Genomic DNA, 225,191 nt, shown 5'->3' with positions numbered 1-225,191 from the left:
GTTCGGTTGTGGCGAGATTTGATGGCGACGGGCAGCTATGTCTCGATAACCGGTTGCTGGATCAGGCGTCCATTGCAGTACCTTCCGGCTTGCCCGACAACGCCAACAATGGCAGCTGTGTTCACGTGGGCCAGCATCTGCCTGGTGTGCAGGTACGGCTTGATCCCGGTTCGCAAAGAGTGATGCTGTTGGTACCGACAGGTTTGCTGCTTGAACCAAAGTCTGGCGCGCGCGCCTGGCAATCGGGCGGCAGTGCCGGGTTATTCAACTACGACGCGCTAGTGGTGAGCGACTCCAGCCTTGGCCAGTCGACCCAATATCTAAACCTTGCTACCGAGTTGGGATTCAATGCCGCCGACTGGGTGGTGCGCAGTCGGCAGAACTACAACTCATCTGCGGGTGTCGAGCGTTTCGATCTTCTCTATACCCATGCTTCGCGCACATGGGAGGCGTATGCGGCGGAGGTGCAGGTCGGGCAGCTCAACATGCGTTCATCCTTGTTCGCGGGGGAGCCGTTCACGGGTGTGCAAATCTTGCCCGACTCGGCCTTGGCCGGGGCCGTGGCAGACGATCCCGGTAGCGGCTCGGTTGTGGAAGGTCATGCACCTTCGCCCGCGCGCGTCGAAGTTCGGCAGAGCGGCGTGGTGGTCTATTCCACTGTCGTACCCGGCGGGCCGTTTGCGCTGCGTAATTTGCCGCTGTTGAGCCGTCATCTGGATCTGGAAGTCACCGTTGTGGCCGAAAGTGGTGAGCGCCACGTATTTCTCGTTTCGGCCGCCTCTTTGAGAGCCCCGTCCCTGCCGGCGAAACCCGGATATGGGCTCGCGGCAGGAAAGGTCCGGCGAATGCGCAATGATGACCGCGAAGCGCCGGCCTTCGTGGCGGCCAGCAAAGACTGGTTGTTGGGCTCGACGACTGGCTTCAGCGCCGGGATCATGGGTGCTGGCGACTATCGTTCCATAGGCTGGGAGTTAAAGCAGGCTTTGGGCATGGGGGCGGTGGTCAGCGTGCAGCAGCTGAATTCCATGACCGTGAATTCGGGCCAGGGCCGGAGGACGCAAGCGGCGCTCGGGATGCCTTTGGGCTACGGCCTGTCAGCCAGTATCAACATGAGCCGACGGAGTGCGGGTTTTCGTACCCTGGCGCAGACGGGGCAGGGTGCTGGAGAGGAGCTGGACCAGCAGGGCGAGCGACAATGGGGCGCCGGGGTCAACTACTCGAGTCGTGACTGGGGCGCCTTTTCGGGCTTTTGGTCAACGTATGCGGGGCAGGGCAGCACGCAACATTCGCGGATGGGGGCGACATGGTCGCAGACTTTTTCCAAGGCCAATCTATCGCTCAGTGTTCAGCGCGAAAGCAGTGGTTCCGCCATGGGAGGGCGAGGTGGCGGTGCCTATCTGACCGTTGGTTTCCCGCTGGGAAGCAAAGGCAGAGTGAACACATTCGCCCGGCACGACGAGCAGCGGGGATTGCGCACGGGTACCCGTTATGCCGAACAATTGAGCGACACGCTGAATTACAGCGTGGAAATGACGCGGGTGCAGAACGGGCAAACCGACTTCAATGCCCGGCTCAGTGCATTGCCGCGTTACACCAGTGTCGACCTTGGTTACTCGCGTAACAGCGTCGGCTCGACCCGTTATGACGCCGGGCTGCGCGGCGGTCTGGTGCTGCACGAAGCGGGCGTGACGCTTTCGCCTTATCCGGTGCGCGAGACTTTTGCGCTGGTCAAGGCGGGTGAGAATGCCGGTATCCAGCTGAGTACACCGCAAGGTCCGGTCTGGACCGATGGCGCGGGGCGGGCAGTGGCTTCCAGTTTGTCGGCGTGGCGCACCAATCGAGTCGAAATCGACACCCGCAGCCTGCCGCGCAATGTTGATGTACTCAATGGTTATCAGGAAGTCGAAGCCGGACGTGGCGCCGTGCCGCGCCTGGACTTTCCCGTAGACACCGTGCGCCGTCTGATGCTGCAGGTGCGTACGCCTGACGGTTTGCCCGTCCCCAAAGGCGCATCGGTGCAGGATGGGCAAGGTAACTATCTCACCAGTGTGGTGGATGCCGGGCTGGTGTACCTGGCCGATGCACCAGTCCTGGTGCGGTTGCGGATCGACGCCGGCATCGGTCAAGCCTGTCAGGTCGAGGTCGACGCGCCGGCAAGCAGCGACACCGATAAGCTCTATGCAACGGTCGACGCGGTCTGCCAATCAGTCGAGGGCCAGTAGCCGGATCGCCGCTGCGCCAACTTTACGCACCGCCTCTTCAATTTGCGGCGTTGGTTTGGCGGCGTAGTTCATCCGCAGGCAATTGCGGTACTTGCCGGAGGCGGAAAAGATGCTGCCAACAGCAATCTGTACGCCTTCTTCAAGCAGCGCACGATTCAGTTTCAGGGCGTCGAAGCCTTCCGGCAGTTCGACCCACAACATAAAGCTGCCTTGCGGGCGGCTGGCGCGCGTGCCGGCGGGGAAGTAGCGGGTCACCCAGTCGATCATCATGTCGCGATTGCGCTGGTATTGCGTACGCATCCGCCGCAAATGCGGCTCGAAATGACCGGACTTGAGAAATTCGGCAATGGCGATCTGCGGCTGTGGCGCGGTCGATCCGGTGCTGATGTATTTCATGTGCAGCACCCGTTCCAGATATCGACCCGGCGCAACCCAGCCGATGCGCAGCCCCGGCGCCAACGTCTTGGAAAACGAACTGCACAACAACACGCGGCCGTCTTCATCGAAGGATTTGATCGTGCGTGGACGCGGGTAGGTGTAGGCCAGTTCGCCATACACATCGTCCTCGATGATCGCTACGTCGAAGCGCTGTGCGAGGTTGAGCAGGGCGCGTTTGCGCGACTCCGGCATGATGTAGCCAAGCGGGTTGTTGCAGTTGGGCGTGAGCTGGATGACCTTGATCGGCCATTGTTCCAGCGCTAGTTCCAACGCTTCGAGACTGATGCCGGTGAGTGGGTCGGTGGGGATTTCCAGGGCCTTCATGCCCAGCCCCTTGAGTGTCTGCATGGCACCATGGAAGCTTGGCGAATCCACCGCGACGATGTCGCCGGGTTCGCAGATCGCCCGGATGCTGGTGGACAGCGCTTCGTGGCAACCGGTGGTGACGACGAGATCGCTGGCGCTCAACTGGCAGCCGGAATCGAGCATCAGCCGGGCAATCTGCTCACGCAATTCGAGGGTGCCGTGGATATTGTCGTAATACAGGCCGGGCATGTCCTGGCGGCGACTGATCCGCGCCAGTCCGCGCAGCAACGGCTTCATGGTCGGTGAGCTGATGTCGGGCATGCCGCGACCGAGTTGCACCACATCCTTGCGCGGCACCGCGCGAATCAGTTCCAGCACCTGATCCCACTGCGAGATATCCACAGGTCGCTGTGCCGGCCGGCCAACGGCGGGCAGATCCGGCAGCTCGCGTCCGACCGGCACGAAGTAACCGGATTTGGGTTTCGGCGTGGCCAGGCCACCGTCTTCAAGCATGCGATAAGCCTGCTGCACCGTGCTGAGGCTGACGCCATGTTCTACGCTCAGTGCGCGCACCGACGGTAGTCGATCACCTGGTCGATAGAAGCCTTGTTCGATGCGTGTGCCGAGCAGCTCGGCGAGATTCACATAAAGCGTCATGGCACTGCCTCGATGCAGGTGATTCGAAAAACCAGTACAGATGCGGCATAAATCGACAATTCAGTAGCAGGTATAGCAAATCTGTATGGAAGTAATACAGATGTGCTGAATCTGTAATGCTTTTGCCGACCCGCGCATCATGGAATCTCTGGCTACCCAAGTAAACAGGAGCGACAAAAATGAACGGCTTGAGCGATGTGCGGCTGACGTTACACAGTCAGGAACTGGAGGCAGGGCAGGAGGACAGTGCGTGGAACAGCGCCATGCGCAACGCACCGTCCGGCCTAAGTCGCTGGGGCCTGTTCTGGCATCGTCTGCACACGCGCAAGGCATTGCTGAACCTGACAAGCGATCAGCTCAAGGATGTCGGGTTGTCGCGCGAGCAGGCGCTGGAGGAGGGGTTGAAGCCATTCTGGCGGATCTGAATGGTGTGGTGCCCTTTCGGGCCCCATCGCTGGCAAGCCAGCTCCCACAGGTTCTTGGGTGAACACAAATATCGTGAGCACCCATGGTCATTGTGGGAGCTGGCTTGCCAGCGATGACGGCTTCAAGGTCGCAGCAATGCCCTCAGACCAGCTCTTTGAGGCGATGCCACAGCATCCCCAGCGCCAACAACGGCGAGCGCAAATGCTTGCCGCCGGGGAAGGTGATATGCGGCACCTTGGCGAACAGATCAAACCCGCCGCTGTGCTGCCCGCTGATCGCTTCGGCCAGCAACTTGCCCGCGAGGTGCGTGGCATTCACGCCGTGCCCCGAGTACGCCTGGGCGTAATACACATTCGGCTGATCCGCGAGCCGACCGATCTGCGGCAAACGGTTGGCGCCGATGCCGATCATCCCGCCCCACTGATAATCGATTTTCACCCCGGCCAACTGCGGAAACACTTCAAGCATCTTCGGCTGCATGTACGCGCCGATGTCCTTCGGGTCGCGCCCCGAGTAATGGCAGGCACCGCCGAACAGCAAGCGGCGATCCGCCGAGAGCCGGTAGTAATCCAGCGCCACACGTTGGTCGCATACCGCCATATTTTGCGGCAGCAACTGGTGAGCCAGTTGTTCGCTCAACGGCTCGGTGGCGATGATGTAGCTGCCGGCGGGCAACACTTTGCCGCTGAGCTGCGCATTGAGGTTGTTCAGATAGGCGTTGCAGCCCAGCACCAGGGTCTTGGCGCGAACTGAACCCTGGGCGGTATGCACGCGGACTTGCGGGCCGTAATCGATGCGTGTGACGGCCGACTGTTCGAACAGTCTGACGCCCAGTTGCTGCGCTGCTGCGGCTTCGCCCAACGCCAGATTCAGCGGATGCAGATGGCCGGAACCCATGTCGATCAAACCACCGATGTAGCGTTTGGAGCCGACCACGGTGTGCATTTCATCGGCTTGCAGCAGCCGGGTTTCGTGGCGATAACCGAGGCTGCGCAGCTCCTCGGCATCTTCGGCAAAGCCTACGAGGTCCGACGGCTTGTTGGCGAGGTCGCAATAGCCCCAGGTCAGATCGCAGGCAATCTGAAAACGCTCGACGCGCTGACGGACAATTTCCACGGCTTCCAGGCCCATGAGTTTCATCTGTCGCACGCCATCGGCGCCGATCACGTTTGTGAACTGATCAAGACCATGGCCAACCCCGCGAATCAGTTGCCCGCCGTTGCGACCGCTGGCGCCCCAGCCGATCTTGTGCGTTTCCAGCAACACCACGCTGAGGCCACGTTCGGCCAGTTCCAGCGCGGTGTTCAGCCCGGAAAAGCCACCGCCGATCACGCACACGTCCGTAATCACCTCGCCTTGCAGCAACGGATGGTCCGGTTGCGGCAGGCTGCTGGCGGCGTAATAAGAGGCTGCGTGAGGTTGGCTCGCGGTGGTGTGGGCGCGGGCAGTCATGGGCGTCATCCTGAGCGGGGTGTCGAGAAAATTTGACGGAGCATAAGCCGCACGCGCGAAGTCGGGCAACACTGGTCGGCCCGCGGTGTCTGGATCACGGCTTTTGCGGCACAATTGCCGCCTACTCCACGTCGGTCAATGTTTCGATGAGCTGCAACAGCGAGAAAATCCGCACCCTGCGTCAGCAGATCCCCACGTTCGAGTGCGTGCCGGGCTGCCACGACTGCTGTGGGCCCGTGACCACCTCGCCCGAAGAAATGGCGCGCCTGCCGCGCAAGACCCGCGCCGAGCAGGATGCGGCGATGGACGAGCTGAACTGCGTGCACCTGGGGCCGAATGGCTGCACGGTGTACGGCGAACGGCCGCTGATTTGTCGGTTGTTTGGTACCACCAAAACGCTGCCGTGCCCGAATGGGCGGGGGCCTGTGGAACTCATTCATCCCCGCGCTGAAAAGCAAATCTTCGAATACATGGCGGCGAATCGGCAGGTGCTGGTCTAACAGGTTCGCTTCGAACCGCGTTGCTGCCATCGCTGGCAAGCCAGCTCCCAGGGGTTTTTGGGTGAACACAAATATCGAGAACACCCATGATCACTGTGGGAGCTGGCTTGCCAGCGATGGGGCCAGGTCAGACGCCACAAATATCAATCGGGAATAGGCAAGTTCAAGCTTTCCTTAACCTCTTCCATCACGATATAGCTCTTCGATTCACGCACATGCGGCAGCTTCAACAGGATGTCGCCGAGCAGCTTGCGATAAGAGGCCATCTCGGAAATCCGCGCCTTCACCAAATAGTCGAAATCCCCTGACACCAGGTGACACTCCAGCACGTGAGGCAACTTCAGCACCGCGCGTCTGAACTCTTCGAAGGTGTCGCCGGATTTGTAGTCGAGGCTGATCTCGACGAACACCAGCAAGCTACCCTTCAAGTGCTGCGGATTCAGCCGGGCGTTGTAGCCCATGATGATTCCCTCGCGCTCCAGGCGCCGCACCCGCTCGGTGCACGGCGTGGTGGAGAGGCCGACCTTTTCTCCGAGTTCGGTGAACGAAATCCGACCGTCCGCCTGCAGGATCCGCAAAATGTTGCGGTCGATCTTGTCCAGCTCACGTTTGGTCTGAGTGTTGGTACGCATAGGGGATGCGCCTCCGTGAAAAGGGTTTTTGCCGAGAATTGTCGCCAAATATAGGCGCTTATACAGTGAAAAGCACTGGCAAATCTTTCTTACACTGCGCGCATCATTGCTCTAACAACAGACGTACGCGGCACGCCGCGATGAGGGATACAAAAATGCGCGTTATGGTCTTGGGTAGCGGCGTCATCGGTACCGCCAGTGCTTACTATCTGGCCCGTGCCGGGTTTGAAGTGGTGGTGGTCGACCGGCAGCCAGCCGCCGCCATGGAGACCAGCTTCGCCAACGCCGGCCAGGTTTCGCCGGGCTATGCTTCGCCGTGGGCAGCGCCGGGCGTGCCGCTCAAGGCCATCAAGTGGCTGTTGCAACGCCATGCGCCACTGGCGATCAAGGCCACCGCTGACATCGACCAGTACTTGTGGATGGCGCAGATGCTGCGCAACTGCACCGCCAATCGTTACGCGGTGAACAAGGAGCGCATGGTGCGTCTGTCCGAGTACAGTCGTGACTGCCTCGACGAATTGCGCGCCGAAACAGGCATTGCCTACGAGGGTCGCAGCCTCGGTACGACGCAACTGTTCCGAACCCAGGCGCAACTCGATAACGCCGCCAAAGACATCGCCGTGCTGAAAGAATCCGGCGTGCCGTTTGAAGTCCTCGACCGCGCCGGCATTGCCCGCGTCGAGCCGGCCCTGGCGGGCGTGACCGATATTCTCGCCGGAGCCCTGCGCCTGCCGAACGACCAGACCGGCGACTGCCAGATCTTCACCACGCGTCTCGCCGAAATGGCGGTGCAACTGGGTGTGGAATTCCGCTTCGGCCAAGACATCCAGAAACTCGACTTCGCCGGTGATCGCATCAACGGTGTGTGGATCGACGGCAAGCTGGAAACCGCCGACCGCTACGTGCTGGCCCTCGGCAGCTACTCGCCGCAATTGCTCAAGCCGCTGGGCATCAAGGCGCCGGTTTACCCGCTCAAGGGTTACTCGCTGACCGTGCCGATCACCAACCCGGCAATGGCCCCGACTTCGACCATTCTTGACGAGACCTACAAGGTCGCGATCACCCGTTTCGACAACCGCATCCGCGTTGGCGGCATGGCCGAGATCGCCGGTTTTGACCTGTCTTTGAACCCGCGTCGGCGCGAAACCCTGGAGATGATCGTCAACGACCTTTATCCTCAGGGCGGCAATCTGGCCGAGGCGAGCTTCTGGACCGGCCTGCGTCCGACCACTCCGGACGGCACGCCGATCGTGGGCGCGACGCCGTTCAAGAACCTGTTCCTCAACACGGGTCACGGCACGCTCGGCTGGACCATGGCGTGCGGGTCCGGTCGTTTGCTGGCCGACCTGATGGCGAAGAAAAAGCCGCAAATCAGCGCCGAAGGCCTCGATATTTCCCGTTACGGCAACAAAATTCAGGAGTCCGCAAAACATGGCAATCCAGCGCCAGCTCACCAATGAGCGCATGAGTCAGATCGTCAGCCACAACGGCACTGTGTATCTGGCCGGGCAGGTCGGCGATGACTTTGACGCCGGAATTGAACAGCAGACCCGTGAGGTGCTCGCCAACATCGAGCGCTTGCTGGATCTGGCGGGCACTGACAAGCAGCATCTGCTGTCGGCGACCATCTACCTCAACGACATCGAGGCACACTTTGCCGGGATGAACTCGGTGTGGGATCAGTGGCTGCCCAAAGGCGCTGCCCCGGCCCGCGCCACCGTCGAAGCGAAGATGGCCAAACCGAGCATTCTGGTTGAGATTTCCATCGTCGCCGCACTGCCGTAATACGTTGTAAAGATCCCTCTCCCGGTGCTGTTGGCGGTTCACGCCGTCAGCCAGTGCCGGTTTTTATTCCCATGACCGCCTAGAAGTCTGCCGCCATGCGTCCAGCCCGTGCCCTGATCGACCTCCAAGCCCTGCGTCACAACTACCGAATCGCCCGTGAAGTCACCAGCGCCAAGGCGCTCGCGGTGATCAAGGCGGATGCCTACGGCCATGGCGCGGTGCGTTGCGCCCAGGCGCTGGAAGAAGAGGCCGACGGTTTTGCCGTTGCCTGCATCGAAGAGGCCCTGGAGCTGCGCGCCGCCGGCATTCGTGCGCCGGTGTTGTTGCTTGAAGGCTTTTTTGAAGCCGATGAGCTGGCGCTGATCGTCGAGCATGATTTCTGGTGCGTGGTGCATTCGCTGTGGCAGCTCGAAGCAATTGAACAGGCCGCGCTGAACAAGCCGATCACCGTGTGGCTGAAGCTTGATTCGGGCATGCATCGCGTTGGCCTGCATCCCAAGGACTACCCGGCCGCCTATCAACGCCTGCTGGCCAGCGGCAAAGTGGCCAAGATCGTCTTGATGAGCCACTTCGCCCGCGCCGACGAACTGCACGAGCAGAGCAGCGCTGACCAGGTCGCCGTGTTCGAAGCCGCGCGGCAGGGGCTCGCCGCCGAAGTCAGTCTGCGCAACTCGCCTGCGGTGCTCGGCTGGCCACAGATTCACAGCGACTGGGTGCGCCCGGGGATCATGCTCTACGGCGCCACGCCGTTCGAAGAATCCCACACCGTGGCCGGGCGTCTGCTGCCGGTGATGACCCTCGAGTCGAAAGTCATCAGCGTGCGTGAATTGCCGGCCGGCGAACCTGTTGGTTACGGCGCCAAGTTCATCACCGACAAACCGATGCGCATTGGCGTGGTTGCCATGGGTTACGCCGATGGGTACCCACGTCAGGCGCCAACCGGCACGCCGGTTTTGGTCGCGGGCAAACGCAGCCGCATCATCGGCCGAGTATCGATGGACATGCTCTGCATCGACCTCACCGATGTGCCAGAAGCCGGATTGGGTTCGACCGTCGAGCTGTGGGGCAAAAACATCCTCGCCAGTGAAGTGGCGCAGTGGGCCGGCACCATTCCGTACCAGATCTTCTGCAACCTGCGTCGAGTGCCAAGGCTCTATTCCGAGGGTTGAGGCCGCTGCAGAGCCCACGTGTTGTAAATACTGAACGCTGTCGCCATGATAACGCTCAATATTTCTACAACATCAGGAGGCTTAAGCCTTGGACGTCGGTGAACGACTGCAATCGATCCGCAAGCTCAAAGGGCTTTCCCAGCGTGAACTCGCCAAGCGCGCGGGCGTCACCAACAGCACCATTTCGATGATCGAAAAGAACAGCGTCAGCCCTTCGATCAGTTCGCTGAGGAAGGTTCTGGGCGGGATTCCCATGTCCATGGTCGAGTTCTTTTCCGAAGAGATCCTGCAGGAAATACCGACCCAGATCGTTTACAAGGCCAACGAGCTGATCGACATTTCCGACGGCGCCGTGACCATGAAGCTGGTCGGCCGCGCGCACCCTAGCCGGGCCATCGCGTTTCTCAACGAAATCTACCCGCCGGGCGCCGACACCGGCGAAGAAATGCTCACCCACGAGGGCGAGGAAACCGGGATTTTGGTGGAGGGTCGTCTGGAATTGGTGGTGGGTCTTGAAACTTTTATTCTCGAAGCCGGCGATAGCTACTACTTTGAAAGTACCAAGCCGCATCGTTTTCGTAATCCGTTCGACTTGCCTGCGCGACTAATCAGCGCAGCCACGCCGGCGAATTTTTAAACAAAGAGGCGCCAAGCCATAACGGCAAAGGCATCCGAACAGTTTTTCCACAGCGCGGTATAACCCCTTCGACTATGGGGTTGTTTCAGTGTGGCGGGCTAACCGCTATACTTGCGCCCGCCTGCGAACCGTGGCCGCAGGCGTGAATAGCCACCATTGAGGGTGAACGCGTGAACCTAATTATGAAAATGCTGGCTGCACCAGCAACCGTACTGGCCCTCTGGGCTGTCAGCGCTCAAGCTGCGACGAACGACGACATTGCCAAACGCCTCGAGCCCGTCGGCCAGGTGTGTGTGCAAGGTCAGGAATGCAAAGGGATGGAAGTGGCGGCGACTGCCGGCGGCGGTGATGCCAAGACTCCAGACTCGATCATTGCCAAACATTGCAACGCTTGCCACGGCACCGGCCTGTTAGGCGCGCCGAAAATTGGTGACACCGCAGCGTGGAAAGAGCGCGCCGATAAGCAGGGCGGCCTCGACGGCATCCTGGCCAAGGCGATCACTGGCATCAACGCCATGCCGCCTAAAGGCACTTGCGCGGATTGCTCGGATGCCGACCTGAAAGGTGCAATCGAGAAGATGTCCGGCCTGAAGTAGGGCGTACTGCTGATGAAAAAAACCGTCTTTGGACGGTTTTTTTGTGTCTGCGATTCAAGAGCCCTCACCCCAGCCCTCTCCCAGATGGAGAGGGGGCCGACCGAGGTGTCTGGCGTCCGACATCGACCTGAAAGACTTCATCGATTATGGATTCGGCACAACCTCTTTCACGTCGATTACGGATTCGGTAGAGCACTTTCAGGTCGATGTAACTTCAAAGCATCCCCCAATCAGTCCCCTCTACCCCCGGGAGACGGCAAGCGATCTCCAGCCATAAAAACTTCCGTGGCCGACAATCGTCCAGGACTTTGGGCTGTCCTTTGCAGCAAACTCAAGGCAATCTCGGTCTACCCCTATCAACGGAACGGGCGGGAGGCTTCAGATGGTGCAGTTGTGTTCGATCGAACAGGCAGTGGATGACGTGCTGGCGCGGTTGCCGGCGCATATCCACATGGGCCTGCCGCTGGGGTTGGGCAAACCCAATCACTTCGTCAACGCGTTGTACCGGCGCATCAAAGGGCTGCCCGATCGGCAACTGACGATTTACACGGCGCTGTGTCTGGGCCGTCCGAGTCTGGGCGACGGTTTGCAGAAACGCTTTATCGAGCCCTTCGTCGAGCGAGTCTTCGGTGACTACCCGGAATTCGATTTCCTCGCCGATCTGCACCGCGACAGCCTGCCCGCCAACATCCGCATTCAGCAGTTCTTCATGCAGCCCGGCAGCCTGCTCAACAGCGCGCCGGCCCAGCAGGATTACGTCAGCAGCAACTACAGCCATGCCGCCCGTGACATCAACGCCGCCGGCCTGAACCTGGTGGCGCAACTGCTGGCCAGCAGCAGCGAACATCCCGACCGTCTGAGCCTGAGCTGCAACCCGGACATCACCCTCGACCTGTTGCCGATGATCGCCAAGCGCCGCGACGCTGGGGAGACCATTTTGCTGGTCGGCCAGGTTCATACCCAGCTGCCGTACATGCCCGGCGACGCCGAGGTTGATATCGACACGTTCGACTTGCTGGTCGACGAGAAGGACAGCAGCACACTGTTTTCCACCCCGAACATGCCCGTCGGTTTTCAGGATCACTTCATTGGCCTGCATGCCAGTGTGTTGGTGCGCGACGGCGGCACGTTGCAGATCGGCATTGGCTCGATGGGCGATGCGCTGACCGCCGCACTGTTGGCGCGCCAGGCCGATAACGCGGGTTATCAAGCTTTGCTCGCGGATGTAAACCTCAGCCAGTGGGCGCAATTGATCGAGCGCGAGGGCGGGACGGGGCCGTTCGCCAAAGGCCTGTACGGTTGCAGCGAAATGTTCGTCAACGGCCTGTTGGTGCTGGCGGATGCCGGGATTATCCGGCGCAAGGTTTACCCGGATGTGCCAACCCAAGAACAAGCCAACGCCGGCACTCTTGATGAAGCGGCGCAGACCGACGGCATCTCGGTGCATGGCGGCTTCTTTCTTGGCCCCCGCAGTTTCTACGAGCGCCTGCGTGAATTGCCGCAGAGCAAGCGCCTCGAATTCAACATGACCCGTATCAGCTACATCAACGAGTTGTACGGGCAGGAAGAGCTCAAGCGGGTGCAACGCCTTGATGCGCGCTTCATCAACACGGTGTTCAACATGACGTTGCTCGGAGCCGGTGTGGCCGATCAACTGGAAGACGGCCGGGTGCTCAGCGGCGTCGGCGGGCAGTACAACTTCGTCGCCCAAGGTCATGCCCTGCAAGGTGCGCGATCGATGCTGATTCTGCGCAGCTGGCGCGAGTCCGGTGGTGAGGTGAATTCGAACATCGTCTGGGAGTACGGTCACTGCACCATCCCGCGGCATCTGCGCGACATAGTGGTTACCGAGTACGGCATCGCCGACCTGCGCGGCAAAACCGATGCGGCCGTGATCGAAGCGCTGCTGAATATCAGCGACTCGCGCTTCCAGCCGGGACTGATCGAGCAAGCGCAGAAGGTCGGCAAGCTGCCGAAGGATTTCCGTATTGATCCGCGCTTTGCCGACAACACGCCAGAGCGTTTGCAGGCGATTGCCGCACGCCATCCGAATCTGTTTCCGGAATATCCGTTGGGTTGTGATTTCACAGCGATCGAGCGGGATTTGTTGCGGGCGTTGAACTGGCTGAAGAGCAAGTTCAAGTTGACCGAGATTCTGGAGCTGGGCAAGGCAGCGCTGGATGCGCCGCAGGCTTCGCTTTATCCGGAGCATCTGGAGCGGATGCAGCTTGCGAACCCGGAAGGCTTGAAAGAGGACCTGTTCCAGCGCCTGTTGCTTACCGGCCTGAAGGCCACCGCGCAATAGACACCGACCCAGAAACCATTGTGGGAGCTGGCTTGCCAGCTCCCACAGGTATCAGGGGGTGGGGCTTGCGGCTTTCAGCAGTTACTCGATGAAGGTTACAACGCCATCCTTCAGCGATTGCACGCGGGCCAGCGACTCAACGCGATAGCCCTGCGAATCCAGTTCGGCACGGCCGCCCTGGAACGACTTCTCGATGACGATGCCCAGACCGGCGACGGTGGCGCCAGCCTGCTTGATGATCGAGATCAGCGCCTGGGATGCCTTACCGTTGGCCAGGAAGTCGTCGATGATCAGCACGCGGTCGCTGCTGGTCAGGTGACGCGGGGAGATGGCCACGGTGCTTTCAGTCTTTTTGGTGAACGAGTAAACGGTCGCCGACAGCAGGTTTTCAGTCAGGGTCAGGGACTGTTGTTTGCGTGCGAAGATCACCGGCACGCCAAGGTTCAGACCGGTCATGATCGCCGGGGCAATGCCCGAGGCTTCGATGGTGACAATCTTGGTGATGCCCGAGTCCTTGAACAGCGAGGCGAATTCGTCGCCGATCAGCTTCATCAGGGCCGGGTCGATCTGGTGGTTCAGAAAGGCGTCGACTTTCAGGACCTGATCGGAAAGCACGATGCCTTCTTCGCGAATTTTCTTGTGCAGTGCTTCCATGAAGCTTTTCCTCTATTGGCGCACGCGCGCCCTAAACTTGAAAAGTGGTCAATTCTAGCGCTTTAACATCGCGCGTATATCAGCCAATGCGCTGTTGCCACGCACGGCTTTGACTTCGGTCGGTGTATCGTCGTTGCCTTCCCAGGCCAGATCGTCCGGCGGCAGTTCATCAAGGAAGCGGCTAGGCGCGCAATCGATGATCTCGCCGTACTGTTTGCGCTTGGCGGCGAAGGTGAAGGCCAGGGTCTGGCGGGCGCGGGTGATGCCCACGTAAGCCAGGCGGCGCTCTTCTTCAATGGTGTCGGCTTCGATGCTGGAGCGGTGCGGAAGAATTTCCTCTTCCATGCCCATGATGAACACGTAGGGGAATTCCAGACCCTTGGACGCATGCAGGGTCATCATCTGCACACCTTCGGCGCCGTCCTCTTCTTCCTGCTGACGTTCCAGCATGTCGCGCAGGACCAGTTTGCCGATGGCGTCCTCGACGGTCATTTCGCCTTCTTCGTCCTTCTCAAGGGTGTTTTTCAACGCCTCGATCAGGAACCAGACGTTGCTCATACGGTAATCCGCAGCCTTGTCGCTGGAGCTGTTGGTGCGCAGCCAGTTCTCGTAGTCGATGTCCATGACCATGCTGCGCAGGGCGGAGATCGGGTCCTCACCGGCGCATTGCTCGCGCACTTTGTCCATGAAGCGCTTGAAGCGCGACAGGCGATCGGTGAAGCGGCTGTCCAGATGTTCGCCCAGGCCGATTTCATCGGTGGCGGCGTACATCGAGATCTTGCGTTCGGTGGCGTAGTTGCCGAGTTTTTCCAGCGTGGTCGAGCCGATCTCGCGGCGCGGCACGTTGATCACTCGCAAGAAGGCGTTGTCGTCGTCCGGGTTCACGATCAGGCGAAAGTAGGCCATCAGGTCCTTCACTTCCTGGCGGCCGAAGAAGCTGTTACCGCCGCTCAGGCGATACGGCACCTGATGGTGCTGCAGTTTCAGCTCGATCAGCTTGGCCTGATAGTTACCGCGATAGAGGATGGCGAAATCGCTGTACGGGCGGTCGGTGCGCAAGTGCAGGCTGAGGATTTCCATGGCCACGCGCTCGGCTTCGGCGTCCTCGTTGCGGCAGCGGATCACGCGGATCTCGTCGCCGTGGCCCATCTCACTCCACAGCTGTTTTTCGAATTCGTGCGGGTTGTTCGAGATCAGCACGTTGGCGCAGCGCAGGATGCGGCTGGTGGAGCGGTAGTTCTGCTCGAGCATCACCACTTTCAGCGACGGGTAGTCATCCTTGAGCAGCATCAGGTTTTCCGGCCGCGCGCCGCGCCAGGCGTAGATCGACTGGTCGTCGTCGCCCACCACGGTGAACTGATTGCGCGTGCCGATCAGCAGTTTTACCAGCAGATACTGGCTGGCGTTGGTGTCCTGATATTCGTCCACCAGCAGGTAGCGGACTTTGTTCTGCCACTTTTCGAGAATGTCGGCGTTGTCCTGGAACAACTTCACCGGCAGCAGGATCAGGTCGTCGAAGTCCACTGCGTTGAACGCTTTGAGCGTGCGCTGATAGTGGGTGTAGACGATGGCGGCGGTCTGTTCCTTGGGATTGCGCGCGTTTTCCAGCGCTTCGGCCGGCAGGATCAGGTCGTTTTTCCACGAGCCGATCATGTTCTTGATCTCGTCGACGCCGTCGTCGCCCGCGTATTCCTTCTGCATGATGTCAGTCATGAGGGACTTGACGTCGGTCTCGTCGAAGATCGAGAAGCCCGGTTTGTAGCCCAGCCGCACGTGTTCCTTGCGGATGATGTTCAGGCCCAGGTTGTGGAATGTACACACGGTCAGGCCACGGCCCTCGCCACCCTTGAGCAGGCTGCCGACCCGCTCCTTCATCTCGCGCGCAGCCTTGTTGGTAAAGGTCATGGCGACGATGTACTGGGCGCGGATGCCGCAGTTCTGGATCAGGTGCGCGATTTTGCGCGTGATCACACTGGTTTTGCCGGAGCCAGCGCCGGCGAGCACCAAAAGAGGGCCGCCGACGTAGCTCACGGCTTCTTGCTGCCGGGGATTGAGTCGGGACATACGAAAATTCGGGAGTCGTTGACGAAATGGGCCGGCATTTTAACAGGCTCAGCGATTTGTGCTGCTCTGTCCGACTTGTGACGCACCACGCGATTCAAATTTGCCGGTTTTGTTACTTTCACGCAGGATGCATGGTGATTTTGCGGCTAATGTTCTCATTCATGACGCGTATTCGGTTTTTGATAACCGTTGTCATTTGGAGATTGGTCTGCGCACCGGCATAATGCCCGCCGCCCACATCATTGCAGAGTCTAGGGAGTCAGCTTGACTACGCCTGTCGAACCCTTGCGTTTGCTGTTACTGGCCGAAGAGCCAGCGTGGACAGCGCTATTGCGCGAGTGTCTGGCGCCAATGGGGAGCGCGGCAGTTCTGATCAGCGCACCGAACTGGGAGTCGGTCAGCCGTTTGTTCGAAGACAACCGCAACGCGGTGTTGTTGACCCTTCCTGCATTACAACCGGCGCCGGGCCGTTGCAGCCTGCCGACGGTGTTGCTGCTGGAGCACGAACCGGTCACCGCGCCCGTTGGCGTCAGCGACTGGCTGGTGTTCGATGCCCTCGACGCTGGCATGCTCCGTCGTTGCCTGCGCCACGTTCGCGAACGCGGCGTACTGGAAAACACTCTGCAGCGCCTCGCCGAACAGGATCCGTTGACCGGTATCGCCAACCGTCAGGGCTTCCAGACCTTGCTCGCCGCGCGCCTGGCGGAAAACGACGGACGAGGCCTGGCCCTCGGGCATCTTGACCTCGACAACTTCCGTCACGCCAACGACGCCCTAGGTCATCAGGCTGGCGACCGCTTGATCCTGCAAGTCGTTGCGCGGTTGAAAAGTCAGCTGGAGGCCGGTGATCAACTGGCGCGCCTGGGGAGTGACGAATTCGCCCTGCTGATCGACACCCGCCGCGCGCCGCAACGCGCCGAGTGGATGGCCGAACGCATCACCGAAGCCCTGGCCGAACCCTACTGGGTCGACGGCGAAAGCTTGTTGATCGGTTCCAGCCTCGGCATCGCCCATGCCCGCGCGCAGGGTGGCGCCGACCCGTTGATGTGGCATGCGCACATCGCCATGCAGCAGGCGAAAAGCACGCAGGGCTGCACCTTTCACATCTTCAACGAACGCATCAACCGCAACGCGCGGAGCATGGCCGACCTCGAAAGCGAACTGCGCCGGGCCTTGCGTCGCGACGAGCTGGAGCTGCATTACCAGCCGCGCCTGAATATCGAAGACGGCCAGATCGTCGGCCTCGAAGCCTTGGTGCGTTGGCGCCATGGTGAACGTGGGCTGTTGCCACCCAGTGAATTCGTGCCGCTGGCCGAGCAGAGTGGCTTGATCGTGCCGCTGGGTTACTGGGTGATTTCCAGGGCCCTGCGCGACATGCAGGCCTTGCGCGAGCGCGGTTTGCCGGCGCTGCACATGGCGATCAACCTGTCGTTCCGTCAGTTTCAGGACAGCCAGTTGCTGCCGACGCTCAGCCGTTTGATCGCCGAACGTGGCGTCGAGGCGCAGTGGCTGGAGTTTGAACTGACCGAAACCGCAGTGATGCGCCGCAGTGACCTGGTCAAACAGACCATGGACGCCCTCGGCCGCCTCGGCGTGCGCTTCTCGCTGGACGACTTCGGCACCGGGTTTTCATCGTTCGTGCACCTCAACAGCCTGCCGATCGCTTTGCTGAAGATCGACAAGAGCTTCGTCGGTGGCATGGAACAACGCGAAGAGAACCGCAAACTGGTGCACGCGATGATCAACCTCGCGCACAACCTGCATCTGGAAGTAGTGGCTGAAGGCGTGGAAACCACGGAGCAACTTGAACTGCTGCGCGGGTTTGGTTGCGATCAGGTGCAGGGGTATCTGATCAGCCGGCCGTTGCCGTTGGCGGAACTGGTTGAATATCTCACCTTCGGCTCAAGCCAACAGCCAGCGCTTGAAATCGTGAGCTGAACACAATCTCCGGGTTAGGCATTAATCCCTGTGGGAGCGAGCCCGCTCGCGAAAGCGGTGTGTCAGGCAAAGATGATTTGACTGACCGATCGCATTCGCGAGCAGGCTTGCTCCCACAAGGTGAAACTCATTCAGGCTGAGGGATGTTGAAGCCCCGAGATTGCGGCTCACGCCGAATCATGCGCTTCATCTTCCACTCGAACGCCAGCGTCAGACTCACTGCCGCACACGCCAGCCCAAGCGCCAACCCCCACCAGACACCCGTCGGCCCCCAGTTCAGGTGAAACGCCATCCACCACGCCGCTGGCGCACCGATCAGCCAATAGCAGCCGAGCCCGACCAAAAACGTGGTCTTCGCGTCCTTGAGCCCACGAATGCAGCCCATGGCAATCGTCTGCGTACCGTCGAACAGCTCAAACCACGCCGCTACCGCCAGCAGGCTCACGGCCAGTTGGATCACCTCGGCAAACGCCGGATCGTTATGGTCGAGAAACAAGCCGATCAACTGATTCGGCAGCAGCCAGAACACCATCGCAAACCCCAGCATCGCCACTGCGCCGAACACGATCCCGACTCGCCCCGACATTCGCGCATCGACCAATTGCCCCGCGCCGTAATGCTGACCGACACGCATGGTGATGGCGTACGACATCCCCGCCGGCACCATGAATGCCACCGACACGATCTGCAAAGCAATCTGATGCGCGCCCAGTTGCGTGCTGCCCATGGTGCCCATGCACAGCGCGGCGAAGGCGAACAGCCCGACTTCCACCGCATAGGTACCGCCAATTGGCAGACCGAGGCGCCACAGCTCCTTGAGGTACTGCCGGTTCGGCCGCGACAACCCTGCGCGCAATGGATAAGCGTCGTACGCCGGATGCCGATGAATGTGCCAGGCCAGGGCCAGCGCCATGCAGTTGGCAACGATCGCCGTGACCAGACCGATGCCCATCAAGCCCAGTTTCGGCAGGCCGAACATGCCGGTGATCAGCGCGTAATTAAGCAGGAAGTTCGCCACTGTGCCGACCAGGCTGATGACCATGACCGGCGTCGCCCGGCCGATGGCACTGGTGAAGCCGCGCAGGGCCATGAAGCTCAGATAGCCGGGGAGGGCGAACGGCAGGGCAATCAGGAATTGCCCGGCGGCGTTGACGTTGGTTTCAGTCTGGCCGAACAGCAGCAACACCGGTTTCAGGTTCCACAACAGCAGCCCGGCACCCAGCGCCATCAGCCACGCCAGCCACAACCCGGCCTGGGTCAGGCGTGCGGCGCCAATAATGTCGCCCGCGCCCTTGCGGATCGCTACCAGCGTGCCGACCGCCGCTATCACGCCAATGCAGAAAATCGACACGAACGAGTAAGTCGCGGCGCCCAAGCCGCCACCGGCGAGCGCCTCAGGGCTCAGGCGCGCCATCATCAAGGTGTCGGTCAGCACCATCAACATATGCGCCAACTGCGAGGCAATCAACGGCCCCGCCAGCCGCAGGATGGCCCAGAGTTCAGTACGCACAGGATGCTGCATGGTCATCACCCGCCATCAATCGAGGGAACAAGAGACCGTCGATTCTCGGCGCTTGGAAGGGATTGCACAAAGGGATAAAAAGGATGGCTGGCATGATTAAAACTCATCATGAAAGAATTCTGCTAAGTTGGCCGTATCCCGCTACAGGAGCTTTATGCATGTCCCGTCGACTTCCTCCGTTGTATGCCCTGCGCGCATTCGAAGCGGCAGCGCGACATAGCTCGTTCACCCGTGCGGCCGAGGAACTGTCCATCACCCAGAGTGCGGTGAGTCGGCACATTCGAACGCTTGAAGATCATTTCGCCTGTCGACTGTTTCATCGCAGCGGACGCAATTTGCAGCTGACCGAAGCGGCGCGCCTGCTGTTGCCGGGCATCCGCGAGGGCTTCACAGCGCTGGAGCGCGCCTGCAACACCTTGCGTGCCGAGGACGACATCCTGCGCATGAAGGCGCCATCGACCCTGACCATGCGCTGGTTGCTGGCGCGCTTGAGTCGCTTCCGGCATTTGCAGCCGGGCAACGAGGTGCAGTTGACCAGTGCGTGGATGGACATCGACTCGGTGGACTTCAACGATGAGCCGTTCGATTGCGCGGTGTTGTTGAGCGACGGCCATTTTCCGCTGGACTGGGAGGCCAGCCTGTTGTTTCCCGAGGAACTGATCCCCGTTGGCGCGCCCAATCTGCTGCACGATCAACCTTGGGACGTGGCCCGACTGGCGGCTGCCGAGTTGCTCCATCCGACCCCGGATCGCCGCGATTGGCGCAGTTGGCTGGAGCACATGGGGTTGGCCGATCAGGTGTCGCTCAAGGGCGGGCAGGTGTTCGACACGCTGGAGTTGGGGATGATCGCTGCGGCGCGGGGTTACGGCGTGTCGATGGGCGATTTATTGATGGTGGCTGAAGATGTGGCGCAAGGCCGCTTGAGCCTGCCGTGGCCTACGGCTGTCGCCAGTGGCCTGAATTATTACCTGGTGTGGCCCAAAACCCGTCCGGGAGGTGAACGTTTGCGTCGTCTCAGCGACTTCCTGCAAGGCGAGGTCCGCGCCATGGAACTGCCGCCAGTTGCGCGCTTGAGCTGAAACGTTAGAGCCGCCACAATGCCGGCCTTGTGCCATAACCCTGCTATTCGCTCAAGTATTTGGCGCTGCCGCCGAATACGTGCATGTGGAACCGTCGTGCCGGTGTCCACGAGTGACCCCCAACTATTAGAAAATTATCCGAGTCGAGATCAAGGAGGATCCCGTGGCTCGGCCAGGAGCTGACCATGTCTCAACCTCGCGCTCGGATCGCCTCGCAGCTGGGCCTCGCGCTCGCCGTGATACTGGCGATTGTCATCAGCGGCAGTACAGTCTTTGCCTTGCGTTCGCTGGATAACGCCAACCTTGCCACCCGTGAAGAGCACCTGGCCAGTGAGGCTCGGCTGCTGGCCGACCAACTGAGCACCTTCCACGGCACGTTGCGTGAAAGCACTCAGCGCTTGAGCGGGTTGTTCGAGAAGCGCTTCAGCGCCGGTTTGAGCATTCACCCGAGTGAGCCGGTAACGGTTGCCGGCACCCAGACCCCGGGTCTGCACCTGGGCAGCGAAGTGTTGAACAACAACTTCATGGAAGTCGACGAGTTCACACAAATGACGGCGGGCGTTGCCACACTGTTTGTGCGCAGCGGCGAAGACTTCGTGCGGGTCAGCACCTCCCTGACCAAACAGGATGGCAGCCGCGCCATCGGCACCTTGCTCGATCATGCGCATCCGGCCTATGCGAAGCTGATGGCGGGGCAAAGCTACGTCGGCCGGGCGTTGCTCTTTGATCGTTCTTACATGACCCAGTACACCCCGGTGCGCGATGGCAGCGGCAAGGTGATTGCGGTGCTGTTCGTCGGCTTCGATTACACCGACGCGCAGAACGCCCAGTTCGACAACCTCAAGCGCTTCCGCATCGGTCAGACCGGTTCGCTGGCCCTGCTTGATGAACAGAACAAATGGCTGGTTGCGCCAGCAGGTGTGCAAGCGCTGGATCAAGCGATCCCGGTGATCGGCGGCATGTCCAAAACGCCGGGCAAAGGCCATTTCTGGAGCGACAAGTCTGAAGACTTCTACAGCGTTTCGGTGCCCTTCGACGGCGGGCCGTGGGCGGTCGTGGCGAGCATGCCGAAAGCCGAGATTCGTGCAGTGACCTGGAGCGTCGGCACGCAACTGGCCATCGGCAGCCTGCTGGCGATGCTGCTGGCGGTTGGCTCTGTGGTTTGGTTGCTGCGCAGCAAATTGGCGCCGCTGGGTGACCTGGTACGTCAGGCCGAGGCCTTGGGGGCCGGTGATCTGAGCGTGCGTCTGAACGTGTCGAGCAACGATGAAATCGGTCAGCTGTCTCGCGCCTTCAACCAGATGAGCCAGGCACTGTCGACCATGGTCGAGCACATCCGCCTCGCCTCGGAAGAGGTCAACAGTCGTGCCCAGGCGCTGTCCGGTTTGTCCGGCGGCGCGTACGAAGGCATGGAGCAACAGTCCGGCGAAATCACCAGCATGGCCGGTGCGGTTGAAGAGTTCAGCGCGACGTCGCTGGACATTGCCGACAACATGGGCGCAACCCAGCGCCTGGCGCAGGAAAACGCTCAGCAAACGCAGATCGGCCGCAGCTCGATGGAAGAAGCTTCGTCGTCTCTGGAGCAGATTGCTGGCGCCCTGAACAGTACCGCAACAGTGATCAACACTCTCGGCCAGCGCTCCCAGGAAATTGGCGGCATCGTTGGCGTGATTACCTCGATTGCCGAACAGACCAACCTGCTGGCGCTCAACGCTGCGATTGAAGCGGCCCGTGCCGGTGAACAAGGCCGCGGCTTTGCCGTGGTGGCTGATGAAGTGCGCAGCTTGGCCTCGCGCACCCGTCAGGCGACGGATGAAATTTCCAGCATGATCCACAGCATCCAGCAGGAAACCGGCAACGCAATCAGCACCATGGAGCAGGGCAACGTGCTGATGCAGGAAGGCTTGTCGCGTAATGCCAACGTTGCTTCGGCACTGGCGCGCATCGATGAGCAGAGCCGCTCGGCGGGGCAGCAGTTTGCGGCGATCACGACGGCGACTCAGGAGCAGAGCAGCACGGCGACCTTGCTCAGCAGCAACCTGCAAAGCATTGCGCTGGCCAACAGTGAGCAGCGTGAAGTTGTGTCGAACCTCGCGGTCACTGCCAAAGAGCTGGAGAAACTGGCGGCGGACTTGCGTTCCGAGGTGGATCGCTTTCGTTGATGCGCCACTGAAATAGCTTCGCGAGCAGGCTCGCTCCCACAGTTTTCTGGGTGGCTCACAAATCTTGTGAGCATCCGAAAATCCCGTGGGAGCGAGCCTGCTCGCGAATGCGTCGCCGCCGATATGGCAGATCACCCTGTATCTCCTTCATTCGTACTTGCTGAAACGTTTCCGCAGCGCTATAAAAATGGCACAACTCCAATAAAGGCTGCTGCCATGACCCCGCTCAAACTTGTCGCCGCACTCGGCGCACTGTCCGCTGCCTCCCATGCCATGGCTTGGGATTACGTCCTCCTCGACACTGACAAACCCGCGCAAAACTGGACCGTCACCAGCGAGCAACTCGGCGTGAAAACCGACAAGCCTTTCTCTGTGAGCCTGCGAACCTTGCACGGTGGGCGGCAGGAAGGCGTGAGTATTGTCGACATCGATAACGGCACGATGAAGCTCTCGGTGGTGCCAACCCGTGGCATGAATGTCCTGCACGCTTCCGTTGGCAGCGTGCGGATGGGCTGGGATTCGCCGGTCAAGGATGTGGTCAACCCGGCATTCATTGAGCTCAATGGGCGCGGTGGTCTGGGCTGGCTGGAAGGTTTCAACGAGTTGGTGACCCGCTGTGGTTACGAATGGGTCGGCCATCCCGGCATGGACAAGGGTGAGCTGCTGACCCTGCACGGACGCGCCGCCAACATCCCGGGCAGTACCGTCACGTTGCATATCGATGAAAAGCCGCCCTACGCCATCAGTTTGCGCGGCGAACTGAAGGAGCAGGCGTTCAAGAAAGTCGACTTTTCGGTCGTTACTGAACTGGTCACCGAGCCTGGCAGCGTGCGTTTCGCACTCAACGATACGTTGACCAACAACGGCGATTATCCAAAGGAATACCAGGCGCTGTATCACAGCAACTTCAGTACGCCATTCCTCGAACAGGGCGCACGCTTTGCTGCACCGGTAAAACAGGTGTCGCCTTTCAACGACAAGGCCAAGGGCGATTTGGCCGACTGGCAGACCTACCGCGCCCCAACCAAGGACTATGACGAAACCGTCTACAACGTCGTGCCCTATGCGGATGCCAAAGGCGAAACCCTGACCGTTTTGCACAACAAGGCCGGTAGCCTCGGTGTCTCTGTCGGTTTCAATACCCGGCAGTTGCCGGTGTTTTCCCTGTGGAAAAACACTGACACCCAAGGGCAGGGCTATGTCACGGGACTGGAGCCGGGCACCAGTTATTCCTACACCCGCCGCTATCAGCGTCCGCTGAATCTGGTCCCGACCATTGCACCCAAGGAACACAAACAGTTCCAGATCAGCTACAGCCTGCTCGCGGACAAAGCTGCCGTGGATAACGCCTTGAAGCGAGTGACCGAAATTCAGGCCGGGCGTGAAACCGAAGTGCGGCAAGCGCCGCTGGTCGATCTGACCGAGCATTAAGGCGTCGCCGGCCGGTATTGCAGCGCTTCGGCCAGGTGCTCACGTCTGATTGCATCGACTTGCTCAAGGTCTGCCAGTGTGCGGGCAACCTTGAGTAACCGATGTGCCGAGCGAAGCGATAAAGTCAGCCTTTCGCAGGCTGACTCCAGCCAGGTTTCGTCGGCTGTGGATAACTTGCAGTGCCTTTTCAGTCCAGGCAAATCGAGAAATGCATTGGCGCAGCCTTGACGCTTCAGCTGCCGCTCACGCGCCTCGGCCACCAACGCCGCGGCGCTGGCGCTGTCCTCTCCCGGTTTCACTTGCGGGTTCAACGCCGTCGCTTCCCGCGCCACCGTCAGGTGCAAATCGATCCGGTCCAGTAACGGCCCCGAGAGCTTGTTGCGATAGCGCTGCACCATGTCCGGCGTGCACGAGCACTTGCCACTCGGCTCGCCAAGATATCCACAGGGACACGGGTTCATCGCCGCCACCAACTGAAACCGCGCCGGGAAACGCACACGATCCTTGGCCCGGGCAATCACGATATGCCCGGACTCGAATGGTAGGGGTGATTGCTAAACATTTATTTTCTAGCAATCACCCACCTTCACCGGCTGCATTGAGGGCAGGTCAGGCAGATTTTGTGCTGTCTGATATTTGTTTCGCGATTTCTATTATTTTCAGGCAGTCACCAACTGACATAAAAGCAACTTCGTCTTGAAGCTCAGCTGGTGGTTCCGAGTTGACCGGCATATTTAGGTTATCGGCCAACGCATAAAAGTCCATCTTGGCATCAGCAAGTTTAAGTATTGCTAACACGGAGAAATCAGTTAGATTAGGAATGTATCTAATGAGAAACTCCACACCTTGCTTTTCAGCCAGAGAAATTTCGTGCGATGTAATGGGGGCTTTTTTTATGGTTTCAAAATACATAGATTTGGAAAGGATGTAGTCATGGTGCTTTATCAATCCCTGAAAAAACATACCAGCTACTAATATCATGTTAGCGTATTCATACCCCACTGTATGGGTAACATTGATTGTCTTGTTATCCTCAGCAAAGGTTTCTAAGTCATGTGCAAGCTGGGAGAATTCGCCAAAATCATTCTGTGCTTGACGGTTTACTATATCAACCAACTGTTTCTCATCTACATCCGAATATTTTCCGATTTTATAATGAGCCATAACCTTGTCGGCGACAGCACATCTAAACTTAGCCATCAATTCAGTGTTATTAATTAAGGTGAGAGTATGCCGAGCAACCACCTGCTGAGGTCCATCAGGGCCATCAATAGCTGATATAGAGTTTAGTGTACCTCTGTAAACATCAAATGGCACGCCACTCGTTTCCGCAAATTTTTTTGACTCTTGATTACCTTGACTCGCCCCGTCTAGTTCTTCCAAGATGAAGAGAAAGGCCATGTCACGATTTTTGATTTTCGATATTGTTTCTTTTGCAATTGCACAAGCTGCATAGTCCAGTCCCTTGTTATAAATTAGCTCTTCAAGAGATGGTTTTTTCCTGAAAAATCCAAACATTGACTGAAATCCTTTTTTGTTTATGGTGATGATAATTAGGCTTGGCAGAAATTGCCGTAGGTTGAGGTTCATTGATTGTATCAAAGTGTGCAAGGCGTAATCAATTCAGGAATGAGTGGTGAAGTTTTTTGAAGATTACGGTTGGCCTCTGTTTATGATTAAGGTGAGACCTTAAATATATTTTTAATTCGCTATTGACATGATATTTAGTTGAGTTTAAGCCATTAATTGAATGCCATAAAAATTTAAAACTCAAAAAAGCTCATGAAAACTGAAAAATAACGTCGAAGTTAATTTTCAATTAGATAACAGAATTGGGCAAAATTCTCCATATTTTAATTCGCTGTATTTATATACATGAAAGATTTTGCAGGCTTTAAAAACGGCTATTTTATGAATGTTAATTCTTGCAGCAATTACTGGCAATCGACGCCTTTTGCTTATTAGCGAACTTTGTTCGCAATATCCAGATGCTTTTGATTTTGACCTTCTTGGATAACTCTTAAATAAGTGTCGCAAGTTGATTTAATAAGTTTTTTTGACCGTTTTTGATTTTTAAAAAAAACAGCTTTTTTACAGATTGGAAAGTAAAAATATTTATTTATTTGACAATCATGCACGGCATGGTATTTGTATTAGTAACAAACAATAATAACTTACATGATATTTATTCCACAACGCATAATCCTTAAAAATCTTACTCCTGAATTTTTCTTTGCGGAATGTGAAAGGCAGTATGTTTTTGAGCGAGCCATCGAAAAAAAGATGATTGCAAAGGAACGTCTTGAAAATAAGTTAAATAACTCATCAAAAAGAAAGCGTGAAAACATAGCCAAAGAAATAAGAAACCTTAAAAATAAATTCACTTGGGTTGCCACTTGCAGTGAATATAGATGCTGGAAGATACGACATAAATACATTCTAGCTGGCGATTTGGACGAAATCGTCAAAAATATCACGTTTGTTTTCGAGAGAATTCAAGAGCAACTAATAATAAAACAGAGAAACCTTGACAACGATGACTCCGGCGAGAGTATTTTTTCACGCATAAAGAATGATTGGGATATCGGTTATGGTATCAAAATAAAGGACATTAAAGGGTCAACTATAAAAGACAAGCTCATCAACATTGCTGATGAGAAAAGACTTAAATCACAAATAAAACGAATACAAAAACAAAGAAGCGAACTTTTAAAGCTGCACTCAGGTTTGATTGGTTCTGGTCGAGCATTTGAGATTTGTAGTGATGAAGTTGTTCGCAATAGAGAAGCTGACGAAGCCAGCCAGCTTGATTACATCATGAAGAAATCTCTTGTTAATGAAAACAACAAGAAAATCCCGCTATGGAAAGTAGCAAGCACTGAAAAGCAAAGATTTGCTGAGATATTTATTCAAGTCTCATCGTTGGACGCCTACGCCAAACAACTTGACTACAAGCCTCTTTTCATAACTTTTACTGCTCCGGCAAGATTTCATCCAAAGCCGTCGAAAGGCGTTAGTTCTTGGGACGGTTCAACCCCAAAGGATAGCAATGATTACTTGAAAGGCTTATGGAATGCTTTTAGAAAAGACATTCATAGACATAAGATTGAGATGAATGGTTTCTGGGCTGTCGAACCTCACAAAGACCAGTGCTTTCATAAGCATGCTTTAATGTATGTTAATAAGAAACACTATGAAGAATTAGTAATCTTGATTAACAAGCATTTTAGGCACTCGGAAAACGCCGTAAGAATTGAAGAAATTGACACAAAGAAAAGCAAGGCAACATCATACGTGATGAAGTATTTAACTAAGTCATTCAATATGGATTTCGAGTTGAAAGGCGGCGTCCTAAATATCGATAAGTTGGAAATCTCAAATCACAAAAAAGTTAGAGCAGTTCAAGCTTTGTGGGGTGTGCGTAGATATGCAATGTTCGGCGTTAAGAACACGTTATCACTATGGAGAGAACTGAAAAGAAAACCATTCTTGAAAGGCAAGAATGAAGTTATTGATAAGGCGTTCACATTCGTGGGCAAGAACGATTTCATTGGGTTCTCTATATTTGTAAATGGAAAGCTAAAAATAATGAGGCTATACAGCAAAATACAAGTCTTTAAGAATGACCTGCTCGGTGATGTTTTCGGAAAAAGATTAATAGGTAAATACATAATTGATTTGAGCACAAAAGAAATGATTGATATAAAAGCAAATTACAAAATTATTGATACTGCATTGCTTGATGCTGCCGAGCCGCAATAAATAAATACTTATCTATTGATTATTTATAATCGCATGTTATATTGTTAGCAAGAACAGGAGATTATGAGCATGCAACTAATAAGGGTAACTAGCAAAAGAAAAGAAATCTTAAAGTATACAAAAAAACTAGGTCTTTTTGGTTTGTATAAAGATGTTAAGAATGCACATAACAAAAGTGTTTGTCATTTGATTTTTGATCCATTAGATTACACATTCAAGGTGCTGGTAGACCAAAGTAGAGTTCCTTACGAATATCAAGACGAGTGTATAAAAGACCTATAACAAAGCCAGCGAATGCTGGTTTTTTTGTGCCTGAATTTTGTCATGAAAAATATGTATTTATTTGACTTTGCTTTTATTTGTGCTCTAATAAATATATATAAATAAGAAAGGGGCACTAATGAAAAAACCAAAAGCAAAAGCAAATCTTAAAGTTTGCACCATCACACTCGACGCTGAAACACATAATCAATTTAGAGAAATTGCCAATGCTCACAAATTTCCGTTGTCACGCTTTATAAATGATTGCATGAAAGAATACTTGAATGTAAGCAAGGTTAACGGGTTCAACAAAGATGTAATGCTACAAGTGGGGATTAGAAACTTTCAAACCCAAGACAAATAAAAGCCCTGATAGGGCTATTTTTTTAACTGTGGTTTTAGGTCAAACGTAACCGCTCTTTTGTTTGCCATCTGTGCTTTAAAAGCTTGTTCAAGCTGTTTTGCTGCCGCTGGGTCTCTTTCCTTAATTTCATCAAACACTTTATAAAAGTCCTGCCTTAAATCATATTGGCGTTTCACCTCGCCAGTTCTCTCATAGATAAGATTTTGTCTATCCATGTATCTATGTCCCGCAATGTCGCTTTTACTACTTCCCGTGAACAGGGGTTTTTTAAGTTTTTTCTGTATGCTTTCAAACGCATCAACGAGTTCATCGTTAGAATATGTTGAATAGTTACCCTCAACCTTATCGCTCTCAGGCTCTGTAAGCAGCTCTGGTGCTATCGGTGTGCAAAGGTCATCTACGACAGGCTCGGTTGATTTTGACGGTTCTATGACTTCCTTAGGAGCTTGTGCGGCTGGTATATGGTTGGGAGTTTCAAACTCGCTCATCAACTCATCTATCAAGTCGTCATTGGTGGCTGCAACCTGTTCTTGTTCAACCTGCTTTGTTGGTTCTACTGGCTTCGCTGGTGTGGTTTGAACAGGTGGAGCAATGACAGGCTCAACTGGCTTAGGTGGCTCTACGGCCACCGTAGGGGCTTCTGGTGCTGGTTGTGGTTTAGGTTCTGGCTTCTTATTCATCGAAGCATATTGCTCTTGAATTTTCTTCAACTCTTCTAAATCTGCTGGGGTAGGTTTGTAACCTTCAAGCTTGAACCCTTTGTTTTCCAAGCCCATCAATTGAAATTCAAGCCATATATTTTTCTTAAAGAAATTAGGGCCATTCACTGTGAATGATTGCGGTGGTTTGGCGTCGGCAACAAGCCTTTGAATACCAGCCTTCGCTGACTGTCTTGATAAGTCACTGAATGAGACTTTTGACGGGTCTTTGTAATACTCGAATGATTTCTTGCTGCTGACTGAATTATAGAAATATTCAACCTTGTCACTATGCTGAATAAACTTGAACTTAGTGGCAAGCACTGAGTTAGGCTTAATTTTTTTCATGTAGTCGGGTTCTGCTTCGGTTGAAGCAATAGAGCAGCCTTCGTATTCCTTAACGTTATGCTTGTTTTTCAAAGTTTGCTCAAAGCCAGTGTCTTCACCTAATTTTGCTTTGAGTGTTTTGTAAGATAAGCCAAGCTCGGATGCTTTGAATATCTGGTCTTCATGTTGAACGGAAAAGGAAGATTGCCCATTATGAATGATGTTGTATCCGTTATCTGTGATTTTGTTTATGAAGTCACTTGGAGAGCTAGACTGTTGCAGGAAGACTTTTAAATCAGCTTTCATTTCTTCTTTATTTGAAATTATTCCGCGTACTTCAAGCATGCGTTCATTAGATGATGGAAGCTTCTCGGAATACTTTTTATTGATTGCATTGGCAATTGCTCTTTTCTTAACGGCTTCACTTTTACCTTTTAGGTCTGGATGCTTTTCCAATCTATCAATGTCTGTTGCAATCCTGTTCTCTGGTTTCATTAGTCCATATTTGTTTTCTAACTTGTCACATTCTCTTTCTATCTTGCGATAGTCGTTGCCAACGTTATAGCAATTACCATCAAAATCTTTTATCGACCATACAATGTGAACGTGAACCTCGTTTGTGTCGATGTGAACACCTAACGCATACTTTCTGTTTGAAAGTTTATGCGTAGCCTCATAAAGTTCTTTTGCAATATCTCGGGCTTGCTCCGGTGTGATATTGTCATTTGTGTGAAAGCTAACAACGTCATGTTGAGTTCTAACTGAATGCTTTCTACCTTTCTTGTTGTCAGTAACATCACTTTCAATTGATTTTGATATTGCTTTCGCAATGTCTTTCTTTGAAGCATTCAAAGGCATGTAGATGTTTGACTCGAATAAAATACAGCCTTCTTCTTTGTTGAAATATTTGGCTGTTTTGTAAATCGCTGATTTAGATTTTTGAGTGCTTAGCTTTTCACGTATCATGACTTACCTACGATGGTTAACTTCTCCTTTTTTAGCTTGTCCAATTTTTTAGTAAGTATGATTATGTTTTTATCAAGAGCATTTATTTGCTGAATAATATCAAGGGGCGGTTCTTCTTTTGCATTTAGACTTTTGGCGATTTGATTTAAGTTGTTCCCATATCCGCCTAGCAACTTTTCAATCTTATCAATATCTTGTCTAAGCTCGGGATGGGTGACTTCAATAACTTCACTGATGCCATTATTAACGATGTGTGAAATAAAGCCGGACTGGCTCTTACCTATCAAATCTCGTTGATGTTCAATTTTAATGTAATCACTTTCGGATACTCTTACATTCAATTGTCTTGGTTTTTTATTGTCATTCATACATTCCTCATGGTTGTTTATTTGTTTTTGATTTTAATTTTTCAAACGTAGTGCGAAAAATCGAGCGTAAATGTAAGCAATGAACGGAGTGAAATTGCTATACATTTACATTGCTCGCATATAAAGAATTCAAACTACTAATATCAAGTTATCATATATTAAAATGTTTTCAAGTTTGTATAGTGTTCAAGAATGAGTAGGTGGCGTGCTAGTTGTGTGTAGCAGCGTATAGCAACGTATAGCAGACATAAAAAAGGCCACCTTAAAAGAAAGGCAGCCCGACAACTGACGACTAAGGAGCTAAATACTAAAACGTAGATGTGTGTTTTTATATTCGATGATTTTAAGCAATAAAAGAGGCCGCCAAAATATATTTCAACTTTTTATAAAATTAGAAAACCATACCACTATCTCTCGCGGATTTAAGTTTGCTTTTATAATTACTTTTATTAAACTCGTCTACTTTTTTATAAGTCATTAACTTTTCAGGTTTGCGATATTCGTCATCGCTTGCAAATGCTTGGAAGGTGCTGTTATCAACCATCCGAATATGCAGTTGAAGTTCTCTCGATTCGTATCCATAAAACTCAACAAAACCCGGTATTTGACTTTGGCGGGCAATCATTAAAGCTTCTTTAACTGGTTTGTCATATAGGTAGTAAGTAGCTTTTACCATTATAGCCCCACCAGTTTCAGTGTCATTTTTACCAAAACTATTATTTACATGAGGTTCAAAAACCACACCGCCATTCATGTCTTTTGATTGACCAAGCCATCTGTAACCTTCAAGAGCCTTAGTGATTGACTTGATAGGACCAGCATACTGAACACTGGTTCTATCTTTATCTAGCTCTATCCGCTCAAAGGTTTCTGCATTAGTAACAAAAGATGAAGCGGCCAATGCTACTGCAAAACACAACCCGATAGATTTTTTCATTTATCTTCCTTGCCAGTTATAAAAATCAATCAAAACATAAATATGCTAGCACGAAATAATATTAAAACGCCAGCACGCATGATTTATTGCTTAATAGAATGGAAGGTATAGGAATAAAAAAGGCCACCTGATTAGGTCGCCTACTTTTATTATGATGGCGTCAATTAAAGTATTCGTTGAGATTGTTGATGCCAAACTCTTTAAGCGGATTATGTAGGCTGAACTGCTTAGCTAGGCGGTCAATTTCAAAACCGTTCTGGAAAATCTTAGCAAACAAAGTTCTTGTGGCTTTGTCGAAGTTGAATTTGAAAGTGATGTCGTTAGCAACAAAGAATTGATTTATTTTCAAACGGCCATTTTCTGTTTTGTATAAATCAATTATGTCGTTTTCCGAGTAAATGTTTATTGTTGTTTTCTTGATGTTTATTTGTGTATGTAGTTCTGCAAGTTTTTGTTCAACATCGTTGATGTTTGCTTCTGTTTTGCTAACTACCTCTAAGAATTCTTTTGGGATGACTCCACTGGTGAAACCAGCAAAAGATTTCATTAGGTTGTCTCTATAACTTTTTTGTTCAAGCAAAAGGTTGTTCAGTTCCACAATTTTCTTGTTGTCCTTGGTCTGGCTCTCTCTATTTGACAGTAGCTTGATTAATAATTCTCTAAAATTCTCTACCCGTTCCTCTTCATCAATGTCTTCTTGTGTTGGGAGACGATAAATCATCCCGCTTTTACGAGTTATCCATTCATGTTGACGTTCAGGGTTTGGGTCTTCGTTCTGCCATGGGTGAACGTCGAAGTCTTCATCTGTTGTGGATTGATATATAAGTTCAAGAAATAACCCAAAAGCCAAGTCAAAGCGAAAGCGTGGTTGGTCACATCCATTTTTTAATTCTTTGCGTGTGTAGCATTGAAAATACGGATAAACGACGCCTTTGGGGTTTGTTTGTTTTTCAAACAACATAGATGCCTCACAACAATCACATTTGATGCTGTGGCGGAAAATGTTCAAGCTGCCAACGCTTTGGTTGCCATAGTTTTTTCTTTGTGCTCTGTTTTTCATCGCCGCTATTGCTTCATTAAATAGTTCATATGAAACGATTTGCGGATAATAGTTTTCAATGTATCGCTCAAATACTTTCTTTTTGTTTTCGTCTCTTCGTTGAGCCATGTAAGCACCGAGAACGTATTTCGTATCTATTAGATGCTTTATATTTCTACTTGACCATTTTCGTTTTGAATAAGTGTTGAGCTTTTTAATTGACAACGACACGCCAACATATTTCAAGCTCTCAAAGAAATCTCTTATTTCCTGAGCTTCTTCTTCCTCGATTTCAAAGCAGTTAAGCTCTGTATTGTATCGGATGCCATAGGGTGGGTTATGGGCGTTGAAAATGACCTTTTCTTCTTCCGCTAATTTTTTGGCTCTATTCCATGCGGACTTTCTACGAACTGATTTTGTCTTACTTTCTTCGTATGCTCGCTTTGCGATAACACTTAAAAGAATATCTTGTTGTAAGTCGTCAATACGGTTTGTTTCGTTTGGTTTTTCATATCGTTGACCATCAATGGTGGTTATTAAAATAACGCCTTTTTCAAGGATGCCATTGACTAGTTCTTTTGCTTGTAGAAGTCTTTGACGGCTAAGCCGGTCAATACTTTCAACGAATATGTAGTCACCCTCTTTAATATGCATGTCGCTTATCATATCAATGAGTTCTTTTAGTTTTCCTTTTCGTTTGTTGCTTCCATCGTGTGCAGATATGCCTGTATCCGAGTAGATATTTTCAGGCGGCAACTCAATACCTTGCTGCTTTGTAATGGCTTGGATAGAAGCCATTTGACGGTCTACGGAGTCCCTACCGGCTTCACCTTGGGCCTTAGATGAGTAGCGGATATAAGCGTAGGCAGTAGGCATTCCGGGCTTCCTGTGACGTTTGATAAAGTGTTAGAATACCACCTACCAGTCTCCAGCGGCTCGCGCAGCACCTCCAGCACCTTGCGATCAAACTCCGGCATTAGAATCATTGGCTACACTGCGTACGTAGCAGGAGGGTTCGCATGTTGCTTCTATGGCCCAGCAAAAAAGCTTTCTCATCGGTTCAAGACACAGTCCGAGCTGCGGGGCTGGATGCGTTGATAACTGAAAAAGAAAAAAGGTCGGTATCGAATTATCCCATACCTTTGATTTTCGATGAGGTGCGCGGTGAGGTAGTTCGGGAGATGCACGAATTTCTATATGAAAAATCGTTTTTCTCGGAATATTATAAATCAGATAAAACCGTGAAGACTTATGCTGAGTGTATTCTAAGTTGGTTGAAATATACGGCCCTATCTAAGGTGGACTGGCCCTATGCTGACGCTAGGGATATAGCTTTATATCGAAACTCAATGAAGTCAAAAGATGATGGTAGAACACCCCTCAGCGCAGCAACCATAAATTTAAGACTCGCTGTTGTCTACGAATTTTATAAGTTCTATTGGGCGAAAAAAATTCGTGAAGGGAGTGCGGATCAGAGTGTTTACGCTTACAAGCTAAATCAAATTAGAGTCAGAAAGGTCCGCGTTAAGTCCACAAAAAAAAGACCAAGAGCACTTACTCAAGATTCTAGCTTAAGACTTATGCAGCATTTGCGAGGCGTACACCGTGTGATATTTGCATGGACTCTTACCACAGGCCTTAGGGTCGGCAGTGTATTGAGTATTAAAAGCTCCCAGATAGAGCTTCTGAACCTTCGCTCATCCGATGGATTCATCGAGGTTTTGGCGAAAGGTGGAAAAATCCAAAAGGCATACGTCGCGCGGGCTCTGTTAACTGAAACAAATATGTATGCGGATGTGGTTCGTACGTTAAACCAAATGAAGTCGTCTCCATGGTTAGTTGATGAGACGTTATTCTTCATTAATGAAAAAGGCGCGCCGGTAACAAGGTCGTGTTACTACGCAGCTTACAAGCGTGCATGCAAGCAATTAAGTATAAACTCTCACCCACATCAAGCGAGAACGACTTTTGCAACTTTTATGGAGCGGCAATTGTTTAAGGCGGCACAAAACTTAGGGGTAGATCACGTAAAGATAGTTCAGGGGCTATTAGGCCACTCAAGTTCTGACACCACCCAGAGCTATCTTGAGAGAATTTCCGGTAGTCACGTTGAGGTGCTGGGAATCTTGGAGAAATACGCGGCAGTGTTAGGTGGTGCTAATGAGGAATGAAATTTTAGCTACGTTTTTTGATCACAATCGACAGCGGTATGAAAATTTTGATTTTAGTCTAGCTAATCTACATACACAGATATCCATAGACCTAAGAAATGCGTTCGAAGAGTTAACAGGTCATTATAATAGTCGAAGTAGGCATCAAGCCTGGAGGTCTACTAAAGACTTTATGTCTTTTCTATCAGATGTCAATGTGCGCACAGATGATGATCGTACAAATTTTCTGGAGCAATACGCAAAATCACTAAATGAAAATTCGAGGCTACGCAAAACAAACGGCACCCATTATAATTTTGCGGCAAAAATTGTTAGATGCGTTGCTGAAGCCTCTGTAGGTACTCTTTGGAATATACAAGAGTATCCTTTTATGAGGTTTGTGAGGGAAGAGGTTTCACTCAGAGATAATGATATCTCTGCGAAGGAATTAAATAAAATAGTCGAGGTATGCAAAAGAGAAATAGCGGAGATACAAATCGCTATAGATGTTCGGCGGCAAGTGGAAAAAGGGGAAGCAATCTCCCATCCTGACTTAGATAGCTGCTCTATACTGGCACTTAGAAGGCTCATCCGTTTAGAAGGGCAAGGTGTTTGGACTCAGTTACAGATGGGTGAAATGCATCAAGGGAGGTTAGGGGCGTCTGGCTTGAGGCGTCTATCTAAATTCCGTGAGTTGACCATGCGAACTTGCTTACCTATATATTTGTTGATGATGGTTGAGTCCGCTGCTAACCCGATGGCATTGATGGAAGTTAATGTTGAATGTATTGAGCCACATCCAACCGACGACACGATGGTGTATTTTTCTTGGAACAAGCCTCGAGCTCAGAAGGAACAGTCATTACCATTTCTAAAGAGTGGAAAATTCGCTGTGCCGGCGTTGGTAGATCTCATTAAAGCGCTGACGAATTCAATTCGGCCTTTAGCACAGCCGTGCGATAAAGAGTTGCTATTCATTGTCCGTACCGGAGAAATATCCAGGCGTGTGTCTGTTCAAAGTCTTCATAATCAACTTAAAGATTTTAGAAATCTGCACGCTCTGAAATTTTTCACATTTAGTGATATAAGAAAGGCCGTCGCATCGCTTATCAGACGCGAATATAAGTCAACAAAAGTGGTTTCAGAATTTTTGCAGCATAAAAGCCAAAGAACCACATCGTTGTATTTGAAGGATAAAGCGTCAGTTCAGAATAGCTTTGAACGGTTATCTCATTTTCAAGGCCAAATGATAAATTTAATTGCGTCGAATACATCTACATTGGCAGATCCGTATATAACTGTTTTTGGATTAACATGTGCATCTCCCCTTGACGGAACGATAGGTGAGTCTAGACCTGGAAAGCCATGTTTAGAATTTACCAGTTGTGCGACCTGCAAGAATGCTATAATTATTAAGGATGACCCTGTCTATATAGCTCGTCTCCTCAAGACAAGACAGTGCCTAGAAAAAATGGAGAAAGATAGTCATCTCAGTGCGGATCTAATGCTTAGGTATGATGCAGAGTTTCGAACTACGTTAGAGATCATAACCAAGGAAATTATCCCTCAGGTACTTCCAGAAGTAACTGATCAGGCCCTTTTGCTCGTGGATACAATTCCAGACATACCGTTGGTTTATTAGTATGAGAATTGCAGAGGTAAGTGAAGAGCTGAAACCAGACAACATTATTATCTCGGGGCTGGGGTCAAGAGGAATAGATTATTTTGCTGATGAATGGGTGTTTTTTTATAGAATCGAAAGATCGGTTGCGGACAAGCCCGTTGTATTTAGCTGGCCATTGTTGCTGAAAGGTTTTCTACAGTCGAATGCACATGTTAACGGATTTCCGGATGTGCTCAAAAAGATCGCAGCGTGCTTTCTGTTGGGGCTAGGAGGTATTTCCTATGCGCCTTCTACATCAAAGACCCAAATCATATGGGTGCGAAATTTTTTATTGCACTTGAACGCCGAAGGGCATTACCGTCTTTCGACAATAACTGCTAGGCAAATACAATCTGCGTTCAATCGATACCATAAAAATGGTATGAGTGGAGAGCTTAACACTGCGGCGACTGTCAAACAGCGTATGGGAATAGTTAGCAAAATATATAGATTGGGCAGATATATTGATGATGGATTGATCGAAGATCCCTTTCCGGAAAAATATAGGAAGAGGATTTCTGTCGGTCTAAAGCTATCCTTAAAGTGGGAAGCTCCTCCAGAGCCGGTGTGTCTGATGCTTCTACGGGAGTCGATATCTTTTGTTGAGTTGATGGCTGAGGATATAATTCGTATTTTTATTAAGTACACCGTCGGCGTTGATGCTGCTCTGGGAGGAACAAGTTACGTCAAAAAAAAGGTTTCAATAGCAGCTAGAAAATTTATTTCCGATGAATCATTTTCAAATAGCGAAGCCGCGAATAAGTTTATTATCGGGCTAAACGCAACGAAACCCCAAGACATCGCGTTTTTATTGAGGCATCTGTTGAGTGCTTGCTTTGTTATTATAAGCTATACGTCAGGCGCTCGAGTTAGTGAAGTACGACGAGCGGGTATGGGGAGCATTAAACGGGTTGAACACATTGAGGGTAGGGAATATCCCTATTACTTTGCACCGAGATCAAAAAAGCGATTTGATGCTTATCAGAACGCGAGTAATGGGGGCGAGGATGAAGATCACCCGTGGATTTTATCTCCCGCCGCGGAAGGTGCATTTAAGATTTTGGAAAGGGTATCGGAACCGGCTCGACTGAAAAGTGGACATAATAATCTATGGCTAGTAACAACAGGTAACGCTCTATGGCCATTCAGGCCTACGAAAGGATATGTGGTCGTCTCGGGATCTACGATCAACAAAAGATTAAATGATTTCGGACGTTTTATAGGATTAGAATCAAAAACAGGCTGGTCGGGTAAACTACATTCCCACATGGGCCGAAAACACTTCGCAAGATTCGTTGCTAAGCGAGATCGAACTGCCCTAGGTGATCTGGCAGTGCAGTATTCCCACACCTCTGCATTTAGTGTTGACATCAGTTATGCAAGTCCAGATTCTGAATTTAGACGATTAGTAAGGGAGGAATTAAATGTCGAAATGGAATCCATTGCTTCTGAGCTGGCAGGTTTATCACCAGATGATATCTATCTTAGTCCAGGCGCAAAAATAGGCGGTCGCTCTGTTGGTAAGTTCGTTGGGCAATTTAGAACCTCAAAAGAAGTAAAAATTCTTCTGGCTCGCGGGACGACGCTTGTTCCATGTCAGTGGGGAGTATGTATGTATAGACAAGAGACAAGCGCATGTAAGGGCAGTCGCCTGGAACCCAACCCTGCGGTAAAGTCCCCGGTAGTTTGCAAAGGATGCGCCAATTTTTTCGCTACACCAAAGCACTATCTTTGGTGGGAAAACTACAAGCAAGATAGCGTCAGATTGTTGCGGAAATCTAATATATCTTTACAGGCAAAGTTGATACTTGAATCACGCCTTGCAGAGGCGGAGGAAGTATTGAGTGATATTGGGAGGGCGGCAGGTGAGTAATACTAGAGCGAAGATAATAAACACTCTGTCTAATCTGTTTAAGTCAAACACTCAAGTCAGTGTGACTTTGCTAGCATCAGAGTCAGGAGTCAGTAGATCGTCGCTCTATAAATACTATCCAGATATTATCGCCAAATTAAAAGCGGACCACGATCGAAAGGAAATTCCCACCATTGAACTGCAAGGCCTGAAACTTAGTATCCTAAGGCAAAAATTAGAAGAGCAACGCGATTTGGTAACGGCTCTTACAAGGATCTGCTCGGAGCAAATGATTGAGATTTCTGAATTGAATGCTCGTCTGCACGATGAGAAAGAATCGAAGGATCTAAAGATTGCATTCTTGGAAAGCCAACTGGCTAAAGGCAATAAGCCAAAACTCAAAACAGTGAAGTAACTGTGATTATTCGGACTTTGTCTGGTTTATTAAAGACAACTCTAGTCGCAATCTGTTAATCACATCTTCCTGTTTCATTGATTCTTCTTTGATTAGATAGCACCTAGCAAGAATGGTGATTGGATGCACCCCGATGCCAGATGCGAATTCATCCAGTTTTTCCAGAGACAGCGTTTTTAATCCCCTCTCAATATCGCTCACGTAGCTCTGGCTTGCCCCTACCTGCTCTTGGGATAAACCTTTGCTAATTCTCGATTCTTTCAGTGCCTGACCTAGGGCTTTGCTCAATTCCAATTTGCATTCTCGCAAAAGGAATGATGAAGCCCTCATCGGCACAAAAGAGCTATACTCTGTAGAGTATATTGATAAAAAATATATCGACAATTCTATTTTCGAAGATAGCAGTGTTAATAGAAGGGGGTTAAATGGAGCCAATTCAAAGCATCCTGGCGCGTAGTCAGTTGATTCGAAGCGTCATAGAGCTTCGAATAGGTCAAGATGTTGATGACTATTCTGAGTTTGATCGCGTAAATCATATTTCGATTTTGCTTGGATTTAAAAGTTTTTCTTCTTTTCAGTTTGTTATTGAATCGAGTGACGATGGCCAGTTTAATAAAATTGCACATGCGGTACTAAAGTCCATATGCCGTTTGCGACTTCCTCAGTCGACTGACCCATATTTTGAAATGGAGGTTCAGGGCAAAGATATTGTTTTTAATAGCATGTGGATTGGGCAGGACGGACTGAGAGAAATACGAGGTCCAAGACCTATGGTTGGTACGGTTCGAGCGGCTAATTTACGCAATAGGAATGAAAAGGTATATGTTCTAGAGCATGAGGAAGAATATAATTTGTGGCTTAACTACTGGCATGCCAAGGCATTGATAAGAAGTGAATTGATTCGAGAAGTTTTCTACGGTGTTATCGATAATATTGGCCCCAGCTATGGCGTCGAAAATATTTCTAGTCAGTTAAATATTGTTTTTGATGTCGTTGAGGAGTTGGACAATTTTGATAGATCCATTTCCGCAATAAACGCATCAACCTCTGTTAGAGAAGTCGTTACGATGTATTCTAAAATTAAAAAGCTGTTTGATCATAGATGCCCCGGAGAAACTGTATTATCGAGTATTAATGTAAGGGGTGACGTTTTCCGTCCGTGGGCTCACCTAAATAACGAGGAGATAGTGACTGCGTATTTACGCGTCTCATTGGACGACTTCGACGTAAGTCAGTATCAAGTTGCGCTCAGAAATGTGACTGAGTCTATGCGGCAAATGGTCCAGCGCATTAGAGATAGAATTTTATAGAAGCCCCATTGGAAACCCCATGATCGCTCCCAACTCATTACCAATGGCTCACGCGGAACGTCGGCAGTGCATAGCTGCGGGGGGCATGGTTCTAAGGGATAAATGAGGTGAAATACTTACTATGCGTGTTTTGAGTGGCTTCGCGGTGATGAAGCTAAGCGAGTCTGGATTGCCGACTTAATCAGTCGCGGGTGAGATTTTTTGTAGGACCTTGGCTACGCTAATCAGAGAGGGCAGGGACGGTGTGGGCGCTGCGCCAGGCTTGGTTTTTTATAATTTTAATAGATCTGTCCTATTTTTAACGTTATAAGTCATTTTTGGAGCATCTGGTAAAAAAACTCCGTAACCAGTTTGGATGGTTGTTGTAAGGGAGGATTTAAATTTCTCAGCAATTTTCATTGAAATAATGGGTGCTTAATGAAAGAACTAATAGTCAGTGCTCTCAAAGATTTAGAGGATGTCTTTGCTCTTTATGGAGAAGGCTATTTATATAGAGGACAAAATCACCATTATTTGAAAAATGGAAACGTAAGCATCTCCACGTCATTTAGCCGCCAAGGTTGCATTCCACCTCAGATGCTCAAATGGAGTCACTATGCTAGGTCTGTAATTCGCGCCTTCGGTGGGCCGACAAACTACCATGATGTAGAGTTAGAGTTTTCGCAAGCGGTGCTTCAACACTATGGATGGAGATCGTTTTACGTTGATCTCACAAAATCAGCGTACGTCGCATGTTGGTTTGCAGCGAATAAATACGAAGAGCGTCGAACTATCCACACATGTGAAGATTTAGACGAGCGCGGTGTGTGGTTGGTACACAAAGAGGCTGAATTCAGTCCTAAAGAAGGGGTGGCTCACCTGTATATAATAGATACTCTAGTGTTGGCAAGTTTGAATGTTAAGGTTCACGATTTAACTGTGCTTGCCGGTGATGAAGGTATTTTACGATATTCAGCTCAACAGGCATGTCTTGCTGGTCATCTGGATGATGTGCTACCAGCTCAGTCTATCGCAGTGCACCTTACTGTGTCCTGTGAAGTACTAAAAGAGTACTACGAACTGGGAGGTTATGACACGGTAGAAAAGCTGTTCCCTAATCGAAAAGATGACTTTTTGTATAATAGTCTCCTCCATATTCCTTGGGAACGCTTTGGTACTGAAACTATCTTTCCTACCTACCGCCGAGGACTAGATTTACCCGAATACGATGCTGTCTATCGTAAAAGACTTCCTTCAGATGTGGTGCTTTACACAAAAATGTGGATAGCAGACAAGAGAGAGAGTTCGATTTTCGAAAAAATTCCTTTCTATAAAATGCCTGAGTTAATGTATTATTGTAACTCTGCAGAAATAGACAGTTTGTCCGAAATTGATAAGATACTCTCCAATCACGACGGTTTCGTAGTAGAGCTTAATGGCATAATCCATATTCCTGAAAATCCAGATAGCCTCGAATTTGAAAAAGGAGTTTACGTTCGAAAAATCGGTGGCAGTTTGGTTTCAGTCGAGGGGTTGTATGTCGAACATCCCGGTCATATGGTTCAAGGAATCGGTACCTTCCAAGGCTGGATTTATGACTCAAGTACTACACCTTGGACGCGAGTAAGCCACGAACAAGAGTGCCCATGCAATAATGACATTAGACATACACTCCAGTTTTCGCTTCTGAACAGACTCAATGAATCATTGTGCGACAATGAAATGCGTAAAGTTGATTCACTCAACTACATTCATAAGGAAATAGATAATTAAGATGCCCCGAAGGGGAGAGCACGCACGGCCCATCGTGTGTCCTTCGACCAGCAGTTTCTATGGTGCTGAGCCCCATATCGGCTGCTTGAATGGTCTAGGTGCGTTTTTCGGTTTCGACTAATCCTTACGAATTTTGCCAATTCCTACTCCACGTATTCGCCAAATTACAGCTCTGGCCTGGGTCAAGCTGACCTGCGTGTCCTCAAAAATTATCTTATATAGTTAATAGGGCGTGCGCAATTCTTTTTTCTTCAAAACCAGACCTAGATCTACAGTTTGTGTCCACCCGAAAAACCATGTCCTCAAACTAACATCTTGAATTAATTTGTTTACACGTTCGTTCAAGTTTTTTTCTGAAATATGCCTCAAAGCTAGCTTCGCTATCTTTTGCTTCTCAGCGGGTGAAACATATGGGCACGATAGCAGATCAAAAAACATGAATACATTTTCTGCTTCGTCGGCCCAGCCTTTGCTGAGGAATCGAACAGAGGAGAACTCGACAGCGGTTGATACTAAATTATCGAATGCTGGTATACCCCCTATATAAGATAGTAGAAAAACTAACTGAAAATAGTCAAAGTTATCCTTTATAGATATTTCCTGTTCAGGTCCGATATCAAACTCGAAAGTTCTTGATAACAACGGCATATCAAAAACGTACTCAACTCCAAATGTTCGCAGCACGATGAGTAAGTTCATCACCTCTATTTTGTGCTCGGGAAGGTCGTTATTCGCTTGGTTAATAATTAATCGGCCTTCGTCGACAATTTTTCTAATGAGTGTATCTTTTAAATCTGCGGGAAGAGGCTTCATGATCTTGGCGATCATGAGTATTATTTCCGAAATTTGGTACGTCTGTCTGACGCGTAGCGTCATTGAGTAATAGAAGAAAACAATATCAATGATGGCTGTTAAGAAAAAATATAGTGCATTATGCGCGGTATCGTTTTCAGATTTTATCTTCTTGCCTATCATCCTAGATAAGAATTTTTTGAACATTCCCAAGAAATAGTTTGCTGTTGCGTCATACGATCCCATCTCACCGATCGACCGTTTAACCGCAGTTATTGTCTGAACAACCGCAGCGGTGACGTTATCAATTCCTTTCAGAAATATTACGGTTGAATTTTTGCCGGACTCTTCATTTAGTTCTGATTTGAAATCGACGTACTTGTTAAAAAAAGAAGCGATATTAATGGATATATTATGCCGCGATATTGACGTACTGGTGATGTACGGTCTGACCTGGTCAGAAGTCTTTCCATTGTTGATAGCGAGTTTGAATTCTGCAAGCGCGCCAGGAATAAGTTTCTTTAAAGCATCTTGCGCCGTAGAAGTGTTTGTGTAAATGAAGTAATCATCTACATAACGTCTGATGGTGTAGTCGGTATCCAATTGCAGTCCGAGTTTTGATGCTCTAGAAATTATGTCAAGATCTACTCTCTGAAGTATTATCTCCGCGAATATGCGGGATACTTCTGGACCAATTAGAATGCCTGCGGTTTCTCCGTGGTTAGCATTCTGGATTAGTTTGTCAAAGCTAGCTTCAAAAGAAGACTGCTGCTTGTTGCGCTTTGCATGCTCTTTGCTTTTTACAGCCCACGCAATGGTATGGGTGTAAATTCGGTTAAAACAATCTGATATATCCATCTTCGTTAGTTGTTTGAATTTCTTTTCTAATCGCAGAAACTCCAAAGAATCGTAATAACGGAAAAGAAAAGGAAATTTTTTGTACGCAAAGTAAGATGTTCCTGTGTTGGGTACTACCCCAAACCCATCTGCTGCCTCTTCAACATGATTATCTTTCCCAGTATTATTGCTGCTAGAAAGCGCTCGCTCTACATAGTAGCTCGCAATCGAGCATGGTGCCCTTAGGGAGAAGGGGCTTCTTTGGCATAGCCCGACAATCAAGTGATCATAACGAGAATAGAATAAACCCGTCTCCAGTTGTTGAGCAGGGTGCATTATAGCTAGGCCGCGCGATTCGTATGAGTTCTTACGTATTTTGTATTTGTATGGAATCGTTGGTTGGTTGTTGAAGATATCTAAACCGTGCTCTTCCTTAAGTTTGGAGAGTAATTTGTCTTTTGCGGCAAGATATAAACCTTCATTGGAGAAAAGCATCGGGACTTCATAAGGGAGTGTTTCCGTCAACATAGCCCTATATTCGTCGTTCTTTCTAATGCGAACTTTGTTGCTTGGCTGTTTATACATGTGCCCAAATCCGTTTTATTTCCAAGAGATGATCAGGTGCAAATGCCCTTACTATCTGCTTTTGGAAGCCCTGCATTAGGGAGATCTTCATAAGCTCTCGGCGCTCAGGCGCAGACAGGAGAGGGGAAAGCTTTCGGCCTAAAGAACCTTTCGCGCTGCAGATAGCTTTACGCAAAAAACTGTCAATATCCGTGAGATCGCCATAACGCTCTTTATCTATGAGCAGATGATTAAAATGGACTCCTGCATACAGTTTTCCTCGCGCAGAGTCTTTGCCGATATTGTAGTTGCTTGCAAGGAACGTAAGCCTGGATTTGAGCAAGAGATAATTTTTAGTTTGGCAGTAGTCAAACAGTGCAAGCATTATTCTCGTTTTTATTTTCTTGATCTTTTTTGAGGCAATTCCTACTTGTAGTTTTGTAGCTTTATCCTTGCTGTTAGATTTAAAGTCAAATTCGTATCCGAGGTACGTTACGCTTGAGCCGCCATCGCTTGTCTTCACGGGGCCTTTATGCTGATGGTGTAGTTCTAGAGTTTTTATCGGCTGGAAAAAAAGCCCATCCGGAAGGATAAGTTTCGGCGTGATATCCCCGGGATCCTCATGAAAAAGCATGAAAATGTCATCAACATATCGAGTGTAAAAATAGCAGTTTGGAAGTTTTCTGCAGAATGCGTCAAATTCTCGCATATACAGCTCGGACAATGTTGAGCTAAGTGATATTCCGCGTGGTAGGCCTGCAGATTTTGTTATTGTTGGATTGCAAAATAGATTATTTAAGATCTTCTTTGATTCGTATGACAACCGATAGTCGTTTCTGACAAGATCAAGAACTTTTCCTACTGGTATCGATTCAAAAAATTTTGCTATGTCATATTTCCGCAACCAAAACTCGCCACCTTCGTTCAAAAGGACTTTAATTTGTGGCAATATACTATTTCTGTCCGTGGTCTTTATGCTGAACACACGTTTTATGTTGTCGTTCAGCTTTCTTAACGCGAAATCGTCAACAATGCATGCCGGTGATATGACTTCGCCATGCGTCATCTTCTTTCTTTTAAAACTTGAAAAGGCGTAGCTGTCTTTTCCTATAGTTTCTTCAACTGTAGTTAATTTTGCTCTGTAGTCGTCGGTACCAGTGCCCATGTCATATCTGAAAATATCCTGCCTAGTTAAAAGCCGCATGAAATTTTTAGAAGAAAAATGTTGATTCAGCATTACTCGCTCCCTGCCTATAGGTATTTCCTACCGATTCAAAATTAGACATTCGAGGCAGAGTTTTCAGTTTGCCTTTAATGGCACCGTCGAACGCAATAAATCGATTCCGATCATGGCATAAGGGCAGGGTGATTTGCTATCTGTTAGCCACTACACAACGCAGTCGTGAGTAGGCTGGGGGATGCGCGGTCCAAACGTGAGGAAACGCGACTCAAGGTCAGAAAATTCTGGGGTACACATGTTGACATGTAGCCCTAAGAACAAACTCGTCTAGAAAAAGCACGCCGTGGTGGGCGAGGGTGATTTCGCCGGGTTGTGGTTTTGAACTACCGCCGACCAGTGCCGGGCCTGACGCCGAGTGATGCGGCTGGCGAAAGGGGCGCTGGGGCCAATGGGTCAGTGGCACGCCGCTGGCGACGGATTGAATCGCCGCCACCTCCAGCGCTTCGCATTCGGACAAAGGTGGCAGTAGCCCCGGCAGTCGACTGGCCAGCAGCGTCTTGCCTGTCCCCGGCGGCCCGCTGAACAGCAGGTTATGTGCACCCGCTGCGGCAATCAGCAACGCTCGTTTGGCGGCCATCTGCCCTTGAACTTCATTGAGATCGGGATAGGGTCTGGCGGCATGGATCAAACCGTCCGATACGTAAGGCTCCACCGGCGTATGCCCATTGAAATGCGCCACCGCTTCCAGCAGATGATCAACCGCATACACCTTCAACCCCGACGCCAGGCACGCCTCCTCGGCATTCGCTCGCGGCACCACCAACGCCCGCCCGGCCTTGCGCGCCGCCAGTGCCGCTGGCAACACCCCGCGTACCGGCCGCACCGCGCCGGACAACGCCAGCTCACCGAGGCATTCCACCTCATCCAGTGTGAGACACGGCACCTGCACACTCGCCGACAAAATCCCCAAAGCAATCGCCAGATCAAACCGCCCGCCATCCTTGGGCAGATCCGCCGGCGCCAGATTCAAAGTGATCCGCCGCGCCGGAAACTGCAGCCCGGAGTTGATGATCGCGCTGCGTACCCGATCCTTGCTCTCCTTCACCGCCGCCTCGGGCAGGCCAACCATGGTCAGGGAGGGCAGACCGTTTGCCAGATGAACTTCGACAGTGACGGCGGGAGCATCCACGCCAATCTGGGCGCGACTGTGGACGATGGAGAGGGACATGGTCGTTCCTTGAGCTGAATCGGGGTCCGCTTCCTGCGGGTTTTTTAAGGGTAGTCGGGAGAAGTCGTTTCAGCAGGGAGGTGTACAGGGCAACGTTTCGCAGAATGTTGCAGGAGCGAGTCGAGAAATTCTGAACCAGAACTGCAAGCAGAATTAGCGATTATTACTGTAGGAAATGGCGATCTTTTAAGTGCGAGCCAAGGAGCGTGAGTAGGCCATTTCCGAAAGCTTTGAGGGAGCACCGAAAGCGCGGGATGCCTTGTTTGATTTTTTCGACATCAGCCCCGAGGATGTTGAAATCGTCGATTACCACTGAGGTGAGTATGACTAAAAATGGTATGCGTCCGGTACATCCGGGCGAGATCCTCAAAGATGAGTATCTGGAGCCTCTGAACCTGACGGCTGCTGCGCTGGCGAGGGCGTTGAGTCTATCCACTCCGACGGTGAACGACATCGTTCTACAACGCAGAGGTGTCAGCGCTGATATGGCGCTCAGACTGTCCTACTGTCTGGACACCACTCCAGAGTTTTGGCTGAACCTGCAATCGACTTACGATTTGCGCAAAGCGGAAACTGAAAGAGGTGCTTCTATCCGTGATCAGGTGGAGCAGCTCGCACATTGCGCGTAATTATTTAGATCAAGCAGTGAAGTCATGCGTGACTGAATGGAACTATGAATTCTGAACAAGTGTTGCAAATCCAGGCGCTCATCGAAGCCGACCCAGTGCGCATGAGCATATTGAGTCTGGTGCAATCTCTTGGTTTACCTGATTGCTGGGTCGGCGCAGGGTTTCTGCGTAGCGCGGTTTGGGATCACTTGCACCAGCGTGCTTACTCGCCATTGCCTTCGGACATCAATGTCATCTGGTTCGATCCGGGGCGGGCCACTGTTCAGTCAGACACTGAACTGGAAGCCTGTTTGCGAAATATGGATGCTTCATACAATTGGTCAGTAAAGAACCAGGCGCGCATGCATCTGCGAAATTCTGATACGCCATATGCCAGCGCAATTGATGCCATCAGGTTCTGGCCGGAGACAGCCACGGCAATTGCCATAAGGCTCGACTCGCAAGGCGCTCTGGAGGTCGCAGCGCCGCTTGGTTTGGAGGATCTGTTGCAACTTGTTGTTCGACCTACAGCAAGGTTCCAAATCGACAAACGGGAAATCTATCTGGAACGCATGCAGGGGAAAGACTGGCTTCGCACTTGGCCAAATCTGAAGTTTACCGAGTAATCGCCTTTTTTTTGATCAAAAGATCACAGCCTTCGGCAGCTCCTACAGGGGGGGTTGCGGGGTTACTCGGCGGGCGGCGTTAGCTTCGCTTCCATCTCGGCAACTTTCGCTTCGAGACTTTCGAGGCGGGCACGGGTGCGGGCCAGCACCACCATCTGACTATCGAACTCTTCACGGCTGACCAGATCGAGTTTGCTGAAGGCACTTTGCAGCAGCATCTTGAATTGGCTTTCGATTTCGGCTTTTGGCAGCGGGGTGTCGCCGCTGAACAGGCGGGAAGCGGTGCCGCTCAGGGCGTCGAGGAAGTCTTTGGGCGCGAGCATGGGAAATGTCCTGGAAACAATGGCCGGCAGTGTATCACGCAGTGTCTATAGTCAATCTCGTCGTCAGGGATGCACGCTTTTCGCGCAGGCGGACGGACGGTGACGCACCGTTGTTGTGCGTATCCGCGAAGCGTTTTGCACGCGAGTGCTTGCGGTAGCGGCCAAGGGATTGAAATCAGAGGTTTTTGCCGAGATGGCAAGGTTTCTGCTTAGTCACTCTTGACCCATGCACTGATGCAGTCGCTGTGACGAATGCAGTGCGGCAGACGAAGCGGGGAGTTTCGTCAGCAGCGGTTAGCTGGCGTCAGTCGGGCAGGTAAGGCCGACGATGCGTTACAAAGCCAGGCACTGCGCTTAGACTTGAGTCGGGTTTGTTTTCCTGGGGCAAGTCCACCAATTCGGGAGAGAGTTTTCATGAAGCTAGTCACTGCCATCATTAAGCCGTTCAAGTTGGACGACGTGCGCGAGTCGCTGTCCGAAATCGGCGTGCAGGGCATTACCGTTACTGAAGTCAAAGGCTTCGGCCGGCAGAAGGGTCACACCGAGCTGTATCGCGGCGCGGAATATGTGGTCGATTTTCTGCCCAAGGTGAAAATCGACGTGGCCATCGACGACAAGGATCTGGATCGGGTTATCGAAGCGATAACCAAGGCGGCCAACACCGGCAAGATCGGTGACGGCAAGATCTTCGTGGTCAATCTGGAACAGGCGATTCGCATCCGTACCGGCGAAACCGATACCGACGCGATTTAAGCGCCGCCACAAACCCAACGCCCCAGGAGAAAACAATATGACTCTGCGTAAATTCGCAGGGCTAGGAGCCCTGTTGTCCATCGTAATGCCCGGCCTTGCAATGGCGGCAGACGAAGTGGCGGCCCCAGTCCTCAATTCCGGCGACACAGCCTGGATGCTCACCTCGACGGCCCTCGTGCTGTTCATGACCATTCCCGGCCTGGCGCTGTTCTACGGCGGCATGGTTCGCTCGAAAAACATTCTTTCCGTGTTGATGCAGTGCTTCGCCATTACCGGTCTGATCAGCATCCTGTGGGTCATTTATGGCTACAGCATCGCGTTCGACACCACCGGCATGGAGCAGGGCGTCGTCAACTTCAACTCGTTCTTCGGCGGCATGGGCAAGGCGTTCCTCGCCGGTGTCACGCCTTCGAGCATTACCGGGCCTGCAGCGCTGTTCCCTGAGGCGGTGTTCATCACCTTCCAGATGACCTTCGCGATCATCACTCCGGCCTTGATCGTCGGTGCGTTCGCCGAGCGGATGAAGTTCTCCGCGATGCTGATCTTCATGGGCATCTGGTTCACTCTGGTGTATGCACCAATCGCGCACATGGTCTGGTCCGGTAACGGCGGCCTGATGTGGGACTGGGGCGTACTCGACTTCGCTGGCGGCACCGTGGTGCACATCAACGCCGGTGTTGCCGGTCTGATTGCCTGTCTGGTACTGGGCAAGCGCAAAGGCTTCCCGACCACGCCGATGGCGCCGCACAACCTTGGTTACACCCTGATGGGCGCCGCGATGCTGTGGGTCGGCTGGTTCGGCTTCAACGCCGGTTCCGCTGCTGCGGCCAACGGCACCGCTGGCATGGCGATGCTGGTCACCCAGATCGCGACCGCTGCTGCTGCACTGGGCTGGATGTTTGCCGAATGGGTCACTCACGGTAAGCCAAGCGCACTGGGCATCGCTTCTGGTGTGGTTGCCGGTCTTGTGGCGATCACCCCGGCTGCCGGCACCGTCGGCCCGATGGGCGCACTGGTGATCGGTCTGGCGGCAGGCGTGGTGTGCTTCTTCTGCGCCACTACCCTGAAACGCAAACTCGGTTACGACGACTCCCTGGATGCCTTCGGCGTGCACGGTATCGGCGGTATCCTCGGCGCGATCCTCACCGGTGTTTTCGCCGCTCCTGCTCTGGGTGGCTTCGGCACTGTCACCGACATTGGTGCGCAGGTCTGGATTCAGTGCAAAGGCGTCGGCTTCACGGTCATCTACACCGCGATCGTCACCTACGTCATCCTCAAGGTCCTGGACGCCGTAATGGGTCTGCGTGTGACCGAGGAAGAAGAGTCGGTTGGCCTCGATCTGGCACAACACAACGAACGCGGCTACAACCTGTAAGACGCGAAGTAAAAAATTGCCCGGCTTGCCGGGCATTTTTTTGTCCGGGATTTGTCGTTTAAGGAACAGCTGAAAGGATTTTTCGTACGCCTTTAGTCGTGTTTACGACGAGCGTTTTTCTACGGCCAAAGGCTTACATCATTGCAGGAATATTAGGGCCTTTGTTTTTTCCCAGAGCGCGCTAGAATGCGCCCCGAACGTGCGGAGAACTGTATGTGGCAACAGACTCTGATAACCCTGCGGGCAAGGCCCCGGGGCTTTCATCTGGTAACGGACGAGTTGATTCATGGCTTGCCCGAACTCAGGGAGTGTCGGGTCGGTCTGTTGCATCTGTGGCTGCAGCACACCTCGGCATCGTTGACCATCAACGAGAACGCCGATCCGGCGGTCCGTCGCGACTTCGAACGATTTTTCAATCGTCTGATCCCACAAGGAACAGACGGCTATGAGCATAACGACGAAGGCCTGGACGACCTCCCGGCGCACTTCAAGGCCAGCGTGCTTGGCTGCCAGATCAGTCTGCCGGTTTCGGCAGGTCGATTGGCACTGGGAACCTGGCAAGGTGTTTATCTGGGCGAGCACCGTGATCACGGCGGTGCCCGTAAAGTCCTCGCCACCTTGCACGGTGAAGGGGCATAGCCGCTGGTCAGCAGCGGCGAACGATTTTTTAACGGCGACTTTCGACAGTTGCCAAAGCTGGTCTATAACTAATCTGCTTTTCGCAAGTCATGAGGTAGAACATGAGCGACGATGATCTGGAAAACGACGACCTCGAAGTAGGCGACGAAGACGAGGCCGAGGAAGGCCTGGAAGCGGCAGCGGAAGACGTTGCTGACGACGATGGCGGCGAAGATACGCCGGCCCCGGCTGCCAAAGGCAAAGCCAAGGCTGCGGTGTCGGTAGACGATTTGCCGAGCATTGAAGCCAAGAACAAGGAGCGCGATGCCCTGGCCAAGGCCATGGAAGAGTTCTTGTCGCGTGGCGGAAAAGTGCAGGAAGTGGAGGCCAATGTGGTCGCCGATCCGCCCAAGAAGCCGGACAACAAGTACGGCAGCCGCCCTATCTGAGGCGTGCCGCTTGCTTGCTGAAAAAGCCCGCCGTCGCTGCGGGCTTTTTCATGGGTGAAACAAAAATATCTGAATGAAACGCAAACCCTGTGGGAGCTGGCTTGCCAGCGATGGCGGCCTGTCAGACGACATTGATGTTGAATGCGCCGGCCTCATCGCTGGCAAGCCAGCTCCCACAGGTGTCCTGTGTTAGTTGGAAACGGCATTCCAGCGTGCGAGTACTGCTGGCAGGTCGCTCAAGCTACGAATCTCGGCATCCGGCAGACGATCCGCTTCCCAGTCTTTACCCGCCGGGTTGAACCACACCGCGCGCAACCCTGCCTCCTGCGCCCCGGCAATGTCATCGCCCGGATGATCGCCAATATGCACCGCGGCTTCGGCGCTCACGCCGCCGCGCTGCAATGCCTCGTGAAACAGTCGCGCATCCGGTTTGGCGATGCCGATGTCTTCGGCGCAGAGCGCAAACTTGAAGTAATCCGCCAGTCCCAATCGACGCACGTCGGCGTTGCCATTGGTGACCACGCCGAGGGCGTAATGATTGGCGAGAATTTCCAGTACCGGCTCGACTTCGGGGAACACCTCGATCTGGTGCCGCGCATGCAAGAACACTTCAAAACTCTTGTCCGCCAGATCCGACGCTTCGCCATGGGCGTAACCCGCCTCTTCCAGGGCGTGGAACAACACCCGCCGGCGCAACGCACTGATGCGGTGTTTGAGGCCCGGTTCATTAGCCAGCACCCGTTCGCGGATCGACCACAAGTGCTCCACCGGCACCGCGCCCAGATTCGGCGCATGTTCGCTCAGCCATTCGCGCAATATCGCTTCGGCACTGACGATTACCGGAGCGGTGTGCCACAGGGTGTCGTCGAGGTCGAAGGTGATCAACTGGATGCTCATGAGTCATCGCCTTTCATGCGTTTGGCCCGTGGATGGGCACTGTCGTAGACCGCCGCCAGGTGCTGGAAGTCCAGATGGGTGTAGATCTGCGTGGTCTTGATATCGGAGTGGCCGAGCAGCTCCTGCACTGCGCGCAGGTCCTGCGAGGATTCCAGCAAGTGACTGGCGAAGGAATGCCGCAGCATATGCGGATGCAGGTTCTGCCCCAATTCACGCTCGCCGGCCAGTTTGACCCGCACCTGAATGGCTCGCGGGCCGAGGCGCCGACCTTGCTGGCTGACGAAAACGGCGTCATCTGCCGGGTTGGTCATGGCCCGCAGCGGCAGCCATTGTTCCAGGGCTTCGCGGGCCTTTCTGCCGACCGGCAGCAGACGGGTTTTGCTGCCCTTGCCGAGCACCTGAACCATGCCGTCGGCGAGGTCGAGCTGATCGAGATTGAGCCCCGTCAGCTCCGACAAACGCAGGCCGGAGGAATAGAACAACTCCAGAATTGCCTGATCACGCCGCGCTAGAAAATCATCCTCGACCGCACCCTCAAGCAACTGCAGCGCACGGTCGGTATCGAGGGTTTTCGGCAGGCGACGTTCACCTTTCGGTGGCGCGAGGCCGGTGGCCGGATCGTGATCGCAGAGCCCTTCGCGGTTCAGATAGTGGTAGAGCCCGCGCACTGCCGAGAGCAAGCGGGCGAGGCTGCGCGAGGACTGGCCCTGGGCATGCAGGCGGGCGATCAGGCTGCGCAGGCGCTGGATGTCCAGCGCGGCCCAACTGCCGATGTTCTGTTTGACGCACCAGCCGAGGACTTTATCGAGGTCGCGGCGGTAAGCCGACAGCGTGTGCGGCGACACCTGTCGCTCACTGCGCAGGTGTTCGCAGTAAGCGTCCAGTTGTCGTTCCATGTTCAGCGTACCGAGCGCAGCGAGCTGTTGACCCGTGGCAGCACGCGTCCCATGACTTCGGCGATGTAGCTGAGGAACAGCGTGCCGACCGAGCTCTTGTAGTGCTGCGGATCACGGCTGGCGATGGCCAGAATGCCGTGGATGCCCTGATGACTGATGGCGACCACCGCGGTGGAGCCGATCTGTTTGCGTTGTTCTTCGCCGAACAGAAAGTCCAGCTCATGGTCACGCAAGGTGCCGCTGACGCTTTTGCCTTCGGTGAGCAAGCCGCCGATGGCAACTTGTGCGTCGGCGTGGCTGACCCAGCGCCCGACCGGCGCCGGGTTGTCGCCGAGCAGGATCAGGCTGACGAAGGGCACCTGGAAATCCTGACGCAGGCTGTCTTCGACGCTGATGACAACGTCTTCCAGGCTGGTCGCGTCCATCAGGGCAAGAATCAGACGACGGGTCTTGTCGAACAGGCGATCGTTGTCGCGGGCGACGTCCATCAATTGTGAGAGGCGATGACGCATCTCGATGTTGCGTTCGCGCAGGATGGTCATCTGCCGCTCGACCAGTGAAACGGTGTCACCACGTCGGTGGGGAATGCGCATGGCTGGCAGCAGTTCTTCGTGCTCGACGAAAAACTCCGGATGAGCCTCCAGGTACGCGGCAACCGCTGCCGCCTCCAGGCTCTCGGACGCTGATTCGTCGGACTGTCGGGCGGGTACCTGAGGCTTATCGGTCATGGTTTCTGCTCACTCAAAGACGCACTTGTCCTTCGTATACACGCACTGCCGGACCGGTCATCAGCACCGGTTGGCCAGGGCCTGCCCATTCAATGGACAAACGCCCGCCAGGCAGGTCGATCAATAGCGGCGAATCCATCCACCCCTGACTGATTGCAGCGACGGCCGCCGCACAAGCGCCGGTGCCGCAGGCCTGGGTTTCCCCGGCGCCACGTTCCCAGACGCGCAGTTGGGCACGGTTGCGGTCGATGATCTGGATAAAACCGACATTGACCCGCGCCGGGAAGCGCGGGTGGTGCTCGATTTTCGGCCCCAATTCATGCACCGGAGCGCTGTTGATGTCCTGCACGCGCAACACGGCATGCGGATTGCCCATCGACACGGCGGCCAGTTCGACCGTGGTGCCGTCGACGTCCAGTTGATAGCTCAAGGCCTGCGCCGGTGCTTCAAACGGAATGTCCGCGGGCACCAGGCGCGGGGCGCCCATGTTCACGCCGATCTGGCCATCGTTACGCACGTCCAGTTCGATGATGCCGCCCTTGGTCTCGACGCGGATCTGCCGTTTGGCAGTCAGACGCTTGTCGAGCACAAAACGCGCGAAGCAGCGTGCACCGTTGCCGCACTGCTCAACTTCCGAGCCATCGGAGTTGAAGATCCGATAGCGGAAATCGACGTCCGGGTTGCTCGGCGCTTCGACGATCAGCAACTGGTCAAAACCAATGCCGGTGTGTCGATCGCCCCATTGCTTGGCGTGCTTGGGCTGAATATGCGCGTGCTGGCTGACCAGGTCGAGAACCATGAAGTCATTGCCCAGACCGTGCATTTTAGTAAAACGCAGCAGCATGGGTTACTCCGGCAGCAGGCTTTCGCCGGCAAACAGCTCGGCCACGGTTTCGCGGCGACGCACTTCAAATACTTGATCACCGTCCACCAGCACTTCGGCCGCACGGCCGCGAGTGTTGTAGTTGGAGCTCATGACGAAACCGTACGCGCCGGCCGAATGCACCGCCAGCAGGTCGCCTTCGGCCAGGGCCAGCTCGCGATCCTTGGCGAGGAAGTCGCCGGTTTCGCAGATCGGGCCGACAACGTCGTATTGACGCGCGGCGGTGTCGCGCGGCTTGACCGCCGTGACGTCCATCCACGCCTGATAGAGCGCCGGGCGAATCAGGTCGTTCATCGCCGCGTCGACGATGGCGAAATCTTTATGCTCGGTGTGCTTGAGGTACTCGACCTGAGTCAGCAGCACGCCGGCGTTGGCGACAATGAAACGGCCCGGCTCGAACACCAGTCCCAGATCACGACCGTCCAGACGTTCGCGCACGGCTTTGATGTAGTCGGCAGCCAATGGCGGCTCTTCGTCGCGATAACGCACGCCCAGGCCACCACCGAGATCGATGTGGCGCAGGTGAATGCCGCAATCGCCAAGACGATCGACCAGATCCAGCAAACGGTCGAGCGCATCAAGGAACGGTGGCAGCGTGGTCAGTTGCGAACCGATGTGGCAGTCGACACCAATCACTTCCAGGTTCGGCAGGTGCGCGGCGCGTACATACACGTCTTCAGCGTCGGCGATGGCGATGCCGAACTTGTTCTCTTTGAGACCGGTGGAAATGTACGGGTGGGTGCCAGCATCGACGTCCGGGTTCACACGCAGCGAAACCGGTGCGCGAACACCCAGTTCAGCGGCGACAACTTGCAGGCGTTCCAGCTCGTCGGTGGATTCGACGTTGAAGCAGTGCACGCCGACTTCCAGCGCACGGCGCATGTCGTCACGGGTCTTGCCGACGCCGGAGAACACGATCTTGTCGGCGCTGCCGCCAGCGGCCAGTACGCGTTCCAGCTCGCCACGGGAGACGATGTCGAAACCGGCGCCGAGACGGGCCAGGACATTCAGGACGCCGAGGTTGGAGTTGGCTTTGACGGCGTAGCAAACCAGGTGCGGCATGCCGGCCAACGCATCGGCGTAGGCCAGATACTGGGCTTCGATGTGCGCGCGCGAGTAGACATAAGTGGGCGTGCCAAAGCGGTCGGCGATGGCGGACAGCGCCACACCTTCCGCGAACAGCTCCCCGCCACGGTAGTTAAAAGCGTCCATGGCGACCCCTTAGTAAACGTCGTGCTTGTGTGCTTTGGAAGCAGGCTGCTTTTGCGAAGACTGGGCTTGCTCGGCCGGGTCCTGATCGTCATCCGGCAGGTACAGCGGGCCTTTTTGACCACAGGCCGAAACGAGGCAGGCAACCGCGACGAGCGCAGCAAGGGAAGAGATCAGGCGCTTCATGGCGAAATCCTTGAAAATACGTTAATTGCGCCGGAGTATACCGACCACCCGGCAGCTTGCCTATGCGACGGGCCTCCCGTCCGGCGGGGCTCCCGAGAAGCGCATCATTCCCTGTGGGAGCAAGCCTGCTCGCGAAGGGGTCGGCAAGTTCAGCGGGCTCTTTGGCTGACACAGCGCTTTCGCGAGCAGGCTCGCTCCCACAGGTGCTGTGTTGAAGGGGCAGTAAGGCACTTGGTCGTTATCCTTTGCAATCGGCCAGAAGCGTCCGTATCTTGCGGCGCTTGAGCCTGATCAGACATTTTTTGAGGTTGCCACAATGAGTTTGTCCGAAGCCCGTTTCCACGATCTGGTCGATGACACCCAGGAAAAACTGGAAGACATCTTTGACGAGAGCGATCTGGATATCGATCTGGAAAGTTCGGCCGGTGTGCTGACCGTCAAGTTCGAAAACGGCTCGCAGCTGATCTTCAGCCGTCAGGAGCCGCTGCGTCAGCTGTGGCTGGCGGCCGTCTCGGGTGGTTTCCACTTCGATTACGACGAAGAAAGCGAACGCTGGATGTGTGACAAGAGCGAAGAGCAGTTGGGCGAGATGCTTGAACGCATCGTCAAGCAGCAGGCTGGCGCCGAATTCGATTTCGAAGGCCTGTGATTCGTGACTGATACCGCTCCCGTCCGTCCGCCCAAGCCGCTCTACAGCAATATCAGCCCGGCGGTGCCTTCGCCGTGCAGCGGCGTGTGCCGGCTGGACGAACAAAAAGTCTGCCTCGGCTGTTTCCGTCATGTTGAAGACATTCGTGAGTGGCGTTCGGCGGATGATGAGCGGCGGCGAGTGATCGTTACCCAGGCTGCCCATCGCAGGACTGCGTCCCTGTAGGAGCTGCCGTAGGCTGCGATCTTTTGATCTTGATCTTCAAAAGCACAGATCGCAGCCTGCGGCAGCTCCTATAGGGGACGTGTGTCGCTGGGCATGACTTGTATATTTTTTGAGCTGTGATAGTGTCCGGAAACGCCTCAACCCATCGAGGCCTGGTGAAAACCCCGCCTTTTTTGGCGGGGTTTTTTGCTTTTTTTGCGCAGAAGAAAGGAGTCTGCCCGGATCATGACCGCACCTTCCATCACTCTTACCCGTCTGGACGTTCAACGTCTGGAGCGCCTGATCGACAGCCTGGATGACACGCTGCCGGGCGTGATTGCGTTGCAAACCGAACTGGATCGCGCCGATACGCTGGTCAGCCACGATGAAGTGCCTGCCGATGTCGTGACGATGAATTCCCGCGTGCACTGCCGCGAAGAAGGCAGTGGCAAGGATTACCATCTGACGCTGGTCTATCCCAAGGATGCCAATGCCGATGAAGGCAAGATTTCGATTCTCGCACCGGTCGGCAGCGCGCTGCTGGGCCTGAAGGTCGGACAGCACATCGACTGGCCGGCACCGGGCGGCAAGACCCTGAAACTGACCCTGCTTGAAGTCGAATCGCAACCGGCCAACGGTGGCGCGTTCCCCGAGTAAATTCACTCAGACCTGTTCGAGTGCCTCGTTCAGGGCGCGCTCCAGGTCGGCCTTGTAGCGTAGATACAGATTGCTTGAGCTTTGCCCGTCACCGAGCAGCCCGGACAGGTCCAGGTCGGTGATGTAGCAACGATAGCGTTCGGTCTCACGACGCTGCTCGACGATCTCCCGGGCGACCACGCTGAACAGCTGGTCGCCATATTCCAGCTCGCTGAACTCCCGTTGATTGCAATACAGCGTGACCTGCACTTGCCCTGGTGCGGCTTTGCCGATGATCGCCTGCACGTCGTAGAACGGTTTGTTGGCTGGCGTCTGCGGCATTGGCCGCGCTTCGACGCGCCGCGCCCGTCCCGGGCCCGAAGGCAATAGCTGGTAATACAAAATGTCGAGGCTGGTCGAGGGAGCGGCCTCCATCGGCAGCAGCGCCTCACGCCGATACTGGATCGATTGCAGGAAACGTTGCAGCGGCGCCAGCAGGCTTTGCTCGTCGTGATACGGCAAGTACTGCTGCCACAGCGCATTGAACTCGTCCAGAACGCAGACCTCGGCGTGCTGCTCGGTGATCCTGTAGAACACCTGAATGCATTCCGGCTGGCCCATTGGCAGGATCAGCGCAAGGTCGTGATCTTCCAGTGCCATCGGATCAAGGTGCAGCGGGCTGTAGCGCGCCTGCTCCTCACCGAGGTAGTCGAGCAGCGCCGGCAGGGTGGCGAGCGCGATGTGGTTGACCTGTCCGGGCACCAGTTCCAGCACGTGATAGTGCTGTTGCACCTGAATCAGGTAGCGGTGATTCAATTCGCTGAGCAGCAGGTTCTGCGCGGTGTCGACGATTTCTTCCACGCGTCGGGCGATGAACTGGGCACGGTTATGGCAGAAGCAGCGCACCTTCAGCGATGGCTGCAACGGCCCGCGCGGCAGGTTGTTGAGATAATCGCGCAAGCAGTCGAGCAGGGCGTGAGGTCCGTCGAAACGGTTGACCAGCACTTCGTTCCAGCTGTTGAGCGTAACCTGATCGAGGGTCAGCACGAGGTTCTCGCGCACGCCGGCATAGCTCAGCGAATCGGTGCGCTCGGTGGTCATGAGGATGTTGAGGTCACGGTGATGCTTGAGCGGGTCGACGCCGACGTTCACCAGCATCAGTACTTCGCTCGGTACGGCGGCGCGCAGCAGCGGCTCTTCGGCAACAGTGGGCAAGGGCAGGGCGATGCACTGTTGCAGGCTGCCAAGCAGGTTGAACAGTTCGAACTCGCTCAGGTCGCTGTTGCCGGGGTGCAAGGCCAGACGGGTGCTGCTGTCGATCACGCCGTTGCGGTGGCACCAGGTCAACAGTTCCAGCAGTTCGCGGCTGCGTTTGATCGGGGCGAAATGTTCCCACTCAAGCGCCGTGAGGCTGCCGTTGTACAGGCCCCACTGGCTTTGTCCCGCCTCCTTCTTGTTGCGTGATTGCACCAGGGTCAGGGTGTCTTCGGCCAGATCCGGAGCGATGCCGGGATTGATGAACTCGACCTTGTCGGCCTTGCGCTCGAATGCCGCGTACAACCTGCGGCCCAGCACGTTGAGATCGCGCTTGTTGATCAGGCTGACGGTCTGCTCGGTGCGGGCGAACTGGGTCAGGAAGCGATAGCTGTAATTGAGCTCGTTGACCAGCGCGCGGCGCTCTGCGCTGACCTGCCGGACTTTCCACTGGCTGCGGCTATCGAGTAGGGCAAGTTGCCGCTGATCCCAGTGCCATTCGTTGGCCAGTCGTTCCAGCAGTGAACGTTGCCAGCTCTGCGTGCGGCTATTGCCCGTGAGCTTGCGATTGACCTTGAGGTACAGCGCACGTCGCACCAGCTCCAGACGTTCCGGTTCGTTGCGGGCGATGAGGTATTCCTCGATGCGCCGATACACGACCATGTAAGGGTCCAGTTCATCCAGATCGAGCTGATTGGCGAATACGGCTTTTTTGAAGCGAAGGCTCAGGCACTGCACCTGCGGGTGTTCGCTGGCATACACCTCGGTCAGCAGCAGTTTGAGCACCGATTTGTAAGGTGACTCAATGCCCTTGAACAACTGCCACAGCCCCGCGCCGATGAACTCTCCCGGTGGAATCGTCGCCAAATGCCCAAGGTCGAGGGTTTCGTCGGCGCGGATGAAGCGCTTGGACAGCAGCGTGTGGGTGTAAAGGTCGTAGGCCGTTTCTTCGTATACCGGCACCAGCCACCAGATCGGCGTGCGTCCGCCCAGCCAGATCGCGGTGCGATAAAACTCGTCGAGCAGCAGGTAGTGCTGGGTGCTGCCACAGTTTTCGGAGCTGAGCTGGGTGTCGCGCTCACCTTTGACGAAACGCACCGGGTCGATCAGAAAGAAATGCGCCTCGGCGCCCTGACTCGCGGCCCAGGTTTCGAGGAGCTGGCATTTCTTGCCCAGTTCGGCGAGCTCGTTTTCGCTCAGATCCGGGGCGTGACACACCCACACGTCCATGTCGCTTTGATCGGCCTGGGCCAGGGTGCCGAGACTGCCCATCAGAAACAGGCCGTGAATCGGTCGCGGCGGATTGCTGCCGTGGCGCGGCTTGTAAGAGAAGGAACGCGTCAGGCGCTGGGCTTCGGCGAGGGTATTGGCGTCCGGCTCGTAATTCGACAGGCCGGCCGGCGTACTGCCCGAGACGTAACCTGGCAGCAGCGGATGATTGACGTGAAAGAACAGCGGCAGCAGCGTCAGTACAGCTTGCTGGCGCGTCGACAACCCCTCAAGAGCGCGGCCGAGGCGGCCTTCATTGAGTTTTAGAAAGCGCGCGCGCAGTTGGCTAAGCACCTTGCGGTCGATTCCTTCGTCCAGGTCGGGGCGGATTTCATGGGTGCGCGTCATGTCAGCTCAAACCGGCTCGCAGGCTCGGACGTAGAGGGTCTCGGAATGACGGGCAGTTTAGCCTTTGCGCGGCGGGAGTTTTAAGCTGATTTTGTTTTTTGACGTCAGATTTCAATCGCGAGGCGATAGTTGACGTCCGGACGGGCCCGCGGAAATCCCGTGACAGGGGTTCCCGTGGGCGAAGTCAGGAAGAATCAGGCTGTTTCCGGCTCTTTCAGGATCGTCAGTACGGTTTGTACATTCTGCGCGGCATCGCGACCCAGGCTGGTCAGATATCCGCCATCGGGCTGATCGGTCAGTTCTTTATCAAAGAGGCGTTGGGCAGCAGCGATGTGCTTCGGGGCAGCGGTCTGATGAATTTTCAGACCTTCCTGGGAACTGTCCAGGGGAAAGAGTGCAAGGACTTCCAGTTCGGCAACCAACTCAGGGGTAAGCGACATAAGGACTCCAGACTTTCTAGGAATTGGAACGCAGCGCCCCTAAGGTGAACCCGCTTGTGCGGCATGTCCAGTGCTCAGATCAGGGATTTCCTCTTGAGGCGAATTCCAGTGTAGTCGGGGCCGGGGAGATGGCCGGAGGGATGGGTGACAAATTGTGTGGGAGCGAGCCGGCATTGCGAATGCGGCGTGTCAGGCGCCGCATGATGCGAATGCTAGGGCCTCGTCGCGAGCAGGCTTGCTCCCACAGGGAAAGCGCGATTACTGCTTTTCTGGTGGCAACTCAGGCAGCGCACGCAATGCGGCTTCGTACCATGCGGTATCGAATGGGCGATCTTCATCCAGCATCGCGTCAATCTCGTAGGCCAGCACATGCGCCATCAGATTGAGGATTTCTTCGCGTTCAACGCCGACCAGGGTCAGCTTGTTGAGCGTAGCCTTGGCCGCAGGCGGGTTGTCGCTTTCGATCTGGTTCTCGATCGCTTCGATCAGCGTGCTCTCGGTGAACTCTTCTTCGTCGTTGTCGATGTCTGTCGGCTCGCTCATGGCAGGCTCCTCAAGGAAAGGCGCCAGTTTACCCGCATTCAGCGGCGTGATGCTGCTGGCGGGAATTGTCCGGGCGATCTATAAACAGGCACTGCCCACCCCGCACGGCCTGGAGGCTATGTGATGCTCAAGCTCTACGGATTCTCTGTCAGCAACTACTACAACATGATCAAACTGGCGCTGCTGGAAAAAGGCCTGCCGTTTGAAGAGGTCACGTTCTATCCCGCGCAGACCGCTGAATCATTGGCTATCAGCCCGCGCGGCAAAGTGCCGGTGCTGGGCGTTGATGGCGGTTACATCAACGAAACAGCGATCATCCTTGAATACCTCGAGCTGACCCAAAAAGGCACGCCGCTGCTGCCCAGCGATCCTTTCGAACGGGCGCAGGTGCTGGCAATCGCCAAGGAAATCGAGCTGTACATCGAGCTGCCGGGACGTGCCTGTTATGGCGAAGCGTTTTTTGGCATGACTTTGCCGGACGCCATCAAGGAAAAGACCCAATCAGAATTGCTGCTGGGCTTTGCGGCGCTCGGCCGGCACGGCAAGTTCGCCCCGTATGTGGCGGGCGACAGTCTGAGCATCGCGGATTTGTATTTCCTCTACAGCGTGCCGCTGGCCTGTGCGGTGGGGCAGAAGCTGTTCGGGATCGATTTGCTGGCAGAAATGCCGCAGGCGAAGGCGCTGCTGGAGCGGCTTGAGCAGAATCCGCATGTGCAGAAGATTGCGGCGGATAAAGATGCGGCGATGCCGGCGTTTTTGGCGATGATCGCTGCCAAGAAGTAGGTTCTGTGCTGTTCTGAAGTCAGCATTCGCGAGCAGGCTCGTTTCCACAGGGATTTGTGTTGTTCACAGACTTTGTGTTCAGCACAGATCGAATGTGGGAGCGAGCCTGCTCGCGAAGCTTTTGACCTTTAGCGGCTGGCGATCAGGGCCTGGCCGCGAGCAACGGCTGCCTTGACCTGCGCTGGCGCAGTGCCGCCGATATGGTCACGGGCATTTACCGAGCCTTCCAGGGTCAGCACAGCAAACACGTCCTGTTCGATCTGATCGCTGAACTGACGCAGTTCTTCCAGGCTCATCTCAGCCAGGTCCTTGCCAGTGTCGACGCCGTACTTCACAGCGTGGCCGACGATTTCGTGGCAATCACGGAACGGCAGGCCACGGCGCACCAGGTAGTCAGCCAGGTCGGTTGCGGTGGAGAAGCCACGAAGAGCCGCTTCACGCATGATCGCGTGCTTGGGTTTGATCGCCGGAATCATGTCGGCAAACGCGCGCAACGAATCGCGGAGGGTGTCGGCGGCGTCGAACAGCGGTTCCTTGTCTTCCTGGTTGTCCTTGTTGTAGGCCAGTGGCTGGCCTTTCATCAGGGTCAGCAGGCCCATCAGCGCACCGAACACGCGGCCGGTCTTGCCACGTACCAGCTCCGGCACATCCGGGTTTTTCTTTTGCGGCATGATCGAGCTGCCAGTGCAGAAGCGATCCGGCAGATCGATGAACTGGAACTGCGCGCTGGTCCACAGCACCAGCTCTTCGGAGAAACGCGACAAATGCATCATCGCTATGCTCGCGGCCGAGCAGAATTCGATGGCGAAATCGCGATCGGAAACGTTGTCCAGCGAGTTGCCGCCAACGGCATCGAAACCCAGCAGTTGCGCGGTGTATTCGCGATCAATCGGGTAGGTGGTGCCGGCCAGCGCGGCACTGCCCAATGGCATGCGGTTGGTGCGCTTGCGGCAATCGACCAAACGCTCGTAGTCACGGCTGAGCATTTCGAACCAGGCCAGCATGTGGTGCCCGAAAGTTACGGGTTGCGCGGTCTGCAAGTGAGTGAAGCCGGGCATGATGCTGCCGGACTCGCGCTCGGCTTGTTCCAGCAGGCCTTTTTGCAGTCGGGTGATTTCGGCCAGGATCAGGTCGATCTCGTCGCGCAGCCACAGGCGAATGTCGGTGGCAACCTGGTCGTTGCGGCTACGGCCGGTGTGGAGTTTCTTGCCGGTGACGCCGATGCGGTCGGTCAGACGCGCTTCGATGTTCATGTGCACGTCTTCGAGGTCGATGCGCCAGTCGAACTGGCCGGCCTCGATTTCGCCCTGAATGGTGTTTAGGCCATCGATGATGGTGTCGCGCTCGGCATCGGTCAGCACGCCGACTTTGGCCAGCATGGTGGCGTGGGCGATCGAGCCCATGATGTCGTGGCGATACAGGCGCTGGTCGAAAGTGACGGAGGCGGTGAAGCGGGCGACGAAGGCGTCGACGGGTTCACTGAAGCGGCCGCCCCAGGACTGATTGGTCTTGTCAGTGCTCATGAATTCGCTCGTATCGGCTTGAAGAAAAAAGGCGTGAAACGCTGGCGCGGATAATAACAGGGTTGCCAATCCTGTCGTTGACACCGGTCGATACGTTTTTTTCTCATCGTGTCATGCATAGTCGGCGTGCTATGCCGGGAATTTGCACAACGATATTTTTCGATTGAGCAATATCGGCCCGGCGAGCGTCTACAGTAGGACATAAGGGTCGGCGCGACTGCGGATCGCGCAAAGGTCTGGCCGCCGACTATAAGAAGTGGAGGTGGGTGTCTTGTCCTTCGACAAACCCCGCGAGAAACGCAGGAAACAGCGGGCTTTGAGCAGTACGACCCGGACACTGGCAAATATTGCTGGCCGACGTACGGCACTTTTTGGCGCTCGGGCTAGTCTTAGCGTGGATCGCGGTGACGGACGTCACTTCACCTGTCTACGCTATCCTTGTGCGAGACTCACGCAGGAATCCAGCGCAATATGAATGTCCTGATCGTTGATGACGAACCACTGGCTCGCGAGCGCCTCAGCCGTATGGTGAGCGAGCTCGAGGGTTATACAGTCCTGGAGCCCAGCGCCACGAATGGCGAAGAGGCGTTGGCACTGATCGACAGCCACAAGCCGGATATCGTGCTGCTCGATATCCGCATGCCGGGCCTCGATGGCCTGCAGGTTGCTGCCCGTCTGTGCGAGCGAGAAACACCGCCCGCCGTGGTGTTTTTCACCAGTCCCGATGAATTTGCCGTGGAAGCCCTGCAGGCCAGCGCCGTGGGCTATGTGGTGAAACCCGTGCGAACCGAACACCTGCATGACGCCCTGAAACGGGCTGAACGTCCCAATCGGGCGCAACTCTCGGCCCTGACCCGTCCCGCTGCCGAAAGTGGCACCGGCCCGCGCAGTCACATCAGCGCCCGTACCCGTAAAGGCATCGAACTGATCCCGCTGGATCAGGTGGTCTATTTCATTGCCGACCACAAATACGTGACCTTGCGCCACGAAGGCGGCGAAGTGCTGCTGGACGAGCCGCTCAAAGCCCTCGAAGACGAATTTGGCGAGCGCTTCGTGCGCATCCACCGCAACGCGCTGGTCGCCCGCGACCGCATCGAGCGTCTGCAACGCACGCCGCTGGGGCATTTCCAGCTATTTCTCAAAGGCCTCAATGGCGATGCGCTGATTGTCAGTCGCCGGCATGTGGCGGGTGTGCGCAAAATGATGCAGGGTCTTTAACCCGGCCTTTGCGGGCGTTTATTTCTCGTTCGCGGGCATTGCAGGCCAGGGAGGCCGCGCCGTTTCTGATTCAAGTCAAAGTGGATTTGGCTGAGCTGTTATTATCCGCCGTATCTATTCAGTACGGATTGATCCATGTCCTCTCGCGAAATCCGCATCGCTACCCGTAAAAGTGCGCTGGCCCTCTGGCAGGCCGAATACGTCAAAGCCCGTCTGGAAGCGGCCCATCCCGGTTTGCGGGTGACACTGGTGCCCATGGTCAGTCGCGGCGACAAGCTGCTCGATTCACCGCTGTCGAAAATCGGCGGCAAGGGCCTGTTCGTCAAGGAACTGGAAACCGCGCTGCTGGAAAACGAAGCCGACATCGCCGTCCACTCGATGAAAGATGTACCGATGGACTTCCCCGAAGGCCTCGGTCTGTTCTGCATCTGTGAGCGCGAAGACCCGCGTGATGCCTTCGTTTCCAATACCTATCCAAGCCTTGAGGCGCTGCCTGCCGGCAGCATCGTCGGCACGTCGAGCCTGCGCCGTCAGGCACAACTGCTGACCCGCCGTCCTGACCTTGAAATTCGTTTCCTGCGCGGCAACGTCAACACTCGTCTGGCCAAGCTGGATGCGGGTGAGTACGACGCGATCATCCTCGCGGCCGCCGGTTTGATACGCCTCGGTTTCGAGGATCGCATCACCTCGGCAATCAGTGTCGATGACAGCCTGCCCGCCGGTGGCCAGGGCGCGGTCGGTATCGAGTGCCGTAGCGCCGACAGCGAAATCCACGCCTTGCTGGAACCGCTGCATCACGCTGATACCACTTCGCGGGTTACCGCCGAACGTGCCCTCAACAAACATTTGAATGGCGGCTGCCAGGTGCCGATCGCCTGCTACGCCGTGCTTGAAGGCGAGCAGTTGTGGTTGCGTGGCCTGGTGGGCGAGCCGAGTGGCGGCCGCTTGATCAGCGCCGAAGCGCGGGCCCCTCGCGCTGATGCCGAAGCATTGGGTGTGAGAGTCGCTGAAGATCTGCTCGCACAAGGTGCCGAAGAGATTCTTAAAGCAGTCTACGGCGAGGCAGGTCACGAGTGACTGGCTGGCGCCTGCTGCTGACGCGCCCTGCGGATGATTGTGCGGCGCTTGCAGAGACGTTGGCCGGGCAGGGGATTTTCGGTAGTTGTCTGCCGCTTTTGGAAATTGCCCCGCTGCCGGTCTCTGAGAACATACGTCTGGCGATGGCGCGATTGCCCGATTGCAGCGCAGTAATTGTGGTGAGCAAGCCAGCGGCGCGGATTGCGCTGGAACTGCTCGATGCCCAAGGGGCGCAGTCGTTGGCGATGCCGTGGTTCAGTGTCGGTGCGGCAACGGCGCAGATTCTTCAGGAGCGCGGCCTCGACGTACATTGTCCGGCCGACGGCGATGACAGCGAAGCGTTGCTGCAATTGCCGCGTCTGCGTGAAGCCGTCGCCCAGCCGAATTCGCAGGTGTTGATCCTGCGCGGCGAGGGCGGCCGAGAACTGCTTGCCGAGCGCCTGCGTGAGCTTGGTGCTAGTGTCGAGTATCTGGAATTGTATCGACGCGAGCTGCCGGCCTATGCAGCGCAAGTACTGCCGCAGCGGATCGCAGCGGAACGCTTGAACGGGCTGGTGGTCAGCAGTGGACAGGGTTTCGAGCACCTGCGCCAAATGGCCGGCGATACCTGGCCGTCGATTGCGCGGTTGCCGTTGTTTGTTCCAAGCCCAAGAGTCGCCGAGCTGGCACGTGCCGCCGGGGCTCAAACAGTTGTGGATTGCCGCGGCGCGAGTGCCGCGGCTTTGCTGACGGCGTTGCGGGAGCATCCCGTACCCGTTTTCTAATGCAAAGGATGGATACGTGAGCGAAACAGCCTTGCCAAAAGATGACGTCCAACCTGTGATTGATGCACAAGTTGAAACTCCACCGCCGGCCCCAGAGCCGCGCCGAGGCAATGGCCTGGCCATCGTCGCCCTGTTGCTCGGTGCAGCCGGGGTCGCGATTGGTGGCTGGGGAGTCTGGCAGGTGCGACACCTGCAAACCAACACTCAGCAACAATCGGGTCAGGTGCAGGCGTTGAATGATCAGGCGCAGACCCTGAAGCTCAACGAGCAGCGTCTGACCGAACGTCTCGCGCAGTTGCCGGGGGCCGAAGAGCTCGCCGAACGCCAGCGTCTGGTGGCGCAGCTTCAGGGTGATCAGCAGCGCCTCAATCAACGTCTGGAAACCGTCCTCGGCGCCAGCCGCAAGGACTGGCGTCTGGCCGAGGCCGAGCACTTGCTGCGTCTGGCCAGCTTGCGCCTTTCCGCGTTGCAGGACATCAGCAGCGCCCAGGCACTGGTGCAGGGTGCTGACGAAATCCTCCGCGAACAGAATGATCCCGGCTCCTTTGCCGCCCGCGAGCAAGTGGCCAAAACCCTGGTTGCGCTGCGCAGCACCGAGCAGCCGGATCGCACGGGTTTGTTCCTGCGGTTGGGGGCCCTGCGTGATCAGGTCATCGACCTCACCGAACTGGCGCCGGAATACAAGGATCGTGGCGAATCGCTGCTCGGCTTGACCGCCGAGGGTGACGGCGCCAGCCGCTGGGCGCAGTGGTGGGATCAGATTTCGCACTACATCCGTATCGATTTCAATGCAGACAAGAATGTGAAGCCACTGTTGGCCGGACAGAGTCTGAGCCAGGTGCGTCTGGCCCTGAGCCTTGCGCTGGAGCAGGCGCAATGGGCGGCCCTCAACGGTCAGGCTGCGGTTTACACCCAGGCACTGGCCGAGGCGCGCGACGTGCTCAAGGGCAACTTCAACCCGGACAACCCACAAAGCAAAGTGATGCTGGAACAGGTCGGTGAGCTGAGCAAGGAACCGGTCGCGGTCAAGACGCCGGATCTGACCGGCACCCTGAGTGCGGTGCAAGGCTACCTCGAGCGGCGTAACGTCAACGCCGAAGAATCGGTGAAACCGTTTGCTAAACCTGCCGCCAACACCGCGCAGGAGGCCACGCCATGAAGCGTCTCTATGTGATCGTGTTTCTGGTGATCGCAGCGGCTGCGGCGCTGGGCCTGGCGATTGCCGAGCATTCCGGTTACGTGTTGGTCGCTTACAAATCGTTCCGTTACGAGTCGAGCCTGTGGGCGACTTTGGCGCTGATCGCAGTCTTGTGGCTGCTGGTCTGGGGCATCAAGGCTCTGATCGAATTGGTGATGGCGTCCAGCGGCGTGGTCAATCCATGGTCGCGGCGCAACCGCAGCCGTCGGGTGCAAGTAGCGATCGAGCACGGCCAGCTGGATCTGGCCGAAGGTCGTTGGGCCAGTGCCCAGCGTCATTTGTATCGGGCCGCTGAAGCCGAGCGCCAACCGCTGCTGTACTACCTCGGCGCTGCCCGTGCGGCGAACGAGCAGGGCCATTACGAGGAATCCGATCGTCTGCTTGAGCGTGCGCTGGAGCGCCAGCCTCAGGCAGAGCTGGCAATTGCCTTGAGCCACGCACAGTTGCAGACCGACCGTGGCGACACCGACGGCGCATTGGTGACATTGCAGGCGATGCACGAGCGTCATCCTCATAACGTGCAGACGCTGCGTCAGTTGCAGCGCTTGTACCAGCAGCGCGGCGAATGGTCGGCAGTGATTCGCCTGCTGCCGGAGCTGCGCAAGGATAAAGTCCTGCCGCCCGCCGAACTGGCTGAGCTTGAGCGTCGCGCCTGGGGTGAAAACCTGTCGCTGGCCGCGCAGCGCGAAGAGGACGGCTCGGTTGGTTTGCAGTCGCTGACTCGTGCATGGCAACAGCTGACCTCGGCGCAACGCCAGGAGCCGCCACTGGTGCTGGCTTATGCCGAACAGCTGCGTCAGCTGGGCGCTCAGGTCGAGGCGGAAGAAGTGCTGCGCACGGCCCTCAAGCGCAAGTACGACAGTCATCTGGCGCGTCTTTATGGTCTGGTGCGCGGGAGTGATCCGGCGCGTCAGTTGCAAACTGCCGAAGGTTGGCTCAAGGATCACCCGAACGATCCGAGCTTGCTGCTGACCCTGGGCCGTCTGTGCCTGCAATCGAGTCTGTGGGGCAAGGCCCGGGATTATCTGGAAAGCAGCCTGCGTGTGCAGCGCAATCCGGAAGCCTGTGCGGAACTGGCGCGTTTGCTCGCACAGCTTGGCGATACCGAGCGAAGCAATCAGCTGTTCCAGGAAGGCCTCGGTCTGCTGGATGAACGCCTGCTGGCCGCGCCACTGCCGGCCCTGGCTCGCGTCTGAAGTGGCGAGGGAGGTAACTCCCTCGCACACCTTTGCAGAGCGAAAATTTACCTTCAGTCAGCCTTTAGGGCAAAGTCCTACAACGGGCTACGTCGAATCCTCTCGAAGCTGTCGGGTTTTCCCTACACCTCTGGTGAACTGTCGGCAGGGCCTTGCCTTGAAAGGCTGACACGCTTTCCTCTACCGTAACCATCTGTCTCTACTGTTACGGAAAAGCCATGTCGTTGGCCTGCTCACGCTCCTTGTTCTTCATGGCTTTCACTGCGAGTGCCTTTGCTCTGGGAGCTTCCTATTATCTCGAATACGCGGTGGGTCTGACGCCGTGCAGCTTGTGCCTGGTGCAGCGGCTGTTCCTCACGTTGCTGTGTGTTTGCTGTGGTCTGGCGGCGGTGCATGGCCCCAAGCGTGTGGGCCTGTGGCTTTACTGGTTGTCTGCGCTGGGCGCGAGTCTGGGTGGCACCACGGCGGCCTGGCGGCAGGTATTGATCCAAAGTGATCCGGTGCTGCAATCGATCCAGTGTGCGCCGAGCTCCGAGGCGCTGTTCAGCGCCATGTCGTGGATCTGCGCCTTGCAAAAACTGTTTAAAGGCGGCAATGACTGCGCGGAAATCTCCTGGACGTTGTTTGACCTGACGATCCCGGAGTGGAGCCTGTTGTTCTTTGTCGCGGTGTCAATTCTTGCTGTATATCAATTATTGCGATTGGTCTGGAGTGCTCTGCAACGGCCGCTCAGCGACGAAGCGTCGCACCGGGAGCTGCTGCGGGATTAAACACTTGTATGAACATTATCTCCTGCGTACCTTGAAGCCATAGGCGTGCGGGCATAATCTGGCCCGCACGTGTCATTGGATTTATGTTGCTCGATGACACTCTGCCCGACTGTCCCCCATGCTAAAACCTAAAGCGGGACACGGGTGTAGAGCAGCATGACCCACAAGGGAAGAGAGATCGCCATGCTCGAAAGTTGTCAGAATGCTCAGGAACGTTGGGGTGGAGTTCATCTGCTGATCGACCGCTGGCTCCAGGAGCGCAAGGAGCTGATCGATGCCTACGATAATCTCGGCGCGGAGCCTCAGACGCTGTCCGAGAGCCGCAAGCCCTTGCAGGAATTCTGCGGCGTGCTGGTAGATTACGTATCGGCGGGGCACTTCGAAATTTATGAACAGCTGACGGGCGAAGCCAAGGCGTTCAACGACAAGCGCGGTCTGGAACTCGCCGAGACGATCTACCCGCGCATCGATGTCATCACCGAAAAGCTACTCGCGTTCAACGACCTTTGCGATGAAGGCAAGTGCGTTGTCGAGAAATTCAAAGAGCTCGGCGGCCTGCTTCACGAGCGCTTCGAACTGGAAGATTGCCTGATTGAAGTGCTGCATACGGCGCACAAGGAAGAAGATTCAGTTCAGGCCTGATCGGTTTTGCTCAATAAAAAACGGTGCGCCTCAAGCGCACCGTTTTTTTATGCCTGATCAACTCGTCGCGCCGCGCAATTCGACTTCAAATACCAGCGGTGTGAAGGGCGCGATCAAGTCCCCGGCGCCATCGGCGCCGTAAGCCTGATCCGATGGAATCACCAGTCGCCATTTCGCCCCCACCGGCATGTTTTGCAGGGCGGTGCGCCAACCGGCAATCACACTGTCGAGGTTGAACCATTGCGGCTGACTGTTCTGATCGAACACGGTGCCGTCCGGCAAGCGACCGATATACAGCACCTGCACTTTTCCATCGGGTCCGGCCTTGGTGCCCGTGCCAGGTGCAAGCTCGGTAAGCAGGATGCCGTCAGCCAGTTCCTTTACTCCCGGTTTGGCTTTTTCCGCAGTGAGGAACCGTTGTTCGTTTTCCATCGCGGCATCGCTCGAAGGCTGCGCGTTGTGTTCGGCATTTTGCGATTCGTGATCGGCCAGAATCTGTTCGATCCGCGCTTCGCTGAGGGCCAGCGGCTTGCCTTGATAAGCCTGCTGCAAGCCATCAATCAGTGCCTGAATCTGCAGTTGCGGGACTTCTTGGCGCAACCGTTCACCGAGGCTGGCACCCAGGCTGTAGGCAAGATCATGAGCGTCGTTCGCGGTGGTTTTTTCGTCGGCGTGGGCGCTGGAAAAAACCATGCAGAGGGATAAAAAAAGGTAGCGCGACATGGGCACTCTCCGTCCTGAGATGCGGTGGATTATGCCAGCGCGAACGTCTGCAACGGTGAACTGCTTTTGACTGCGGGCAGAACATTTTCAACTCGGTGCAACCCAAGGCTATTGATACTGTCAAGATGACCTAGCGGCGGTAGCAGCAGAGGTCTAGTATGAGCCGCACTCACGTCAGCCAGGAGGTAAACCATGTCGGCCACCAAGAAGCCTGTAAATACTCCGTTGCACTTACTCCAACAACTCTCGGGCAGCTTGCTCGAGCATTTGGAAAACGCTTGCTCGCAAGCCTTGGCTGATGCTGAAAAACTGCTCGCCAAACTCGAAAAGCAACGCGGCAAGGCGCAAGAAAAACTGCACAAATCCCGCACCAAATTGCAGGACGCAGCTGCCGCCGGCAAAGCCAAGGCGCAGACCAAAGCCAAAGGCGCAGTCAAAGAACTGGAAGAGCTGCTTGATGCCTTGAAGGATCGCCAGTCCGATACCCGCAGCTACATTCTGCAACTCAAGCGCGATGCCCAGGAAAGCCTGAAACTGGCCCAGGGTGTGGGCCGTGTGCAAGAAGCCGTGGGCAAGGTGTTGACTTCCCGTGCGGCCAAGCCTGCATCGGCACCGGCGAAGAAAGCCGCAGCCAAACCCGCTGTTGCCAAAGCCCCGGCTAAAACGACTGCCGCAAAACCGGCTGCAAAAGCCCCGGTAAAAGCTGCGGCAAAAACCGCTGCAAAACCTGTGGCGAAAAAACCAGCTCCGACGACCGCAGCGAAACCGGCGGCTAAAACCACCGCAGCGAAACCGGCCGCGCGCAGAACTGCTGCTGCCAAACCAGCCGCGACCAAAGCTGCTCCAGCGAAAACCGCTGCGGCAAAACCGGCTGCCCGGACTGCCGTAAAACCTGCCGCTAGAACTGCCGCAGCAAAACCTGCAGCCAAGTCTGCCGCCAAACCTGTTGCTGCTAAACCAGCAGCAAAACCAGCGGCTAAAGTTGCCGCGAAACCGGCCGCCAAGCCAGCTGCTAAACCAGCAGTGAAAGCCGCCGCGAAACCAGCAGCCAAGCCAGCCGCGAAACCAGCTACCGCCACTAAGCCGGCAACTGCCGCTGCTAAAACTGCTGCCAAGCCGGCCGCAAAACCTGCCGCAAAAAAACCAGTGGCCGCCAAGCCAGCCGCCAAACCGGCGATTGCTCCAGCTGCCAAGCCAGCCACACCGGCTACGCCAACTGCACCTGCCGCCGCCACTGCCTCGACCACTTCGACTGCGCCATCGCCAGCCGCTGCGTCGAGCACCAGCAGCAACCCGACCAGCGCTTCCTAAGTGCTGATTGCCGCGACGCGCAGCACTTGCAGCGCGTCGCGGTTCAGGTTGGCCGCCGAGCCAGCCAGGGCCTCCAGCCAGCCGATTGACCCAGCTCCGCTGCGCCCCCACACCTGAGCAATGCCCTCCAGCCGCGACAGCAACGTACGCTCGGCTTCCAGCTCCAGTGCTTTGACTTGTTCGCGCATGCCTTTCAACACTCCATCATCCAAAGCCCGCGCTTTCCATTGCATGCGCAGGGTTCGCAGCGGCTGCACAACCTCGATATCCCAAGGCCCGGTCAGCGCCTGAAGCTGTCCCGCACGCTGTTCATCACAGCTCGCGCCGCGTTGCTCCAGCCACAAACCGCACAGCAACAGGCACACATTGACCCCCGCCGTTTGCAGTTGCAGACAAGCGTCTTCCACGCCCGGACGGGCGTAGGTGGCAAGGGAAAAGCTCCACAGGTCAGAGGACATCGTGCTACTCGCGCTAGTTGTGAGCGAAGCTGGTAGACTCCGCCGCCATTATGATCCGACTTCAGAACCTGACTTTACAGCGTGGCCCGCAACGTCTGCTAGAAGACGCCGAGCTGACCCTGCACGCCGGCCACAAAGCTGGCCTCATCGGTGCCAACGGCGCCGGCAAATCCAGCCTGTTTGCCTTGCTGCGCGGCGAATTGCACCCGGACTCGGGCGATTGCCTGCTGCCGGCCGACTGGCGGATCGCGCACATGCGTCAGGAGGTCGACACGCTCGAGCGCCTGGCAGTCGACTATGTGCTCGATGGCGACCTGCGTCTACGCGAGGTGCAACGTGACCTCGCCGTAGCCGAAGAGGCGCACGACGGCGTTGCCCTGGCGCGTCTGCACGTCGAACTCGACAGCGCCGACGGCTACACCGCCGACGCCCGCGCCCGCAAGTTGCTGGCCGGTCTGGGCTTCACCAACGAACAGATGGATCGACAGGTCGGAGATTTCTCCGGTGGCTGGCGGATGCGTCTGAATCTGGCGCAGGCATTGATGTGCCCGTCGGACCTGTTGCTGCTCGACGAACCGACCAACCACCTGGACCTCGACGCCATCATCTGGCTCGAGGACTGGCTGAAAAGTTACGCCGGCACCTTGCTGCTGATTTCCCACGACCGCGATTTCCTCGACGAAGTCGTCGATCATGTGGCCCATGTCGATCAGCGCAAGATCACCCTGTATCGCGGCGGCTACACCGCGTTCGAACGTGCCCGTGCCGAACGTCTGGCCCAGCAGCAACAGGCCTACGAGAAGCAGCAGGCGCAGCGTGCGCACATGGAAAGCTACATCGCCCGCTTCAAGGCGCAAGCGACCAAGGCCCGTCAGGCACAAAGCCGTATCAAGGCACTGGAACGCATGGAAGAGCTGTCGGCGGCCCACGTTGATTCGCCGTTCGACTTCGTGTTCCGCGAGTCGACCAAGATCTCCAGCACGCTGATCGATCTGTCCGATGCGAACCTGGGCTACGGCGACCGAGCCGTGCTTGAGAAGGTCAAGTTGCAACTGACCCCCGGCGCGCGGATCGGTTTGCTCGGCCCTAACGGCGCGGGTAAATCGACACTGATCAAGAACCTCGCCGGCGAGCTTGAGCCGCTGTCCGGGCGCCTGACCCGTGGCGAGAACACCGTGGTCGGTTACTTCGCCCAGCATCAACTCGACTCGCTGGACGCCAAGGCCAGCCCGCTGCTGCACTTGCAGCGTCTGGCGCCCACTGAGCGTGAGCAAGCGTTGCGCGACTTCCTCGGCGGTTTCGACTTCCGTGGTGCGCGGCTCGATGAGCCTGTACTGAATTTCTCCGGTGGCGAGAAGGCGCGTCTGGCCCTGGCGCTGATCGCCTGGGAGCGGCCGAACCTGTTGCTGCTCGATGAACCGACCAACCACCTCGACCTGGAAATGCGCCTGGCGCTGACCATGGCGCTGCAGGAATTCAGCGGCGCGGTGCTGGTGGTGTCTCACGATCGGCACTTGCTCAAGAGCACCACCGACAACTTCTACCTGGTGGCCGATGGCAAGGTTGAAGAGTTCGATGGCGATCTCGAAGACTATGCCCGTTGGCTGGTGGAATACCGTCAGCGCAATGCGCCGGTCAGTAACACCCCGGTGAACCCGGACAAGACTGACAAGAAAGCCCAGCGTCAGGCTGCGGCTGCATTGCGTCAGCAACTGGCGCCGCACAAGCGCGAGGCCGACAAGCTCGAAGCCGAATTGGGCAAGCTCCACGAGAAACTGGCCAAGGTTGACGCCAGCCTCGGCGACAGCGACATCTACGAGCCGGCGCGCAAGAACGAATTGCGTGATCTGCTGGCCGAGCAAGCGAAATTGAAAGTGCGCGAAGGCGAGCTGGAAGAGGCGTGGATGGAAGCGCTGGAGACGCTGGAAAGCATGCAGGCGGAGCTGGAGGCGCTGTCCTGATGGACGCGTTCAAGCTGCCACTGCCGGCGATGTGGGTCGAGCCGATCTGGCTCGGCGTGCAGATTCTGCTCATCCTGCTGGCCGGTTACCTGGCCCAGCGCTTCGTGGCCAAATGTCTGACCCGTCTGGGCGAACGCTATCCGTTTCCGCCGCAACTGCTGATGCCACTGCGTGGCGTGTTGCGCTGGCTGATCATGGGCAGTGCAGTGATCTTTGTTCTGCAACGCCTCGGCGTGTCGGCCACCGTGTTGTGGACGGCGCTGTCGGGTTTCGTTGCAGTGGCGGCGGTGGCGTTTTTCGCCATGTGGAGCGTGCTGTCGAACCTGCTCTGCGCGATTCTGATTTTCACCGTTGGCCCGTTTCGGTTGGGCGATGTGGTCGAACTGGTCGACACCACCGACAAGCCTGGGGTCAAAGGCCGGGTGGTGGCGATCAATCTGCTCTACACCACGTTGATCGAGGCTGAGGAGTTGGGCACCGGTAGCGCGATGGTGCAGGTGCCAAACAGCTTGTTCTTCCAGCGTTCGGTGCGACGTTGGCGGGGGACTGATGTGTTTCCTTCGAGCGGATTCGAGAAGTAGCGTTTAAAGCAGGATCCTTTGTTTTGGGTTTTCTGTAGTCCCCTTTTCCTACAAAAAATCGATAGTCAGCGGCGCCAAGTCGCATTAGCTTAGACGTCTGTCACGAGTCAAAGTCGAGGTGTGCGATGGAGCTTGAAACATGGCTGGCATTCTTTGCCGCCTGCTGGTTGATCAGTATTACGCCCGGTGCGGGTGCTATCGCATCAATGTCCAGTGGTCTGCAATACGGTTTCTGGCGTGGTTACTGGAACGCGCTGGGGTTGCAATTGGGGCTGGCCCTGCAAATCGCGATTGTCGGCGCCGGTGTCGGCGCGATCCTCGCGGCTTCCGCTACCGCCTTCTATGCAATCAAATGGTTTGGCGTCGCCTATCTCGTCTACCTGGGGATCAAGCAATGGCGCGCGCTGCCCAGCGACATGAGCGATGACGCGGCCATTCGCCCGATTGGCAAGCCGTTGGTTCTGGTCTTCCGTGGTTTCCTGGTCAACATGAGCAATCCCAAAGCACTGGTGTTCATGCTGGCGGTGCTTCCGCAGTTCATCAATCCCCATGCGCCGCTGCTGATCCAGTATCTGGTGATCGGCGCGACGATGGTGTTTGTCGACCTGATTGTCATGGCCGGCTACACCGGTCTGGCGTCCAAGGTCTTGCGGCTGTTGCGCACGCCCAAGCAGCAAAAGCGCATGAACCGCACGTTTGCCGGGTTGTTCATTGGCGCCGCAGCGTTCATGGCGACGTTGCGCAAAGCGGCGGTCTAAACCGCAAGACACAAAAAAGGCGACCCCAAGAGGTCGCCTTTTTTATTGCTCTGCCTGGCACTGACTTGCGGCGAGGGGTAAATCCTCTCGCCACAGGTCATCCCATGGATCAGCGCAAAATCACCGGCGCCGTATCGCGCGGCAGATTGTTGCGCTGCTGCGCCTCGCGCGGCTGCTCGTATCCACCGCCACCGAGCTGCTGGCTCAGTTGCCCGGCCACGTCTTCACCCAGTGCCTTCGACACCTCGCGCACCACCCGTGGGCGATTCAGCGAGATCTTGATGTCGCGGCCGTTCACCAGTTTGGTGTCCTGCGCTTCACCCATCGCCGTGAAGGCCGAAGTGATTTCGAAGGTCTTGGTGTTGATCAGGCTGAAATCCGCCACCAACGTCAGGCCCAGAACCGCCGAATAGCTGTCGGTGTGCGCCAGCTCGTTCATGTCCTCCGTGAAGTCGATATCGGACACAGTGCCGAACAGCACATAGTCGGCACCCTTGAAGTTGCCGGCCTTGATCCGCTTGATCACGTCGTAAATGTCACCCTTGGACGACGCGGTGTACGGCGTGCCCTGCACCAGCTGGAACATGCCGGTACGCAGGATTTCACCCTTGATGTCGCCGGTGAACTTGCGCAGCTCGGTTTGCTCGATGTAGCTGGTGGTGGCTTCGATCTCGTTATAGCTCGAAGAACCACTGGAACTGTAGTAACCCTCACGATAATTGCTCTGCGCCGAAACGATGTGGATGTATTGCTCCACACGTTCCTGATACGCCAGATCCGTCACCGCGACTTTCGGGGCCGCTTGCGCGCCAAACGCGCAAGCCAGGGCCATGATGCCAATCCATGTGCGCATCGATTAACGCTCCGTGGTTTTGCGGATCTCTTTTTCGTCCATCCACTCGGCCAGACCGCTTTCAACGTCGATCAATTGCAGGCTGAATTTGTAGAAGACGTCTTTGTAATCGCTGCTGCGCTTGACGATGGAGCTGATCGAGCCTTCGATGCGGTACTTGGCAGCCACCATGTTGCCGGTCTTGGCCACGGTGCTCTTCTTGTACAGACCGCTCTGGTTTTGCAGCTTGAGCTGGTCAACCTGGCTCTGCATCGCGTTGTTGTCGCTGGCGAAGCGGGCAACGCCGGTCTTCATCAGCTGGGTCTTGATGCTGGTGGTGATTTCGCGGGTATCGATGTACTCGCTGGTCTTGTTCTTCACGTCGTAGACCTGAACCACCGGACGACCCTGCAGAATGCCGGACTGAGCCAGCGAGCGGGTCATCGACTCGGCGATCATCTGCAGGTCGGTCGAACCGAATTCGTTGGTGACGGTTTCAACAGCCTTGGTGTCGCCGTAGCTGATGTTCTTGCTGCCCAGGGTCGGCGAGGTGTTGGCGCAACCGGAGGCCAGCAGGGCGATAACGGCGATGCAGGAAAAGCGTACAAACATGTCAGTGCTCTCTAAAACAGGAATAGGGTGGCGGGCTTAAGGCGTCTTGATTTCCAGACGGAAGTCCACGGCTTTAGGCGTTGGGGCGATCGCCTGAATGAAGCTGGTCTGGGCGCCGTACATCATTTGGCTTTTCCAGACTTCTTCTTCAGCAACCGGGAAACCTTCCGCGCCGAGCCAGGCGAAGCGGTAGTAGAAAATCTTGTTGCTGTTGAGGGTGTTGCTCAACTGCACGTTGACGGTCATGAAGCCGTTTTCGCGGGCGACGCGCATGGCGCCGACCACGATGTGTTTCTGCGGGCCCATGGCCACGACTTTGCTCGCGGCGCTGCCCGGCTCTGGAGGTGGCGGGGTGGCGCAGCCGCTGGCCAGCAAGGCGAGGGCGGCGACGGCGATGAGTTTGAAGCGCATGCAAAGACTCCGTTCTTAAGGTTGTTTGAGGCTGGCGACGTTGGTCGCACTGGCGCTCGGGATCACGTGGGCGGCGAGACCGCCAGCGAACACCTGATTGCCTACGGCGCGCAGACTGATCACCTGATAACGCTGATCGACGGTGACCTTGACCACCGACCCGCCCACGGCGCTCGGCAGAGTGACTTGGTGCTCACCTTTCTTCAAGCGCAGACGCACCACTTGGGTGTTGTCCGGCAGGGTGCGCCACGTACGGGTATCGGCACCTTCGAGCACGGCTGAAGAAATACCTACTGCCAGACCGGCCAGTGGGTTGGTTTCGTTGATCTGCTTCTGCGCGACACCTTTGGTGATTGCGCGCACGGTGGTACGCAGGATGATGCCGGGCATGTCATCACGCAGGGCGCGACGGGACATGGCGGTGGTGCTGTTGAGTGCAGTCAGGTTGACTTGCTGGCCATCGACACCGATCTGCGCGAACGGCGCGGTAGAGGTGTCTGCTTTGATGATCGGGAACGACAGCGGTGTGATCACCACGTTGTTGGAGATCGGCAATGGCAGTGGCACGCGGATCGAATCGCGTGCTGGCGCCAGACCGCTTTGCACCACGATCAGGATGTCGCTGTCATCGCTCTTGCTCGGCTTGTCGAGGTTGACCAGTGCCTGTTCCAGCAGCGGCGTGTTCGGGCGCAGTTCGACAGCCTTGCGGTAGCCCGGCGCAGCCAGGTCTTTTTCACCCAGCGCTTCGTAAACGAAACCGGCCAGATAATGGCTGAACGCACTCTGATAGCTGTTTTTCAGGCTGACCACTTCCGGTGCGTCGAGGCTGGCGACCGGGTAGCCTTGCAGATCCTTGTACTGAGTCTTGATGCCTTCTTTCTCGGCCTCTTCCTCGCTTTTGAGGTATTCCTTGTCGCGCAGGTCGGCGATCACCGCTTCACGTTCGTGGGTCTTCTTGATCGCAGTGCGAGCGCCGTCGAAGTCGTTGACCGCCAGCAGGTTCAGGGCCATCTGCGTGGTCAGCATGACTTTTTCATAGTCGTAGCCTTCGTAGCGGCGGACCTTGTCGTTGACCACGAAGCTGCCGAACTGGGCGAGGTATTTGCCGGTATCGAGCTTGACCGAATCTTCCCACTGGCCGACGACCTTATCAGCGCTGGTCCAGGCATTCTGGCTACCGGACAGATCGCCCTTGGCGCGCAGCAGTTCACCTTTCTCGAAGTAATAGAGCAGGTCTTTGTCGGGGCTGGTGTTGTTCTTTTCCAGCAGGGTCAGCGCGGCGTCGACATTGCCGGAAGCCAGTTGCTGGTTGGTCTGTGCCAGTTCGGAATCGTAGTTGCGAAACGCCGAACAGCCGGACAGCAGAGTGACGGCGCTGAGGGCGATCAGAGTAGGGGCGCGGAATGCCATAGGGGTACTTCTTCCCTGAATTACTGCAGCCACGTGTGCGGGTCGGGCTGCTGGGACCGTTCGGCGGAGGCGCTGGCCTCCTGCTAATTCCTCATAACCAGAGGAGCTTTAATGCCGCTTCGCGATAGCGAGGGCGCGGCATTATAAGCAACCGATGATGGCTATGTAATAGCTTTTTAATTGCGCGCCGGTTGGTATGGGCCATCATCCGCTCCGAACCCACAGTGGTGCGCGTTGCACGAATTCTAAGCGTGCGAAATGCCAAAGATCTGTCAGGTAATCCTGCTAGTAGGATCAGAAACTCAGACAACGCTTGAGTGAATCGTCGTCGAAGTGAACAATATGTAACTTCGTATTTCCATTTGAGAATCATTCATGACTGCCTCGTCCCGCTTCCTGGCCTGGCTGGTGTTCCCGTTGTTAGCCCTGAACAGCTTCAACCTGCTGGCCGACACCGTGGAAGGCGCGCCGCAAGCGCTGCACCTGCTTGATTACATCAGCGCTGACTACCCGCCAACGGTAGCAGCGGGCAAAGTCATGGATGACTCCGAATACCGCGAACAGCTGGAATTCACCCAAGCGCTGCAAGGCTTGATCGCCAACCTCCCGGCCAAACCCGAGAAAGCTGCGCTGGAGCAAGGCGTCGATGCATTGCATGCAGCCATCAGTGCCAAGCAGGACGGCGCCGAAGTGGCCCGTCAGGCGCGGCAACTGGGGGCGAAACTGGCGGTGGCGTATGAAGTGAGCCAGGCGCCGATCATCACCCCGGACCCAACCCGTGGTGCGCCGCTCTATGCGCAGAATTGCTCGGTGTGCCACGGCGACACAGGCGCCGGTGACGGCCCGGCAGGTGTCGGGCTGACGCCGGCGCCCGCCAATCTGCGTGATGCTGTGCGCATGGATCACCTGAGCCTGTACGCGATCTACAGCACTCTGGGCCAAGGCGTCGAAGGCACCGACATGCCGGCGTTTGCCGATCAGCTCGATGATCGCCAGCGTTGGGATCTGGCCACTTACATCGCCGGGTTCAGTGCCGATGCAGCGGCGGCCAAATCCGAAAAGAATTACAACATCGCTGATCTGGCGCGCCAGACACCGACCGAAGTGCTGGCCGCCGAAGGCGCGCAAGCCGCCGCGACCTTCCGCGCTCAGCGTGCGCAGCCGCCGCAGGTCAAACGTGGCCCGGCGCAGTTGCTCGACTACACCGCTGCGACGCTGGACAAGAGCCTCGCGGCCTACCGTGCGGGTGAGCACGATCAGGCCTACGACCTGTCGGTGGCGGCGTACCTGGAAGGGTTCGAGCTGGTCGAGAGTTCGCTGGATAACGTCGACGCCAACGTACGCAAGGACACCGAAAAATCCCTGATGGCCTATCGGCAGTCGTTGCAGGATGGCTTGCCGGTCGCGCAGGCCGAGCAGCGTCTGGACGCCGCCAAGGCGAAGCTGAAAGAGTCCGCCGGGTTGCTCGGCAGCGACGGTTTGAGCTGGTCGCTGAGCTACATCTCCGGCCTGCTGATTCTGCTGCGCGAAGGTCTGGAAGCGATTCTGGTGCTGGCAGCGATCCTCGCGTTCCTGCGTAACACCGGTCAGCAGTCGGCCGTGCGCAGCGTCAACGTCGGTTGGGGTTTGGCGTTGCTGGCCGGTCTCGGTACCTGGGCGCTGGCGGCGTATGTGATCGACGTCAGCGGCTCGCAGCGCGAATTGCTCGAAGGCGCCACGGCGCTGTTCGCCAGCGTGATGGTGCTGTGGCTCGGGGTGTGGATGCATGACCGCCGGCACGCGGCAGCCTGGCAGGATTACATCAAGAGCAGTCTGGTCGGCGGTGGCGGGCGATTCGGCTTTGCAATCCTGGCGTTCTTCTCGGTGTATCGCGAGCTGTTCGAAGTGATCCTGTTCTACGAAACCCTCTGGCTGCAGGCTGGCCCCGCCGGGCATGACGCGGTGTTGGCGGGCGGTGCGACTGCGCTGGTGCTGCTGGTCGGGCTTGCATGGGTGATCTTGCGCGGTTCGGCGAAACTGCCGCTGACGCTGTTCTTCAGCATCAACGCCGCGCTGCTGTGTGCGCTGTCGGTGGTGTTTGCCGGACATGGTGTCAAGGCGCTGCAGGAGGCCGGGATCTTCGGTACGCGGCCAGTGCCGTTTTTCGATTTCGATTGGCTGGGGATTCACGCCGATGCGTATTCGCTGGCGGCGCAGGCGGTGGCGATTCTGGCGATTGTTGTGTTGTATGGGCGTAGTTGGGTGGCGGAGAAGAAGCGGGTTTCTGCTGCGTGATTGTGTGATCCTGAAAAGATCGCAGCCTGCGGCAGCTCCTACAGGGATTGAGGTGATCACACTATTTGTGACCAGCCGAAAACCCAAGGAGCTGCCGAAGGCTGCGATCTTTTGCTTTTAAGAGGTAAACAAAAATGCGTGTATGGATCGATGCCGACGCCTGTCCGCGGGCGGCGAAGGATCTGGTGGTGAAGTTTGCCCTCAAGCGACAGTACGAAGTTGTGCTGGTGGCCGGGCAGCCGCAGACCAAGCCGGGGCTGGCCATCGTCAAGTTGATCGTGGTGCCGAGCGGCCCGGATGCGGCGGACGATTATCTGGTCGAACACGCGGTGCCCGGTGAGCTGGTGATATGCAGCGATATTCCGCTGGCCGATCGGCTGGTGAAGAAGGGCGTGGCAGCGCTTGATCCGCGCGGCAAGGAGTTCGACGAGAAGAACATGGGTGACCGGTTGGCGGTGCGCAACCTGTTCACCGATCTGCGCGAGCAGGGCCAGATGAGCGGCGGCCCTGCGCCATTCGGCGATCGTGAGAAGCAGGCGTTTGCCAATGCGCTGGACCGCATCCTGACTCGCCTTGCTCGCAAACCCTGACTCTGCACAAATCCAATGTGGGAGCGAGCCTGCTCGCGAAGGCGTTGTATCAGACAACATTGAGTTGAATGACACACCGCTTTCGCGAGCAGGCTCGCTCCCACATTTGGTTTTTTGTGCTGCTGGGGTATCAGGCGTCGTTCTCGTGGGTCAGTTCGAGCACGCGGTCGACCAGTTTGTTGATTCCCGAAGCCGCTTCGCTGATGTTCTGCGCCAGCATGTACGCCGGGGTCGTCACCAGTTTGCGCGCCTTGTCTTCGATGATGTCGGTCACGGCGCAGTCTTCGTGGGTGGCGCCCATCTTGTTCATCGCCGTGGCGGTGTCGGCATCGTTGCCGATGGTGCAGGTTACGCCCGGGCCGTAGATTTTCGCCGCGAGTGCCGGCGAGATGCAGATCAGCCCCACCGGTTTGCCCGCTTCGGCAAATGCCTCGGCCAAGGCCAGCACGTCTGGCTGCACAGTGCAGCCGGCGCCTTCGATGGCGAAATTCGAGAGGTTCTTCGCCGCGCCAAAACCGCCGGGCACGATCAGCGCGTCGAAGTCTTCGACGTCGGCTTCGCGGATGTCCTTGATGTTGCCGCGAGCAATGCGCGCCGATTCCACCAGCACATTGCGCGACTCGGGCATTTCTTCGCCAGTCAGGTGATTGATCACATGCAATTGCGAGATGTTAGGGGCGAAACACTGCACCTGCGCGCCGCGTTGATCGAGGCGCAGCAGGGTAATCACGCTTTCATGGATCTCGGCGCCGTCGTAAACGCCACTGCCGGACAGGATCACTGCAACTTTTTTGCTCATGGTTTTCTCTCCAGATTCATAGCGCTAAATGTCCACTAATTTATCGCGGGTTGCCATAGGGTTTATGGGTGGCGACCCCTGGGGTCGGCCTCAAGACTCATGCCGTCCAGGCATCGGACACAGCATGCACAGAGCGCTTTCTACATGGATCGCAACGACGGCGGGGTGTTCATTATTTGGGTCGACTGTTCGGCTCGCGCCAGGAAGAGGGCGACGATGAACTGATGATTTTCGGGGGAACCACACTGCTGTGCGCAGTGTGGGATGGCGGGCGCCACCCGCCAGCGAGTTACTCGGCTGGCGTCTTGGGGTCGGCGGGATTGTCCTGTTCGACTTGCTGCAACTGCGCGGCTTTTGCGGCTTGCTCGTCGGCGTAGATCTTCCTCGCCAGACGGGCATTCTTGAAGCGGCGACGCAGCCACAGGCCCACGCCCAATACCAGCAGGGCGCCGAGGACCCACAGTTCGTATTTTTTGATGCTGCCGAGCATGCCTTCCAGCACTGCGCCGAAATGGTAAGCCGCAGCCGCCAGCGCGGTGGCCCAGATGGCTGCGCCGATGCCGTTCAGCAGCAGATAACGTCCCGGCGGATAGCCCGACAGGCCGATCGCCACGGGCATCACCGTGCGCAAGCCATACACGAAGCGGAAGCTCAGGACCCAGATGTCAGGATGCTTGCGAATGTGCTCCAGCGCCCGGTCGCCCATCAATTGCCAGCGCGGTTTGCGCGCGAGCAATTTGCGCCCGTGCTTGCGCCCCAGGAAGTACCACAGCTGATCACCGGCATAACTGCCGCAGAACGCCACGACGACCACAATATTGATGTCCATGTAGCCACGGAACGCAAGGAAGCCCGCGAGCACCAGAATGGTTTCGCCTTCGAAGAACGTCCCGAGAAACAGGGCAAAGTAGCCAAAGTCATGCAGAAATTGTTGGAGCATTGTCTGGGTGCTGGCGAAATGAACGCGCAGCCTAACCCTTCGGACACATTCATGAAAGTGTCCAAATGTGTCTCGACGTGAACTATTCCTGCACTGACAATGGAATGCGGCTACATGTCACGGTGCACGCACAACTGTCATCCGTTCGTCATAATGGCCGTCTATAACTGTCACGCTCGCCCGTTTGCGCGGGCTCAGGAGTCCGCCGTGAGCTTTACCCCCGCCAATCGTCTGTTCCCTGCAACCCGCCTGCGTCGCAACCGTCGTGATGATTTTTCGCGTCGGCTGGTGCGGGAAAATGTGCTGACGGTCGATGACCTGATCCTGCCGGTGTTCGTGCTCGACGGTGAAAACCGCCGCGAAGCCGTGGCGTCGATGCCGGGCGTAGAGCGGCTGACGATTGATCTGCTGCTTGAAGAAGCTGCCAAATGGGTCGAGCTGGGGATCCCGGCGCTGGCCTTGTTCCCGGTGATGCCAGCGGAACTGAAATCTCTCGACGCTGCCGAAGCCTGGAATCCGCAGGGCATTGCCCAGCGTGCAACCCGCGCTCTGCGCGATCGATTCCCCGAGCTGGGCGTGATCACCGACGTCGCCCTCGATCCGTTCACCACCCACGGTCAGGACGGCATCCTCGACGAAGACGGCTATGTGCAGAACGACATCACTGTCGATGCGCTGGTCAGGCAAGCACTGTCCCATGCCGAAGCTGGCGCGCAGGTTGTCGCGCCATCGGACATGATGGACGGGCGCATCCAGGCGATTCGTGAAGCGCTGGAAATTGCCGGCCACGTCAACGTGCGCATCATGGCCTACTCGGCCAAGTACGCCAGCGCCTATTACGGCCCGTTCCGCGATGCCGTGGGTTCGGCCGCGAACCTGGGCAAGGCGAACAAGGCCTCCTATCAGATGGACCCGGCCAACAGTGACGAAGCGCTGCACGAAGTCGGTGCGGACTTGTCTGAAGGCGCGGACATGGTCATGGTCAAGCCGGGCATGCCGTACCTGGACATTCTTTTCCGGGTAAAAGATGCCTTCAAGGTGCCGACCTTCGTCTATCAGGTCAGTGGCGAATACGCCATGCACATGGCGGCGATCCAGAATGGCTGGTTGAGCGAAGCGGTGATTCTCGAATCACTGACCGCCTTTAAACGTGCCGGCGCTGATGGCATCCTGACTTACTTTGCCGTCCGCGCCGCTCAATTGTTACGAGAGCAGAAATAGCCCTCCCAGGAACATTCCATGAATACCGAAGGACTCACTGAAGTTGCCGTAAAAGAAGCTCAGCCGGTGGTCGAACAAATCACCGAAACCCCGCCGGAACTGGAGCCAGCGCCACCGGCGCCGGTCACCGAAACCGCTGCGGCGGTGCCGGCGATCGCCATTCCCGGCCTGGATGACAGCAGCCTGTACATCCACCGCGAGCTCTCGCAATTGCAGTTCAATATCCGCGTGCTCGAACAGGCGCTGGACGAGTCCTATCCGTTGCTCGAGCGGCTGAAGTTCCTGCTGATCTTCTCCAGCAACCTCGACGAATTCTTCGAAATTCGCGTCGCCGGCCTCAAGAAGCAAATAACCTTCGCCCGCGAACAGGCCGGTGCCGATGGCTTGCAGCCGCATCAAGCCTTGGCCCGCATCAGTGAATTGGTGCACGGCCATGTTGATCGCCAATACGCGATCCTCAACGACATTCTTTTGCCGGAGCTTGAAAAGCATCAGGTCCGTTTCATCCGTCGCCGCAACTGGACGACCAAGATCAAGACCTGGGTGCGCCGTTATTTCCGCGACGAGATCGCGCCGATCATCACCCCGATCGGCCTCGACCCGACGCACCCGTTCCCGTTGCTGGTGAACAAGAGCCTGAACTTCATCGTCGAGCTGGAAGGCATCGACGCCTTCGGCCGCGATTCCGGTCTGGCGATCATCCCTGCGCCGCGTTTGCTGCCGCGCATCATCAAAGTGCCGGAAGAAGTCGGCGGCGCTGGCGACAACTATGTGTTCCTCTCGTCGATGATCCACGCTCACGCCGATGACCTGTTCCAAGGCATGAAGGTCAAGGGCTGCTACCAGTTCCGTCTGACTCGAAACGCTGACCTGGCACTCGATTCCGAAGACGTCGAAGACTTGGCTCGTGCGCTGCGTGGTGAGCTGTTCTCGCGTCGTTACGGCGACGCTGTACGTCTGGAAGTGGCCGACACCTGCCCGAAACATCTGTCGGATTACCTGCTCAAGCAGTTCAACCTGAGCGAGACCGAGTTGTATCAGGTCAATGGCCCGGTCAACCTGACGCGTCTGTTCAGCATCACCGGTCTGGACAGCCATCCGGAGCTGCAATACACGCCGTTCACCCCGCAGATTCCGAAACTGCTGCAGAACAGCGAGAACATTTTCAGTGTGGTCAGCAAGCAGGACATCCTGTTGCTGCACCCATTCGAGTCGTTCACTCCAGTTGTCGACCTGCTGCGCCAGGCCGCGAAAGACCCGCACGTTCTGGCTGTGCGCCAGACCCTGTATCGCTCGGGGGCCAACTCGGAAATCGTTGATGCGCTGGTCGATGCCGCGCGTAACGGCAAGGAAGTCACCGCGGTCATCGAACTGCGTGCGCGGTTCGACGAAGAGTCCAACCTGCAACTGGCCAGCCGTCTGCAAGCGGCCGGTGCGGTGGTCATCTACGGCGTGGTCGGCTTCAAGACCCACGCCAAAATGATGTTGATCCTGCGCCGTGAGCAGGGCGAGATTGTGCGTTACGCGCATTTGGGCACCGGTAACTACCACGCCGGCAACGCCAAGCTCTACACCGACTACAGTCTGCTGACCTCCGACGACGCCTTGTGCGAAGACGTCGGCAAACTGTTCAGCCAGTTGATCGGCATGGGCAAGACGCTGCGCATGAAGAAGCTGCTGCACGCGCCGTTCACCTTGAAGAAGGGCATGCTCGACATGATTGCCCGCGAAACCCAGTTCGCTGTCGAAGGCAAACCGGCGCACATTATTGCCAAGTTCAACTCGCTGACCGATCCGAAGATCATCCGCGCGCTGTACAAGGCCAGCCAGTCCGGTGTGCGCATCGATCTGGTGGTGCGTGGCATGTGCTGCCTGCGGCCGGGTATCGCCGGGGTTTCGCACAACATTCACGTGCGCTCGATCATCGGTCGCTTCCTTGAGCACACCCGAGTGTTCTACTTCCTCAATGGCGGCGAGGAGCAGATGTTCCTCTCCAGCGCCGACTGGATGGAGCGCAACCTCGACAAGCGCGTCGAGACTTGCTTCCCGGTGGAAGGCAAGAAGCTGCTGACCCGGGTGAAGAAAGAGCTGGAGCTGTATCTGACCGACAACACCCACAGCTGGAGCCTGCAGTCGGATGGCCGTTACATCCGCAACACGCCAACCGGTAACCAGAACCCGAGAAGCGCGCAGGCGACGTTGCTGGAGCGTTTGGGTAGCCCGATTCTGCCGGTGAGCAGCTGAGAGCTGAAAGTCAAAAGCCCCTCACCCTAACCCTCTCCCCGAGGGAGAGGGGACTGACCGAGCTGAATGGTCGAGCTACGCCGACCTGAACTATCGAGCTGGACTCAGGTTGGAATAGCACGCAGATCGGCTCCCTCTCCCTCGGGAGAGGGCTGGGGTGAGGGGATGGTTCACCTCTGCCCTCAAGTCGAACCCAATAAAAAAGGCGATCCAGAAGGATCGCCTTTTTTGTGCCCAACCAATACTCAGTGAACCGTGAGAACAATCCCCACCCGCGTCAACCAATCAGCCTCAAGCCCGAAATCCGCCTGGGTCAGCTGATTCTCATCCAGCCAGTTCTGCGGAAATTCCACATCAAGGTTATTGCCATTGGCATGCAGCACCACCTGCGGCATCGCCTGCGTACCACGGATGTGGTGGAACAGGATCGCAAAGCGCAGCAGCACGCAGAGGCGGATCAGCTTGTCGCCGTCGGCACCAAAATCGGCGAACTTGTCCTTGGGGATATTGCGGCGATGGCCGCGCACCAAAAGGGCGAGCATTTGCTGGTCTTCACGGGAGAACCCGGCCAGATCAGAGTGTTCGATCAAATAGGCGCCGTGCTTGTGATAGTGGTAGTGGGCGATGTCGAGGCCGACTTCGTGCACTTTCGCAGCCCAGCCCAGCAGTTCGCGCCAGATGCCGTCATCCAGCTGCCAGTCCTCGGCAACCTGATCGAAGGCGTGCAGGGCTTTGCGTTCGACCCGCTCCGCTTGTTCGACATCGACGTGGTAGCGCTCCATCAGTGACGTCAGGGTGCGTTCGCGCACGTCTTCGTGATGATGGCGGCCAAGCAGGTCGTAGAGCACGCCTTCACGCAGCGCGCCGTCGCAGTGATCCATGCGTTGCAGTTCGAGGGCGTCGAAGATTGCTTCGAGAATCGCCAGGCCTGCCGGGAAAATCGCCCGACGGTCGGGCTTGATGCCATCGAAATCGATTTTGTCGACATCGCCCAGCTTGAACAGTCGGCGTTTGAGCCAGGCCAGGCCTTCGGCATTCACTTCGCCGGTGCCGTGCCCGCCGGCCTTCAGCGCCAGGCCAATGGCACGAATGGTGCCGGAGGAGCCGATGGCTTCATCCCAGGTCAGGCGGTGAAGGGCGTGTTCGATGCTCATGATCTCCAGCCGCGCCGCGGTGTACGCCTGGGCGTAACGGGCCGGGGTGATCTTGCCGTCCTTGAAGTAGCGTTGGGTAAAGCTGACGCAACCCATTTGCAGGCTTTCGCGCAGCAACGGTTCGAAGCGCTGACCGATGATGAATTCGGTACTGCCGCCGCCGATGTCGGCGACCAGACGCTTGCCCGGGGTGTCGGCGAGGGTGTGCGACACACCCAGATAAATCAGGCGCGCTTCTTCGCGGCCGGAGATGACTTCCACCGGATGACCGAGGATTTCTTCGGCGCGATGAATGAATTCGAGGCGGTTGCGCGCTTCACGCAGGGCGTTGGTGCCGACGATCCGCACGGCGCCCAGCGGCATACCGTTGATCAGTTGGGCAAAGCGCTTGAGGCAATCGAGGCCACGTTGCATCGACTCTTCGTTGAGTTGGCGCTGGTCGTCGATGCCGGCGGCCAGTTGGACTTTCTCGCCGAGGCGCTCAAGGATACGGATTTCGCCGTTCTGGGCCTTGGCCACGACCATGTGAAAGCTGTTGGAGCCCAAGTCGATTGCAGCGATCAGGGACAGATTCTTGGCTTTGGATTGCGGCATGGTCAGGGGGTCTCGGTCGATAACCCCGACATCGTGCCACGATCAACGGCTGACGCCAACGCGCACGGTTCAAACCCTTGATCTGACACAGGAATGCGGGTGACCGCTACGCGGTCATTCGCCAGCAGGCTAGCTCCCACATTGGAATGCGCTCACTTGTGGGAGCTAGCCTGCTAGCGCAGAGGACATTACAGACGCCGAGGCTCTTTCAGGCTACCGCTTCAACCGTACCAATGAAATTCGCCAGTTCCGCCGTTTGCGGATTGGCAAACAACACTTTCGGATCCCCCACTTCGTGCACTTTGCCATGGTGCATGAACACCAGTTTGTCGCCGACCTCACGGGCAAAGCGCATCTCATGGGTGACCATGATCAGCGTCATGCCTTCTTTGGCCAGTTGCCGAACCACGGCGAGCACTTCATTGACCAGCTCCGGGTCCAGCGCCGAAGTGATCTCGTCACACAGCAGCACTTTCGGCGACATCGCCAACGCCCGGGCAATCGCCACGCGTTGCTGCTGCCCGCCGGACAGCCGATCCGGGAACGCGTCAAACTTTTCGCCCAGGCCGACACGCTCCAGCATCGCGCGCGCCAGTTCGGCAGCCTTGGCCTTCGGCACTTTTTGCACCACTTGCGGGGCGAGCATGACGTTTTCGCCAACGGTCAGGTGCGGGAACAGATTGAACTGCTGGAACACCATGCCGACTTTCTGCCGCAAGCTGCGCAGGTCGGCGCGGGCGGCGTCGAGGTATTCGCCGTCGACTTCAATCACGCCGTCATTGATCGATTCCAGGCCGTTAAGCGTACGCAGCAGGGTCGATTTGCCCGAGCCGCTGCGGCCGATGATCGCCACCACCTGGCCTTCCTCTACACTGAGGTCGATGCCTTTGAGGACGTGGTGATCGCCGTAGTATTTATGCAGGGCGGAAATTCTAAGCAGAGGCATGCAGTCTCCTTTCCAGGTAGCGCGCACTGAGGGACAAGGGGTAGCAGAGCAGGAAATAGCCGAGGGCAACGAGGCCGTAGACCATGAACGGTTCGAACGTGGCGTTGGCGAGCATGCCGCCGGTCTTGGTCAGTTCGGTGAACCCGATGATTGAGGTCACGGCAGTGCCTTTGACCACTTGCACCGAGAAACCCACGGTCGGCGCCACGGCAATGCGCAGCGCTTGCGGCAGGATCACGTAGCGCAATTGCTCCAGCGGATTGAGCGCCAGGCTCGATGAGGCTTCCCATTGGCCATTGGGGATCGCCTCGACGCAGCCGCGCCAGATCTCCGCCAGATAGGCGCTGGTGAACAAGGTCAGGGCCACCGCCGCCGCCATCCACGGCGAAATCTCGATCCCGGCCAGCGCCACGCCGAAGAACACCAGAAACAGTTGCATCAACAGCGGCGTGCCCTGGAACAGCTCGATCCAGGTGCGGGCGATATTGCTCGACAAGGTGTTTTTCGAGATGCGCATGATCAGGATCAGCAGCCCGACGATGCCGCCGCCAATAAACGCCACCAGCGACAATGCCAGTGTCCATTGCAGACCGGTGAGCAGGTTGCGCAGGATGTCCCAGAACGTGAAGTCGCTCATTGGCTGCTCCTGGAAATGTAGCGACGGCCGAACCAATTGAGCAATTGGCGGATCAGCAGCGCCATGCACAGATAGATCAGCGTGGTCAGCGCGTAGGTTTCAAATGCGCGGAAGTTGCGCGACTGAATGAAGTTGGCGGCAAAGCTCAGCTCCTCGGTGGCGATTTGCGAACACACCGCCGAGCCGAGCATGACGATGATGATCTGACTGCTCAGGGCCGGCCAGACCTTACCCAGCGCCGGCAGCAGCACCACGTGGCGGAACGCTTCGAAGCGCGTCATCGCCAGTGCCGCTGCGGCTTCCAGTTGCCCACGCGGGATCGCCTGAATGCCGGCGCGAATGATCTCGGTCGAATACGCCCCGAGGTTGATGACCATCGCCAGCACGGCTGCTTGCCACTCTGAAATCTGCACACCGAGGGACGGCAGGCCGAAGAAGATGAAAAACAACTGCACCAGAAACGGTGTGTTGCGGATCAACTCGACATAGACGCCGAAAATCGCCGAGAACGGACGGATGTTCCACGCCCGTACCAGCGCCCCGACAATGCCCACGCTCACCCCAAGCAGTGCGCCGATGGCTGTCAGCTCAAGGGTGAACAGCGCGCCGCGTAGCAGCAGGTCGGTGTTTTCCACCACCGGCATGAAATCGAACTGATAAGCCATGAGGTTCTCCCGCGCAGTCGATCACAGATCGGCCGGCAGCGGCTCTTTCAGCCAGGTCTGCGAGTTCTTTTCCAGCGCACCGTCGGTCTTGGCGGTGTTGAGAATGTCGTTGACCTTGGTCAACAGCGCCGTTTCATTTTTGTTCACGCCAACGTAGACCGGCGAATCCTTGAGCTTCACTTTCAGCGCCGGTACCCGTTTCGGGTTCTTTTCGCTGATTGCGACCATCACCACATTGCCGCTGGCAATCAGGTCGACCTGGCCCGCGAGATAAGCGGCGATGGTCGAGTTGTTGTCTTCGAAGCGTTTGATGGTCACGCCTTCAGGGGCGACTTTGCTCAGTTCGATGTCTTCGATGGCGCCACGGGTGACGCTGATGGTTTTGCCCTTGAGGTCGTCGAGGCTGGTGATCGCCGCCTCTGGTGGGCCGAACACGGCGAGGTAGAACGGTGCGTAGGCGCGAGAAAAGTCGATGACTTTCTCGCGTTCCGGGTTCTTGCCCAGGCTGGAAATCACCAGATCGACCTTGCCGGTGGTCAGAAAAGGGATGCGGTTGGTGCTGTTGACCGGCGTGAGTTCGAGTTTGACCTTGAGCTGATCGGCCAGCAGTTTCGCCGTGTCGATGTCCAGGCCGCGGGGTTTCATGTCCGGGCCGACCGAGCCGAACGGCGGGAAGTCCTGCGGCACGGCGACTTTCAGCGTGCCGCGTTTGACCACGTCGTCGAGACCGTCGGCGTGAGCGGGCGCCTGGCACAACAACAGGCCGGCAAACAGGGAAGCGAGGAGGGCGCTGTAACGCAGGGTCATGGACAATCTCCGGATCGGCGGGAAGTATTTTCTGCGATCGGACAGAGCATGGGCCGTGCCAATACGCAGCTTTCGTCCCGGCACGCCGCAGTTTCAGCGGGTTTGCTCGGTCTTACTGGTCTGAACAGTCAGGTTGTTTTTCGCACTGCGATAGCGCATCGGTCACGTTCGCCGAACCCCGCTGGGGCACGACTTGCCGGACTCGGCGAATAGCTTTACAACTAGCCGCACATTGGCCAGGTACGTCTGAAAATCATGAACTCGATCTCCCGCGCCGTACCCGAAGTGGCGCTGCAAGCGATCCGCAAATTGATCACCGAACAGGGCTTCGGCCCGGGCGACGCCTTGCCGTCGCAACGTGATCTGGCGCTTCAACTGGGCGTCAGCCGGGCGTCGTTGCGTGAGGCGCTGTCATCGTTGAGCGCGCTGGGTCTGGTCAGCATTCAGCCGGGCAAGGGTGTGTTCGTGCAGTCGCCGGTGGAGTTGTCGCGCGGGGAGAGTGCCGGGAGCTGGCCCTTCGCGGCGCAGGCCTCGCCGCTGGATATCTTTCAATTACGCTATGCCCTTGAAGGCTTTGCGGCGGGGCTGGCGGCGGTGACGTTGAGCACATCTGATCTGGATGCGCTGGAAGACAATGTCGCCGCTATGCGCGAGCAATTGCGATGCGCCGACTTCGAAGCCGCGGCGAAGCTGGATTTCGAATTTCACCGACGAATCCTGCTGGCCAGCGGTAATCAGGCGATGCTGAGCATCCTTACCGCCAGCGCCGAGATCTTTCTGGAGAGTCAGAAACTACCGTTCATCCGCGCCGAACGCGCCATGGAAACCTGGCAGGAGCATCGCAAGATCCTTCGCGCGCTGGCCCGGCGTGCCTCGGGTGCAGCGCAAAAAGCCATGCAGGAACACGTGCGCAACGCCGCACTGCGCACCGGAATCGCCTTCATTGCTCCCGCCAGCGCTTGACTTGAGCTATACCCAAACTCATGAGGCACCATAGCAAGACTCAATCATCTGCGGCTTCCTGAACCGGAGCGGGGCGGATATGATGGGCCACGTTTTTTTGCTTACAACCTGGAGAATTCCATGAGCAGCGATCTTATCAAACACGTTAGCGACGCTAGCTTCGAAGCCGACGTACTCAAGGCCGAAGGCGCTGTACTGGTCGACTACTGGGCTGAATGGTGCGGCCCTTGCAAAATGATCGCTCCGGTTCTGGACGAAATTGCCGAGACTTACAAAGGCAAGCTGACCGTTGCCAAACTGAACATCGACGAGAACCAGGAAACCCCGGCCAAGCACGGCGTACGTGGTATCCCGACGCTCATGCTGTTCAAGAACGGCAACGTTGAAGCGACCAAAGTCGGCGCCCTGTCGAAGTCGCAACTGGCTGCTTTCCTCGACGCCAACATCTAAGCGTCGCAGCAAAGTGCCTGAAAAAAAGCCCCGCAATTAGCGGGGCTTTTTGCGTATTCAGGGCTAGACGCTCCGAAACTCAGGTGGTACATTCGGCCCCGCACTGGTTTCTCCAATGCCCCCTGCTAGCCGTCGCCGACGCACTCCTTTTCGAATAAGTACGCGATCCTGTCGCCTTCTCTGCGGCGCGGCCTCATTAAGCCAAAAGCTTAATTTCCCCCCTCCATAAATGATTACGTCATTCCTATATGAATCTGACTGAACTCAAGCAAAAGCCGATTACCGAACTGCTCGAATTGGCCGAACAGATGGGCATAGAAAATATGGCCCGTTCGCGCAAGCAGGACGTGATTTTCTCCCTGCTGAAAAAGCACGCTAAAAGCGGCGAGGAAATCTCCGGTGATGGCGTGCTGGAGATTCTCCAGGACGGCTTCGGCTTCCTGCGCTCCGCTGACGCTTCCTACCTCGCCGGCCCAGACGATATCTACGTCTCGCCGAGCCAGATCCGCCGCTTCAACTTGCGCACCGGTGACACCATCGTTGGCAAGATTCGCCCTCCGAAGGAAGGCGAGCGGTATTTCGCTCTGCTCAAGGTCGACACGATCAACTTCGATCGCCCAGAGAACGCGAAAAACAAGATTCTCTTCGAGAACCTGACCCCGCTGTTCCCGACCGTGCGCATGAAGATGGAGGCCGGCAACGGTTCCACCGAAGACTTGACCGGTCGTGTTATCGACCTGTGCGCTCCGATCGGCAAAGGCCAGCGCGGTCTGATCGTTGCACCGCCGAAAGCCGGTAAAACGATCATGCTGCAGAACATCGCAGCGAACATCGCCCGTAACAACCCTGAAGTTCACCTGATCGTATTGCTGATCGACGAACGTCCGGAAGAAGTAACCGAAATGCAGCGCACCGTGCGCGGCGAAGTGGTTGCCTCGACCTTCGACGAGCCGCCGACCCGTCACGTCCAGGTTGCCGAAATGGTGATCGAGAAGGCCAAGCGCCTGGTCGAACACAAGAAAGACGTGGTGATCCTGCTTGACTCCATCACCCGTCTGGCCCGTGCCTACAACACCGTGATCCCGAGCTCCGGCAAGGTATTGACCGGTGGTGTCGATGCTCACGCCCTGGAGAAACCAAAGCGTTTCTTCGGTGCTGCGCGCAACATCGAAGAAGGCGGCTCGCTGACCATTATCGCCACCGCGCTGGTTGAAACCGGCTCGAAGATGGACGAAGTGATCTACGAAGAGTTCAAGGGTACCGGCAACATGGAACTGCCTCTGGATCGCAAGATCGCCGAGAAGCGTGTGTTCCCTGCGATCAACATCAACCGTTCCGGCACCCGCCGCGAAGAGTTGCTGACCGCCGACGACGAACTGCAGCGTATGTGGATTCTGCGTAAGTTGCTGCACCCGATGGACGAAGTCGCGGCCATCGAGTTCCTGATCGACAAGCTGAAAACGACCAAGACCAACGACGAGTTCTTCTTGTCGATGAAGCGCAAGTAATACCAGCGCTGTTCAAAAGGACGCCCCGAAAGGGGCGTTTTTTTTTGCGCGCAATTATTTGTGTATGGATTGAAACGAACGCTGCTGATAACTTTCGCGCTTTCAGGGACTTTGTATCCAAAAGAAGAAAGGTTTTTCATGCATACGTTTGGCAATCGCCGTGATATCGACGGATTACGGGCACTGGCGGTCATCCCGGTCCTGCTGTTTCATTTCGGCTTCAATACATTCAGTGGCGGCTTTGTCGGCGTTGACGTCTTTTTCGTCATTTCCGGCTTTCTCATCACCACCATCCTGTTCCGTGAAATCAGTGCGCAGCGTTTCAGCTTCCTTGATTTTTGGGGGCGCCGCGCCCGACGCATCCTGCCCGCCTTGACCGTAGTGGTCGTGGTAACGCTGGCGCTGGGTTGGCTGTTGTTGACGGCCAAAGACCTTTCCGAACTGGGGCGCACGATTCGTTACCAGTCGTTGTTCATCTCCAACATCCTGTTCATGCGTGAAGACGGCTACTTTGCGCCGGCGTCGGAGCTCAAACCGCTGCTGCATACCTGGTCGCTGGCGGTGGAAGAGCAGTACTACATCTTCTTCCCGCTGATGATGGTGTTGCTGATGCGCTACGTCCGGCATTGGCGCTGGATGCTGTTCGCCGTGCTGCTGGTGTCGTTCGGCCTGAACATCGTCTATATCGAGCGCAGGCCCGAATTCGCGTTTTTCTCGCTGCCGACTCGCGCCTGGGAGTTGCTGTGCGGCGCCATGCTGGCGGTGATGCCTGCGCCGAAGCAGGCCCCAAGCGCATGGCTTCTGCAGTCTGTCGGCCTGGCCGGATTGGCTGCGGTGCTGGTGGCGATCTTCACTTTTGACCGATCCACGGTGTTCCCGGGCTGGGCAGCATTGCTGCCGGTATTGGGCACGACGGCGCTGATCTGGTCAGGGGCGCAGGGCGCGACATGGACTGGCCGGCTGTTGAGTATGCAAGTCCTGGTGTGGATCGGCCTGCTGTCCTATTCGCTTTATCTCTGGCATTGGCCGGTCTATGTGTATGCCAATGCGATCTCGATCGACGGCATCCAGCCTCTGGAGGCGCTGGGCTGGATGGCCCTGGCGCTGGGCCTGGCATGGCTGAGCCTGCGCTATATCGAACTGCCGTTTCGGGAAAAGCGAGTATTCGCCAGCCGTAACTCGGTGTTGATCGGCGGTCTGGTATCGATCACCGTTCTGGCGATCACCGGCTCGGCGATTCGCTCGGCAGACGGTGTTCCACAGCGTCTGAGTGGCAAGGCGCTGGAATACGCTCAGTCCCGGGAGTGGAACGCCGGGCAGTCGAAATGTATGCACTTGAGCACGGACAAGGCGCTGACCAAGTCCTGTCTGGTGGGCGGCGATCCGGAGAGTGGGGCGACAAAGTTGTTCTGGGGCGACAGTCACGCCGCCGCATTGTTGCCGGCCATCGAAGGCAACACCGGTCGTAATGTCCAGCCGGCGTGGCTGTACAGCTTGACGGGTTGCCCGCCGATTATCGAAGACAGGCTGCGCCAGCAGTGCAAAGACTTCAATAAGCGCAACATGGAGCGCGTCATCAGTCTGGGGATCAAGGACGTGGTGCTGGCAGCGAACTGGAGCCTGTACGTTTATGGTCGCGAAGATGGCGATGGCGACAGACAATTCCTGCTTGATCGCAAAGACAACCCACGCCAGGCAGAGCAGCGCATGGCCGCCGGCATCAAGGCGCAAGTGTCCGAGTTGCGCGCAGCGGGTGTGCAGGTCTGGTTGTTCAAGGAAGTGCCGTTGCAACACAAGAGCTTCATTGATCGTCTGACCAGTCTGGCGCGAATCGGTCGCTCGGCGGAGGGCCTTGGCCGCCCGCTTCAGGAGCACTTGGCGCGACAGCAGTTTTTCACGTCACTGTTCAGCTCGATGAGCGCCGCCGATTCGGGCGTGCATGTCATCGACCCGACGCCGCTGATGTGCAAGGACGGGTTGTGTGCCATCGATGTCGATGGCCGCTCGCAGTACAAGGATGCGGATCATCTTTCGGACGTGGGCAGCGCCAGACTGAGCCCGCTGTTTGCGCCGTTGCTGCTGGGTACGAACCAAAATTGAGCGATGCCAGGCGCTGACGGGCTGCTGTTTGCCCGTCAGAGCAGGTAGGATGTACGCCTATTTTGAGGGTGCCATCGTCAATGAAATTCAAGGATCTTCGGGATTTCGTGCAGCAGCTTGAGCAGCGCGGAGAGTTGAAACGCATCCAGATTCCCGTCTCGCCGGTGCTGGAGATGACTGAGGTGTGCGACCGCACGCTGCGGGCCAAAGGCCCGGCGCTGCTGTTCGAGAAGCCGACGGGCTACGACATCCCCGTGCTCGGCAACCTGTTCGGCACCCCCGAGCGGGTGGCCATGGGCATGGGCGCCGAGTCGGTCAGCGAACTGCGCGAAATCGGCAAGCTGCTGGCTTTCCTCAAGGAGCCGGAACCGCCGAAGGGCTTGAAAGACGCGTGGTCGAAACTGCCGATCTTCCGCAAGATCATTGCCATGGCACCGAAAGTCGTCAAAGACGCGGTGTGCCAGGAAGTGGTCATCGAAGGCGATGACGTCGATCTGGCGATGCTGCCGGTGCAAACCTGCTGGCCCGGCGACGTCGGCCCACTGATCACCTGGGGCCTGACCGTCACCAAAGGCCCGAACAAGGACCGTCAGAACCTGGGCATCTACCGTCAGCAGGTGATCGGCCGCAACAAAGTCATCATGCGCTGGCTCAGCCACCGTGGTGGCGCTCTGGATTATCGCGAGTGGTGCGAGAAGCATCCAGGCCAGCCGTTCCCTGTGTCGGTGGCCCTCGGTGCTGACCCGGCGACCATCCTCGGCGCCGTGACGCCAGTGCCGGACAGCCTCTCCGAGTACGCGTTCGCCGGCCTCTTGCGCGGCAACCGCACCGAACTGGTCAAGTGCCGTGGCAACGACCTGCAAGTGCCGGCCACTGCCGAAATCATCCTTGAAGGCGTGATTCATCCGGGCGAAATGGCAGATGAAGGCCCGTACGGCGACCACACCGGTTACTACAACGAAGTCGACAGCTTCTCGGTGTTCACCGTCGAGCGCATCACCCACCGGATCAAACCGATCTACCACAGCACTTACACCGGCCGTCCGCCGGATGAGCCAGCGATCCTCGGCGTGGCACTGAACGAAGTGTTCGTGCCGATCCTTCAGAAGCAGTTTCCGGAAATCACCGACTTCTACCTGCCGCCGGAAGGCTGCTCGTACCGCATGGCCATCGTGACCATGAAGAAGTCGTATCCGGGCCACGCCAAGCGCGTGATGCTGGGTGTCTGGTCGTTTTTGCGACAGTTCATGTACACCAAATTCGTTATCGTCACTGACGACGATATCAACGCCCGCGACTGGAACGACGTGATCTGGGCCATCACCACGCGCATGGATCCCAAGCGCGACACGGTGATGATCGATAACACGCCGATCGACTACCTCGACTTCGCCTCGCCGATTTCAGGCCTGGGTTCGAAGATGGGGCTCGATGCCACCCACAAGTGGCCGGGCGAAACCACTCGCGAGTGGGGCCGTGTGATTGTCAAGGACGACGCTGTCACCCAGCGGATCGATGCCATCTGGAATCAATTAGGAATAGATTGATGCGTGTAACCCTGCAGCCTTCCGGAGCGGTACTTGAGATACAGCCCGGTGAGCGGATTCTCGATGGTGCGCGGCGCCTGGGCTACGATTGCCCGCAAAGCTGCCGCAACGGCAACTGCCACGTGTGTGCGGCGCTGCTGGTGGAAGGCCGGGTCGAACAGGCCGGCACGGTGCGCGATCACGGTGAGTTCTACACTTGCATAGCCGAGCCGCTGGAAGACTGCATCGTGCTGTGGGATGGCGTGCTTGCGCTGGGAGAACTGCCGGTGCGTAGCCTGTCGTGTCAGGTCATCGAATGCCGCGACGTCGGCGGCGACACCTGGCGTGTGCGTCTGCGTGCGCCGGCCGGCAAGCCACCGCGCTATCACGCCGGACAATATTTGATGATCGAGCGCGAGAGCGGCGAGAAGTCAGCTTTTTCCATGGCCTCGGCACCGCACGGTGGGCGCGACCTGGAAATCCACGTGCTGGCGCGCGAAGCCAGTGCGTTGAGCCTGATCGAACAGCTGCAACGCAACGCAATGGTGCGCGTCGAACTGCCATTCGGTGACACTCACCTCGCCGAGCTGCCGGACGGGCCGCTGGTGTTGGTTGCCGCCGGCACAGGAATGGGCCAGATCCATAGCCTGATCGAACATTGCCGCGCCAACGGCTTCAAGCACCCGGTGCATCTGTACTGGGGCGTGCGTCGGCCGGAAGATTTCTATGAGATCGAACATTGGGACGAATGGGTGAAGCTGCCCAATCTGTTCCTGCACAAAGTCGTCAGCGACCAATGTGGCTGGGAAGGCCGCTGCGGAATGCTGCACGAGGCGGTCTGTGAAGACTTTACCGATCTCAAGTCCCTTCACGTCTACGCCAGCGGCTCGCCGGCCATGGTCTACGGGACGCTGGACGCGCTGGTCGAAGCGGGGATGGATGCTCATCAAATGCGCGCCGATGTGTTCGCGTATGCCCCGCGCTCTTGAGCCGTGCGGGTAAATCGTTATAACTCACTATATAGCCGATCGGTATTTATATAATTGGGTAAATACCGCTAGGTTATATATCAATCAGGCAATCTATTAAGAAGTGTGCCATGGCACCTAAATTGCCTTAAAACATATGTGCCTTATTGTTACAGCGGTGCGTTCTATTAAGTAATTCTTCACCCGCGGGGAGCTGAACGCTATTCGCCATGAGTGCCATTGAAAACGCTTTTCTGAACCTGGCTTACCCTCCGCGGCTCGATCTTGGGCCGCAGCTGACGCACGAACAACTTCTCGCTTCCATGCAATCGACCATGGCGCGCCACAAGGGCGGGCCGGTGTGGCTGTTCGCCTACGGTTCGCTGATCTGGCGGCCGGAATGCAATTCGGCGCAGCGCATGCGCGGTCGCGTGCACGGCTATCATCGTGGGTTGTACCTGTGGTCGCACGAACATCGCGGCACCCCGGAAATGCCGGGGCTGGTGTTCGGTCTGGATCGTGGCGGTTCGTGCAGTGGATTTGCTTATCGCTTGCCCGAAGACGATCTGGACAGTGCGCTGTATGCACTGTGGAAGCGCGAGATGCCGTTCCCGTCCTATCGGCCACACTGGCTCAACTGCCGGCTCGAAGATGGCAGTCAGGTTCAGGCATTAGGATTTGTTTTGGAGCGACACCTGCCCAGCTATGCCGGCAACTTGCCGGATCACGTGCTGAGCCAGGTGTTCGCAAGCGCTTGCGGGCGTTACGGAACCACTCGCGATTATGTCGAGCAGACCGCCCACGCCCTGCGCAGCCACGCCATGCCAGACCGAAATCTGGAGGCGCGGCTCAAGCGTTGTAAATCACAGGTCGATCAAGCGACCGCTTCGCGGCTCTGACTGGCAACTTGCTTGTGCCATAGCGTCGGGGCCAGGAAGGCCATCGCCAGCAGGCACGCGCTCACCAGCAGGACAAAACCGCCGTCCCAGCCGAAATGGTCGACGGTGTAGCCCATCGCCGCACTGGCCGCGACCGAACCACCCAGATAACCGAACAGACCGGTGAAACCCGCAGCGGTACCCGCGGCTTTCTTCGGCGCCAGTTCCAGCGCCTGCAGGCCGATCAGCATCACCGGGCCGTAGATCAGGAAGCCGATGGAGACCAGCGCGATCATGTCCACAGTCGGGTTGCCGGCCGGGTTGAGCCAGTAAACCAGCGTTGCCACGGTCACCAGTGCCATGAACACCATGCCGGTCAGGCCACGGTTGCCACGGAAGATCTTGTCCGACATCCAGCCGCACAGCAGCGTGCCCGGGATCCCTGCCCATTCGTAGAAGAAGTAGGCCCACGAGGTTTTATCCACGGTGAAGCCCTTGGCTTCCTTGAGGTACGTCGGCGCCCAATCCAGTACGCCGTAGCGCAGCAGGTAGACGAAGACGTTGGCCATGGCGATGTACCAGAGCATTTTGTTGCGCAGCACGTATTTGACGAAGATTTCCTTGGCGCTGAATTCGTCTTCGTGGCTGGCGTCGTAGCCTTCCGGGTAGTCGTTCTTGTACTGCTCGATTGGCGGCAGGCCCACCGATTGCGGAGTGTCGCGCATGGTCATGAAGGCGAAAACCGCCACGGCCAGAGCCACAGCTGCCGGCACGTAGAACGCCGCGTGCCAGTCGTTGAACAGGCCCATGCCGAGCAGGAACAGCGGGCCGATCAGACCACCACCGACGTTGTGCGCCACGTTCCACACCGAGACCACGCCGCCGCGTTCTTTCTGCGACCACCAGTGCACCATGGTTCGCCCGCTCGGCGGCCAACCCATGCCCTGTGCCCAGCCGTTGATGAACAACAGAATAAACATCATGGTCACGCTGGACGTCGCCCACGGCGCGAAACCGAACACGAACATCACCCCAGCCGATACCAGCAGGCCGAAAGGCAAGAAGAAACGTGGGTTGGAGCGGTCGGACACCAGGCCCATGAGGAACTTGGAAAGACCGTAGGAAATGGCGATGGCCGACATCGCCAGACCCAGATCGCCACGGCTGTAGCCCTCGTCGATCAGGTACGGCATGGCCAGGGAAAAGTTTTTGCGCAGCAGGTAATAACCCGCGTAGCCAATGAAAATGCCAGCGAAGATCTGCCAGCGCAGGCGTCGGTAGGTGCTGTCTATTTTTTCTTCAGGCAATGGAGCCTGATGTGCGGCAGGACGAAAGAAAGCAAACATTCAAGAGCTCCAGATTTCTTGTTTTGACTGCGGATGCGAATGTTACAGTTTCGTTACCGAAAATAGCACTGGTTCGCATCCACCAAAAAGGGGAAATGTTGGAAATCGCACATTCCTTTACGAACCTGTCGCTCAGCTGTAAGAACGGGGCGTTTTTGTCGCGATTGAAGGGTTGTGTCTTAGACTCGGCTCAATAGTCCCGCCTGATTCAGCAGAGATAAACGATGGCTCCGAAGGTCCGCAGGTTATTGCCGAGGTTGTTGATGGTGGCCGTCGTTGCGGCTTCAGTACTGGCGTTGAGTGTTGTTCAGAGCTCTGCGGCTCCGGGCTTGCGCAATGTCACGGTGTTGATCGTTCGTCATGCGGAAAAACCCGACGTGGGCAGGGAGCTCAATGCCCGAGGCGAACAGCGCGCCGCGGCGTACGCCGACTATTTCACCCCGCTGAAACTGGATGGTCAGCCCCTAACACCGCAGCGGCTGATTGCGACCGCAGACAGCGCCGAAAGTATCCGGCCTCGGCAAACACTGATCCCGCTGTCCCTACGCCTGCAACTGCCAATCGAACAACCCTGTGCCAATAGCAAAGTCGATAAATTGGTGAGTCTGCTGCGCGAGAAAAATCAGGCGCAAACACTGCTCATCGCCTGGCACCACGGGCACATCAATAAGCTGATAGCGGCGTTCGGCGGCGATGGCCCCGCCCTGATCGGTATGCCGAAATGGCCTGCGGATGTTTACGATTGGCTCATCGTTCTACGCTTTGATGACAACGGCAAACTCATCGAGTCACGTAGTCAGAAGATTCAGGAACAGCTGTTGCCGGGCGATTTTGCGGGATCGCCCGGCAGTTAAAAGTTCTTCCCGATTTCAGCGCACCTGCACCACAACCTTGCCCACAGCCTTGCGCTGGCCAAGATCATTGATCGCTTGCGCCGCATTGCTCAGCGGATAGACCTGCGACACCAGCGGTTTCAACTTGCCCTCGGCAAACCAGCCGAACAGTTGCTGGAAGTTCGCCGCGTTGTCCTGCGGTTGGCGCTGAGCGAAGGAGCCCCAGAACACGCCGAGTACCGCGGCACCCTTGAGCAGGGCGAGGTTGACGGGCAACTCGGGAATGCGTCCGCTGGCAAAACCGACTACCAGCAGGCGTCCGTTCCAGGCGATGGCGCGGATGGCTTGGTCGAAGAGATCGCCGCCGACCGGGTCGTAGATCACGTCGGCACCCTGGCCGTCGGTGAGGCGTTTGATTTCTTCCTTTAAGTTGGTTTCGCTGTAGTTGATCAGTTCATCGGCGCCGGCAGCCTTGGCCACGGCGAGTTTTTCCGTGCTGCTGGCCGCGGCGATGACCCGCGCGCCCATGGCTTTACCGATTTCCACGGCTGCCAGTCCGACACCGCCGGAAGCACCCAGCACCAGCAGGGTTTCGCCGGGCTGAAGGTTGGCGCGTTGCTTGAGGGCGTGCATCGAGGTGCCGTAGGTCATGCTGAATGCAGCGGCGATGTTGAAGTCCATCGACGGCGGAATCGGCAGCACGTTATAGCCTGGCACCGCGACCTGCTCGGCGAAGCTGCCCCATCCGGTAAGGGCCATGACCCGATCGCCGACTTTCAGATGACTGACCTTTTCGCCGACGGCGCTGACGACGCCGGCCGCTTCACCACCTGGCGAAAACGGGAAGGGCGGCTTGAATTGGTATTTGCCCTCAATGATCAGCGTGTCCGGGAAGTTGACCCCGGCGGCGTGCACGTCCAGCAGGATTTCGTTCTTCTTGGCGACAGGACTGGCGACGTCTTCCAGCACCAGCGATTCGGCAGGGCCGAAGGCTTTGCACAGCACGGCTTTCATCAGGGCTATTCCTTTGGGAGTGATGGCCGATAAGTGTAGGTGTGTCAGTCAACGGGTCAACGAGCATACCCGGCCCTGATAGCCAGCCATAAGCTTGTGCTTGCGCGGCGGGTCGTTATGCTAGGCCGTAAACCGGATAAGGAGCGAATTGTGAAAGCGTGGATCATGTTGTTGCTGGCCCTGTCTCTGCCTGTGGCAGCGCTGGCCGAAGAAGCCAAAGAAGGCGAGGCGCCGAAGGTCAACTACATCACCCTGAGCCCGCCGTTCGTGGGTAACTATGGGCTCGATGGCACGCCGAAACTGAAGGTGTTCAAAGCCGATGTGGCGCTGCGTGTGACCGGTGAAGAGTCGACCAAACTGGTCAAGGCCAACGAGCCGTTGATTCGCAATCAGCTGGTGGCGCTGTTCTCCCAGCAGACCACAGAAGCGATGGGCAGCATCGAGGGCAAGGAAAAGTTGCGTCAGGAAGCGTTGAAACAAACGCAGCAAGTAATGAATGACGAAACTGGCAAGCCGGTGGTTGAGGATCTGTTGTTCAACAACCTGATCATTCAGTAAGTGCGTTGGCTGCTGTTCAGGACGCCAGGCTTTTGCGAAAGCGCGCCAGGGCAATGACGAAGAACAGCAGGCCGATGGCCGTCAGCGCCAGCAAGTCCGGCCAGACCACGCTCAGCCCGGCGTCGCGAAACAGAATCGCGGCGCTGAGGCTGACAAAATGCGTGGACGGTGAGCCTTGCATGACCCACTGCAGCCATTGCGGCATGCTGTCCAGCGGCGTACTGCCGCCGGACAGCAGCAACATCGGGATGATCACCGGAATGGCCAGCAGGCCGAACTGCGGCGTCGAGCGCGCCAGGGTCGCCAGAAAGATCCCCAGTGCGGTACTGGCAAACAGATAAACCGCCGTCACCAGTAAAAACAGGCTCATCGAGCCGGACAACGGCACGCCGAGCGCGCCTTTGACCACCACCTCCAGTGACAGCCAGGTGCACAGCACCACCACCAGCAGGTTGCTCCAGATTTTCGCCAGCATGATTTCCAGCGCCGTCAGCGGCAGCACCAGCAAATGGTCGAGCGTGCCGTGTTCGCGTTCACGCAGCAGCGCCGTGCCGGTCAGGATGATCGCCAGAATGGTGATGTTGTTGACGATCTGAATCACCGCCAGAAACCAGCCCCCCTCCAGATTAGTGTTGAACAGGGCGCGGGTAGTCAGTTGCACTGGCGCCTTGCTCGCGGCATCGCTCTGGCCGCCATAGGCCTGCAGCTCGCGCTGGAAGATCCGGCCGATGTAGCCGGCGCCCATGAACGCCTGGCTCATCGCGGTGGCATCGACGTTGACTTGAATGGCCGGTTGTCGCGCCGCGAGCAGATCGGTCTGAAAACGCGCCGGTATATTGATCACGAAGGTGTATTGGCCGCTGTCCATGACCTGGTCCAGTTGCGCGTAAGGCAACAGCACAGGTGTCTGGAACTCTGGAGGTTGCAGGGCCTGGGCCAACTGGCGCGAGAGGGCGCTGTGGTCTTCGTCGACGATCGCCACGCTGGCGTTGTGCACGCCGATCACCGAACCGGCGGCGGGCATGTAGATCGCCACGGTAAAGGCGTAGAACAGGAACAGCAGCAACACGCTGTCGTGGCGCAGGCTGGTCAGCTCCTTGAGTCCCAGGCGCAGGATGTGCGCGAACTTGTGCATCAGGCCTCCTGCTTTTTCAGCATGACCAGGCTCAGCCCGGTGAACCCGACAAAGAACCCGAACAGCGCGAGGCACTGCGGCCACAGCTGCCGCAAGTCCAGCGCTTTGGTGAAGGTACCGACGGCGATGTCGAGGAAATGCCCCGCCGGAAACAGCATGCCCATCACCGCTGCGGCCCCTTCCAAAGAGGAGCGCGGCACAATCAGCCCGGAGAACTGGATGGTGGGCAGGCTGGTAATGATCATGGTGCCGAGGATCGCAGCGATTTGCGTACGGGTGAACGCCGAGATCAGCAGGCCCATGCTGGTGGTCGCCAGCACATAGAGCAGGCCGCCGAATGCCAGCGTCAGCAGGCTGCCCTTGAACGGTACGCCGAACAGCCAGCGGTTCATCGCCACCAGCAGCGCAAGGTTGATCAGACTGACCAGCAGGTACGGCGCTTGTTTACCCAGCAGAAACTCCAGACGAGTCAGGGGCGTGGCGTAGAAGTTGGTGATAGAACCCAGTTCCTTTTCGCGCACGATGCCGAGCGCGGTCAGCATCGCCGGAATGAACGCCAGAATCAGCGCCATCACTCCGGGGCCAATCGCGTTGACGCTGACCACATCCTGGTTGTAGCGAAAGCGCGTTTGCAGGCTGGCGCCCGCCTGATGGTTGATGGCGGGGCTGCTCTGCTCGGCCAACTGTTGAAGATTGGCCAAATGGACGGCTTCGACGTAATTGCGGCTGGTTTCGGCGCGAAACGGCATGCCGCCATCGAGCCAGGCCGCCACGGCGGGTTGTCGCCCGGCGTACAGATCGCGGCCGAACCCGGGGGGAATCTCCAGCGCCAGTTTGATTTCCGAACGTTGCAGGCGTCGATGCAGTTCTTGAGCGTCATGGATGGCCGGTTGTTCGTCGAAATAACGGGAGCCGCGAAAGGCTTCCAGATAAGTTCGGCTCTGCGGTGTCTGATCCTGGTCGTAAACGGCGAACGCGAGGTTTTCCACGTCCAGGGAAATCCCGTAGCCGAAAATCACCATCATGAAAATCGCCCCAGCCAGCGCAAAGGCCATGCGCACTTTGTCGCGCAGCAGCTCCTTGCCTTCGCGACGGGCCACTGCCAGCAGGCGACCGAGGCTGAAACCGCGCTGCTTGAGCGGTGGCGGGTTAGCCGCTGGCGCTGTCGGCGATTCACTCGTGGGCGGCGATTGGGCAGTGCCCTGGGCCTGTTCCAGGCACGTCACGAAAGCGGCTTCCAGCGTTTCTCCACCGAACTGACGTTGCAGCGCCGCCGGGGTGTCGCACGCCAGGACTTTGCCAGCGTGCATCAGCGAGATGCGGTCGCAGCGCTGGGCTTCGTTCATGAAGTGGGTGGAGAGGAAAATCGTCACGCCTTGCTCGCGGGAGAGTTCGATCAACAGCCGCCAGAAATCATCGCGGGCTGCCGGGTCGACGCCGGAAGTCGGCTCGTCGAGGATCAGCACTTCCGGGCGGTGCAACACCGCCACCGCCAGCGACAGACGCTGGCGCAGTCCGAGAGGCAAGGCCCCGGACGGCTGATCGGCGACGCTGAGCAGATTGAAGCGCTGAATCAATGCATCGATGCGTTGCGCGCTCTCGGCTTTGGGCAAGTCGAACAGCCGGGCGTGCAGCTCAAGGTTCTGCCGCACGCTGAGCTCGCCATACAGCGAAAAACTCTGGGACATGAAGCCGACCCGCTTGCGCGTGGCCAGATCCTTGGCGTCTACCGGGTTGCCGAGCAGCGTCGCACTGCCCTCGCTGGCGGGCATCAGCCCGGTGAGGACTTTCATGGTGGTGGTCTTGCCGCAACCGTTGGAGCCGAGAAAACCGAAAATCTCGCCGCGCCCGATGGCGAAGCTGACGTGATCCACGGCGGTGAAGTCGCCGAAACGCAGCGTCAGGTCGTGGGCCTCGATGGCGATGTCGCTGCTGCCACCGCTACGTGGCGGAATCACCAGCGGCTGTGCGTCATGCTGGCTGTCACCCTGGAAATGCGTGAAGGCCTCATCGAGTTTGCCGCTGGGGGTGACAGCCGCCAGTTCACGGCTCAAGCCGGTGGCGATCAACTTGCCGTTGTCGAGCATCAGGCAATGCTCGAACTGTTCGGCTTCCTCCATATAAGCGGTGGCGACCAGCAGGGTCAGTTGCTGGCGCTGGCGCCGTACGTCGTCGATCAACTCCCAGAAACGCCGGCGTGACAGCGGGTCGACGCCGGTGGTTGGCTCGTCGAGGATCAGCAGGTCCGGCTCATGGATCAGCGCGCAGCACAGCCCCAGTTTCTGTTTCATGCCGCCGGACAACTTGCCGGCGGGGCGCTCAGCGAACTTCAACAGATCAGTGGCGAGCAGCAGGTTGTGCATGCGTTGTTCGCTGTCGGCTTTCGACAGACCGAACAGCGTGGCAAAGAACTGGATGTTTTCGCGGATCGACAGCTCGGGATACAGATTGCCGCCCAATCCCTGAGGCATGAAGGCGATGCGTGCATACAACGTGTCGCGGTGGCGGCGCTGCTCAATGGGCCCACCGAGGACGTCCAACTGCCCTTGTTGCAGGGCCTTCACCCCGGCGATAAGCCCCAGCAGGCTGGACTTGCCGGCGCCATCGGGGCCGATCAGCCCGCAGCGGGTGCCGGCGGGCAGGCTGAACGTGATCTCGCTCAGGGCTTGCTGTTTGCCGTAGCGGTGCGCGATGCCGTTCGCCTGAACCGCGAGATTGCTCATTGCAGATTGGCCGGCCAGGCGATCGGCGCGGTGCGCACATACCCGGCACCGGGCATGCCGGGCTTGGCTTGCGGCACGGCGCTGGGTTGGGTCAGGCGCAGCTTGACGCGGAACACCAGTTTTTGCCGCTCGTCGCGGGTTTCGACTTCCTTGGGGGTGAACTGGGATTTGCCGGCGACGAAACTGATTTTTGCCGGCAAGGGTTTCTCGGGCAGGGCATCGAGCAGCACCCGCGCCTCATCGCCCACCGCCAGCCGCCCGGCCACGGAGGCGGACAGGTAGAGGTTCATGTACTGATCATTGGGATCGATCAGCAGCAGGACGCGGCCGCCGGCACCCAGTACTTCGCCGGGTTCGGCCATGCGTAACTGGATCACGCCATCAATCGGCGCGCGCAGGCTGCTGTCGTCGATTTCGCTGGTCAGTTGCGCGACCTGCGCCTGCGCTGCGCCGATCGCTGCACTGACCGCCGACACTTGGGCGCGGGCCGCCGTCACCGCAGCGTTGCCGGTGCCCATGCGCGACTGCAATTGGTCGATGGCCTGGGCGCTGACGAAGCCGTGCTTGAACAGCGACTGCGATCGGCCGAGTTCTTGCTGGGCCAGCAATAGCTCACTCTGACGCAACTGCACGTTGGCCTGAGCGGCGTTGAGGTTTTCCCGGGCGCGCAAGACTTCGGCTTCGGCCTGGTTGCGTTGGGCTTCAAGGGTGCGGGTGTCCATGCGCGCGAGCAATTGCCCTTTAGTGACCTTGTCACCTTCATCGACCAGCACTTCGGCCAGGCGACCGGGTGTCTTGCTGGCGATCTGCACTTCGGTGGCCTCGAGTCGTCCGTTGCCGGCCGACAGGCCCTCGGGCAGACGGCTACTGAGCGACTTCCAGTAACCGAAGCCGCCAGCGGCCAGCATTAGTGCAATAAGCGATCCGGCAAATAGAAGTGAGGAACGGCTGTGCGTCGACATGGGGGCATCCTGCGGCTGTGGCGTCCAGTCTGACGGTTCAAGCGCTGGGGGCGCTTGATGTCAATCAAATGAGCGGCAAGCCTAGACCCTTTTGTCTGGGCCCACTGCGTGACCGAGCGGTTCTCAGCGCAAGCCGTGCACAGCGGCCCACTGCTCGGCGGTGACGGGCATCACTGACAGGCGACTGCCTTTTTGTACCAGTGGCATCTCGGCCAGCGCCGGCTGCTGCTTCAGATAATCGAGTTTCAACACCCGCGCAAAGGTTTCGACGTGCGCCACGTCGATTGCACTCCAGGCGTTTTTCTCCGCCGTGGCCTTCGGATCGAAATAATGACTTTCAGGGTCGAGCGCCGTCGGATCCGGATACGCCGCCTCGATTATTTTTCCGATCCCGGCAATTCCCGGCTCCGGGCAGCTGGAATGGTAGAAAAAGAACTCATCCCCCACCGCCATCGCGCGCAGGAAGTTGCGAGCCTGATAGTTGCGAACCCCGTCCCAGCGCGCTTTGCCGAGTTTCTCCAGGCCTTTGATCGAGAGTTCGTCAGGTTCGGATTTCATCAGCCAATAGGCCATGGTTTTTGCTCCTGGAGCGTTCTTTGGGCAAGTTGTCGGGCAATTTTATGACAAACCGACAGTCGGTTGACGTCAGCGTTTGCGCACAGGTTCTCGTTGTCGCAAAATGCCGGCCTTTAAAGCTTGACGCTGCTGCACGGCCTACGAATGGAAACCGCTGCTGTCATCGTGATGATGTGCCTTGAGGGGGGCAATCGATGAAACGCAAACCGGATTTGCTTTGGGTTTTGGTTATTTTGTTTGGTTTGGGCGTTGTGACCACCGGTTACGCGCAAAGCCTGTGGGCCAACAAGGCCGACGCACCGATTGAAATCGCGCAACAGGTTCAACAGTCGACAGCCTTCAAGCGCTGAAACTGCCTCCTCGACGCCGCTGATCTGCGGCGTTCAGTCTACGAAATACCACGCCTTATCAGTGACCGTGCCTTGCAACGGTACATCCCAACTCGCCTGCGCCAGCCGTTCGACCTTCTGACATTCATGGGCCAGACCCAATAATGTCGGCTTGCGCCAGTTCTTGCGCCGCGCCAGATACGCCAGGCTGCGATCATAGAAGCCGCCGCCCATCCCCAGACGTCCGCCGACGTCGTCAAATCCCACCAGTGGCAACAACACCAGATCCAGTGTCCAGATCTTGCGCTGGCGAGCCAGATTGGCGCGCGGCTCAAGAATGCGGAAACGGTTGGGTTTGAGTTTTTCGCCGGGCCGGATGCGCTGGAACACCATTTTGGTTCGCGGCCAGGCGCTGAGCACCGGCAGGTACGTGGCCTTGCCCCGGCGCTGTGCTTCACGCAGCAGCAGACGCGGATCGATTTCACCGTCGGTGGGCAGGTACAGGGAGATGTGTTTTGCCCGGCGAAAGTGCGGGTCTTGCGCCAATTGCCGGAACAAGCCTTTGGCAGCCTGGCGTTGTTCAGCAGCAGTCAGTGCGCGGCGCGCCTTGCGCAGCAGGCGGCGGAGTTGCGGGCGGGGCAGCAGCGCGAGTTCGGTCATGGTTCGGCTTCGGCAGGTTGGACGAAAACGTACGCATAAAAAATCCGATGTCGGCATTCACCGACATCGGATTCGAATCAGGCTCCCCGGATGAACCGCTGTCAACTTAGCCCTTGAACCCGAAAGTTCAAGGTGGAAGATGCAGTAGACTTTAAGGCTTTCCGTCTGGCGGACATGCACACCAGCCCAACGTGCAACTTCCAGGGTAGTGCGAATCGGCTCAGGGACATCGTCAACTGGCAAGCACCCCAGGGAGTGCCGCGAGTATACCTCAAGCGGACGGGCGAATCAGCCCTTGCTGATGTCCGGATCGTCGGCCAGGACCAGATCGACACGATCGAGCAAGTCACGCACCTGCTCACGGGTCGAGCCGCTGGCTTGAATGTCCGGACGCTCTTCTTTGTGCAAGAGATCGTGGGTGATGTTCAGTGCGGCCATCACAGCAATGCGGTCGGCACCGATGACTTTGCCGCTGCTGCGGATCTCGCGCATCTTGCCGTCCAGGTAGCGTGCGGCGCTCACCAGATTGCTGCGCTCTTCCTGCGGGCAAATGATCGAATATTCTTTATCGAGGATCTGCACGGTAACGCTATTGCTTGAACTCATGAGTCTTGCTCCAGGGCCTTGAGGCGCGAAATCATCGATTCGACCTTACGCCGGGCGATTTCGTTTTTTTCAATGAGGTGCGCGCGTTCCTCGCGCCAGGTCTTTTCCTGAGCTAGTAAGAGTGCGTTTTGACTCTTTAGTTGCTCGACTCGGCCAATCAGCAGTTCGAGTCTGGCCATCAGCGCTTGCAGGTCGTTGTCTTCCATTGGATTCACTGTCTGATGGGTTAGCTGGCGGACAGCCTTTAATAGTCTTGGCGAGTCTGTCGATGTAGGATACAAGGCCTCCATTCTAGACATAGCGCCGTCTGGCGCCTAGCTGCCCATGACCATTGCGAATTCCCCGTACCAAGCCTTTGCCACCCTGCTGACCTCCAGCGGCCATAACGTCTCGCCTGCCGAACTGCACGGCTTGCTGCTCGGGCGCAGTTGCGCCGGTGCCGGCTTCAACGCCGACGAGTGGCTGATCGATGCCGCCGAGCTGCTCGAAAGCGAGCCCCAGGACAACATCCGCAACGCCCTGATCGGTCTGCAAGAGATGGTCAAGGGTGAGCTGACCGGCGACGACGTCACTGTCGTCCTGCTGCTGCCGACCGATGACGCGCCACTGGCTGAGCGTGCCGCCGCACTGGGCGAATGGTGCCAGGGCTTCCTCAGCGGTTTCGGCCTGAACTGCCGCGACAGCAGCATGCTCAGCACTGAAGCCACCGAAGTGTTGCAGGATCTGGCCGCCATTTCCCAGGTGCAAGATGCCCTGGAAGAATCCGAAGACGGCGAGACCGACTACATGGAAGTCATGGAGTACCTGCGCGTCGCGCCGCTGCTGCTGTTCACGGAAACCAAAAAAGCCGACGTGCCGCCAGCCGCCAAGCCGTCGCTGCATTAATCGCGAGCCAGGGAAAGCCATCTGCCCATGACCCATATCCCGAAAGCGGAATACAGCCGTCGCCGCAAGGCCCTGATGGCGCAGATGGAACCCAACAGCATCGCAATTCTGCCCGCCGCCGCGGTGGCCATCCGCAACCGCGACGTCGAGCACGTCTACCGCCAGGACAGCGACTTTCAGTACCTCAGCGGTTTTCCCGAGCCGCAAGCCGTCATCGTCCTGATGCCCGGCCGCGAGCATGGCGAATATGTTTTGTTTTGCCGTGAACGCAACGCCGAACGCGAAATGTGGGACGGCTTGCGCGCCGGCCAGGAAGGCGCGATACGCGACTTCGGCGCCGACGACGCCTTCCCCATTACCGACATCGACGACATTCTCCCGGGCCTGATCGAAGGTCGCGACCGGGTGTATTCGGCGATGGGCAGTAACCCCGAATTTGACCGACACCTGATGGACTGGATCAACGTGATCCGCTCTAAAGCGCACCTCGGCGCCCAGCCCCCGAACGAATTCGTTGCCTTGGATCACCTGCTGCACGACATGCGCCTGTATAAATCGGCGGCAGAAGTGAAGGTGATGCGCGAAGCCGCACGGATCTCGGCCCAGGCCCACATCCGCGCGATGCAGGCCAGCCGCGCCGGGCTCTACGAGTACAGCCTCGAAGCCGAGCTCGATTACGAATTCCGCAAGGGCGGGGCGAAGATGCCGGCCTACGGTTCGATCGTTGCCGCCGGGCGCAATAGCTGCATCCTGCATTATCAGCAAAATGACGCGCTGCTCAGGGACGGAGATATGGTGCTGATCGACGCCGGTTGCGAAATCGACTGCTACGCCAGCGACATCACCCGCACCTGGCCGGTCAACGGCAAGTTTTCGCCCGAGCAGAAAGCGATCTACGAATTGGTACTCGCCTCGCAGGAAGCCGCGTTCGCTGAAATTGCCCCGAACAAGCACTGGAATCAGGCGCACGAAGCCACGGTTCGAGTCATCACCGCAGGTTTGGTGAAGCTGGGCCTGTTGCAGGGCGATGTCGACGAATTGATCGCGACTGAGGCTTATAAAGCGTTTTACATGCACCGCGCCGGCCACTGGCTGGGGATGGATGTACACGACGTCGGCGAGTATAAGGTCGGCGGCGAATGGCGCGTGCTGGAAGTCGGCATGGCGCTCACCGTGGAGCCGGGTATCTACATCGCCCCGGACAATCAGAACGTAGCGAAAAAATGGCGCGGCATTGGCGTGCGCATCGAGGATGACGTGGTAGTGACCAAGACCGGCTGTGAAATCCTCACCAACGGCGTACCGAAAACCGTCGCCGACATCGAAGCGCTGATGGCGCAAGCACGGACACACGCGGCATGAGTCGAGTCAATCTGGCAATCATCGGTGGCGGCCTGGTCGGCGCCAGTCTGGCATTGGCGCTGCAGGCCGGGGCCAAGGCGCGCGGCTGGAAAATCGTGCTGATCGAACCGTTCGCGCCTGGCGACAGTTGGCAGCCGAGCTACGATGCACGTTCCTCGGCGCTGTCCTTCGGCGCACGACAAATTTATCAACGGCTGGGCGTGTGGCAGGAAATCTCCCGTCGCGCCGAGCCGATCAAACAGATCCATGTGTCCGATCGTGGCCGCTTCTCCACCGCGCGGTTGTCGGCGATGGAAGAAGGTGTGCCGGCGCTCGGTTACGTGGTGGAAAACGCCTGGCTCGGCCAATGCCTGTGGCACCACGTCGACAAGGATGTGATCAGCTGGCGTTGCCCGGCGGAAGTCACGCGCATGGAGCCGTTGTCCGACGGCTATCGCCTGACCCTTAATGATGAAACCACCATTGAGTGCGACCTCGCGGTGCTGGCCGATGGCGGGCGCTCCGGATTACGCGAGCAGTTGGGCATCAACGTGCGCAAGCGTCCGTATAACCAGAGTGCGCTGATCGCCAACATCACCCCGAGCGAAGCGCACAACGGCATGGCGTTCGAGCGTTTCACCGACGAGGGCCCGATGGCGTTGCTGCCGCTGCCGGATAACCGTTGCGCATTGGTCTGGACTCGTCTGGGCATGGATGCGCAACGCTTGGCCGATTTGAGCGAGCGCGATTTCCTCAGCGAATTGCAGGGCGTGTTCGGTTACCGTCTCGGCACGCTGAAACAGGTGGGGGCGCGGCATTTGTATCCGCTGTCGCTGGTCGAAGCCGAAGAGCAGGTGCGCTCGCATCTGGCCGTACTTGGCAACGCCGCGCACAGTTTGCATCCGATTGCAGGGCAGGGTTTCAACCTGTCCCTGCGTGATGCCGATGCTCTCGCCGCGGCGTTGCTCGCCAGCGACAAACCGCTGGGCGACTTCGCCACGTTGCAGGCTTATCGCGAGCGTCAGCGTCTCGATCAGGACCTCACGGTGGGGTTCTCCGATCAGGTTACGCGGCTGTTCGGCAGCACCCAGCCGTTGGTATCGCTGGGGCGCAACATCGGTTTGCTCGGTCTCGACCTGTTACCCCCCGCCAAGCGCTGGTTCGCCCGCCAGGCCATGGGTTTGGGAACTCGTCCGGATGCTTAAGTGGTTGAGCAACAAGTTCGGCAAGGCGCGGTTGATGCGTTGGGTGATGACCTTTTACCCGCCGTATCTCGGCGCCGGTGTTCGGGTACGGCACATCAGCGACGACTTTCGCGACATTCAGGTGTCGATGGGGTTGGGCTGGTACAACCGCAACTACGTCGGCACGCAGTTTGGCGGCAGTCTGTATTCGATGGTCGATCCTTTTTTCATGTTGATGCTGATGGAAAACCTCGGGTCGCGGTACATCGTCTGGGACAAGGCCGCCGACATCGATTTCATTGCGCCGGGCAAAGGCCCGGTGTTCGCCCGGTTTACCATCGACGACACCTTGCTGGATGAGGTCCGTCGGCAGACCGCCACTGGCGAAAAGTACCTGCCGCAGTTGCAGGTCGATATTCATGACGGCGCCGGCAACCTTGTCGCGCGGGTCGGTAAAACCCTTTACGTGCGGCTCAAGCCGCAAGCGAGACAGGCTTAAAGCATGGAAATGCGCGCAGATCTGCTGATTGTCGGAGCCGGAATGGTCGGCAGCGCCCTGGCGCTGGCGTTGCAGGACAGTGGCCTGGAAGTTTTGCTGCTCGACGGCAGCCCGCTGAGCGTCAAACCGTTCGATGCCCAGGCGCCATTCGAACCGCGGGTGAGTGCGTTGTCGGCGGCCAGCCAGCGGATTCTCGAACGCCTTGGCGTGTGGGAAGGCATCGCCAGTCGACGCAGCAGTCCGTACACCGACATGCATGTCTGGGACGGCAGCGGCACCGGGCAGATTCACTTCTCGGCGAGCAGCGTGCATGCCGATGTACTCGGCCATATCGTCGAAAATCGTGTGGTGCAGGATGCTTTGCTCGATCGTTTGCACGATTGCGATCTGGGCATGCTGGCCAACGCACGGCTGGAACAGATGCGCCGCTCCGGCGATGACTGGTTGCTGACCCTGGCCGATGGTCGGCAGTTGCGCGCTCCGCTGGTGATCGCGGCGGATGGCGCCAACTCAGCGGTGCGCCGTCTGACCGGTGTCGCGACCCGCGAGTGGGATTACCTGCATCACGCCATCGTCACCAGCGTGCGCAGCAGCAAGCCGCATCAGATGACGGCGTGGCAACGCTTCACCGATCACGGGCCGCTGGCGTTTCTGCCGCTGGAACGCGAGGGTCAGCAGGACTGGTGCTCGATCGTCTGGTCGACCACGCCGAGCGAAGCCGAGCGTTTGATGGCGCTGGATGAAGCGGCATTCTGCCGAGAGCTGGAGCGGGCGTTTGAAGGTCGCCTGGGCGACGTCGTCAGTGCCGATCCACGGCTGTGCGTGCCACTGCGTCAGCGCCACGCCAAGCGCTATGTGGCTGAAGGCCTGGCGCTGATCGGCGATGCCGCGCACACCATTCACCCGCTGGCGGGGCAGGGCGTGAACCTGGGTTTCCTCGATGCGGCGGTGCTGGCTGAAGTGCTGTTGCAGGCTAACGAGCGTGGTGAACGGCTGGCGGATGTGAAAGTGCTGAGCCGCTACGAGCGCCGGCGCATGCCGCATAACCTGGCGTTGATGGCGGCGATGGAAGGGTTCGAGCGCTTGTTCCAGGCCAATCCGCTGCCTGTGCGCTGGTTGCGTAATGCCGGGTTGAAGCTGGTTGAGCAGATGCCTGAGGCCAAGGCGCTGTTTGTGCGTGAAGCCCTCGGTTTGACGGGTGACCTTCCGGCACTCGCAAAACCCTGAGGCCTGCATTGAGGCTGACGGCCTCATCGCGAGCAGGCTCACTCCTACATTTGGCAATGCGTCCCTATGTAGGAGCTGCCGAAGGCTGCGATCTTTTGACCTTGATCTTAAAAAACAAAGTCAAAAGATCGCAGCCTCCGGCAGCTCCTACAGGGATTCGTTTAGCGCCGTGCAACATCTGGTAACTCCTTGCCCAAGTGATCGATTGAGAACGTAAATGTGAGTCCTTATCATTTGGCCCACATTTCCCGACCGAGAGACCACTCCCATGTTGGCACCCAAGCGTCTTCTGACCGCACTGGCCTTGACCCTGATCGGCAGCACCACTGCCCAGGCCGCCGACGAGGTGGTGGTTTACTCCTCGCGCATCGATGAACTGATCAAACCAGTGTTTGATGCCTACACCGCCAAAACCGGGGTGAAGATCAAGTTCATCACCGACAAGGAAGCGCCGCTGATGCAGCGCATCAAGGCTGAAGGCGAAAACGCCACCGCCGACCTGCTGCTGACCGTTGATGCCGGCAACCTCTGGCAGGCCGAGCAGATGGGCATCCTGCAACCGTTCACCTCGAAAACCATCGACGCCAATATCCCTCAGCAATACCGCGCCTCTAGCCACGCCTGGACGGGGTTGAGCCTGCGCGCACGGACCATCGCCTATTCCACCCAGCGAGTGAAGCCGGGCGAACTGACCACCTACGAAGCACTGGCCGACAAGAACTGGGAAGGTCGTCTGTGCCTGCGCACGGCGAAGAAGGTCTACAACCAGTCTCTCACCGCAACCATGATCGAAGTGCATGGTGCCGAGAAGACCGAGAAGATCCTCAAAGGCTGGGTCAACAACCTGTCCACCGATGTGTTCTCCGATGACGTTGCAGTGCTCGAAGCGATCAATGCCGGGCAGTGCGATGTCGGCATCGTCAATACCTACTACTACGGTCGCCTGCACAAGCAGAAGCCGGAACTGCCGGTGAAACTGTTCTGGCCGAATCAGGCGGATCGCGGTGTGCACGTCAACCTGTCGGGTATCGGCTTGACCAAACATGCACCACACCCGGAAGCCGCCAAGGCACTGGTCGAGTGGATGACCACGCCTGAGGCGCAGAAAATCTTCGCCGACGTGAACCAGGAATTCCCGGCCAACCCTGCCGTTGCACCGTCGGAAGAAGTGGCCGCATGGGGCAAGTTCATTGCCGACACCTTGCCGGTGGAAGTGGCGGGCAAGCGCCAGGCCGAGGCGATTCGCATGATGGATCGGGCGGGCTGGAACTGAGTCTGCTGATTTAGAGAGCAAAAGATCGCAGCCTTCGGCAGCTCCTACAGGGTGAGCACAATCCCACTGTAGGAGTTGCCGAAGGCTGCGATCTTTTTGCTTTTCTCCTTACACTCTACGTTTTTCCTCCACGAGAGTTCGCAAGTGGCCCACCCCGCCCAACGCCGCTGGTATCCCATCGTCTTCGCCATTGCCGCGCTGGTGCTGTTGCCCCTGAGCGTTCTGCTGCTGTCATGGCAGACCATCGATCAACAGATCTGGTCGCACCTGTGGGAAACCCAGATGCCGCGCCTGCTGGGCAACACCCTGACGCTGGTGCTCGGCGTTGGTTTCGGTGTGACGCTGCTGGGTGTGAGCCTCGCCTGGCTCACCAGCCTCTGCGAATTCCCCGGCCGCCGCTGGCTCGATTGGGCACTGATGCTGCCCTTCGCCATCCCGGCCTATGTGCTCGCTTTCGTCTTCGTCGGCTTGCTTGACTTCGCCGGGCCCGTTCAAACCCTGCTGCGTGAATGGTTCGGTTCCGGCCTGCGGCTGCCGCGTGTTCGCTCCACCGGTGGGGTGATTCTGGTGTTGGTGCTGGTCTTCTACCCCTACGTTTACCTGTTGGCACGCACGGCGTTTCTCGCTCAGGGCAAAGGCCTGATGGAAGCCGCGCGCGTGCTCGGCCAATCACCCTGGCAAGCCTTTTGGCGCGTAGCGTTGCCGATGGCGCGTCCGGCGATTGGTGCGGGCGTGGCACTGGCGTTGATGGAGACTCTGGCGGATTTCGGCGCGGTCTCGGTGTTCAACTTCGACACCTTCACCACGGCGATCTACAAGACCTGGTACGGCTTCTTCAGCCTGTCCAGTGCGGCCCAATTGGCCAGCCTGTTGTTGCTGGTGGTAATGCTGGTGCTGTACGGCGAACGTCGTGCACGCGGCGCGAACCGGGCGAGCAACGAGCGACCGCGGATCAAGGCGCTGTATCACCTGCGCGGGGTCAAAGCTGTAGCGGCGATGAGTTGGTGCGCATTGGTCTTCGCCTGCGCGTTTGTGATTCCGGTTTTGCAATTGGTCGTGTGGTTCTGGCAGCGCGGGCGTTTCGATCTCGATGAGCGCTACGCCGGGTTGATTCTTCACACCCTCTATCTGGGTGGCATGGCGGCATTGATCACTGTCAGCGTTGCGTTGCTGCTGGCGTTCGCCCGACGGTTGGCGCCGACCCGGGCGATCCGCTCCGGGGTCAGCCTGGCCAACCTCGGTTACGCCCTGCCGGGCTCGGTGTTGGCGGTGTCGATCATGCTCGCCTTCAGTTATCTGGATCGCGAACTGGTGATTCCGCTTTCGGGCTGGCTCGGTGGTGCAGGCAAACCGTTGTTGCTCGGCAGTCTGGTGGCGTTGCTGATGGCATATCTGGTGCGGTTCATTGCCGTCGCGTATGGCCCGCTGGAAAACAGTCTGGCGCGTATACGGCCATCTTTGCCGGAAGCGGCACGTAGCCTGGGTGTCAGTGGGCCGCGACTGTTTTTCAAAGTGTATCTGCCGTTGTTGTTGCCCGGCACGTTGAGCGCGGCGCTACTGGTGTTCGTCGATGTGCTCAAGGAAATGCCGGCAACCCTGCTGATGCGCCCGTTTGGCTGGGACACGCTGGCCGTACGCATCTTTGAAATGACCAGCGAAGGCGAATGGGCGAGGGCGTCGTTGCCGGCGCTGACCCTGGTTCTGGTCGGGCTATTGCCGGTCATTGGTCTGATCCGTCGCTCGGCGCACCGAAACACTTAGTCGTCAGTCCTGAATCATGCGGCTACAATGCGCGGCATTCGGTGCGGTTCGTCTGACAGACCCGTTCGCTGGAAACAGCTCAAAGCCTTATATTTCGAGGCTTTCAGCCGTGCAGCGGCAGTCCGCACCCTCGCCACGCCCGGAAGGAGAAACCCATGGGACAGCGTACGCCTCTGTATGACCTGCATCTCGCCCTCGGCGCGAAGATGGTCGATTTTGGCGGTTGGGACATGCCACTGCATTACGGCTCGCAGGTCGAGGAGCACCACGAAGTGCGCCGCGATTGCGGGGTGTTCGATGTGTCCCACATGACCGTAATCGATGTTAACGGCGCCCAGGCCAAGGCCTGGCTCCAGCATTTGCTGGCCAATGACGTCGAACGCCTGCACCGCCCCGGCCGTGCGTTGTACAGCACCATGCTCAACGAGCGTGGCGGCATCGTCGATGACATGATCGTCTACCGCCTCGAAGACGGTTATCGTCTGGTGTTCAACGCCTCGACCCGTGATCAGGACCTGGCCTGGATGCAGGCGCAACTCGGCAGTTTCACCGTGCAACTGCACGAGCGCTCGGAGCTGGCGATGCTGGCCATTCAAGGCCCGCATGCCCGGCACAAGATTGCCGAACTGGTCACCCAGTCGCGTGCCACGCTGATCCAGCACCTCAAACCCTTCGAAGGCGAGACCGACGGCGACTGGTTCATTGCCCGCACCGGTTACACCGGTGAAGACGGTCTGGAAATCGTATTGCCGGCCAATCAGGCCCCGGCATTCTTCAACGATCTGGTGGGTGCCGGCATTTCCCCGATCGGCCTCGGTGCCCGCGACACGTTGCGTGTGGAGGCCGGCATGAACCTCTACGGTCAGGACATTCATCAAGACGTTTCGCCGCTGGCTTCCAACATGGCCTGGAGCATCGCCTGGGAACCGGCCTCGCGTCAGTTCATCGGCCGTGCTGCGCTGGAGGCGGAAAAAGCCGCTGGCGTTGCACACAAACTGGTCGGTCTGGTGCTTGAGGAACGCGGTGTTTTGCGTGCCCACCAGGTCGTTCGTATCGCCGATGTTGGCGAAGGGGAGATCACCAGTGGTAGTTTCTCTCCTACGCTAAGCAAATCGATTGCCCTGGCGCGTGTTCCGATGGCGACTGCCGACCGCGCCGAAGTGGAAATCCGTGGCAAGTGGTACCCGGTGCGAGTGGTCAAACCGACCTTCGTACGCCATGGCAAAACTTTGATCTAACCTTTTCCGGCGGGCACCACCGCTGACAATTTCTTGAGGACACTGAAGATGAGCGATATTCCTGCCGACCTGCGTTTTGCCGAAAGTCACGAATGGGCACGTCTGGAAGCCGACGGCACCGTCACTGTGGGCATCAGCGATCACGCGCAGGAAGCGCTGGGTGATGTGGTGTTCGTCGAGCTGACCGAAGTCGGCAAAGTATTTGCGGCTGGCGATCAGTCCGGTGTGGTCGAATCGGTGAAAGCCGCTTCCGACATCTACGCCCCGGTCAGCGGCGAAGTGATCGCGATCAACGAAGAGCTGAGCGGTTCGCCTGAGCTGCTGAACTCCGACCCATACGGTGCGTGGATCTTCAAGCTCAAGCCAAGCGACAAGGCTGAGCTGGACAAGCTGCACGACGCGGCTGCCTATAAGGCTGCCATCGGCGAGTAAGCTGAGCGCTGCACCCCAAAGCCCCGACTTGTCGGGGCTTTTTCATGGGCGATGATTTTTCCCTGTGGGAGCGAGCCTGCTCGCGAAAGCGGTCTGTCAGACACATTTGAATTGAATGACACACCGCATTCGCGAGCAGGCTCGCTCCCACAAGGGGAAAGGGGTTGCTCTGAAAATTGGCGGCGACATGGACTGCTATGCTGGTTTGACCGTATTTGCCTTGACGCCGAGCGCCAGCCAAGAGAGAGCCCGTCATGTCCCAGTTGCCGTCCCTGAGCCAGTTACGCGATCCCGAGGCCTTCCTGCGCCGCCATCTCGGTCCCGACGCCGCCGAGCAGCAGGCCATGCTCGACAGCCTCGGCCTCGGCAGCCGAGGTGAACTGATCGAGCAGACCGTGCCCCCGGGCATTCGCTTTAATCGCGCACTGGATCTGCCGCCAGCGCTGGATGAGCAAGCGGCGCTGGCCAGGCTGCGTGGCTACGCCGAGCAGAATCAGGTCTGGACCAGCCTGATCGGCATGGGCTACCACGGCACGCTCACGCCGACCGTCATCTTGCGCAATGTGCTGGAAAATCCCGGTTGGTACACCGCTTACACGCCGTATCAACCGGAGATTGCCCAGGGTCGGCTCGAAGCGCTGCTGAATTTTCAGCAACTGACCATCGACCTCACCGGCCTGGAACTGGCCAACGCCTCATTGCTCGATGAGGCTACTGCGGCGGCGGAAGCCATGGCACTGGCCAAACGTGTCGCCAAGTCGAAGAGCAATCTGTTTTTTGTCGACGAGAACTGTCATCCACAAACCATTTCCGTCGTGCAGACCCGGGCCGAAGGTTTCGGTTTCGAGTTGATCATCGGCGCTGTGGATAACTTGAAGCAGCACCACGTATTTGGAGCACTGCTGCAATACCCCGACACCCACGGCGAGATCCGCGATCTGCGGCCGCTCATCGATCACTTGCATGCCCAGCAGGCGCTGGCCTGTGTCGCCACTGATTTGCTCAGTTTGTTGTTGCTGACGCCGCCGGGTGAGTTGGGCGCCGATGTGGTGTTCGGTTCGTCTCAACGCTTTGGCGTGCCGATGGGCTATGGCGGGCCGCACGCCGCTTTTTTCGCCAGTCGCGAGGAATACAAACGGGCGATTCCCGGGCGGATCATCGGTGTGTCGAAAGACGCCCGCGGCAACGTCGCGTTGCGCATGGCCCTGCAAACCCGCGAGCAACATATCCGCCGCGAGAAAGCCAATTCGAACATCTGCACGGCGCAGGTGCTGTTGGCCAACATCGCCAGTTTCTACGCGGTCTATCACGGGCCGGAAGGCTTGAAGCGGATCGCGCAGCGGGTGCATCGGCTGACCTGCATTCTGGCGGCAGGTCTTGAGCGCCACGGTATCAACCGGGTCAACGCACAGTTTTTCGACACGCTGACACTGGACGTCGGCGGCGCGCAAACCGCGATTATCGAAAGCGCCAAGGCTGCGCAAATCAACCTGAGGATTCTCGGCCGTGGCCGGGTCGGTCTGAGCCTCGACGAAACGTGTGACGAGCACACCGTGGCAAAGCTGTTCGATGTGCTGCTTGGCGCCGATCATGGGCTGATCGTCGACGATCTTGACGCTGAGGCGCTGATTTCCGGCATTCCAGACAATCTTCAGCGCAGCACACCTTATCTGCGTCATCCGGTGTTCAACGCCCATCACAGCGAAACCGAGATGCTGCGTTATCTCAAGCAACTGGAGAGCAAGGATCTGGCGCTGAACCAGTCGATGATCCCGTTGGGCTCCTGCACCATGAAACTCAACGCCACCAGCGAGATGATCCCGATCACCTGGCCGCAGTTCGCCAATCTGCATCCTTTCGTGCCCAGGGAGCAGGCGGTCGGCTACACCTTGATGATCGAAGAGCTTGAGCGCTGGTTGTGCGCGATTACCGGGTTCGATGCGATTTGCATGCAGCCCAACTCCGGCGCTCAGGGCGAGTACGCCGGGCTGCTGGCGATCCGCAAATATCACGAGAGCCGCCAGCAAGGGGCACGGGATATCTGCCTGATTCCGTCGTCGGCCCACGGCACCAATCCAGCCTCGGCACAAATGGCCGGGATGCGCGTGGTGATTGTTGAGTGCGACGAGGCGGGTAACGTTGATCTGGAGGATTTGAAGGTAAAAGCCGCCGAGGCTGGGGATAAGTTGTCGTGCCTGATGGCGACCTATCCATCGACCCACGGTGTGTACGAGGAGGGCATCAGCGAGATTTGCGAGGTTATCCACAAGCATGGCGGTCAGGTGTACATGGACGGCGCCAACCTCAATGCGCAGGTCGGGCTGGCGCGACCGGCGGACATCGGCGCCGACGTGTCGCACATGAATCTGCACAAAACCTTTTGCATTCCCCATGGCGGTGGTGGGCCGGGCATGGGGCCGATCGGCATTCGTGCACATTTGGCGCCGTTCGTCGCCAACCATCCGGTGGTGCCGATCGACGGGCCGCTGGCGCAGAACGGAGCAGTCAGCGCGGCGCCGTGGGGCAGTGCAAGTATTCTGCCTATCAGCTGGATGTACATCGCCATGATGGGGCCGCAACTGGCAGACGCCAGCGAGGTGGCGATCCTCGCGGCGAACTACCTGGCGCAGCATTTATCCGGTGCGTTTCCCGTGCTCTACACCGGTCGCAATGGTCGCGTGGCCCATGAATGCATTCTCGATTTGCGACCGCTTAAAGCGCAGACCGGGATCAGCGAGGAGGATGTCGCCAAGCGCCTGATGGATTACGGCTTCCATGCGCCAACCATGTCGTTCCCGGTGCCGGGCACCTTGATGGTCGAGCCGACCGAGAGCGAATCCAAGGCTGAGCTGGACCGGTTCATCGGCGCGATGTTGAGTATTCGCGCGGAAATCACCGAGGTGCAGAACGGTAACTGGCCGGCGGAAGACAACCCGCTCAAGCGTGCGCCGCATACCTTGGCGGATGTCACCGGCGTGTGGGAGCGGCCGTACAGCATCGAGCAAGGCATCACCCCGGATGCGCACACGAAGGCACACAAGTACTGGCCGGCGGTGAATCGGGTCGACAATGTCTATGGGGACCGCAATCTGTATTGCGCTTGCGTGCCGGTCGACGATTACCGCTGATTGCCCTGTAAGCATGCCATCCCCTGTGGGAGCGAGCCTGCTCGCGAAAGCGGCGTGTCAGTCACCGCAAATGCTGGCTGAACGATTGCTTTCGCGAGCAGGCTCGCTCCCACAGGGTTACAGGATGGGGCTGAAATCCGGGCAAAAAAATGCCGCTCAAATGAGCGGCATTTTTGTCTGCGAACGACTTACTCGGAAGCCACGGCGTTCTTCGCCAGAATCGCGTTCGCCAGTTCCATGTCCGTCGCCTGCAGGCCCGGATTGTCGTTACGGACTTTCTGCATCGCAGCTTCCAGGTACGGGCCACGGATGCCGCCGTCGCTGGCAACGAAACTGCCGGCGTCGTCCTGCGCGGCGACGATCAGCTTGTGATCCTTGAAGGTCAGGTAAGTCGAGCCGGTGGTGGCGCCGGAGGAAATGACATTACGCCAGAAGCTGTCGGCCATTGCCGAACCAACAGGCAGAGACAGCAGGGCGAGGGTAGCGACAGCAAGTTTGAGACGCATGAGGGGGTGACTCCACTGGTGTTGAATGACTGGTTGGATCGTCATTTTCCCTATCCGGTTCCCTGGGCGCCTATTTCAGCTCACTTTGCGGCGTCACCCTCAGCACTTCCTCCACCGTCGTCAGCCCCGCCGCAACTTTCTGCGCGCCGGAGAGGCGCAAGCTGCGCATGCCTTCCTTGAATGCCTGGCGACGGATCGCCGTGAGGTCGGTGTCCGGGGTGATGAAGGCTTTGAGGCTGTCGCTCAGTTGCATGATTTCGTAAACCCCCGCGCGTCCGTGATAACCCGTGTCGCGACACTCCACGCAGCCGATGGCCCTTTGCGCGTTGCCCGGCAGTGGCGCCTGCCAGGGACGGGTCAAGGTTTGCCAATCCTCCTCGTCCAGAGTCAGCGGTGCCTTGCAGTGTGGGCACAGGGTCCGCACCAGCCGTTGGGCCATGACCCCGAGCACCGTGGCCTTGATCAAGTAATGCGGCACGCCCAGTTCAAGCAACCGGCTGATCGCACTCGGCGCATCGTTGGTGTGCAAGGTCGAGAGCACCAGATGCCCGGTGAGTGCCGCCTGAATCGCCATCTCGGCGGTTTCGAGGTCGCGGATCTCGCCGATCATGATGATGTCCGGGTCCTGTCGCATCAGCGCGCGCACCCCGGCGGCGAAGCTCAGGTCGATGTTGTGTTGCACCTGCATCTGGTTGAACGCCGGCTCGACCATTTCGATCGGGTCCTCGATGGTGCAAAGGTTGACCTCCGGCGTCGCCAGTTTTTTCAGGGTGGTGTAGAGGGTGGTGGTCTTGCCCGAACCTGTGGGCCCGGTGACCAGAATGATGCCGTTGGGCTGGCGGGTCATGTCCTGCCAGCGGCGCAAATCGTCGGCGGAAAACCCGAGTTGATCGAAGTCCTTGAGCAGCACATCCGGGTCGAAAATCCGCATGACCATTTTTTCGCCGAACGCGGTGGGCAGGGTCGACAGGCGCAACTCCACTTCGCCGCCGTCCGGGGTTTTGGTCTTGACCCGGCCGTCCTGGGGTTTGCGCTTTTCGGCGACGTTCATGCGCCCGAGGCTTTTCAGGCGACTGACAATCGCCATGGTTACCTGCGGCGGAAATTGATAGACGTTGTGCAACACACCGTCGATGCGAAACCGCACCGTGCCTTGCTCGCGACGCGGTTCGATATGGATATCACTGGCGCGCTGCTGAAAGGCGTACTGAAACAGCCAGTCGACAATGTTGACGATGTGCGCGTCGTTGGCGTCCGGCTCCTGATCGCTGGCGCCGAGGTTGAGCAGTTGTTCGAAGTTGCCGAGGTTGCCGTTCTGTTGATCGGCGTTACTGGCGCCGCTGACCGATTTGGCCAGGCGAAAGAACTCGACGCTGAAACGCTGGATGTCCGCCGAGTTGGCCACCACCCGCTTGATCGGCAACTTCAAGACGTGAGTCAGATCGGCTTCCCAGCCAGTCACATAGGGCTGGGCGCTGGCTACCGTCACCGAGTCGCGATCAACCGCCACCGCGAGAATCTTGTGGCGCTGGGCGAAGGCGTAGGACATCAACGGAGTGATGGCGGCAACGTTGATCTTCAGCGGATCGATGCGCAGATAAGGCTGGCCGGCCTGTTGCGCCAGCCACAGAGTCAGGCTTTCGAGATCCAGATGCTTGCCCGGACGGCTGAGGTCGTCCAGTTGCTGGCTGGCGATAAACTCCAGCGGATGCTTTTGGCCATGCGCGGCGTGGCGACGGCGGGCATTGAGCGCCTGCTCCGCCGAATCCTGGCTGATGAAGCCTTGGGCGACCAGTTCACGCAACACATCATTGAGTTCCAGCCAGCGGTCCTGAGTGGCAAGTTGAACGGACATGCGGGCTTCCTTTTAAGCGACAGTGCGCAAAAGGATAGTCGCGGCCCCGCAGACCGTTGGGCCACTACCCGACGAAGCCGTTGCCGGATTTGTCAGCCGGCCGCTTGCGCCGGTTCAGCCCACGCCGTGTCGGTGTTCTGCAGATTCACCGAACAGACGCTGATCAGGTTACGAAGTTTTTCCGCAATCACTTGCGCGCGATGCCAGCTCAGGCCGCCCATGACGAGGTCGATCGACAACAGATCATCCATTCGCTGCACGTTCACTTGCTCAGGCGTAAGAAACTGCAACGCGAACAGGTTGAGCACGCGCACCAGCAGATCCGGTTCGGCCTCGGCGAGAATCTGATACTGCGCCAGGCAGTGGACGTTATTGACGTTCCAGACATCGGCGCGGGTCAGGGGGGTGTTGACGGCTTCAAGGTGCGGCATGGCGGGGCTCCAAAATAACTGGAGGAATTTTTACATTCGCTGCCGGGTATTTCTTATCTAAGATGAGCGCTATTGGCGTTTGATCAACTGGATCAATTCGCAGAATGTTCTGTTTGAGGTTTTTCTATGCACAGCGAGCTGGACAGCTACGACCGCAAGATTCTGGCTTTGCTGCAAGAGGACGCGTCGCTCTCGAGCGCGCAGATCGCCGAGCAGGTGGGCTTGTCGCAATCGCCGTGCTGGCGGCGGATTCAGCGGATGAAGGAGGAGGGGATCATTCGCGGCCAGGTGACCTTGCTCGATCGCAAGAAAATCGGCCTCAACACGCAGATCTTTGCCGAGATCAAACTCAACGCTCACGGGCGTTCGAACTTCACCGAATTCACCGAAGCGATTCGCGGTTTTCCGGAGGTGCTGGAGTGTTATGTGCTGATGGGCGCGGTGGATTTTCTGTTGCGAATTGTCGCGGCGGACATCGAGGCGTATGAGCGGTTCTTCTTCGAGAAGCTGTCGCTGGTGCCGGGGATACAGGAAGTGAACTCGATTGTGGCGCTGTCGGAGATCAAGTCCACAACAAGCCTGCCGGTTTGAGGTGAGGCTGTTGGCCTCATCGCTGGCAAGCCAGCTCCCACAGGTTTTGTGTTGAAACACAAATTACATTTCAACATCAAACCCTGTGGGAGCTGGCTTGCCAGCGATGGCGGTATTACATACGCAGCAGCATTTTCCACGCACGATTCTGATAAACCGCAATCGCCTGCTGCTTGCGTGCATCGAGCAGTTCGTCAGTGATCGTCGGCTCGTTGGCCAGTTGCGCCAGCTTGTTCAGCTCGCCGTACAGGCGATCCATTTCCGGGATCTCCAGTACATTGCGGGCGTGGTGCAGCCAGACCTGAATGCGCTCGATACGTGGCAGCTGTTCAGCCAGATCTTCCGGCTGCTGCTGATAGCGCTGCAATTGCAGGGCCGTGGCTTCTTCGCCGAGCAGACGCGGCAACCAGCTGTGCAGCTGCGCGCCACCCTGACGGTTGCCACGCACGTTACGATCAGCCGTCCAGCTGCGAGCCAGCAACCAGCGCGAAGCCGTCAGCGAGAACAGGCCCCAGCGTGGGTCTTCCAGCTCTTCGAGGAACTGCTCCGGCGCGGCTTTGCGCACATCTTCGTCTTCGATACCCACCTGAACCAGCGGACGCCAGTCTTCCAGCAGTGCGTCGAGAGCCACGCGCAGGTCGTGGGTCGAAGGACGCGGAGCGGCCTGGCCGAGGCTGCTGAGCAGAGCGCGCATTTCGGCGAGGTTCTCGACCCAGTCTTGCAACAAACGCCAGTGACCGTTGAAACGATACTGCTCGGCCAGACGCTGGCTGCTGCCGAGCAAATGCCAGCATAGGGCGGCGAAAGCGTCGTCCAGTTGAGTTTCAACCGTCAGTTGTGGCGCCGGAAGGCTCAGCGAGTAGCTGTTGGCGTCGTACAGACGATAGCCACGCTCTGCCTTGCTGATGTCGCACGGCATCAGGGCCAGGGTTTGCGCCAGTTCAGCGGCCAGTTCCAGCAACGCTTCAGGCTCGCCTTCGCGCAGTTCAAGTTCCAGCTCACAGATCTCTTCTTTCTGTTTGCCAACCACGACATGACCCAGATCCAGCGCCGCTTCAATGACTACTTTGCTCTTGCCGCGGCCCCAGGCGATTTCGGCGCGCTCGCGGACGAAATCGGTGGTGAAGATCGGCTTCAGGGTTTTCTTGTCCAGCTCGGCCAGCGACTCTGGCCAGCATTCGCCGTCGAGTTTCTTCACGTCGAGCTTGGCTTTGGGCAGTTTCCAGTCGTACTCGTTACGCTCGGACAGACCGGCGACACTCTGGCCGCGGGTCTTGAGGGTCTGAATCACCTCATCGCCGTCCTTGCGCAGGCGCAGGGCGACTTTGGCCTGGGCCAGATCGCGCTCCGGGGTGTCGAAGTACTGGTTCATCAACTCACGGCGTTCCCAGCCACTTTTGTTGCGTTTTTTCAGAAGAGGGTGCTCGCGCAGGGCCGCGAGGGTTTCGCGGCTGACGCGGAGTTTGATTTCGGTTTCTTTCTGCATGGCCGGAAAATCCAGGATCGGGAGCGCAGCCGGGGAATATGTGGCTGCCAAGGCCGTGCAGTGTACAGGACTGATTCGTCCTACGCCCTGCGGCGGTTTATTCCTGACGCCGGATGGTTCTATGATGGACTTCAAATCGGGAGTTGGAGTCAGCGATGCCTTTGCCATCCATGCAAGACCAGTTCGCTGCGCTGATTGCCGCGCCATCGGTCAGCTGCACCCAGCCGAGCCTCGATCAGTCCAACCGGGCGGTAATCGATTTGCTCGCGGGATGGCTGGGTGATCTGGGGTTCAGCTGTGATATCCAGCAGGTCAGCCCCGGCAAATTCAATCTGCTCGCCAGTTTCGGCAGCGGCCCTGGCGGTCTGGTGCTGGCCGGGCACAGCGACACGGTGCCGTACGACGACGCCTTATGGCAGACCGATCCGCTGAAACTCACAGAAGTCGACGGCCGCTGGGTCGGTTTGGGCAGTTGCGACATGAAGGGCTTCTTCGCCCTGATCATCGAAGCCGTGCTGCCGCTGCTCGATCAGCCGTTCAAGCAACCGCTGCTGATCCTCGCTACCTGTGATGAAGAAAGTTCGATGTCCGGCGCCCGCGCGCTGGCCGAGGCCGGGCGGCCGTTGGGGCGCGCAGCAGTGATCGGCGAGCCGACCGGGCTCAAGCCGATTCGCATGCACAAAGGCATCATGATGGAGCGCATCGACATCCTTGGGCAGAGCGGGCACTCGTCGGACCCGCGCCTGGGGCACAGCGCCCTTGAGGCCATGCATGATGCCATCGGCGAACTGCGCGGCCTGCGCCTGCTGTGGCAGCGCGAATACAACAATCCGCAATTCAGCGTGCCGCAACCGACCATGAATTTCGGCTGCATCCATGGTGGCGACAACCCCAACCGTATCTGCGGCCAGTGTTCGCTGGAGTTCGACCTGCGGCCGTTGCCGGGTATGGACCCGAAAGTCCTGCGGGCGGAGATTCTGCGCAAGCTCAACCCGGTTGCCGAGCGGCATCAGGTGAAGATCGACTACAAGCCATTGTTCCCGGAAGTGCCGTCATTTGAGCAGGACGCGGACGCCGAATTGGTGCGTATTGCCGAAAAGCTCACCGGCCACACTGCCGAAGCAGTAGCGTTCGGCACCGAAGCGCCTTATCTTCAGCGTCTTGGCTGCGAAACCATCGTACTTGGCCCCGGTGATATTGCCTGTGCGCATCAACCGGGCGAATACCTTGAAATGTCACGTTTGCAGCCTACCGTGCATCTATTGCGACAGTTGATTGAACATTACTGCCTGACCCCTGACAAACCATGATGTACCCCTGTGGGAGCGAGCCTGCTCGCGAAGCCATCGTGTCAATCAACATTGATGTATCTGACACACAGCTTTCGCGAGCAGGCTCGTTCCCACAAGGGATCCATGTTTTACCTGACCGAACGCTGTAAATTGCCTGCAACCCAACCCGTATTCATGAGGAGAGCGCGCGTGTCGCCAAGCCTGTTCCGACGATAACCATCAGCCCGCTGTGCGTTTTCCGTTTCGCCCTTTTTTCCGGCTGCTATTTATTACAGGCCCAGGTTCATGCCCGAATACGTTAATTGGCTTCGTCACGCTTCTCCCTACATCAATGCCCACCGCGATTGCACCTTCGTCGTCATGCTGCCCGGCGACGGCGTGGATCATCCGAATTTCGGCAACATCGTCCACGACCTGGTGCTGCTGCACAGCCTCGGCGTGCGGTTGGTGCTGGTGCATGGTTCGCGCCCACAAATTGAAACCCGCCTCGCCGCCCGCGGCCTGACTCCGCATTACCACCACGGCATGCGCATCACCGATGCCGCGACCCTTGAGTGTGTGATCGATGCGGTCGGCCAGTTGCGCATCGCCATCGAAGCGCGGTTGTCGATGGACATGGCTTCGTCGCCGATGCAGGGCTCGCGCCTGCGCGTGGCCAGCGGCAACCTCGTTACCGCGCGACCAATCGGTGTACTGGAAGGTATCGACTATCACCACACCGGTGAAGTGCGCCGGGTCGACCGCAAGGGTATCAATCGTTTGCTCGATGAGCGTTCGATCGTGCTGCTGTCGCCGCTGGGCTATTCGCCGACCGGGGAAATCTTCAACCTCGCCTGCGAAGACGTCGCCACCCGCGCCGCCATCGATCTGGGTGCAGACAAATTGCTGCTGTTCGGCGCTGACCTCGGCCTGATCGACGAGAACGGCAAACTGGTGCGTGAGCTGCGTCCACAACAAGTGCCGGCGCACTTGCAGCGTCTGGGCAGCAGCAATTATCAAGCGGAACTGCTGGATGCCGCCGCCGAAGCCTGCCGAGGCGGTGTGGCGCGCAGCCACATCGTCAGTTACGTCGAGGATGGCGCACTGCTGACCGAGCTGTTCACCCGAGACGGTGGCGGCACGCTGGTTGCCCAGGAGCAATTCGAACTGGTGCGCGAGGCGGCGATTGAAGACGTCGGCGGTTTGCTTGACCTGATCAGCCCGCTGGAAGAGCAGGGGATTCTGGTACGTCGTTCGCGTGAAGTGCTGGAGCGTGAGATCGAGCAGTTCAGCGTGGTCGAGCGCGAAGGCATGATCATCGCTTGTGCGGCGCTGTATCAGATTGCTGATTCGGATGCGGGTGAACTGGCGTGTCTGGCAGTGAACCCGGAGTATCGCCATGGCCGGCGCGGCGACGAATTGCTGGAGCGCATCGAGACCCGTGCCCGGGCGCAGGGCTTGAAGACGCTGTTCGTGCTTACCACACGGACCGCGCACTGGTTCCGCGAGCGTGGTTTCGAACCGAGCAGTGTTGAGCGTCTGCCAGCGGCTCGGGCGTCGCTGTACAACTATCAACGTAATTCGAAGATCTTCGAAAAGACCCTTTGATTCATCAGGGTGTGGCGAGTGGGGGCGGGCTGCAAGGTCCCCATATCGCGACACCTGCGCATTTCAATCTGAACCTCTCCTTCTGATTCCCCCTCGCTGAAAACCATGACTGGAATGACTTGTTGCATTCCGGCAAGAACGGCGGCTGCGCCGTGCCTGCAAAAAACCTACCGACACACAAACTGTAACAATTGATCTGGATAGTGCCCCGGGCTGGCTGCTGGGGTGATGGAACTGTTACAGGATTGCTTCAGGGCAAATGGGCTTAAACAGGGCAGCTTAATACCTTTCAGGAATTGACCGGCGCGTTGTTGTGGGCGGCACCGGAGCGCGCAAATACGGGGATAAATTCCTAAAGGGTATTAGAAAAGAAGGTGTTCATTCTTTTCAGATTCATGACGAACTCATGAACCTGCATGGACCAAAAAACCGGAGCTTAGACCATGGTCGTAGACACACAAAGTTACGATTGACTTGTGGGTCACGCTCTGGTGCTAATCGCTGACCTTTGGAACCCGGGCATCGATCCGGGCCAGGCAAACAATAATTAGAAACGAGAGGAGCTTGACAATGAATAAGTCCACCTTGGCCGTGGCTGTGGCCTTTGGGGTATTGGCGCAGCAGGCAGGTGCCGCGGGTTTCATCGAAGACAGCAAGGCTTCCCTGAGTTCCCGCACCATGTATTTCAACAACGACAACCGTGATGGCGGCGCAGATCAGAGAGAAGCCGCACAGGGCTTCAAGTTTGATTACCTGTCCGGTTTCACTCAAGGTACGGTCGGTTTTGGTCTTGATGTGCAAGCGCTTAGCGGGATTCACCTTGATGGTGGCCGTGGGCACCACCCAGACAATAACTCGTTCAGCCCAAGTGATTCCGACGGTTCGGCAACGCAGTCCTGGAGCCGCGTAGCGGGTAACGTCAAGGCACGTCTGTCCAAGACCGAAGCTCACCTGGGTGGCGCGCTGCAACCTAGCTTGCCGATTCTGGTTGCGAACGATAGCCGTCTGCTGCCTCAAACCTTCGAGGGTGGCACGATCACCTCCAAGGAAATCGACAACGTCACCTTCAATGCTGGTCAACTCGAGCATGCAGTGGGTCGTGCCTCGACAAACAGCACCGGCCTCGCAGTGGCCGGTGGTACGCAGGACAGCAATCAGTTCCGCTATGCCGGTGCTGACTGGAAGGTCACCAAAGATCTGACCCTGCAGTACTACCACTCGAACCTGCAGGATTATTACAAGCAGAACTTCTTCGGCCTGGTGCACGTCCTTCCGATCAGCACCAACCAGTCGTTCAAGACCGACATCCGCTATTTCGACAGCAGCTCTGATGGCAAGAACGGCGACGCAGGCTACCGCTTCAATAACAACGGTGGTTATGCCAAGACTCCGGGCGAGGTCGATAACAAGACCTGGAGCGCCATGTTCACTTACACCTTGGGTGGCAACGCCTTCTTGCTCGGCCATCAACGCGTCAACGATGACGGTGGCTTCGTCTACCTGAACCAGGGCAACGTGGTCGATGGCAACGGTCGCCCAGAGGGTGCCGGTGGCGCAAGCTTCTACCTGTTCACCGACTCCATGATTAACGGTTTCGTCCGTGCCGGTGAAAACACGACCTTCGGCCAGTACTCCTATGACTTCGCAGGGCTGGGTGTACCGGGCCTCAAAGCTTCGGTCGCTTACCTGCATGGCGATAACATCAAGGCAACGAACGGTTCCGGTAGCGACATGTCCGAGTGGGAACGAGACATGCGTATCGATTACACCGTTCAACAGGGTGCTCTCAAAGGTTTTGGTGTAACACTGCGCAATGGTGTTTATCGCGGCAGCGAAATCAATATTGCCGATCAGGATCAGACCCGCCTGATCTTCAACTACACCTACAGCTTCCTGTAACAAATCCAGAGAAAAGCCTTGCCGCTCGGCAAGGTTTTTTTTCGTGCATTTTTATATATTCCATATTGCTAGGTTGTAGAAATTTTTTATTCTTTTTTGTTTTTTCGGCGAAAGGCTAAATTAGGCCCCGTCCAGCGCTCAAAAGTCACTGCGGTGTTTTGGCATTTTCGTCCCTCGACAATCTCAAGGGTTCAGGAATCGGGGCTGAAGCCGATACCTCCAATCTGCAGTGCCTTTATATATCTCGGTGCTCTGAAAAAGAGTGAAACAATTCTTTTTGGGACTATGCCGGGGTATGCTTTCGCGGCTTTGACTGGGGTAAAGGTCGAGTGCGATCAAGCGACCAAGCGACCAAGCGATCAGGATTTCGGGCAATCGATCCGAAGCCGACAGAAAAAAGCAGAAGAATTAGAAACGAGAGGAGCTTTACATGAACAAGTCCACCTTGGCCCTGGCTGTGGCCGTAGGGGTTATGGCGCAGCAGGCAGGCGCCGCCGGTTTCATCGAAGACAGCAAGGCAACTTTGGGACTGCGTAACTTCTACATCAACACGGATAACCGTAGTGGCCCAGGCGCCAACAAGAACGAAGAATGGGGCCAAGGCTTCGATCTGCGCTTCATCTCGGGTTATACCCAAGGCACCGTCGGTTTCGGTATCGACGCCATCGGCCTGTTGGGCGTGCGTCTGGATTCGAGCGGCGCCACTGCCGGTTCGACTGCCACTTCTTACGGCGGCACTGTTTTCCCAAGCGAAAGTAATGGCGAAGCTGTCGATAACTTCTCCAGCCTCGGTCTGACCGCCAAGGCCAAGGTCTCCCAGACCGAACTGAAATTGGGCACCCTGCAGCCAAAGTTGCCGGTTATCGTCACCAACGACGGTCGTTTGCTGCCGCAAACCTGGCAGGGCGGCCAGATCACTTCCGGCGAAATCAAAGACCTGACTCTGGTCGGTGGTCAGATTGAGCACGTCAAAGGTCGTAACTCCAGTAACAATGAACAGCTGTCGATTGGTGGCGCCAATGCGCGCGTAGCCAACAGCAACAAGTTCATCTACGGCGGTGGTGACTACAAAATCACCAAAGACCTGACTGCTCAGTACTACTACGGCAACCTGGAAGATTTCTACAAGCAACACTTCCTGGGTCTGGTTCATAACTGGGCAATCGGTCCAGGTGTGTTGAAGTCCGACTTCCGTTACTTCAACAGCTCGGATGACGGCGCCAACAGCAATACCCCTGCTTACTACAGCAACGGCAACTACAGCAGCACGTCGAACGGCAAGGGTAAGGTTGACAACAACCTGTACAGCGGCCTGTTCCTCTACACCGTGGCGGGTCACACCTTCGGCGGCGGTTACCAGGTTTCCAATGGTAGCAGCGACTTCCCTTGGCTGAACCAGGGCGACGGTTCGTCGAACTACACCATCACCGACATGCAGATCCAGAAGTTCGGTCGTGCTGGCGAGAAAACCTGGCAAGCACGCTACTCGTATGACTTCGCCAAAGTCGGCGTGCCTGGCCTGACAGCGGGTATGGTCTACCTGCGTGGTTACGATATCGACACCAACAGAACCGCTAACGCACCTGCCGGCACTAACAGCTCCGAATGGGAACGCGACCTGACCATCGGTTATGTCGTGCCAGAAGGCCCGCTGAAAAACGTTGGCGTCATGTGGAAAAACGCTACTTGGCGCACCAACATTCCGGGCGTTCGCGACCAGGATGAAAACCGCCTGATCGTCAGCTACTCGATCCCGCTGATGTAATAGCGCGCTTCGAATCGCGGATGTAAAAAAGCCCCGTCCGGCATCGCGCCGGACGGGGCTTTTGCGTTTCCGAGTCAGGCCCACCCCCGTAAGCCTTCCCCGACATTTCCCTCTTTACAGCAACTCAAGGCCTTCTCGAACCTTGCCAACGATGTTCGTCGCGATGCGGCCGGGCGTCCAGTGAACAGAAGTTTAATATTCCTAAAAAGTATACATATCTAGTTATATATTCTTTTTCATGAGCATAAAAGCCAAGCTACAGTTGAGGTCTCCACCCTCTCATCAGGAGCAGCACCATGAGCCTCAGACTCGGCGACATCGCCCCCGATTTCGAGCAAGACTCCAGCGTCGGCAAGATTCGTTTTCACGAATGGCTAGGCGATAGTTGGGGCGTGCTGTTTTCCCATCCGGCGGACTTCACCCCGGTGTGCACCACCGAGCTGGGCTTCACCGCCAAGCTCAAGGATGAATTCAGCCAGCGCGGCGTCAAGGCCATCGCGCTGTCGGTAGACCCGGTGGACTCGCACCACAAGTGGATCGAAGACATCAACGAAACCCAGAACACTGTCGTCAACTTTCCGATCCTGGCCGATGCGGATCGCAAAGTCTCGGATCTGTATGACCTGATCCACCCGAACGCCAATGACACCCTGACCGTGCGTTCGCTGTTCGTGATCGATCCGAACAAGAAGATTCGCCTGACCATCACCTATCCGGCGAGCACCGGGCGCAATTTCCACGAGATTCTGCGGGTGATCGATTCGCTGCAACTCACCGACAACTACAAAGTAGCCACCCCGGCCAACTGGCAGGACGGTGACGAAGTGGTGATCGTGCCGTCGCTCAAGGATGAAGAAGAGATCAAACAGCGCTTCCCGAAAGGCTATCGCGCCGTGAAGCCGTACCTGCGTCTGACGCCACAGCCCAATCGTTAAGATAAAAAGATCGCAGCCTGCGTCAGCGCCTGCAGGGAGAAACGCAGTCCAATGCAGGAGCTGCCGAAGGCTGCGATCGTTTTGAGGCATCCACAAAGCAGGGGATTTCGGGCCGTTTCGACGGCCTTTTTTTTCGTCCCGAGAAAGGTAAAACGTATATCTCCAAAATGCATAACCAAATGAATAAATATGATTTATGGATATATAAATCAACTGGTAAGGTCTCTCACATTGAAGCGAGATCGCAACCTGCGAATCGCCTGTAACGCTTAAGGAATCATCTCAATGCTGGTTGTCTCACTCGGTGGCAGTCCCAGCCTGCGCTCCCGTTCTGGAGTTCTGCTGGATCGCTCGCAGCGCTGGTTGCAGCAGCAAGGGGTGGAAGTGGTGAGTTATCAGGTACGGGATTTCCCGGCCGAAGATCTGCTCCACGCTCGTTTTGATAGCCCCAAGGTGCTCGATCTTTTACAACAGATTGAAAATGCCGACGGCTTGCTGATCGCTACACCGGTTTACAAGGCCTCGTTTTCTGGCGCCCTGAAGACTGTGCTCGATCTGCTGCCCGAACGTGCCTTGAACCACAAGATTGTTTTACCGATGGCCACCGGCGGCAGCATCGCCCACATGTTGGTGGTCGATTACGCCCTCAAGCCAGTGCTGTCGGCATTAAAAGCCCAGGAAATGCTCCAGGGGATTTTCGCCGAGGACAGCCAGATCGCTTATGGCGAAGGCAGTGCCCAGGCGCAGTTGGCACCGGCGCTGGAACAGCGACTGCATGAAGCGCTGGATCAGTTTGTCAGTGCCATGGCCCGCCGGCCGAAACCGCTGGAGCCTGGCTTGTTGAACGAACGTTTGTTGAGTGCTCGCTGGAGCATTTAAGCCTCATAAGAATTTGAAGTACTCGCCTTACTCGCCCGTCAACGGGCAAGCAGGTGCAGCCAAAACCTAACTGCAAAAAGGAGAGCGCTATGCGCACTGTATTTTTGCGTCGTGGTCTGGTCGCTCTGTTTGCTGCGGCTGTGTCCTTCGGCGCCATCACTCAAGCTCAAGCCGAGACGCTTCGGATCGGTTATCAAAAGTACGGCACGCTGGTGCTGCTCAAAGCCAAAGGTACTCTTGAAAAACGTCTGGCCGCCCAAGGCGTCGACGTGCAATGGACGGAATTTCCCGGTGGCCCGCAACTGCTCGAAGGCTTGAACGTCGGTTCGATCGACTTCGGCGTGACGGGTGAAACGCCACCGGTATTCGCCCAGGCGGCTGGCGCCGATCTGCTCTATGTCGCCTACGAACCGCCAGCGCCGAACAGCGAAGCGATCCTCGTGCCGAAAGACTCGCCGATCAAATCGGTGGCCGATCTCAAAGGCAAGAAAGTCGCGCTGAACAAAGGTTCCAACGTCCACTACCTGCTGGTGCGCGCACTGGAAGACGCCGGACTCAAATACACCGATATCCAAACCGTATTCCTGCCGCCGGCCGATGCTCGTGCCGCGTTCGAGCGTGGCAGCGTTGATGCCTGGGTCATCTGGGATCCGTATCAGGCGGCCGCCGAGAAACAGCTGCAAGCGCACACCCTGCGCGACGGCAAAGGCATCGTCGACAACCACCAGTTCTATCTCGCAACCAAACCTTACGCACAGAAAAATCCCGAGGTGATCAAGACTCTCGTCGAAGAAGTGCGCGCGGTCGGCGAGTGGTCCAAAGCCAATCCTGAAGACGTGACCCAACAGGTCGCGCCGCTGCTCGGCCTGCCGGCGGACATCACCCTGACCGCGGTCAAACGCCAGGGCTACGGTGCGCTGTTTCTGACCCCGGAAGTGATCGCCGCGCAACAGAAAATCGCTGACACGTTCTTCCAGCTCAAACTGATTCCCAAGCCTTTGAGCATCAAGGATGTGATCTGGACACCACCGTCCGCTGTGGCCAAAGCACAGTAATTCGAATTCCCAAGGAGACGACTCCATGAGCCTCAATATCTTCTGGTTCCTGCCTACCCACGGCGACGGCCATTACCTTGGCACCTCCGAAGGCGCCCGCGCTGTCGACCACGGGTATCTGCAACAGGTCGCGCAAGCAGCGGATCGTCTGGGTTTTGGCGGTGTGCTGATTCCTACCGGCCGCTCTTGCGAAGACTCCTGGCTGGTGGCGGCGTCGCTGATCCCGGTGACCCAGCGTCTGAAGTTTTTGGTCGCCCTGCGCCCGGGGATCATCTCCCCGACGGTGGCGGCGCGTCAGGCCGCTACGCTGGATCGCCTGTCTGGCGGGCGGGCGCTGTTCAATCTGGTGACCGGTGGTGATCCGGAAGAATTGGCCGGTGACGGTCTGTTCCTCAGTCACGAGGAGCGCTATCAAGCCTCGGTGGAATTCACCCGCATCTGGCGCCGAGTGCTGGAAGGCGAAACCGTTGATTACGATGGTCAGCACATCAGCGTCAAAGGTGCGAAGTTGCTCTATCCGCCGATCCAGCAGCCGCGTCCGCCGCTGTACTTTGGTGGCTCCTCGGAAGCGGCGCAGGATTTGGCTGCCGAACAGGTCGAAATGGTTTTGACCTGGGGCGAGCCGCCCGCAGCGGTGGCGGAGAAAATCGAACAGGTGCGCGCCAAAGCCGCCAAGCTCGGACGTACCGTGCGCTTCGGCATTCGTTTGCATGTGATCGTCCGTGAAACCAATGCTGAAGCCTGGCAGGCGGCGGATCGTCTGATCTCGCATCTTGACGATGACACCATCGCCCGTGCTCAAGCTTCGCTGGCGCGTTTCGATTCGGTCGGCCAGCAACGCATGGCCGCATTGCACGGCGGCAGTCGCGACAACCTGGAAGTCAGTCCCAACCTGTGGGCTGGCGTCGGGCTTGTGCGCGGCGGTGCCGGGACGGCGTTGGTTGGCGACGGTCCGACCGTGGCCGCTCGGGTGAAGGAATACGCGGACCTGGGCATCGATACCTTCATCTTCTCCGGTTATCCACACCTCGAAGAGTCGTACCGCGTCGCCGAATTGCTGTTCCCGCACCTCGACATCGAGCGCCCGGAACTGCCGAAAAGCGCCGGTTATGTCAGCCCGTTCGGCGAGATGGTCGCCAACGACATTCTTCCCAAAGCCGCGTCGCAGAGCTGAGGCGCGCCATGAAGAAAATCATCCACAGCCTCGCGCCTTGGGCGTTGCCGGTGTTGCTGCTGGCGGTGTGGCAGTTGTCGGTATCGGCGGGCTGGTTGTCGACACGGATTCTGCCGGCACCGGTGGCGGTGATCGAGGCCGGCGTGAGTCTGGTGCGCAGTGGTGAAATCTGGACGCACCTGGCAATCAGCGGCTGGCGCGCCGCGCTGGGCTTCACCATCGGCGGCAGCATCGGTCTGGTGTTGGGCTTCATCACCGGTCTGTCGAAGTGGGGCGAACGCTTGCTCGACAGTTCGGTGCAGATGATCCGCAACGTGCCGCATCTGGCACTGATTCCGCTGGTGATTCTGTGGTTCGGCATTGATGAGTCGGCGAAGATTTTTCTGGTGGCGTTGGGCACGCTGTTCCCGATCTACCTCAACACCTATCACGGCATCCGCAACGTCGACCCCGCGCTGGTCGAGATGGCGCGCAGTTATGGATTGAGCGGCTTCAGCCTGTTCTGGCAGGTGATCCTGCCGGGAGCGTTGCCTTCGATTCTGGTCGGTGTGCGCTTCGCCCTGGGCTTTATGTGGCTGACGCTGATCGTCGCCGAAACCATTTCTGCCAGCTCCGGCATCGGCTATCTGGCGATGAATGCCCGGGAGTTTTTGCAGACTGATGTGGTTGTACTGGCGATTCTGCTTTACGCGGTGCTCGGCAAACTCGCCGACCTTGCGGCGCGTGGACTTGAACGTGTGTGGCTGCGCTGGCATCCGGCCTATCAGGTTGCCAAAGGAGGTGCAGCATGACCGCTCAACAACCTCCACGCCTGCTGCGCGGGATTCCGCTGGCAGTGCGCAACCTGCAAAAAACCTTCGGCGCACGGCAAGTACTGCGCGACATCGACCTGCACATTCCGGCGGGGCAATTCGTCGCCGTGGTCGGGCGTAGCGGTTGTGGCAAGAGCACCTTGCTGCGCTTGCTCGCCGGCCTCGATCAGCCAACTGGCGGTGACTTGCTCGCAGGTGCCGCGCCGCTTAGCGATGCGCGGGAAGACACGCGTTTGATGTTTCAGGAATCCCGTTTGTTGCCGTGGAAAAAGATCATCGACAACGTCGGTCTCGGGCTCAAAGGCAACTGGCGTCCGCAAGCATTGGCTGCACTGGAAGCGGTCGGCCTGGCGGACCGTGCCAATGAATGGCCGGCGGCTTTGTCCGGTGGTCAGAAGCAGCGTGTTGCTCTGGCCCGAGCCTTGATTCACAAGCCGCGTCTGCTGTTGCTCGACGAACCGCTCGGCGCGCTGGATGCGCTGACCCGCATCGAGATGCAGCAACTGATCGAACGCCTTTGGCAGCAGCACGGTTTCACGGTGTTGCTGGTCACCCACGACGTCAGCGAAGCGGTCGCGATTGCCGACCGGGTGATTCTGATCGAGGACGGTGAAGTCGGCATAGACCTGCATGTCGAGTTGCCGCGGCCGCGAGTGCGTGGTTCGCATCGACTGGCGGCGCTGGAAACCGAAGTGCTCAACCGTGTTATGTCCCTGCCCGGCGAACCGCCGGCGCCGGAACCCGTTTCACCCTTGCCTACGCAGTTGCGTTGGGCGCAATGAAGTAGCTGCGAGCCTCAAGCTACAAGCTACAGGTAGAAGCGCTGTGCTTTTGCTTGCCGCTTGAAGCTTGCCACTTGCCGCTTATTTCGACCTCAGGAGAAATATCATGACTATCAAAGCCATCAACGTACGCAACCAGTTCAAAGGCTCGATCAAGGAAATCGTCCTCGGCGACGTGCTGTCGGAAATCGACGTGCAGACCGCTTCCGGCATCGTCACTTCGGTCATCACCACGCGCTCGGTAAAAGAGCTGGAACTGGTGGTCGGCAGCGAAGTGATCGCCTTCGTGAAATCCACCGAGGTCTCGATCGCCAAGTTGTAAACCGGTGATAAAAAACAACCCCGGAGGGTGTGAGCCCTTCGGGGTTTGTTGTGCCTGGCTTGAAATCGGCGGCGCGGCCATCGCTGGCAAGCCAGCTCCCACAAAAATCGTCGGTGGATGCAGATTGTTGGACCGCCAAATACCCTGTGGGAGCTGGCTTGCCAGCGATGCGGCCAGTCAGATCAGCAGAGATCTCTTGGGCAGATAGGGCGGCAAATACAACCCGATATAAGCATCAAACACGCGCATCCCTTCCTCTGCCATGCGCGGCGTGATCTGCCCGTGCTGCTGCACTGAACGCGCGTAAACGCGGTCGCCCAATTCCATCGCCAGGGCAAACACATCCACATCCTCCGGCAGCCTTGGCAGTTCGAAGTGATGATCGAACAGCTTGTGCATCAGGTCGCCCAGTTCGATGTCGTGCTGACGGTCGGCCTGGGTGACTTCGGTGAGGCCATGCTGGGCGAGGATCAACTGGCGGGCGGCGGCGTCTTCGTCGTAAATCTCCAGCATCCGCTGTTCGACCAGCCGCGACAGGTCGCGCCAGTCGCGCAAGGCTTGATGATCGATCGGCGCTTGCAGGCAGGCGCGGAATGCCGCGTGCACATCCGCTGTCAGGGCTTCGAGCAGCGCCGGGACGCTAGCGAAGAAGTGGTAAACCGAAGAGGGCGGAATCTGCGCGCGCTCGGCCACGCTGTAGATCGACAGGCTGGCCACACCCTCGGCGGCCAGCAGCGTGCGCGCGGCGTCGAGTATCGAGTCGATCCGCGCCTGACTGCGGGCGCGGGGTTTACGGACGGGGGCGGGACGCGTCATGAAAGTCTCCTGCGGGGCAGCGGGCATTGTACGAGCCGGCTGTTGTGTTTGTCTGCCCGGACGCCATCGCTGGCAAGCCAGCTCCCACAGTGATCTGTGTCGAACACAGAATTTGAGTACACAACAGAACCCTGTGGGAGCTGGCTTGCCAGCGATCCGCCGCAGGCGGCCATTGATCCCAAGCGGGGCTTTCGTGTGAGCCATAAAAAAACGCCGCTGGCTGAATCAGCCAACGGCGTTTTTATGCAGCTACAACCGCTTAAACGGTATGCAGATACCAGTTGTACTCAAGGTCGGAGATGGAGTGTTCGAACTCCTCCAGCTCGCTCTCTTTACAGGCGACAAAGATATCGATGTATTTCGGATCGATGTACTTGGCCATCACCTCGCTGTCGTCCAGCTCACGCAGGGCATCGCGCAAGTTGTTCGGCAGGCTTTGTTCGTTCTGCTCGTAGCTGTTGCCTTCGACGGGCGCGCCCGGCTCGATCTTGTTGGTCAGGCCGTGATGCACGCCAGCCAGCACCGAAGCCATCAGCAGGTACGGGTTGGCGTCGGCACCGGCAACGCGGTGTTCGATCCGCACGGCATCGGCCGCACCGGTCGGTACGCGAATCGCCACGGTGCGATTGTCCAGGCCCCAGCACGGCGAGTTCGGCACGTAGAACTGTGCGCCGAAACGACGGTACGAGTTGACGTTAGGGCAGAGGAAAGCCATCTGCGCGGGCAGGGTCTCGAGCACACCGCCGATCGCGTGACGCAGCGCGGCGTTCTGCTCGGGATCCTCGCTGGCAAAAATGTTTTTGCCTTCTTTATCCAGAATCGAAATGTGCACGTGCAGACCATTGCCCGCCTGGCCAGGGTAAGGCTTGGCCATGAAAGTGGTATCCATTTCATGGTCGTAGGCGATGTTCTTGATCAGCCGCTTGAGCAGTACCGCGTAGTCGCACGCCTTGATCGGGTCGGCAACGTGGTGCAGGTTCACTTCGAACTGCGCCGGGGCACTTTCCTTGACGATGGCGTCGGCTGGAATGCCTTGCTCTTTGGCGCCTTCCAGAATGTCCTGGAGGCAATCGACGTATTCGTCGAGGTCGTCGATCAGGTAAACCTGAGTCGAGTGCGGACGTTTGCCGGAAACCGGCGAGCGTGGTGGTTGCGGACGACCGTTCACGTTCTCCTGGTCGATCAGGTAGAACTCGAGCTCGAACGCGGCGCAGATGGTCAGGCCCAGTTCGTCGAACTTGCGCACCACATTAGCCAGCACTTCACGCGGGTCAGCGAAGAACGGCTGGCCTTCGAGTTCGTGCATGGTCATCAACAGTTGCGCGGTAGGGCGCTTCTGCCATGGCTCGTTGCACAGGGTATCGGGGATCGGATAGCAGATACGATCGGCGTCGCCGATGTCCAGGCCCAGACCGGTGCTTTCCACCGTTGAACCATTGATATCCAGAGCAAATAGAGAGGCCGGCAGGTTGATGCCTTTCTCGTAAACCTTGTGGAGGCTGGTGCGTTCAATGCGCTTGCCGCGCACCACACCATTCATATCCGCAATCAGAAGGTCAACGTACAGAACCTCAGGATGTTCCTTAAGGAACGCGTTCGCTTCGTTGAGCTGAACGGCACGCGGGGGTACCGACATGATGCAACACCTTTGTTGTTAAAAATATCAATCATTGATCTTTTCTGGTTTCAGTCAACCCGAACGGCCTGCCGAAGTCAAGCAAGGCCTTTTTTGCCCTAAAAAAGCGCTGCGAGGGCGTTTATGGGGCATTTTCGGGCGGTTTTTTACCCTTGGAACGCTTGGCACCCGCAGGCTTGAGCAGGCCGTGTTGTATTTTTTACGGGGGTGTTGTGTAAAAAAATGAACAAGGCTAAGCTCCGATCAAACCCATAACAGCAATAATACCGGGGTGCTTCATGTCTCGCCTGTCGATAAACGGCGTCACCGACTGCTCGCAACAGTCCGGTCTGCATGCTTATCACATCAGTGGCGAATCGTCCGTGCAGAGCGCAGTCAATCAGGCTCGCAGCCTGCCGACGATGGTCTCGCGCGCAGCAGCCGTCAAAACGGCAACGTCCGATATTCTGGACGCACGGGAAGCCATCCTCTTTATGGCGTCTCCTTCCAATATAGATCTCTTTCTCCCACAAAGCCTGTGCCGCTCTTCAAGCCGTGCTCATGATTCTGCACGTGCCGGTTGTGCACAGGAAATGCAACGCCAGCGTAAAGGGCAGGTAAGCTTCTCTTTCATTGTCTATGCGCGGTGCCAGGCGTAAGCCGACACTGCGCGCAAGCAAACCCCCTTTAACGCGACGCACAAGCGTCAAACTTTGCCTGACATAGCGTCAGGAGACTCAGCCCAGAGGCATTTATGAGTAACAACCTCGACCAGCTCACCGATTGGTTGAAAGACCACAAGATCACAGAAGTCGAATGCATGATCGCCGACTTGACCGGTATCACCCGGGGCAAGATCTCGCCGACCAACAAGTTCATCGCCGAAAAAGGCATGCGCCTGCCAGAAAGCGTTCTGTTGCAGACCGTAACCGGCGACTACGTCGAAGACGACATCTATTACGAACTGCTCGACCCGGCCGACATCGACATGATCTGCCGCCCCGACCAGAACGCCGTGTACATGGTGCCGTGGGCCATCGAGCCAACCGCCCAGGTGATTCACGACACCTACGACAAGCAAGGCAACCCGATCGAACTGTCGCCGCGCAACGTCCTCAAGAAAGTACTCAAACTCTACGCCGACAAGGGCTGGCAGCCGATCGTGGCGCCAGAGATGGAGTTTTACCTGACCAAGCGCAGTGACGACCCTGACTATCCGTTGCAGCCGCCGATCGGCCGCTCCGGGCGTCCGGAAATCGGTCGTCAGTCGTTCTCTATTGAGGCAGCGAACGAATTCGACCCGCTGTTCGAAGACGTATACGACTGGTGCGAGTTGCAGGAATTGGATCTCGACACGCTGATCCACGAAGACGGCACCGCGCAGATGGAAATCAACTTCCGTCACGGTGACGCCCTGTCGCTGGCCGACCAGATTCTGGTGTTCAAACGCACCATGCGCGAAGCCGCGCTCAAGCACGACGTGGCTGCCACTTTCATGGCCAAGCCGATGACCGGTGAACCGGGCAGCGCGATGCACTTGCACCAGAGCATCATCGACATCGAGACCGGCAAAAACGTCTTCTCTAATGAAGACGGGACCATGAGCCAGCTGTTCCTGCACCACATCGGTGGCCTGCAGAAGCTGATCCCGGAATTGCTGCCGCTCTTCGCCCCCAACGTCAACTCGTTCCGCCGCTTCCTGCCGGATACCTCGGCGCCGGTGAACGTCGAGTGGGGCGAAGAAAACCGCACCGTGGGCCTGCGCGTACCGGATGCCGGCCCGCAAAACCGCCGCGTGGAAAACCGTCTGCCGGGCGCCGACGCCAACCCGTACCTGGCGATTGCCGCGAGCCTGCTCTGCGGTTACATCGGCATGGTCGAGGGCCTCAACCCGAGCGCGCCGGTCGTTGGTCGTGGCTATGAACGCCGCAACCTGCGCCTGCCGCTGACCATCGAGGACGCGCTGGAGCGCATGGAAAACAGCTCGACCGTCGAGAAATACCTGGGCAAAACTTTCATCACGGGCTACGTCGCGGTCAAGCGGGCCGAGCATGAAAACTTCAAGCGAGTGATCAGTTCGTGGGAGCGTGAGTACCTGCTCTTCGCCGTCTGATACGCCGGGGCGCGGTGGTCAGCCGCCGCGCCTTCACCGATAACAAGGAGAATTGGCATGACCAGCAACAACCCGCAAACCCGTGAGTGGCAAGCGCTGAGCAGCGATCACCACCTGGCCCCGTTCAGCGATTTCAAGCAACTGAAAGAGAAGGGCCCGCGGATCATCACCAACGCCAAGGGCGTTTACCTGTGGGACAGCGAAGGCAACAAGATCCTCGACGGCATGGCCGGTCTGTGGTGCGTGGCCATCGGTTACGGTCGCGATGAACTGGCCGATGCCGCCAGCAAACAGATGCGCGAACTGCCGTACTACAACCTGTTTTTCCAGACTGCTCACCCGCCGGCACTGGAACTGGCCAAGGCCATCTCCGAAATCGCGCCGGAAGGCATGAACCACGTGTTCTTCACCGGTTCCGGCTCTGAAGGCAACGACACCATGTTGCGCATGGTTCGCCACTACTGGGCGATCAAGGGCCAGCCGAACAAGAAAGTCATCATCAGCCGCAAGAACGGTTATCACGGTTCCACCGTGGCCGGCGCGAGCCTGGGCGGCATGACCTATATGCATGAGCAGGGCGACTTGCCGATCCCGGGCATCGTCCACATCGCCCAGCCGTACTGGTTCGCCGAAGGCGGCGACATGTCCCCGCAAGAGTTCGGGATCTGGGCGGCCAATCAGCTGGAAGAGAAAATTCTCGAAGTCGGCGTCGACAACGTCGGTGCCTTTATTGCCGAGCCGATCCAGGGCGCCGGCGGCGTGATCATTCCGCCCGACAGCTACTGGCCGCGCGTGAAGGAAATCCTCGCCAAGTACGACATCCTCTTCGTCGCGGATGAGGTGATCTGTGGTTTCGGCCGTACCGGTGAGTGGTTCGGTAGCGATTTCTACGACCTCAAGCCCGACATGATGACCATCGCCAAGGGCCTGACCTCCGGCTACATCCCGATGGGTGGCCTGATCGTGCGTGACGAAGTGGTCGCGGTGCTCAACGAAGGCGGCGATTTCAACCACGGTTTCACCTACTCCGGTCACCCGGTGGCGGCGGCAGTGGGCCTGGAAAACATCCGCATTCTGCGCGACGAAAAGATTATCGAGAACGTGCACAACGAAACGGCACCGTATTTGCAGAAACGTCTGCGGGAACTGAACGATCACCCGTTAGTGGGTGAAGTTCGCGGGGTCGGTCTGCTGGGGGCGATCGAGCTGGTGCAGGACAAGGCCACTCGCAAACGTTACGAGGGCAAGGGCGTGGGCATGATCTGCCGCCAGTTCTGCTTCGACAACGGGCTGATCATGCGCGCCGTGGGCGACACCATGATCATCGCGCCGCCGCTGGTGATCAGCAAAGCGGAAATCGACGAGCTGGTTACAAAGGCACGCAAGTGTCTGGACCTGACCCTCAGTGCGTTGCAGGGCTAAGTGCTAGGCTTTGTGCGGGAAAGCCTCGGCGCTCTCGCGCAAAGCTGTCAGAAAGGCTGGTCTTTCCTTGAAAGACCGCCTCGGATCTTGCCAGACTAGCCGCGGTTCCAGTTGTCCGGGTTCGGCCGCTGAACAAAGTGGTTCAAAAAAGAAAAATTTGGAGCATTACGCATGAAGGCATTAGGCAAAAAGCTTGCTGGCAAGACACTTCTCGCTCTGTCCATCGCGGGCATGATGGCGGGTGCGGTTCAGGCGGACGACAAGGTGTTGCACGTCTACAACTGGTCCGACTACATCGCACCGGACACCGTTGCCAAGTTTGAAAAAGAGTCCGGCATCAAAGTCGTCTACGACGTGTTCGACAGCAACGAAACCCTGGAAGCCAAATTGCTGGCCGGTAAATCCGGTTACGACATCGTGGTGCCTTCCAACAACTTCCTCGCCAAGCAGATCAAGGCGGGCGTGTATCAGGAGCTGGACAAGTCCAAGCTGCCGAACTGGAAGAACCTCGACGAAGACCTGCTCAAAGCCGTTGGCGATGCCAGCGACCAGGGCAACAAACACGCGTTCCCGTACATGTGGGGCTCGATCGGCATCGGCTACAACCCGGAGAAGGTCAAGGCTGCACTGGGTATCGACAAGATCGATTCCTGGGACATCGTGTTCAAGCCTGAGAACATCGAGAAGCTGAAAAGCTGCGGCGTGAGCTTCCTCGACGCACCGACCGAAATGATTCCGGCGGCGCTGCACTATCTGGGCAAACCGACCAACAGCAAAGACAAGGCTGACCTGAAAGCCGCCGAAGATCTGTTCCTCAAGATTCGTCCTTCGGTCGCCTACTTCCATTCCTCCAAGTACATCTCCGACCTGGCCAACGGCAACATTTGCGTGGCCGTGGGTTACTCGGGTGACCTGGAGCAGTCGAAGTCGCGCGCCAAGGAAGCCGGTGACAAGGTCAAACTGGCCTACACCATTCCGAAAGAAGGCGCCGGCACTTTCTACGACATGGTTGCCATTCCAAAGGATGCCACCAACGTCGACGCCGCCTACAAGTTCATGAACTACCTGCTGCAGCCGGAAGTGATGGCCGAGATCACCAACGCCGTACGTTTCCCGAACGGCAACAAGGCGGCCACACCGCTGGTGGACAAAGACATCACCAGCGATGCGAGCATCTATCCTTCGGCTGAAGTGAAGAAGCAGCTCTATGCGATCAGTGATCTGGATGCCGCCACACTGCGTCTGATCACCCGCAGCTGGACCAAAATCAAATCCGGTAAATAAACCGGTTTGAAGCCGCAACCGTTGGCCGTCGTCTGCGCGACGGCGGCCAGCGGAATAATTAAATGACAGAAAGTTTTGCTGGAACGGTTTTTCGAGGGTAAGTTGCGCGCCGGTTTTGTTGCCGGGCAGCCGTGGCTGTCATGCAGCGCTGGGCAACTTGGGCCCAACTAATTTTAGAGGACCTTCACGTGCCTATTTTTTCTTCTTTGCGCAATGCGCTGCTGGCCGCTGCCGGCCTGACGATCGCCGTCGGTGCCCAAGCCGCCGGCACGGTGCATATTTATAACTGGTCGGATTACATCGGCGAATCGACGCTGGCCGACTTTCAGAAAGAGACCGGGATCAAACCGGTCTACGACGTGTTCGACTCCAACGAAACCCTGGAAGGCAAGTTGCTCGCCGGGCGTACCGGTTACGACGTGGTCGTGCCGTCGAACCACTTCCTCGGCAAGCAGATCAAGGCGGGTGCGTTCCAGAAACTCGACCGGGCGCAGCTGTCAAATTACTCGAATCTCGACCCGGCGCTACTCAAGCGTCTGGAGCAGAACGATCCTGGCAACCTGTACGCCGTACCGTACCTGTGGGGCACCAACGGCATCGGCTACAACGTCGATAAAGTGAAGGCTGTGCTGGGCGTCGACAAGATTGACTCCTGGGGCGTGCTGTTCGAGCCGGAAAACATCAAGAAGCTGCAAAGCTGCGGCGTGGCATTCCTCGATTCGGCCGATGAAATGATGCCGACCGTGCTCAACTACATGGGGCTGGATGCCAACAGCACCAATCCCAAGGATTACAAGAAAGCCACCGACAAATTGCTCGCCGTGCGCCCCTACGTAACCTACTTCCATTCTTCGAAATACATCGGCGACCTGGCCAACGGCGACATCTGCGTGGCCATCGGTTTCTCCGGCGATATCTTCCAGGCGAAGAACCGCGCGGCAGAAGCAAAGAAAGGCGTGAATATCGCCTACACGGTGCCGAAAGAGGGCGGCGCGTTGTGGTTCGACATGTTGGCGATTCCCAAGGATTCGTCGAACGTGAAGCAGGCCCACGCCTTCATCAACTATCTGTTGAAACCTGAGGTGATCGCCCAGGTCAGTGATTCTGTCGGTTACGCCAACCCCAACCCGGGCTCGGACAAGCTGATGGATCAATCCATCCGTACCGATGAATCGGTTTATCCGCCACAGGCCGTGATTGACAAGGCCTACGTGTCGACCGAGTTGCCACCGAACATTCAGCGCCTGATGACCCGCAGCTGGACCAAGGTCAAGTCGGGGATGTAAGGCACAAACTATCCTGGGTTCGTCCGCATTGGGCGAACTGCACTCTTTTTTTCTGGGAGTTTCGTAAATGGCAGTTGCCTCCGGCGCCTATAAGAAAGCCCTCGAGGGCGACCAGACACCCAAACAGGTGTTGGTCAAAATCGACCGGGTCACGAAGAAGTTCGACGAGACGATTGCCGTGGACGATGTGTCCCTGGAAATCAAAAAGGGCGAGATCTTCGCCCTGCTCGGCGGTTCGGGATCGGGCAAATCCACTCTGCTGCGGATGCTGGCAGGGTTCGAACGGCCCACGGAGGGGCGCATTTTTCTCGACGGCGTCGACATTACCGACATGCCGCCGTACGAACGTCCGATCAACATGATGTTCCAGTCCTACGCCTTGTTTCCGCACATGACGGTGGCGCAGAACATCGCGTTTGGTTTGCAGCAGGACAAGATTCCCAAGGCTGAAGTCGAAGCCCGCGTGGCCGAGATGCTCAAACTGGTGCAGATGAGCCAATACGCCAAGCGCAAGCCACATCAACTGTCTGGCGGTCAGCGTCAGCGTGTGGCCCTGGCGCGCTCGCTGGCCAAGCGGCCGAAGCTGTTGCTGCTCGACGAACCCATGGGCGCACTGGATAAAAAACTGCGTTCGCAGATGCAACTCGAACTGGTGGAAATCATCGAGCGCGTCGGCGTGACCTGCGTGATGGTGACCCACGACCAGGAAGAGGCCATGACCATGGCCGAGCGCATCGCGATCATGCACCTGGGCTGGATCGCCCAGATCGGCAGCCCGATCGACATCTACGAAACCCCGACCAGCCGTCTGGTCTGCGAATTCATCGGCAACGTCAACATCTTCGAAGGTGAAGTGATCGACGACGCCGAGGGGCACGCGACCATCACTTGCAAGGACCTCGACCGGCAGATCTATGTGGGTCACGGCATCAGCACTTCGGTGCAGGACAAGTCGGTCACCTACGCGATTCGTCCGGAGAAACTGCTGGTCACCGCCGAACAACCGACCTGCGAATACAACTGGTCGAGCGGCAAGGTGCACGACATTGCCTATCTTGGCGGGCACTCGGTGTTCTACGTCGAACTGCCGAGCGGCAAACTGGTGCAGTCCTTCGTCGCCAACGCCGAACGCCGTGGCGCCCGTCCGACCTGGGGCGATCAGGTTTTCGTGTGGTGGGAAGACGACAGCGGTGTGGTACTTCGCTCATGAACATGCGCAAATTCAAACGGCGCATCAACCGAATAATTCCCAATGGCCGCCAGCTGGTCATCGGGGTTCCGTTCATCTGGCTATTTCTGTTCTTCATGTTGCCGTTCTTCATCGTCCTGAAGATCAGCTTCGCCGAAGCCGACGTGGCCATTCCGCCTTACACCGAGATCTACACGTTTGCCGAGCAGAAGCTGCAACTGCTGCTGAACCTGGGCAACTACGCGATGCTTGGCGACGACGAGTTGTATATCGCCGCGTATCTCGGCTCGCTGAAGATGGCGTTGATCAGCACCGTTCTGTGCCTGGCGATCGGCTACCCGATGGCCTACGCGATCGCCACGGCCCGCAAAGAAATGCAAACGGTGCTGGTGCTGCTGATCATGATGCCGACCTGGACGGCAATCCTGATCCGCGTTTACGCGTGGATGGGCATCCTCAGCAACAATGGCCTGCTCAACGGATTCCTGATGAGCATCGGCCTGATCGATGAGCCGCTGCAGATCCTCAACACCAACCTCGCGGTGTATATCGGCATCGTTTACTCGTACCTGCCGTTTATGATCCTGCCGCTGTACGCCAACCTGGTGAAGCACGATAACAGTCTGCTGGAAGCGGCTTCTGACCTCGGTTCGAGCACCTTCAACAGCTTCTGGAAAATCACTATTCCACTGTCCAAGAACGGGATCATTGCCGGCTGCATGCTGGTGTTCATTCCGGTAGTGGGCGAGTTCGTCATCCCGGAACTGCTCGGCGGCCCGGAAACGCTGATGATCGGTAAGGTGCTCTGGCAAGAGTTCTTCAACAACCGTGACTGGCCGGTAGCGTCCGCGCTGGCGGTGGTGATGCTGGCGATCCTGATTGTGCCGATCATCCTGTTCAACCGCAGTCAGGCCAAGGAAATGGAGGGTAAAGAATGAAGCGCATCCGTTTCTCCAGCCTGATGCTGGTCGTGGGTTTGTTGTTCATCTACTTGCCGATGCTGATCCTGGTGATCTACTCGTTCAACGCCTCGAAACTGGTAACGGTGTGGGGCGGCTGGTCGATCAAGTGGTACGTCGGCCTGCTCGACAACTCGCAACTGATGGGCTCGGTACTGCGCTCGCTGGAAATCGCCTGCTACACGGCGGTGGCTGCGGTAGCGCTGGGTACTTTGGCCGCATTCGTGCTGACGCGTATTACCCACTTCAAGGGCCGTACGTTGTTCGGCGGCCTGGTGACGGCGCCGTTGGTAATGCCCGAAGTGATCACCGGTCTGTCGCTGTTGCTGCTGTTCGTGGCCATGGCGCAGATGATCGGCTGGCCACAGGAACGTGGCATCGTCACCATCTGGATCGCGCACACGACGTTCTGTGCGGCCTATGTGGCAGTGGTGGTGTCGGCGCGCCTGCGTGAGCTGGATCTGTCGATTGAAGAAGCGGCGATGGACCTGGGTGCGCGGCCGTGGAAGGTGTTCTTCCTGATCACCATCCCGATGATCGCGCCATCGTTGGCAGCGGGCGGCATGATGTCGTTCGCGCTGTCGCTGGACGATTTGGTACTGGCAAGCTTCGTGTCGGGCCCGGGTTCGACGACGCTGCCGATGGAAGTGTTCTCGGCGGTACGTCTGGGCGTCAAGCCTGAGATCAACGCCGTGGCCAGCCTGATTCTGCTGGCGGTGTCGATCGTGACTTTCATGGTCTGGTTCTTCAGCCGCCGCGCCGAAGAAGCCCGCAAGAAAGCCATCCAGCAAGCCATCGAAGAAAGCGCTGCCGATTCGTGGAAGCAACCGGACGTACGTCGCGCACCGGCGCCGGGAGTGGTGTAAGCCGATTGGGTTGATCACAAGTCTGTGATCAACCCAAATCTCTGTGGGAGCGAGCTTGCTCGCGATAGCCGTCTTCCATTCAACATTGATGTTGGCTGTGACGACGTCATCGCTGGCAAGCCAGCTCCCACAGGTTTTTCTGGTGTCCACAAAATCCGTGATCGACGCAAAACCCTGTGGGAGCGAGCTTGCTCGCGATAGCCGTCTTCCATTCAGCATTGATGTTGGCTGTGACGACGTCATCGCTGGCAAGCCAGCTCCCACAGGTTTTTCTGGTGTTCACAAAATCCGTGATCGACGCAAAAGCCTGTGGGAGCTAGCTTGCCAGCGATAGGGCCATTCCATTCACCCGAGAACTACCGAGCCGGCAGCAGCTTCAACGTGCTCCGCGTATTCGCCGTCACCTCTTCGTCGCTGAAATGCGCCTGCACGTAAATCCCGTCGACGTACGCTTCAGCCTGATCGTCATAGTGACGATCAAACGGCACGCCGCTCTGCCCGACCGGGTTGATCGTCAAGCTGTGAGCAGGATCAGCGAAGTCGACCAGACGCCGCGTAGAAGGCCCGTAAGTCACCGGCCACGGCGCCGGGCCGATCTTCGCCGAAAGGTTGTTCGGCACTTCATGGCTGCCCGGTGCGGCGAATGGCCCGACGTTGAAGATGCGATCGAGCGGCTTCTGCTGCCCCAGCGGATGCCCGTGGGTCAGCGTGTGCGCCGTGCCCCATTTCCATCCGGACGTATCGTCACCGAGGGTCAGCTTCAGGTGCTTCATGCTCGCCTGCCATGCCGCGCGCACGGTATCGGCGCGAGTCTCTTTGGTTGGCGTGTAGCGGTTATCCCACCAGACTGAATCAGCGTTCGCCGCCAAGCGTGGCAATGCCGAATCAATCACCCGCGTCGACAACAGTGTGTCGAAAAAGTCATTGCCCAACTCATCACGCATCGCGGCATTGGCGAGGTCGTAGAGGAACTGGTTGAACACCGTCGCGCTTACCGAATCCAGTGGATAGTCGCCTGGCCACTGCGCCAGTTGCGAGACCAGTTTCAACTGCGCCGGATCGCTCACCACCTCGCGCAGCACGGGCAGCAGAGGCGCCAGCAAACGCGGGCCGTAACCGGTGGCGGTGCCCAGTTGCAGTTTCTGGTTGGCTTCGTTGGTCCACTTCACGCTCTTGTCGCTGAGCTGGCGATTGAGCTGCTGGCCACGGTCGGCGAGGTTGTAGTAACCGGGAATCTCCATGCCGCTTGGCGACACGGGCTGGAAGTTGGCCGAGACGATATAGCCGCGTGCCGGGTTTTCTTCCTGCGGGTTGGCGCTGAACGGGTAGAAACCGTCCTTGTTCGCCTGATCAGTGCTGCCATCAAGGATGAAGCCCGGCTTGACCCCGGCGGGGCGCTTGGGCAACAACGCCGAAGCCCACCAGGCGATGTCGCCCTTGGCATTGGCGTAAACGAGGTTGAGCCCCGGCGCCTGCACCTTGGCCGCAGCGGCGCGGGCCTTGGCCAGGGTGTCGGCGCGGTTGAGCTGGTAGAAACCCTCGAGGATCGGGTTCGGTGTTTCGAGGAAGGCCCACCACATCGCGATCGGCGTCTTGCCGGCGGCCGCGCCCAGCGCGTCGTTGACGATCGGGCCGTGGGGCGACTGGCGCAAGGTGATGGTCACTGGCGCCTGGCCCTTCACGGCGATCTGCTGCTCGCTGCTGACCATGTCGGTCCACTGGCCGCGATACCAGACCTGATTCGGGTTGTCCGGGTTGACCTTCTCGGCGATCAGGTCCAGATCGTCGTTCTGGAACATGGTCAGGCTCCAGCCGAAATCCAGGTTGTGCCCCAGGAACGCGAAAGGCACCAGCGCCTGATGATGGCCATAGAGTTCAAACCCCGGAGCCGACAACTGCGCTTCGTACCACACCGATGGCACCGAGAAACGAATGTGCGGATCGCCGGCCAGCAGCGGCTTGCCGCTCTGGCTGCGACTGCCGGCGATGACCCAGGCGTTGCTGCCCTCGAACTGTGGCAGACCGTTGTCGATCAGTGCCTGTTCACTGAGGCGGGCGAGGGCGTTGAGGTCTTTCCAGTCATTGGCGGCGAGTGTCGGCGCCGACGTACTGTGGCCCTTGGCGAGTAAGCCTTTGGGCTGCCAGTCGAGATCGAACACATTGAGGTAATCGGCACCGAGTTGATCGCGCACGTAGGTCAGCAACGGTTCTGTGCGAAACGCGGCGGCAAAGCTGTAGGCCATGTAACCGGCGACGCTGATGCTGTCTTCGGCGGTGAACGGCCGCTTGGGGATGCCCAGCACGTCGAACTCGACAGGCGCGGCGTGCGTGTCCTGATATTGGTTGATGCCATCCAGATACGCTTGCAGGCCCTTCCACGCCGGCGACTGCTTGTCGAGGCTGGCCACATAACTGGCCGCGCGCTCACGAATGCGCAAACTGCGGAACAGTTTGTCGGTGTCGAGCAGTTTCGGCCCGAGCACTTCGGCCAGTTCGCCCCGGGCGAGACGGCGCATGGCTTCCATCTGGAACAGACGATCCTGCGCGTGTACATAACCGAGGGCGCGATAGAGGTCGGTTTCGTTCTCGGCGCGGATGTGCGGCACGCCACGCTCGTCGTAGCGCACGGTCACCGAGCCTTGCAGGTTGCGCAGTTCAATCTGGCCCTGGCGTGTTGGCTGTTTGCTGTAGATGTACCCGCCTGCGCCAGCGAGCAGGACAACGATGAGCAAGGCAAGAACGGTGAACACGCGTTTCATGGTGACTCCTTGTGCATGCGGAATTGCCGCCCGCCGGGCTGCAAACAATTAGCACAGACCTTCTGTGCCGTGCATCGCTGTCCTTGAAAAGTCCGGAATGCCTTATTGCGCCTGCACCGGCCACGGGCAATAGCAGCCGACCGCCAGCGTGTGCGTGGCATTCACCGGGCGATCATCCGTCAACGCGTTAAGGATCGGCTCAATAAAGCTGTTGCTGGAGTTGCAGGTCAGGCCTTCGCTGTAGGGGCCGAAGTACGCGAGTTTGCCGCTGCGGTCCCAGATCGCCACGGCGGGGCTGGCGGGAATCTGCTCGGCGCCGGGTAATACCGCGATGGTTTTCAGGCTGCTCAAAGTGGCGGGCAACTGGCCGTGGCTGCCGGGTCGCTGCACCGCGAAAAAATCGACGCCTCTGGCGCTGAAATGCTCGATCATCTCGGTCAGGTGCTGCTGATTGCCGACGTTGCAGGGGCAGGCCGGGTCCCAGAAATGCACCAGGCGAATCTTGCCAGGTCCGGCGAGATCATCCGGCAGGCGCAGCGGGTCGCCGGAAAAGACCGCCGTGTGCTCGCTGAACGCGCGCAAATATCGGCCCTGAAACCAGTCGTACGCCGTCCACAACACGCCGGCACACACAAGCGCGAGCAGGCTGGCAAACAGTGCGGTGCGGTAGGACGAACGCATGTATTTCGATCCTTGAGGGGCGGCTAGCTTGCCATGCTTGCCGCGACAGATGAATATCGCAAGCCGATAAAGTCTGTTCACCGCTCTGGAATTTGCCTCATGCCCGCTACTTTCGACCCCGATCAATTACGCGCCAGCCTCAAGCCTTTGGCTGAGTGGCAGCCGTTGTCGGACGAAGCCAAGGCCTATCAATGCTTCTACAAAACCGATTTTCCCGAGCGTGATGTCTGGCGCGGCATGGGCCGTTTCGCCGTTGATGGCTACGAACTGGTCAGCCATTGCTGGTGGCCGGAGAAGGTCAAGGGCACGCTGTTTCTATTGCACGGTTTCTACGACCACACCGGGCTGTATCGGCATGTGATCGAGTGGGCGCTGGACCAGGATTTTGCGGTCATCGCCTGCGATTTGCCCGGGCATGGTCTGTCGAGCGGCACGCGGGCGAGCATCCGCGACTTCTCTGAATATCAGGACGCGCTGCAAGCCTTGTTCGTCGAAGCCAATTCGATTGCCTTGCCGCAACCCTGGCATCTGTGCGGACAAAGCACTGGCGGCGCCATCGTCGTCGACCATGTGCTCAACCATGGCGAGAACAGTCCGGCGCAGGGTCAGGTGATTTTGCTGTCGCCACTGGTACGACCGCGGGCGTGGGGCTGGTCGCAGCTGAGTTATTACCTGCTGCGGCCTTTCGTACGGGGCATCGCGCGGCGCTTCAGCGAGAATTCCAACGACCCGGATTTCCTGCCGTTTCTGCTGGCCGATCCGTTGCAGCCCAAGCGCTTGCCGACGGCATGGGTCGGGGCTTTGTCACGCTGGATCAAGCGGGTGGAATTCGCCAAAAAAAGTTCGCGACGGCCGCTGATCATTCAGGGGCAGGCGGACATGACCGTGGACTGGCAGCACAATCTGCAGGTGTTGAAGTTGAAGTTCGATCGACCGCAGATCTTGCTGTTACCCGAAGCGCGGCATCATCTGGCGAATGAGACGGCTGATATGCGTGAGGAATATTTCGAGTTTTTGAGCAAGCGGATCAGAGGCCGGAATCTCTAGCGGATTTGCTGGCCTCATCGCTGGCAAGCCAGCTCCCACAGGGTTTTGAGTCGACCACGGATTTGTGAACGCCCGAAAAACCTGTGGGAGCTGGCTTGCCAGCGATGGCGGCCGGTCAGGCGACGAGGATCATTGCCCCACCGCCAACCCAGCCCTGATCGCCGCCAGCGCGGCCTGGTAATACGCCTTGCCCTCGGTCGATTCGGCGAACGTCGCAAACTCTTCCAGTTCGTTATCCGACAGATCGCGATAAACGTAGAGCAGCGTGTTGTTCATGTCCGCGCCGATCTGATCCATCAGGCGTTGACGTTGACCGTTCAACATACCTTGCGCCTGTCCGCCACCGAGCAGTCCCGGAATCATCGAACTCAAACTGTCCGCTGCGACTCCGGCAATCGCCAGGCTCACCTCGGCGCCAGCCTCCCGCGCAGGCAGTGCCTGGGCGAGGTGGCCGATGATCAGCAGGCGGCTGTCGCTGGCCGGCATTTTCGGTAGGCCCTTGGCGTTCTTGGCCAGTTGATCCCGGCGGGTCGCGAGCAATTCGGCGGCAACGATTTTCTTGCCCAGCGGCGACTGGAAAAAAGACAGCGCAGGTTTCGGATCGGCGAGGTTCTGCCGCAGCTGTGCCTCGGCGCGTTGGTCCATGGCCTGCGGGGCGAAGCGCTGGTTGCTGTTGTTCACCAGCGCTTGAAACACGGCGGGCGGCAGGCTGTTTTGATAGCGCTGTTGCGCGGCACTCAGGGCGTCATTGAAATGCGCACGTTGTTCTGGCCAACCGGCGACCTTGTACAGCTGATCGTGGCCGTCCGCCCAAGCGGGCAAAACACAGAACATCAACAGTGAAAAAAGCAAACGGCGCATAGGGACTCCTGTCAGCAGCGGACTATTCTCCGTGCGGTGCCGTGACTTGTCGAGAATTCGTAACAAGCCGCCGCGTGGCTCTGTCGGATTTCTTGCCGCCGACATACTATGCGCGCCATGCAAATATCCTCTGAACACCCGCTGCTGTTGCGCATTGTCGACGACCTGGCCGAACACGGCTGGTCGCAGCAGAACATTTTCCTGCCCGCCGGTTTGACCGGCGAGCTGGCGGCCGAATGTCGTAAACGTGAAGCCGAGGGTGAGCTGGCGCCTGCGGCGGTCGGTCGTGGGCCGTTTTCAGAGATTCGCGAGGGTATTCGCGGCGACCATATCCAATGGATCGATCCGGGGCAGGCTGAGGCCAGTGACCGTTATCTGAACCTGATGGACAGCCTGCGCGAGGCGCTCAACCGTGGCTTGTTCCTCGGGCTTGAAGATTTCGAATGCCATTTCGCCCTGTATCCGCCGGGCGCGTTTTATCGCAGGCACGTCGACCGTTTTCGCGACGATGACCGGCGCATGGTCTCGGTGGTGGTTTACCTCAATGATGCCTGGCTGCCGGAGGATGGCGGTCAGCTGCGCATGTATCTGAGCGATGATCGCGTTCATGATGTGCAACCTACCGGTGGTTGTCTGGTGGTTTTCCTCTCCGGCGAAGTACCGCATGAGGTGCTGCCGGCCCATCGCGAGCGCCTGTCGCTGACGGGCTGGTTCCGTCGTCGTGGCAACGAGCCTTTCTGACATGCAAAAGATTCTGGTCAGCCGCTGCCTGTTAGGCCACCGCGTGCGTTACGACGGCGGGGCCAGCGGGCCGTTTGATGTGTTGGAACAGTGGATAGCCGAAGGACGGGTGGTGCCGTTGTGCCCTGAAGTGGCCGGTGGCTTGCCGACGCCGCGGGCGGCGGCGGAGATTCCGGGCGGGCAAGGGGGGGAGGTGCTCGATGGTGTTGCTGCGGTGATGACCACTGAAGGCGAGGATGTCAGTGCGCAGTTCCTGGAGGGTGCGCGGCAGGCGCTGGAACTGGTGCAAAAGCACGGTATACGGGTGGCGGTGCTCAAGGCCAACAGTCCGTCGTGCGGGAATCTGCTGACGTATGACGGGACGTTCAGTAGGGTGAAGGTCAGTGGTGAGGGGGTTACTGCTGCTCTACTGAAACGCCATGGTGTGCAGGTTTTCAGCGAGCTTGAATTGCCGCGAGCAGCGCTGGCTCTGACCCTGCTCGATTAAAATTCCAGCGCAAACCCCCACAGGTTTTGTGTTCACTTGGCTTCGGTGAACCACTTCTCGGACAACGCCGCCAATCGCCCATCCGCCTTGATCCGCTGCAGCGCACTCTCAAGGCTGGCGCGAAATGCCGGATTACCCTTCTGAAACGGTATCGCCAACTCCACCGGCGCACTCACTGCCGGCTTCGTTTCGGTCAGCGCCTGCACCAGCACCATGGGGCGTGGCTGCTCATCCTTCTTCGCCAGTAATTGTGAATCGACCTGGCTGTACGGCTCGCTGAAGTCGAAACGATCCTTAAGTTCGGGTGTCAGTGCTATGTGGTTGAGCGCGACGTCGTACTTGCCGCTTTCAACGCCCTGGAGCAGATCGCCGGCGTCGGTGACGATGAAGTCGGCGCGCACATCCAGCTCACTGGCCAGCAATTGCCCAAGCTCGACCTCGAACCCCGTGAGCGTGTCGCCTTCCTTGAAATTGAAGGGCGGTGTATTAGCCTCCAGGGCTATGCGCAACTCGCCACGGTCGTTGACGTCATCAATCAGTTCGGCATGAGCCAGCGGGCTCAGAAGGGGTATCAGGCAGATCAGGCCAGGCAAAAGGCGCATGGTCACTCCTTTGAAATCATTATCGCGATGCTCTGATTCAGGCTCGCTTTGCTATGGTTGTCGAGTGCCTTCGACAACGAATGGTCATGAAGTTGTCATGACCGTGCGGATTTTACGGAAAAACTGGAGAAGAAAATGAAAAGCTTTATGTCACGTGCTGCGTTGGCGGGTTTGCTGATGGGTGTTTCGGTATTGGCCAGTGCCGCGACGCCGGCGCCGAAAGATGCTGAAGTGTTCATCGTTTCTCCCGAGGACGGTGCGACGGTTTCCCAGGAATTCAAGGTCAAGTTCGGCGTCAAGAACATCGCGCTGGCGCCCGCGGGTGACGTCACCAAGAACACCGGCCACCATCATCTGCTGATTGACGTCGACGACCTGCCGGCTGAAGGCGCACCTATCCCGACTGATGCCCACCACATGCATTTCGGCAAGGCGCAGACCGAAGCCACCATCAAACTGGCCCCCGGCAAGCACACCTTGCAGCTGATTCTTGGCGACAGCGGCCATATGCCGTTTGACCCGACGATCGTTTCCGAAAAAATCACCGTCAACGTCAAATAAAAAAAGGGAGCCTTTCGGGGCTCCCTTTTTTATTCAGCTTCGAGTTGCTAGCTACAAGCTGCAAGTAAAGGCAAAAGCGTTTTTCACCTGCCGCTTGAAGCTAGTTGCTTGCCGCTGCTTCTTTAGAAGAGAACCCGGCTACGGATGGTGCCGGTGACGTGTTGCAGCTTCTCTTGCGCCAGCTCCGAATACTCGGCGTCGACGTCGATCACCACGTAGCCGACCTTTTCGTTGGTCTGCAGGAACTGACCGGAGATGTTGATGCCGTTTTCGGCGAAGACCTTGTTGATCTCCATCATCACACCCGGAATGTTCTCGTGGATGTGCAGCAGGCGGTGCTTGCCAGGGTGAGCCGGCAGGGCCACTTCCGGGAAGTTGACCGACGAAACGGATGTACCGTTGTCGCTGTACTTGACCAGTTTTTCCGCCACTTCCAGACCGATGTTGGCTTGCGCTTCGGCGGTCGAGCCACCGATGTGCGGGGTCAGAATCACGTTGTCGAGGCCGCGCAGCGGGCTTTCGAACTCTTCATCGTTGGAGCGTGGCTCCACCGGGAATACGTCGATGGCGGCGCCGATCAGGTGCTTGTCCTTGATTGCTGCGGCCAGGTGATCAAGCTCGACCACGGTACCGCGTGCAGCGTTGATCAGGATGCCGCCCTTCTTGATGGCGCGGATTTCCTTCTCGCCGATCATCCACTGGGTCGCAGCGGTTTCCGGAACGTGCAGGGTGACGATGTCGGACATGCCCAGCAGTTCGTGCAGGTTGTTGACCTGCGTCGCGTTGCCCAGCGGCAGTTTGGTCACGGTGTCATAGAAGTACACCTGCATGCCCAGGCCTTCAGCCAGAACCGACAGTTGAGTACCGATCGAGCCGTAGCCGACGATGCCCAGCTTCTTGCCGCGGATTTCGAAGGAGTTGGCTGCGCTCTTGATCCAGCCGCCACGGTGGCAGGAAGCATTTTTCTCAGGGATGCCGCGCAGCAGCAGGATGGCTTCGGCCAGTACCAGTTCGGCAACGGAACGCGTGTTGGAGTACGGCGCGTTGAACACGGCGATACCGCGCTCGCGGGCAGCACTCAGGTCAACCTGATTGGTGCCGATGCAGAAACAGCCGACGGCTACCAGCTTCTTCGCGTGATCGAAGATCTCTTCGGTCAGTTGGGTGCGAGAACGAATGCCGATGAAGTGAGCGTCAGCGATCTTTTCCTTGAGCTGAGCTTCCGGCAAGGAACCTGTCAGGTATTCGATGCTGGTGTAGCCCGCCGCCTTGAGGACGTCGACAGCCGATTGGTGGACGCCTTCGAGAAGAAGGAACTTGATCTTGCTCTTATCGAGAGAAGTCTTGCTCATCTGCGTAAACCTGTATCCCGGAGAAAAATGGCAGGAAATGGTCAACAGAGGCTGACCGCGACGGCAGGAAAGCCGTCACCGCAGAAAGGCCGTTGGGCACTGGCCTGCGGGGTCGGTATGCTAGCATAGCCGCCCCGCTAAACACTCATTCCTGCGACGTGAAGCGTTCTCAGGATGACCATGAATTGTTCGAGAGTTCTGTCGATGACCAATCCTGCCCTGATTGATGAACTGAAGACCCTGGTCGAGCCTGGCAAGGTCCTGACCGATGCCGACTCCCTGAACACGTATGGCAAGGATTGGACCAAGCACTTCGCCCCGGCGCCCAGTGCCATCGTGTTTCCCAAGACCATCGAGCAAGTACAGGCCGTTGTCCGTTGGGCCAACGAACACAAGGTCGCGCTGGTGCCTTCGGGTGGGCGAACCGGGCTGTCCGCCGCTGCAGTGGCGGCCAACGGCGAAGTGGTCGTGTCGTTCGATTACATGAACCAGATTCTCGACGTGAACCTCACTGACCGTACCGCCGTTTGTCAGCCGGGCGTGGTCACCGAGCATTTGCAGAACGTCGCCGAAGAAAAAGGCCTGTATTACCCGGTGGACTTCGCTTCGGCCGGTTCCAGCCAGATTGGCGGCAACATCGGCACCAATGCCGGCGGGATCAAAGTCATTCGTTACGGAATGACGCGCAATTGGGTCGCGGGCATGAAAGTCGTTACCGGCAAAGGCGACGTGCTGGAACTGAACAAGGACCTGATCAAGAACGCCACCGGTTATGACCTGCGTCAGCTGTTTATCGGCGCGGAAGGCACGCTTGGTTTTGTCGTTGAAGCGACCATGCGCCTGGATCGCGCGCCGAAAAATCTCACGGCGATGGTGCTGGGTACCGCGGATTTCGACTCGATCATGCCGGTGCTGCACGCCTTTCAGGGCAAGCTCGACCTCACCGCTTTCGAGTTCTTCTCCGACAAGGCCCTGGCCAAAGTCATGGGCCGTGGCGACGTACCGGCGCCGTTCGAAACCGATTGCCCGTTCTACGCCCTGCTGGAATTTGAAGCGACCACTGAAGAAGTGGCCAACAGCGCGCTGGAAACCTTCGAGCATTGCGTTGAACAGGGCTGGGTGCTCGATGGGGTGATGAGCCAGAGCGAAACCCAGTTGCAGAACCTGTGGAAACTGCGCGAGTACATCTCCGAGACCATCTCGCACTGGACGCCGTACAAGAACGACATCTCGGTCACCGTCTCGAAAGTCCCGGCATTTCTCAAGGAAATCGACGCGATCGTCGGCAAACACTATCCCGATTTCGAAATCGTCTGGTTCGGCCACATCGGCGATGGCAACCTGCACCTGAACATCCTCAAGCCGGACAACCTGAGCAAGGACGAGTTTTTCGCCAAGTGCGCCACCGTCAACAAATGGGTGTTCGAAACCGTCGAGAAGTACAACGGTTCGATTTCCGCGGAGCACGGTGTGGGCATGACCAAGCGCGACTACTTGACCTACAGCCGATCGCCGGTCGAGATCGAGTACATGAAAGCGGTCAAAGCGGTGTTCGACCCGAACGGCATCATGAACCCGGGCAAGATCTTCGCGGTTTGATCTGTAATTCTTGATGAATCAATGAAGGCAGGAGTCGGTAAATGAGCTATCAGCACCAGTACGTCGACGGCACGCGCATTCACTTCCCTATCGGGAAAGTCGTGTGCATTGGCCGTAATTACGCCGAACACGCCAAGGAACTGGACAACCCGGTGCCTACCGAGCCGCTGCTGTTCATCAAGCCCGGCAGTTGCGTGGTGCCGCTGGACGGTGGTTTCAGCATTCCGACCGAGCGCGGCTCGGTGCACTACGAAGCGGAAATCGCCGTGTTGATCGGCAAGCCGCTGTCGACCAAACCCAGCCGTGAAGAAGTGCTGGATGCGATCTCCGGTTTCGCCCCGGCGCTGGACCTGACCCTGCGCGACAAGCAGGCCGAGCTGAAAGCCAAGGGCCTGCCGTGGGAAATCGCCAAGTCGTTCGACGGCGCGGCCGTGCTTGCGCCGTTCGTGGTTGGCAGCACCTTCGCGGACCTGACCGACATCGGTATCCGCCTGACCATCAACGGTGAGGTGCGTCAGGACGGCAACAGCAGCGCGATGCTCAACCCGATCGTGCCGATGATCCAGTACATGGCCGGCTGCTTCTCGCTACAGGCCGGTGACGTGATCCTGACTGGCACACCGGCTGGCGTCGGCCCGCTGAATGTCGGCGATGAGATCGTCCTCGAACTGGTTGGCGCCAACAGCTTCAACAGCAGCGTGCGCTAAGCGCCAACCCCTGTGGGAGCGAGCCTGCTCGCGAAGGCGTCAGGTCAGTCGACATCATTGCTGACTGACATTCTGTCTTCGCGAGCAGGCTCGCTCCCACATGGTTTTTGCTGCCCTGAAGATTGGTGGCAGCAAACGTCAATCCCGCCATTTGCCGTTTTTTTCACATCCTGTCTGGATAATTCCCGCAATTCTGGCGTCCTAGCCGGCCTCTTTATGCTATTACCCATAGCCTGAATTTTCGGAAAGCGTCCCTTGATGTCATCTCAAACTCAGCTCAAACCCCCACGCCGGTCGCGTTTCGCCATGCGCTGGTATTCCTGGTTGCTGCTGGCGATTGCCGCCGCGTACGGCTTGGCGTTTGCCATGCATTGGGATGACCGGGGTTTGCTATGGGTGCTGGAACGCTTTGAAAGCAAGGCCGAACAAAAGGAAAGCATCTGGCTGCCGGACTATCGGGTGGTGATTGATGCCAAGTCATTGCCGGGCATGGAGAAGGACGAAGCATCGGACCTCGCCTACAACCCGCAGACCAAAACCCTGTTTTCGGTGATGGGCAAGAATCCGTTCCTCGTCGAACTGAGCCTGCAAGGCGAGGTGCTGCGCAAGATGCCGCTGGTGGGCTGGAGCAATCCGGAAGGCCTGAGCGCCATGGAAAACGGCCTGATGGCGATCGTCGATGAGCGCCAGCACATGCTGTCGATCGTCAAGGTCGATGCCGACACCCGTGAACTGAACATCGCCAATTTCCCCAAGTACGACCTCGGCCCGTCGAAAGACCAGAACAAGGCCTTCGAAGCGATCACCTGGGACCCGCGCAACCAACAATTGCTGCTAGGTGAAGAACGGCCACCGGCGCTGTTCACTTGGCAAAGCGATGGCGGTCAGACCCTGAAAGGCGACAAGCAGAAGCTGTCCAGCGATGAGCTGGATATCCGCAATCTCTCTGCGTTGGCAACCGATCCGCGCACTGGCCACCTGCTGGTGCTGTCCGCCGATTCTCACCTGTTGCTGGAACTGGACGAGAAGGGCGAGCAAGTCAGCTTCATGACCCTGCTCGGCGGTTTCAACGGCTTGAAGAACACCATTCCCCGCGCCGAAGGCGTGACCATGGACGAGGCGGGCACGCTGTACATGGTCAGCGAGCCGAACCTGTTTTATCGCTTCGAAAAGCACAAATAACTCACTCTCTGTAGGAGCTGCCGAAGGCTGCTATCTTTTGATCTTGTTGTTAAAGATCAAGATCAAAAGATAGCAGCCTTCGGCAGCTCCTACACAGGTTGTCTTGTGGTTCAAGGCAAGTGGCCATTAAGCTTCAGTTCAGTCAGGCGTGATATTTCATCCGCCTGCCTTGATTCCGAGCCCGCCCGAATGCGTCGACTTGCCCGCCCCAAACCGCTGTTGCTCATCTTTTCGGTGATTGCCCTGATCGCGCTGCTCGCGATCGGCCAATACATGCGCCTGTTCGAACGCGCCTGGTTCAACCTGCACACCTTATGGCAGCCGCTGAGCAGCGAGGCCATTGGCCTGGATCAGTATCGCGTGGACATCGAAGCGCGCGTCATCGACGGGCTCGACGACGATGTGTCGGCACTGACCTACGATCCGGTGCGCGACAGCCTGTTCACCGTGACCAACAAGAATTCCGAACTGGTTGAACTGTCGCTGGAGGGCAAGATCCTGCGGCGCATCCCGCTGATTGGCTTCGGCGACGCGGAGGCAGTCGAGTTCATCAGCGCCGATACCTACGTGATCACCGATGAGCGTCAGCAGCGACTGATCAAGATACATCTGGAAGAAGACACCACCTTCCTCGACGCGGCGGACGCCGAGCAGATGACCCTCGGTGTACACATGGCCGGCAACAAGGGGTTTGAAGGTCTGGCATACGACTCGGTGGGCAAGCGCCTGTTCGTCGCCAAGGAGCGCGACCCGATGCTGATCTACGAAGTGCACGGCTTTCCTCACTTCAATTCGGAAAAGTCCTACGCGGTGCACGTGATCAACAACCCGAAACGCGATGCCGGGATGTTCGTGCGCGATCTGTCGAGCCTGCAATACGACGAGCGCAGCGGCCATTTACTGGCGCTGTCGGATGAGTCGCGGCTGATTCTGGAGCTGGATGTCAACGGTCGCCCGCTCAGCACCATGTCGCTGAACAAGGGCCGGCAAGGCTTGCAGAACACCGTGCCGCAGGCGGAAGGCATTGCGATGGATGATGACGGGACGTTGTATCTGGTGAGTGAACCGAACTTGTTCTATGTCTTTAAAAAACCAGCACAACCGTAACTAGCACCATAAAACACTGTGGGAGCGAGCCTGCTCGCGAAGGCGTCGTGTCAGCCAATGAAAATGTTGGCTGAACTGGCGCTTTCGCGAGCAGGCTCGCTCCCACAGGTTTATTTGTATGCCCAATATTTGTGGGCCATCAGGCTTACTCAGCCTTGAGGGTTTTCACACCTTCACTGGTGCCCAGCAACAACAGGTCAGCCGGACGCGCCGCGAACAGCCCGTTGGTCACCACGCCGACAATTGCATTGATCTGCGCTTCCAGCTCCACCGGGTTGGTGATCTGCAGGTTGAACACATCCAGGATGATGTTGCCGTTGTCGGTCAAAACGCCTTCGCGGTACACCGGGTCGCCGCCCAGTTTCACCAGTTGGCGGGCAACGTGGCTGCGGGCCATCGGGATCACTTCGACCGGCAGCGGGAACTCGCCCAGTACCGGCACCAGCTTGCTGGCGTCGGCGATGCAGATGAAGGTCTTGGCCACGGCGGCAACGATCTTCTCGCGGGTCAGGGCAGCGCCGCCGCCCTTGATCAGGTTCAGGTGCGCGTCGCTTTCGTCAGCGCCGTCGACGTAGAACTCCAGGTCGCTGACCGTGTTCAGCTCATACACCGGAATCCCGTGGCCCTTCAGGCGTGCGGCAGTGGCTTCGGAGCTGGCGACTGCGCCATCGAACGCGCCCTTGTGCTTTGCCAGCGCATCGATGAAGCAGTTGGCGGTGGAGCCGGTGCCGACACCGACGATGCTTTTGTCGTCGAGTTTCGGAAGGATGAAGTCGACGGCGGCCTGCGCCACCGCCTGTTTGAGTTGATCCTGGGTCATGCGGGCTCCGGAAGCGGGCAAGGGGAGAACGGGAAGGCCGGCATTATAGCCTCAAGACTGTCTAAAACCTCTGGATTCGTGTGGTCGTGTGCCCAAAAGCCGGGTTAGACTCCTTGGCCCTGCCCAACCCGCTCAGTGATGCTTTCCGATGCTCGAACAGTACGTCAAAAAGATCCTCACCTCGCGCGTTTATGACGTTGCCGTAGAAACCCCGCTGCAGAATGCTCGCCAGCTCTCCGAGCGGCTGGGTAATGACATTTGGCTCAAGCGCGAAGACTTGCAGCCCGTGTTCTCCTTCAAGATTCGCGGCGCCTACAACAAGTTGACCCAGTTGACCGACGAAGAGCGCGCCCGTGGCGTGGTCACCGCGTCGGCGGGCAACCATGCGCAAGGTCTGGCCCTGGCGGCGAAAGTGCTGGGCGTGAAAGCCACCATCGTCATGCCCAAGACCACCCCGGAAATCAAGGTCGAAGGCGTGCGTTCGCGTGGCGGCAAAGTGGTGCTGCACGGTGATTCGTTCCCGGAAGCCCTGGCCTACTCGCTGAAACTGGTCGACGAAAAAGGCTACGTCTACATCCACCCGTACGACGATCCGCATACAATTGCCGGGCAGGGCACCGTGGCGATGGAGATTCTGCGCCAGCACCCGCAACCGCTGGACGCGATTTTCGTCCCGGTCGGCGGCGGCGGGTTGATTGCCGGCATCGCGGCTTACGTGAAATACCTGCGTCCGGACATCAAAGTCATCGGCGTCGAGCCGGACGATTCCAACTGCCTGCAAGCGGCGATGGCTGCCGGTGAGCGCGTCGTGCTGCCGACCGTGGGCATCTTCGCCGACGGCGTGGCGGTGGCCCAGATTGGTCAGCACACCTTCGACATCTGCAAAGACCATGTAGATGAAGTGATCACCGTAAGCACCGACGAAATCTGCGCGGCGATCAAGGATATCTACGACGATACCCGCTCGATCACCGAACCTGCTGGCGCTTTGGGTGTGGCCGGGATCAAGAAGTACGTCGAACAGCGCGGCGTCAGCGGCAAGACTTTCGTCGCCATCGACTCGGGTGCCAACGTCAACTTCGATCGCCTGCGCCACGTCGCCGAGCGTGCCGAACTGGGCGAGGGCCGCGAAGCGATCATCGCCGTGACCATCCCCGAGCAGGCCGGCAGCTTCAAGGCGTTTTGCGAGGCCATCGGCAAGCGCCAGATCACTGAATTCAACTACCGCTACAACACCGGCAGCGAAGCGCACATCTTCGTTGGCGTGCAGACCCACCCGGAGAACGACCCGCGCAGTGCATTGCTGGCGAGCCTGACCGAGCAGGGTTTCCCGGTGCTGGACCTGACTGACAACGAACTGGCCAAGTTGCACATCCGCCATATGGTCGGTGGACGCGCGGCGCACGTGGTTGATGAAGTGGTACTGCGCTTCGAATTCCCGGAACGACCGGGCGCGCTGTTCAACTTTCTCAACAAGCTCGGCGGGCGCTGGAATATCTCGATGTTCCACTACCGCAACCACGGCGCGGCGGACGGCCGTGTGGTCGCCGGCCTGCAAGTACCCCACGATGAACGTCATCTGGTGCCGGCAGCGCTGGCGGAAATCGGTTACCCCTACTGGGACGAAAGCGATAACCCGGCCTATAAGCTGTTTCTTGGCTGAGCGGCTACGCTGATGGGCATGACCCAAGGAAGAGAAATACATGGAAACCCTGACAACCCTGAAAGTCCTTCACGTCGCGGCGACCGTGGTCATACTCGTGAGCGGGCTGGTACTTGCCGCTCTGACCTGGCGTAATCGCAGCGAAGGGCCGGCCAGCACGATGCAGCGTCCGTGGCTGTTTATCTGGTGTTTGATGCTGATCGGTATGCTGAGCATGCCTTTCACCGGCTGGTGGCTGGTGCACCTGATCGGCTGGCCGCTGGGGCAGTTCTGGATTCTGGGGTCCAGCGTGATCTATGCCGTGGCCACGTTCAGTGCGGTCTGGTTGCTGGTGCGGCTTAATCGGCTGTGGACAACCGGGGTAGGCAACCGCAAATTCAACCTGGCGCTGGCCATTGTGAGCGGTGTCGGATTTCTCGCCATTGCGGCGTTGATGGGGGCCAAGCCGGTTTAAGGCTTGAGACCGAGTCGACCCAAATCGCTGGCAAGCCAGCTCCCACAGGTTTTTGAGGTGTCCACAAAATTTGTGTCCACTGATAGTCCCTGTGGGAGCTGGCTTGCCAGCGATGGCGTCATCAGTCGCGCAGAGTCATTACCGGCCAGCCACGCTTCTGGGCTTCGGCGCGCAGATTCGGATCCGGGTCCACCGCCACCGGATTCGCCACCTGCTCCAGCAGCGGCAAATCATTCATCGAATCGCTGTAGAAATAACTGTCTTCCAGCGAATACCCGGTCTCTTCCAGCCAACGATTCAGGCGCGTTACCTTGTCTTCACGGAAGCACGGAACGTCGGTGCTGCGCCCGGTGTAGCGGCCATCAATCATTTCGCATTCAGTGGCGATCAGGGTTTCAACACCCAAACGCGCAGCGATCGGCGCGGTGACGAAGCGGTTGGTCGCCGTGATGATCACCAGTTTGTCGCCGGCGTCGCGGTGCTTTTTCAGCAGTTCCAGCGCCTTGGGCAGCATGATCGGCTCGATGCAGTCGCGCATGTAGTCGCGGTGCCATTGATCGAGCACGGCCATGTCGGTGCGGCCGAGGATCTCCAGGCAGAAGTTCAGGTACGCGGCGTTATCCAGTTTGCCGGCCAGGTAATCCTGATAGAACTCGTCGTTGCGCGTCTTATACGCAATCGGGTCGAGGAAGCCGCGCTCGCACAGATAGTCGCCCCAGGCGTGATCGCTGTCGCCGCCCAGAAGGGTGTTGTCCAAATCGAATAGAGCCAGGCGCATTGCAGTTACCCGCTGATAAGTCTGTAAAAAGGCGACAAGAATACGGTCTTTTCACAAGAGTGCACATAAGGTAGGAAGCTTCGTTGCCGCCTTATGAACCTTTGTGGAACAATGCGGCGACATGCGTTTGCGAGGTTGTGCCCGTGATCGACCCCGATGGTTTCCGCCCCAATGTCGGGATCATTCTGACGAATGACGCCGGCCAGGTGCTATGGGCTCGCCGTATCAATCAAGATGCCTGGCAGTTTCCGCAAGGGGGAATCAACCCTGAGGAGACGCCGGAAGACGCCTTGTACCGCGAGCTGAACGAAGAAGTTGGCCTGGAACGTGAAGATGTTGAAATACTGGCCTGTACTCGAGGCTGGTTGCGCTATCGTTTGCCGCAACGTCTGGTGCGTACCCACAGCCAACCGCTGTGCATCGGCCAGAAACAGAAATGGTTTCTCCTGCGCCTGATCTCCAACGAGCAACGGGTGCGGATGGATTTGACCGGTAAACCGGAGTTCGATGGCTGGCGCTGGGTCAGCTATTGGTATCCGTTGGGCCAGGTGGTGACATTCAAGCGCGAGGTGTATCGCCGCGCCCTCAAAGAGCTTGCCCCGCGCCTTTTAGCGCGCGACTGACGACGGAGTTCGACCCCGAGCCATGCTCAATACGCTGCGCAAGATCGTCCAGGAAGTTAACTCCGCCAAGGATCTCAAGGCGGCGTTGGGGATTATTGTGTTGCGCGTCAAAGAGGCCATGGGCAGCCAGGTCTGCTCGGTCTACCTGCTTGATCCCGAGACCAACCGCTTCGTCCTGATGGCCACCGAGGGCTTGAACAAGCGCTCGATCGGCAAGGTCAGCATGGCACCCAACGAAGGTCTGGTCGGTCTGGTCGGCACGCGTGAAGAACCCCTGAACCTCGAAAACGCCGCGGATCACCCGCGCTATCGCTACTTCGCCGAAACCGGCGAGGAGCGTTATGCCTCGTTCCTCGGAGCACCGATCATTCACCACCGCCGCGTCGTCGGCGTGTTGGTTATCCAGCAGAAAGAGCGTCGCCAGTTCGACGAAGGTGAAGAAGCCTTCCTCGTGACCATGAGCGCGCAGCTCGCAGGCGTTATCGCCCACGCCGAGGCTACGGGGTCGATTCGTGGTCTGGGCCGTCAGGGCAAGGGTATTCAGGAGGCCAAGTTCGTCGGCGTGCCGGGCTCGCCGGGTGCGGCGGTCGGTACCGCGGTGGTCATGCTGCCGCCTGCCGACCTGGACGTGGTGCCGGACAAGACCATCACCGACATCAACGCCGAACTTGGCTTGTTCAAGACCGCCATCGAAGGCGTGCGCGCCGACATGCGCGCCCTGTCCGCCAAACTGGCGACCCAATTGCGCCCGGAAGAGCGCGCGCTGTTCGACGTCTACCTGATGATGCTCGACGATGCCTCGCTGGGCAGCGAAATCACCACGGTGATCAAGACCGGCCAGTGGGCGCAGGGCGCACTGCGCCAAGTGGTCACCGAACACGTCAACCGTTTTGAGTTGATGGACGATGCCTACCTGCGCGAGCGGGCATCCGACGTCAAAGACCTCGGTCGCCGTCTGCTTGCCTACCTGCAGGAAGAGCGTCAGCAGAATCTGGTCTACCCGGAAAAAACCATTCTGGTCAGCGAAGAGCTGACCCCGGCGATGCTCGGCGAAGTGCCGGAAGGCACGCTGGTCGGTCTGGTTTCGGTACTCGGTTCGGGCAACTCCCACGTCGCGATCCTGGCCCGGGCCATGGGCATTCCGACGGTAATGGGTCTGGTCGACCTTCCGTATGCCAAGGTCGACGGTATCGAATTGATCGTCGACGGCACACGCGGCGAGGTCTACACCAACCCCAGCGAAGTGCTGCGCAAGCAGTTCGCCGAGGTGGTGGAAGAAGAGAAACAACTGGCGCTGGGTCTCGACACACTGCGCGACCTGCCCTGTGTGACCCTCGATGGCCACCGCATGCCGCTGTGGGTCAACACCGGCCTGCTGGCGGACGTGGCGCGGGCGCAGAAGCGCGGCGCCGAGGGTGTCGGTCTGTACCGCACCGAAGTGCCGTTCATGATCAACCAGCGCTTCCCGAGCGAAAAAGAACAACTGGCGATCTACCGTGAGCAGCTCGCCGCGTTCCACCCGCAACCGGTGACCATGCGCAGCCTCGACATCGGCGGTGACAAGTCGCTGTCGTACTTCCCGATCAAGGAAGACAACCCGTTCCTCGGCTGGCGCGGGATCCGCGTGACCCTCGACCACCCGGAAATCTTCCTGGTGCAGACACGCGCAATGCTCAAGGCCAGCGAGGGCCTGAACAACCTGCGCATTCTGCTGCCGATGATCTCCGGCACCCACGAACTCGAAGAAGCCCTGCACCTGATCCACCGGGCCTGGGGCGAAGTGCGCGACGAAGGCACCGACGTGCCGATGCCGCCGATTGGCGTGATGATCGAGATTCCGGCAGCGGTGTATCAGACCAAGGAACTGGCGCGGCAAGTGGACTTCCTGTCGGTCGGCTCCAACGACCTGACCCAGTACCTGCTGGCAGTCGACCGCAACAACCCGCGCGTCGCCGACCTCTACGACTACCTGCACCCGGCCGTGCTGCAAGCCTTGCAAAACGTGGTGCGCGACGCCCATGCCGAAGGCAAGCCGGTCAGTATCTGCGGCGAGATGGCCGGTGATCCGGCAGCGGCGGTGCTGCTGATGGCGATGGGTTTCGACAGCCTGTCGATGAACGCCACCAACTTGCCGAAGGTGAAGTGGATGCTGCGTCAGGTGAACCTGAGCAAGGCCAAGGAGTTGCTGGCCGAGCTGATGACTATCGACAATCCGCAAGTTATCCACAGCTCACTGCAATTGGCGCTGAAGAATCTCGGTTTGTCGAAGATGAATCCGCCGGCGGTCAACAAGGCCCTCTAAAAGGCCAATGGCCTCATCTCTGGCAAGCCAGCTCCCACAGGGATCTTCAGTGAACACGACATCTGTGAGCACCCAAGAAACCTGTGGGAGCTGGCTTGCCAGCGATGGCGTCAGGCCAGACGCCGCCTAAATCAAAATCTCCACCTCGCCCAGATGCCCGCCATACGGCCCAAAACTGCGCTCCACCATCCGCCGCGTCCCATCCGCCTGCACAATCAGCGCTGTACTCGCCCGCGTCCCGTAACTCTGGCTGGCAATAAACACACTCGACAGCAGTGATTCAGTCGCAAGCCCCACGCCGGTATCCGGCAACTCGGCAAACGGCGCCGTCTGCGCATCGCCAAGCAGCTCCAGCAACCGCGCAGGCGTCGGATCCTCCAGCACTGCGCTCAACGCTGCCTTGGCCTTGAGCAACTTCGGCCACGGCGTATCTAGCCCGGCATTGGATAGTCCGTAGACCCCGGACTCCAGCATCACCGGCTCGGACATCCGCGCATTGAAGTGCCACAGTTCATGGTGGTTGCCGAGCAGCAGGTTGAAACCCGCGTAGTCCGGCGAGCGGTCGACCACGTCAGCCAGATAATCCTCCAGCGACTGATCCCCCGTGAGAAACCCGGCCACCAGCTCTCCCCGCGATTTACGCGCCGGTGGCTGATGCGGGTCACGAATATTGGTCAATGCGGCGAAGCGCCCATTGGCGCCGATCCCCAGCCAGGAGCCCCCGGCCTCGAGATCACGCCCGGCATGCACGTGTGGCGCCTCCGGCCATTGCGCCAGCGGCAGGCTCGGGCGGGCGTAGAACTCGTCACGGTTGGCTGCGACGATCAGCGGTTGAGCATGGTCCGGGCGCCAGGCGAAAACGATCAGGCACATAAGGTGGTCCTTGTGTGTTTTTTGCTCACTCTACGCATCCGGCGTCCGCGCATCCATCGCAAGTGGAGCCGAAGGGTGTGCATCCGTTACCATGCCGCTCCGGTTTTGCGGATGCGTCAGGGAGACGGTCATGGAATTTCTGCTTTATCTGGCGCTGGGCGCCTGTGCGGGCGTGTTGGCCGGGCTGTTCGGGGTTGGCGGCGGGATCATCATTGTCCCGGTGCTGGTGTTCAGTTTCACCTTGCAGGGCTTTGATCCGTCGATCCTCACGCATCTGGCGGTCGGTACTTCGCTGGCGACGATCATCTTCACCTCGGTCAATGCCGTGCGTGAGCATCATCGACGAGGCGCGGTGCAGTGGCCGATTTTTGTCTGGATGGCGGTCGGGATCCTGATCGGTGCTGGTTTGGGCGCCCTGACTGCCGAAGCCATTTCCGGTCCGAACCTGCAGAAAATCATTGGCGTGTTTGCCTTGGCGATTGCGTTGCAACTCGCGCTGGACGTCAAACCCAAGGCCAGCCGCACGGTGCCTGGCAAGGCTGCGCTGGCGGCGGCCGGCAGCGTGATAGGTTGGGCCTCGGCGATTTTCGGCGTCGGTGGTGGCTCGCTGACCGTGCCGTTTTTGACCTGGCGCAGCGTACCGATGCAACAAGCGGTCGCCACGTCGTCGGCCTGCGGGCTGCCGATTGCGCTGGTCAGTGCTTTAAGTTTCATGATTTTGGGGTGGCACGATGCGCGGTTGCCGGCCCATAGTCTCGGTTTTATCTATTTGCCGGCGCTGCTGGGCATTGCCCTGACCAGCATGGTCTTCGCGCGTTTTGGCGCGCGGCTGGCCCATCGGTTGTCGGCGAAGTTGCTGAAAAGACTGTTCGCCGCTTTGCTGTTCTGCGTGGGATTAAGCTTTCTGCTTTGACCGCGTGGCAATCCTGGCTTAATCCTGAGGTGGCAGCGTCGCCCGGGAATTCTGCTTTCAACTCTAACGAGGAGTCGCAATGCTGCCTTACCCGCAGATCGACCCGGTGGCCCTGGCCATCGGTCCGCTGAAAATCCACTGGTACGGTCTGATGTACCTGATCGGCATTGGCGGTGCGTGGCTGCTGGCGTCGCGCCGGCTCAACCGCTTCGACCCGACGTGGTCCAAAGAGAAGCTCTCCGATCTGATCTTCTGGCTGTCGATGGGCGTCATTGTTGGCGGACGTCTGGGCTATGTGCTGTTCTACGACCTGAGCGCGTACCTCGCCAACCCGATGCTGATTTTCGAAGTGTGGAAGGGCGGCATGTCGTTCCACGGCGGTTTCATCGGCGTAATGCTTGCGGCCTTGTGGTTCGGCAAGCGCAATGGCAAGTCGTTCTTCCAGCTGATGGACTTCGTCGCGCCGATGGTGCCGATCGGTCTTGGCGCCGGGCGTATCGGTAACTTCATCAACGCCGAACTGTGGGGCAAGGCGACCGACGTGCCGTGGGCCATGGTCTTCCCGCCGTTCAGCGACCCGGCACAATTGCCGCGTCACCCGTCGCAGCTGTATCAGTTCGCGCTCGAAGGCGTGGCGCTGTTCCTGATCCTGTGGCTGTTCTCGCGCAAACCGCGTCCGACCATGGCCGTATCGGGTATGTTCGCGCTGTTCTACGGGATCTTCCGGTTCATCGTCGAGTTCGTCCGCGTACCGGACGCCCAGTTGGGCTATCTGGCCTGGAACTGGCTGACCATGGGCCAGGTGCTGTGCGTACCGATGATCGTCGGCGGGTTGTTCCTGATCTGGCTGGCCTATCGTCGCGCGCCGGCAGCACCACTCGCTCCGACGGCTTAAACTACGAACCCCGGCGCGCGACGCCGGGGCTCAAAGGACACAGGTAATTCATGAAGCAATATCTCGAACTGGTCTCGCACGTCATTCAGAACGGCACCAAGCAGGCCAACCGTACCGGCATCAACACCATCAGTTTTCCGGGGGCGATGCTGCGTTTCGATCTGCAGGAAGGTTTCCCGGCGATCACCACGCGCAAGATGGCCTTCAAATCGGCGATCGGCGAGATGTGCGGGTTTCTGCGTGGCGTGAACAACGCGGCTGAATTCCGCGCGCTGGGCTGCAAGGTCTGGGATCAGAACGCCAACGAAAACGCGCAGTGGCTGGCCAACCCGTTCCGTCAGGGCGACGACGACCTCGGCGAAATCTACGGCGTGCAATGGCGCAAATGGCCCGCGTACAAGCAGATTCCGCTGAGCAACACCGCCGCCATCGAACAAACCTTGAGCAACGGCTACAAGCAAATCGCTCAGGGCGAAGAAGACGGTCAGGCCTATGTGGTCCTGTACAAAGCCATCGATCAGGTGCGCCAGTGCGTCGACACGATCATCAATGATCCGGGCAGTCGCCGCATTCTGTTCCACGGCTGGAACGTTGCTCAGCTTGATGAAATGGCCTTGCCGCCGTGCCATCTGCTGTACCAGTTCCACCCGAATGTCGAGACCAAAGAGATTTCTCTGACCCTCTACATCCGCTCCAACGATCTGGGTCTGGGCACACCGTTCAACCTGACCGAAGGTGCCGCGCTGCTGAGCCTGATCGGTCGCCTGACCGGTTACACGCCACGCTGGTTCACCTATTTCATCGGTGATGCGCACGTCTACGAAAACCACCTGGACATGCTCAACGAACAGCTCAAGCGCGAGCCGTTCGCCATGCCGAAGCTGAAAATCTCGGATCGCGTGCCGGAGTTTGCCAAGACCGGTGTGTATCAGCCTGAATGGCTGGAACTGGTCGAACCGAGCGATTTCTCGCTGGAAGGCTACGAGCACCACGCGCCAATGACTGCGCCGATGGCGGTCTGAAGGTCTGCCATTAAACCTGTGGGAGCTGGCTTGCCAGCGATTGCGGCGGCACATTTAACATTAATGTGGCTGACAGACCGCTATCGCTGGCAAGCCAGCTCCCACAGGGATATTCGGTGTTTTCAATGGCCGTGACTACGGCCCACGTGGGAATGCTCAACTTCCGTCGCCACAACCCCGCCACTCACTTCCAGTCGCTGCAAAATCCCGCACTGATCCGCCATCGGCCCTTCGCCACAACGTTGGCGCAGGTCGAGCAGTTGCGTCTGTAATGCCAGCAATCCATCAATCCGCGCCTTCACGTGCTGGATATGTTCGTCGATCAGCGCATTGACGCTTTCGCATTGATCCTGCGGGCTGTCGCGCAAGGCGAGCAGGCTGCGGATCTCTTCGAGGGTCATGTCGAGGGTGCGGCAGTTGCGGATGAAGGTCAGTCTTTCGGCGTGGGCCTGGGTGTAGACGCGGTAGTTGCCTTCGCTGCGGGCCGGTTCCGGCAGCAGGCTTTCACGTTCGTAGTAGCGGATGGTTTCCACGGCGCAATCGGTCAGTCTGGCCAGTTCTCCGATCTTCATGACGGCAATCTCCAAAAGGGTGCTTGACCCTATAGTGGCTACAGGGTCTTTACTTGGCAACAGGCACCTTCATGGACGCGACCCGATGAGCGATTCCCAGCACACCCACAAGCCCGGCGACGGGCACGATCACAGTCATAAACTGCAGCCTGTGCATAAACATGCCCATGGCGGCGATTCCTGCTGCGGGTCGAAAACGGCTGCGCCTGCGTTGGTGCAGCTCAGCGAAAAGACCAGTGCCGATGCCCGGCTGAGCAGTTTCCGCATCGAGGCGATGGACTGCCCGACCGAGCAGACTCTGATTCAGAACAAGCTCGGCAAACTCGCTGGCGTTGAGCAACTGGAATTCAACCTGATCAACCGCGTGCTCGGCGTGACCCACAATCTGCCGGACACCGCGCCGATCATCGATGCGATCAAATCCATCGGCATGCACGCCGAGCCGCTGGAGGCGGGCGTCGAAGCGCCGGCGCCGGCTCCGGTGAAAAAACACTGGTGGCCGCTGGCTCTTTCGGGCGTTGGCGCATTGGCGGCTGAAGTCATCCACTTCACCAACGCCGCACCCAATTGGGTGGTGGCGATCATCGCGTTGATTTCGATCCTCAGCGGTGGCCTGACCACCTACAAAAAGGGCTGGATCGCCCTGAAGAACTTCAACCTCAACATCAATGCGCTGATGAGCATTGCCGTCACCGGTGCGATTCTTATCGGTCAGTGGCCGGAAGCGGCGATGGTGATGTTCCTGTTCACCGTGGCCGAGTTGATTGAGGCCCGCTCGCTGGATCGAGCGCGTAACGCGATCAGCGGCCTGATGCAGATGACCCCGGAACAGGCGACCGTGCAGCAGGCTGACGGCACCTGGCTCGAACAGGAAGTGAAAAGCGTCGAACTCGGCGCCCGCGTGCGGGTTAAACCCGGTGAGCGTATTGCGCTGGACGGTGAAGTCGTCAGCGGCAGTTCGACCATCGATCAGGCGCCGATCACTGGCGAGAGCCTGCCGGTGGAGAAAACCATCGGCGACAAAGTCTTCGCCGGCACCATCAACCAGGCAGGTTCGCTGGAATACGCAGTGACCGCTGCGGCAAACAACTCGACCCTGGCGCGGATCATTCACGCCGTCGAGCAAGCCCAAGGCGCTCGCGCACCGACTCAGCGCTTCGTCGATCAATTCTCGAAAATCTACACCCCGGTGGTGTTCGTCTTTGCGCTGGCGGTCGCGATCATTCCGCCGCTGTTCATGGGCGCTGTGTGGTTCGACTGGATCTACCGCGCGCTGGTGTTGTTGGTGGTGGCGTGCCCATGTGCATTGGTAATTTCCACCCCGGTGACCATCGTCAGCGGCCTCGCGGCAGCGGCGCGCAAAGGCATTCTGGTCAAGGGTGGCGTGTACCTGGAGGGCGGTTTCAAGCTCGACTATCTGGCGCTGGATAAAACCGGGACGATCACCCACGGTAAACCGGTGCAGACCGATTACATGTCCCTTGATCCGACGGCCGATGCCACGGCACCGGCGATTGCCGCCGCATTGGCCGGGCGTTCCGATCACCCGGTGTCGCTGGCCATCGCCAATGCCGCTGTGGATAAAAATTTCGCCGTGCTGAATGTGGATAACTTCGAAGCGCTCGGCGGGCGGGGCGTGAAGGGCGATATCAACGGCCAGACCTATCACTTGGGCAACCATCGTCTGGTCGAAGAGCTGGGCCTGTGCTCGCCGCAATTGGAAGAAAAGCTGTTCGCGCTGGAGAAACAGGGCAAGTCCGTGGTGCTGCTGCTCGACACGTCTGGCCCGCTGGCGCTTTTTGCCGTGGCCGATACCGTTAAAGAGACCAGCCGTGAGGCGATCCGTCAGTTGCATGCATTGGGCGTGAAAACCCTGATGCTGACTGGCGACAACATCCACACCGCGCAGGCGATTGCGGCGCAGGTTGGCATCGATGAAGCGCGCGGTGATTTGCTGCCGACCGACAAACTGCAAGCCATCGAAGACCTGTACAAGCAGGGTCATCGCGTCGGCATGGTCGGCGACGGCATCAACGACGCCCCGGCGCTGGCTCGCGCCGAGATCGGTTTTGCCATGGCCGCTGCGGGCACCGACACGGCGATCGAGACGGCCGATGTCGCCCTGATGGACGATGATCTGCGCAAGATTCCGGCCTTCATCAGCCTGTCGCGCGATACCGCCAGCATCCTGAAACAGAACATTGCGTTGGCCCTGGTGATCAAGGCTATCTTTCTTGGGGTAACCTTCGCCGGGCTCGCCACCATGTGGATGGCAGTGTTTGCCGACATGGGCGTGAGTCTGTTGGTGGTGTTCAATGGTTTGCGCCTGCTGCGCAAATAAACGATGAGGGATGGTTGTGCTGAGTGCCGAGCTGAAGGCGTTTTACATGGTGGCCCGCTTGGGCAGCATCACGCTGGCGGCGAAAAAACTCGGCCTCAGCCAGCCGACCGTGACCACGCAGATCCGCAATCTGGAAAGCCAGTATTCGGTGGAGCTGTTCTACCGTGGCGGTCGGCGTTTGAGCGTCAGCGACGAAGGCGCGCGGTTGCTGCCGATGGTCAAAACGCTGTTGCAGCAAGAGGCGGACATCGAGTTCTTCCTGCGCAACAGCGGCCAGGTGCAAGGCACACTGCGCATCGCGGCGACCGCGCCGTATTACATCCTCGATCTGGTGAAAACCTTTCGTGAGCGCTTGCCGCAGGTGGAGGTGTCGGTGGAAATCGGCAACTCGCAGCAAGTGCTCGAAGCGCTGGAGGATTACCGCGTGGATATCGCGGCGTCCTCGCAGTTGCTCGATGACGCGCGGCTGATCCGCCGGGTGCTGGGCACTGATCCGCTGGTCTTGGCGGTGCATCGCAATCATCCGTTGGCGGCGCAAGAGCATGTGGCGTTGAGTGCGCTGGCCGGGCATACGCTGTTGATGCGTGAGTCGGGCTCGACCACACGGCGGCTGACCGAAGAGTTGCTGGCCGGAGCCGGGGTGAGTTTCGGGCCATTGCTGGAGATAGGCAGCCGTGAGTCGATTCGCGAGGCGGTGCTGCGCAATATCGGCATCAGCATCATTGCCCGGCAGGAAGTACCGCACGATCCGCAGTTGCGCGTGCTGACCATCGAGAACGCGCCGCAGATTCCTGAGTACCTGTATTGCCTGAAGGAGAGGAAGGGCGCGCGGTTGCCGGCGGCGTTTCTCGGGTTGGCGCAAGAGATGTCCCCGGCCTGAGATTTTCGTTGTGTGAGCTGGCCTCTTCGCGAGCAGGCTCGCTCCCACATTGGACCTTCAGTGGACAGAGGCAATATGAACACCCCGGTCCCCTGTGGGAGCGAGCCTGCTCGCGAAGGCGCCAGATCGGTCACCCCATCACCTGAACCAAAATCCCTGAATACCACTATCGGCCGTTTTTGCCTCACTGCCACATGACGGACGCATTACAACCCTAGGATTGGCCTCATCTGCTTGATGAGGTCTGTCCATGAATCCTGCCATTGCAACTGCCCTGACCAACCCCGGTGCGCCGATGAAAGTGCGCAGCGTGCAGAAGCGCTTCGGCGCTTTCACCGCACTGGATAACGTCTCCCTCGATGTCGCCGCCGGTGAACTGGTGTGTCTGCTCGGCCCCTCGGGCTGCGGCAAGACCACGTTGCTGCGCTGCATCGCCGGTCTGGAGAAGCAGGACAGCGGCGAACTCTATCTCGGTGACCGCGACGTCTCGCACCTCGCCCCGCAAGCTCGCGACTACGGGATTCTGTTCCAGTCCTACGCGCTGTTCCCCAATCTGACTGTCGAGGCGAACATTGCCTACGGCCTCGCCGGCAGTGGTCGCGAGGAAGTACGCCGTCGCGTCGCTCAGATGCTGGAACTGGTCGGCCTCATCGGCAGTGAGAAAAAGTACCCCGGCCAATTGTCCGGCGGTCAGCAACAGCGCGTCGCGCTCGCTCGCGCCTTGGCTCCGGCGCCGTCGTTGCTGCTGCTCGATGAACCGATGTCGGCCCTCGATGCCCGGGTGCGCGAGCATCTGTGCACCGAACTGCGCCAACTGCAACGCAACCTAGGCATCACCACCCTGATGGTCACCCACAATCAGGACGAAGCCATGCTGATGGCGGATCGCATCGCGGTGATGAACAACGGCCGTGTCGAGCAATACGCCACCCCGCAGGAAATCTATAACCGCCCGGCCACACCGTTCGTGGCCGAGTTTGTCGGTCAGGGCAACTGGCTACCGTTCCAGCGCAGCAGCGAAAGCCACGCTCAGGTCGGCGGGATGAACCTGCGCCTGAGTGACGGCAGCGTCCAGCGTGCGTCGGGCCGTTTGTTCTGCCGCCCGGAAGCGATCAACGTCAATCCGCTGGTGCATGAGGAGAACCTCTTTCCGGCGAAAGTCCGTGAGATCACCTTCCTCGGCAACCGCTGCCGCATGAGCTTCGAACTCGATCAACTGCCAGGCCACGCACTGCTCGCCGAACTGGCGCCGGAAGCCATGCCGCGCCTCGGCGCCCAGCAGATCATGGTCGCCTTGCCGCCGCGCAGCCTGCAGGTGTTTGCCTGATGAACAGCAATCTCGCGCTGCCGCTACCGCACAAGCAGGTGCGGCAGACCTCCCGTGCCGAGATCGGCGACCGTATCTTTGTCGTCGGCGGCAAACTGCTGTTGCTGGTATTGCTCGGCGTTGCGGTGTTGCTGCCGTTGCTGGCGATCTTCTGGCGTGGTTTCAGCAGCGAGGCCGGGCAGGGCGGTGGCTGGGTCGCGGCGAAGGAATTGGTGACCAGCGAGAATTTCCACTGGCTGCTCGGCAACAGCCTGAAAGTTTCCCTCAGTGTTGCGGCCATCGTCGTACCGCTGGCTTACCTGTTTGCCTACGCACTGCAACGCACATTGATACCGGCGAAGGGCATCTGGCGCGGGATTTCCCTGCTGCCGCTGATGGCGCCGTCGATGCTGCCGGGCATTGCGCTGGTCTATCTGTTCGGCAACCAAGGCATGTTGCGCGGGCTGCTCTCGGACAACATTTACGGGTTCTGGGGGATTGTGCTGGGTGAGGTGATCTACACCTTTCCCCATGCGCTGATGATTTTGCTCTCGGCTTTGTCGCTGGCCGATGCGCGTTTGTTCGATGCCGCGTCGAGTATGGGCGCCAGTCCCGCCAAGGCCTTTCGCAGCATCACCTGGCCGGCGACGCGTCAGGCTGTGTTCGCCGCGTTCTGTCTGGTGTTCACCCTGACCATCACCGACTTCGGTGTGCCGGTGGTGGTGGGTGGCGACTACCAGGTGCTGGCGCTGGAAGCTTACAAAGCGGTGGTCGGCCAGCAACAATTCGGTCGCGGCGCGTTGATCGGCATGGTGCTGTTGGTGCCGGCGCTGTTCAGCTTCGGGGTTGATGCCTGGCTGCGCCGCCGTCACGGCGACTCCATGAGTGGTCGCGCTCAGGTGTTCAAACCGGCACCGTCGAAACTGCGCGACAGCTGCTATCTGGCGATTGTCCTGTTGATCAGCGCCGCGTTGCTCCTGGTGTTCGGCATGGCGGTGTTCTCCTCCTTGGTGAAGTTCTGGCCGTACAACCTGTCGCTGTCGCTCAATCACTACCAGTTCAACGAGACGGCCGGCGGTGGCTGGCTGGCCTACAGCAACAGCTTGAAGATGGCGTTGGGCACGGCGCTGATCGGCAGCGTGCTGATCTTCACCGGCGCTTATCTGATGGAGAAGACCCGCACTCAGCGCGGCCTCAACCTAGCGTTGCGCATGCTGAGTTTCATCCCGATGGCGGTGCCGGGGCTGGTGCTGGGTCTGGGTTACGTCTTTTTCTTCAACCTCACCGGCAATCCGCTGCACGTGTTGTACGGGACGATGACGCTGCTGATCGTCTGCACCATTGCGCACTATCTGACCACTGCACAAATGACCGCGACCACCGCGCTGCGCCAACTCGACGCCGAGTTCGAAGCCGCCGCGCTGTCGCTCAAGGCGCCGCTGTATCGGCATTACCTGCGCGTGACCGTGCCGATTTGCCTGCCGGCGCTGCTGGACATCGTGCGCTACCTGTTCGTCTCGGCGATGACCACTGTGTCCGCAGCGATCTTCCTCTACAGCCCCGACACCATCCTCGCGGCGGTGGCGGTGCTGAACATGGATGACGCCGGCAACGTTGGCGGCGCGGCGGCGATGTCGACCCTGATTCTGTTCACCTCGGCGGGCGTGTCCTTGCTGCTGGCGTGGGCTTCGCGCGGCTTGTTGCGCCGCTCCCAGGCCTGGCGGCAAACCGCGCCCGGTCACTGATTCACACGTTCAACTCACCTACAGGAAATCGATCATGTTCAAGCCTATGGCCCTGGCCGCTGCTGTGCTCGCTACTTTCAGCCTGAATGCCTTCGCGGCAAAAACCGAGTTGACGGTGTACACCGCCCTCGAAGCCGAACAGTTGAAGACCTACAAAGAAGCCTTCGAAAAAGCCAACCCGGACGTGGAGATGAAGTGGGTGCGCGACTCCACCGGGATCATCACCGCCAAACTGCTGGCCGAAAAGGCCCGTCCGCAGGCTGACGCCGTGTGGGGGCTGGCGGCGTCGAGCCTTGCGATCCTCGATCAGCAAGGCATGCTGCAAAGCTACGCGCCAAAGGATCTGGGCAAGATCGGCGCGAACTACCGCGATGCCGCCAACCCACCAGCCTGGGTCGGTATGGACGTCTGGGCCGCGACCATTTGCTTCAACACGATTGAGGCAGAAAAGCAGGGTCTGACCAAGCCAGTGAGCTGGCAGGATCTGACCAAGCCTGAGTACAAAGGCAAGATCGTCATGCCTAACCCGGCCTCCTCCGGCACGGGTTTCCTCGACGTCAGCGCCTGGCTGCAAACCTTCGGCGAGAAACAGGGCTGGGCCTACATGGACGGTCTGCACCAGAACATCGGCCAGTACGTTCACTCCGGTTCCAAGCCATGCAAACTGGCAGCGGCCGGCGAATTCCCGATCGGCATTTCCTTTGAATACCCGGCGGTTCAGTTGAAACGTCAGGGCGCGCCACTGGACATCATCCTGCCGAAGGAAGGTCTGGGCTGGGAGATCGAAGCGACCGCCGTGATCAAAGGCACCCCGCATGAAGACGCAGCCAGGAAACTCGCCGACTTCTCCGCCAGCGCCGAAGCGATGGACTTGTACAAAGAGAACTTCGCCGTCCTCGCGCAGCCGGGCATTGCCAAGCCGCAGACCGAATTGCCGGCCGACTACGAGCAGCGTCTGATCAAGAACGACTTCGCCTGGGCCTCGAAAAAACGCGACGAAATCCTGACCGAGTGGCGCAAGCGCTACGACGGCAAGTCCGAGAAAGTCGCCGCCAAGTAAGATTTCTATCGACTGACAGGGACCCTTCGCGAGCAGGCTCGCTCCCACATTGGATCGTGTTCACAACACAATTCCCTGTGGTGGCTGGCAGGGCCACTCCCACATTGCATTTCAGTGAACACATATTCTGTGGGCACCAGAAGTCCCCTGTGGGAGCGAGCCTGCTCGCGAAAGCGGTCTCTCATGCAGGACATTTCCATATGACACAACACAAAGACCTGCTGGTCGTCGGCGCCGGTATCCTTGGTCTCTCACACGCTTACGCCGCCGCCAAACGCGGTCTCAAGGTCGCCGTATTCGAACGCAGCGCCACACCACTCGGCGCTTCGGTGCGCAACTTCGGCCAGGCACTGGTCACCGGCCAACCCCCCGGCCAAATGCTCGAACTGGCCAAGGCAAGCCGTGACATCTGGGGGGACTGGGCGCAACTCGCCGGGCTGCAAATCAAGCGCAACGGCTCGTACCTGTTCGCCCGCAGCGAAGCCGAAGAGCATCTGCTCGAAGCCTTCTGCGCAAGCCGCGCAGTGGAGCACGGTTACAACGTCGACTTGCTGCGCGGCGCTGCATTGCGCGATCTGTACAACGGCCAGTTCAGCCACCACCGCGCCGCGTTACACGGGATGGACGACCAACAGCTGTACTCGCGCGAAGCCATTCCGGCGCTGATCGATTATCTGCGCCGCGACCTCGGTGTCGAATTTCACTTCTCCACGCTGGTGCGCGATGTCGAGTCCGGACGCCTGCAAAGCACGGCCGGGACGTTCACTGCCAAGCAGATCATCGTCTGCTCGGGCCACGATTATCAGACGTTACTGGCCGAACCGATTGCCGCGCTCGACCCGCAAATCTGTCGCCTGCAAATGCTTCGCGCCCGGCCGCAGATCGATCTTGATCTGCAACACGCGTTGCTCACGGGTTTGAGTTGCGTGCACTACGGCGCCTTCGCCGATCTGCCGGAAGCGGCGGCGGTACAAGCGCAGATTCTGCGTGAGCAACCGCACCTGCACGAAAACGGCATCCACCTGCTGATCAGCCCGACGCCGTATGGCGAGTTGATCATCGGCGACTCGCACCATTACGGCAGCGATGCTTCACCGTTCAACGCCGAACAAGTCGATACCTGGATGCTTGAACTGGCCGAACAGACCCTGGGCTGCAAGGTGCAAGTGGTCGAACGCTGGCAGGGCGTCTATGGTTCTCGGGGGCCGGGACCGTTTTCGTTCCTGCGCCCGGCACCGGGCTTGAGTGTGGCGTTGATGCACACCGGCGTCGGCATGAGCGTTGGCCCGGCGATGGCCGAGCGCAACGTGGCGCAGTTGCTGGAGGAAGTTTGATGGCAGGTCATGAGCAAATCGTGGCGAGGGTGTTCGGGTTGTATGAGCGCTTCGGCACCCGTGATTACATCGGCGAACCGGTGTCGCAGATCGAGCACATGTCCCAGGCGGCCGAACTGGCTATCGCCGAGGGCTTCGACGACGAAGTGGTGCTGGCGGCGTTCTTTCATGACATCGGCCATTTGTGTGCCGAGGGCGCGGAGAACATGGGCGGTTATGGCGTGGTCAGCCACGAACGGCTCGGGGCGGATTATTTACGTGAGGCCGGATTCAGCGAACGCATGGCGCGGCTGGTGGAGTATCACGTGCAGGCCAAGCGTTACCTGACGTTGCGCGAGCCTGGGTATTTCGAGCGGTTGAGTGAAGCGAGTCGGCGCACGCTGGAGTATCAGGGCGGGGTGATGACCGAGGCCGAAGCTGAGGAATTTGAACGGGATCCGTTGTGTGCGGTGAGTTTGCGCATGCGGCAGTGGGATGAGTTGGCGAAGGAGAGGGCGGTGCCGGTGATGGACCTTGGGGTACTGAAGGAGAAAGCGGCGCGTTTACTGGCTGCTTAAAGCTTTGAACAGAGGGGCTACCATCGCTGGCAAGCCAGCTCCCACAGGCATTTGTGGTGTTCACAGAACCTGTACTCACTGAAGAACCCTGTGAGAGCTGGCTTGCCAGCGATGGCGCCAGATCAAGCGCTACAAATCTGTGGCCAGAGACTCAATCTGCTCCTGCCGCTCAGCCTGATTCAACTTCGCGTGCGGATTGAGCGATGACCACTGTGGATGCGCCCGCGCCTTGCTCAGCGCCTCGGGCAACTTGCCTTCACGCCAGGTCTTGTCCTGCGGTGTGGCCACCTGAACCGCGTCCATCGCTGCATGCCCGCGCTGATCAAGTGCCAGCAGCAATTGCCGCTGCCGCAACGCCAACAACCGCAACACCCCATCGTCCACGGTCAACTCCCGTTGCCCTTTGATCTTGCCGAGCAAACGACTGCCATAACTGCGCGCCGTTTGCAGCGCGCCACCCGCAATCGCACCGGCCAGCGCTGCTGCACCGAGGGTAATCCCGCCGACCAGCAAATCCACGCCAGCCCCCGCCGCCGCGCCCGCTGCGATCCCGCCGCCAACCCGTACACCGAGTTGCTTCAGCGTCTCGGGATTGAACAGGTCATCGCCCCAGCGCCCGTCCAGCAACGGCAAATCACTGGCCGCCGCATCCTGCGGGCGAAACGCATACAGCTTGAGCAACGCCTCGACGCACTTCTGTTCGCGTTGACGCACAGCCTTGCGCAATTCGCTGATGGCTTGCTGTTCCTGCTCGGCTTCACTGACCACGCTGCGTCGGCACGCGGCGCAGTCGATCAGCAATTCGGCGATCAGTCGCGCTGCACTTTGCTGACGGGCGAGGCGCTGTGCCTGTTGATCAGCAATCAACCGCTCCAGTTGTGGCCGCGCATTTTCCAGCAGCAGCGCGAGGCTTTCATACAGTCGCCGCTCGCCATCCTCCGGCGGCGCGACGCTGTCGAAACGCACCAGCGCATGCAGACCCAGTCGCGCCAGCGCCTCGCGCCAATCCGGCTCGCGATGGCTGGCACTGCTGACGAAATTGAGTACCGGCAGCAGCGGCTTGCCGCAACTGGCCAGCACTTCCAGCTCATCGCGATACTTGGCCAACACCGGTTCGCGGGCGTCGATCACATACAAACCGGCATCCGAGGCGAGCAGTTGTCGCAGCACCTTGGCCTCTTGCTCGAAGCGCTGGCGTGCCTCGCTGCCGTCGAGAAACCGCGCCAGCCGCGCCGGGCCATCAAGGCGTTCGCCGGGGCGCTCCAGACGTTCGAGAAAGTCCAGCAGGGCGATGGCGTCTTCCAGCCCCGGCGTGTCGTAGAGATCGAGCAGCGGCTCGCCGTCCACCGACAGCCGCGCGCCCTCGACATGCCGTGTGGTGCTTGGTCGATGGGAGACTTCGCCGAAGCCGACATCGCGGGTCAGCGTGCGCAACAGCGACGTCTTGCCGACGTTGGTGTGGCCGACCACTGCCAGTTTCAGCGGGGCTTTGCGGGCGTCAGTCATGTCCAGTCTCCAGCCAGTTCAGCGGCGCGCTGTCGGCAAACTCCAGCTCAAGCTGTTGCAGCGCGATGTGCCAGTCGCCGAGACGTTCGGCATCCAGCGCTGCACCGGGCGGCGGTTGTAGTAGCCACACGCGCGTTTCGCCAGCGCTGCGCGCCAGTTCGGCGATCAGCGCAAGGCTGCCGCGATCCGGCGAGCGCTGTGGGTCGCAGGCGATGGCCAGTCGCGCCGGTGGAAAACGGCTGAGTTGTTCGAGGAGCTTATGCCGCGACTCGCGGCTGTCGAGAATGCCGGCGTTGCTGACGTTTTTCGGCAGCGCGGGCGGCCATGGGCGTTGTTCGTCGAGTTCGATCGCGACCAGCAACGCGCCTTCGCTGGCGTGTTCGCTGACACCGCTTTCGACGCGATGCATCTGCGGGGGCTCCGGATCGTTGACACCGAGGCGCTCACTGCTTGGCATCAGGCGTTCGCGCAGTTGGGCGTAGCCGGGCAGGTTTAGGTCCAGGCGCAGTGCCGCTTTGCCGCTGTTCCAGCGCCAGAAGCACAACAGCGCCAACATCAAGCGCGGGAGCACGCCATAGACCACCAGCACGCCGACCAGCCATGTCGCCCAGGCCTGACGGGCACTTTCGATATCGAGAGCACCGTCGCCGCTGGCGCGGATCATGTCCACGGTCGGCACGTTGAACCCCAGCAACGATGGCAGATGACCGAGGGCCTGGGTGACGTGAATGAAGGTATCGGCGCTGAGAATGGTTGTTTCCCAGACGAAGCCGTAACGCCGCGTCGCCATCAGCGTCAGCAGCAGAACCAACGCGCTGAGCATTACCAGCAACCACAGGCCATTGACTAGCGCACCGAGCGCCCAGCGATTGAGTTTCTTGCGCTGCAGCATCAACAGCAGGGCCGGCGCCAGTTGGGCGGCTTTGGCGTCGCGGGCGAGTTTTTCGCTCAGCCACAACCACAGTCGCCCGAGGGTGGCGCCATGTTCGCCGGCAAAAATCAGCCCCAGTGCCCAGCTCAGCAGCAGAATCAGGTTCAGCCCGAGCAGGCTGCCCAAGGCCCAGAACACATTGACCGGCGTCTGGCCCAGCGCGGCGAACGCCAGACCGGCGCCACTCAACATCGCCAGTATCATCAGCAACACCAACGCCAGACGTGCGCCTTGCAGCCAGTGTTTAAGTGCGGCCGTCAGCCCGTCACGCTCAGCCAGCCACAAGGCGCGGCGTTGAATGCGGCTCGGCAGATCGCCGCCGGCCGCGCGGGCCAGGCGATTGGCTTCCAGATCATCCAGAGGGCCTGCATGTTCTTCGCGCAGGCGCACGGTTTCGGTCAGCCAGAGGTTTTGCAGTGGAGTCAGTTCAGTCACGCGCCATTCCGTCGCTCAATTGAGTCGAGAGCATAACCGCTGTGGCGCTTATCGGGGTAAGCGAGGCTCTGGTATCCTCGCCGACATGACTAAATCACTCCCCCTCAGCCTGATCGCAGCCCTCGGTGAAAACCGTGTGATCGGCGTCGACAACAGCATGCCCTGGCACCTGCCGGGCGACTTCAAATACTTCAAGGCCACGACCCTCGGCAAGCCGATCATCATGGGTCGCAAGACCTGGGATTCCCTCGGTCGTCCGCTGCCGGGCCGGTTGAACATCGTGGTCAGCCGTCAGGCCGGTCTGGTGCTCGAAGGTGCGGAGGTTTATCCGTCGCTGGAGGCTGCCGTGGTTCGCGCCGAAGAGTGGGCGAAAGCGCAGGGCGTCGATGAGTTGATGCTGATTGGCGGCGCGCAGTTGTATGCGCAAGGGCTGGCGCAGGCGGATCGTCTGTACCTGACCCGTGTGGCGCTGAGCCCGGAAGGCGATGCGTGGTTTCCGGAGTTTGATTTGAGCCAGTGGACACTGGTGTCGAATGTGCCGAATCCGGCAGAGGGCGATAAGCCGGCGTACAACTTCGAGGTCTGGGAGAAAGAGCAGCTTTGAGCTACAAGCTAAAAGCTGCAAGTAAAAGCTGATTGGCTCTTGGCTTGCAGCTCTTGGCTTGCAGCTTGCAGCTTGCTGGCTAGCTAGCTAGCTGCGCATGCTCATCGGCATCCAGCAGTTCTTTATCTGTCTGCTGCATCACCTGGCTGGTAATCGCACCAGCGGTGATCGAACCACTCACGTTCAACGCCGTACGCCCCATATCAATCAGCGGCTCAACCGAAATCAGCAGCGCCACCAAAGACACCGGCAAGCCCATCGCCGGCAGCACGATCAACGCTGCGAACGTCGCACCGCCACCTACGCCCGCCACACCGGCCGAACTCAGGGTCACAATCGCTACCAGCGTGGCGATCCACAGCGGATCCAGCGGGTTGATGCCCACGGTCGGCGCAACCATCACCGCCAACATCGCGGGGTACAGACCTGCGCAGCCGTTTTGACCGATAGTCGCACCGAACGAAGCGGCGAAACTGGCGATTGACTGCGGAATACCCAAACGACGGGTCTGCGCCTCGATGCTCAGCGGAATGCTCGCTGCACTGGAACGGCTGGTGAACGCGAACGTCAGCACCGGCCAGATCTTGCGGAAGAAACGCAGCGGGTTGATCCCGGCCGCCGACACCAGCAAGCCATGGACGACAAACATCAGGCCCAGACCGAGGTACGACACCACGACAAAGCTGCCGAGCTTGATGATGTCTTGCAGGTTGGAACCGGCGACGACTTTGGTCATCAGCGCGAGCACGCCGTACGGGGTCAGCTTCATCACCAGACGCACCAGACGCATCACCCAGGCTTGCAGGGTGTCGATGGCGTTGATCACTTTTTGACCTTTTTCGACGTCATCCTTGAGCAGTTGCAGTGCGGCAACCCCCAGGAACGCCGCGAAAATCACCACACTGATGATCGAGGTCGGCTTGGCCCGGGCCAGGTCGGCGAACGGGTTTTGCGGGATGAACGACAGCAACAGTTGCGGCACATTCAGGTCGGCAACCTTGCCGGCGTAGTCAGTCTGAATGGTTTGCAGGCGAGCCATTTCCTGCGTGCCGGCGACCAGACCTTCGGCGGTGAGGCCGAACAGGTTGGTCAGGCCAATGCCGATCAGCGCCGCAATCGCGGTGGTGAACAGCAGCGTGCCGATGGTCAGGAAGCTGATCTTGCCCAACGATGATGCGTTGTGCAGCCGGGCCACGGCGCTGAGGATCGAGGCGAACACCAGCGGGATGACGATCATTTGCAGCAACTGCACGTAGCCGTTGCCGACCAGATCGAACCAGCCGATCGAAGCTTTCAGCACCGGGTTGCCGGCACCGTAAATACTGTGCAGCGCCACGCCGAATGCCACGCCGAGAGCCAGCGCGAGCAGGACTTTTTTCGCCAGGCTCCACGAAGTGTGGCGGGTCTGCGCCAGACCGAAGAGCAGGGCGAGGAACACCAGCAGGTTGAGAATCAACGGTAGATTCATGAGAACTCCAGGAAAGTCTTTGCCAACAGCCTTCCGGGGCTGCTGCGAACCGGCAAGCCTAACAGCTTGAAAACTAATGATTTAATACCGAAAACGTATGGTGTCCGTCGTTTTTGGAATAAGCGTGTGTCGCTCACAGCAATGCATTTGGCGCAAACAGGGGCGGGGGCGGTCGCTGACAGACGAGGACTGTCACACGTATTTGTTAGCGTCGATGCTTTTAGATCAGGGAGAAAGCGTCGATGAAGTTCGCACCGAAATTTCTGGCTGTCGCACTGACTGTAGGGATGGGCCTGGCCACTCAGGCCTTCGCTACCGACTTGAAACACTGGCCAGCCGATCAGGCCAAGGCGCTGGACGCGATGATTGCGGCCAACGCCAACAAGGGTAACTACGCGGTGTTCGACATGGACAACACCAGTTACCGCTACGACCTCGAAGAGTCTTTGCTGCCGTTCATGGAAAACAAGGGCCTGATCACCCGCGACAAACTCGACCCCTCCCTGAAACTGATGCCGTTCAAGGATACCGCCGACCACAAGGAAAGCCTGTTCAGTTACTACTATCGCCTCTGCGAAGTCGACGACATGGTCTGCTACCCGTGGGTGGCGCAGGTGTTCTCCGGCTTCACCCTCAAGGAACTCAAAGGCTATGTCGATGAGCTGATGGCCTCGGGCAAACCGGTGCCGGCCACGTATTACGAAGGCGATGTGGTCAAGAAGCTCGACGTCAATCCGCCGAAGATCTTTACCGGCCAGCAAGAGCTGTACAACAAGCTGATGGAGAACGGCATCGAGGTCTACGTGATGACCGCCGCCTCTGAAGAACTGGTGCGCATGGTCGCGGCGGATCCCAAGTACGGCTACAACGTCAAACCGCAAAATGTCATCGGCGTGAGCCTGCTGCTGAAGAACCGCGAAACCAACGAGCTGACCACTGCACGCAAGCAAATCACGGCGGGCAAATACGATGAGAAGGCCAACCTCGGTCTGGAACTGACCCCGTACCTGTGGACGCCAGCGACCTGGATGGCCGGCAAGCATGCAGCGATCCTGACCTACATCGATGAGTGGAAAAAACCGGTACTGGTCGGCGGCGATACGCCCACCAGCGACGGCTACATGCTGTTCCACGATGTCGACGTGGCCAAGGGCGGTATTCACTTGTGGATCAACCGCAAGGACAAGTACATGACGCAAATCAACGGCATGATGGCCAGGCATGCGGCGGCGCAGGCCAAGGAAGGGTTGCCGGTGACGGCGGACAAGAACTGGGTGATCGTCAAACCGGAAGACATTCAGTAACCTCACACTGATCCAATGTGGGAGCGAGCCTGCTCGCGAAAGCGTAGTGTCAGCCGCCATCTCTATTACTGACATGCCGCATTCGCGAGCAGGCTCGCTCCCACAGGGTGGGCAGTTTGGGAGGTTGTTGCCAGACAAAAAAATGCCCCGCACTTTGGCGGGGCATTTTTGTTTTTGCTATCGCGGCTTACAGTCCGTCGAGCATCGCCTTGTTACGCACAGCACCCTTGTCGGCACTGGTCGCCAGCAGGGCGTAGGCCTTCAGGGCGGTGGTGACTTTGCGTGGACGGATTTCCACCGGTTTCCAGCCTTTCTTGTCCTGCTCGACCCGGCGTGCGGCTAGTTCTTCGTCGCTGACCAACAGGTTGATCGAGCGATTTGGAATGTCGATCAGCACCTTGTCGCCATCCTGCACCAGACCGATCGCACCGCCGGCCGCGGCTTCTGGCGAAGCGTGGCCGATGGACAGCCCCGAGGTACCGCCGGAGAAACGGCCGTCGGTAAGCAGGGCGCAAGCTTTGCCCAGGCCTTTGGATTTCAGGTACGAGGTCGGGTAGAGCATTTCCTGCATGCCCGGGCCACCTTTCGGACCTTCGTAGCGGATGATGACGATGTCGCCTTCTTTCACTTCGTCGGCGAGGATGCCGCGTACGGCGCTGTCCTGGCTTTCGAAGATCTTCGCGTTGCCTTCGAACACGTGGATCGACTCGTCGACGCCAGCGGTTTTCACCACGCAGCCATCGAGCGCGATGTTGCCGTAGAGCACGGCCAGGCCACCTTCTTTCGAATAGGCGTGCTCGAAGCTGCGGATGCAGCCGTTTTCACGGTCGTCATCGAGGCTTTCCCAACGAGTCGACTGGCTGAACGCAGTCTGGGTCGGGATGCCCGCCGGACCCGCCTTGAAGAAGTGATGCACGGCTTCATCGTCAGTCTGGGTGATGTCCCACTTGGCGATGGCTTCTTCCATGCTGCGGCTGTGCACGGTCGGCAGGTCGGTGTGCAGCAGGCCGCCACGTGCCAGCGAACCGAGGATGCTGAAGATGCCGCCGGCACGGTGCACATCTTCCATGTGGTACTTCTGGATGTTCGGCGCGACCTTGCACAGCTGCGGCACGACGCGGGAAAGACGGTCGATGTCGCGCAGGTCGAAATCTATCTCGGCTTCCTGGGCAGCAGCCAGCAAATGCAGGATGGTGTTGGTCGAACCGCCCATGGCGATGTCGAGCATCATCGCGTTTTCGAACGCCTTGAAATTGGCGATGTTACGCGGCAATACCGACTCGTCGTCCTCTGTGTAGTAGCGCTTGCACAGCTCGACGATGGTGCGGCCGGCCTGCAGGAACAGTTGTTCGCGGTCGCTGTGGGTAGCGAGGGTCGAACCGTTGCCCGGCAGTGCAAGACCGAGGGCTTCGGTCAGGCAGTTCATCGAGTTGGCGGTGAACATGCCGGAGCACGAGCCGCAGGTAGGGCAGGCGCTGCGCTCGTATTCAGCGACTTTCTCGTCAGAAGCGCTGGCGTCGGCGGCGATGACCATGGCATCGACGAGGTCGAGGCCGTGGGACGCAAGTTTGGTCTTGCCGGCTTCCATCGGCCCGCCGGAAACGAAGATCACCGGAATGTTCAGGCGCAACGCAGCCATCAACATGCCCGGGGTGATCTTGTCGCAGTTGGAGATGCAGACAATGGCGTCGGCGCAGTGGGCATTGACCATGTACTCGACGGAGTCGGCGATGATTTCGCGGCTCGGCAGCGAATAGAGCATGCCGTCGTGGCCCATGGCGATGCCGTCATCCACGGCGATGGTGTTGAATTCCTTGGCCACGCCACCGGCGCGTTCGATTTCACGGGCGACCAGCTGGCCCAGATCCTTCAGGTGCACATGGCCCGGTACAAACTGGGTGAACGAGTTGGCAATGGCGATGATCGGCTTTTTGAAGTCGTCATCTTTCATCCCGGTGGCGCGCCACAGTGCGCGGGCGCCGGCCATGTTGCGGCCGTGGGTGGATGTTTTCGAACGGTAATCAGGCATGGAGCACTCCGGGCGGCTAATCAGGTATCAAAAGGGGAGAGAGCTTCTATTGACGTCTGGAACACTCAGAAATGGCCGTGTGTCCGGAAGTTGCCGATGACTTTGCGGGATCGCCGCTTGCCTCAGCCTGAGCTCATAAACCCGCCGGGGGATGAATGGCGATGAATGAAGCGATTCTACACCGCTGGCGTCTGGAGGGAATGGCGCAAAGTGTTGTTGCCGTGCCGACGGTGCCTGTTGCGTGACGACCGGCAGGATTAATCGCTCCCCGGCTGCACGATCGCGTCGGTCTGAGTGTTTCTTGCTCGACGACTGATACCACCGTTCAATGCCAGCGCCACGCAACTGAGCAGCACGAAACTGTAGCCCAGCGTGGATTGCAGATTGGCAGGACTGAGGCTTATCAGCGCGCTGATCAATCCTGCGCAAATGAAGATGATGGTGCTGCCGGCCGAGGCCGAAGTGCCGGCGTTATCGGGAAACAGACCCATGGCCCGAGAAGTGGCGGCTGGCCGGGAGATGGTCGTGCCAGCGGTACACATCAGCATCGGGATCAGCACCGCAATCGGGGTCAGCGCATGATGGGCCGCCAGATACAGCGTCAGCAGGCCCGACAGCAGGATCAGACTCAGCCCGATAATGATTTGTCGACCGGGCGTGATGCGTCGATTCAACACCGAAGCGATGATGCCCCCGGCAATGTAGGCGGCGCCGTAAATCAGCAGGATCAGCGCAAAGTCGTACGGCGCCAGTTGCAACTGATCCATGAAAATCAGCGGCGAGATCACGATGAACGAGAAGTGGCAGGCAAAGGCGAACGCAGATATCAGCCAATAGCCGACGAACTCGAAACTTCCCAGCACCCGTCGGTAGGACTGAATGAAACCCAAGCGTTCGCCATTGCTGGCCGGACGACTGTTGTCCAGAAGCAGCCAGGCTTTGATGAATACCACGGCCGCCAGCGCAATGAAGACCCAGAAACTGCCGCGCCAGCCGAGAGTGGCTTGCAGAAAGGTGCCGGCCAGCGGCGACACCGAAATAAAGACCCCGCTCGCCGTGACCATCAGGATGCGCAGACGATCACGTTCTTTACCCTCGAACAAATCCTGCACCAGCGCCTGTGACAGCACAAAACACCCGCAGCCCACGGCCTGCACTACTCGAAACATCAGAAACAGCGAGTAGTCGCTGGTCATCACGCAACCAAGCGCGCCGAGTATCGATACGATCATGCCTGCGAGCAGCAAGCCCTTGCGCCCGATCACGTCGGACAGTGGCCCGATCGAAACCTGAGCAAACGCGATTCCCACGGCGAACAGACTGATCGACAGCGCAATGTCTGTCGGCGTGTTGCGAAAGTGTTCAGCCAGTGCCGGAAATGAAGGCAGCAGAACATCCAGAGGGAACACGCCGAGCAGTACCATCGCCAGCAACAGGCTGACCGCGCCACGGCGTTGTCTGGCGTTTACCACTGACTGCCCCTTATCCATCGATCAATCCTGCCTTGGCGAAGCGTTGCTGGTTGGTGGGCCACGCAAAAAAACCGGCGCTTTTCAGTGCGTTCAGTGTCGCGGTGGCACCCGAGCGTGCGCGCCGTCGAGTGGCTTGCGGCGCCGTTACGCTGGCGATGATGTCGGTCACGGCGCTGTCGGTGATGCCTGCTCCACGCAGGCTCTGTTGCAACCAGCGCTCGTCGGCTTCGAAGAACATCCCGATGATCTCCAACAGCGATCTGGAGGCGAAGGTTCGCTGGCGATTGTTCAAGGCCAGCCACAGGTAATGGAACACTTCGGCGAAGTAGCGGCTGTGGCGGGCTTCGTCGGCCAGATGATCGCGCAGCATGTTGTTCACGCTGGACACCAGACTGTTGCGACAGACCTCCAGCAGCTCCCGGGCAATGATGGTTTCCGAGACGAAGCCGAGAAGAAACCATGCCAAGGGGCGGTTTTTCTCCGAAGTGCGGGCGATCAGGGCGTTCATGCGCACAATCCGCTTTGGCATCGCCGGACGCCCGATGATCCCGTAGAACCCGGCGATCTGATCGGCGAGACGATTCGAAAACAGCGCGTGATAGCCCTCGTCGGTATAGAGCTGCAGCGCTGCATGCTTCATGGCTTGAGACACATGAATCGGCAGTTCCCGGTGGACGATGACTTCTACCGCGCGATTGACGATGCGGTGTTCCAGCAGGGTGGTGTAGTCGAGAAAGTGCACCAGATGATTGGCCGTCAGCCGATGCAGCACATCACGCCCTGCTGCTTGAATGGCGGGATGCGACAGGTAGGGCAGGAAGTCCGGTGGAAACCAGTAACGGCTTTCCAGTTGTTGCTGCACATCGTCTGGCAACTGATAGTCATGAGTGCTGGTGCGGACGGAGGCTCGGTTGTCCCAGTCCCCCAAGGTGAATTTGAGCGCCCAGGAGATTGGCGCTTCGCTCGGATCGGTACTGAGGAGAGTCATGCCTGGGCCTCGCGCAACAGTTCGCGCAGTTCCTGGCACATCGCCTGTCCGTCGCTTTCCCCGCAGCCGACAAAGAACAATGGCTGTTCGGCGCTTCCCCCGAGTTCGAGGTGTGTTTCGACTTGCTCGTCGGCAAACGCGCCGGTCAACCAGGTGTTCAAGCCAAGTGCTGTGGCAACCAGCTGAAAGGTTTGTGAGAGGTGACCGGCCTCCACGAACGCCATGCGATAGGCGCGGGAGTGCCCATATTTCCACCAAAGTCGATCGAATCGCGCCGTGATGAACAATCCCAGCGGCAGGTTGTTGATGAAATGCTGACCGCCGAGCAAATGGCCCAGTGCCGATGACGGCAATGGATTGACTCGACTGATGGAGTGTTCGTCGGGGTGATAGGCATAAATGCCGGGGGCAACGTTGTCGACGTTCTGCACCAGCAGAAAACCTTCGCATGCGTTCAGGCCACCGCCGGAGGGACTGCTGCGGCGTGCGCCCAGGCCTTCGGCGATGCTGTCATCCCGAACAGTGTCGCGCTCGCGCAGGTAACCGAGAGTCAGGTAAAGCAAGGTGCTGACGTTATTGAGCGTCATCGCTGCACCGGTAAAGGAGCGACAGGTTTTTCGCTGGAGCAGCGCGTTAGCCAGGCTGTCGTCGCTCAATTCGCCAGGGTCGGGCAAGGCGATGCGCTGTGCAGCCTCGTGTTGCGGACGGCTTTTTGCGGGCGGCGGGGTGGCCAGCACTTCGTTGCAGTGCGCCAGGTATTGCCTGGACCACTCTTGAATATTCTGTGGGGTATGTTCGCAGGGAATGTTTTGCGTGCCGATATGATAAATCTTCGACAGCTCATCCCAACCCCAGTGCGGGTTGTCTGGTTTTGAAACGGTTAGAATGCCCGTGTTTAATAGTTGTGTGTCTATGATGTTGTGTGTGTCGAATAAGTCGGGATTATTTATTAGTTGGGTGAGGCGTGACGCATAGTTCAGGTCGAGTTCATATTGAGTGTGATCTTTGTAGTTCCAGACTATTTGTCCGGGTGAGCGCGGCAATATAAATAAATAAGGGTTGATGTACATGTGGTTCATTCACTCTGGAAAAAGTCGAAAGGACGCCGAGGGGCCGGCACTCCGCAGCGTCCAGACTTATTTAACGGACTTTAGGCGCAACCAGAAAAGCCAGGTTTGCGATTTTGTTGGTTTCCAGAGAAATGTTTTTCATGATGTGAACTCCTTGTTCATTGATAAGCGAAGTCACCTCGTGGTGACAACTTCATAATAGTTTGTAATGGATTATTGGCAAGTGGATATTAAGTAGGAATATTCCAGTAATTTTGTCGGAGCGATCTTTGGAAAGAGATGGACTTTGTAGGGCGAGTTTCAATAATTAAAAGGCGTAAGGAAACGTCCTGCACGTCAGTCGGACGGAAGTGTAGGAAGTCGCAATAACGAAGGTAAAAGTAGGTTGATTGGCCGTCAGATTCAGGCGTAAAGCAAACGGGGAGCCTGGTGGCTCCCCGTCATCAGCATTGATCAGCTGTTAGGCAGCAGGCGGCAGGTGATGCTCTTGATGTAGCGGGTTTCGGCGATCGCCGGGTGGACCGGGTGATCCGGGCCCTGACCGCCGCGCTCCAGCAACTGGATGTTGCGATCCAGGTGGCGGGCGCTGGTCAGCAGGATGTTTTGCAGATCGTCTTCCGGCAGGTGCATCGAGCACGAAGCGCTGACCAGAATGCCGTCCTTGTTGAGCAGGCGCATGGCTTGCTCGTTCAGACGACGGTAAGCACCTTCGCCGTTCTTCATGTCTTTCTTGCGTTTGATGAACGCTGGCGGGTCGGCCACGATCACGTCGAAGCGTTCTTCGCTTGCCTTCAGCTCTTTCAAGGCTTCGAAGACATCACCTTCGATGCAGGTCATCTTGTCGGCGAAGCCGTTCAATGCAGCGTTGCGCTCGACCCCATCAAGGGCGAAGGCCGAGGCATCGACGCAGAATACTTCGCTGGCGCCGAATGCGGCAGCCTGCACGCCCCAGCCACCGATGTAGCTATAGAGGTCGAGTACACGCTTGCCTTTGGCATACGGCGCCAGGCGTGCGCGATTCATGCGGTGGTCATAGAACCAACCGGTTTTCTGACCCTGAATGACCGGCGCTTCGAACTTCACGCCGTTCTCTTCCAGTGCGACCCATTCCGGTACCAGACCGAATACGGTTTCGACGTAGCGGTTGAGGCCTTCGGCGTCACGCGCAGCGGAATCGTTTTTAAACAGAATGCCGCTTGGCTTGAGCACTTTGGTCAGTGCGGCGATCACGTCATCTTTATGCGCTTCCATGGTCGCCGAGGCGATCTGGACCACGAGGATGTCGCCGAAACGGTCAACGACCAGACCCGGCAGCAGGTCGGAATCACCGTACACCAGACGATAGAACGGCTTGTCGAACAGGCGATCACGCAGCGACAGCGCTACGTTGAGGCGATGCACCAGCAGGGATTTGTCCAGCATCACCTTGGTGTCGCGCGACAGCAGGCGTGCACAGATCAGGTTGTTCGGGCTCATCGCCACGATGCCCAGCGGCTTGCCGCCGGCAGCTTCGAGGATCGCCTGATCGCCGGCATTGAAGCCGTGCAGTGGCGTGGCGGCTACATCGATTTCGTTGCTGTAGACCCACAGGTGACCGGCGCGCAGGCGACGGTCGGCGTTGGCTTTGAGGCGCAAGCTAGGCAGGGACATGACGTCGCTCCGGAAAAAAGAGCGGGAGTATAGCGTGTTGAGACTTGTGCCGGGTTTGGCGTGCGATGAAACGCTGGTGACGCCTTCGCGAGCAGACTCGCTCTCACATCGGGCTTGTGGTGATCACAAATCCCCTGTGGGAGCGAGATTGCTCGCGCAAGCGTTAAGGAATGCTACGCCGACAGTGCGCCGATCAACTCACGACTGAACGCCGGAATATCATCCGGCTGCCGGCTGCTGATCAAGTGGCCGTCTTTGACCACTTCCTGATCGACCCAGTTGGCGCCGGCATTCACCAGATCATCCTTGAGCGTCTTGTAGCTGGTCATGGTTTTGCCATTCACCAGCCCCGCCGAAATCAACAGCCAGCCGCCATGGCAGATCACCGCAATCGGTTTACCGGCCGAGGTGCCTGTCTTGACCAGGTGCTGGGCATCCTGGTCGATGCGGATGGTGTCCGAATTCTGTACGCCACCGGGTAATACGATCGCGTCATATTGCTCGCTGCTGGCGGCCTGGAAGGTCCGGTCGACCTTGAAGTTATCCGCCGGTTTGTCATGGTTCCAGCCTTTGACCGTGCCTTCTTCGGCCGAAAGAATGTCGACCTGAGCGCCGGCCTGTTCGAGCGCTTGCTTGGGACCTGTCAATTCAACCTGTTCGAAACCATCAGTTACCAAAAAAGCGACGCGCTTGCCGTTGAGTTGAGTAGCCATCGATAAGCTCCTGAGTCTGTGGGAATTTACCGCCTCATGGGACCGAAATGATCCGCTGGGCATTAATGAATCCGAAGCCGGCGCTTGAATGAAAGTTCCTGACAATTGCCCACTGGTGTGTCGTCCTGCGGTTTTTAGAGGGTAGAATCGCCGCCTGTCCCAGAGTGTGTACTTATGTCCCAAGAGCTGACCGCCGAACAGATCCAACAATCCCTGCAAGGCATCAGCGTGCCCGCGCAGCCGCAGATCATGGTGGATCTGCAAATGGAGCAGTACATGCCTGACCCGGACCTGGAGGTGATCGCCAAACTGATCGCCCAGGATCCTGGCCTCTCCGGCTCGCTGCTGAAAATCGTCAACTCGCCGTATTACGGTTTGAGCAACAAGATCACTTCGATCCAGCGCGCGGTGAACCTGTTGGGCAGTCGTTCGATCATCAACCTGATCAACGCGCAGTCGATCAAGGGCGAGATGAACGATGACACCATCGTCACGCTCAACCGTTTCTGGGATACCGCCCAGGACGTGGCGATGACGTGCCTGACGCTGGCCAAGCGCATCGGCACTCAGGCCGGCGACGAAGCCTACGCCTTGGGCCTGTTCCACGATTGCGGGGTGCCGTTGATGTTGCAGCGCTTCCCCAATTACATGTCGATTCTGGAAAAAGCCTACGCCCAGGCCAGTGCCGAATGCCGGGTGGTGGACACCGAAAACAACGCGTTCAACACCAACCACGCCGTGGTCGGCTACTACACGGCCAAGTCCTGGCGCCTGCCGGAACACGTCAGTGCTGCGATCGCCAATCACCACAATGCGCTGGCGATTTTCAGCGACGAGTCGTCCCGCAACAGTCAATTGAAGAACCTGCTGGCGATCCTCAAGATGGCCGAGCACATCTGCGCGTCCTATCGGGTACTGGGCAACCAGACCGAAGATTTCGAATGGAACGCGGTCGGCCCGTTGGTGCTTGATTATGTCGGCCTGTCGGAATACGACTTCGAATCCCTAAAACAAACGATTCGCGACCTCGGCGCGCATTGATTCGAGGACGCCATGCCTGAACTGCCGGAAGTCGAAACCACCCGCCGGGGCATTGCTCCGCATCTGGAAGGCCAGCGCGTCAGCCGTGTGATCGTGCGCGACCGCCGTCTGCGCTGGCCGATCCCCGAAGACCTCGATGTGCGCCTGTCGGGCCAGCGCATCGTGCTGGTCGAGCGTCGCGCCAAGTATCTGCTGATCAATGCAGAAGTCGGCACGTTGATCAGCCATCTGGGCATGTCGGGTAATTTGCGCCTGGTCGAGGTCGGGTTGCCGGCGCTCAAGCATGAGCATGTCGATATCGAGCTGGAATCCGGTTTGGCCCTGCGCTACACCGATCCGCGGCGTTTCGGCGCAATGCTTTGGAGTACCGACCCACTCAATCACGAATTGCTGATTCGTCTCGGGCCGGAGCCGTTGACCGATCTGTTCGACGGTGAACGGTTGTTTAAGCTGTCGCGCGGACGCTCCATGGCGGTCAAGCCGTTCATCATGGACAACGCGGTGGTGGTCGGGGTCGGCAATATCTATGCGACCGAAGCGCTGTTCGCCGCCGGGATTGATCCGCGTCGCGAGGCCGGGGGCATTTCCCGGACGCGTTATCTGAAACTGGCGATCGAGATCAAACGCATCCTTGCCGCCGCCATCGAGCGTGGCGGCACCACGTTGCGTGATTTTATCGGCGGCGACGGGCAACCGGGATATTTCCAGCAGGAGCTGTTTGTCTATGGCCGTGGTGGTGAACACTGCAAGGTCTGCGGCACCGGGCTGCGCGAAGTGAAGCTTGGCCAGCGCGCCAGTGTTTTCTGCCCGCGCTGTCAGAGCTGAGGTAAACCGTTCGAAAACATCCTACGGTCTATAGTGAGTTGTCTCACTGCCTAGCCCGAAGGATCGTGCCATGAAATCCCTGCAAGTCCTCTGTGCCGCACTGCTGCTGTGTTCCAGTCTGGCTGTCCAGGCCTCGGAAACCGGCAGCGGTGATCCGCGTTACACCATCCAGAACCCACCGGCCTACGCCATGCTTGGCGACTTGCTGATCGCCCGACCTTTGCTGGTGGTGGCGACGGTAATCGGTGCGGGGGCGTTTGTGGTGTCGTTGCCGTTTACCGCGCTGGGTGGCGGAATTGGCGAGGCAGGGCAGGCGCTGGTGGTTGATCCGGCGAGGTCGGCGTTTGTGCGGTGTCTGGGGTGTGTCGGGGAGGGTTTTGAGCAGCGCGAGTGAGCTGATCCGGGTTTTGCGGTGTTGCCGATGGGCTCATCGCGGGCAAGCCCGCTCCCACAAGGTTTTGGTGTTCACACAATTTTTGTTCCACCACAGAACCCTGTGGGAGCGGGCTTGCCCGCGATGGCGTCGCCAGCGGCGCTGAAGAACTCAGGCCTTGCCGGTGATCTTGCGGTACTTCTCCATCAACTGTTCTTCAGTCTCCGGATGCGCTTCGTCCAGTGGAATGCAATCCACCGGGCAGACCTGCTGGCACTGCGGTTCGTCGTAGTGGCCGACGCACTGGGTGCACAGATTCGGGTCGATCACGTAGATCTCTTCGCCTTGGGAAATGGCGGCGTTCGGGCACTCGGGTTCGCAGACGTCGCAGTTGATGCAATCGTCGGTGATGATCAGGGACATGCTAACTCCAGCCGGGGCGGTAGGCCCGGGCGCTATAAACCAATGCGCGCAATTGTGCCGCATTGGCGCCCGCAGTGCACGCGGGCGCCGTTTGAACGGTCGTTACTTCTTGAAGCGCAGGGTCAGGGCATCGGCCACAGCCGGGTGAACGAACTTGCTGATATCGCCACCCAGCGCGGCGATTTCCCGCACCAGCGTCGAGGAAATGAACGAATAACGCTCGGACGGGGTAAGAAACAGGCTCTCCACATCCGGCGCCAACTGGCGGTTCATGTTTGCCAGCTGGAACTCGTATTCGAAGTCCGACACTGCGCGCAAACCACGCAGGAAGACATTGGCGTTCTGCTCTTTGGCGAAGTGCGCCAGCAGCGTCGAGAAACCGACCACTTCCACGTTCGGCAGGTGTTTGGTGACCTCACGAGCCAGTTCTACTCGTTGTTCCAGCGGGAACAGCGGGTTCTTCTTGGGGCTGGCGGCGACCGCAATGATCACGTGATCGAACAGGCGCGAGGCGCGTTCGACCAGATCGCCATGGCCCTTGGTAATAGGGTCGAAGGTACCTGGGTACAACACTCGGTTCATCGCGTCGTCCTGGCGGGAGTCCGTTGGGGAGTCGGATGGTATCGCAGCCGTCCCGGTCGGCCAAGTCGCCTGTTGGGTAAGAAAGCACTATAGACGATCGGAATATCCTGCTTTTTCACGGATTTTTCAGCCTGTCGGCGAGGGAAGTGGCCAATTGTGCAGTCAGACCGTACACCGACAATTGCGGGTTGGCGCCAATGCTGGTGGGGAATAGCGAGCCGTCATGAATCGACAGATTGCTCAGTTGATGATGGCGGCCAAGGCTATCGGTGACCGCGGTTTTCGGTTCTTCACCCATCGCGCAGCCGCCCATGACGTGGGCGCTGCCCAGCCGTGTGCGATACAACTCAAGGCTCAAACCATCGATCAGGCTGCGCGCCTCGGCCAGCGTCTTCACGTAACGCGCGTCGGCATGCATTGGCATCACCGCTTTAGCGCCACCGGCGAACTGGATCTCGGCCATGTTGTGGAACGCGCGGCGCAAGCCTTCCCAGGCGTAAGGCGAAACCTGATAGTCGAGCACCGGCGAGCCGTCGCCGCGCAACTCGACATTGCCGCCCGGGCTGTCCGGGTGAAAACCGTCGCGCAATAACGCCAGCATCGCGTGGGTGTGTGGGAGATCGGCCATGTGCTGCGCGCTCTCCTGACCAAATCCGCCCAGCAGCGTGGCCGCCAGCGCCGGGTGCAGTGGCGGCACTTCCAGTTTGTAGCCTATCGGCCCGGTGACACCGTTCTTCCATTGGAAGTGGTCGGAGTAGATCGATTGCGGCGCACCGTAAAAAGGGTTGATCACCTCGTCGAAGCGTCCGGCGGACATGTTCACCAAGTGCAGAAACGTGCGTTTGCCCACTCGCTGATGCGGATCCGGCGCTTCGGAGCGCAGCAGCAGGGCCGGACTGTTGATACCACCGCCGGCCAATATGTAATGCCGCGCCTTGACGGTGATTTTGCGTCCGGTCGGCTCGACGCAGCGTTCATCCATGGCCACGCAGTGCAGGCCGGTCACTTTGTCGCCGTTGATCAGCAGTTTTTCCGCGCGGGCGAGGTACAGCAGTTCGCCGCCCTTTTCCAGGGTGGCCGGAATGGTCGTGACCATCATCGATTGCTTGGCGTTGGTCGGGCAGCCCATACCGCAGTAGCCGAGGTTCCAGCAGCCGCGCACATTGCGCGGAATCACGTGCCAGCTATAGCCGAGTTGCTCGCAGCCTTTGCGGATCACGTCGTTGTTGGGGTTCGGTGGAACCATCCACGGCGCGACGCCGAGGCGCTGCTCCATTTTTTCGAACCATGGCGCCATGTCGGCAGGGCTGTGGCCCTTGACGTTGTGCTCGGTGGCCCAGTGTTCGAGGGTTGGCTCTGGGGTGCGGAAGCTCGATGTCCAGTTGATCAGCGTCGTGCCGCCGACCGCGCGGCCCTGCAGGATGGTGATCGCGCCGTCCTTGCTCATGCGGCCGATGCCTTCCTGATAGAGGCTGCTGTAGGCCTTGTCCTCAAGCATTTTGAAGTCGGAGCTGGTTTTCAGCGGGCCTTCTTCGATCAGCAGCACTTTATAGCCGGCGGCGCTGAGGATTTCCGCGGTGGTACCGCCACCGGCACCGCTGCCGATGATCGCGACATCGGCCTCAAGGGTCAGATCATCGGCCAGTTGCGCGCCATTGTAGGTTTTCCAGCCTCGGGCGAGGCCTTCGCGGAAGGGGTCGGGTACGGGCATCGATCAGGCTCTCTTTATTATTTTTTGATTCGACTGTGCGGCGACTGACGCTATCGCGGGCAAGCCCGCTCCCACAGGTCTAGCGTGATGTTCAGACCGTGGGCGGGCCGGGATAACCGCAGTGCGTCCAGGATTCGCCGCGGTTGTACCAGGCCATCAGCACCATCTGCTGCAAAGAGCTGTGGCCCATGCGCAGCAGGCTCAACGAGCTGTTTTCCCAGCGATCAAGAAAGCTGCGCATTGCGTCGGGACTGGCGTTTTCCCAACTGCCCCAGATCCCGGTGAGCGGCCCGCGCATCACGGTCATGCCCAGCACGTCGAACAACTGTCGTGTGAGTTTGAGCATTTCCGGCGACAGGTGATCGAGGCTGTAATCCAGCGACTTGAGAGTGCCTGCCACCGCGTCCGGCATTTTCTCTGGAGCCGCGGCGCCATCGAGCATCACCGGAATCAGTGCGCGCAGAAACAGCAGGTCGCCGTCGCGTAACGAGACGAAGCCATTGGCTGCGACGCTCGACGAGCAGCCGCTGAGGCTGGCGCCGAGTCCGGCGGTGGCGAGAAATGCCGTGGCGCCGAGGCTGAATTTCAGCAGGCCACGGCGCGACAGTGCAGGTGTATCGGTCAGGCTTGGGTGCATTGTTTTTATTACCCGGCGGCGATGACGAATGTTTAGCGGATGAACAGCTTCTGGATCAGCTTCTGAATCGATTTTCCATAAGGCGGGTAAATCAGTCGGGCCGCATTGAAGCGCTGTTTAATCAGCACCCCTTTGGCTTTGCTGAAGGTCAGGAACCCTTCGTGACCATGGTAATGGCCCATCCCCGACGCGCCGATGCCGCCGAAGGGCATGTCGTCCTGCGCCACATGCAGCAACGTGTCGTTCAGGCACACGCCGCCGGAATGGGTTTCGTGCAGCACGCGGTTCTGTTCGCGTTTGTCGTAGCCAAAATAGTAAAGAGCCAGAGGTCGAGGCCGCTGATTGATGTAAGCGAATGCCTGCTCCAGATCTCGATACGGCACGATCGGCAACAGCGGGCCGAAGATTTCATCCTGCATCACCGTCATTTCGTCGCTGACATTCAACAACACACTGTGCGGCATGCGCCGGCCCTGACCCTGATCGAACAGCGGAATCAGCAGCGCGCCCTTGCTGGTGGCATCACTGACGTAACTGTTGAGTCGGGCCAGTTGGCGTTCGTTGATGATCGCGGTGTAGTCCGGGTTGTCGGTGAGGGTCGGATAAAAACCCTGTACGGCCTGGCGATAGGCTTCGACGAAGCCGCCGACCCGGTCTTCCGGCACCAGCACGTAATCGGGGGCGACGCAGGTCTGCCCGGCGTTGAGGGTTTTACCGAAGGCGATGCGTTCGGCGGCATCCTTGAGCGGCACATCACGGGAGACGATGGCGGGGGATTTGCCGCCCAGTTCCAGCGTCACGGGCGTGAGGTTTTCTGCTGCGGCGCGCATGACGTGCTTGCCGATGCTGGTGGCGCCGGTGAACAGCAGATGATCGAAGCGCAGACGGGAAAACGCCACACCGATGTCAGCTTCGCCAAGCACCACACAGACCAGATCTTCGGGGAAGATCCGCGCCAGCAGTTCCTTGAGCAACAGGCCAGTGGCCGGGGTCGATTCACTGAGTTTGAGCATCACCCGGTTGCCCGCCGCCAACGCGCCGACCAGTGGGCCGATGGCCAGATACAGCGGGTAATTCCACGGCACGATGACGCCGATCACGCCCAGCGGCTGGTAAACCACTTTCGCCGAGGCTGGCTGGAAAGCCATGCCGACCTTGCGTCGCGAGTCTTTCATCCAGCCTCTGAGATGGCGACTGGCGTAGTGAATGCCATGCAGGCTCGGCATCAATTCGGCAAGCAGCGTTTCATCGGCGCTGCGATGGCTGAAATCGGCACTGATTGCCTCGATCAAAGCCTGACGCTCGTTGCTGAGCAAATCGCGCAGTGCCTTGAGCCATTGCTGACGCTGGGCAGCAGGTGGCATCGGGTTGGCGGCGTACGCGGCCCTTTGCGCATTGAACTGCCGATCAAGTGCTTGCAGTGGCTCCTGTAGCGTTTGCAGGTAGGCAATATCGGCAGTCATGGTCGGCTCCGGATTTATTATAATGAGGCACTTTTTAGAGTCTATGCTCTAGAAAGTCAAATGACTTCCATGCACAGCAGTGTTTTATCCATTTCCGGTTAGGTCGTAAGATGCTCCTCAACGCACTCTGAATTAAAGCTCAAGCCCATGGCCCCACGAATAAAAACCAGCGAGCGTATCGTGCTGAACAGTCTCGAACTGTTCAATCAACAGGGCGAGCGCAGCATCAGCACCAATCACATCGCCGCCCACATGGAGATTTCTCCGGGCAACCTCTACTACCACTTCCCCAACAAGCAGGCGATCATCGCCGTGTTGTTCAGTGAGTACGAGAGCCTTGTCGACAGCTTCCTGCGCCCGCCGCAGGGGCGCGCCGCGACCGTCGAAGACAAGCGTTTCTATCTCAAGGAGCTGCTCTCGGCGATGTGGCGATATCGCTTTCTGCACCGCGACCTCGAGCATCTGCTCGACAGCGATCCGGAGCTGGCCGCGCGCTATCGGCGTTTTTCCCAGCGCTGCTTGATCCAGGGCGGGGCGATCTACGAAGGTTTTGTTGCCGCCGGGATCCTCGACATGGACCGCGTGCAGATCGAATCCCTGACCCTCAATGCCTGGATCATCCTGACCTCCTGGGTGCGCTTTCTGTGCACCACTCGGGAAAACTCCAATCACCTCAGCGAACAAGCCATCAAGCGTGGCGTGTACCAGGTGCTGGTACTGGAGGCCGGGTTTGTCACCGCGCAGGCGCGTGAAGAGGTCAATGCACTGTTCGAGGAGTTTTACGTGCCGCTGGCCCAGGCCCTCGACGACGTGAAGTAAACCGTTTCGTTGAATTCACAGGAGCCCGTTATGCCGATTGCGCAACTGATCAGTCCCAACGCACTGGATGCCCGCAAGGAACAGCCGGGGCTGGTGATTCTCGATTGTCGTTTTGCCCTTGATGACCCGGATTACGGGCAGCGCAGTTATGCCGAGGGGCACATTGCCGGGGCGGGCTTTGCCGATCTGGAGCGCGACCTCAGTGGCAAAGTGGTCAAAGGCGTGACCGGGCGTCATCCTTTGCCCGAGCCGACAGCGCTGGTCGAGCGCCTGCAAGCCTGGGGCATCAATGCCGATAGCGACGTGGTTTTGTATGACGACGGCCCCGGTGCCTACGCGGCGCGTGCCTGGTGGTTGCTGGCGTGGCTGGGCAAGCGCGACGGCGTGTTCATTCTCGATGGCGGGCTCAAGGCCTGGCATGCGGCGGGTCTGCCGCTGAGTCTGGATGCGCCGACCCTCACGCCTGGTTATTTCAGTGGTCAGCCGGACATGAGCCTGCTGCTAAGTGCCGAGCAATTACAACAACGCCTCGGTCAACCCGCGTTGACCCTGATCGATGCGCGAGCCTTGCCGCGTTTCATGGGGGAAGTGGAACCGATCGACCCGATCGCCGGGCACATTCCCGGTGCGCAATGCGCGGCGTTCACCGACAACCTGGGCAGTGATGGGCGATTCCTGCCGGCCGATCAGCTCAAACAGCACTTTGCCGCGAAGCTTGGCGAGCGCTCGCCGTCGGAACTGGTCGCCTATTGCGGCTCAGGCGTGACGGCATGTCACAACCTGTTTGCGCTGTGTCTGGCCGGGTATCCATTGGCTTCGCTGTATGCCGGGTCCTGGAGTGAGTGGATCAACGAGCCTTCGCGCGGTATTGCCACCGGCGAATAAGCTCAAAAGATCACCGTCTGCGGTGCGGTTTGCCAGAAAGGGATCGACTGCCTTGATCGTTCAAGACGCAAGGCGCGCCAGCCACTGCGGGATGCGCCGTTCAAGGTAGTAATCCGGTCGGCGAAGCGTGCCATCGACAAAACCGACGTGGCCACCCTTGGGCTGCAATTCGAACTGCGTGCAGGCAGACAACTCTTCAGCGCTCGGCAAGCTGTGAGGGAAGACGAAAGGATCGTCCGCTGCCTGGATAATTAATGTCGGCGTACGAATCTCGCCAAGAAAGTAGCGGCTCGATGCACGGCGGTAGTAATCGTGCGCATCGGTAAATCCGTGCAGCGGCGCCGTTACCCGGCCATCGAAATCCCAGAATGTGCGCATGTTTTCCAGTGAGCCGAGCGCGGCCAGCTCGGCCAGACTGTCTTCGCGGCCATCGTGCTGAAACTGCCGTTGCTTGTTCTTGATGTAGCCGACCATCTCGCGCATGAAATGCGCCTGATAGATCTTCGAAAAGCCTTGTCCGATACGGTCGGCGCATTGGTCGAGCCGAAACGGTACCGACACCGCCACGGCACCGATTACGCCGCTGGCGCTGCCGGTTTCGCCCAAGTGCTTGAGCAGCACGTTGCCCCCCAGGGAATAACCAACGGCATACAGCGGCGCCAGTGGTCGCTTGGCGCGCAGGTGCCGAATGGCTTCGGCGAGGTCTTCGCTGGCCCCGGAGTGATAGCTGCGCGACAGCAGATTCGGCTCGCCCGAACAGCCACGCCAGTTGAGCGCGACACTGGCCCAGCCTTGAGCGCCCAGCACTTTTTGCAGGCCGGCGACATAAGGCGAATTGGACGAACCGGTCAGGCCGTGCAACACCAGCACCAATGGCGCATCGGCGCTGTGCGGGCCGTGCCAGTCGAGGTCGAGGAAGTCACCGTCTGCAAGCCACAAGCGTTCACGTTCGCGGTCCAGGTGGGTGGTTTTGCGCCAGAGCGGTCCCCACAAGGTTTGCAAGTGCGGGTTGCCGAGGCCGAAGGCTGGCGTAAAACGGGGGCTTGATGTTGGGTTCAGTGACGGCACGGCAACTCTCGACAGGTCTTGCGCAAAGCGGCGGGCGTATCAGGCGCTGACGCTTTCAATGAAAGAACCTAACTTGCCACAAAGCCTGTTTCGACGCGACATCACCCTGACGGTTACCAGGCGCCACCGATCAGCAGACCGGTGGCGTTTCACTGTTTCATTTATTGCTTGAGCGTCAGGCACTGCGTTGCTTGACGCTGCTAGTGAGCGGTTTAAAAAACCGAACCGCTACAGTCGCAGACTGTTTAAAGCGTTACTTCGGTTTTGTTCCGATCGGCAATGCACAAACGACGGTGGCATTTTCGCGGGTGAGGTAGGCGTTGGCTGCAACATGAACGTCCTCAGGGGTGATGCTGCGCAACAGCCCGACTTTATCGTCAAGCAACTGCAAAGGCTGACCTGATCCATACAAATAGGAGAGCGCTTCTGCCTGGTGCTCTAGTGAGCTGTTCCAGACTTGAGGCAGCGAACAGGCTTTTTTGACGGCGGAGTCGATCTCTTCAGCAGAGAAAGGGGAACGCTTCACTTCATCCAGAAACTTCCAGAAGTTCTCTTCGGCTTCCTGTGGGTCGCCGTGGATATAAAAAGCAAGGCCGAGAATTGTATTGCCTTGATTGTCTCCAATGAACCTCGGTACAACTCCACCACGCTTTTCCTGGAGTGCGGCCAAACGTGGGAGGGTATCGCCTTCAAGCAAGGAGCCTAATACTTCCAGTTCATAAGCCAGCGGTGTGTTGAATATGAAGATCATCATGGAATACTCGGGGTGTTGAGTATCCAGGTACTGCGTTATCCGGCGATAGCCGGGCGCTGCCGGAACTTGCACCGCAGATCTGAACGAAGGCTCACCTCGTGGGATATCTGCGAAGTGGCGTTCGACCAAGCGCCGGGCTTCTTCAATTCCAATATCGCCAGTGATTGCCAGCTGTGCGTTGTCGGGGCAGTGCCGACTCCGCCGCAAGTTCCGTATGCGATCGGGAGACAATCGTTCAAGGTTGGCCGAAACCGCCTGATGGGATCTGTAGTGCCTGCTGCCTGCGTACACAAGGCATTCGATTTCTGGGCTGTACCATATCGGTGATAAGAAGAAGGATTCCTTCTTGTTCCTGTCTCTGGTGATATTCAGAGCATTGTGCAGCGATTCGTCCGGCAGATCTGTTGTCATCAGCTTCGACTGGAGCTTGAGCGCGCTTTCCAAGTGTTCTACCGGTACCAATAGCGAGTCAGTCAGTTGGCCAGAGCCAGGGGAATCGCCGTAACGGAACCGAGTACCTCCGCTTTCTGTAATGAAGGCCTCGTAATCGTTTTTTAGATATCGCAGTGCACGCAGTAGCACGTTGCCCGTCCCGAACTCTTCAGGGCGCTCGTCACCGCGGCTGGCGAAAGTCAGTGTTAGTGCAACTTGAGGTGTTCGGTGATCTTCTCGCACTACAACTTTCAAACCATTGTCGAGCGTGAATTCATGAAGCGGATTAGGGGTATATGCGAGGGTGTTTGTATTCATTGAAGTTTCATCCATGATGTTTAGGCGACTAATTTCGCTTGCACAAGATGGATGAAACAGAGGCCTCTCGCTATTGCTGAACTATTGCAACTTAATTAAAACCCGAGTTGGAAGCTCGGGCAGTCAAGTTGCCTGCTCAAGCGTGTTCAAGCGATTGTTTCTGCCAGGCGATGCCACAACGCGTAATACACGCGACCGGATTTCTGCTCGCGATGCAGACGCCAGTTTTGCGGCAGGCCGAGGGTCGATGGGGCGCTTTCGCTTTCGGTGTAAACCCAGGCGTCATCGGCCAGCCATTGGCGCTCTTCGAGCAGCGTGCACACGGTGGGCAGCAGGTTCTGATTGAACGGTGGGTCGAGGAACACCAGGTCGTACGCGGTGGCAGTTTGCGTTTCCAGATAGCGCAGGGCGTCGGCAGTTTGTACCTGACCGTTGGTGCAGCGCAGGGTGCCGAGGTGTTCCTTGAGGCTTGAAACGGCGATATTACTGGCGTCCAGCGCCTGGCCCATGGCGGCGCCACGGGACAGTGCTTCGAGAAACAGCGCGCCGCTGCCGGCGAACGGATCGAATACCTTGGCCCCTTCCACGTAAGGCGCGAGCCAGTTGAACAGGGTCTCACGCACGCGGTCCGGCGTTGGGCGCAGACCCGGCGCATCGGGGAAGCTCAGCTTGCGGCTGCCCCATTCACCACCAATGATGCGCAGTTGATTCACGCCGTTGTGCACGTTGTGAACAGGTTTTTTTGGACGAGTAGCCATTAATGCTCCGGAACCCCGAGCGGTTGCTCGGCAGGTTTATCAGATGGGGCCGGTAACGGCTTTTGCGGCACGGTCGGGCCAGCGGTGACGATGACCATTTTGTCCGTGCTCAAGTGTTTGTTCAGTGCGTTGCGGACCTGCTCTACGGTCAGGCTCTGGGACTGACGCATGAAGTCATCCAGATAGCTCAACGGCAGATTATAGAAGCCCATGGCGCCGAGTTGGCCAACAATGTCGGCGTTGCTCGCAGTGGACAGCGGGAAGCTGCCGGCCAGTTCGCGTTTGGCGTCGTCGAGTTCTTTCTGGGTCGGGCCGGTTTTCAGGTAGTCGGCGAGCACATCCTGCACCAGTTTCAGAGTGCCTTCGCTCATTTCGGCGCGGGTCTGCAGGTTGATCAGGAACGGGCCGCGAACCTGCATCGGGCTAAATCCGGAATACACGCCATAGGCCAGCCCGCGTTTCTCGCGAACTTCGCTCATCAACCGGGTGCCGAAACCACCGCCGCCGAGTATCTGGTTGCCCATCGACAATGCCGCGTAGTCCGGATCATCACGATCGATGCCCAACTGCGCGATCATCAGGTTGGTCTGCTTCGATGGGAATTCGATGTGACCGACGCTGGCTTGCGGTTCCTGTGGCTGGGCAATTTTCGCCATTGCCGGGCCTTTCGGCAGGGCTGCGGAAACCTGATTGGCAATCGCCTCGGCGTCAGCGCGGGACAGGTCGCCGACCAGCGCGATCACCACGTTGCCGGCAGCGTAGGCTTTGGCGTGGAATTCACGCAGTTGCGCGAGGGTGATCTTCGGTACGCTCTGCTCGTTGCCGTCGCTCGAATGCGCGTACGGGTGATCGCCATACAGGCGCTTCATCAGCTCCAGGCTGGCAAGTTTGCCGGGGTTCTGTTTCTGGTATTCGAATCCGGCGAGCATCTGATTCTTGATGCGCGCGAACGAGTCGGCAGGGAAAGTCGGTTTGCCGACGACTTCCGAGAACAGACTCAATGCCGGCTCGCGCTGGTCAGCGGCGCTCAGACTGCGCAGCGAAGCCAGCGCCATGTCCTTGAAAGCACCATTGCCGAAATCCGCGCCGAGGCCTTCGAAACCTTGGGCGATAGCACCGACGTCCTTGCCGGCCACGCCTTCATTGAGCATCGCGTTGGTCAGCACCGCCAGACCCGGCGCGTTGCCGTCCTGACTGCTGCCGGCGGCGAAGATCAGACGCATGTCGAACATCGGCAGTTCGTGGGCTTCGACGAACAGCACCTTGGCGCCTTCGGCGGTGTTCCAGGTTTGCACGTCGAGTTTGCGGCTTGCCGGGGCCTTGCCGTCGAGTTCGGCCAGCGATTGCAGCTTCTGCGCGGACTTGGCGTTGTCCAGTGCTTCGCTCGCCTTGCTGTCAGCGCTTGGCGACAGATAGAAAGCAGTGGCACCGATCACCGCGACAGCGATCAGACCAAGCAACAACAGGCGTGGGGTTTTGCGCTCACTCATGAGTCGTCTCCAGTGGCAGTACATGGGCGACGCTGAGACGTTCGCGGGTGAAATACAGCTTGGCGGCGTTCTGGATGTCTTGCGGGGTGACGCTCTCCAGATCGGCCAGTTCGGTGTCCATCAGTTTCCACGACAGGCCCACGGTCTCAAGCTGACCGATGGCCGTGGCCTGGCTGGTGATCGAGTCACGCTCGTAGACCAGGCCGGCAATCACTTGCGCACGCACGCGTTCCAGTTCTTCGGCGGACGGCGCGGTGGTTTTCAACTGCTCCAGCAGCTTCCACAAACCGGCCTCGGCTTGCGCCATGGTCTTTTTCTTCTGCGTGTTGGGCGTGGCCGAGAGGGTGAACAGGCTGTCGCCGCGAGTGTAGGCGTCGTAGCTCGACGAGCCGCCGGACACCAGCTCTTCGCCGCGCTCCAGTTGGGTGGGAATGCGCCCGCTGTAACCGCCATCGAGCAGCGCTGAAATCAACCGCAGCGCGTTAACCGAACGTTTGTCTTCGGCAGTGGCGATGCTCGGCACGTTGAAACCGAGCATCAGGCTAGGCAGTTGTGTCTGCACATGCAGGGTGATCTTGCGCTCGCCGGGCTCGGCCAGTTCCAGCGGTTGTTTCGCCGGAGGTACGTCGCGTTTGGCGATTGGGCCGAAGTAGCGTTGGGCGAGGGTTTTGACTTCGTCCGGGGTGACGTCGCCGACGACCACCAGCGTGGCGTTGTTCGGCACGTACCAGGATTGATACCAGTGACGCAGCTCTTCAACCTTCATCCGGTCGAGGTCAGCCATCCAGCCGATTGTCGGCGTGTGATAACCGCTGGCCGGGTAAGCCATCGCCTTGTAACGCTCGTAAGCCTTGGACATCGGCTTGTCATCGGTGCGCAGACGGCGCTCTTCCTTGATGACTTCGATTTCCTTGGCGAACTCGTCGGCCGGCAGGCGCAGGTTGGCCATGCGATCGGCTTCCAGTTCGAAGGCCACGGCCAGGCGGTCGCGCGCCAGCACCTGGTAATAAGCGGTGAAGTCATCGCTGGTGAACGCGTTCTCTTCGGCACCGAGGTCGCGCAGGATCAGCGAGGCTTCGCCGGGGCCGACTTTCTCGCTGCCCTTGAACATCATGTGCTCAAGCGCATGAGACAGACCGGTCTGGCCCGGGGTTTCGTAGCTGGAGCCGACCTTGTACCAGACCTGCGACACCACCACCGGCGCGCGATGGTCTTCGCGCACGACGACCTTCAGGCCGTTGTCGAGGGTGAATTCGTGGGTCGGTTGCGGGTCGGCCGCCAAGGCCGAAAGGGGCAGGCAGACTGTGCTGAACAGCAGGCCTGCAGCGCGGCGGGCTAGAGCATTCATTCGTTTTTTAACCTGTTGAGCTGCCCGCTTGGTCTTAGCGTCGGCGGGCGAGGAGGTGCTAGGATACTGATCCGTTTTACCGGCGACCACGCCTATCAGGTTTTCAGGCCTGATGCGGCTGTATAGGTTGGCGGCAGAAAGCAGCGGTTTATCGACTAGACTTCGCTTTTTCGCCGATTTTTCCGGTTTAGTCCTTCGTTAATACGAATCTTTGGGGTGCCGCTGGCGCCTCGACAAAATGTTGCGCGTGAACAAGCTGGGTGAAACACAGTCTGTTCTGCATCGAATATTTATTTGCCGGGGCGCCCTTATGGCGCGTCGCTACCGTGAGATAGCCGTCCTCCATGTTTGGTTCCAACGACGACAAGAAGACCCCAGCTGCGGCTGGCGAGAAGAAAAGCCTGTTCGGATGGCTGCGTAAGAAACCGCAGGAACCCGTCGTCGAACAGCCGCCCGCGATTCCTGAACCGGCCCCGGCGCCTGCTCCGTTAATAGAAGAAGAGCCGACGCCGATTGTGCTGCCGAATGCCGAACCGGTGTTGCAACCGGTCGAGCCACAACCGGAGCCTGCAGCGCCTGTGGCCGTTGAGCTGCCGCTGACTCCGGCGGCTGAGCCATGGCTGACCTTGCCAGTGGCGGAAGAGCCGGTGGCGCTGGTTGAAGAGGCTGCGCCGCATATCACCCCGCAGATTCCTGCGCCGGCTGCGTTTGTTCAAGAGGTCGCTCCGGCTCCTGTGGTGGCTGCGCCCGTTGTTTCAGAGCCTGTCCCTGAACCTATCGCTTCCGAGCCTGTTGCTCCGGTGGTTGCTGCCCCTGTTGCTCCAATCCTTCAACAGCCCGAGCCAGCACCTGCCCCCGTGGTTGCTGCTCCAGTCTTGCCGGTCGAAGTGGTTGCCGAAGCCCCGCGCACCGAAGAAACCAAGGCCGGTTTCTTCGCCCGCCTCAAGCAAGGTCTGTCGAAAACCAGTGCCAGCATTGGCGAGGGCATGGCCAGCCTGTTCCTGGGCCGCAAAACCATTGATGACGAGCTGCTGGATGACCTCGAAACCCGTCTGCTGACCGCCGACGTTGGCGTCGAAGCCACCACGCAGATCATCCAGCGCCTGACCCAAAAGGTCGCTCGCAAGGAACTTGCCGACGCCGATGCGTTGTACAAATCCCTGCAGGCCGAACTGGCTGCGATGCTCAAACCGGTCGAGCAGCCGCTGAAAATCGTTTCGCAGAACAAACCGTTCGTGATCCTTGTGGTCGGCGTCAACGGTGCCGGCAAAACTACCACCATCGGCAAACTGGCGAAGAAGCTGCAACTGGAAGGCAAGAAAGTCATGCTGGCCGCCGGTGACACCTTCCGCGCTGCTGCTGTTGAGCAGTTGCAGGTATGGGGCGAGCGCAACAAGATCCCGGTGATCGCCCAGCACACGGGTGCCGATTCCGCTTCGGTGATCTTCGACGCCGTGCAAGCCGCCAAGGCGCGTGGCATCGACGTGTTGATCGCCGACACCGCCGGTCGTCTGCATACCAAAGACAATCTGATGGAAGAACTGAAAAAGGTTCGCCGTGTGATCGGCAAGCTCGACGCCGACGCACCGCACGAAGTGCTGCTGGTACTCGACGCCGGTACCGGCCAGAACGCCATCAACCAGGCCAAGCAATTCAACCAGACTGTCGAACTGACCGGCCTGGCGCTGACCAAACTCGACGGCACCGCAAAAGGTGGGGTGATCTTTGCCCTGGCCAAGCAGTTCGGTCTGCCGATTCGCTATATCGGCGTCGGCGAAGGCATCGACGATTTGCGTACCTTTGAAGCCGAACCCTTTGTCCAGGCACTCTTTGCCGAGCGGGAGCGTTCATGATTCGTTTCGAACAGGTCGGTAAACGCTACCCGAACGGACACGTCGGCTTGCATGAGCTGAGCTTTCGAGTCCGTCGCGGCGAGTTCTTGTTTGTCACCGGCCACTCCGGTGCCGGTAAATCCACGCTATTGCGCCTGTTGCTGGCAATGGAGCGTCCGACCAGCGGCAAGCTGCTGCTCGCCGGGCAAGACCTGAGCACCATCAGCAATGCGCAGATTCCGTTCCTGCGCAGGCAGATTGGTGTGGTGTTCCAGAACCACCAATTGCTGTTCGATCGCACGGTGTTTAACAACGTCGCGTTGCCGTTGCAGATTCTCGGGCTGTCCAAGCCCGAAATCGCCAAGCGCGTCGATTCGGCGCTGGAGCGCGTGGCGCTGTCGGATAAAACCGATCTGTACCCGGGCGACTTGTCCACCGGTCAGCAACAGCGCGTCGGCATCGCCCGCGCCATCGTCCATCGTCCGGCCCTGCTGCTGGCGGACGAACCGACCGGTAACCTCGACCCGCGTCTGGCGGCCGAGATCATGGGGGTGTTCGAAGACATCAACCGTTTGGGCACCAGCGTGCTGATCGCCAGTCACGACCTGGCGCTGATCGCCCGTATGCGTCACCGCATGCTGACCTTGCAACGTGGCCGATTGATCGGCGACGGGGAGGCCGGGGTATGAGTGCTACTCGCAGTCCGAAGGTTTCCGAGCGCGTGGCCCCGAAAGCCGCCGATCCGCAACCGGCCAAAAAGAAAAAACACGACGATGACGACGGCCCTGACTTCGCCACGCTGTTCCGTGCCTGGGTCGAAAGCCATCGCGCCAGCCTGCTCGATAGCCTGCGTCGTCTCGGCAAGCAGCCGATCGGCAGTTTCTTCACCTGCATGGTGATGGCGGTGGCGCTGAGCCTGCCGATGGGTCTTTCGCTGTTGCTCAATAACGTCGAGCGTCTCGGCGGATCGTGGCAGCGTGCGGCGCAGATCTCGCTGTACCTGCAGCTCGACGCCAGCCCGGAGCAGGGCGAGTCGTTGCGCGAACAGATCAAAGGCATGCCCGGCGTAGCTGATGCTGAATATGTCGGCCGCGATCAGGCGCTGGAAGAGTTTCAACAGCAGTCCGGTTTGGGCGAAGCACTGCGCGAGCTGCCGGAAAACCCGCTACCGGGCGTGGTGCTGGTGACGCCGAACGAGGTCGACAAGACCACCCTGGAAGCATTAAGACAAAAACTTTCCGAGCTGCCGAAGGTACAACAGGCACAACTTGATCTAGTCTGGGTCGAGCGTCTGGCCGCCATCCTCAAGCTCGGCGATCGTTTTGTCTTCGGTCTGACGGTGCTGCTGGTTTCTGCATTACTTTTGGTGATAGGCAATACCATTCGTCTTCATATTGAAAACCGCCGCACAGAGATAGAAGTGATTAAACTCGTCGGCGGCACTGACAGCTATGTGCGGCGCCCCTTCCTTTATATGGGCGCGTTGTATGGCTTCGGTGCGGGGCTGTTGTCCTGGGGCGTATTGGCGTTCGGCCTGGACTGGCTGAACGATGCGGTGGTTGGATTGGCCGGCTTGTACGGCAGTGATTTCGCGCTGGCCGGAGTGCCAGTTGCCGATGGTCTGTCGCTCTTGCTTGGCGCGGTGCTGTTGGGTTATATCGGTGCATGGATTGCAGTCGCACGTCATCTCAGGGAGCTGGCGCCGAAGTAGAATCTTTTTTGCGCGTGATTGGCCTTACGGTTTTTGGGAACTTGTACCTGAGTTCCCGGTCAATTTTTCGCAGTGCTGAGAAGCACGAGTATGTAAGTCGGAGGTTTTTTCGTATGACCAATTCTTTGCAACCTGCGTACGCGTTGGTTCCAGGCGCAAACCTGGAAGCCTATGTGCACACCGTGAACAGCATTCCATTGCTGACGCCGGAGCAGGAGCGTGAACTGGCCGAGAGTCTCTATTATGAGCAGGATTTGGGGGCGGCTCGGCAGATGGTGCTCGCCCACCTGCGTTTTGTCGTACACATTGCCCGTAGCTATAGCGGCTACGGTCTGGCTCAGGCTGACCTGATCCAGGAAGGTAACGTCGGCCTGATGAAGGCCGTAAAGCGCTTCAACCCGGAAATGGGTGTGCGCCTGGTGTCGTTCGCTGTGCACTGGATCAAGGCGGAAATTCACGAGTTCATCCTGCGCAACTGGCGCATTGTGAAAGTCGCGACCACCAAGGCCCAGCGCAAGCTGTTCTTCAACCTGCGCAGCCAGAAGAAACGTCTGGCGTGGCTGAATAACGAGGAAGTCCACCGTGTGGCGGAAAGCCTCGGTGTCGAACCGCGTGAAGTGCGCGAGATGGAAAGTCGCCTGACCGGCCATGACATGGCTTTCGACCCGGCTGCGGAAGCGGACGACGACAGCGCTTTCCAGTCGCCGGCCAACTATCTGGAAGACCACCGGTACGACCCGGCGCGTCAACTGGAAGATGCCGACTGGAGCGACAACTCCAACAACAACCTGCACGAAGCTTTGGAAGTGCTGGACGAACGCAGCCGCGACATCCTCTACCAGCGCTGGCTGGCAGAAGAGAAAGCCACGCTGCACGACCTGGCGCAGAAGTACAACGTGTCGGCCGAGCGAATCCGTCAGCTCGAAAAGAGCGCGATGAACAAGCTCAAATTGTCGATTGCCGCATAACCGGCCCCTGACAACAAAAAATGCCCCGATCAGCGATGATCGGGGCATTTTTGTTTGAAAATCAAAAGATCGCAGCGTGCCGCAGCTCCTACACGGGACCCGCATTCACCTGTAGGAGCTGCCGAAGGCTGCGATCCTTTGATCTTGAAGTCACTGCGCCCACGGTGCACGCCGCGAATCATTCAGACTCAGCAGATAACTCGTCCCACCCAGCTGACTCATTTGCTGTCGAATCCACCCGGCCCGACGTGCGACATAAGCCGTCGGATGGCTCGCGCTCCACACCCGCGGGTTGGGCAATACCGCCGCCAGATAACTCGCCTGCTGTCGGGACAACGACTTCGCGCTCACGCCGAAATGATGTCGCGCTGCGGCTTCGGCGCCAAACACGCCGTCATCCCACTCGACACTGTTCAGATACACCTCGAGAATCCGCTGTTTGGGCCACAACACCTCGATCAGCGCAGTAAACCAGGCTTCCAGGCCTTTACGCAGATAGCTGCGCCCCGCCCACAGAAACAGGTTTTTCGACACTTGCTGGCTCAACGTACTGGCGCCGCGAATTGAGCCGCCGAGTTCGTTGTGCGCCAGCGCTGCCTGAATTGCGCTGAAATCAAAGCCCCAATGCTCGGGAAATTTCTGGTCTTCGCCAGCCATGACCGCGACTTTGAGATCGTCGGAAATCTCGTCCCACGGCTTCCAGGTGCGCTGCAGGTCGATCGGCTCGCCGTCGATCCAGGATTCGACCTTGCGCTCGACCATCAGCGCGGTGCCCGGCGGCGGTACGAAGCGAAATACCAGAACCAGCAATACGCTGCCCCCCGCGAACCAGAGCAGGGCCTTCGTGAGACGACGGAAAATTGAACGCAACATAGAGATGGCTTGGCCGAACCCGTGGAGCGGGCCATTATACAGACCCTGCCGATCGAGTCTGACTGGAGTTCCCAATGCTGCGTGGCTTTTTGATGCTGGCCGCTTTTTTTGGTTTCACGGGTGTCGCGCTGGGTGCGTTTGCCGCCCACGGCCTCAAAAGCCGTCTGACACCTGAGTATCTGGCGATTTTCCACACGGGCGTCACCTATCAACTGGTGCATACACTGGCGTTGTTCGGTGTGGCATTGCTGGCTACGCAGATTCAGGGGCGACTGGTCACTTGGGCCGGTATCTCGTTCACTGTCGGTATCCTGCTGTTTTCCGGCAGCCTGTACCTGCTGACAACCACCGGTATCAGCAAGCTCGGCATCATCACCCCGTTCGGCGGGTTGGCGTTTCTCGTCGGCTGGGTGTGCCTGGGCCTGGCTGCCTGGCGCTTGCAATGAACCGCTTGACGCTTGGTACTGACCTTTAGGTCATGATCGGGCTAGAATGCCAGCCCCTAAAAATGATGGCGGCATTGCGCATGCGCATTCAGTTGAACGGTGAATCCCTTGAACTGCCCGACGGTGAAACCGTTGCGGCCCTGCTGACCCGTCTGGATCTGACCGGACGCCGGGTGGCGGTCGAACTCAATCTGGATATCGTCCCGCGCAGCCAGCATGCCGACACCGCGCTAAACGACGGCGATAACGTCGAGGTGGTTCACGCCATCGGCGGCGGCTAATCGCGCGGCCCACAAGGGCACAGAATTCTGCAAGACCCTCACCCCTAAAGAGGATTCCCCATGAGCATCGTTCGTAGCGACAAGCCTTTTGTGCTAGCCGGTCGTACTTACCAGTCGCGTTTGCTGGTCGGTACCGGCAAGTACCGTGACATGGAAGAAACCCGCCAGGCCATCGAAGCCTCGGGTGCCGAGATCGTCACCTTCGCCGTGCGCCGCACCAACCTCGGGCAGATCGAAGGCGAACCGAACCTGCTCGACGTATTGTCGCCGGATCGCTACACCTTCCTGCCGAACACCGCCGGTTGCTACGACGCCATCGAAGCCGTGCGTACCTGCCGCCTGGCCCGTGAGCTGCTCGACGGTCACAATCTGGTAAAGCTGGAAGTACTCGCCGACCAGAAAACCCTGTTCCCCAACGTGATCGAAACCCTCAAGGCCGCCGAAACACTGGTCAAGGAAGGTTTCGACGTGATGGTTTACACCAGTGATGACCCGATCATCGCCCGTCAACTGGCGGAAATCGGCTGCATCGCCGTCATGCCGCTGGCCGGTCTGATCGGTTCTGGCCTGGGTATCTGCAATCCATACAACCTGCAGATCATCCTTGAAGAAGCAAAGATTCCGGTATTGGTAGACGCCGGTGTCGGCACCGCCTCCGATGCCACCATTGCCATGGAACTGGGCTGTGACGCAGTGCTGATGAACTCGGCCATTGCCCACGCGGGTCAGCCAGTGATGATGGCCCAAGCCATGCAACACGCGATCGTCGCGGGCCGTCTGGCCTACCTCGCCGGCCGCATGCCGAAAAAACTCTATGCCAGCGCCTCTTCGCCGCTGGATGGTCTGATCAAGTAAGAGCCAAGATGACTGAATCGAACGACACGCCTATCCAGCCGGAAGAGGGCGACGAGCGCCAACACCGCCGCATCAAGAGTTTCGTGATGCGCGCCGGGCGCATGACCGAAGGCCAGCAGAAAGGCCTGGATCAAGGCGCACCGCTGTTCGTGCTGCCATTGGCCGATGAGCCGGTCGATTACGATCAGGTTTTCGGCCGTTCGGCACCGCGCTCGCTGGAAATCGGTTTCGGCATGGGCCATTCGCTGCTGGAAATGGCCGCTGCTGCACCGGATCAGGATTTCATCGGCGTTGAAGTTCACCGTCCGGGTGTCGGCGCGCTGCTCAATGGCGTACTGACGCAGGGCCTGACTAACCTGCGGGTCTACGATTGCGACGCGATCGAAGTGCTCAACCGCTGCATCGCCGACAACAGTCTCGACCGCCTGATGCTGTTCTTCCCGGATCCGTGGCACAAAAGCCGTCACCACAAGCGTCGTATCGTCCAGGCGTCGTTCGCTGAACTGGTGCGCAGCAAGTTGAAGGTCGGCGGCATTCTGCACATGGCTACCGACTGGGAGCCGTACGCCGAATACATGCTGGAAGTCATGAACGTCGCCCCGGGCTATCGCAACCTCGCCGAAGACGGCAAGTGCGTACCGCGCCCGGCCGAACGCCCGATCACCAAGTTCGAACGCCGCGGCGAACGTCTTGGGCATGGCGTGTGGGATCTGAAGTTCGAAAAGCAGTCGTAAGCATTACGCAGTAACAATGTGGGAGCGAGCCTGCTCGCGAAAGCGCTCTGACAGTCAACGATGAAGTTGAATGTCATGACGCCTTCGCGAGCAGGCTCGCTCCCACATTTGCTTTGTGTATGGCTCGAATTCAGCGGCGGTCGGCGACTACGCCGATCAGCACCAGTACCACCAACAACACCGGCGCCAGGCTGTAATTGTTGAACTGGCTCAGGCCTTTGATTACCCACGGTGTGGCGTAAATCAGCGCTGCGCCGCTGCCGATCACGCACAGCAGCGCCATCAGTGGTACGCGCAGGGCGCCGGCAATGCTGCCCAGACGTTGTTCGACCCAGCCTTTGAAGTCGGCGCCGAACAGCACCAAGAGGCAGCCCACCAGTGCCAGGGCGATTTCCGAGAGGTTGCTGCGGCTCCAGCGGGAGACGGTGGCGAGCAGGTCGAGTATCAAATCCATGCGTTTTCCCTTAGCACTGAAATCAGTTCAGAAATTGTTGCAGCAAGTCATTGAGGAACAGCTGTCCGCGCTCGGTGGCCGCCAGACGTGACGGTTCGACCTGCAACAGACCGCTTTGTTCTGCGGCTGCCCGGCCTTCGGCGAGGCTTTCCAGCGACAGCCCCGTGCGCTGCGGATACAGGCGCGATTCGACGCCAGCGGTCAGGCGCAAAGCATTCATCAGAAACTCGAACGGCATCTCGTCATTGGTCAGGGCTTTTTCGCCAGCCTGAAAGCTTTTGGCCGGGTTGAGATAGTCCTTCGGCAAACGGGTTTTCCAGGTGCGTACGATGCGCCCGTCCGGATGGCTGAGCTTGCCATGCGCACCCGCGCCGATGCCGATGAAGTCGCCGAAACTCCAGTAATTGAGGTTGTGCCGCGCCGGGCGGCCGGTTTGGGCATAGGCCGACACTTCGTATTGCGCGTAGCCGTGCTCGGCCAGCAGCGCTTGCCCGGCTTCTTGAATGTCCCATAGCGTGTCGTCTTCCGGCAGCACAGGCGGCTGATTCCAGAACACGGTGTTCGGCTCCAGCGTCAGTTGGTACCAGGAGATATGCGTGGGATTCAGTTCGATGGCCTGGCGCAGATCGCTCAGCGCATCGTCCAGCGACTGATCGGGC

General features: G+C 58.1%; 207 protein-coding genes, 1 other RNA gene and 4 pseudogenes (2 of these 212 only partly in view). 125 read left to right on the top strand and 87 right to left on the bottom strand.

The window, feature by feature from the left end:
* Nucleotides 1–2,222, top strand: partial view of a fimbria/pilus outer membrane usher protein gene (locus AB4P97_RS22815; RefSeq protein ID WP_395601656.1) — the 3' portion only. 160 nt of this gene lie to the left of the window's left edge; only the last 2,222 of its 2,382 coding nucleotides appear in the window; its start codon lies beyond the left edge, outside the window; its stop codon occupies nt 2,220–2,222.
* Here AB4P97_RS22815 and AB4P97_RS22810 read toward each other — a convergent pair.
* A complete protein-coding gene (locus AB4P97_RS22810) occupies nt 2,205–3,623 on the bottom strand; it encodes a PLP-dependent aminotransferase family protein (RefSeq protein ID WP_042561742.1) in 1,419 nt (472 codons plus the stop codon). The genes AB4P97_RS22815 and AB4P97_RS22810 overlap by 18 nt on opposite strands.
* Nucleotides 3,624–3,802: 179 nt before the next feature.
* Here AB4P97_RS22810 and AB4P97_RS22805 point away from each other — a divergent pair, with 179 nt between their 5' ends.
* Entirely contained in the window at nt 3,803–4,048 is a 246-nt protein-coding gene (locus AB4P97_RS22805) for a DUF1127 domain-containing protein (protein ID WP_115146629.1), read from the top strand.
* A gap of 142 nt (nt 4,049–4,190) precedes the next feature.
* Here the strand turns inward: AB4P97_RS22805 and AB4P97_RS22800 are convergent, their stop codons facing one another.
* Nucleotides 4,191–5,501, bottom strand: coding sequence for an NAD(P)/FAD-dependent oxidoreductase (locus AB4P97_RS22800; RefSeq protein WP_395601655.1), 1,311 nt, complete (start codon nt 5,499–5,501; stop codon nt 4,191–4,193).
* 146 nt (nt 5,502–5,647) lie between these two features.
* Here AB4P97_RS22800 and AB4P97_RS22795 point away from each other — a divergent pair, with 146 nt between their 5' ends.
* Nucleotides 5,648–6,001, top strand: coding sequence for a YkgJ family cysteine cluster protein (locus AB4P97_RS22795; RefSeq protein WP_042561739.1), 354 nt, complete (start codon nt 5,648–5,650; stop codon nt 5,999–6,001).
* A 143-nt stretch (nt 6,002–6,144) separates the two neighbouring features.
* Here AB4P97_RS22795 and AB4P97_RS22790 read toward each other — a convergent pair whose 3' ends face one another.
* Nucleotides 6,145–6,633, bottom strand: a complete 489-nt coding sequence (locus AB4P97_RS22790) for an Lrp/AsnC ligand binding domain-containing protein (RefSeq protein ID WP_003206849.1) — start codon at nt 6,631–6,633, stop codon at nt 6,145–6,147.
* Nucleotides 6,634–6,788: 155 nt separating this feature from the next.
* Here AB4P97_RS22790 and dadA point away from each other — a divergent pair, with 155 nt between their 5' ends.
* The 6 genes from dadA (at nt 6,789) to AB4P97_RS22760 (ending at nt 13,125) form a co-directional block, all read left to right on the top strand.
* Nucleotides 6,789–8,093, top strand: a complete 1,305-nt coding sequence (dadA, locus tag AB4P97_RS22785; RefSeq protein WP_042561738.1) for a D-amino acid dehydrogenase — start codon at nt 6,789–6,791, stop codon at nt 8,091–8,093.
* Nucleotides 8,065–8,418, top strand: a complete 354-nt coding sequence (locus tag AB4P97_RS22780) for a RidA family protein (RefSeq protein ID WP_042561737.1) — start codon at nt 8,065–8,067, stop codon at nt 8,416–8,418. Before dadA ends, AB4P97_RS22780 begins: the two co-directional genes overlap by 29 nt.
* A 95-nt stretch (nt 8,419–8,513) precedes the next feature.
* On the top strand, nt 8,514–9,587 hold the full coding sequence (gene alr / locus AB4P97_RS22775; protein WP_042561736.1) for an alanine racemase: 1,074 nt from the start codon (nt 8,514–8,516) through the stop codon (nt 9,585–9,587).
* Nucleotides 9,588–9,675: 88 nt separating this feature from the next.
* Entirely contained in the window at nt 9,676–10,224 is a 549-nt protein-coding gene (locus tag AB4P97_RS22770) for a cupin domain-containing protein (protein WP_025112726.1), read from the top strand.
* Between the two features lie 170 nt (nt 10,225–10,394).
* A complete protein-coding gene (locus AB4P97_RS22765; RefSeq protein WP_181818469.1) occupies nt 10,395–10,820 on the top strand; it encodes a cytochrome c5 family protein in 426 nt (141 codons plus the stop codon).
* Nucleotides 10,821–11,202: 382 nt separating this feature from the next.
* On the top strand, nt 11,203–13,125 hold the full coding sequence (locus AB4P97_RS22760) for an acetyl-CoA hydrolase/transferase C-terminal domain-containing protein (protein WP_395601654.1): 1,923 nt from the start codon (nt 11,203–11,205) through the stop codon (nt 13,123–13,125).
* Between the two features lie 81 nt (nt 13,126–13,206).
* On the opposite strand, the gene AB4P97_RS22755 is transcribed toward AB4P97_RS22760, so the two are convergent.
* Nucleotides 13,207–13,779, bottom strand: coding sequence for a xanthine phosphoribosyltransferase (locus tag AB4P97_RS22755; RefSeq protein ID WP_042561733.1), 573 nt, complete (start codon nt 13,777–13,779; stop codon nt 13,207–13,209).
* Between the two features lie 54 nt (nt 13,780–13,833).
* A complete protein-coding gene (gene rep / locus AB4P97_RS22750) occupies nt 13,834–15,843 on the bottom strand; it encodes a DNA helicase Rep (RefSeq protein ID WP_042561732.1) in 2,010 nt (669 codons plus the stop codon).
* A 264-nt stretch (nt 15,844–16,107) separates the two neighbouring features.
* Between rep and AB4P97_RS22745 the strand changes: the two genes are divergently transcribed.
* A complete protein-coding gene (locus tag AB4P97_RS22745) occupies nt 16,108–17,781 on the top strand; it encodes a bifunctional diguanylate cyclase/phosphodiesterase (protein ID WP_042561731.1) in 1,674 nt (557 codons plus the stop codon).
* A 127-nt stretch (nt 17,782–17,908) separates the two neighbouring features.
* Here AB4P97_RS22745 and AB4P97_RS22740 read toward each other — a convergent pair whose 3' ends face one another.
* Nucleotides 17,909–19,303, bottom strand: coding sequence for a NorM family multidrug efflux MATE transporter (locus tag AB4P97_RS22740; protein ID WP_042562248.1), 1,395 nt, complete (start codon nt 19,301–19,303; stop codon nt 17,909–17,911).
* Nucleotides 19,304–19,461: 158 nt separating this feature from the next.
* Here AB4P97_RS22740 and AB4P97_RS22735 point away from each other — a divergent pair, with 158 nt between their 5' ends.
* The 3 genes from AB4P97_RS22735 (at nt 19,462) to AB4P97_RS22725 (ending at nt 23,975) form a co-directional block, all read left to right on the top strand.
* Nucleotides 19,462–20,382, top strand: a complete 921-nt coding sequence (locus AB4P97_RS22735; protein ID WP_115146625.1) for a LysR substrate-binding domain-containing protein — start codon at nt 19,462–19,464, stop codon at nt 20,380–20,382.
* A gap of 185 nt (nt 20,383–20,567) precedes the next feature.
* The gene (locus tag AB4P97_RS22730; RefSeq protein WP_273877343.1) at nt 20,568–22,544 is read left to right on the top strand and encodes a methyl-accepting chemotaxis protein; all 1,977 of its coding nucleotides are present in this window, start codon (nt 20,568–20,570) and stop codon (nt 22,542–22,544) included.
* A gap of 216 nt (nt 22,545–22,760) precedes the next feature.
* A complete protein-coding gene (locus tag AB4P97_RS22725) occupies nt 22,761–23,975 on the top strand; it encodes an aldose 1-epimerase family protein (protein ID WP_395601653.1) in 1,215 nt (404 codons plus the stop codon).
* Here AB4P97_RS22725 and AB4P97_RS22720 read toward each other — a convergent pair.
* Nucleotides 23,972–24,517, bottom strand: a pseudogene (locus AB4P97_RS22720) (ATP-binding protein); the annotation flags it as partial. The gene AB4P97_RS22725 and the pseudogene AB4P97_RS22720 sit on opposite strands and share 4 nt — an antisense overlap.
* A 67-nt stretch (nt 24,518–24,584) precedes the next feature.
* A complete protein-coding gene (locus AB4P97_RS22715) occupies nt 24,585–25,493 on the bottom strand; it encodes a hypothetical protein (protein WP_395601652.1) in 909 nt (302 codons plus the stop codon).
* 660 nt (nt 25,494–26,153) lie between these two features.
* Between AB4P97_RS22715 and AB4P97_RS22710 the strand changes: the two genes are divergently transcribed.
* On the top strand, nt 26,154–27,737 hold the full coding sequence (locus tag AB4P97_RS22710) for a replication endonuclease (RefSeq protein ID WP_395601651.1): 1,584 nt from the start codon (nt 26,154–26,156) through the stop codon (nt 27,735–27,737).
* A gap of 400 nt (nt 27,738–28,137) precedes the next feature.
* Nucleotides 28,138–28,362, top strand: a complete 225-nt coding sequence (locus tag AB4P97_RS22705) for a hypothetical protein (RefSeq protein ID WP_138726225.1) — start codon at nt 28,138–28,140, stop codon at nt 28,360–28,362.
* A gap of 14 nt (nt 28,363–28,376) precedes the next feature.
* On the opposite strand, the gene AB4P97_RS22700 is transcribed toward AB4P97_RS22705, so the two are convergent.
* The 4 genes from AB4P97_RS22700 to AB4P97_RS22685 all read right to left on the bottom strand — a co-directional run bounded on the left by AB4P97_RS22700 (nt 28,377) and on the right by AB4P97_RS22685 (nt 33,573).
* The gene (locus AB4P97_RS22700) at nt 28,377–30,353 is read right to left on the bottom strand and encodes a relaxase/mobilization nuclease domain-containing protein (RefSeq protein WP_395601650.1); all 1,977 of its coding nucleotides are present in this window, start codon (nt 30,351–30,353) and stop codon (nt 28,377–28,379) included.
* A complete protein-coding gene (locus tag AB4P97_RS22695; protein ID WP_157711847.1) occupies nt 30,350–30,721 on the bottom strand; it encodes a plasmid mobilization protein in 372 nt (123 codons plus the stop codon). The genes AB4P97_RS22700 and AB4P97_RS22695 overlap by 4 nt, the downstream gene beginning before the upstream one ends.
* A 391-nt stretch (nt 30,722–31,112) precedes the next feature.
* A complete protein-coding gene (locus tag AB4P97_RS22690; protein WP_395601649.1) occupies nt 31,113–31,658 on the bottom strand; it encodes a hypothetical protein in 546 nt (181 codons plus the stop codon).
* A 160-nt stretch (nt 31,659–31,818) separates the two neighbouring features.
* Nucleotides 31,819–33,573 carry a recombinase family protein gene (locus AB4P97_RS22685; RefSeq protein ID WP_395601648.1) on the bottom strand — a complete coding sequence of 585 codons (1,755 nt, stop codon included), beginning with the start codon at nt 33,571–33,573 and terminating at the stop codon, nt 31,819–31,821.
* Nucleotides 33,574–33,716: 143 nt separating this feature from the next.
* On the opposite strand from AB4P97_RS22685, the gene AB4P97_RS22680 reads away from it, so the two are divergent.
* From AB4P97_RS22680 to AB4P97_RS22665, 4 genes are read left to right on the top strand one after another with little or no spacing between them, the layout of a single operon-like run.
* Nucleotides 33,717–34,868: a tyrosine-type recombinase/integrase gene (locus AB4P97_RS22680; RefSeq protein WP_395601647.1), complete on the top strand. Its 1,152-nt coding sequence runs from the start codon at nt 33,717–33,719 to the stop codon at nt 34,866–34,868.
* Nucleotides 34,858–36,489: a hypothetical protein gene (locus tag AB4P97_RS22675; protein WP_395601646.1), complete on the top strand. Its 1,632-nt coding sequence runs from the start codon at nt 34,858–34,860 to the stop codon at nt 36,487–36,489. The genes AB4P97_RS22680 and AB4P97_RS22675 overlap by 11 nt, the downstream gene beginning before the upstream one ends.
* 1 nt (nt 36,490) lies before the next feature.
* A complete protein-coding gene (locus AB4P97_RS22670; protein WP_395601645.1) occupies nt 36,491–38,383 on the top strand; it encodes a hypothetical protein in 1,893 nt (630 codons plus the stop codon).
* A complete protein-coding gene (locus tag AB4P97_RS22665; RefSeq protein ID WP_395601644.1) occupies nt 38,376–38,777 on the top strand; it encodes a TetR/AcrR family transcriptional regulator in 402 nt (133 codons plus the stop codon). Before AB4P97_RS22670 ends, AB4P97_RS22665 begins: the two co-directional genes overlap by 8 nt.
* 6 nt (nt 38,778–38,783) lie before the next feature.
* On the opposite strand, the gene AB4P97_RS22660 is transcribed toward AB4P97_RS22665, so the two are convergent.
* On the bottom strand, nt 38,784–39,071 hold the full coding sequence (locus AB4P97_RS22660) for a helix-turn-helix domain-containing protein (protein WP_076964284.1): 288 nt from the start codon (nt 39,069–39,071) through the stop codon (nt 38,784–38,786).
* Nucleotides 39,072–39,202: 131 nt separating this feature from the next.
* Here AB4P97_RS22660 and AB4P97_RS22655 point away from each other — a divergent pair, with 131 nt between their 5' ends.
* Together AB4P97_RS22655 and AB4P97_RS22650 are read left to right on the top strand one after the other, a co-directional pair.
* Nucleotides 39,203–40,087 (top strand): hypothetical protein, encoded by an 885-nt coding sequence (locus tag AB4P97_RS22655; protein WP_395601643.1) that lies wholly within the window; start codon nt 39,203–39,205, stop codon nt 40,085–40,087.
* A 417-nt stretch (nt 40,088–40,504) separates the two neighbouring features.
* Complete coding sequence (locus tag AB4P97_RS22650) at nt 40,505–41,839, top strand: FRG domain-containing protein (protein ID WP_395601642.1); 1,335 nt, start codon at nt 40,505–40,507, stop codon at nt 41,837–41,839.
* A 222-nt stretch (nt 41,840–42,061) separates the two neighbouring features.
* Here the strand turns inward: AB4P97_RS22650 and drt3b are convergent, their stop codons facing one another.
* The 3 genes and pseudogenes from drt3b to AB4P97_RS22635 all read right to left on the bottom strand — a co-directional run.
* A complete protein-coding gene (gene drt3b, locus AB4P97_RS22645) occupies nt 42,062–44,053 on the bottom strand; it encodes an antiviral reverse transcriptase Drt3b (protein WP_395601641.1) in 1,992 nt (663 codons plus the stop codon).
* A complete protein-coding gene (gene drt3a, locus AB4P97_RS22640; protein ID WP_395601640.1) occupies nt 44,046–45,269 on the bottom strand; it encodes an antiviral reverse transcriptase Drt3a in 1,224 nt (407 codons plus the stop codon). Before drt3a ends, drt3b begins: the two co-directional genes overlap by 8 nt.
* A gap of 265 nt (nt 45,270–45,534) precedes the next feature.
* Nucleotides 45,535–46,440 (bottom strand): annotated as a pseudogene (locus AB4P97_RS22635) (YifB family Mg chelatase-like AAA ATPase); the annotation flags it as partial.
* 323 nt (nt 46,441–46,763) lie between these two features.
* Between AB4P97_RS22635 and AB4P97_RS22630 the strand changes: the two are divergent.
* On the top strand, nt 46,764–47,069 hold the full coding sequence (locus tag AB4P97_RS22630) for a HigA family addiction module antitoxin (protein ID WP_395601639.1): 306 nt from the start codon (nt 46,764–46,766) through the stop codon (nt 47,067–47,069).
* Between the two features lie 44 nt (nt 47,070–47,113).
* On the top strand, nt 47,114–47,674 hold the full coding sequence (locus AB4P97_RS22625) for a nucleotidyltransferase family protein (protein WP_395601638.1): 561 nt from the start codon (nt 47,114–47,116) through the stop codon (nt 47,672–47,674).
* 62 nt (nt 47,675–47,736) lie between these two features.
* Here the strand turns inward: AB4P97_RS22625 and AB4P97_RS22620 are convergent, their stop codons facing one another.
* Nucleotides 47,737–47,997 (bottom strand): accessory factor UbiK family protein, encoded by a 261-nt coding sequence (locus AB4P97_RS22620; RefSeq protein WP_007920416.1) that lies wholly within the window; start codon nt 47,995–47,997, stop codon nt 47,737–47,739.
* A 414-nt stretch (nt 47,998–48,411) separates the two neighbouring features.
* Between AB4P97_RS22620 and glnK the strand changes: the two genes are divergently transcribed.
* From glnK to sutA, 4 genes are all read left to right on the top strand, one after another.
* Nucleotides 48,412–48,750 carry a P-II family nitrogen regulator gene (gene glnK / locus AB4P97_RS22615; RefSeq protein WP_002555808.1) on the top strand — a complete coding sequence of 113 codons (339 nt, stop codon included), beginning with the start codon at nt 48,412–48,414 and terminating at the stop codon, nt 48,748–48,750.
* 37 nt (nt 48,751–48,787) lie between these two features.
* A complete protein-coding gene (locus tag AB4P97_RS22610; RefSeq protein WP_042561723.1) occupies nt 48,788–50,125 on the top strand; it encodes an ammonium transporter in 1,338 nt (445 codons plus the stop codon).
* 213 nt (nt 50,126–50,338) lie between these two features.
* Nucleotides 50,339–50,764, top strand: coding sequence for a secondary thiamine-phosphate synthase enzyme YjbQ (locus AB4P97_RS22605; RefSeq protein ID WP_150593475.1), 426 nt, complete (start codon nt 50,339–50,341; stop codon nt 50,762–50,764).
* A 101-nt stretch (nt 50,765–50,865) separates the two neighbouring features.
* Nucleotides 50,866–51,192, top strand: a complete 327-nt coding sequence (gene sutA / locus AB4P97_RS22600; protein ID WP_042561721.1) for a transcriptional regulator SutA — start codon at nt 50,866–50,868, stop codon at nt 51,190–51,192.
* A gap of 189 nt (nt 51,193–51,381) precedes the next feature.
* Here sutA and AB4P97_RS22595 read toward each other — a convergent pair whose 3' ends face one another.
* Genes AB4P97_RS22595 through AB4P97_RS22570 form a run of 6 tightly spaced genes read right to left on the bottom strand, consistent with a single transcriptional unit; the run spans nt 51,382 to nt 55,991 of the window.
* Complete coding sequence (locus AB4P97_RS22595; protein ID WP_047304125.1) at nt 51,382–52,089, bottom strand: HAD family hydrolase; 708 nt, start codon at nt 52,087–52,089, stop codon at nt 51,382–51,384.
* Nucleotides 52,086–52,985 carry a tyrosine recombinase XerC gene (gene xerC / locus AB4P97_RS22590; RefSeq protein WP_042561719.1) on the bottom strand — a complete coding sequence of 300 codons (900 nt, stop codon included), beginning with the start codon at nt 52,983–52,985 and terminating at the stop codon, nt 52,086–52,088. Before xerC ends, AB4P97_RS22595 begins: the two co-directional genes overlap by 4 nt.
* 2 nt (nt 52,986–52,987) lie before the next feature.
* Nucleotides 52,988–53,713, bottom strand: coding sequence for a DUF484 family protein (locus tag AB4P97_RS22585; protein ID WP_042561718.1), 726 nt, complete (start codon nt 53,711–53,713; stop codon nt 52,988–52,990).
* Between the two features lie 13 nt (nt 53,714–53,726).
* Complete coding sequence (gene dapF / locus AB4P97_RS22580) at nt 53,727–54,557, bottom strand: diaminopimelate epimerase (RefSeq protein ID WP_042561717.1); 831 nt, start codon at nt 54,555–54,557, stop codon at nt 53,727–53,729.
* Between the two features lie 3 nt (nt 54,558–54,560).
* On the bottom strand, nt 54,561–55,808 hold the full coding sequence (gene lysA / locus AB4P97_RS22575; RefSeq protein WP_042561716.1) for a diaminopimelate decarboxylase: 1,248 nt from the start codon (nt 55,806–55,808) through the stop codon (nt 54,561–54,563).
* A 9-nt stretch (nt 55,809–55,817) separates the two neighbouring features.
* Nucleotides 55,818–55,991, bottom strand: a complete 174-nt coding sequence (locus AB4P97_RS22570; protein ID WP_042561715.1) for a lipoprotein — start codon at nt 55,989–55,991, stop codon at nt 55,818–55,820.
* Nucleotides 55,992–56,307: 316 nt separating this feature from the next.
* On the opposite strand from AB4P97_RS22570, the gene cyaY reads away from it, so the two are divergent.
* The 3 genes from cyaY to rnk all read left to right on the top strand — a co-directional run bounded on the left by cyaY (nt 56,308) and on the right by rnk (nt 57,501).
* The gene (gene cyaY / locus AB4P97_RS22565; protein WP_042561714.1) at nt 56,308–56,640 is read left to right on the top strand and encodes an iron donor protein CyaY; all 333 of its coding nucleotides are present in this window, start codon (nt 56,308–56,310) and stop codon (nt 56,638–56,640) included.
* Nucleotides 56,641–56,643: 3 nt separating this feature from the next.
* Entirely contained in the window at nt 56,644–56,865 is a 222-nt protein-coding gene (locus AB4P97_RS22560; RefSeq protein ID WP_080896076.1) for a DUF1289 domain-containing protein, read from the top strand.
* A gap of 225 nt (nt 56,866–57,090) precedes the next feature.
* Nucleotides 57,091–57,501, top strand: a complete 411-nt coding sequence (gene rnk / locus AB4P97_RS22555) for a nucleoside diphosphate kinase regulator (protein WP_042561713.1) — start codon at nt 57,091–57,093, stop codon at nt 57,499–57,501.
* Nucleotides 57,502–57,507: 6 nt separating this feature from the next.
* On the opposite strand, the gene AB4P97_RS22550 is transcribed toward rnk, so the two are convergent.
* From AB4P97_RS22550 to AB4P97_RS22540, 3 genes are all read right to left on the bottom strand, one after another.
* Nucleotides 57,508–60,351: a class I adenylate cyclase gene (locus tag AB4P97_RS22550; protein WP_047304118.1), complete on the bottom strand. Its 2,844-nt coding sequence runs from the start codon at nt 60,349–60,351 to the stop codon at nt 57,508–57,510.
* A gap of 194 nt (nt 60,352–60,545) precedes the next feature.
* Nucleotides 60,546–60,791 carry a TIGR02647 family protein gene (locus AB4P97_RS22545; RefSeq protein WP_042561711.1) on the bottom strand — a complete coding sequence of 82 codons (246 nt, stop codon included), beginning with the start codon at nt 60,789–60,791 and terminating at the stop codon, nt 60,546–60,548.
* A 258-nt stretch (nt 60,792–61,049) separates the two neighbouring features.
* The gene (locus tag AB4P97_RS22540) at nt 61,050–61,334 is read right to left on the bottom strand and encodes a hypothetical protein (RefSeq protein WP_042561710.1); all 285 of its coding nucleotides are present in this window, start codon (nt 61,332–61,334) and stop codon (nt 61,050–61,052) included.
* Nucleotides 61,335–61,457: 123 nt separating this feature from the next.
* On the opposite strand from AB4P97_RS22540, the gene AB4P97_RS22535 reads away from it, so the two are divergent.
* Nucleotides 61,458–62,117 (top strand): glutathione S-transferase, encoded by a 660-nt coding sequence (locus tag AB4P97_RS22535; RefSeq protein ID WP_047304116.1) that lies wholly within the window; start codon nt 61,458–61,460, stop codon nt 62,115–62,117.
* A gap of 128 nt (nt 62,118–62,245) precedes the next feature.
* Here the strand turns inward: AB4P97_RS22535 and argH are convergent, their stop codons facing one another.
* Entirely contained in the window at nt 62,246–63,640 is a 1,395-nt protein-coding gene (gene argH / locus AB4P97_RS22530) for an argininosuccinate lyase (protein WP_042561708.1), read from the bottom strand.
* A 334-nt stretch (nt 63,641–63,974) separates the two neighbouring features.
* Here argH and AB4P97_RS22525 point away from each other — a divergent pair.
* From AB4P97_RS22525 to AB4P97_RS22490, 8 genes and pseudogenes are all read left to right on the top strand, one after another.
* Nucleotides 63,975–64,115 (top strand): annotated as a pseudogene (locus AB4P97_RS22525) (sensor histidine kinase); the annotation flags it as partial.
* On the top strand, nt 64,112–64,858 hold the full coding sequence (locus tag AB4P97_RS22520) for a LytTR family DNA-binding domain-containing protein (protein ID WP_042561707.1): 747 nt from the start codon (nt 64,112–64,114) through the stop codon (nt 64,856–64,858). The pseudogene AB4P97_RS22525 and the gene AB4P97_RS22520, both read left to right, overlap by 4 nt.
* Before the next feature lie 135 nt (nt 64,859–64,993).
* A complete protein-coding gene (gene hemC / locus AB4P97_RS22515; RefSeq protein WP_042561706.1) occupies nt 64,994–65,935 on the top strand; it encodes a hydroxymethylbilane synthase in 942 nt (313 codons plus the stop codon).
* Nucleotides 65,932–66,699 carry a uroporphyrinogen-III synthase gene (locus tag AB4P97_RS22510; protein WP_042561705.1) on the top strand — a complete coding sequence of 256 codons (768 nt, stop codon included), beginning with the start codon at nt 65,932–65,934 and terminating at the stop codon, nt 66,697–66,699. Before hemC ends, AB4P97_RS22510 begins: the two co-directional genes overlap by 4 nt.
* Nucleotides 66,700–66,715: 16 nt before the next feature.
* Nucleotides 66,716–67,858: a uroporphyrinogen-III C-methyltransferase gene (locus AB4P97_RS22505; RefSeq protein ID WP_042561704.1), complete on the top strand. Its 1,143-nt coding sequence runs from the start codon at nt 66,716–66,718 to the stop codon at nt 67,856–67,858.
* Nucleotides 67,855–69,093: a heme biosynthesis protein HemY gene (locus AB4P97_RS22500; RefSeq protein ID WP_042561703.1), complete on the top strand. Its 1,239-nt coding sequence runs from the start codon at nt 67,855–67,857 to the stop codon at nt 69,091–69,093. Before AB4P97_RS22505 ends, AB4P97_RS22500 begins: the two co-directional genes overlap by 4 nt.
* A 218-nt stretch (nt 69,094–69,311) precedes the next feature.
* On the top strand, nt 69,312–69,863 hold the full coding sequence (locus AB4P97_RS22495) for a disulfide bond formation protein B (protein ID WP_042561702.1): 552 nt from the start codon (nt 69,312–69,314) through the stop codon (nt 69,861–69,863).
* Nucleotides 69,864–70,046: 183 nt separating this feature from the next.
* On the top strand, nt 70,047–70,505 hold the full coding sequence (locus AB4P97_RS22490; RefSeq protein WP_042561701.1) for an Rsd/AlgQ family anti-sigma factor: 459 nt from the start codon (nt 70,047–70,049) through the stop codon (nt 70,503–70,505).
* Between the two features lie 57 nt (nt 70,506–70,562).
* On the opposite strand, the gene AB4P97_RS22485 is transcribed toward AB4P97_RS22490, so the two are convergent.
* Nucleotides 70,563–71,228: an FKBP-type peptidyl-prolyl cis-trans isomerase gene (locus tag AB4P97_RS22485; RefSeq protein WP_042561700.1), complete on the bottom strand. Its 666-nt coding sequence runs from the start codon at nt 71,226–71,228 to the stop codon at nt 70,563–70,565.
* 192 nt (nt 71,229–71,420) lie between these two features.
* Here AB4P97_RS22485 and AB4P97_RS22480 point away from each other — a divergent pair, with 192 nt between their 5' ends.
* Nucleotides 71,421–72,539 (top strand): AlgP family protein, encoded by a 1,119-nt coding sequence (locus tag AB4P97_RS22480; protein WP_395601637.1) that lies wholly within the window; start codon nt 71,421–71,423, stop codon nt 72,537–72,539.
* Here AB4P97_RS22480 and AB4P97_RS22475 read toward each other — a convergent pair.
* Nucleotides 72,536–72,997, bottom strand: coding sequence for a TIGR02444 family protein (locus AB4P97_RS22475; protein WP_042561697.1), 462 nt, complete (start codon nt 72,995–72,997; stop codon nt 72,536–72,538). The two genes, AB4P97_RS22480 and AB4P97_RS22475, sit on opposite strands and share 4 nt — an antisense overlap.
* 50 nt (nt 72,998–73,047) lie before the next feature.
* Between AB4P97_RS22475 and AB4P97_RS22470 the strand changes: the two genes are divergently transcribed.
* From AB4P97_RS22470 to AB4P97_RS22460, 3 genes are all read left to right on the top strand, one after another.
* Nucleotides 73,048–74,958: an ATP-binding cassette domain-containing protein gene (locus tag AB4P97_RS22470; RefSeq protein WP_042561696.1), complete on the top strand. Its 1,911-nt coding sequence runs from the start codon at nt 73,048–73,050 to the stop codon at nt 74,956–74,958.
* Nucleotides 74,958–75,539: a mechanosensitive ion channel family protein gene (locus tag AB4P97_RS22465; protein WP_042561695.1), complete on the top strand. Its 582-nt coding sequence runs from the start codon at nt 74,958–74,960 to the stop codon at nt 75,537–75,539. Before AB4P97_RS22470 ends, AB4P97_RS22465 begins: the two co-directional genes overlap by 1 nt.
* A gap of 125 nt (nt 75,540–75,664) precedes the next feature.
* A complete protein-coding gene (locus AB4P97_RS22460; RefSeq protein WP_042561694.1) occupies nt 75,665–76,297 on the top strand; it encodes a LysE family transporter in 633 nt (210 codons plus the stop codon).
* A gap of 109 nt (nt 76,298–76,406) precedes the next feature.
* On the opposite strand, the gene AB4P97_RS22455 is transcribed toward AB4P97_RS22460, so the two are convergent.
* Genes AB4P97_RS22455 through AB4P97_RS22440 form a run of 4 tightly spaced genes read right to left on the bottom strand, consistent with a single transcriptional unit; the run spans nt 76,407 to nt 79,562 of the window.
* On the bottom strand, nt 76,407–77,150 hold the full coding sequence (locus AB4P97_RS22455; protein WP_042561693.1) for a hypothetical protein: 744 nt from the start codon (nt 77,148–77,150) through the stop codon (nt 76,407–76,409).
* A 3-nt stretch (nt 77,151–77,153) separates the two neighbouring features.
* Nucleotides 77,154–77,741 (bottom strand): penicillin-binding protein activator LpoB, encoded by a 588-nt coding sequence (gene lpoB / locus AB4P97_RS22450; protein WP_007911129.1) that lies wholly within the window; start codon nt 77,739–77,741, stop codon nt 77,154–77,156.
* Nucleotides 77,742–77,777: 36 nt separating this feature from the next.
* Nucleotides 77,778–78,152, bottom strand: coding sequence for a YcfL family protein (locus tag AB4P97_RS22445; RefSeq protein ID WP_042561692.1), 375 nt, complete (start codon nt 78,150–78,152; stop codon nt 77,778–77,780).
* Nucleotides 78,153–78,167: 15 nt separating this feature from the next.
* Nucleotides 78,168–79,562 (bottom strand): COG3014 family protein, encoded by a 1,395-nt coding sequence (locus tag AB4P97_RS22440; RefSeq protein WP_042561691.1) that lies wholly within the window; start codon nt 79,560–79,562, stop codon nt 78,168–78,170.
* 375 nt (nt 79,563–79,937) lie between these two features.
* Here AB4P97_RS22440 and AB4P97_RS22435 point away from each other — a divergent pair, with 375 nt between their 5' ends.
* Both AB4P97_RS22435 and AB4P97_RS22430 read left to right on the top strand, forming a co-directional pair.
* Complete coding sequence (locus tag AB4P97_RS22435; protein WP_395601636.1) at nt 79,938–81,836, top strand: FTR1 family protein; 1,899 nt, start codon at nt 79,938–79,940, stop codon at nt 81,834–81,836.
* Between the two features lie 134 nt (nt 81,837–81,970).
* Nucleotides 81,971–82,426, top strand: coding sequence for a YaiI/YqxD family protein (locus AB4P97_RS22430; RefSeq protein ID WP_042561689.1), 456 nt, complete (start codon nt 81,971–81,973; stop codon nt 82,424–82,426).
* 130 nt (nt 82,427–82,556) lie between these two features.
* Here the strand turns inward: AB4P97_RS22430 and elbB are convergent, their stop codons facing one another.
* Nucleotides 82,557–83,225: an isoprenoid biosynthesis glyoxalase ElbB gene (gene elbB, locus AB4P97_RS22425; RefSeq protein ID WP_042561688.1), complete on the bottom strand. Its 669-nt coding sequence runs from the start codon at nt 83,223–83,225 to the stop codon at nt 82,557–82,559.
* Nucleotides 83,226–83,327: 102 nt separating this feature from the next.
* On the opposite strand from elbB, the pseudogene AB4P97_RS22420 reads away from it, so the two are divergent.
* Nucleotides 83,328–83,491 (top strand): annotated as a pseudogene (locus AB4P97_RS22420) (sterol desaturase family protein); the annotation flags it as partial.
* A gap of 23 nt (nt 83,492–83,514) precedes the next feature.
* Here the strand turns inward: AB4P97_RS22420 and AB4P97_RS22415 are convergent.
* Nucleotides 83,515–84,165 carry a DedA family protein gene (locus AB4P97_RS22415; protein WP_395601635.1) on the bottom strand — a complete coding sequence of 217 codons (651 nt, stop codon included), beginning with the start codon at nt 84,163–84,165 and terminating at the stop codon, nt 83,515–83,517.
* 207 nt (nt 84,166–84,372) lie between these two features.
* Between AB4P97_RS22415 and hemB the strand changes: the two genes are divergently transcribed.
* Together hemB and ppk1 are read left to right on the top strand one after the other, a co-directional pair.
* Nucleotides 84,373–85,386: a porphobilinogen synthase gene (gene hemB, locus AB4P97_RS22410; RefSeq protein ID WP_395601634.1), complete on the top strand. Its 1,014-nt coding sequence runs from the start codon at nt 84,373–84,375 to the stop codon at nt 85,384–85,386.
* Between the two features lie 18 nt (nt 85,387–85,404).
* Complete coding sequence (gene ppk1 / locus AB4P97_RS22405) at nt 85,405–87,630, top strand: polyphosphate kinase 1 (protein ID WP_115146609.1); 2,226 nt, start codon at nt 85,405–85,407, stop codon at nt 87,628–87,630.
* A 245-nt stretch (nt 87,631–87,875) separates the two neighbouring features.
* Here ppk1 and ppx read toward each other — a convergent pair whose 3' ends face one another.
* The 5 genes from ppx to AB4P97_RS22380 all read right to left on the bottom strand — a co-directional run bounded on the left by ppx (nt 87,876) and on the right by AB4P97_RS22380 (nt 92,433).
* Entirely contained in the window at nt 87,876–89,378 is a 1,503-nt protein-coding gene (gene ppx, locus AB4P97_RS22400) for an exopolyphosphatase (protein ID WP_042561684.1), read from the bottom strand.
* Nucleotides 89,379–89,586: 208 nt separating this feature from the next.
* Nucleotides 89,587–90,324, bottom strand: coding sequence for an amino acid ABC transporter ATP-binding protein (locus AB4P97_RS22395; protein ID WP_042561683.1), 738 nt, complete (start codon nt 90,322–90,324; stop codon nt 89,587–89,589).
* Entirely contained in the window at nt 90,311–90,961 is a 651-nt protein-coding gene (locus tag AB4P97_RS22390; RefSeq protein WP_042561682.1) for an amino acid ABC transporter permease, read from the bottom strand. The genes AB4P97_RS22395 and AB4P97_RS22390 overlap by 14 nt, the downstream gene beginning before the upstream one ends.
* Entirely contained in the window at nt 90,958–91,626 is a 669-nt protein-coding gene (locus AB4P97_RS22385) for an amino acid ABC transporter permease (RefSeq protein ID WP_042561681.1), read from the bottom strand. The genes AB4P97_RS22390 and AB4P97_RS22385 overlap by 4 nt, the downstream gene beginning before the upstream one ends.
* A gap of 21 nt (nt 91,627–91,647) precedes the next feature.
* On the bottom strand, nt 91,648–92,433 hold the full coding sequence (locus AB4P97_RS22380) for a transporter substrate-binding domain-containing protein (protein WP_042561680.1): 786 nt from the start codon (nt 92,431–92,433) through the stop codon (nt 91,648–91,650).
* 255 nt (nt 92,434–92,688) lie between these two features.
* Here AB4P97_RS22380 and AB4P97_RS22375 point away from each other — a divergent pair, with 255 nt between their 5' ends.
* The 7 genes from AB4P97_RS22375 (at nt 92,689) to AB4P97_RS22345 (ending at nt 100,847) form a co-directional block, all read left to right on the top strand.
* On the top strand, nt 92,689–93,396 hold the full coding sequence (locus AB4P97_RS22375) for a FadR/GntR family transcriptional regulator (RefSeq protein ID WP_042561679.1): 708 nt from the start codon (nt 92,689–92,691) through the stop codon (nt 93,394–93,396).
* Between the two features lie 120 nt (nt 93,397–93,516).
* Nucleotides 93,517–93,846, top strand: a complete 330-nt coding sequence (gene trxA / locus AB4P97_RS22370; RefSeq protein WP_003206727.1) for a thioredoxin TrxA — start codon at nt 93,517–93,519, stop codon at nt 93,844–93,846.
* A 248-nt stretch (nt 93,847–94,094) separates the two neighbouring features.
* Nucleotides 94,095–95,354 (top strand): transcription termination factor Rho, encoded by a 1,260-nt coding sequence (gene rho / locus AB4P97_RS22365; protein WP_042561678.1) that lies wholly within the window; start codon nt 94,095–94,097, stop codon nt 95,352–95,354.
* Nucleotides 95,355–95,492: 138 nt separating this feature from the next.
* A complete protein-coding gene (locus AB4P97_RS22360) occupies nt 95,493–97,454 on the top strand; it encodes an acyltransferase family protein (protein WP_395601633.1) in 1,962 nt (653 codons plus the stop codon).
* 80 nt (nt 97,455–97,534) lie between these two features.
* Nucleotides 97,535–99,001, top strand: coding sequence for a 4-hydroxy-3-polyprenylbenzoate decarboxylase (gene ubiD / locus AB4P97_RS22355; protein ID WP_395601632.1), 1,467 nt, complete (start codon nt 97,535–97,537; stop codon nt 98,999–99,001).
* Nucleotides 99,001–99,969, top strand: a complete 969-nt coding sequence (locus AB4P97_RS22350; RefSeq protein ID WP_042561675.1) for a CDP-6-deoxy-delta-3,4-glucoseen reductase — start codon at nt 99,001–99,003, stop codon at nt 99,967–99,969. Before ubiD ends, AB4P97_RS22350 begins: the two co-directional genes overlap by 1 nt.
* A gap of 209 nt (nt 99,970–100,178) precedes the next feature.
* A complete protein-coding gene (locus AB4P97_RS22345) occupies nt 100,179–100,847 on the top strand; it encodes a gamma-glutamylcyclotransferase (RefSeq protein ID WP_042561674.1) in 669 nt (222 codons plus the stop codon).
* Here AB4P97_RS22345 and glpT read toward each other — a convergent pair.
* Nucleotides 100,823–102,172: a glycerol-3-phosphate transporter gene (glpT, locus tag AB4P97_RS22340; RefSeq protein WP_042561673.1), complete on the bottom strand. Its 1,350-nt coding sequence runs from the start codon at nt 102,170–102,172 to the stop codon at nt 100,823–100,825. The two genes, AB4P97_RS22345 and glpT, sit on opposite strands and share 25 nt — an antisense overlap.
* Before the next feature lie 224 nt (nt 102,173–102,396).
* Between glpT and AB4P97_RS22335 the strand changes: the two genes are divergently transcribed.
* The gene (locus tag AB4P97_RS22335; RefSeq protein ID WP_395601631.1) at nt 102,397–103,026 is read left to right on the top strand and encodes a flagellar basal body-associated protein FliL; all 630 of its coding nucleotides are present in this window, start codon (nt 102,397–102,399) and stop codon (nt 103,024–103,026) included.
* A gap of 15 nt (nt 103,027–103,041) precedes the next feature.
* Here the strand turns inward: AB4P97_RS22335 and AB4P97_RS22330 are convergent, their stop codons facing one another.
* On the bottom strand, nt 103,042–104,019 hold the full coding sequence (locus AB4P97_RS22330; RefSeq protein ID WP_042561671.1) for an NADPH:quinone oxidoreductase family protein: 978 nt from the start codon (nt 104,017–104,019) through the stop codon (nt 103,042–103,044).
* 150 nt (nt 104,020–104,169) lie between these two features.
* Here AB4P97_RS22330 and AB4P97_RS22325 point away from each other — a divergent pair, with 150 nt between their 5' ends.
* Nucleotides 104,170–104,577: a flagellar basal body-associated protein FliL gene (locus tag AB4P97_RS22325; protein WP_042561670.1), complete on the top strand. Its 408-nt coding sequence runs from the start codon at nt 104,170–104,172 to the stop codon at nt 104,575–104,577.
* 16 nt (nt 104,578–104,593) lie between these two features.
* On the opposite strand, the gene AB4P97_RS22320 is transcribed toward AB4P97_RS22325, so the two are convergent.
* The 4 genes from AB4P97_RS22320 to AB4P97_RS22305 all read right to left on the bottom strand — a co-directional run bounded on the left by AB4P97_RS22320 (nt 104,594) and on the right by AB4P97_RS22305 (nt 109,970).
* Complete coding sequence (locus AB4P97_RS22320) at nt 104,594–105,712, bottom strand: ABC transporter permease (protein ID WP_150687922.1); 1,119 nt, start codon at nt 105,710–105,712, stop codon at nt 104,594–104,596.
* Nucleotides 105,712–108,435, bottom strand: coding sequence for a ribosome-associated ATPase/putative transporter RbbA (gene rbbA, locus AB4P97_RS22315; protein ID WP_042561668.1), 2,724 nt, complete (start codon nt 108,433–108,435; stop codon nt 105,712–105,714). The genes AB4P97_RS22320 and rbbA overlap by 1 nt, the downstream gene beginning before the upstream one ends.
* On the bottom strand, nt 108,432–109,397 hold the full coding sequence (locus tag AB4P97_RS22310) for an HlyD family secretion protein (RefSeq protein WP_047304083.1): 966 nt from the start codon (nt 109,395–109,397) through the stop codon (nt 108,432–108,434). Before AB4P97_RS22310 ends, rbbA begins: the two co-directional genes overlap by 4 nt.
* A 123-nt stretch (nt 109,398–109,520) precedes the next feature.
* On the bottom strand, nt 109,521–109,970 hold the full coding sequence (locus AB4P97_RS22305) for an EVE domain-containing protein (RefSeq protein WP_395601630.1): 450 nt from the start codon (nt 109,968–109,970) through the stop codon (nt 109,521–109,523).
* Between the two features lie 197 nt (nt 109,971–110,167).
* On the opposite strand from AB4P97_RS22305, the gene AB4P97_RS22300 reads away from it, so the two are divergent.
* Nucleotides 110,168–110,323 (top strand): hypothetical protein, encoded by a 156-nt coding sequence (locus tag AB4P97_RS22300; protein WP_164488117.1) that lies wholly within the window; start codon nt 110,168–110,170, stop codon nt 110,321–110,323.
* Between the two features lie 33 nt (nt 110,324–110,356).
* Here AB4P97_RS22300 and AB4P97_RS22295 read toward each other — a convergent pair whose 3' ends face one another.
* The 4 genes from AB4P97_RS22295 to AB4P97_RS22280 form a co-directional block, all read right to left on the bottom strand.
* On the bottom strand, nt 110,357–110,962 hold the full coding sequence (locus AB4P97_RS22295) for a 5-formyltetrahydrofolate cyclo-ligase (protein ID WP_042561665.1): 606 nt from the start codon (nt 110,960–110,962) through the stop codon (nt 110,357–110,359).
* 79 nt (nt 110,963–111,041) lie between these two features.
* Nucleotides 111,042–111,220, bottom strand: a non-coding RNA gene (gene ssrS / locus AB4P97_RS22290) — 6S RNA.
* A gap of 30 nt (nt 111,221–111,250) precedes the next feature.
* Nucleotides 111,251–111,568: a cell division protein ZapA gene (locus AB4P97_RS22285; protein WP_007967943.1), complete on the bottom strand. Its 318-nt coding sequence runs from the start codon at nt 111,566–111,568 to the stop codon at nt 111,251–111,253.
* Entirely contained in the window at nt 111,565–111,774 is a 210-nt protein-coding gene (locus tag AB4P97_RS22280; RefSeq protein ID WP_016985919.1) for a TIGR02449 family protein, read from the bottom strand. Before AB4P97_RS22280 ends, AB4P97_RS22285 begins: the two co-directional genes overlap by 4 nt.
* A gap of 118 nt (nt 111,775–111,892) precedes the next feature.
* Here AB4P97_RS22280 and AB4P97_RS22275 point away from each other — a divergent pair, with 118 nt between their 5' ends.
* From AB4P97_RS22275 to gcvP, 10 genes are all read left to right on the top strand, one after another.
* Entirely contained in the window at nt 111,893–112,453 is a 561-nt protein-coding gene (locus AB4P97_RS22275; RefSeq protein ID WP_042561664.1) for a YecA family protein, read from the top strand.
* A gap of 27 nt (nt 112,454–112,480) precedes the next feature.
* A complete protein-coding gene (gene pepP, locus AB4P97_RS22270) occupies nt 112,481–113,815 on the top strand; it encodes a Xaa-Pro aminopeptidase (protein ID WP_042561663.1) in 1,335 nt (444 codons plus the stop codon).
* Nucleotides 113,812–114,999, top strand: coding sequence for a 2-octaprenyl-6-methoxyphenyl hydroxylase (ubiH, locus tag AB4P97_RS22265; protein WP_042561662.1), 1,188 nt, complete (start codon nt 113,812–113,814; stop codon nt 114,997–114,999). The genes pepP and ubiH overlap by 4 nt, the downstream gene beginning before the upstream one ends.
* On the top strand, nt 114,992–115,477 hold the full coding sequence (locus AB4P97_RS22260; RefSeq protein ID WP_042561661.1) for a DUF4442 domain-containing protein: 486 nt from the start codon (nt 114,992–114,994) through the stop codon (nt 115,475–115,477). Before ubiH ends, AB4P97_RS22260 begins: the two co-directional genes overlap by 8 nt.
* A 9-nt stretch (nt 115,478–115,486) precedes the next feature.
* On the top strand, nt 115,487–116,704 hold the full coding sequence (locus AB4P97_RS22255; protein WP_181818472.1) for a 2-octaprenyl-3-methyl-6-methoxy-1,4-benzoquinol hydroxylase: 1,218 nt from the start codon (nt 115,487–115,489) through the stop codon (nt 116,702–116,704).
* 268 nt (nt 116,705–116,972) lie between these two features.
* Nucleotides 116,973–117,977 carry an extracellular solute-binding protein gene (locus AB4P97_RS22250; RefSeq protein WP_042561659.1) on the top strand — a complete coding sequence of 335 codons (1,005 nt, stop codon included), beginning with the start codon at nt 116,973–116,975 and terminating at the stop codon, nt 117,975–117,977.
* A 144-nt stretch (nt 117,978–118,121) separates the two neighbouring features.
* Nucleotides 118,122–119,738 (top strand): ABC transporter permease, encoded by a 1,617-nt coding sequence (locus AB4P97_RS22245; RefSeq protein WP_395601629.1) that lies wholly within the window; start codon nt 118,122–118,124, stop codon nt 119,736–119,738.
* A 155-nt stretch (nt 119,739–119,893) separates the two neighbouring features.
* A complete protein-coding gene (gcvT, locus tag AB4P97_RS22240; protein ID WP_042561657.1) occupies nt 119,894–120,976 on the top strand; it encodes a glycine cleavage system aminomethyltransferase GcvT in 1,083 nt (360 codons plus the stop codon).
* Between the two features lie 48 nt (nt 120,977–121,024).
* Entirely contained in the window at nt 121,025–121,408 is a 384-nt protein-coding gene (gene gcvH, locus AB4P97_RS22235; protein WP_047304068.1) for a glycine cleavage system protein GcvH, read from the top strand.
* Nucleotides 121,409–121,662: 254 nt separating this feature from the next.
* Nucleotides 121,663–124,536: an aminomethyl-transferring glycine dehydrogenase gene (gene gcvP, locus AB4P97_RS22230; RefSeq protein ID WP_395601628.1), complete on the top strand. Its 2,874-nt coding sequence runs from the start codon at nt 121,663–121,665 to the stop codon at nt 124,534–124,536.
* 188 nt (nt 124,537–124,724) lie between these two features.
* Here the strand turns inward: gcvP and AB4P97_RS22225 are convergent, their stop codons facing one another.
* The 3 genes from AB4P97_RS22225 to AB4P97_RS22215 all read right to left on the bottom strand — a co-directional run bounded on the left by AB4P97_RS22225 (nt 124,725) and on the right by AB4P97_RS22215 (nt 127,328).
* A complete protein-coding gene (locus tag AB4P97_RS22225; RefSeq protein ID WP_042561654.1) occupies nt 124,725–125,042 on the bottom strand; it encodes a DUF2388 domain-containing protein in 318 nt (105 codons plus the stop codon).
* A gap of 70 nt (nt 125,043–125,112) precedes the next feature.
* Complete coding sequence (locus tag AB4P97_RS22220) at nt 125,113–126,897, bottom strand: GspE/PulE family protein (RefSeq protein ID WP_042561653.1); 1,785 nt, start codon at nt 126,895–126,897, stop codon at nt 125,113–125,115.
* Nucleotides 126,898–126,989: 92 nt separating this feature from the next.
* Nucleotides 126,990–127,328 carry a hypothetical protein gene (locus tag AB4P97_RS22215; protein WP_395597917.1) on the bottom strand — a complete coding sequence of 113 codons (339 nt, stop codon included), beginning with the start codon at nt 127,326–127,328 and terminating at the stop codon, nt 126,990–126,992.
* A 126-nt stretch (nt 127,329–127,454) separates the two neighbouring features.
* Between AB4P97_RS22215 and AB4P97_RS22210 the strand changes: the two genes are divergently transcribed.
* On the top strand, nt 127,455–127,919 hold the full coding sequence (locus tag AB4P97_RS22210) for an Lrp/AsnC family transcriptional regulator (protein WP_016983809.1): 465 nt from the start codon (nt 127,455–127,457) through the stop codon (nt 127,917–127,919).
* 115 nt (nt 127,920–128,034) lie between these two features.
* Here the strand turns inward: AB4P97_RS22210 and AB4P97_RS22205 are convergent, their stop codons facing one another.
* Complete coding sequence (locus tag AB4P97_RS22205) at nt 128,035–129,405, bottom strand: inorganic triphosphatase (protein WP_150604752.1); 1,371 nt, start codon at nt 129,403–129,405, stop codon at nt 128,035–128,037.
* A 155-nt stretch (nt 129,406–129,560) separates the two neighbouring features.
* Between AB4P97_RS22205 and argE the strand changes: the two genes are divergently transcribed.
* From argE to AB4P97_RS22150, 11 genes are all read left to right on the top strand, one after another.
* Nucleotides 129,561–130,715, top strand: coding sequence for an acetylornithine deacetylase (gene argE / locus AB4P97_RS22200; RefSeq protein ID WP_042561650.1), 1,155 nt, complete (start codon nt 129,561–129,563; stop codon nt 130,713–130,715).
* A gap of 267 nt (nt 130,716–130,982) precedes the next feature.
* Nucleotides 130,983–132,284 carry an amino-acid N-acetyltransferase gene (gene argA / locus AB4P97_RS22195; protein ID WP_042561649.1) on the top strand — a complete coding sequence of 434 codons (1,302 nt, stop codon included), beginning with the start codon at nt 130,983–130,985 and terminating at the stop codon, nt 132,282–132,284.
* A gap of 570 nt (nt 132,285–132,854) precedes the next feature.
* The gene (locus tag AB4P97_RS22190) at nt 132,855–134,183 is read left to right on the top strand and encodes an OprD family porin (RefSeq protein ID WP_395601627.1); all 1,329 of its coding nucleotides are present in this window, start codon (nt 132,855–132,857) and stop codon (nt 134,181–134,183) included.
* 430 nt (nt 134,184–134,613) lie between these two features.
* A complete protein-coding gene (locus AB4P97_RS22185; protein WP_042561647.1) occupies nt 134,614–135,948 on the top strand; it encodes an OprD family porin in 1,335 nt (444 codons plus the stop codon).
* 296 nt (nt 135,949–136,244) lie between these two features.
* The gene (locus AB4P97_RS22180) at nt 136,245–136,883 is read left to right on the top strand and encodes a peroxiredoxin (protein WP_042561646.1); all 639 of its coding nucleotides are present in this window, start codon (nt 136,245–136,247) and stop codon (nt 136,881–136,883) included.
* Between the two features lie 285 nt (nt 136,884–137,168).
* Nucleotides 137,169–137,762 carry an NADPH-dependent FMN reductase gene (gene ssuE, locus AB4P97_RS22175; RefSeq protein ID WP_042561645.1) on the top strand — a complete coding sequence of 198 codons (594 nt, stop codon included), beginning with the start codon at nt 137,169–137,171 and terminating at the stop codon, nt 137,760–137,762.
* Nucleotides 137,763–137,851: 89 nt separating this feature from the next.
* Nucleotides 137,852–138,817, top strand: a complete 966-nt coding sequence (locus tag AB4P97_RS22170; RefSeq protein WP_115146595.1) for a sulfonate ABC transporter substrate-binding protein — start codon at nt 137,852–137,854, stop codon at nt 138,815–138,817.
* A gap of 25 nt (nt 138,818–138,842) precedes the next feature.
* The gene (gene ssuD / locus AB4P97_RS22165; RefSeq protein WP_042561643.1) at nt 138,843–139,991 is read left to right on the top strand and encodes an FMNH2-dependent alkanesulfonate monooxygenase; all 1,149 of its coding nucleotides are present in this window, start codon (nt 138,843–138,845) and stop codon (nt 139,989–139,991) included.
* An 8-nt stretch (nt 139,992–139,999) separates the two neighbouring features.
* Nucleotides 140,000–140,782, top strand: a complete 783-nt coding sequence (gene ssuC, locus AB4P97_RS22160; protein WP_003229260.1) for an aliphatic sulfonate ABC transporter permease SsuC — start codon at nt 140,000–140,002, stop codon at nt 140,780–140,782.
* Complete coding sequence (gene ssuB, locus AB4P97_RS22155) at nt 140,779–141,585, top strand: aliphatic sulfonates ABC transporter ATP-binding protein (protein ID WP_395601626.1); 807 nt, start codon at nt 140,779–140,781, stop codon at nt 141,583–141,585. Before ssuC ends, ssuB begins: the two co-directional genes overlap by 4 nt.
* 106 nt (nt 141,586–141,691) lie before the next feature.
* The gene (locus AB4P97_RS22150) at nt 141,692–141,907 is read left to right on the top strand and encodes a molybdopterin-binding protein (RefSeq protein ID WP_003229256.1); all 216 of its coding nucleotides are present in this window, start codon (nt 141,692–141,694) and stop codon (nt 141,905–141,907) included.
* A gap of 177 nt (nt 141,908–142,084) precedes the next feature.
* On the opposite strand, the gene AB4P97_RS22145 is transcribed toward AB4P97_RS22150, so the two are convergent.
* A complete protein-coding gene (locus tag AB4P97_RS22145; protein ID WP_042561641.1) occupies nt 142,085–142,723 on the bottom strand; it encodes a TetR/AcrR family transcriptional regulator in 639 nt (212 codons plus the stop codon).
* Nucleotides 142,724–142,982: 259 nt separating this feature from the next.
* Nucleotides 142,983–144,359 carry a glutamine synthetase family protein gene (locus tag AB4P97_RS22140; RefSeq protein WP_042561640.1) on the bottom strand — a complete coding sequence of 459 codons (1,377 nt, stop codon included), beginning with the start codon at nt 144,357–144,359 and terminating at the stop codon, nt 142,983–142,985.
* Between the two features lie 278 nt (nt 144,360–144,637).
* On the opposite strand from AB4P97_RS22140, the gene AB4P97_RS22135 reads away from it, so the two are divergent.
* From AB4P97_RS22135 to AB4P97_RS22100, 8 genes are all read left to right on the top strand, one after another.
* The gene (locus tag AB4P97_RS22135) at nt 144,638–144,997 is read left to right on the top strand and encodes a glutamine amidotransferase (protein ID WP_261735570.1); all 360 of its coding nucleotides are present in this window, start codon (nt 144,638–144,640) and stop codon (nt 144,995–144,997) included.
* A gap of 95 nt (nt 144,998–145,092) precedes the next feature.
* A complete protein-coding gene (locus AB4P97_RS22130) occupies nt 145,093–146,451 on the top strand; it encodes a glutamine synthetase family protein (protein WP_042561639.1) in 1,359 nt (452 codons plus the stop codon).
* Nucleotides 146,452–146,508: 57 nt separating this feature from the next.
* Nucleotides 146,509–147,873 carry an aspartate aminotransferase family protein gene (locus tag AB4P97_RS22125; RefSeq protein ID WP_047304040.1) on the top strand — a complete coding sequence of 455 codons (1,365 nt, stop codon included), beginning with the start codon at nt 146,509–146,511 and terminating at the stop codon, nt 147,871–147,873.
* A 171-nt stretch (nt 147,874–148,044) separates the two neighbouring features.
* Nucleotides 148,045–149,157 (top strand): polyamine ABC transporter substrate-binding protein, encoded by a 1,113-nt coding sequence (locus AB4P97_RS22120; RefSeq protein WP_042561637.1) that lies wholly within the window; start codon nt 148,045–148,047, stop codon nt 149,155–149,157.
* Between the two features lie 188 nt (nt 149,158–149,345).
* A complete protein-coding gene (locus AB4P97_RS22115) occupies nt 149,346–150,443 on the top strand; it encodes a polyamine ABC transporter substrate-binding protein (RefSeq protein WP_042561636.1) in 1,098 nt (365 codons plus the stop codon).
* A 67-nt stretch (nt 150,444–150,510) separates the two neighbouring features.
* The gene (locus tag AB4P97_RS22110) at nt 150,511–151,653 is read left to right on the top strand and encodes an ABC transporter ATP-binding protein (protein WP_115146591.1); all 1,143 of its coding nucleotides are present in this window, start codon (nt 150,511–150,513) and stop codon (nt 151,651–151,653) included.
* A gap of 35 nt (nt 151,654–151,688) precedes the next feature.
* Nucleotides 151,689–152,570, top strand: a complete 882-nt coding sequence (locus AB4P97_RS22105; protein WP_181818471.1) for an ABC transporter permease subunit — start codon at nt 151,689–151,691, stop codon at nt 152,568–152,570.
* Nucleotides 152,567–153,457 (top strand): ABC transporter permease subunit, encoded by an 891-nt coding sequence (locus AB4P97_RS22100; RefSeq protein WP_042561633.1) that lies wholly within the window; start codon nt 152,567–152,569, stop codon nt 153,455–153,457. Before AB4P97_RS22105 ends, AB4P97_RS22100 begins: the two co-directional genes overlap by 4 nt.
* A gap of 356 nt (nt 153,458–153,813) precedes the next feature.
* On the opposite strand, the gene AB4P97_RS22095 is transcribed toward AB4P97_RS22100, so the two are convergent.
* Both AB4P97_RS22095 and AB4P97_RS22090 read right to left on the bottom strand, forming a co-directional pair.
* Nucleotides 153,814–156,216 (bottom strand): penicillin acylase family protein, encoded by a 2,403-nt coding sequence (locus tag AB4P97_RS22095; protein WP_395601625.1) that lies wholly within the window; start codon nt 156,214–156,216, stop codon nt 153,814–153,816.
* 102 nt (nt 156,217–156,318) lie between these two features.
* The gene (locus tag AB4P97_RS22090) at nt 156,319–156,897 is read right to left on the bottom strand and encodes a DUF6436 domain-containing protein (RefSeq protein ID WP_395601624.1); all 579 of its coding nucleotides are present in this window, start codon (nt 156,895–156,897) and stop codon (nt 156,319–156,321) included.
* Nucleotides 156,898–156,996: 99 nt separating this feature from the next.
* On the opposite strand from AB4P97_RS22090, the gene AB4P97_RS22085 reads away from it, so the two are divergent.
* Nucleotides 156,997–157,944, top strand: coding sequence for an alpha/beta hydrolase (locus AB4P97_RS22085; protein ID WP_395601623.1), 948 nt, complete (start codon nt 156,997–156,999; stop codon nt 157,942–157,944).
* A gap of 129 nt (nt 157,945–158,073) precedes the next feature.
* Here AB4P97_RS22085 and AB4P97_RS22080 read toward each other — a convergent pair whose 3' ends face one another.
* Nucleotides 158,074–158,805 carry a DUF2059 domain-containing protein gene (locus AB4P97_RS22080; RefSeq protein ID WP_042561629.1) on the bottom strand — a complete coding sequence of 244 codons (732 nt, stop codon included), beginning with the start codon at nt 158,803–158,805 and terminating at the stop codon, nt 158,074–158,076.
* 108 nt (nt 158,806–158,913) lie between these two features.
* Here AB4P97_RS22080 and AB4P97_RS22075 point away from each other — a divergent pair, with 108 nt between their 5' ends.
* Together AB4P97_RS22075 and AB4P97_RS22070 are read left to right on the top strand one after the other, a co-directional pair.
* Nucleotides 158,914–159,546, top strand: coding sequence for a 2OG-Fe(II) oxygenase (locus AB4P97_RS22075; protein WP_042561628.1), 633 nt, complete (start codon nt 158,914–158,916; stop codon nt 159,544–159,546).
* A gap of 1 nt (nt 159,547) precedes the next feature.
* Nucleotides 159,548–160,033 (top strand): DUF523 domain-containing protein, encoded by a 486-nt coding sequence (locus tag AB4P97_RS22070; protein WP_395601622.1) that lies wholly within the window; start codon nt 159,548–159,550, stop codon nt 160,031–160,033.
* 32 nt (nt 160,034–160,065) lie between these two features.
* Here AB4P97_RS22070 and AB4P97_RS22065 read toward each other — a convergent pair whose 3' ends face one another.
* The gene (locus tag AB4P97_RS22065) at nt 160,066–160,635 is read right to left on the bottom strand and encodes a transporter substrate-binding domain-containing protein (RefSeq protein ID WP_210623123.1); all 570 of its coding nucleotides are present in this window, start codon (nt 160,633–160,635) and stop codon (nt 160,066–160,068) included.
* A 135-nt stretch (nt 160,636–160,770) separates the two neighbouring features.
* On the opposite strand from AB4P97_RS22065, the gene AB4P97_RS22060 reads away from it, so the two are divergent.
* Complete coding sequence (locus AB4P97_RS22060) at nt 160,771–161,196, top strand: DUF4399 domain-containing protein (RefSeq protein WP_047304028.1); 426 nt, start codon at nt 160,771–160,773, stop codon at nt 161,194–161,196.
* Between the two features lie 122 nt (nt 161,197–161,318).
* Here AB4P97_RS22060 and serA read toward each other — a convergent pair whose 3' ends face one another.
* Entirely contained in the window at nt 161,319–162,548 is a 1,230-nt protein-coding gene (gene serA / locus AB4P97_RS22055) for a phosphoglycerate dehydrogenase (RefSeq protein ID WP_042561624.1), read from the bottom strand.
* Nucleotides 162,549–162,752: 204 nt separating this feature from the next.
* On the opposite strand from serA, the gene AB4P97_RS22050 reads away from it, so the two are divergent.
* The 4 genes from AB4P97_RS22050 (at nt 162,753) to AB4P97_RS22035 (ending at nt 167,143) form a co-directional block, all read left to right on the top strand.
* A complete protein-coding gene (locus AB4P97_RS22050; protein WP_042561623.1) occupies nt 162,753–164,147 on the top strand; it encodes an FAD-binding oxidoreductase in 1,395 nt (464 codons plus the stop codon).
* Between the two features lie 41 nt (nt 164,148–164,188).
* Entirely contained in the window at nt 164,189–164,854 is a 666-nt protein-coding gene (locus tag AB4P97_RS22045) for a fumarylacetoacetate hydrolase family protein (protein ID WP_042561622.1), read from the top strand.
* Between the two features lie 258 nt (nt 164,855–165,112).
* Nucleotides 165,113–166,036, top strand: coding sequence for an SdiA-regulated domain-containing protein (locus AB4P97_RS22040; protein ID WP_047304023.1), 924 nt, complete (start codon nt 165,113–165,115; stop codon nt 166,034–166,036).
* A 189-nt stretch (nt 166,037–166,225) separates the two neighbouring features.
* Nucleotides 166,226–167,143, top strand: a complete 918-nt coding sequence (locus tag AB4P97_RS22035; RefSeq protein WP_047304021.1) for an SdiA-regulated domain-containing protein — start codon at nt 166,226–166,228, stop codon at nt 167,141–167,143.
* 145 nt (nt 167,144–167,288) lie between these two features.
* Here AB4P97_RS22035 and rpiA read toward each other — a convergent pair whose 3' ends face one another.
* Nucleotides 167,289–167,963, bottom strand: coding sequence for a ribose-5-phosphate isomerase RpiA (rpiA, locus tag AB4P97_RS22030; protein ID WP_042561619.1), 675 nt, complete (start codon nt 167,961–167,963; stop codon nt 167,289–167,291).
* Between the two features lie 148 nt (nt 167,964–168,111).
* On the opposite strand from rpiA, the gene ilvA reads away from it, so the two are divergent.
* On the top strand, nt 168,112–169,626 hold the full coding sequence (gene ilvA, locus AB4P97_RS22025) for a threonine ammonia-lyase, biosynthetic (protein ID WP_042561618.1): 1,515 nt from the start codon (nt 168,112–168,114) through the stop codon (nt 169,624–169,626).
* A 40-nt stretch (nt 169,627–169,666) separates the two neighbouring features.
* Nucleotides 169,667–170,080: a DUF2269 family protein gene (locus AB4P97_RS22020; RefSeq protein ID WP_395601621.1), complete on the top strand. Its 414-nt coding sequence runs from the start codon at nt 169,667–169,669 to the stop codon at nt 170,078–170,080.
* 121 nt (nt 170,081–170,201) lie between these two features.
* On the opposite strand, the gene AB4P97_RS22015 is transcribed toward AB4P97_RS22020, so the two are convergent.
* The gene (locus tag AB4P97_RS22015; protein ID WP_395601620.1) at nt 170,202–170,858 is read right to left on the bottom strand and encodes an HAD family hydrolase; all 657 of its coding nucleotides are present in this window, start codon (nt 170,856–170,858) and stop codon (nt 170,202–170,204) included.
* Between the two features lie 143 nt (nt 170,859–171,001).
* On the opposite strand from AB4P97_RS22015, the gene AB4P97_RS22010 reads away from it, so the two are divergent.
* On the top strand, nt 171,002–171,481 hold the full coding sequence (locus AB4P97_RS22010) for an RNA pyrophosphohydrolase (RefSeq protein WP_003229203.1): 480 nt from the start codon (nt 171,002–171,004) through the stop codon (nt 171,479–171,481).
* A 22-nt stretch (nt 171,482–171,503) separates the two neighbouring features.
* Nucleotides 171,504–173,783, top strand: a complete 2,280-nt coding sequence (gene ptsP, locus AB4P97_RS22005) for a phosphoenolpyruvate--protein phosphotransferase (RefSeq protein ID WP_042561615.1) — start codon at nt 171,504–171,506, stop codon at nt 173,781–173,783.
* Between the two features lie 126 nt (nt 173,784–173,909).
* Here the strand turns inward: ptsP and AB4P97_RS22000 are convergent, their stop codons facing one another.
* Nucleotides 173,910–174,656 (bottom strand): NRDE family protein, encoded by a 747-nt coding sequence (locus tag AB4P97_RS22000; protein WP_115147088.1) that lies wholly within the window; start codon nt 174,654–174,656, stop codon nt 173,910–173,912.
* A gap of 130 nt (nt 174,657–174,786) precedes the next feature.
* On the opposite strand from AB4P97_RS22000, the gene AB4P97_RS21995 reads away from it, so the two are divergent.
* The 3 genes from AB4P97_RS21995 (at nt 174,787) to AB4P97_RS21985 (ending at nt 177,486) form a co-directional block, all read left to right on the top strand.
* Nucleotides 174,787–175,569 (top strand): sulfite exporter TauE/SafE family protein, encoded by a 783-nt coding sequence (locus tag AB4P97_RS21995; RefSeq protein WP_047304010.1) that lies wholly within the window; start codon nt 174,787–174,789, stop codon nt 175,567–175,569.
* 79 nt (nt 175,570–175,648) lie between these two features.
* A complete protein-coding gene (lgt, locus tag AB4P97_RS21990) occupies nt 175,649–176,464 on the top strand; it encodes a prolipoprotein diacylglyceryl transferase (RefSeq protein ID WP_042561612.1) in 816 nt (271 codons plus the stop codon).
* Nucleotides 176,465–176,514: 50 nt separating this feature from the next.
* On the top strand, nt 176,515–177,486 hold the full coding sequence (locus AB4P97_RS21985) for a thymidylate synthase (RefSeq protein WP_034153704.1): 972 nt from the start codon (nt 176,515–176,517) through the stop codon (nt 177,484–177,486).
* A gap of 122 nt (nt 177,487–177,608) precedes the next feature.
* Here the strand turns inward: AB4P97_RS21985 and cadR are convergent, their stop codons facing one another.
* Nucleotides 177,609–178,058: a Cd(II)/Pb(II)-responsive transcriptional regulator gene (cadR, locus tag AB4P97_RS21980; protein ID WP_047304007.1), complete on the bottom strand. Its 450-nt coding sequence runs from the start codon at nt 178,056–178,058 to the stop codon at nt 177,609–177,611.
* Between the two features lie 85 nt (nt 178,059–178,143).
* Here cadR and AB4P97_RS21975 point away from each other — a divergent pair, with 85 nt between their 5' ends.
* The 7 genes from AB4P97_RS21975 to AB4P97_RS21945 all read left to right on the top strand — a co-directional run bounded on the left by AB4P97_RS21975 (nt 178,144) and on the right by AB4P97_RS21945 (nt 187,281).
* Nucleotides 178,144–180,399 (top strand): heavy metal translocating P-type ATPase, encoded by a 2,256-nt coding sequence (locus AB4P97_RS21975; RefSeq protein ID WP_395601619.1) that lies wholly within the window; start codon nt 178,144–178,146, stop codon nt 180,397–180,399.
* A gap of 16 nt (nt 180,400–180,415) precedes the next feature.
* A complete protein-coding gene (locus AB4P97_RS21970) occupies nt 180,416–181,279 on the top strand; it encodes a LysR family transcriptional regulator (RefSeq protein ID WP_042562237.1) in 864 nt (287 codons plus the stop codon).
* A gap of 250 nt (nt 181,280–181,529) precedes the next feature.
* Nucleotides 181,530–182,606 carry a putative 2-aminoethylphosphonate ABC transporter ATP-binding protein gene (locus AB4P97_RS21965; protein ID WP_042561588.1) on the top strand — a complete coding sequence of 359 codons (1,077 nt, stop codon included), beginning with the start codon at nt 181,530–181,532 and terminating at the stop codon, nt 182,604–182,606.
* Nucleotides 182,606–184,330 (top strand): putative 2-aminoethylphosphonate ABC transporter permease subunit, encoded by a 1,725-nt coding sequence (locus tag AB4P97_RS21960; protein ID WP_047304003.1) that lies wholly within the window; start codon nt 182,606–182,608, stop codon nt 184,328–184,330. The genes AB4P97_RS21965 and AB4P97_RS21960 overlap by 1 nt, the downstream gene beginning before the upstream one ends.
* A 34-nt stretch (nt 184,331–184,364) precedes the next feature.
* Nucleotides 184,365–185,390, top strand: a complete 1,026-nt coding sequence (locus AB4P97_RS21955; protein ID WP_395601618.1) for a putative 2-aminoethylphosphonate ABC transporter substrate-binding protein — start codon at nt 184,365–184,367, stop codon at nt 185,388–185,390.
* A gap of 200 nt (nt 185,391–185,590) precedes the next feature.
* Nucleotides 185,591–186,724 (top strand): TIGR03364 family FAD-dependent oxidoreductase, encoded by a 1,134-nt coding sequence (locus AB4P97_RS21950; protein WP_395597928.1) that lies wholly within the window; start codon nt 185,591–185,593, stop codon nt 186,722–186,724.
* Nucleotides 186,724–187,281 (top strand): phosphonate degradation HD-domain oxygenase, encoded by a 558-nt coding sequence (locus AB4P97_RS21945; RefSeq protein ID WP_395601617.1) that lies wholly within the window; start codon nt 186,724–186,726, stop codon nt 187,279–187,281. The genes AB4P97_RS21950 and AB4P97_RS21945 overlap by 1 nt, the downstream gene beginning before the upstream one ends.
* 129 nt (nt 187,282–187,410) lie before the next feature.
* On the opposite strand, the gene AB4P97_RS21940 is transcribed toward AB4P97_RS21945, so the two are convergent.
* Nucleotides 187,411–188,787, bottom strand: a complete 1,377-nt coding sequence (locus AB4P97_RS21940) for a GTPase/DUF3482 domain-containing protein (protein WP_395601616.1) — start codon at nt 188,785–188,787, stop codon at nt 187,411–187,413.
* On the bottom strand, nt 188,780–190,153 hold the full coding sequence (locus AB4P97_RS21935) for a DUF2868 domain-containing protein (protein WP_395601615.1): 1,374 nt from the start codon (nt 190,151–190,153) through the stop codon (nt 188,780–188,782). The genes AB4P97_RS21940 and AB4P97_RS21935 overlap by 8 nt, the downstream gene beginning before the upstream one ends.
* Nucleotides 190,154–190,238: 85 nt before the next feature.
* Here AB4P97_RS21935 and AB4P97_RS21930 point away from each other — a divergent pair, with 85 nt between their 5' ends.
* Nucleotides 190,239–190,757, top strand: a complete 519-nt coding sequence (locus tag AB4P97_RS21930; RefSeq protein WP_200617163.1) for a dihydrofolate reductase — start codon at nt 190,239–190,241, stop codon at nt 190,755–190,757.
* 79 nt (nt 190,758–190,836) lie between these two features.
* On the opposite strand, the gene AB4P97_RS21925 is transcribed toward AB4P97_RS21930, so the two are convergent.
* On the bottom strand, nt 190,837–192,225 hold the full coding sequence (locus tag AB4P97_RS21925) for an L-cystine transporter (RefSeq protein WP_042561580.1): 1,389 nt from the start codon (nt 192,223–192,225) through the stop codon (nt 190,837–190,839).
* A gap of 242 nt (nt 192,226–192,467) precedes the next feature.
* On the opposite strand from AB4P97_RS21925, the gene AB4P97_RS21920 reads away from it, so the two are divergent.
* A complete protein-coding gene (locus AB4P97_RS21920) occupies nt 192,468–193,529 on the top strand; it encodes a haloacid dehalogenase-like hydrolase (protein ID WP_395601614.1) in 1,062 nt (353 codons plus the stop codon).
* A 187-nt stretch (nt 193,530–193,716) separates the two neighbouring features.
* On the opposite strand, the gene ilvD is transcribed toward AB4P97_RS21920, so the two are convergent.
* The 6 genes from ilvD to AB4P97_RS21890 form a co-directional block, all read right to left on the bottom strand.
* Nucleotides 193,717–195,558: a dihydroxy-acid dehydratase gene (gene ilvD / locus AB4P97_RS21915; RefSeq protein WP_150597586.1), complete on the bottom strand. Its 1,842-nt coding sequence runs from the start codon at nt 195,556–195,558 to the stop codon at nt 193,717–193,719.
* A gap of 257 nt (nt 195,559–195,815) precedes the next feature.
* Nucleotides 195,816–197,048, bottom strand: a complete 1,233-nt coding sequence (locus AB4P97_RS21910) for an MFS transporter (protein WP_395601613.1) — start codon at nt 197,046–197,048, stop codon at nt 195,816–195,818.
* Nucleotides 197,041–198,018, bottom strand: a complete 978-nt coding sequence (locus AB4P97_RS21905; protein WP_395601612.1) for a diiron oxygenase — start codon at nt 198,016–198,018, stop codon at nt 197,041–197,043. Before AB4P97_RS21905 ends, AB4P97_RS21910 begins: the two co-directional genes overlap by 8 nt.
* Entirely contained in the window at nt 198,015–199,088 is a 1,074-nt protein-coding gene (locus tag AB4P97_RS21900; RefSeq protein WP_042561575.1) for a SagB family peptide dehydrogenase, read from the bottom strand. Before AB4P97_RS21900 ends, AB4P97_RS21905 begins: the two co-directional genes overlap by 4 nt.
* 453 nt (nt 199,089–199,541) lie before the next feature.
* The gene (locus tag AB4P97_RS21895) at nt 199,542–200,738 is read right to left on the bottom strand and encodes a class I SAM-dependent rRNA methyltransferase (RefSeq protein WP_395601611.1); all 1,197 of its coding nucleotides are present in this window, start codon (nt 200,736–200,738) and stop codon (nt 199,542–199,544) included.
* 173 nt (nt 200,739–200,911) lie between these two features.
* Nucleotides 200,912–201,451, bottom strand: coding sequence for a type 1 glutamine amidotransferase domain-containing protein (locus AB4P97_RS21890; RefSeq protein ID WP_395601610.1), 540 nt, complete (start codon nt 201,449–201,451; stop codon nt 200,912–200,914).
* A 228-nt stretch (nt 201,452–201,679) separates the two neighbouring features.
* Between AB4P97_RS21890 and AB4P97_RS21885 the strand changes: the two genes are divergently transcribed.
* The 3 genes from AB4P97_RS21885 to AB4P97_RS21875 all read left to right on the top strand — a co-directional run bounded on the left by AB4P97_RS21885 (nt 201,680) and on the right by AB4P97_RS21875 (nt 203,711).
* A complete protein-coding gene (locus tag AB4P97_RS21885) occupies nt 201,680–202,492 on the top strand; it encodes an HDOD domain-containing protein (protein WP_181818492.1) in 813 nt (270 codons plus the stop codon).
* A 12-nt stretch (nt 202,493–202,504) separates the two neighbouring features.
* On the top strand, nt 202,505–203,317 hold the full coding sequence (mutM, locus tag AB4P97_RS21880) for a bifunctional DNA-formamidopyrimidine glycosylase/DNA-(apurinic or apyrimidinic site) lyase (RefSeq protein ID WP_047303975.1): 813 nt from the start codon (nt 202,505–202,507) through the stop codon (nt 203,315–203,317).
* A gap of 70 nt (nt 203,318–203,387) precedes the next feature.
* On the top strand, nt 203,388–203,711 hold the full coding sequence (locus AB4P97_RS21875; RefSeq protein ID WP_395601609.1) for a multidrug transporter: 324 nt from the start codon (nt 203,388–203,390) through the stop codon (nt 203,709–203,711).
* Between the two features lie 150 nt (nt 203,712–203,861).
* Here AB4P97_RS21875 and AB4P97_RS21870 read toward each other — a convergent pair whose 3' ends face one another.
* The 5 genes from AB4P97_RS21870 to AB4P97_RS21850 all read right to left on the bottom strand — a co-directional run bounded on the left by AB4P97_RS21870 (nt 203,862) and on the right by AB4P97_RS21850 (nt 208,506).
* The gene (locus AB4P97_RS21870; protein ID WP_003195146.1) at nt 203,862–204,113 is read right to left on the bottom strand and encodes a YfhL family 4Fe-4S dicluster ferredoxin; all 252 of its coding nucleotides are present in this window, start codon (nt 204,111–204,113) and stop codon (nt 203,862–203,864) included.
* Nucleotides 204,114–204,215: 102 nt separating this feature from the next.
* Nucleotides 204,216–204,695 (bottom strand): pantetheine-phosphate adenylyltransferase, encoded by a 480-nt coding sequence (gene coaD, locus AB4P97_RS21865; protein ID WP_003229157.1) that lies wholly within the window; start codon nt 204,693–204,695, stop codon nt 204,216–204,218.
* A 115-nt stretch (nt 204,696–204,810) separates the two neighbouring features.
* Complete coding sequence (locus AB4P97_RS21860) at nt 204,811–206,406, bottom strand: GMC family oxidoreductase N-terminal domain-containing protein (protein WP_395601608.1); 1,596 nt, start codon at nt 206,404–206,406, stop codon at nt 204,811–204,813.
* Nucleotides 206,407–206,497: 91 nt separating this feature from the next.
* Nucleotides 206,498–207,043: a twin-arginine translocation pathway signal protein gene (locus AB4P97_RS21855; protein WP_395601607.1), complete on the bottom strand. Its 546-nt coding sequence runs from the start codon at nt 207,041–207,043 to the stop codon at nt 206,498–206,500.
* Nucleotides 207,044–207,075: 32 nt separating this feature from the next.
* Entirely contained in the window at nt 207,076–208,506 is a 1,431-nt protein-coding gene (locus AB4P97_RS21850) for a coniferyl aldehyde dehydrogenase (RefSeq protein ID WP_042561567.1), read from the bottom strand.
* Between the two features lie 147 nt (nt 208,507–208,653).
* Here AB4P97_RS21850 and AB4P97_RS21845 point away from each other — a divergent pair, with 147 nt between their 5' ends.
* Nucleotides 208,654–209,325, top strand: coding sequence for a TetR/AcrR family transcriptional regulator (locus AB4P97_RS21845; RefSeq protein WP_047303967.1), 672 nt, complete (start codon nt 208,654–208,656; stop codon nt 209,323–209,325).
* Between the two features lie 30 nt (nt 209,326–209,355).
* Complete coding sequence (locus AB4P97_RS21840; protein WP_395601606.1) at nt 209,356–210,210, top strand: sulfurtransferase; 855 nt, start codon at nt 209,356–209,358, stop codon at nt 210,208–210,210.
* A gap of 60 nt (nt 210,211–210,270) precedes the next feature.
* On the opposite strand, the gene AB4P97_RS21835 is transcribed toward AB4P97_RS21840, so the two are convergent.
* From AB4P97_RS21835 to AB4P97_RS21815, 5 genes are all read right to left on the bottom strand, one after another.
* Nucleotides 210,271–211,269: a hydrolase gene (locus AB4P97_RS21835; protein ID WP_042562236.1), complete on the bottom strand. Its 999-nt coding sequence runs from the start codon at nt 211,267–211,269 to the stop codon at nt 210,271–210,273.
* Nucleotides 211,270–211,531: 262 nt separating this feature from the next.
* A complete protein-coding gene (locus AB4P97_RS21830; protein ID WP_395601605.1) occupies nt 211,532–212,782 on the bottom strand; it encodes a M16 family metallopeptidase in 1,251 nt (416 codons plus the stop codon).
* Between the two features lie 146 nt (nt 212,783–212,928).
* Nucleotides 212,929–213,540 carry a 16S rRNA (guanine(966)-N(2))-methyltransferase RsmD gene (gene rsmD / locus AB4P97_RS21825; protein WP_042561563.1) on the bottom strand — a complete coding sequence of 204 codons (612 nt, stop codon included), beginning with the start codon at nt 213,538–213,540 and terminating at the stop codon, nt 212,929–212,931.
* Nucleotides 213,540–215,030, bottom strand: a complete 1,491-nt coding sequence (locus AB4P97_RS21820; RefSeq protein WP_042561562.1) for a pitrilysin family protein — start codon at nt 215,028–215,030, stop codon at nt 213,540–213,542. The genes rsmD and AB4P97_RS21820 overlap by 1 nt, the downstream gene beginning before the upstream one ends.
* On the bottom strand, nt 215,023–216,378 hold the full coding sequence (locus AB4P97_RS21815; RefSeq protein ID WP_395601604.1) for a M16 family metallopeptidase: 1,356 nt from the start codon (nt 216,376–216,378) through the stop codon (nt 215,023–215,025). Before AB4P97_RS21815 ends, AB4P97_RS21820 begins: the two co-directional genes overlap by 8 nt.
* 344 nt (nt 216,379–216,722) lie before the next feature.
* Here AB4P97_RS21815 and ftsY point away from each other — a divergent pair, with 344 nt between their 5' ends.
* The 4 genes from ftsY (at nt 216,723) to rpoH (ending at nt 220,889) form a co-directional block, all read left to right on the top strand.
* Nucleotides 216,723–218,231: a signal recognition particle-docking protein FtsY gene (gene ftsY / locus AB4P97_RS21810; RefSeq protein WP_395601603.1), complete on the top strand. Its 1,509-nt coding sequence runs from the start codon at nt 216,723–216,725 to the stop codon at nt 218,229–218,231.
* Nucleotides 218,228–218,899, top strand: coding sequence for a cell division ATP-binding protein FtsE (gene ftsE / locus AB4P97_RS21805; protein ID WP_042561559.1), 672 nt, complete (start codon nt 218,228–218,230; stop codon nt 218,897–218,899). The genes ftsY and ftsE overlap by 4 nt, the downstream gene beginning before the upstream one ends.
* A complete protein-coding gene (gene ftsX / locus AB4P97_RS21800; RefSeq protein ID WP_042561558.1) occupies nt 218,896–219,921 on the top strand; it encodes a permease-like cell division protein FtsX in 1,026 nt (341 codons plus the stop codon). Before ftsE ends, ftsX begins: the two co-directional genes overlap by 4 nt.
* Nucleotides 219,922–220,034: 113 nt before the next feature.
* Complete coding sequence (gene rpoH / locus AB4P97_RS21795; protein ID WP_042561557.1) at nt 220,035–220,889, top strand: RNA polymerase sigma factor RpoH; 855 nt, start codon at nt 220,035–220,037, stop codon at nt 220,887–220,889.
* A gap of 150 nt (nt 220,890–221,039) precedes the next feature.
* Here rpoH and mtgA read toward each other — a convergent pair whose 3' ends face one another.
* Nucleotides 221,040–221,762, bottom strand: coding sequence for a monofunctional biosynthetic peptidoglycan transglycosylase (gene mtgA, locus AB4P97_RS21790; protein WP_042561556.1), 723 nt, complete (start codon nt 221,760–221,762; stop codon nt 221,040–221,042).
* A gap of 74 nt (nt 221,763–221,836) precedes the next feature.
* Between mtgA and AB4P97_RS21785 the strand changes: the two genes are divergently transcribed.
* From AB4P97_RS21785 to trmB, 4 genes are all read left to right on the top strand, one after another.
* A complete protein-coding gene (locus AB4P97_RS21785) occupies nt 221,837–222,208 on the top strand; it encodes a DUF423 domain-containing protein (protein ID WP_042561555.1) in 372 nt (123 codons plus the stop codon).
* Between the two features lie 80 nt (nt 222,209–222,288).
* Entirely contained in the window at nt 222,289–222,489 is a 201-nt protein-coding gene (thiS, locus tag AB4P97_RS21780) for a sulfur carrier protein ThiS (protein WP_162184594.1), read from the top strand.
* A 60-nt stretch (nt 222,490–222,549) separates the two neighbouring features.
* Nucleotides 222,550–223,344: a thiazole synthase gene (locus AB4P97_RS21775; RefSeq protein WP_042561554.1), complete on the top strand. Its 795-nt coding sequence runs from the start codon at nt 222,550–222,552 to the stop codon at nt 223,342–223,344.
* An 8-nt stretch (nt 223,345–223,352) separates the two neighbouring features.
* Complete coding sequence (gene trmB / locus AB4P97_RS21770; RefSeq protein ID WP_042561553.1) at nt 223,353–224,078, top strand: tRNA (guanosine(46)-N7)-methyltransferase TrmB; 726 nt, start codon at nt 223,353–223,355, stop codon at nt 224,076–224,078.
* Between the two features lie 130 nt (nt 224,079–224,208).
* On the opposite strand, the gene AB4P97_RS21765 is transcribed toward trmB, so the two are convergent.
* Nucleotides 224,209–224,532 carry a DUF3392 domain-containing protein gene (locus AB4P97_RS21765; protein WP_007913629.1) on the bottom strand — a complete coding sequence of 108 codons (324 nt, stop codon included), beginning with the start codon at nt 224,530–224,532 and terminating at the stop codon, nt 224,209–224,211.
* 22 nt (nt 224,533–224,554) lie between these two features.
* Nucleotides 224,555–225,191, bottom strand: the 3' portion of a protein-coding gene (gene hemW, locus AB4P97_RS21760) for a radical SAM family heme chaperone HemW (RefSeq protein ID WP_395601602.1). It continues 569 nt past the right edge of the window; the window shows 637 of its 1,206 coding nt (coding positions 570–1,206); the start codon falls outside the window, past its right edge; it ends in the stop codon at nt 224,555–224,557.

Source organism: Pseudomonas sp. A1230, from assembly GCF_044218825.1.
GTDB classification, from domain to species: domain Bacteria; phylum Pseudomonadota; class Gammaproteobacteria; order Pseudomonadales; family Pseudomonadaceae; genus Aquipseudomonas; species Aquipseudomonas iridis.
This window is presented reverse-complemented; position numbering and strand designations above follow the sequence as displayed.

Excerpts from the sequence above, each read along its gene's own strand:
- AB4P97_RS21840 (WP_395601606.1), top strand. The coding sequence starts at position 209,356 with ATGCCGATTGCGCAACTGATCAGTCCCAACGCACTGGATGCCCGCAAG.
- gcvH (WP_047304068.1), top strand. The coding sequence starts at position 121,025 with ATGAGCGATATTCCTGCCGACCTGCGTTTTGCCGAAAGTCACGAATGG.
- AB4P97_RS22255 (WP_181818472.1), top strand. The coding sequence starts at position 115,487 with ATGCGCGCAGATCTGCTGATTGTCGGAGCCGGAATGGTCGGCAGCGCC.
- AB4P97_RS22075 (WP_042561628.1), top strand. The coding sequence starts at position 158,914 with ATGCGCGCCATGCAAATATCCTCTGAACACCCGCTGCTGTTGCGCATT.
- AB4P97_RS22715 (WP_395601652.1), bottom strand. The coding sequence starts at position 25,493 with ATGTTTGGATTTTTCAGGAAAAAACCATCTCTTGAAGAGCTAATTTAT.
- rep (WP_042561732.1), bottom strand. The coding sequence starts at position 15,843 with ATGTCCCGACTCAATCCCCGGCAGCAAGAAGCCGTGAGCTACGTCGGC.
- coaD (WP_003229157.1), bottom strand. The coding sequence starts at position 204,695 with ATGAACCGAGTGTTGTACCCAGGTACCTTCGACCCTATTACCAAGGGC.
- AB4P97_RS21850 (WP_042561567.1), bottom strand. The coding sequence starts at position 208,506 with ATGACTGCCGATATTGCCTACCTGCAAACGCTACAGGAGCCACTGCAA.
- AB4P97_RS21855 (WP_395601607.1), bottom strand. The coding sequence starts at position 207,043 with ATGCACCCAAGCCTGACCGATACACCTGCACTGTCGCGCCGTGGCCTG.
- AB4P97_RS22475 (WP_042561697.1), bottom strand. The coding sequence starts at position 72,997 with ATGTCCTCTGACCTGTGGAGCTTTTCCCTTGCCACCTACGCCCGTCCG.
- gcvT (WP_042561657.1), top strand. The coding sequence starts at position 119,894 with ATGGGACAGCGTACGCCTCTGTATGACCTGCATCTCGCCCTCGGCGCG.
- ubiH (WP_042561662.1), top strand. The coding sequence starts at position 113,812 with ATGAGTCGAGTCAATCTGGCAATCATCGGTGGCGGCCTGGTCGGCGCC.
- AB4P97_RS22675 (WP_395601646.1), top strand. The coding sequence starts at position 34,858 with ATGAGGAATGAAATTTTAGCTACGTTTTTTGATCACAATCGACAGCGG.
- AB4P97_RS22020 (WP_395601621.1), top strand. The coding sequence starts at position 169,667 with ATGGAAACCCTGACAACCCTGAAAGTCCTTCACGTCGCGGCGACCGTG.
- AB4P97_RS22080 (WP_042561629.1), bottom strand. The coding sequence starts at position 158,805 with ATGCGCCGTTTGCTTTTTTCACTGTTGATGTTCTGTGTTTTGCCCGCT.
- AB4P97_RS21965 (WP_042561588.1), top strand. The coding sequence starts at position 181,530 with ATGAATCCTGCCATTGCAACTGCCCTGACCAACCCCGGTGCGCCGATG.
- trxA (WP_003206727.1), top strand. The coding sequence starts at position 93,517 with ATGAGCAGCGATCTTATCAAACACGTTAGCGACGCTAGCTTCGAAGCC.
- argE (WP_042561650.1), top strand. The coding sequence starts at position 129,561 with ATGCCTTTGCCATCCATGCAAGACCAGTTCGCTGCGCTGATTGCCGCG.
- argA (WP_042561649.1), top strand. The coding sequence starts at position 130,983 with ATGCCCGAATACGTTAATTGGCTTCGTCACGCTTCTCCCTACATCAAT.
- AB4P97_RS22070 (WP_395601622.1), top strand. The coding sequence starts at position 159,548 with ATGCAAAAGATTCTGGTCAGCCGCTGCCTGTTAGGCCACCGCGTGCGT.
- lgt (WP_042561612.1), top strand. The coding sequence starts at position 175,649 with ATGCTGCCTTACCCGCAGATCGACCCGGTGGCCCTGGCCATCGGTCCG.
- AB4P97_RS22185 (WP_042561647.1), top strand. The coding sequence starts at position 134,614 with ATGAACAAGTCCACCTTGGCCCTGGCTGTGGCCGTAGGGGTTATGGCG.
- AB4P97_RS21930 (WP_200617163.1), top strand. The coding sequence starts at position 190,239 with ATGACTAAATCACTCCCCCTCAGCCTGATCGCAGCCCTCGGTGAAAAC.
- AB4P97_RS22330 (WP_042561671.1), bottom strand. The coding sequence starts at position 104,019 with ATGAAAGCCGTGCTGTGCAAAGCCTTCGGCCCTGCCGAATCGCTGGTG.
- AB4P97_RS21975 (WP_395601619.1), top strand. The coding sequence starts at position 178,144 with ATGAGCGATTCCCAGCACACCCACAAGCCCGGCGACGGGCACGATCAC.
- AB4P97_RS22680 (WP_395601647.1), top strand. The coding sequence starts at position 33,717 with ATGTTGCTTCTATGGCCCAGCAAAAAAGCTTTCTCATCGGTTCAAGAC.
- AB4P97_RS22585 (WP_042561718.1), bottom strand. The coding sequence starts at position 53,713 with ATGACCGATAAGCCTCAGGTACCCGCCCGACAGTCCGACGAATCAGCG.
- AB4P97_RS21890 (WP_395601610.1), bottom strand. The coding sequence starts at position 201,451 with ATGGCTACTCAACTCAACGGCAAGCGCGTCGCTTTTTTGGTAACTGAT.
- AB4P97_RS22090 (WP_395601624.1), bottom strand. The coding sequence starts at position 156,897 with ATGCGTTCGTCCTACCGCACCGCACTGTTTGCCAGCCTGCTCGCGCTT.
- AB4P97_RS22085 (WP_395601623.1), top strand. The coding sequence starts at position 156,997 with ATGCCCGCTACTTTCGACCCCGATCAATTACGCGCCAGCCTCAAGCCT.
- AB4P97_RS22335 (WP_395601631.1), top strand. The coding sequence starts at position 102,397 with ATGGCTCCGAAGGTCCGCAGGTTATTGCCGAGGTTGTTGATGGTGGCC.
- serA (WP_042561624.1), bottom strand. The coding sequence starts at position 162,548 with ATGAGCAAGACTTCTCTCGATAAGAGCAAGATCAAGTTCCTTCTTCTC.
- AB4P97_RS22310 (WP_047304083.1), bottom strand. The coding sequence starts at position 109,397 with ATGTCGACGCACAGCCGTTCCTCACTTCTATTTGCCGGATCGCTTATT.
- AB4P97_RS21900 (WP_042561575.1), bottom strand. The coding sequence starts at position 199,088 with ATGTACATCAACCCTTATTTATTTATATTGCCGCGCTCACCCGGACAA.
- AB4P97_RS22755 (WP_042561733.1), bottom strand. The coding sequence starts at position 13,779 with ATGGAAGCACTGCACAAGAAAATTCGCGAAGAAGGCATCGTGCTTTCC.
- glpT (WP_042561673.1), bottom strand. The coding sequence starts at position 102,172 with ATGTTTGCTTTCTTTCGTCCTGCCGCACATCAGGCTCCATTGCCTGAA.
- AB4P97_RS22280 (WP_016985919.1), bottom strand. The coding sequence starts at position 111,774 with ATGGAAGACAACGACCTGCAAGCGCTGATGGCCAGACTCGAACTGCTG.
- AB4P97_RS21860 (WP_395601608.1), bottom strand. The coding sequence starts at position 206,406 with ATGCCCGTACCCGACCCCTTCCGCGAAGGCCTCGCCCGAGGCTGGAAA.
- ssuC (WP_003229260.1), top strand. The coding sequence starts at position 140,000 with ATGAAGAAAATCATCCACAGCCTCGCGCCTTGGGCGTTGCCGGTGTTG.
- cadR (WP_047304007.1), bottom strand. The coding sequence starts at position 178,058 with ATGAAGATCGGAGAACTGGCCAGACTGACCGATTGCGCCGTGGAAACC.
- AB4P97_RS22395 (WP_042561683.1), bottom strand. The coding sequence starts at position 90,324 with ATGCCTCTGCTTAGAATTTCCGCCCTGCATAAATACTACGGCGATCAC.
- AB4P97_RS22460 (WP_042561694.1), top strand. The coding sequence starts at position 75,665 with ATGGAGCTTGAAACATGGCTGGCATTCTTTGCCGCCTGCTGGTTGATC.
- alr (WP_042561736.1), top strand. The coding sequence starts at position 8,514 with ATGCGTCCAGCCCGTGCCCTGATCGACCTCCAAGCCCTGCGTCACAAC.
- AB4P97_RS22805 (WP_115146629.1), top strand. The coding sequence starts at position 3,803 with ATGAACGGCTTGAGCGATGTGCGGCTGACGTTACACAGTCAGGAACTG.
- AB4P97_RS22480 (WP_395601637.1), top strand. The coding sequence starts at position 71,421 with ATGTCGGCCACCAAGAAGCCTGTAAATACTCCGTTGCACTTACTCCAA.
- AB4P97_RS21985 (WP_034153704.1), top strand. The coding sequence starts at position 176,515 with ATGAAGCAATATCTCGAACTGGTCTCGCACGTCATTCAGAACGGCACC.
- AB4P97_RS22045 (WP_042561622.1), top strand. The coding sequence starts at position 164,189 with ATGAGCTATCAGCACCAGTACGTCGACGGCACGCGCATTCACTTCCCT.
- AB4P97_RS21785 (WP_042561555.1), top strand. The coding sequence starts at position 221,837 with ATGCTGCGTGGCTTTTTGATGCTGGCCGCTTTTTTTGGTTTCACGGGT.
- AB4P97_RS22780 (WP_042561737.1), top strand. The coding sequence starts at position 8,065 with ATGGCAATCCAGCGCCAGCTCACCAATGAGCGCATGAGTCAGATCGTC.
- ilvD (WP_150597586.1), bottom strand. The coding sequence starts at position 195,558 with ATGCCTGATTACCGTTCGAAAACATCCACCCACGGCCGCAACATGGCC.
- AB4P97_RS22790 (WP_003206849.1), bottom strand. The coding sequence starts at position 6,633 with ATGCGTACCAACACTCAGACCAAACGTGAGCTGGACAAGATCGACCGC.
- rsmD (WP_042561563.1), bottom strand. The coding sequence starts at position 213,540 with ATGGCTACTCGTCCAAAAAAACCTGTTCACAACGTGCACAACGGCGTG.
- AB4P97_RS22305 (WP_395601630.1), bottom strand. The coding sequence starts at position 109,970 with ATGGCCTATTGGCTGATGAAATCCGAACCTGACGAACTCTCGATCAAA.
- AB4P97_RS22390 (WP_042561682.1), bottom strand. The coding sequence starts at position 90,961 with ATGAGCGACTTCACGTTCTGGGACATCCTGCGCAACCTGCTCACCGGT.
- rbbA (WP_042561668.1), bottom strand. The coding sequence starts at position 108,435 with ATGAGCAATCTCGCGGTTCAGGCGAACGGCATCGCGCACCGCTACGGC.
- rpoH (WP_042561557.1), top strand. The coding sequence starts at position 220,035 with ATGACCAATTCTTTGCAACCTGCGTACGCGTTGGTTCCAGGCGCAAAC.
- AB4P97_RS21815 (WP_395601604.1), bottom strand. The coding sequence starts at position 216,378 with ATGAATGCTCTAGCCCGCCGCGCTGCAGGCCTGCTGTTCAGCACAGTC.
- AB4P97_RS22205 (WP_150604752.1), bottom strand. The coding sequence starts at position 129,405 with ATGCAGAAAGAAACCGAAATCAAACTCCGCGTCAGCCGCGAAACCCTC.
- AB4P97_RS22250 (WP_042561659.1), top strand. The coding sequence starts at position 116,973 with ATGTTGGCACCCAAGCGTCTTCTGACCGCACTGGCCTTGACCCTGATC.
- AB4P97_RS22570 (WP_042561715.1), bottom strand. The coding sequence starts at position 55,991 with ATGAAGCGCCTGATCTCTTCCCTTGCTGCGCTCGTCGCGGTTGCCTGC.
- drt3a (WP_395601640.1), bottom strand. The coding sequence starts at position 45,269 with ATGCTGAATCAACATTTTTCTTCTAAAAATTTCATGCGGCTTTTAACT.
- sutA (WP_042561721.1), top strand. The coding sequence starts at position 50,866 with ATGAGCGACGATGATCTGGAAAACGACGACCTCGAAGTAGGCGACGAA.
- mtgA (WP_042561556.1), bottom strand. The coding sequence starts at position 221,762 with ATGTTGCGTTCAATTTTCCGTCGTCTCACGAAGGCCCTGCTCTGGTTC.
- AB4P97_RS22500 (WP_042561703.1), top strand. The coding sequence starts at position 67,855 with ATGAAGCGTCTCTATGTGATCGTGTTTCTGGTGATCGCAGCGGCTGCG.
- AB4P97_RS22740 (WP_042562248.1), bottom strand. The coding sequence starts at position 19,303 with ATGCAGCATCCTGTGCGTACTGAACTCTGGGCCATCCTGCGGCTGGCG.
- AB4P97_RS22810 (WP_042561742.1), bottom strand. The coding sequence starts at position 3,623 with ATGACGCTTTATGTGAATCTCGCCGAGCTGCTCGGCACACGCATCGAA.
- AB4P97_RS22345 (WP_042561674.1), top strand. The coding sequence starts at position 100,179 with ATGAGTGCCATTGAAAACGCTTTTCTGAACCTGGCTTACCCTCCGCGG.
- AB4P97_RS21895 (WP_395601611.1), bottom strand. The coding sequence starts at position 200,738 with ATGTCCCTGCCTAGCTTGCGCCTCAAAGCCAACGCCGACCGTCGCCTG.
- AB4P97_RS22465 (WP_042561695.1), top strand. The coding sequence starts at position 74,958 with ATGGACGCGTTCAAGCTGCCACTGCCGGCGATGTGGGTCGAGCCGATC.
- AB4P97_RS22430 (WP_042561689.1), top strand. The coding sequence starts at position 81,971 with ATGCGTGTATGGATCGATGCCGACGCCTGTCCGCGGGCGGCGAAGGAT.
- AB4P97_RS21955 (WP_395601618.1), top strand. The coding sequence starts at position 184,365 with ATGTTCAAGCCTATGGCCCTGGCCGCTGCTGTGCTCGCTACTTTCAGC.
- AB4P97_RS22140 (WP_042561640.1), bottom strand. The coding sequence starts at position 144,359 with ATGTCGGTACCCCCGCGTGCCGTTCAGCTCAACGAAGCGAACGCGTTC.
- AB4P97_RS22485 (WP_042561700.1), bottom strand. The coding sequence starts at position 71,228 with ATGTCGCGCTACCTTTTTTTATCCCTCTGCATGGTTTTTTCCAGCGCC.
- AB4P97_RS22360 (WP_395601633.1), top strand. The coding sequence starts at position 95,493 with ATGCATACGTTTGGCAATCGCCGTGATATCGACGGATTACGGGCACTG.
- AB4P97_RS21940 (WP_395601616.1), bottom strand. The coding sequence starts at position 188,787 with ATGACTGACGCCCGCAAAGCCCCGCTGAAACTGGCAGTGGTCGGCCAC.
- AB4P97_RS22495 (WP_042561702.1), top strand. The coding sequence starts at position 69,312 with ATGTCGTTGGCCTGCTCACGCTCCTTGTTCTTCATGGCTTTCACTGCG.
- AB4P97_RS22260 (WP_042561661.1), top strand. The coding sequence starts at position 114,992 with ATGCTTAAGTGGTTGAGCAACAAGTTCGGCAAGGCGCGGTTGATGCGT.
- AB4P97_RS22490 (WP_042561701.1), top strand. The coding sequence starts at position 70,047 with ATGCTCGAAAGTTGTCAGAATGCTCAGGAACGTTGGGGTGGAGTTCAT.
- AB4P97_RS22300 (WP_164488117.1), top strand. The coding sequence starts at position 110,168 with ATGAAACGCAAACCGGATTTGCTTTGGGTTTTGGTTATTTTGTTTGGT.
- trmB (WP_042561553.1), top strand. The coding sequence starts at position 223,353 with ATGACTGAATCGAACGACACGCCTATCCAGCCGGAAGAGGGCGACGAG.
- lysA (WP_042561716.1), bottom strand. The coding sequence starts at position 55,808 with ATGGACGCTTTTAACTACCGTGGCGGGGAGCTGTTCGCGGAAGGTGTG.
- AB4P97_RS21920 (WP_395601614.1), top strand. The coding sequence starts at position 192,468 with ATGAAGTTCGCACCGAAATTTCTGGCTGTCGCACTGACTGTAGGGATG.
- AB4P97_RS22170 (WP_115146595.1), top strand. The coding sequence starts at position 137,852 with ATGCGCACTGTATTTTTGCGTCGTGGTCTGGTCGCTCTGTTTGCTGCG.
- AB4P97_RS22210 (WP_016983809.1), top strand. The coding sequence starts at position 127,455 with ATGCACAGCGAGCTGGACAGCTACGACCGCAAGATTCTGGCTTTGCTG.
- hemC (WP_042561706.1), top strand. The coding sequence starts at position 64,994 with ATGTCCTCTCGCGAAATCCGCATCGCTACCCGTAAAAGTGCGCTGGCC.
- lpoB (WP_007911129.1), bottom strand. The coding sequence starts at position 77,741 with ATGTTTGTACGCTTTTCCTGCATCGCCGTTATCGCCCTGCTGGCCTCC.
- AB4P97_RS22685 (WP_395601648.1), bottom strand. The coding sequence starts at position 33,573 with ATGCCTACTGCCTACGCTTATATCCGCTACTCATCTAAGGCCCAAGGT.
- AB4P97_RS21875 (WP_395601609.1), top strand. The coding sequence starts at position 203,388 with ATGAAATCCCTGCAAGTCCTCTGTGCCGCACTGCTGCTGTGTTCCAGT.
- AB4P97_RS22040 (WP_047304023.1), top strand. The coding sequence starts at position 165,113 with ATGTCATCTCAAACTCAGCTCAAACCCCCACGCCGGTCGCGTTTCGCC.
- AB4P97_RS22190 (WP_395601627.1), top strand. The coding sequence starts at position 132,855 with ATGAATAAGTCCACCTTGGCCGTGGCTGTGGCCTTTGGGGTATTGGCG.
- argH (WP_042561708.1), bottom strand. The coding sequence starts at position 63,640 with ATGAGCACTGACAAGACCAATCAGTCCTGGGGCGGCCGCTTCAGTGAA.
- elbB (WP_042561688.1), bottom strand. The coding sequence starts at position 83,225 with ATGAGCAAAAAAGTTGCAGTGATCCTGTCCGGCAGTGGCGTTTACGAC.
- AB4P97_RS22800 (WP_395601655.1), bottom strand. The coding sequence starts at position 5,501 with ATGACTGCCCGCGCCCACACCACCGCGAGCCAACCTCACGCAGCCTCT.
- AB4P97_RS22520 (WP_042561707.1), top strand. The coding sequence starts at position 64,112 with ATGAATGTCCTGATCGTTGATGACGAACCACTGGCTCGCGAGCGCCTC.
- AB4P97_RS22035 (WP_047304021.1), top strand. The coding sequence starts at position 166,226 with ATGCGTCGACTTGCCCGCCCCAAACCGCTGTTGCTCATCTTTTCGGTG.
- AB4P97_RS22595 (WP_047304125.1), bottom strand. The coding sequence starts at position 52,089 with ATGAGCATCCAGTTGATCACCTTCGACCTCGACGACACCCTGTGGCAC.
- AB4P97_RS22065 (WP_210623123.1), bottom strand. The coding sequence starts at position 160,635 with ATGCGCCTTTTGCCTGGCCTGATCTGCCTGATACCCCTTCTGAGCCCG.
- AB4P97_RS22690 (WP_395601649.1), bottom strand. The coding sequence starts at position 31,658 with ATGAAAAAATCTATCGGGTTGTGTTTTGCAGTAGCATTGGCCGCTTCA.
- AB4P97_RS22050 (WP_042561623.1), top strand. The coding sequence starts at position 162,753 with ATGACCAATCCTGCCCTGATTGATGAACTGAAGACCCTGGTCGAGCCT.
- AB4P97_RS22650 (WP_395601642.1), top strand. The coding sequence starts at position 40,505 with ATGAAAGAACTAATAGTCAGTGCTCTCAAAGATTTAGAGGATGTCTTT.
- AB4P97_RS22705 (WP_138726225.1), top strand. The coding sequence starts at position 28,138 with ATGAAAAAACCAAAAGCAAAAGCAAATCTTAAAGTTTGCACCATCACA.
- AB4P97_RS21775 (WP_042561554.1), top strand. The coding sequence starts at position 222,550 with ATGAGCATCGTTCGTAGCGACAAGCCTTTTGTGCTAGCCGGTCGTACT.
- AB4P97_RS22100 (WP_042561633.1), top strand. The coding sequence starts at position 152,567 with ATGAAGCGCATCCGTTTCTCCAGCCTGATGCTGGTCGTGGGTTTGTTG.
- AB4P97_RS22540 (WP_042561710.1), bottom strand. The coding sequence starts at position 61,334 with ATGAGCGAGCCGACAGACATCGACAACGACGAAGAAGAGTTCACCGAG.
- rnk (WP_042561713.1), top strand. The coding sequence starts at position 57,091 with ATGACCGCACCTTCCATCACTCTTACCCGTCTGGACGTTCAACGTCTG.
- AB4P97_RS22695 (WP_157711847.1), bottom strand. The coding sequence starts at position 30,721 with ATGAATGACAATAAAAAACCAAGACAATTGAATGTAAGAGTATCCGAA.
- pepP (WP_042561663.1), top strand. The coding sequence starts at position 112,481 with ATGACCCATATCCCGAAAGCGGAATACAGCCGTCGCCGCAAGGCCCTG.
- glnK (WP_002555808.1), top strand. The coding sequence starts at position 48,412 with ATGAAGCTAGTCACTGCCATCATTAAGCCGTTCAAGTTGGACGACGTG.
- AB4P97_RS21870 (WP_003195146.1), bottom strand. The coding sequence starts at position 204,113 with ATGTCCCTGATCATCACCGACGATTGCATCAACTGCGACGTCTGCGAA.
- AB4P97_RS22275 (WP_042561664.1), top strand. The coding sequence starts at position 111,893 with ATGACCATTGCGAATTCCCCGTACCAAGCCTTTGCCACCCTGCTGACC.
- AB4P97_RS22135 (WP_261735570.1), top strand. The coding sequence starts at position 144,638 with ATGTCTCGCCTGTCGATAAACGGCGTCACCGACTGCTCGCAACAGTCC.
- AB4P97_RS22180 (WP_042561646.1), top strand. The coding sequence starts at position 136,245 with ATGAGCCTCAGACTCGGCGACATCGCCCCCGATTTCGAGCAAGACTCC.
- ptsP (WP_042561615.1), top strand. The coding sequence starts at position 171,504 with ATGCTCAATACGCTGCGCAAGATCGTCCAGGAAGTTAACTCCGCCAAG.
- ftsE (WP_042561559.1), top strand. The coding sequence starts at position 218,228 with ATGATTCGTTTCGAACAGGTCGGTAAACGCTACCCGAACGGACACGTC.
- AB4P97_RS22605 (WP_150593475.1), top strand. The coding sequence starts at position 50,339 with ATGTGGCAACAGACTCTGATAACCCTGCGGGCAAGGCCCCGGGGCTTT.
- AB4P97_RS22000 (WP_115147088.1), bottom strand. The coding sequence starts at position 174,656 with ATGTGCCTGATCGTTTTCGCCTGGCGCCCGGACCATGCTCAACCGCTG.
- ssuB (WP_395601626.1), top strand. The coding sequence starts at position 140,779 with ATGACCGCTCAACAACCTCCACGCCTGCTGCGCGGGATTCCGCTGGCA.
- AB4P97_RS22120 (WP_042561637.1), top strand. The coding sequence starts at position 148,045 with ATGAAGGCATTAGGCAAAAAGCTTGCTGGCAAGACACTTCTCGCTCTG.
- AB4P97_RS21950 (WP_395597928.1), top strand. The coding sequence starts at position 185,591 with ATGACACAACACAAAGACCTGCTGGTCGTCGGCGCCGGTATCCTTGGT.
- AB4P97_RS22760 (WP_395601654.1), top strand. The coding sequence starts at position 11,203 with ATGGTGCAGTTGTGTTCGATCGAACAGGCAGTGGATGACGTGCTGGCG.
- AB4P97_RS22375 (WP_042561679.1), top strand. The coding sequence starts at position 92,689 with ATGAACTCGATCTCCCGCGCCGTACCCGAAGTGGCGCTGCAAGCGATC.
- AB4P97_RS22350 (WP_042561675.1), top strand. The coding sequence starts at position 99,001 with ATGCGTGTAACCCTGCAGCCTTCCGGAGCGGTACTTGAGATACAGCCC.
- ftsX (WP_042561558.1), top strand. The coding sequence starts at position 218,896 with ATGAGTGCTACTCGCAGTCCGAAGGTTTCCGAGCGCGTGGCCCCGAAA.
- AB4P97_RS22470 (WP_042561696.1), top strand. The coding sequence starts at position 73,048 with ATGATCCGACTTCAGAACCTGACTTTACAGCGTGGCCCGCAACGTCTG.
- AB4P97_RS22060 (WP_047304028.1), top strand. The coding sequence starts at position 160,771 with ATGAAAAGCTTTATGTCACGTGCTGCGTTGGCGGGTTTGCTGATGGGT.
- AB4P97_RS22110 (WP_115146591.1), top strand. The coding sequence starts at position 150,511 with ATGGCAGTTGCCTCCGGCGCCTATAAGAAAGCCCTCGAGGGCGACCAG.
- ubiD (WP_395601632.1), top strand. The coding sequence starts at position 97,535 with ATGAAATTCAAGGATCTTCGGGATTTCGTGCAGCAGCTTGAGCAGCGC.
- AB4P97_RS22320 (WP_150687922.1), bottom strand. The coding sequence starts at position 105,712 with ATGCACAAGTTCGCGCACATCCTGCGCCTGGGACTCAAGGAGCTGACC.
- rho (WP_042561678.1), top strand. The coding sequence starts at position 94,095 with ATGAATCTGACTGAACTCAAGCAAAAGCCGATTACCGAACTGCTCGAA.
- AB4P97_RS21995 (WP_047304010.1), top strand. The coding sequence starts at position 174,787 with ATGGAATTTCTGCTTTATCTGGCGCTGGGCGCCTGTGCGGGCGTGTTG.
- AB4P97_RS22670 (WP_395601645.1), top strand. The coding sequence starts at position 36,491 with ATGAGAATTGCAGAGGTAAGTGAAGAGCTGAAACCAGACAACATTATT.
- AB4P97_RS21960 (WP_047304003.1), top strand. The coding sequence starts at position 182,606 with ATGAACAGCAATCTCGCGCTGCCGCTACCGCACAAGCAGGTGCGGCAG.
- drt3b (WP_395601641.1), bottom strand. The coding sequence starts at position 44,053 with ATGTATAAACAGCCAAGCAACAAAGTTCGCATTAGAAAGAACGACGAA.
- AB4P97_RS22710 (WP_395601651.1), top strand. The coding sequence starts at position 26,154 with ATGATATTTATTCCACAACGCATAATCCTTAAAAATCTTACTCCTGAA.
- AB4P97_RS22015 (WP_395601620.1), bottom strand. The coding sequence starts at position 170,858 with ATGCGCCTGGCTCTATTCGATTTGGACAACACCCTTCTGGGCGGCGAC.
- AB4P97_RS22610 (WP_042561723.1), top strand. The coding sequence starts at position 48,788 with ATGACTCTGCGTAAATTCGCAGGGCTAGGAGCCCTGTTGTCCATCGTA.
- AB4P97_RS22725 (WP_395601653.1), top strand. The coding sequence starts at position 22,761 with ATGACCCCGCTCAAACTTGTCGCCGCACTCGGCGCACTGTCCGCTGCC.
- mutM (WP_047303975.1), top strand. The coding sequence starts at position 202,505 with ATGCCTGAACTGCCGGAAGTCGAAACCACCCGCCGGGGCATTGCTCCG.
- AB4P97_RS21945 (WP_395601617.1), top strand. The coding sequence starts at position 186,724 with ATGGCAGGTCATGAGCAAATCGTGGCGAGGGTGTTCGGGTTGTATGAG.
- AB4P97_RS22730 (WP_273877343.1), top strand. The coding sequence starts at position 20,568 with ATGTCTCAACCTCGCGCTCGGATCGCCTCGCAGCTGGGCCTCGCGCTC.
- AB4P97_RS22435 (WP_395601636.1), top strand. The coding sequence starts at position 79,938 with ATGACTGCCTCGTCCCGCTTCCTGGCCTGGCTGGTGTTCCCGTTGTTA.
- AB4P97_RS22285 (WP_007967943.1), bottom strand. The coding sequence starts at position 111,568 with ATGAGTTCAAGCAATAGCGTTACCGTGCAGATCCTCGATAAAGAATAT.
- AB4P97_RS22130 (WP_042561639.1), top strand. The coding sequence starts at position 145,093 with ATGAGTAACAACCTCGACCAGCTCACCGATTGGTTGAAAGACCACAAG.
- AB4P97_RS22795 (WP_042561739.1), top strand. The coding sequence starts at position 5,648 with ATGAGCTGCAACAGCGAGAAAATCCGCACCCTGCGTCAGCAGATCCCC.
- ssuD (WP_042561643.1), top strand. The coding sequence starts at position 138,843 with ATGAGCCTCAATATCTTCTGGTTCCTGCCTACCCACGGCGACGGCCAT.
- AB4P97_RS22445 (WP_042561692.1), bottom strand. The coding sequence starts at position 78,152 with ATGCGCTTCAAACTCATCGCCGTCGCCGCCCTCGCCTTGCTGGCCAGC.
- AB4P97_RS22415 (WP_395601635.1), bottom strand. The coding sequence starts at position 84,165 with ATGCTCCAACAATTTCTGCATGACTTTGGCTACTTTGCCCTGTTTCTC.
- AB4P97_RS21765 (WP_007913629.1), bottom strand. The coding sequence starts at position 224,532 with ATGGATTTGATACTCGACCTGCTCGCCACCGTCTCCCGCTGGAGCCGC.
- dadA (WP_042561738.1), top strand. The coding sequence starts at position 6,789 with ATGCGCGTTATGGTCTTGGGTAGCGGCGTCATCGGTACCGCCAGTGCT.
- AB4P97_RS22735 (WP_115146625.1), top strand. The coding sequence starts at position 19,462 with ATGTCCCGTCGACTTCCTCCGTTGTATGCCCTGCGCGCATTCGAAGCG.
- AB4P97_RS22095 (WP_395601625.1), bottom strand. The coding sequence starts at position 156,216 with ATGAAACGCGTGTTCACCGTTCTTGCCTTGCTCATCGTTGTCCTGCTC.
- thiS (WP_162184594.1), top strand. The coding sequence starts at position 222,289 with ATGCGCATTCAGTTGAACGGTGAATCCCTTGAACTGCCCGACGGTGAA.
- ilvA (WP_042561618.1), top strand. The coding sequence starts at position 168,112 with ATGCTCGAACAGTACGTCAAAAAGATCCTCACCTCGCGCGTTTATGAC.
- ppk1 (WP_115146609.1), top strand. The coding sequence starts at position 85,405 with ATGAATACCGAAGGACTCACTGAAGTTGCCGTAAAAGAAGCTCAGCCG.
- AB4P97_RS22220 (WP_042561653.1), bottom strand. The coding sequence starts at position 126,897 with ATGTCCGTTCAACTTGCCACTCAGGACCGCTGGCTGGAACTCAATGAT.
- rpiA (WP_042561619.1), bottom strand. The coding sequence starts at position 167,963 with ATGACCCAGGATCAACTCAAACAGGCGGTGGCGCAGGCCGCCGTCGAC.
- AB4P97_RS21910 (WP_395601613.1), bottom strand. The coding sequence starts at position 197,048 with ATGGATAAGGGGCAGTCAGTGGTAAACGCCAGACAACGCCGTGGCGCG.
- gcvP (WP_395601628.1), top strand. The coding sequence starts at position 121,663 with ATGTCCCAGTTGCCGTCCCTGAGCCAGTTACGCGATCCCGAGGCCTTC.
- AB4P97_RS21830 (WP_395601605.1), bottom strand. The coding sequence starts at position 212,782 with ATGAATACAAACACCCTCGCATATACCCCTAATCCGCTTCATGAATTC.
- AB4P97_RS22295 (WP_042561665.1), bottom strand. The coding sequence starts at position 110,962 with ATGACCGAACTCGCGCTGCTGCCCCGCCCGCAACTCCGCCGCCTGCTG.
- AB4P97_RS22700 (WP_395601650.1), bottom strand. The coding sequence starts at position 30,353 with ATGATACGTGAAAAGCTAAGCACTCAAAAATCTAAATCAGCGATTTAC.
- AB4P97_RS22535 (WP_047304116.1), top strand. The coding sequence starts at position 61,458 with ATGCTCAAGCTCTACGGATTCTCTGTCAGCAACTACTACAACATGATC.
- AB4P97_RS22455 (WP_042561693.1), bottom strand. The coding sequence starts at position 77,150 with ATGCGCACATGGATTGGCATCATGGCCCTGGCTTGCGCGTTTGGCGCG.
- dapF (WP_042561717.1), bottom strand. The coding sequence starts at position 54,557 with ATGCTGCTGCGTTTTACTAAAATGCACGGTCTGGGCAATGACTTCATG.
- AB4P97_RS21845 (WP_047303967.1), top strand. The coding sequence starts at position 208,654 with ATGGCCCCACGAATAAAAACCAGCGAGCGTATCGTGCTGAACAGTCTC.
- AB4P97_RS21925 (WP_042561580.1), bottom strand. The coding sequence starts at position 192,225 with ATGAATCTACCGTTGATTCTCAACCTGCTGGTGTTCCTCGCCCTGCTC.
- AB4P97_RS22225 (WP_042561654.1), bottom strand. The coding sequence starts at position 125,042 with ATGCGTCTCAAACTTGCTGTCGCTACCCTCGCCCTGCTGTCTCTGCCT.
- AB4P97_RS22145 (WP_042561641.1), bottom strand. The coding sequence starts at position 142,723 with ATGACGCGTCCCGCCCCCGTCCGTAAACCCCGCGCCCGCAGTCAGGCG.
- AB4P97_RS22440 (WP_042561691.1), bottom strand. The coding sequence starts at position 79,562 with ATGGCATTCCGCGCCCCTACTCTGATCGCCCTCAGCGCCGTCACTCTG.
- AB4P97_RS22385 (WP_042561681.1), bottom strand. The coding sequence starts at position 91,626 with ATGGCTTATCAGTTCGATTTCATGCCGGTGGTGGAAAACACCGACCTG.
- AB4P97_RS22150 (WP_003229256.1), top strand. The coding sequence starts at position 141,692 with ATGACTATCAAAGCCATCAACGTACGCAACCAGTTCAAAGGCTCGATC.
- cyaY (WP_042561714.1), top strand. The coding sequence starts at position 56,308 with ATGAGTTTGTCCGAAGCCCGTTTCCACGATCTGGTCGATGACACCCAG.
- xerC (WP_042561719.1), bottom strand. The coding sequence starts at position 52,985 with ATGGAACGACAACTGGACGCTTACTGCGAACACCTGCGCAGTGAGCGA.
- AB4P97_RS22630 (WP_395601639.1), top strand. The coding sequence starts at position 46,764 with ATGACTAAAAATGGTATGCGTCCGGTACATCCGGGCGAGATCCTCAAA.
- AB4P97_RS22620 (WP_007920416.1), bottom strand. The coding sequence starts at position 47,997 with ATGCTCGCGCCCAAAGACTTCCTCGACGCCCTGAGCGGCACCGCTTCC.
- ftsY (WP_395601603.1), top strand. The coding sequence starts at position 216,723 with ATGTTTGGTTCCAACGACGACAAGAAGACCCCAGCTGCGGCTGGCGAG.
- ppx (WP_042561684.1), bottom strand. The coding sequence starts at position 89,378 with ATGCCGCAATCCAAAGCCAAGAATCTGTCCCTGATCGCTGCAATCGAC.
- AB4P97_RS22625 (WP_395601638.1), top strand. The coding sequence starts at position 47,114 with ATGAATTCTGAACAAGTGTTGCAAATCCAGGCGCTCATCGAAGCCGAC.
- AB4P97_RS22380 (WP_042561680.1), bottom strand. The coding sequence starts at position 92,433 with ATGACCCTGCGTTACAGCGCCCTCCTCGCTTCCCTGTTTGCCGGCCTG.
- AB4P97_RS22545 (WP_042561711.1), bottom strand. The coding sequence starts at position 60,791 with ATGTCGCTTACCCCTGAGTTGGTTGCCGAACTGGAAGTCCTTGCACTC.
- ssuE (WP_042561645.1), top strand. The coding sequence starts at position 137,169 with ATGCTGGTTGTCTCACTCGGTGGCAGTCCCAGCCTGCGCTCCCGTTCT.
- AB4P97_RS21905 (WP_395601612.1), bottom strand. The coding sequence starts at position 198,018 with ATGACTCTCCTCAGTACCGATCCGAGCGAAGCGCCAATCTCCTGGGCG.
- AB4P97_RS22215 (WP_395597917.1), bottom strand. The coding sequence starts at position 127,328 with ATGCCGCACCTTGAAGCCGTCAACACCCCCCTGACCCGCGCCGATGTC.
- AB4P97_RS22655 (WP_395601643.1), top strand. The coding sequence starts at position 39,203 with ATGGAGCCAATTCAAAGCATCCTGGCGCGTAGTCAGTTGATTCGAAGC.
- AB4P97_RS21820 (WP_042561562.1), bottom strand. The coding sequence starts at position 215,030 with ATGAGTGAGCGCAAAACCCCACGCCTGTTGTTGCTTGGTCTGATCGCT.
- AB4P97_RS22125 (WP_047304040.1), top strand. The coding sequence starts at position 146,509 with ATGACCAGCAACAACCCGCAAACCCGTGAGTGGCAAGCGCTGAGCAGC.
- AB4P97_RS22550 (WP_047304118.1), bottom strand. The coding sequence starts at position 60,351 with ATGACGCGCACCCATGAAATCCGCCCCGACCTGGACGAAGGAATCGAC.